The organism is Streptomyces sp. NPDC090022 (genome assembly GCF_044748145.1).
In the GTDB taxonomy this organism is placed as follows: Bacteria; Actinomycetota; Actinomycetes; order Streptomycetales; family Streptomycetaceae; genus Streptomyces.
This window is the reverse complement of the sequence record NZ_JBIVFN010000006.1, coordinates 56,317-281,377: the sequence shown is the minus strand read 5'-3', so window position 1 is coordinate 281,377 and position 225,061 is coordinate 56,317. Positions and strand designations below refer to the sequence as shown.

The window sequence follows — 225,061 nt, the reverse complement described above, 5'->3', positions numbered from 1 at the left end:
GCCGTTTCGGACGCCGTACGGGCCGCCTCGCGGGCCGCGTCCCACGCGGCGACCGCGGTCTTCTCGGCGTCGCTCGCCGCCAGCGCGGCGCGGGCCGGGTCCGCGTCGGGGGCCGAGTCGTCCAGCCAGCCGGCGCGGACGGCCTCGGCCGTCTCCTGCTCGACCTCGGACAGCCGGGCGCGCAGGTGCTCGGACTCGCTGCGGGCGCGCTGGGCGGCCGTCGCGGCCGCCGTGGCGTCACGGTGGGCGCTCTCGCCGGCGGTCTGGAGCGCGGCGGAGCGCTCCTCCTCCTCGTTCGCCACCCGCTCGCCGTCCTCTGCGGCCGTGTGCAGGGCCCGTACGAGGGCCGCGGCGGCCGTGGCGCGGGCGGCGAGCGCCGGGGCGGCGTCCCGCTCGGCCTCCCGGATCGCGGCGGCGACCCGCGCGGAGCGGTCCGCGGCGGCCCGGTGGCGCAGCACGGACTCCGCCGCCTGCCACGCGGAGTGCAGCGTGCGGGCCTCCAGGAGCTCGCGGCGCTGCGCCGCGGCCGCCTTGTCGGCGACGGTGAGGGCCAGCGAGGCGTGCCGGTAGGCGAGCTCGGCCGAGATCGCCGCGCTGCGGGCGCGGGCGGCCTCGGCGGCCGTCACCTCGTGCGCGGCGCCGGTGACCCGCAGCGCGAGGTCGGCGGCCCGGCCCCGCTCCTGCCCGGCCCGGGCGGACAGCCGGCGGGCCAGGGTACGGGTACGGCGCTCGGCGCCCGCGTGGATGTCGCGGGCCCGGGCGCGGGTGCCGGCTGCCTCGACGATCCGGGTCAGCAGGTCCACCGAGCCCGCGGTGAAGTCGCGTTCGGCCATCAGCTCGGCCCGGCGGCCCAGCTTGTTGCCGAAGCCGTGGACCAGGTCGGCCAGGCCGTCGGTGTCGCGGGTGTCGGTGACCGCGCGCAGCAGCAGGTCGGTGAAGTCGGAGTCCTTCTTGACCGCGAAGAGGCCGGCGGCCTCGCCCTCGTCGGCGTTCATCTCGCGCTGGTAGCGGAAGAGTTCCGGGTCCAGGCCGAGCTCGCCGAGGTGCTCGTTCCAGCGGTCGTGGATCTCCTCCCAGTACACCTCCAGGTGCGGGTACGCCTTGCCCGCGTCCGTGATCGCGTCCCGGAAGCCCTTCATGGTGCGGCGTCGGCCCTGCGCGCCCGAGGCGCCCTCGACGGGCGGGCGGACGGCGGTGGACTCGGCCACCGGCAGGTTGTCCAGGCTCAGGCCCGGGCCGGGCCGGAAGGAGTACCAGGCCTCGGCGAACTTGCGCGGGTCGTTGGAGACCTGGCGGCCGCGCCACTCGCTGACCTTGCCGACGACCACGCACTCACCGGTCTGGGTGTGCTGCCACTCCAGCGCGACGTGCCCGCAGTCGTCGGCGAGCAGGAACTTGCGCAGCACGCCGGAGCTGGCGCCGCCGAGGGTGTTGCGGTGGCCGGGCAGCATGACCGAGAAGATCAGCTTCAGCAGGACGGACTTGCCGCCGCCGTTCTCCAGGAAGAGCACACCGGCGGGCGCGGGCCGGCGCGGCGGGCCGGACGGCTCCTCCTCGAAGAACTCCGCCTGCGTCGGCGCCGGATGGGGCACCACATCGCCGACCCCGCGCAGGTCGAGCACGGTGTCGGCGTAGCGCGCACCGGCGGGACCGATCGAGTAGAGGCGGATCCGGGACAGCTCGTACATGGCGGCGGACTCTCGTGGTGTGTACGGGGGCGTACGGGGGTGTACGGGTGCGGGAACGGCGGGTGGACGGGGCCGGCGGTGGGCGGGCGCTCTCCCGCCCGGGCGGGCGCCCCGAGGCCCGGGCGGGCGGGGGTCAGGCGTGGAAGGGCAGTCCGGCGTCGGCCGCCAGTTCCAGGTCGTCGCCCTCGGGCGGCGGCAGCAGGCTCGCGGAACCGTCGCTGACCGCGACCACGCCGAGCTCCAGGAGCTCGGCCATCGCCGCGCTGCCCGCCATGTCGCGGACCTGCAGCTGGTAGCGGGGGGTGGTGCGGTACGCGCCGCCGGCGTCGTCGCCGGTGCGCTGGAGGAACCCGGAGTCGGTGAGGAAGGCGACGGCCTTGCCGACGATGCCGGTGGTGGAACCGGCCAGGCGGCGGGCGTCCTTGGTGGCGCCGGTGGCGCTGCGGCGGGCGTAGACCCGCCACGCCGCCTCCAGGCCGGGGGCGTCGGTGGCGGGGTCGGTGTTCTCGCCCTGTTCCTCGGCGCGCTCCTCGAGGCGGCGGCAGGTCTGCCGTACGAAGGCGTCGACGCCGTTGACGGTGATCCGGCCGATGTAGCCGTCGTCGGCGAGGTCCTCGGGGCGGGGGAAGGCGAGCGCGGCGACGGCGAGGTGGGCCAGGCCGTGCAGGAACCGGTCGGCGGAGTCGGCGGCGGTACGGCGGGCGTAGTCGCCCATGCGGACCGCGAAGACGGAGTCCTCGGCGGCGGCCACGGCCATGCCGGCGCGGGTGGAGACCTCCAGCACGACCAGGCCGAGGCCGGTGGCGACGGCGTCGGCGAGGCGGGCGAAGCCGGGGTCCTCGCGGTAGCGGCGCAGCAGTTCGGCGTACTCGGCGTCACGGGCGGGCAGCAGCTTGGGCTGGAGCCCGTACGCCACGAGCCGGGCCGCGTCGGCGGCGTCGGCCGGGGTGACACCGGTCGCGGCGCCGGGGGTGGTGGTGGCCGGGGCCGACGGCGCGTCGGGCTCGCTCCACGCGGGGTACTCGGCGTGGGTCTCGCTCACGGCTGGGGCTCCTTGGCGGGGGTGGGGCGGTGGGTGGGGCGGTGGGGCGGTGGGTGGGGCGGTGGGGGCGGTGTGCGGGGCGGGTGACGGGCCCGCCCCGGACGTCGCGCCCGGCGGCCGTGGGGACGGCCGGGGCCGCGGGTGCCGCGGGCACCGGGGAGGCGGCGGCCGTGGTGGCGGCGGGGCCGGTGGCGGGAGCCGCGTCGTGGGTCCGTCGCGGGAGCCGCCGGGTCCGGCACCGGGCACGACGGTCGAGGCGCGCGTCGCGGTGAGCGCCGCCGACCGGGGCCGGGGCCGGGACCGGGCCGACCCGCCACACGGCGACGGCGACGGGGGTCGCGACGGGAGCGGCGACGGCGACGAGAGTGGCGACGGGAGTGGCGGCGGCCGTGCGGCGGGCAGCGGGAGGGGGCGCCGGGGGCTGAGGCGGGGTCATGAGGCCTCCGCGCGGGCCGCCGCCATGCCGGCCGCGTCCAGCAGGGCCGTGCCCACGATCAGGTCGGCGCCGCCGAACTCGGGGTCGTCGAGCTCCGTGCCGTCGTCCACCGCGAACAGCAGCCGCTCCTCGCCCTGCCGGTACGCCGTGCCCACGGCCGGGCTCGCCGCGTGGACGGCCAGCAGGGCCACCAGGTAGGGCAGGTCGGGGTCGACCCGCCGGGCCTCGGCCAGCAGGCCGGACAGCCGGCGCGGGGCGTCGTGCGGCAGGTCGAGCAGGCGCATGGCGACCGCCAGCTGCTCCTCGCTGAACCGGCTGTCGTCCGGCGTCGCGATCAGGTCCGGCTCGGGCATCTCGATGCCCAGGTGCTCGCGCTCCAGCGGCGGGGTCAGCAGGATGTCGACGAGGTCGGTGACGCGGACCGAGACGGGGGTGCGCAGCCCGGTGCCGGCCGCGAAGAAGGCATCCGTGACCCGGCGGGCCTGCGACACCGGCAGTGGCAGGACCGGGGCCACCAGCTGCCCGTACAGGTCGATGCCGGAGCGCGGCGCCGGCGCGGCGAAGGCCTGGCGGTCCTGCTCGGCGCGGAAGAGCGGGCCGGCCTCCAGCAGCCGGGACTGCAGCTGGGTGTGGCGGCGGATGCAGTCCTTGACGATGTCGACGAGCTCCGCGGCGCGCCGCTTGTGCTCGGGGTCCTCGGCCTCGTCGCGGGCTTTGCGGATGTTGGTGAGGATGGCGTTCTCGTGGCGGTAGCGGTCCGCGACGTGGTCCAGCGCCTCGGCGATCATGTCGGGGACGGCTTCCAGCCAGTCGACCGCGCGGACGTTGCGCCGGGTGGCGTCCAGGGTGCGGCGCAGCGTCTCGGCGTACTGGACGGTGCGGTAGCGGGCCTGCTCGGCGGCGAGCTGCGCGTCCGCGAGGCGGCCGCGGCTGATGAGGACCTCCAGCTTGACCTCGGCGGCGATCTGGGCGCTGGTGACGTCGGTGTCGAGGGCGCCGACGAGTACGTTCACGGCCTCGTCGGTGGTGCGCAGGTAGACCGCGCCGCCGTAGCCGGGGACTTCCTCGATGAGCTTGAAGTCGTAGTCGCGGCGCACGTAGACGCCGTCGGGCCCGAAGGTGCCGTAGACCGCGCGGAAGCCGCGGTCGACGCTCCCGACGTTGATCAGGTTCTCCAGGACCCAGCGGGCCACCCGCTCGTGCTCGGCGGCGGGGCGGCCCGGGGCCTGGGCGGCGACGCGCGGCAGCAGCCGGGCCACTATCTGCTCGTGGTCGGCGCCGGTGTCGAAGTCCATGTTCAGCGTGACCAGGTCGATCGCGGCGAGCGCGATCTCCGCCATGGTGTAGACGCCGTACTCGCCGGCGAGGTTGGCCTTGCGCGCGTCGAGGTCGTGCAGCGGGGCCGTGCAGGCCAGGGCGCGCAGCCGCCGGGCCAGGCCCTCGTCAGCGGCCGGGCCCGGCGCCGGGGAGGGGAGGGTCTTGGCCGGGGCGGGAAACGTCACGACGGAAAGATTAGGCGCTCCCACGGACAACAACCCAAACGGCACGGTTCGGCCGGATCGTCCCCGGGTGCGCGTCGGCACCCGCGCGTCCGCTGCGCGTCGGCTGCGCGCCGGCCGTGCGTCGGCCGCGTGGCGGCTGTTCTACGCTCACCGCATGGCTTCCATGATCACACCTGCTGAGGGCGCGGCCGACCTCGTGATCGACCTGAACGCCGATCTGGGCGAGGGGTTCGGGCAGTGGGCGCTCACCGACGACGAGGCGCTGCTGTCGGTGGTGACGAGCGCGAACGTGGCGTGCGGCTTCCACGCCGGGGACCCGTCCATCATGCGGCGGGTCTGCGAGCTGGCGGCCGCGCGGGGCGTACGGATCGGGGCGCAGGTCTCGTACCGGGATCTGGCGGGCTTCGGGCGGCGCGCGATGGACGTGCCGCCGCAGGAGCTGGCGGACGAGGTGGCGTACCAGATCGGGGCGCTGGAGGTGTTCGCGCGGGCCGCGGGATCGCGGGTGTCGTATGTGAAACCGCACGGCGCGCTGTACAACCGCACGGTGCACGACGAGGCGCAGGCGCGCGCCGTGGTGGCCGGGGTCCGGCTGGCCGCCGGGGCCGGCGCCGGGCTTCCGGTGCTGGGGCTGCCGGGGTCGCTGCTGCTGACGGCGGCGGCGGACGCGGGACTGACAGCTGTGCCCGAAGCCTTCGCGGACCGCGCGTACACCCCGCGGGGCACGCTGGTGCCGCGCGGTGAGCCGGGCGCGGTGCTGCACGATCCGGACGCCGTGGAGGCCCAGGCGCTGGCCCTGGTCCGGGGCGGCGCCGGGCGCTCGCTGTGCCTGCACGGGGACACCCCGGGCGCGGCGGACCTGGCGCTGCGGGTACGGCGGGCGCTGGCCGGGGCCGGGGTGCGGGTGGAGGCGTTCACGTGAGGGCGCTGCCGGTGGGGGCGGGCGCCCTGCTGCTGGAGGGGGACTCGGCGGCGGAGGTGGCGGCGCTCCACGCCGAGCTGCTGCGCCGCCGCGACGAGCTGGACGGGGTGGTGGACATCGTGCCCGCGGCCCGGACGGTCCTGCTGGACGGGGTGCCGGATCCGGCGGCCCTCGCGGCGCGCGTGGCCGGCTGGGAGGTCCCGGCCCTCCCGCCGGCCCAGGGGCCGCAGGTCACGGTGCCGGTCCGGTTCGACGGCCCCGACCTGGCCGAGGTGGCCGCGCTGTGGGGGGTGGCGCCGCGGGAGGTGGCGGGGGTCGTCACCGGTACGCCGTTCCGCGTGGCGTTCTGCGGATTCGCTCCCGGTTTCGGCTATCTGACGGGACTGCCGCCGCACCTGCACCTCCCGCGCCGCGCCACCCCGCGCACGGCGGTCCCGGCGGGTTCCCTGGCGCTGGCGGGCGAGTACGCGGGGGTGTACCCGCGCTCCTCCCCCGGCGGCTGGCAGCTCCTCGGCACGACCGACGCGGTCCTGTGGGACCCGGCGCGGGAGCCGGCGGCCCTGTTCGCCCCGGGGGTCCGGGTCCGGTTCACGGAGGTGGCGGGGTGAGCGTGCACGGGGGCGGCGGCGCCGGGGCCGCCCTGGAGGTCGTACGGGCGGGGGCGCTGACCACGGTCCAGGACGGCGGGCGCCCCGGGTACGCGCACCTGGGGGTGCCGCGGTCGGGCGCCCTGGACGCGGGCGCGTACGCCCTGGCCAACCGGCTGCTGGGCAACCCGGCCGGGGCGGCCGCCCTGGAGACCACGCTCGACGGCGTGGCGCTGCGCGCGACGGCTCCGGTGACGGTCGCGGTCACGGGCGCCGCGTGCCCGGTACGGGTGGCCGGCCGGCCGGCGGCCTGGGGCGCGCCGGTGCGGGTCCCGGCGGGCGCGCTCCTGGACGTGGGCCGGGCGGCGGGCGGGGTGCGGGCCTACGTCGCGGTGCGCGGCGGTGTCGCGGTGCCGGAGGTCCTGGGCAGCCGCTCGACGGACCTGCTGTCGGGCCTGGGGCCGGCGCTCCTGTCGGCCGGGACGCTGCTCCCGGTGGGCCCGGCCGTACCGGATCCGGTACCCGCGGTGGAGCCCTGCCCGCTGCCCGGGCCGCCGTCCGAGCTGGTCCTCCCGCTGCGGCTCGGCCCGCGCGCCGACTGGTTCACCGGGGCCTCGCTGGCCGGGATGTGGCGCGCGGTGTTCCGGGTCTCGGCGCTGTCCAACCGCATCGGCCTGCGGACGGAGGCCGGCTCCGCGCTGGTCCGCGCCCGCCCGGGGGAACTGCCGAGCGAGGGCATGGTGCTGGGCGCGGTTCAGGTCCCGCCGGACGGCCTGCCGGTGGTGTTCCTGGCCGACCACCCGGTGACGGGCGGCTACCCGGTGGTGGGCGTGGTCCCGCCGGGGCCGGCCCTGGACGCGGCCGCGCAGGCCCGGCCCGGGGTCGCGGTGCGCTTCGTTCGGGCCCGGTGAAACGCTCGGACGGGTTCCGGTCGAGTACCGGGTGAGGGGGCCGACCGGGTCCCCTGCGCAGGGGAGGAACCGGGTGCTGAGCCCACGACACGAGACCGGACCACCGGATCTCACCACGCCCGGGGGGTTCGGGGCGTTCTACGAGGAACACATCGACGCCGTGCTCGGCTTCGTCACCCGCCGGGTGGTCCCCACGGGACACACACTCGCGCTCTCGTGGGCGTACTACCCGCCGTATCGGGACGGGAAGCAGGGACCCGTTTTCGCAGTCCTGCGGAACGAGTACGCCCCGTGCTGCTTCACCGACAACACGGCGGCCGCCCTGGAGGCCCAGCGGTTGGGGCCCCGCACCCCGCCCCCCGGCATGACCCCGCCGCCGCCCCCCGGCGTACCGCCCACCCCTTCGCGCTGATCGCGCTCCGCGGCCGCACGCCGTCACAGCACTCGGCCCGGCCCCTCTTCCAGGGGCCGGGCCGAGTGGCGTCGGTGGGGCTGCCGGCGGGGCTACACGGCCGACTCCGGCGCTATCCGGCTGCGGACGGCGGACTGCACGTCCTCCTCCTCGGCCGGGTCCGACGCCAGGCGGCGCAGCCGCGGGGTGACGCGGGCGTCCGCGGTCTCCGCGTGGCGGGCCGCCACCTCGCGGGTGGTCTCCTCGCAGTCCCACAGGCACTCCACCGCGAAGCCCGCCGCGAAGGACGGGTCCGTGCTGGCCAGGGCGCGGGCCGTGCGGCCGCGCAGGTGGGAGGAGGCCGTCTCGCGGTAGACGTGGCGCAGGATGGGCGCCGCGCAGGCGATGGCGAGCCGGCCCGCGCCGTCGACGAGGGCGAAGAGGGCGGGGGCGTCGGGACCGTCGGTGCGGACGGTGATGCGCAGGGCGGCCAGGACCAGGGCCGCGTCCTGCGGCCCGCCCCGGCTCGCCAGGAGGGTGGCCGCGGCGGTCCCCAGGGCGTCGGGGCGGTGCACCCAGACCCGGGCCCGGGCCACGGCGGCGGGCCCGCACATGCGGGCGTACGCGGCGACGGCGGGTTCGTCGCCGGCGGCCTCGATGAGGTCCAGCACGGCCGGGTTCTCCGGCTCCGCGAGGACCAGGTGGTGCAGGGCGGTGGCGCGGGCGGCCTCGCCGGCCGCGCCGGCGGCCGCGGCGAGGATCTCCGCGCGGTCCTCCGGGGTGGCGACGGCGGCCAGGCAGCGGGCGGCGGGGACGTGCAGCGGGGTGCCGCGGCGCAGGCCGTCCTCGGCCCATTCGAAGACGGCGGCCACGCCCCACCCGGGGCGCGGCCCCGACGGCGTCAGCTGGCGCTGCCAGCGGTCGAAGGAGCCCTGTCGGCGGGCGGCGCGCAGGCGGTCGCCGAACTCCGCCGTCTCCTCCCACAGCCACCACGGGCGGGGCTCGTAGGCGTCGCGTACGGCGGCGGCCAGCCGCGCCTCGCCCTCGGGGGTGGCGGGGAAGCGGCCGAGCACGGGCGCGGCGAGGCCGCGCAGGCCGGCGTCGTCGTCGCGCAGGGCGAGCTCGTCCAGGGCCCATGACCAGTTCGCCCCGGAGGCGGCGTAGCGGCGCAGCAGCATGAGCGCGTCGTCGCGGCCATAGGAGGCGAGGTGGCCGAGCACGGAGAGGGCGAGGCCGGTGCGGCCCTCGTCCTCGTCCACGAGGTCGTCGGGACAGAAGAGGTGGGATTCGATCTCGCCGAGCGGGCCGTCGAGGTCCAGGTAGAGCCTGGCGTAGTACAAGGAGCGGTTCTCGACCTGCCAGTCCTGCCGCGGATCGTGCAGCACGCACTGGTTGAGCGCCGCGAGGGCCTCCGCCCGGGGGGCGGCCAGGGCGTGGAGCGTGCCGTCGCCACGGCCCCGCTGGAGGAGCCCGAGCAGGGTACCGCTGGGCGCTATGACTGGTTCGAACATGGGAATGGCCTCAAATCAAGCTGGGGACGCAACCGGGAATCGGGTTTCACAAGGCCGCGTAACAGCATGTGAGGGCGTCCGCCGTCATGTTCCGCTCGATGTAGACCATTGCCTTCTCTCTTTCGTCGGAGACCCGGAGCTCCCCCGTACCCCGGCCTTCGGGGTTTGTACCCCGTCTCCCGGGGCGCTCTCCTGATCCGACGCCATGATGGCCCAGGCGGTTTGTGCGCCGCGACCACATTTACGGTCGCCGTGACCTACCCGAGACCCTGCCCGGGCCGCCGGCGGGGTGCTTACGGGGGAGCTATGCGGACTACTCGGCTCCGAAAAGTTCCAGCAGGTCGGCCTTGCCGAACATGCGCGCGGTGTCGACCGCGCTCGGCGTGCCCGCGTTCGGGTCGGCTCCGCCGGCGAGGAGTGCGCGGATGACGGACTCCTCGCCCTTGAAGACGGCGCCGGCGAGGGGGGTCTGGCCGCGGTCGTTGGCGCGGTCGGCCTCGGCTCCGCGCTCCAGCAGGGCGGTGACGGCGTCGGCGTGGCCGTGGTAGGCGGCGAGCATGACGAGGGTGTCGCCGCGGTCGTTGGTGAGGTTGGCGGGGACGCCCGCGTCGAGGTACGCGGCGAGGGTCGCGGTCTCCCCCTGCCGGGCGAGGTCGAAGATCTTGGTGGCCAGTTCGATGACGTCCTCGTCCGGGACGCCGGCGCCTTCCTGGTGGCTCTCGCTCATCGGGGCGTACCGCCTTTCGCTGGGACTCTTCCGGCCTGGAGTCTCCCCAGGCCGGGCGGGCAGGACCGGGTACGGCGCTCTGGTCCGTACGGGTGAATCGACAGGGTACTGCGCGTAACCGCACATGCCGGGCGGGACCCGGGGAACGGATGGGCCCGGCGGCAACGCGCCACTTCTGGTGAGCCGGTGCAGTGAAAAATTTGAGAAATCACCCGTATGCACCTTTTGTCGCATTGATACTTCCTGTGAGCCTGGAACAACTGATGGTGACTGTCCCCCACTCACCAGGAGAACCAGGAGAACCTCTCATGGTCCTGTCCATCTCAGGCGTCGTCCTGCTCGGCATCATCTGCTTCCTGTTCTTCAAGAAGGACGGGATGAAGCTCACCCACGCGTTCGTCTGCGCGCTCTTCGGCTTCTTCCTCGCGGGCTCCGCGATCGCGCCGAGCATCACCGCCAGCACGGCCAGCCTCGCCAGCCTCCTCGGCGGCATCAAGCTCTAGGTCCGTCCGCCACCCCCACCCCCACCGCACCGCACCCACCGAAAGGAGACGCCCGTGGCCCGGCGCCCACTCCCCCGCATCCTCTCCAGCGGCAGCGCCTCGCTGGCCCGGGGCCGCGAGCTCGCGCGCACGGCCGCCGACAGCGCCACGGACGTCCTCCACCCGCTCCTGGTCATCGGACGCGGCCTGCGCGTCCTGGCCGTCGCCGGGCGCCGCAAGTGGGCCGGCACCCCCAAGGACAAGCGTGGTCCCGCGCTGTTCCTGGCGGCGGCCTGCGTCCTGGTGGTCGCCCTGGTCCCGTACGGGCCGCTGCTGGCCCTGATCACCGTGATGGCCGCGGCCGCCTGGGCCGGGCGCGACCGTACGCAGGCGACGTCCGGCCCCAGCGAGGCCGAGGCCGAGCGGCTCGGCTCCCTCTACGAGGCGCTCGTGCCGTACTTCTCCATCGCGGAGGACCCCGCTCCGCTCTTCGCCCACGGCGGGGAGTGGGACCGGGCCTTCAGCGGCTACGCGTTCGACGAGGCCGGCCGCGTCACCCGCCTGCGCATCCGCTACCCGGCCTACTTCACCGACGGCGAGGCCGCCTCCCGGGCCCGCATCGAGGCCCTGCTGCACGCCAAGTCCGGCCGCGGCCGCGAGTACCTCTTCGCGTGGGACGAGGAGGGCAACCAGCTCGATCTGAGCGTGCTGGCGCCGCTGGCGACGGGCATCACCGCGCAAAGGTTCGTGACCTCCCCCGGCGAGTGCGTCCTCGGCTTCACCGACCCCGACGGCGTGCCGCGCACCCTGCCCGTCCTGGACGGCGACGAGCCGAGGGACGCGTCGGCGGTGATCTGGCGTACCGGCCCCCGTTCCGCCGAGCCGCACCTGCTGGCCGTCGGCCAGCCGGGCAGCGGCACCTCCACCCTGCTGCGCAGCCTGGCGCTGCAGGCCCTGCACCACGGCGGCGACGTGCTGGTCGTCGAGGGCGGCGGCAGCGGCGAGTTCACGTGCCTGGCCGGGCGCAGCGGCGTGCTGGCCGTCGAGTGCGGCCCCAGCGGTGCGACCGCCGCCCTGGAGTGGGCTGCCCAGGAGACCGAGCGGCGGCTGATCGCGACCCACCGGGCGCGCGAGGCCGGGCGCGGCGCGCCGGAGGACACCCGGCGGCCGCTGTGGATCCTGCTGGACCGGCCCAGTGTGCTCGGCCACCTCGCGTCCGCCGAGGGCTGCCCCGATCCGCTCGCGCTGCTCCAGGTGCCGCTGCGGCACGGCCGGGCGGTGCACGTCACGGTGGCCGTGGCCGAGCAGTTCGACCACCTGGAGCTGCTGCACGACGTCGTGTGGGCGCACACCCGGGCCCGGGTGGTCCTGGGACCCGCCGGGATCCAGCAGATCGCCGACGTGCTGGGGGTGCCCCCGCACACCACGCCGACCGCCCAGGTCCCGCGCGGGCGCGGCTACGCGCGGCTGGGCAGCGGCCCGGTCCACCGGCTCCAGGTGCCGGCCACCCCGGACCCGTACGACGACGCGGCCGGCCCGGCGCTGCGCCAGGCCGTGCTGGACCTGCTGCCCGAGCGGGAGGCTGCGCCCGGCGGGCCGGGCCGCGGCATCCTCGGCAAACCGCTGCACCACCAGCCCCCGGCCCAGGCGCAGGGCCCGGCGATCGACGCCCCGGAGCTGCCCGAGGTCGCGGCCGAGGCCCCGTAGCGCCACTGCGGCCAGCGGGCCGCCGCCGGTCACGCCATCCCGGTCGGCCGGGTGTCCGTTACGCCACGAAGGTGCGCGGCGGCTCCGCGCCGCTGCCGCCCGCGCCGGTGCCGACCAGCCGTGCGGCGGCCGCCAGGCGGGCGGCCGCCTCGTCGGCCACCGGGCCGCCGACGGTGAAGGGCAGCCGGACGTACCCCTCGAAGGCCCCGTCGACGCCGAACCGCGGGCCCGAGGGGACCCGTACGCCGACCCGCTCGCCCACCTCGGCGAGGCGGGAGCCGGACAGGCCACCGGCCCGGGCCCACAGGGTCAGGCCGCCGCGCGGCACCTCGAACTCCCAGTCGGGCAGCTCCCGCCGGACGGCCGCGACCAGGGCGTCCCGGTTCTCCCGGGCCTGGGCGCGGCGCAGGGCGACCGCCTGCGACCAGCCGCCGGTGCGCATCAGCCAGTTCACGGCGAGCTGTTCGAGCACGGGGGTGCCGAGGTCGGCGTACGCACGGGCGGCGACCAGGCTGCGGATGACGTCGGGGGCGGCGCGGACCCAGCCGATCCGCATGCCGGCCCAGAAGGCCTTGCTGGCGGATCCGACGGTGATGACGGTGCTGCCGGCCGGGTCGAAGGAGCAGACGGGGCGCGGCAGTTCCAGGTCCTCCTCCAGCTGGAGCTCGGCCATGGTCTCGTCGACGACGAGCACGGTGCCGGCCGAGCGGGCGGCCTCGACCATGGCGCGGCGCTGGTCCTCGGAGGCGAGTGCTCCGGTGGGGTTGTGGAAGTCGGCGACGACGTAGGCCAGGCGCGGGGCGGCGTCGCGGAGCACCTGCCGCCAGGTGGGCAGGTCCCAGCCGGCCAGTCCGTCGGCCATGGCGACGGGGACGAGGCGGGCGCCGGCGGCGCGCATCAGCTGGAGGATGTTGGCGTAGGAGGGGGATTCGACGGCGATCCGCTCGCCCCGTCCCGCGAAGAGGCTGCAGATGGCGTCGATGGCGCCCATCGCGCCGGTGGTGACCATGATCTGTTCGGGCATCGTCGGGATGCCGCGCTCGGTGTAGCGGTCGGCGAGCATCCGGCGCAGCGCGGGCAGGCCGGCCGGGTAGTCGCCGTGGGTGTGGGCGTAGGGCGGGAGTTCCTCCAGGGCGCCCTGGACGGCCCGGGTGAGCCAGGGTTCGGGGGCCGGGAGCGCGGCGCAGCCGAGGTCGATCATGGAACCGAGGGCCTCGGGCGGCAGGGGTTCCAGGCCCCGGGCGGGCAGCGGGTTGCCCGCGGGTACGGAGGTCCAGCTGCCGGCGCCGCGCCGGGATTCCAGGAAGCCCTCGGTGCGCAGGGCCTCGTAGGCGGCGGCGACGGTGGTCCGGCTGAGCGAGAGGCCGACGGCCAGTTCCCGTTCGGCGGGCAGCCGGGCCGCGACCGGGACGCGGCCCTCGAGGACGAGGAGGCGGATGCCGTCGGCGAGGCTGCGGTACGCGGGGGGTTTGCGGGCGCCGGGCGCTGCGGGGCGCGGCTGCTGGGAGGTGATCAGCCGGGCGAGCTGGGTCGCGCCCACGGCGGAGGTCCACTGAGCCATGTTGTCCGGTCCACCTTGTCGAATTGGACTCGACCGGCTCCGCTCGGGGCCGGTATTGGATTGGTTCCCGGGCCACAGGGTGTCATGTGGCCGCCCCTTCCGGCCAGGGGGGCGGGGGTGCGGGGCGGGGTCCGGAGGCGGGGGTGCGGGGCGGGGTCGGCCGGTCGTTCACCGTCCGGCCACCGGGTCGCTCCCGCCCCAGGGGTCCGAGGGGCGATACTGCGCGTGTGACGCACGTACGCCTTCGCCATCCGTATCTGGACCACCCCGCTCCGATTCCGTTCGCGCACCGGGGCGGTGCCGCCGACGGGCTGGAGAACACCGCCGCGGCCTTCCGGCGGGCCGCCGACGCGGGCTACCGGTATTTCGAGACCGATGTGCACGCCACCGCCGACGGGAAGCTGGTGGCCTTCCACGACGCCACCCTGGACCGGGTGACCGACGCCCGGGGCCGGATCGGCGACCTGCCGTGGAGCCGGGTGCGCGAGGCGCGGGTGGCGGGCAACGAGCCGCTGCCCCTGTTCGAGGAGCTCCTGGAGGAGTTCCCGGACGCCCGCTGGAACATCGACATCAAGGCGGAGTCGGCGCTGCACCCGCTGGTGAACCTGATCGCGCGGGCCGGGGTCTGGGACCGGGTGTGCGTGGGCTCGTTCTCGGAGAGCCGGGTGGCCCGGGCCCAGAAGATCGCCGGTCCGCGGCTGGCCACCTCCTACGGGGTGCGCGGCGTGGTGGGGCTGCGGCTGCGCTCGTACGCGATCCCGGCGGCGCTGCGGGTCGGGGCGGTGGCGGCACAGGTTCCGGAGACCCAGGCGGGGATCCGGGTGGTCGACCGGCGCTTCGTGCGCACCGCGCACGAGCGGGGCCTGCAGGTGCACGTGTGGACCGTGAACGAACCGGAACGTATGGAAGCGCTGCTCGACCTGGGTGTCGATGGCATCATGACCGACCGGATCGACATCTTGCGCACGGTGCTGGACCGGCGCGGGGCCTGGGTGTAGGACGCCCGCGGGCCCCGGCGCGGGCCGGTGCCGGGCCGTACGGGGAACAGCGAGGGGGCGCCGTGAGTGCACGGACCACGGAGGAGACGGGAGCCGGGTCGAAGGACCCGGCCGGCAGAGCGGCGCGCAAGCGCGAGCAGACCGGCTGGTACTTCTACGATTTCGCGTGCTCGGTCTATTCGACGAGCGTGCTCACGGTGTTCCTGGGGCCGTATCTGACGGCGGTGGCCAAGGCCGCCGCCGACGCCGAGGGGTTCGTGCACCCGCTGGGCGTTCCGGTGCGGGCCGGGTCGTTCTTCGCGTACACGGTGTCCGCCTCGGTGATCACTGCGGTGCTGCTGATGCCGCTGGTGGGTGCGCTGGCCGACCGCACGGGCCGCAAGAAGCCGCTGCTGGCGGCGGCCGCGTACACGGGCGCGGCGGCGACGGCCGGGATGTTCTTCCTGGGCGGCGACCGGTATCTGCTGGGCGGGCTGCTGCTGATCGTGGCCAACGCCTCGCTGGCGGTCTCGATGGTGCTCTACAACGCCTATCTGCCGCAGATCGCGGAGCCCGACGAGCGGGACACGGTGTCCTCGCGCGGCTGGGCCTTCGGGTACACCTCGGGTGCGTTCGTGCTGGTCCTGAACCTGGTGCTGTACCAGGGGCACGAGTCCTTCGGGCTCTCGGAGGGCACGGCGGTACGGATCTGCCTGGCCTCGGCGGGCCTGTGGTGGGGCGCCTTCGCGATCATCCCGCTGCGCCGGCTGCGGGACCGCGCGGTGGTGCGCGAGCCGGGCGCGGCGGCCGTGGGCACCGGCTGGAAGCAGCTGGTGGCGACGCTGAAGGACATGCGCCGGCATCCGCTGACGCTGTCGTTCCTGCTGGCGTACCTGATCTACAACGACGGCGTGCAGACCGTGATCTCGCAGGCCTCCGTGTACGGCTCGGAGGAGCTGGAGCTGGAGCAGTCGACGCTGATCGTGGCGGTGCTGCTGGTGCAGGTCCTGGCGGTGGCGGGGGCGCTGGGCATGGGCCGGCTGGCCCGGGTGTACGGCGCCAAGCGGACGATCCTGGGGTCGCTGGCGGCGTGGACGCTGACGCTGGCGGCGGGGTACTTCCTGCCCGCGCGGACGCCGGTGTGGTTCTTCGCGCTCGCGGCGATGATCGGGCTGGTCCTGGGCGGCAGCCAGGCGCTGTCGCGCTCGCTCTTCTCGCACCTGGTGCCGGCGGGGAAGGAGGCCGAGTACTTCTCGGCGTACGAGATCAGCGACCGCGGGGTCTCGTGGGTGGGGCCGCTCGTTTTCGGCCTGACGTACCAGCTCACGGGCAGCTACCGGGACGCCATCATCTCGCTGGTGGTCTTCTTCGCACTGGGATTCGTCCTGCTCGCCAGGGTGCCGGTGCGGCGGGCGATCGAGGCAGCCGGGAATCCTGTTCCTGAACGAATTTAGACGTTGAAGCAAAGGGCCGGTAGTGTACGCCTTTGGCCTGCCAGGCGGACCGTTACTGCGTGTTGATCTAGTGAAGGCGCTGGGTGACATCTGCTGCCAGATGTGACAAAACGGGCATTGGTGGGTACAACAAGGGGCGGCACGACGGGCGACGCATCACCCGGAGCGGGAATCTATACCGCCGACCGGACGTTGACCGGATGACGACGACAGCGACACCTGTCCTGTGGGCGACAAGCCCGGGAGGCACGATTCATGAGTGAGCGAGCTCTCCGCGGTACGCGCCTCGTGGTTACCAGCTACGAGACGGACCGCGGCATCGATCTGGCCCCGCGCCAGGCGGTGGAGTACGCATGCCAGAACGGACATCGATTTGAGATGCCGTTCTCGGTTGAGGCAGAGATTCCGCCGGAGTGGGAGTGCAAGGCGTGCGGCGCCCAGGCACTCCTGGTGGACGGGGACGGGCCCGAGGAGAAGAAGGGCAAGCCTGCGCGAACGCACTGGGACATGCTCATGGAGCGGCGCACCCGCGAGGAGCTGGAGGAAGTGCTGGCCGAGAGGCTCGCGGTCCTTCGTTCCGGCGCCATGAACATTGCCGTGCATCCGCGGGACAGCCGCAAGTCCGCGTAAGGCGCGGGCACAGAGCACCACCGAGCGGTATCGAGCAGGACCCGCACAAGCCGAGGGGCCCCGCCACAGAACATGTGGCGGGGCCCCTCGGCGTGCGCGCGGCCGCCTGTGCGGCGCTGACGGCTACGGCGGTGTGCGGTGTGCGGCCGCCTGCCCGTCGGGACGGGCAGGCGTCGCGATACCGCTGTTACGGCGTGATCGGCGGCCGGTAGCCGCCCTCCTGGCCGGGGCCGGAGGCCGGGTCCGGCTGCCCGGGCCGGTCCTCGCGGATGACCTCACCCTGGACGATCTTGCCGTCCGGGTAGTGGATACGGGCCTGCTGGTAGGCGTCGCCGAGGCTGCCGGGCGCGGCCTTGGCCACCCGGCGCTCCAGGGCGCGCTCGGTGCGGCGGCCGATCCAGGAACGGACCGGCGGCACCAGCAGGAGCAGGCCGGCCGCGTCCGAGAGCAGACCCGGCATCATCAGCAGCAGGCCGGCCAGCATCGTCATGCCGTTGCCGGAGCCCTTGCCGGGCTGCGGGGCCGTGGGCTGCTGCCCCGCCTGCATCTGGGCCTGGGCCTGCTGGAACGTCCGGGTCATGTGGGCGAACGCCCGGCGGCCGGCCCGCTTGATCACCACCGCGCCGAGGACCATGCCGCCGAGCAGCAGGCCGGCCACCGCCAGCCCGCTGGCCGCTTCCGCGACCAGGCTGAGCAGCCAGATCTCCAGGATCAGCCAGGCGGCGACCGCCAGGGGGATGAACGTGCGGGCGGGCGAACGCCGCCGGGGGGCCGTCGAGGTGGGAACGCCGGTCGTCATACCACCCAGTGTGCCTGGGCCTGCGTAAAAGCGACCTCAGCCGGAGGTACCGGGCATCCCCTAAGGGCCCGCAGGCCCCGATCCCGAGCGCCCTCGGCCCCGAACACCCTCGGTCCCGGGGCCCTCGGCCCCGAGCACCCTCGGTCCCGGGGCCCCGTCCCCGGTGTCAGCGGTCGCCGGTGCGGGGGCGGTCGCGGCCCGTGAGCTTGCTCGCGCGGGCGGTCAGGCCCCACTGCGTGACCCGCCACAGGGCCTCGACCACGATGTCCCGGCTCATCTTGCTGTCGCCGAACTCACGCTCGACGAAGGTGATCGGCACCTCCACCACGTGGAAGCCCTGGGCGATCGCCCGCCGCGCCAGGTCGACCTGGAAGCAGTAGCCCGCCGACGCGACCTCCGTCAGGCCGAGCCCCTCCAGGGTCTCGCGGCGGAAGGCGCGGTAGCCGCCGGTCACGTCGCGGATCGGCACGTCGAGCATCAGCCGGGAGTACGTCGACCCGCCCCGCGAGAGGAACTCGCGCGACTTGGGCCAGTTGACCACCCGGCCGCCCGGCACCCAGCGCGAGCCCAGCACCAGGTCGGCGCCGCGCAGCGCGGTCAGCAGCCGCGGCAGCTCCTCCGGCTGGTGGGAGCCGTCGGCGTCCATCTCGACCAGGACGCCGTAGCCGCGCTCCAGGCCCCACGCGAAGCCCGCGAGGTAGGCGGCGCCCAGCCCCTCCTTGCCCTTGCGGTGCAGGACGTGGACGTGGTCGTCCGAGGACGCCAGCTCGTCGGCCAGCTTGCCGGTGCCGTCCGGGCTGTTGTCGTCCGCGACGAGCACGTGGGCGTCGGGAACCGCCTTCCGCACACGCGTGACGATCGGCCCGATGTTCTCCGACTCGTTGTACGTCGGAATGATCACGAGGACCGTGCCGAGCGGGCCGTAGCGCCGCTCACCGCCGTTGCTCACTGATTCCCCTTTACACGGTCCTGTCACAGCAGGCCGATTTTAGAACAGCGCAGCAGCGTACCGGGGCCCGCGGTCCTTCGGGCCGGCCCGGCGCCCGCCGGCTGCGGGTCACCGGGGCCGTTGTCCACTGGACCGCCGGACCCGACGCGGGGCCACCTCGGGTGGACCCGGCCGAACCTATCCGGGTCGGCCCGCCCGTACCGAGCGGTCGACCGCCGGATCACCCCTGTGGCCGTACGAATACCTCCCGGCCGCCGACGACGGTCGCCAGGCACACCGGCAGCTCCCGGCCGGGGCCGAGGTCGGGCAGGCCGGGCGTACCGGAACGCGGGTCGGTGGACCAGCGGGCCACCCGGTCGTCGGGGGCCTGGACGACGAGTTCGCCGGTGCGCCACAGGGCGTAGTCGGCCGGGGCGCCGGGCACCAGCACGCCCGCGTCGTCACGGCCCAGGGCCCGCCAGCCGCCCCGCGTGTGGGCGGTGAAGGCGGCCCGGACGGAGATCCGGTGCTCGGGGGTGCGGTGGAAGGCGGCGGCGCGGACGGTGCCCCAGGGGTCGAGCGGGGTGACGGGCGCGTCGGAGCCGAAGGCGAGCGGGACGCCGGCCTTGAGCATCGCCGCGTACGGGTTGAGGGTGCGGGCCCGCTCGGCGCCCAGCCGGTCGGCGTACATGCCGTCCTCGCCGCCCCAGGCGGCGTCGAAGGCGGGCTGCACGGAGGCGGTCAGCCCCAGTTCGGCGAAGGCGGCGATGGTGGCCGGGGTCATCATCTCGGCGTGCTCGACGCGGTGCCGGGCGGCGCGGACGCGGGCCGGGCCCACCTTCTCGGCGGCGGCGCGCACGCCCTCGACGACGGCGGTGACGGCGGCGTCGCCGATGGCGTGGAAGCCGGCCTGCAGGCCCGCCTCGGTGCAGGCGGCGACGTGCTCGGCGACCTCGGCGGCGCCCAGGTAGGCGGTGCCGGTGTGGTCGGCGTCCCGGTAGGGGCTGTGCAGGCAGGCGGTGTGCGAGCCGAGCGCGCCGTCGACGAACAGGTCGCCGGCGGCCCCGACGGCGCCCAGCTCCCGGGCCCGGCCCGGGTCCCGCTCGGCCCAGTAGCCGAAGACCCGGGGGCCTTCGCCCTGCCGGGCCAGCGCCAGCAGGGCGGTGAAGTCCTCCGGCGAGGAGATGTCGGGGCCGCCGCACTCGTGCACGGACCCGATGCCGAGGGAGGCCGCGTGCCGCAGGGCGGCGCGCTGGGCCTCCGCGCGCCGCTCGGGGGTCACCGCGGCGAAGGCGGCGGCGCGCACCGCGTGGTGGGCGTCGCGGGTGAGGGGTTCGCCGTCGCGGAAGCCGGCCCGGTCCCGGATGCCGGTGACCTCGGACAGGAGGGCGGTGGTGACGACGGCGGAGTGCACGTCGACCCGGCTGAGGTAGAGGGGGCGTCCGCCGGCCGCCTCGTCGAGCTCGTCGCGGCGCGGCGCCCGGCGCTCGGGCCAGCGGGCGGCGTCCCAGCCGTGGCCGAGCAGCACGCGGTCCGCGGGGCGGCTGCGGGCGTACGCGCGGACGAGGTCCAGGGCCTCGGCCAGCGAGCCGGCGCCGGAGAGGTCGAGGCCGGTGAGGGTGAGCCCGGTGGAGGTGGTGTGCACGTGCGCGTCGGTGAACGCGGGGGTCACCAGCGCGCCGTCGAGGTCCACGACCTCGTCCACGCCCTGCGCGAAGGCGTCGGCCGCGCCCTCGGATCCGACCCAGGCGATGCGCCCTTGCTCGACGACCATCGCGGTGGCGAAGGGGTCGGCGGGGCTGTGGACCTCGCCGCCGCGCAGCAGCCGGGTGGGCTGCGGGTCGGCGGGGTCGGCGTGAGGGGTGTGCTCGGTCATGGGGACCAGTCTCCCCCGGACGACCGGGCCGCCCCCGGCGGGGGCGGCGGAGCGTCAGAGTTTCGGGGGGCGGGCTTCGTAGGGGGTGGAGAGGACCACCGTCGTACGGGTGGAGACGTGCGCCAGGGCGCGCAGCCGGCTCAGGAGGTCCTCCAGCTCCAGCGGCGTGGCCACCCGTACCTTGAGGATGTAGTTCTCGTCGCCCGCGACGCTGTGGCAGGCCTCGATCTCGGGCACCCCCGCCAGCCGGTCCGCGATGTCGTCCGGCGCGCTCGGGTCGAAGGGCTTGACCGAGATGAAGGCCGTCAGGGGCAGCCCGACGGCCTCGGGGTCGACGACGGCGGCGTAGCCGCGGATCACCCCGCGCTGTTCCAGGCGGCGTACTCGCTGGTGGACCGCCGACGTGGACAGTCCCGTGGCCTTGCCCAGATCCGTGTAGCTCATGCGGCCGTCCCGCACGAGCAGGTCCACGATCTGGCGGTCCAGCTCCTCCATTGCGCTCATAGCCGCTCAACTTACGGCCCAGAAGGCGTCCAGGCCCAGTGGTGTCCGCCCGGAAGTGGCACCTGCGGTAGGCATGTGACCAAGCCCACAGGGGTATGCAGTCGTACGCCGGGGAGTCGTGGTTACTCGTGCCGCACGACGGGAAGTGACTGGTGTGGCCGAGGCAAAGGAACATGCCCGCCCGGCCCACCCAAGGGGGAGTACATCCATGCAGAACGCCAAGCGCACCGGTCGCGTCGAACCGGAACCACTCGAACTCATCGGCGTGGAGGACGACGACTGCCTCGAGGACGGCGACGCCTTCGAGGTCCACCACGCCACCTGCCCGGACTGCGGGCAGTCGATCGCCCTCGTCGCGGACGAGGAGTACCTGCCGGAGCACGCGCTCTGCCTGACCCCGTGGAACCCCTTCGGGCTCACGGTGTGCGCGGGCACCGGTCGGCCCGCCGCCGACGCCGTGCCGGCCGCCCCGGAGGCCGCCGCCGGCCCCGCCGAGCCGGCGCCGGTCGTGGTGCTGACGCTCCCGCAGGGTCTGGACTGGCGGACGCAGCCGTTCTCGCACGTCGGCGGGCCGGGCTCGCGTCCCGTACGGCTGGTGGCGCCGCCGGCGCCGCAGCTGCGCCAGCAGCACGCACAGGCCGCCTGACGACGGGCCGGCCCCCGGGGCCGTCTCCTGCCGGTCCGCCCGGGATCCGCAGGAGACGACCCGGCTCCTGAGGTCTACCGGAGGCTTACCGGAGGCCTACCAGTAGGTTCCCCGCACCATCGCCTCGAGGCTGGCGTGGTGCAGGATCAGGCGGTCCACCTCCTCGGCGGCCGCCGGGATCTCCACCTCGCCGAAGTACGCCTGCCGGTAGGCGATGCGCAGCATCACGATGCCGTGCCGCAGGGCGGCGTAGAGGGTGTGGAACTCCATGTCGCGCGGGGTGTGGCCGGTGAGTTCGGCGTACCGGCGCTCGATGTCCTCGCGGCGCCAGAACTCCGGCAGGCCCGCCTGGCCGAAGCCGACCGTGAGGTCCTGGAAGAAGCGGTGCAGGTAGACGGCCCAGCCGAGGTCGACCTCGCGCGGGACGTACGCCGCCATCTCCCAGTCCAGGACGGCCACGGGCCGGAAGCCGCCGGCCTCGTAGACGACGTTGCCGATCCGGGCGTCGCCCCAGGCCAGGACGGGCTCGCCCTCGTCGGCGGGCCACAGCTCCGCCAGGCGGTCGAAGGCCCGCTCCAGCAACGGGGAGCGGGCCAGGCCGCGCACGACCCATTCGTAGTACGCGCGCTGGGCCTCGACGTGGCGGCGCAGCGGGCTGCCCGTGCCCTCCGGCAGCAGGAACGCGGCCTCCTCGGCCGGGAACTGGTCGTGCAGCCGGGCCAGCAGGGCGATGCTCGCCTCCTGGAGCTCGGCGCGCTCGGCATCGGTCGCGGCGTGCAGCCAGTTGCCCTCGTAGGTGTACGGCATGACGTCCGGCGGGACCCGGCCCTCGGCGCGGGCCATGACGAAGAAGGGCGCGCCGAGCGGCGCCGGATCCTCCTCCAGCCACTGCACGCGCGGTACGGGCAGGTCGGTGTGTTCGGCGACCAGGCTCATCACGCGGTGCTGGCGGGGCATGTCGTACGCCGGGAAGACGGTGTACGCGTCGGGGTCGGCGGCCAGCCTCAGGGCGCAGGCGCGCAGCGGGGTGTCGGGGTGCTCGATGTCGAAGAGCAGGGTCTCGCTGGACATGCCGTTGGAGCCGGGGACGGAGACACCGGCGACGCGGGCGCCGGGGAGCCTGGCACCGAGCCAGGCCGTGAGGCGTCGGCCGAGCTCCTCGGGGTCGCGGGTGGAGGTACGGGGACGTGGTGCCGTGGCCATGGTGGACCCCCTGGGGCGGGCGGGTGTGATGGGTGTGCCTACGGGGCGACGGAGGTGTGGTCGGTGAAGCCGCTCGGGTCGTGGCGGCCGAAGGTGCCGTGCTCGAAGATGCCGAAGCCGGTGCGTCCGTCGAGGGTGAAGCGGGCGGAGTGGTCGGTGACGCCGAAGGCGGCCATGGGGTGGGCGGCCGGGTCGGACAGGTCGTAGGAGCGGCGGTCGGTCCAGCCGCGGCCCTGCCAGCTGCCGTGCTGCCAGTCGGTGGCGGGCGGGTAGCCGGCGCCGACGGCCAGCGGGGAGGAGTTCAGGATCTCCACGCCGAGTTCGAGGGGTTTGCGGGCCGGGTCGGTGAGGTGGACGACGGCGGCCTCGGGGTGCCGGGTGCCGCGGCGGTACCGGATGTCGGTGTGCGGCCAGCCGAGCTGGACGTCGTGGCGGCCGCTGCCCTCGGGGAAGACCTGGACGGCCTCGTTGAGGGTGCGGTGGCCGTCGGCGTCCTCCTGGGCGATGACCATGACGAAGCGGTCCTCGAAGCGGACGGGTATCCAGAGCCAGTGGAACCCCTCGGGGCGCAACTCCTCGGCGGCGCGGCCGCCCTCCTCGCCGGGCAGGGGGCGTACGCCCCAGCTGCGGTCGCGGGTGCCGGTCCACTCCCCCGGCGTCAGGCGCAGTTCCTCGCCGCGGGCGCGGATGGTGCCGGTGACGTGGCCGGCCTGGACGAAGCGGCGGCCTTCGAGCAGGAGGCGGTCGCCGCGGCGCTGGACGTGGTGGGGCTCCCAGACGGCGGGGAACTCGGCGGTCCAGGTGATGTCGTACGAGAGGCCGCCGGGGTCGGCGGGGTCGGCGTCGCAGTGGAGGGTGAGGCGCCTGAGGGGTTCGTCGACGGTGATCCGCAGCGGGCCGACGGCGAGGTTCATCCGGTCGTCGGTCAGGGCGTCGGAGGCGCGGACGGCGAGGAGTTCGTCGCCGAGGCGCAAGGTGGCGTAGGCGTCGATGACGCCCGTGTTGGGGTAGACGCCGAGGCCGAGGATGAGGACGGCGCGGCCGGCGTGGTCGAAGACGTGGAAGATGCACCGGTCGTAGGCGTTGCGGTCGCCTGTGGCGACGTACTTCATGGACAACGGCGCCTGGTGGACGGGGTATTCGTCCAGGGCTATGGGACGGTCCGCGGGCATGGCAAACCTCCTGGGCACGGCTCGGCTCGGCGGATATGACGGTACGTCAGAAAGGAGGCCCGGGGCCAGCCTCGCGACATACCCTGACAGGGCGGCAACCCGTGCCATGGGTCGCGGCCGGGTACGCCTCGAACGGATACCCGCAGTGACCCGCGCGCCGGGCCCCGCGTTGGCCGTACATGACCGTGCTCGATACGCCGACCGGCAGCAGACGGCGCCGGGGGACTCCCCCGGCCTCCGAAGAATCGGTTCGGCAGCCGGATCCGCCGACGGTCCGGCTGCCGGATCCGCCCATCTACCGCGACCTGGTCGCCCACTGGGCGGGCGAGGGCCGTACCGTCCCGGGCCGCCGCGACCCCGAGTGGTCCCACCTCACCTCGTCCCCGGTCTGGCCCTCCGGCCCCCTCTTCGGCGGCTAGGGCCGTGGCCGGTCCGGCGCGACCGGCAGGAGCAGCGCCGTGATGTTGTCCTCGCCGCCCGCGCCGAGGGCGTGGCCGACCAGCGTGCGCGCGTCCGCCAGCAGGTCCGCGGGGCGGCGGTGGCCGAGGGCGGACCGCAGGGACGCGGGGTCGGGCAGGTGCCGCCAGAGGCCGTCCGTGCACAGCAGGAGCCGTCCGGGGCCGGAGGGCCGGTGGCTGCGCAGGCCCGCGACCGGGTCGCCGGCGTCCGCCCCCAGCCAGGCGGAGAGCGCGTCGTACGCGCCCACGTCGTCCTCCGTGAGCAGCCACCCGGGCCCTTCGTCGGGGAGCCAGTACGCCCGGCTGTCGCCGACCCAGGAGGTCCAGACGCCCTCGGGCCCGACGATCCCGGCGGCGTACGTACAGGCGGGCGCACCCCCGGCGGAGTCCGGCCCACCGCCCGGGGTGCCGGGCCCACCGGGCACCCGCGCCCCGGCAGACCCCGGGCCGGGCGGGTGCGCGGCGGCCGGGCCCGCCCCGGTGGACCGCGGGCCGGCGGCCAGGGCGCTGACCGCGCGGCCCGCGCGGACGGCGGCGTCGGCGAGGGCGTGTTCCGGCAGCGCGCCGCCCGCCAGGGCCGACGCGAGGGCGCGCGCCCCGGTCTCGGCGGCGACCTGGGCCGCCCGGTCCGCGCGCGGGGCCATGGACACGCCGTCGCAGACGACGCCGATCGTCCACGCCCCGGCCCGGGTCACCGCCAGCGCGTCGGCGTTGAGCTCGCGGCGCAGGCCCCGGTCGCAGACGCCCGCCGCGCCGCCCGGCGCCGTGACCTCCAGGTACGCGCGGAACGCGGGCTGGGGGCGGCCGCAGTCCCAGCAGCGGGCGTCGGGAGCGACGGTCCCGCCGCAGGACACGCAGGGTGCGTGCGCGAGTCCGGCGGCGGGCGGCCCGGCGTCAGGGCGTGCGTGGCCAGGGCGGCCCGGGGCAGGGCGGCCCGGGGCAGAGCGGCCCGGGGCAGAGCGATCCGGGGCAGAGCGATCCGGGGCAGAGCGGCCCGGGGCAGAGCGGCCCGGGGCAGAGCGATCCGGGGCAGAGCGGCCCGGGGCATGGCGCTCGTGGCCGGGGCGTTCCGGGGCAGGGCGTGCTGCGTCAGGGCGTTCCGCGGCAGGGCCTGCTGTGTCAGGGATTCCGGTCATCTCCCCGGCATCCTGCCGGCCCCGGTGCGGGCGGGCCCGCCGTTATCCACGCGACTCCGGCCCCGCCAGGTGGCGGGCGATCACCATGCGCTGGATCTGATTGGTGCCCTCGACGATCTGCAGGACCTTCGCCTCGCGCATCAGGCGCTCGACGGGGAAGTCCTGGGTGTAGCCGTAGCCGCCGAGCACCTGGACGGCGTCCGTGGTGACCGACATCGCCGCGTCCGTGCAGAACAGCTTCGCCATCGCGGCCTGCCGCGAGAACGGCCGGCCCGCGTCGCGCAGCCGCGCCGCCGCCAGGTACAGCGAACGCCCCGCCTCGATCCTGGTCGCCATGTCGGCGAGCATGAAGCGCAGTCCCTGGAAGTCCGCGATGGGGTGCCCGAACTGCTTCCGGTCCAGGGCGTACGCCAAGGCCTCGTCCAGGGCGGCCTGCGCCACGCCGACGGCGCAGGCGGCGATGCCCAGCCGGCCCGCGTCCAGGGCGGCCAGCGCGATGGTGAAGCCCTGGCCCTCCTCGCCGATGCGGCGGGAGTCGGGCACGCGCACGCCGTCGAAGTGCAGCTGGGCGGTGGGCGAGCCCTTCATGCCCATCTTCTTCTCGGGGACGGCCGCGGTCAGGCCCTCCGCGTCGCCGGGGACGAGGAAGGCGGTGATGCCCTTGGGGCCCTCGCCGCCGGTGCGGGCGAGCACCGTGTAGAAGTCGGCGATCCCGCCGTGGGTGATCCACGCCTTGGTGCCGGTCAGTATCCAGTCCTCGCCGTCGCGCACGGCCTTGGTGGTCAGCGACGCGGCGTCGGAGCCGGAGGAGGGCTCGGACAGGCAGTACGCGCCGAGCAGGCCGCCGCCGAGCATGGCGGGCAGGTGCTGGGACTGCTGCTCCTTGGTGCCGTATCCGGCCAGGCCGTGGCAGGCCAGGGAGTGGACGCTGACGCCGAGGCCGACGGTGAGGCGGGCCGCGGCGAGCTCCTCCAGGACCTGGAGGTAGACCTCGTACGGCTGCTCGCCGCCGCCGAACTCTCCGTCGTACGGCAGGCCCAGCAGACCGGCTTCGGACAGCAGGGTGAAGATCTCGCGGGGGAAGCGGCCGGCTTCCTCCTCCTCGGCGGCCCGGGGGCGGATCTCTCGCGCGGCGATCTCGCGTACGAGCGTGAGGAGGTCGCGGGACTCCTCGGTGGGCAGCTGTCGGTCCACCGGCTGCGTGGCGCGGTCGGTCATGGCGGCGCTCTCCTCCCTCGTCGGGCACGGCGGCGGCGCGTGAGTGGTGGGACACGCCGCCGGGTCTGGGTACTCCCACAGCCGATGCTGTCCTCTTGGATCACAGGAGAAGCAGGTCAGCGGCTGCGGCGGGTCGAGTATGCCCGATCAGGCGCTTCCCGTCACGGGTGCAAGATCGGCCGGTGGCCGGGCGGATCCGGAACGCGGGCGGCGGGGCCGGGCACACCGGGACGAACTCCTCGATCACCGTCAAGGCGGCCCGTAGCAGGCGTACCGGCGGGGCGTCCGCCCCGGCCCCGCCGGCCTTTCCGCGCTCTGGCTACCCCCAGGTGATCCGCCACTGCTGGGCCTTGCTGCCGGCGACGCAGGAGACCACCGTCAGCTGGTTGCCGGCGCCGTTGTCGGTCAGGCAGCCGCCCTGGAAGGCGATGTCCTTGATGTAGTAGGCGCCCGCCGTGGGGGCCTTCTCCAGGTTCCACCACACGCCCTGCGCGTAGGGGCCGGCGAGCTCGACCCGCACGGTCTCGTTGAACTGCGCCAGCGCCCGGCTCATCGCGGGGCCGCCGGAACCGCAGGCCTTCAGGGTGTCGTAGCTGCCCTTCTCGTGCAGCCAGCCGTACGCCGTGGTGCCGCCCATGACGACCTTGGCACCGCCCTGCGGCGAGCTGGTGCTCAGGCCGATCCTGAGCCCGTCGCCGACGTTGGTGATGATGCCCCAGCCGGTGCCGCCGCAGCCCTGGGGCGGGGTGGAGCCGCCGCCGCCCGCCCCGCCGCCGGGGGTGGTCGAGCCGCCGCCCGGCCCGCTGCCGCCGCCCGGCCCCGTGCCGGTCCCGCTTCCGGCGTTCGCGCCCCCGTTGCCGCCGCCGTTGCCCGCGCCGTTGCCGTTGCCCGCGCCGTTCCCGGTGCCCGCGCCGCCCGCGCCCGGCGGGGGGTTCGGTACGGGCGCCGCGCCACCCGCGCCGCCCGCCGCGGGAGCGCCGCCGACGCCGCCCTGAGCGCCGGGGTTCTCGCCGGGCGGTACGGCCGACGCGCCCGGCGACGCCTGCGCCGGACTCCCCGAGGGGGCCGTGCCGGGCCCCTGGTTCCCGCCGTCGGCGGCGGGGGCGGAGGCGGCGGTGGAGGGCTGCCGCCCCGGTCCCCGCGCCTCGGTGTCCCCGGCCCAGGGGGCGATGTAGAAGACGGTGACGGCCACCGAGGACGTGACCGTCACCGCGGCCAGGACCGGCACGAAGACGACCTTGGGCAGCCGCGGCCCGCCCCACCGCTTGCGCCGCGGTGTACCGGGGACCTCCGGATCCGCGTCCGTGCCGCCGCCCGCGGGAGCGGAACCGGACCCCGGAGCGGCGGCGGCCGGGCCCGCCGGGGCGTCGAGCTCGCCCAGCGGCCGGCCCGCCGCGGCCCGGCGCGCCGCCGCGGCCATCACCGAGGCGTCGGCGTACCGCTCCTCGGGCTTCTTGGCCAGCGCCCGGGCGACGAACGCGCGCACCGGCCCGGGGAATTCGGCCGGCAGGTCCGGCACCGGCTCCCGGATGTGCTTGAGGGCGATCTCGACGACCGACTCACCGGTGAACGGCGGCTCGCCGGTGAGCAGTTCGTAGCAGACCACGCCCATGGAGTAGAGGTCGGAGGCCGCGATGGCACCGATGCCCTCCGCCTGTTCGGGGGCCATGTAGAGGGCCGTGCCGAGCACCGCGTGCGAGTCGGTGATCCCGGTGCTCGCCGCGCTGGAGCGGGCGATGCCGAAGTCGGTGACGGTCACCCGGCCGTCGTCGCCCAGCATCAGGTTCGACGGCTTGATGTCGCGGTGCGTCACGCCCCGCAGGTGCGCGGCGTGCAGGGCGTCGAGGGCCTGTCCGGCGATGTCGAGCGCCTGCTCGGCCGGGAGCGGTCCGCCCTGGGCGCGGACCTCGTTCAGCGGCCGCCCCTCGACGAGCTCCATGACCATGTACGCGACCTGCTCGCCGGACTCGATCCGGCTCTCGCCGTAGTCGTGCACGTCGACGATGCCCGGGTGGCTGAGCGAGGCCAGGACGGTGGCCTCCCTGCGGAAGCGCGCCGAGAACGCGGGGTCGTCGAGCAGCGCGGGGAGCAGGACCTTGACGGCCACCTGCCGCCTGAGCACGCCGTCGTCGGCGCGCCACACCTCCCCCATGCCCCCGCCGCCGATCCGCTCGGCCAGCGTGTACCGGTCCCCCAGGACCGTCCCCCGTCCCCACATGTGCGCGCCCCTCGCCCGTCCCCGTGTGCTGGTGGTCAGCCAACGTCAGTCTGGCAGAGGGTACTTGGCCCCTCCAGGGACCGCCCAGGGAGGGCGGCCGAGGAGGGCCCCGGGGCCGGAAGGGACGGCTCAGAGCCAGCCGACCTGGGTGACGAACATCGCGACGACGACCACCAGGGTCCAGCCCAGGACGTTCTCCAGCCACGCCGGGCCGTCGTCGGGGCCGCCGGTGCGGACGAGGCGGCGGGCACGGGTCGGGGCTGCGCTGTTCGCGGTCATGGTGGTCTCACATCGTTCGACTGGCGGTGGACGCCCCCCGGCTGCTGTCCAATGTGCCAGCATTCGCCGCTTTCGTGGTGGAGACCTTCGTCACGCCCCTCCCGGGCCCGCTCAGACGGGGTCGAGCACCCCGACGGCGGCCAGCGCCGCGAGCTGGGCCGCGCTCGGGCGGGCCGGGGCGTAGAGGTAGCAGACGCCCGCGGTGCCCGAGACGACCTTGCCGGTGGCGTCGTACCGCTTGGAGCGCAGCCAGACGTTCTCGAACTCCCGGCGCCGGTAGACGCGGCGTACGGCCTGGTTGCTCGGCGAGTTCGGGTCGTTGGCGACGACGTCGCCGGCGGCCGTGAAGCCGATGACCGTCATCAGGTGCCCGGCGGTGCCGTAGCCGGCGCCGGTGAGCTCCTCCTTGCGGAAGGACTGCGAGGTGATCGCGGGGATGCCGGCGCCGATCAGGGTCTCCAGGTCGGTCAGGGAGGTCAGCCGGGTCACCACGCCCGCCAGGTCGGGGTAGGTGGCGGCGTAGGCGGGGTTGAAGGGCCAGTTGCCGCAGCCCCGGTACGCCCAGTCGTAGGTGGACCGGGCCGCGTGGCAGACCTGGGGGTCGCTGTAGGAGCCGTCGACCCAGGCCAGGGACTGCGTGCTGGGCCTGCGCCCCCAGTACTCGATGATCATCTGGGAGGAGGTGGGGCTGCACCAGGCCTCGCCGCCGTTGTCGTACTGCGGGTAGCGCCCGGCGTGCACCTCCTGCGAGTAGCGCGGTACGGCCAGCTCGCGGGCCGTACCGGGGGTGGAGGCGGGCACGGTGAAGCGGCTGGGGACGTCGGAGACCATGGCGCCGGCCAGCCACACCTGGGGGCTGGTGCGGGTGCCCGGCCGCCGGTACAGGGTCAGCCGCAGCCGCCAGTCCCGCAGCCGCAGGCCCGTGGCGGGGTGGTCCAGGGCGAGGGTGTCGGTCCACACGGTGGACCGGCCGTCGGTCTGCCCGTTGACCGAGGTGCGGCGGATGTCCTCCTCGCCGGAGGCCCAGCGGCCCATCACGTACCAGGGGGTGGTGGTGCCGTCGCTGTAGGTGCCGCGCAGCTCGGCCTGGATCCACGTGCCGGCGGGGGTGCGGGCGTTCCAGGAGACGATCGCCTCGGTCGCGGGCACGGCCGGGCGGTGCACGGGGGAGGTCCAGGTGGCGTACTCCCAGGTGGCGGTCCTGCCGGTGTGCGGATCGGCGTACGGGGTGCGCCCGGCGGCCGTCGACAGGGTCAGGGCGGGGCGCGCGCCGGCGAGGGCGGCGGTGCCCCGGTGGGTGCCGGCCCGCCAGTGCCCGTACGTGTACCAGAACCGGTTGTCGACCGTCGGGCCGGTGGCCCCGCCCGCGGTGCTCCCCGAGCCGCCGGAGCCCGCGGGTCCGGGGACGGCCTGGGCGGTGGTCGCGGGGACGGTGGCGGCGGTTGCGGCGGCGAGGGCGGCGGCCAGCAGGGCCCGGCGCGGGGTGGGTGCGGTCATCGGCGTTCAGCCCCCAGGGGTCGGTCGTGCGGCCAGCGTCGCAAATCCCGGGGGCCTAGTGCCAGGGCGCACGGCGCGTGTCGCGGGCGCCGTACGCTGGCCGGGTGGATCGTGTGCGCACCCCCCTGACCCCGGACAGCCTCGACAGCCTGGCCGCCGAGCTGGCGGCCCTGCCGCCGTCGCTGGGCCCGGTACGGCTGGTCGCGGTCGACGGGCACGCCGGGTCCGGCAAGAGCACCTTCGCGGGGCGCCTCGCGCGGGCCCTGGGCGAGGGCACACCGGTCCTCCATCTGGACGACGTCGCCACCCACGCGGAGCTCTTCGCGTGGACCGGGCGGCTGCGCGCGCAGGTGCTGGAGCCGCTCGCGGCCAGGCGGGAGGCGCGCTGGGCGCCCTACGACTGGGTGGAGCGCCGCTTCGGCCCCGAGCGGCTGCTGCCGCCCGCGCCGGTCCTGCTGATCGAGGGCGTGGGGGCCGGGCGGCGGGCCCTGCGGCCGTATCTGGCGCGGCTGCTGTGGATGGAGACACCGCGCGAGCAGGCGTGGGAACGGGGCAGGCTGCGGGACGGGCGCGAACTGTCCGACTTCTGGGACGGATGGGAGCGCGCGGAGCGCGCGCACTTCGCGGACGATCCTTCACGCCCCTTCGCGGACACCCTGGTGCGCCAGAGCGGTACGGGATACGAGTGGACTTCCGGGGCCGCTGGGTCTGCGGGAACCCCCGGTTCCGTCACGGACGGTGAGGGGTTGCCCCGGGCCTGAGGCGTCCGGGAAATCCGCTTGCGGACGGCCCTCCGAGTCCGCTTGACCAGACGCCCGGACCGGCCTTACGTTCTCAATGCGCGGTCCTGCGGGGCCGCGGCGGACGCGAAGCCCCCGATTGTTCCCCCGTGATCGGGGGCTTCGTTCTGCCCGCGCGCGGTTCCGCGCGCCACCCGAACGGGTCCGTGCCCTCACCCTGTGTCACCTTGCGTGCGCCGGTGCCCTCCCGGCGGGTGCCTGTCGCACCCTACGTAAGCCCGGTGACCGAAGGTACGATGCCACCCTGATTTCATCGGCGCACACGACAACTCCACGCCACGAGGCGGGGGTTGCGGCGCACCACGGGGGCAGGCTTGTGGGGGACGTGATGGATTTCGGCACGCAGGGAAGCCCGCACGCCCCGGCCGAACTCGCCTGGCTGCGCGGGGTGGACGCCTGCACGATGGGCGCGTACCCGCAGGCCGAGGAGGAGTTCCGGGCGGCCGTACGACTGGATCCCACGATGGCCGACGCCTGGCTGGGGCTGCACGCGCTGCGGGTGGACACCGCCAACGCGCTGCTGCGGATGTACGCGCACCGGGACCGGTTCGGGGAGCAGCGCGCCCGGCACCGGCGCACCCTGAACTCCTGGTACTGGCTGGGCTGGTGGGTCCAGCCCGTGCTGGAGAGCCGGCGCGACCTGCTGCTGGCGCACGCCTCGCACTGGCTGGACGGCCGCCATGTGCCGGAGCTGGACCAGGCGCTGGCCGCGCTGCCGCCGGTGGACGCCGATCCGCAGGTGCGGTTCCTGCACGCCTGCCGGGCCTACCTGGTCAAGGACTGGGAGCAGCTGGTGCGCCAGACCGAGCCGCTGGTGGACGATCCGCTGCTGGGCATCGAGGCGGGGCTGTTCGGCGGGATGGCGCGGGTCCGGCTGGAGATGTACGGGCAGGCGGAGCCGATGCTGTCGGCGGCGCTGATGCGGTGCCGCAGCGAGCAGCCGCAGCGCAAGGAGCTGCGGTACTGGCTGGCGCGGGCGCACGAGGGCACCGGGCGCAGCGCGGCGGCCCTGCCGCTGTACCGGGCGGTGCACCGGGTGGACCCGGCGTTCATGGACACCGCGGCCCGGCTGACGGCGATCGCGGAGGGGGACGGCGCGGACGGGCTCGACGGCTACGACCTCTCCCCCGTCGGCGGGGACTTCGCGGCGGTGGCGCTGGGCGGCGAGGCCGAGCCGGTGCTGGCGCCGGAGCCGCCGGCCGAGCCGCGGTTCGGGGGCGCGGCCCCGGCCGTACCACCACCGCCGGCGACGGGCGGCGCGGGCCGTGCCGAGGGCGTACGGCACAAGGTGGCCGTGCCGCCGCAGGGGTTCCCGGCGGGGCTGCCGGCCGGGCCCTCGGACCCGGCGCTGCTGGCGCAGGCGCTGGCGGAGCTGGAGCGGATGGTGGGTCTGGAGCCGGTCAAGCGGCAGGTGAAGGCGCTGTCGGCGCAGCTGCACATGGCGCGGCTGCGGGCCGGGCAGGGGCTGCCGGTGCAGCCGCCGAAACGCCACTTCGTCTTCTCCGGGCCCTCGGGGACGGGCAAGACCACGGTGGCGCGGATCCTGGGCCGGGTGTTCTACGCGCTGGGGCTGCTGGGCGGGGACCATCTGGTGGAGGCCCAGCGGGCGGACCTGGTCGGCGAGTTCCTCGGCCAGACGGCCGTCAAGGCGAACGAGCTGATCGATTCCGCGATCGGCGGGGTGCTGTTCGTGGACGAGGCGTACAGCCTGTCCAACTCCGGCTACAGCAAGGGCGACGCGTACGGCGACGAGGCCCTCCAGGTGCTGCTCAAGCGCGCGGAGGACAACCGGGACCACCTGGTGGTGATCCTGGCGGGCTATCCGGCCGGCATGGACCGGCTGCTGGCCGCCAATCCGGGGCTGTCGTCGCGGTTCACCACGCGGGTGGACTTCCCCAGCTACCGGCCGCTGGAGCTGACCTCGATCGGTGAGGTGCTGGCCGACGCGAACGGCGACCGCTGGGACGAGGAGGCCCTGGACGAGCTGCGCAGCATCAGCGGGCACGTGGTGGACCAGGGCTGGATCGACGAGCTGGGCAACGGCCGCTTCCTGCGCACCCTGTACGAGAAGAGCTGCGCCTACCGGGACCTGCGGCTGGCCGGGTATCCGGCGACCCCGTCCCGGGAGGACCTGGCGACGCTGCGGCTGCCGGACCTGATGCAGGCCTACGGCGAGGTGCTCTCGGGGCGCGGCCCGCAGGACCGCGGCCGCCCGGAGCCGCCCCCGTTGTAGCGGGGGCGGCCGCGGGCCGGCTGCGGCGGGCCGGTGGCCGGGCGGGTCAGCGGGCGAGGGCGACGGGGCCGGCCGTGCGGTGCGCGGGGTCGCGTACCTCGCCGACCAGCATCTCCAGTACGTCCTCCAGCGCGACCAGGCCGAGCACCCGGCCGGCCGGGTCCGCGACCTGGGCCAGGTGGGTGGCGTCCCGGCGCATGACGGTCAGGGCGTCGTCCAGCGGGAGGGTCGCGCACAGCGTGGGCATGCGGCGCCAGACGCGCTGCGGGACCGCCCGTTCCCGCTCCTCCAGGTCCAGGACGTCCTTGACGTGGAGGTAGCCCATGAAGGCGCCGCCCTCGGAGCGGACCGGGAAGCGCGAGTAGCCGGTGCGCACGGTCAGCTGCTCGATCTGGCGGGGGGTGACCGTCGGGGCGACGGTGACCAGCCGGTCGCGGGCCAGGAGCACGTCGGTGACCGGGCGGCTGCCCAGCTCCAGGGCGTCCTCCAGGCGTTCCTGCTCCTGCGGCTCCAGCAGCCCGGCCTGCCGCGAGTCCTGGACGAGCCGGCCCAGCTGGGCGCTGGTGTAGACGGCCTCGACCTCGTCCTTCGGCTCGACCTTGAACAGGCGCAGCACCCAGTGCGCGCAGGCGCCGAGCGCAGTGGTGACCGGCCCGCACAGGCGGGCGAAGGCGACCAGGCCGGGGCTGAACCACAGGGCGGTCTTCTCGGGGGCGGCCATGGCGAGGTTCTTGGGGACCATCTCGCCGATGACCAGGTGAAGGAAGACCACGGCGGCGAGCGCGAACGCGTAGCCGAGGGGGTGGATCAGGCCCTGCGGGACGTGGGCGGCGTGGAAGACGGGCTCCAGCAGCCGCGCCACGGTGGGTTCGGCGACCGCGCCCAGGGTGAGGGAGCAGACGGTGATGCCGAACTGGGCGGCGGCCATCATCCGCGGCAGGTTCTCCAGGCCGTGCAGGACCTGGCGGGCCCGCTTGGAGGAGGCCGCGAGCGGCTCGATCTGGCTGCGGCGCACGGAGACCAGGGCGAATTCGGCGCCCACGAAGAAACCATTGGCCAGGACCAGGAGCAGGGCGAAGAGGAGCTGGAGGAGGCTCACCGGCCGGCCCCCTCGAGCGCGGCGGGCCGCTGCCCCGCGGTACGGGCGCTCCGGGCCGCGGCGGCGGCCGGTATGCCCGCGGTGGCGGGGACGGCCGCGCGGCCGGGGGCGACGACCGTGCCGAGGGCGACGACCGTGCCGGGGTCGCCGTACGCGCCGAGGGCGGGCGCGGGCACCAGCGGGACCAGCCGGACGCGTTCGGCGCGGTTGCGGCCGACCTGGCGGACGGAGAGCCGCCAGCCGGGGAGTTCGGCGCGGTCCCCGGGGGCGGGGATCCGGCCGAGCAGGTCCGCGACGAGGCCGGCGACGGTCTCGTACGGGCCCTCGGGCACCTCCAGGCCTATCCGGCGCAGGGTCTGCACGCGGCAGCTGCCGTCGGCCTCCCAGGAGGGGCGGCCGTCCTCGGTGGGGACGGCGGCCAGCTCGGGGCCCGCGTCCTCGGCGAGGTCGTGCTCGTCGCGGACCTCGCCCACGAGCTCCTCGACGATGTCCTCCAGGGTGACGACGCCGGCCGTGCCGCCGTACTCGTCGACGACGACGGCCATGGGCTGCTCGCTGCGCAGCCGTTCCAGCAGCGGCTGGACCGGCAGGGTGCCGGGGACCAGCAGCGGCGGGACGCAGATCCGGTCCACGGTGGTACGGGCGCGCTGGGACTCGCGCACGGCGAGGGCGTCCTTGAGGTGGACGACCCCGGTGATCTCGTCGATGCGCTCGCGGTAGACCGGGAAGCGGGACAGGCCGGTGGCGCGGGTCAGGTTCAGCACGTCGGCCGCGGTGGCGTTGGACTGCAGGGCGCTGACCTTCACGCGGGGGGTCATGACGTGCTGGGCGGTGAGCTCGCCGAGCGAGAGGGTGCGGACGAACAGGTCGGCGGTGTCCTGTTCGAGGGCGCCGGCCTGGGCCGAATGGCGGACCAGGGAGACCAGTTCGCCGGGGGTGCGGGCGGAGGCCAGCTCCTCGGCGGGCTCGACGCCCAGGGCCCGTACCAGCCGGTTGGCGACCGCGTTCAGGCCGGCGATGACCGGGCGGAAGACGCGGGAGAAGGCGTGCTGCGGGCCGGCGACGAAGCGGGCCACCTGGAGCGGCCGGGAGACCGCCCAGTTCTTCGGGACGAGCTCGCCGACGACCATCTGGACGGCGGAGGCGAGCAGCATGCCGATGACGACGGCGACGCCGGAGGCGGCTCCCTCGGGCAGGCCGGTGGCGCCGAGCGGCCCCGACAGCAGGCCGGCCAGGGCGGGCTGCGCGAGCATGCCGACCACGAGGGAGGTGAGGGTGATGCCGAGCTGGGTGCCGGAGAGCTGGAAGGACAGCTCCCGCAGGGCCGTGACGACCCGGCGGGCGCGGCGGTCACCGTCGGCCGCGGCGCGTTCCGCGTCGGGCTTCTCGACGGTGACGAGGCCGAACTCGGCCGCCACGAAGAAGCCGTTGGCGAGGATCAGAACGAATGCCGCCACGAGCAGGAGTAGCGGGATGGTCATGCCGCCACCTCTGGGAAGAGGGCGGCGCGGGTACTACCGGACGATCCGTCCATTGCTGGAGGGAGTCACTCCTCGAGTCGCAGGTGCCCGTCGGCCCCGGGGGTCCGGGGCCACGAGCGGGGCGCACGGACGCGCCCCGCCACCAGGGTAGTCATTGAGATCGCCGCCGCAATGGCACGGGCCGGTGCCGGGGCGGGGCGTCAGCGGTCGTGGGTGCCGGATCCGCGGCTCTCGGCGAGCGCGCGCAGGGCGCGGGCGTCGCCGATGGCCTGGGCGCGGCCGATCCCCGGCTGGATGCCGAGGGCGGGCAGGCTGGTGCCGTCGCTGAGGTCGAGGAACACCCAGGGGTCGCCCGGGCGGAGGTTGACCCGCAGGATCTCGGCCCAGGCCAGGCGCCGCCGGTTGGTGAGGTTGACGACGGTCACGCCGTTCTCGTCGGCGACCACCTTGGGGCGGGCCAGCAGGACCAGGACGGACGTCAGCAGGGCGGCCGTGAAGACGAAGCTGATCCGTTCGCCGGTGCTGAGGCGCTCCAGCAGCAGCGCGACCGCCGTGATGGTGGCGAACATGGCCGCGCCGACGCCCAGCAGCACCGCGCGGGTGCGCTGGGGGCGGAAGGTGACGGGCAGGGCCGGCACGGCCGGCAGGTCGGCGGCGCTCACAGGCGGCAGGCGTGGATCGACGTGGTCAGGATCGCGCGGGCGCCGAGCTCGTAGAGGTCGTCCATGACCCGCTGGGCCTCCTTGGCGGGGACCATCGCGCGGACGGCGACCCAGCCCTCGTTGTGCAGCGGGGAGACGGTCGGCGACTCCAGGCCCGGGGTGAGGGCGACCGCGCGCTCCAGGTGCTCGGCGCGGCAGTCGTAGTCCATCATCACGTACGACCGGGCGACCAGGACGCCCTGGAGGCGCCGCAGGAACTGCTGGACCTGCGGGTGGTCGGCGTCGGCGCCGTTGCGCCGGATGACGACGGCCTCGGACCGGAGGATCGGCTCGCCGATGACCTCCAGGCCGGCGTTGCGCAGGCTGGTGCCGGTCTCGACGACATCGGCGATGATCTCGGCGACGCCGAGCTTGATCGCGGTCTCGACGGCCCCGTCGAGGTGGACCACGGAGGCGTCGATACCGGCCTCGGCGAGGTGCTTGGCGACGATCCCCTCGTACGAGGTGGCGATCGTCATCCCGTGGAAGTCCTCGGGGCCCTTCGCGGTGCCCGGCCGGGTGGCGTAGCGGAAGGTGGAGCGCCCGAAGTTCAGCGGGAGGATCTCCTCGGCGTTGGCGCCGGAGTCGAGCAGGAGGTCACGGCCGGTGATGCCGATGTCGAGCTTGCCGGACGCGACGTAGATCGCGATGTCCTTGGGCCGCAGGTAGAAGAACTCGACCTCGTTCTCGGGGTCGACCGTGACGAGTTCCTTGGACTCCTTGCGCTGCCGGTAGCCGGCCTCATGGAGCATCTCCGACGCAGGTCCGGAGAGTGAACCCTTGTTGGGGACGGCGATGCGCAGCATGATGCGGTTCCTTTGTTCGCGATCAAGAAGTGGTGCTGTGCGGAGCGTGGGGACGCACGGCGAGGGGGCGGCCGGGGCCGGCCGGGAGGTGTGGTGCCGGCCGGCCCGGAGGTGTCAGAGGTGCTTGTAGACGTCGTCGAGGGAGATCCCGCGCGCCACCATCATCACCTGGACGTGGTAGAGCAGCTGGGAGATCTCCTCGGCAGCGGCTTCCCTGCCCTCGTACTCGGCGGCCATCCAGACCTCCGCGGCCTCCTCGACGACCTTCTTGCCGATGGCATGGACGCCCTTGCCGACCAGCTCGGCGGTGCGGGAGGTGGTGGGGTCGCCGGTCGCCTTGGCCTGGAGCTCGGTGAAGAGCTCCTCGAAGGTCTTGGAGGATTCGTTCGCCATGATGGTCCTCAGAATACGGGGTTCCCCCGCGCCACTCAGCGCCAGGGTTCGCTGACCGTCCGCAGGGTCATCGCGGTGGAGACGGCGGCGGTGACCGCTTCGTGCCCCTTGTCCTCGTTCGACCCCTCGAGTCCGGCGCGGTCCAGCGCCTGCTCCTCGTTGTCGCAGGTCAGAACGCCGAAGCCGACGGGGACTCCGGTCTCGAGCGATACCTGCACCAGGCCCTGGGTGACGCCCTGGCACACATAGTCGAAGTGGGGGGTGCCGCCACGGATGACCACGCCGAGGGCGACGACGGCATCGTATCCGCGACCGGCCAGTACCTTCGCCACCACCGGGAGCTCGAAGCTGCCGGGGACCCGCAGCAGGGTCGGCTCGTCGATGCCGAGCTCGTGGAGGGCGCGCAGGGCACCGTCGACGAGGCCGTCCATGACCTTCTCGTGCCACTGGGCCGCGACGACCGCGACCCGCAGGTCGCCGCAGTTCTTCACGCTCAGTTCGGGTGCGCCCTTGCCGCTCACAGCTCTCCTCGGTCCTTCACAGGTTCTGGTACGGGTTCTCGGTACAGGTTCTGATGGTGCTACTGGGCTACGGGGCTACTGGCCGCCGCAGGCCGAGACGGCGTTCGCGTCGAGCCAGGGCAGGTCGTGCCCCATCCGGTCGCGCTTGGTGCGCAGGTAGCGCAGGTTGTGCTCGCCCGCCTCGACGGGCATCGGCTCGCGCCCGGCGACCTCGATGCCGTGCCGGGTGAGGGCGTCGGCCTTGTCGGGGTTGTTGGTCATCAGCCGGACGCTGCGCACCCCGAGGTCGGCCAGCATCTGGGCGCCGGCCCCGTAGTCACGGGCGTCGGCGGGCAGGCCGAGCTCCAGGTTGGCGTCGAGGGTGTCGCGGCCGCGCTCCTGGAGCTCGTACGCGCGCAGCTTGGACAGCAGTCCGATGCCGCGGCCCTCGTGGCCCCGCAGGTAGACGACCACGCCGCGGCCGGCCGCCTTGATCCGCTCCATGGAGGCGTGCAGCTGGGGGCCGCAGTCGCAGCGCAGGGAGTGGAAGATGTCGCCGGTCAGGCACTCGGAGTGCATGCGGACCAGGACGTCCTCACCGGCCCCGATCGGGCCGTGGACGAGGGCCACGTGCTCGACGCCGTCCACGGTGGAGCGGTAGCCGTACGCGGTGAACTCGCCGAAGGCCGTCGGCAGGCTGACCTCGGCCTCGCGGCGCACGGTCGGCTCGGCGGAGCGGCGGTAGGCGATCAGGTCCTCGATGGAGATGATCGTCAGCCCGTGCTTGCGGGCGAACGGGATCAGCTCGGGCAGGCGCAGCATGACGCCGTCCTCGCCGGCGATCTCCACGATGGCACCGGCGGGGCGCAGGCCCGCGAGGCGGGCGAGGTCGACGGCGGCCTCGGTGTGGCCGCCCCGGACCAGGACGCCGCCGGGCTTGGCGCGCAGCGGGAAGATGTGGCCGGGGCGCACGAACTCGCCGGGGCCGCTGACGCCGTCGGCGAGCAGGCGCAGGGTGGTGGCCCGGTCGGCGGCGGAGATGCCGGTGGTCACGCCGTGGGCGGCGCTCGCGTCGACGGAGACGGTGAAGGCGGTCTGCATCGACTCGGTGTTGCGCTGGACCATCTGCGGGAGTTCCAGGCGGTCCAGTTCCGGACCCTCCATGGGGGCGCAGATCAGGCCGCGGCACTCGCTCATCATGAAGGCGACGATCTCGGGGGTCGCCATCTCGGCGGCGATGACGAGGTCGCCCTCGTTCTCGCGGTCCTCGTCGTCGACGACGACCACGGGGCGGCCGGCCGCGATGTCGCGGATGGCCTGCTCGACGGGGTCGAGGCGGAAGCTCTCCTCGGTGTCGACGTCGACGTCACGTACTGCCTTGAGCGTCATGCCGTTGCTCCTTCCAGGGCGGGGGCGGAGTGGGTACGGGAGCGCAGCCACCAGTCGCGCAGGCCCCACAGGACGAGCGCGCCGTAGATGACGTAGACGAATCCGGAGAAGGCGTAGCCGTTGGCGAAGTTCAGGGGGACGCCGACCAGGTCGACCAGGAGCCAGGCGAACCAGAACTCGACCATGCCGCGGGACTGGGCGTACATCGCGACGATCGTGCCGACGAAGATGTAGGCGTCCGGCCAGGGGTCCCAGGACAGTGCCGGGAAGGCGGTGAACAGGCCGCCCACGGCGAGGGTGCCCAGGGCCGCGGCGCCGACGAGGACGCCGCGCTCGCGCCAGGTGGCGAAGCGGACGGCGAGGCGGCCGTCCTGGGCCTGCTGCCGGCCGCGGTTCCACTGCCAGTAGCCCCAGGCGGCGACCAGCATGACGACGACCTGCTTGCCGGCGCTGCCGGTGAGGTGCCCGGCGGCGAAGGCCACGAAGAGGATGGCGCCGGAGGCGAACTGGGCGGGCCAGGTCCATATGGAGCGGCGCCAGCCGAGCGCGAGGGCGGCCAGGCCGATGATGTTGCCGATCATGTCGGACCACTTGATGTGCTGCCCGAAGGCGCTGAACGCCTCGGAGTTCAGCCAGTCGACGGCGCTCACCGGGAGTCCTCCCGCGCCTGCGCGTGCAGCGGGTCCACGCCGGCCGCGAGCAGCCGCTCGACGTACTTGGCGAGGACGTCCACCTCCAGGTTGACCGGGTCGCCGGGCTGCTTGCGGCCCAGGGTGGTCAGCGCGAGCGTGGTGGGGATGAGGCTGATGGTGAAGTGGTCGGCGGCGGCCTCGACCACGGTCAGGCTGACGCCGTCGACCGTGATGGAGCCCTTCTCGACGACGTACCGGGACAGCGCCGCCGGCAGCGAGACCTTGACGATCTCCCAGTGCTCGGAGGGGGTACGGGAGAGGATCTCGCCGGTGCCGTCCACGTGTCCCTGGACCAGGTGCCCGCCGAGGCGGCCGCCGAGGGCCATGGGGCGCTCCAGGTTCACCCGCGAGCCCGCGGTCAGGGCGCCGAGGCTGGAGCGGTTCAGGGTCTCCTGCATCACGTCGGCGGTGAACTCGCCGTCCGCGGTGTCCACGACGGTCAGGCAGACGCCGTTGACGGCGATGGAGTCGCCGTGCTTGGCGCCCTCGGTGACGAGGGGGCCGCGCAGGCGGAAGCGGGAGGCCTCCTCGAGCTGCTCGACGGCGGTGACCTCGCCCAGTTCTTCGACGATTCCGGTGAACACTCAGTGCTCCTTGGGGGCGGTGGTGGGGACGGCGGTGATGCGCAGATCGGTGCCGACGCGGACGGCCTCGGTGATGTCGAGGCGTACCGCGTGGGCGATGGTGGTGATGCCGGCGCCGGCGAGGGCGGCCGGGCCCGCGCCGAGCAGGGCGGGCGCGAGGTAGCCGATGACGCGGTCGACGGCGCCGCCTTCGAGGAAGGCGCCCGCGAGGGTGGGGCCGCCTTCCAGGAGGAGGGAGCGCACGCCGCGCGCGTGCAGGCGGTCGAGCAGGTCGTGGACGCCGATGCGGCCGTCGCGCAGCGGGAGCCGCAGCACGTCGGCGCCGGGCAGGTGCCGGGTGTCGGCGTCCTCGCCGACGACGAGCAGGGTGGGGGCCGCGCCGTCGAGGATGCGGGCGGTCGGCAGGATCCCGGCGCGGGTGTCGAGGGCGATCCGCAGCGGCTGGGTGGCGCCGTCGATGCCGCGTACGGCCAGGTGCGGGTCGTCGGCGCGCAGGGTGCCGGCGCCGACCAGGACGGCGTCGGCCTCGGCGCGCAGCCGGTGGACGTCGGCGCGGGAGTCGGGTCCGGTGATCCAGCGGCTGGAGCCGTCGGCGGCGGCGCTGCGGCCGTCGAGGGTGGCGGCGTACTTCCAGGTCACGTGGGGGCGGCCCAGGCGTACGGAGGTGAGCCAGGCGGTGTTGCCCGCCTCGGCCTCGGCCTGGAGCAGGCCGCCCTCGGCCGCGACACCGGCCGCGCGCAGGGTGGCGGCACCGCCGCTGGCCTGCGGGTTCGGGTCGGCGGCGGCGTAGACGACACGGGCGACGCCGGCCTGGAGCAGCGCCTGCGCGCAGGGGCCCGTGCGGCCGGTGTGGTTGCAGGGTTCGAGGGTGACGTACGCGGTGCCGCCGCGGGCGGCGTCGCCCGCCGCGCGCAGGGCGTTGACCTCGGCGTGCGGGCCACCGGCCCGCTCGTGCCAGCCCTCGCCGACGACCGTGCCGGCGGCGTCGGTGATCACGCAGCCGACGACGGGGTTGGGGCTGGTGGAGCCGAGGCCACGGGCCGCGAGCGCGACGGCACGGCGCATGGCCCGCACGTCGTTCTCGTGCGGTGCGTGCGCGGCATTCGCGTCGGCTTGGTAAGCCACCGGGTCCTCCTGCCTCATCGGGCACGGACTCCGGGGCCTGTCGGGATACGACAGAAGAAGCGGACAAGCGCACACGGGGACGCCGAGGCCGAAGGAACGGGTCGGCCCGTACGGAGAACGCACGGAACGAACCGCCGGCGGCGGCGTACCGGTGACTGCCCGCCGCGCACTGCCTCCCATCCGGACTTTAACCGTCGGTCCAGGAATTTCACCTGGTCAACCGGCCGCTGGCTGCGGACGGGTCGCGGACTATAACCGCCGGTTCGGAATTGCACCGACCCCGGAGTGCGCTGCTACTGGTACAGGGCCAGTGTGCCACGGCCGGTCAAGACCCATGGCGGGGAAGCGCTGTGGGCTGGCTCACAACCTGGCGGGATCCGAGCGGTACTCGACCGGATGGCCGAGGGGGCGGGCGGGGGGATACGGCGAGGGGGGCGTCCGCGGGGGCGGGCGGGAGAACCGGAAGCGTGCGCGCCGACCGGATCACGGACCTGCCTCATCGGTCCCGCTTTGGTCCAGACCTATTGACGGGGTGGTCTAGTCCTCTTAACGTCTGCTTCATCTTCCGAGGGAGACAGCCCGTCAGATGTGCGCACGTCGCGGGCCCTTGCACCACCCCCTGCACGTTGTGTCCTGCCATCCTCCCCTCCCCAGGAGGCACAATGCTGTCCCCCACACGTACGAGAGCGATGCTCCTCGCATCCGGCGCCGCGATCGCCGGACTGCTGGTCGGCGGGCTCTCCTCCGGCGTCTCGCACGCCGCCGACCAGGAGAGCTGTCGCCCCGACGGGCTCTTCAAGACCGCGGGCGTGGACGTCCCGTACTGCTCGGTCTACGACACCGAGGGCCGCGAGAAGATGGGCGCCGACCACCAGCGCCGCGTCATCGGCTACTTCACCGGTTGGCGCACCGGCAAGGACGGGACCCCGGCCTACCTCGCGAACAACATTCCGTGGTCGAAGGTCACCCACCTCAACTACGCCTTCGCGCACGTCGGTTCCGACAACAAGATCTCGGTCGGCTCCGACGGCCCGCTGAACGCCGCCACCGGCATGACGTGGCCCGGCGTCGCGGGCGCCGAGATGGACCCGGCACTGCCTTACAAGGGCCACTTCAATCTGCTGAACAAATTCAAGAAGCAGTACCCGAACGTCAAGACCCTGGTCTCCGTCGGCGGCTGGGCCGAGACCGGCGGCTACTTCGCGGACGACGGCAGCCGGGTCGCCTCCGGCGGCTTCTACTCCATGGCCACGAACGCCGACGGCTCGGTCAACCAGGCCGGCATCGACACGTTCGCCGATTCCACCGTCGCGTTCATCAAGACGTACGGGTTCAACGGCGTCGACATCGACTACGAGTACCCGACCACGATGAAGGACGCGGGCAACCCGCTGGACTGGCAGCTCGCCAACGCCCGCCGGGCCGGCCTCGTCAAGGGCTACGCGGCCCTGATGAAGACGCTGCGCGAGAAGCTCGACCGGGCCGGCGCCGCCGACGGCAAGCACTACCTGCTCACCGTCGCCGCCCCCTCCTCCGGCTACCTGCTGCGGGGCATGGAGACCTTCCAGATGCAGCAGTACCTGGACTACGTCAACATCATGTCCTACGACCTGCACGGCGCCTGGAACGAGTACGTCGGCCCGAACGCCTCGCTCTTCGACGACGGCAAGGACGGCGAACTCGCCGCCGCCGGTGTCTACTCCACCTCCCAGTACGGCGGCATCGGCTACCTCAACACCGACTGGGCCTACCACTACTTCCGCGGCTCCATGCCGGCCGGCCGCATCAACATCGGCCTGCCGTACTACACCCGCGGCTTCAAGAACGTGCAGGGCGGTACCGACGGCCTGTGGGGCAAGGCCCCGGCCACCAGCTGCCCGGCCGGTGCGGGCCTGACCAAGTGCGGCGACGGCGCGGTCGGCATCGACAACCTGTGGCACGACAAGGACACCAACGGGGCGGAGTCCCCGGCCGGTTCCAACCCGATGTGGCACGCCAAGAACCTGGAGAAGGGCGTCGTCGGCGACTACGTCACGCGCTACGGCTTCCCCGCGAACACCACGCTGACCGGCAGCTACGCCCGCAAGTACGACTCCACCCTGGTGGCGCCGTGGCTGTGGAACGCGCAGAAGAAGGTCTTCCTGTCCACCGAGGACGAGCAGTCGGTGGCCGCCAAGGCCGACTACGTGGTGGACAAGGGCATCGGCGGCACCATGGTGTGGGAACTCGCGGGCGACTACTCCTACAACGCGGCCAAGGGCCAGTACGAGATGGGCGACACGCTCACCTCCCTGATGTACGACAAGTTCAAGGCCGCCACCCCCTACGGCGCGAAGAAGGCCGGCGCGACCGCCCTGCCGACCCAGGCCGTGGACATCAAGACGGAGTTCACCGAGTTCAAGCTGGGCGACTCCAACTACCCGCTCACCCCGAAGCTCAAGATCACCAACAACACGAACGCCACGCTGCCCGGCGGCACCGAGTTCCAGTTCGACTACGGCACCTCGGCCCCGAACAACGCCTCCGACCAGTCCGGCTTCGGCACGAAGGTGATCAGCAGCGGCCACACCGGCAACAACATCGGCGGCCTGAAGGGCGATTTCCAGCGGGTCTCCCTGAAGCTGCCGGCCTGGCAGACGCTGGCCCCGGGCGCCTCGGTCGACCTGGCCTTCAACTACTACCTGCCGGTCTCCACGCCCTCCAACTGGACCGTGACCATCTCCGGCACCACCTACGCCCTCGCCGGTGACCTGGCGCGCGGCACCACGCTGACCCAGCCGGGCGGCACCCAGCCCCCGACCACCCCGCCGACCACGCCGCCGACGACGCCTCCCACCACCCCGCCCACCACGCCCCCGACCACGCCCCCGGGCGGGACCTGCACGGGCCCGGCGTACACGGCGGGCACGGTCTACAACGGCGGCACGGTCGTCTCGCACAAGGGCCGCTACTGGAAGGCGCAGTGGTGGACGCAGAACGAAGAGCCCGGCACCACCGGTGAATGGGGTGTCTGGAAGGACCAGGGAGCCTGCTGACGCGGTGATCAGGTGACCTGAGGTCCGCAGGGCCCGGCGGCCATGAGCCGCCGGGCCCTGCGGCACGCCCGGAGCGTAGGGCGGGCTGTCAGGTTTCGCGGGGCTGTCCGGTCTCTACTGAGGAAGGGCTTGGGACGCGGGCTTCGGCTTCGAGCTCGAGCCTCGAGCCTCGAGCCTCGGCGAAAAAATTCAGGACAGGACAGGACACCATGAAGAGCATCCTCGTCACCGGCGGCACCGGCACGCTCGGCACCCTGGTCGTGGCACGGCTGCGGGAGGCGGGCCACCAGGTCCGCGTCCTGAGCCGGCACGCCCCGGACCACCCCGTCGACCTGATGGAGGGCACGGGCCTGGACACGGCCGTGGCGGGCGCGGACTGCGTGGTGCACTGCGCCACCTCGCCGCGCGGCGGCGCCGACGCGAAGGCGGCGGGCCACCTGATCGAGGCGGCCCGCCGGGCCGGCGTCGGCCACATCGTCTACATCTCGATCGTGGGCGTGGACGTGGTCCCGCTCCCCTACTACAAGACCAAGCTCGAGGTCGAGCGGATGCTGGAGGAGTCGGGGCTGGGGCTGACGATCCTGCGCACCACCCAGTTCCACGACCTGGTGGGCCAGGTCGCGGACGCCCTGGCCAGGCTCCCGGTCGTCCCCGTGCCCAAGGGGGTACGGTGCCAGCCGATCGCAGCCGACGAGGTGGCCGCCCGCCTGGCGGACCTCGCGGCGGGCGCCCCCGCGGGCCGCGTGGAGGACATGGGCGGCCCGGAGACCTTCACCCTGGCCGCACTGACCCGCACGTACCTGGCGGCGAAGGGCAGCACGAAGCGGGTTGTGGAGATCCCCCTGGCGGGCAGGACGTACGCCGCCTTCAGGCGCGGTGGCCACCTGACCCCCCACCGCGCGGTGGGCAAGGGCACGTTCCGCGACTTCGCGGCGGAGCGGGGGCGGGTGTTGGGCTTCGGCGGGCGTTGAGGACGTCTGTCCGCTTCACGTTGGGCGTTGTGGGGGTTCCGGGGTCATCCCGTCAGCCCTCACAACGCCCAACGTGAAGCGGACAAGGGGCACCGGCGCCCGCCGAAGCCCAGCCCGCCCGCCCCCTACCCCCCGAACACCGCCTCCTGTGCCGCGTCCCGGCCCGCCAGGCGGGCGCCCTCCAGGACCGCGCCGTCGCCGAGGGTCGTGGCGCGGACCTCCGTCGGGACCGGGGTGAGCGTGCGCAGGCGGTCCGCCACGCGGGCCGCCAGGGGCGGGCCGCCCGCGAGGCCCAGGCCGCCGCCCAGGACGACGCATCCCGGGTCGAGGACCGCCGCCACCGCCGCCGCTCCCAGCGCGAGCCGTTCGGCCAGGGCGTCCAGGAAGGCGGGCCCCGCCGCCCCCGCCACCGCTTCCTCCACCGGGCCCGCGAAGCCGGACCCGGCGGCCAGTGCCGCCACCGCCTCGCGCCCCACCAGGGCGTGGAAGCCGCCCCCGCAGTCGGTCGCCGAGGGCAGGCCGCCGGTGCCCGGCACGGGCAGGAAGCCGATCTCGCCCGCCCCGCCCGACGCCCCCCGGCGCAGCCGTCCGTCCAGGACCACGGCCGCTCCGACGCCCGCCCCCAGCCAGAGCAGCACGAACGAGTCCAGATCGCGCGCCGCCCCCACCCGCTGCTCCGCGACGGCCGCCAGGTTGGTCTCGTTCTCGACCAGGACCCGCGCGGGCAGCTCCCGCTGGAGCACCGCGACCAGTTCCCGGTGCCAGGCGGGCAGCCCGGACGTGTCGCGCAGCTCGCCCGTCGCCGGCGCGACCAGGCCGGGCGCGCCGACCACGACGGTGTGCAGTTCGGCGGCGCCCGCCGCGCGGGCCACCCGCAGGAGTTCGCTCACCGCCGCCCGGGGCGCGTCCACCGGGAGTTCCGCTTCGGCCACGACCCGCCCCAGCAGGTCGGTCACGACCGCCATGGCGCTGTCGGTCCGTACGTCGAGCGCCGCGAGATGGGCGCGGTGGGCGACGATCCCGTACACGCGGGCGTTCGGGCCGCGCCGCTGTTCGCCCGACTCCCCCACGACCTCGATGAGCCCGGCCGCCGCGAGGCGTTCGACGAGGTCGGCCACGGAGGGGCGCGACAGTCCGGTGAGGGCCTTGAGCTGGGTGGCCGTCAGGGGGCCCTCGTCCTGGAGGAGCCGCAGTGCCAGCCGGTCGTTGAGGGCCCGCGCCGTGCTCGGCGAGGCGGGGGACGGCGCGGTGGCGGCGGGCACGACAGGGGTCACGCGCTCATCCTAGGCATCGTGATCGGCCTCCGCGTCTTATCTATCAGGCAGGCTCCCTGATAGTTTAGCGCTCATGACAGCCGCCCCGCCTGCCCCGGTCCCGGATCCCACTCCCCAGCGCCTGCGCCGCGCCCGGTTCGCCATCGCCGCCGTGTTCTGCGCGCACGGCGCCGTCACCGGCAGTTTCGCCACCCGGATCCCCTGGATCCAGGAGCACGCCCAGCTCAGCGCGGGCGCCCTCGGGCTCGCGCTCGCCTTTCCCGCCGTGGGCGCGGCCCTCGCGATGCCGCTGGCCGGCCGGATCAACCACCGCTTCGGCGCCCGCGCCGCGCTGCGCGGGCTGCTGGCGATGTGGACGCTGTCGCTGATCCTGCCGGGCCTCGCCCCGAACCTGCTCACCCTCTGCCTCGCGCTGCTGGTCTACGGCGCCACCGCCGGCATGTCGGACGTCGCCATGAACGCGCTCGGCGTGGAGACCGAGAACCGGCTCGGCCGCTCGATCATGTCCTCGCTGCACGGCATGTGGAGCGTCGGCGCGCTGCTCGGCTCGGCCGCCGGTACGGTCGCCGCGCACGCCGGCACCGACGCCCGGCTGCACCACCTGATCGCCGCGCTCGTGCTGACCGCGGCCGGGCTGGTCGCCGTACGCGGGGTGCTCGACCTGCGCCGCGCGGCCGGCGAGGAGGCGCCGCCGCACTTCGCGCTGCCGCCCCGCTCGGCTCTGCTCATCGGCGCGATCGGCTTCGCCGCGGTCTTCGCGGAGGGCGCGAGCCTGGACTGGTCGGCGGTCTACCTGCGGGACGTCCTGCACACGGACGCGGGCCTGGCGGCCGCCTCCACCACCGCGTTCGCGCTGACCATGGCCGCGGCGCGGCTGGCCGGCGACCGGGTGGTGGACCGGTTCGGGGCGGTGCGCACGGTCCGGGCGGGCGGTGTCCTGGCGACGGCGGGCGGCCTGCTGGTGGTGCTGGTACGGCAGCCCGCGGGCGTGCTCGCCGGCTTCGCGCTGATCGGGCTGGGCGTGGCGGTCGTGGTGCCGCTCGCGTTCGCGGCGGCCGCGCGCAGCGGGCCGTCCCCGGCACAGGCCATCGCGGGCGTCGCGACGATCACGTACACCTCGGGGCTGATCGCGCCGTCGGCGATCGGGGCGGTGGCGGACGCGACCTCGCTGGTGGTGTCCTTCGGGCTGGTCACGCTGCTGGCGTTCGGCCTGGTGGTGGGCGCGGCGGTGCTGCGGTCCGGGCGGGCGGCCGGGGCGAGGGCCGGGGGCGGCGCCGGGGGCGCCGGATCAGCCAACCGGGACGAACCGGCCGCGATCGAGCCGTAATATTACGCTGGCCGTTCCCCGGCCGGGATGACCATCCCCCACTCACCCGCCGGCGAAACGGAGTAGAACATGGGCCTCGGCGTGCGCTGGACCCTGCACGGAGACGGGCGGACCCCCGCCCCCGGGGCGGTGGTGCGGCCGGACGAGCGGCTGTCGTGGCCGCGTACCGCCGGGCTCGGCGCCCAGCACGTGGTGGCGATGTTCGGCGCGAGTTTCGTCGCACCGGTCCTGATGGGCCTGGACCCGAACCTGGCCATCATGATGTCCGGCATCGCGACGATGATCTTCCTGCTCGCGACGCGCGGGCGGGTGCCGTCCTACCTGGGCTGTTCGCTCTCCTTCGTCGGCGTCGCCGCCGCAATCCGGGCGGCCGGCGGGGACAGCGCGCAGGTCACGGGCGCGGTGTTCGTGGTCGGCGCGGCTCTGTTCCTGGCGGGGCTCGCGGTGCAGCGGTTCGGCGCGCGGGTCATCCACGCCACGATGCCGCCGGTGGTCACCGGTGCGGTGGTGATGCTGATCGGCTTCAACCTGGCGCCGGTGACGGCTTCGACGTACTGGCCGCAGGACCAGTGGACCGCGCTGCTGACCATGCTGTTCACGGGTGCGGCGGTGGTGTGCCTGCGGGGCTTCTGGTCGCGGATCGCGATCTTCCTCGGTCTGGTCTTCGGCTACGGGCTGTCGTTCCTGCTCGACCGGGTCTTCGGCCAGATCCACTCCACGGTCGGCGGCGAGGCGGCGGTCGACCACTGGCGGCTGGACCTGTCGGCCGTCGGGAAGGCGGACTGGATCGGGCTGCCGTCCTTCCACGCGCCGGCCTTCGAGTGGTCGGCGATCCTGGTGGCGCTGCCCGTGGTGATCGCCCTGATCGCGGAGAACGCCGGACACGTCAAGGCGGTCGGCGAGATGACCGGTGACCCGCTGGACGACAAGCTGGGTACGGCGATCGCGGCGGACGGCGCGGCCTCGATGCTGTCGACGGCGGTGGGCGGCCCGCCGAACACCACGTACTCCGAGAACATCGGTGTGATGGCGGCGACCCGGGTCTACTCGACCGCCGCGTACTGGGCGGCGGCCTGCTTCGCGCTGCTCTTCGGTCTGTGCCCGAAGTTCGGCGCGGTCGTCGCGGCGATCCCCGGCGGGGTGCTGGGCGGCATCACCGTGATCCTGTACGGCATGATCGGCCTGCTCGGCGCGCAGATCTGGATCAACGGGCACGTGGACCTGCGCAATCCGCTGAACCTGGTGCCGGCGGCGGCGGGCATCATCATCGGCGTCGGAGGCGTCAGCCTGAAGATCACCGACAGCTTCGAGCTGGGCGGGATCGCGCTGGGCACGATCGTGGTGATCACGGGCTACCACGCGCTGCGGCTGTTCGCCCCGGCACACCTCAAGGGGCAGGAGCCGCTGCTCGACGCGGGCACCTCGGCGTACGACGAGGAGGCGGCGGCGCAGCCGGAGGACGGTGCGCGGGGCGGCACTCGGGGCGGCACTCCGGGCGGCACTCGGGGCGGCCCGGCCGGCGCCCCGGAGGGCCCCGGCGACGGCGGCCGCGACACGCGTCCCTGAGCGGCTTTCGCCCGAACCGGCGAAGCGCGCGGCCAAGTTCCCCGCGCCGGCGCCGCGGCCTGGGAACCTGCCCCCATGGAAGCGGTGCTCGCGCGGATGCGCGCGCTGGACGAACGGCTGCCCGCGCACGACGGGGTGGCGGTCTTCAACCGGGTGTACCTGACGGTGACGCAGGCGCTGCACGGCCGGATCGAGCGCGGCGAGTTCCCCGTGCCGCGCCGGGCGGCCGTGCTGAGCGTACGGTTCGCCGAGCGGTACCTGGCGGCGGTGGAGGCGGCGGACGGGGGGCGGCGGACGCCGGCGTGCTGGCGGCCGCTCTTCCAGTACCGGCGCCACCCGGGCGTGCATCCGCTGCAGCACGCGCTGGCGGGGATCAACGCCCACATCGGCCATGACCTGGCGCTGGCGGTGGTGGCGGCCTGCCGCTCGCTCGACTGCGCGCCGGGCGCGCTGGAGGGCGACTTCGACCGGGTCGGCGACACCCTGGTCTCCCTGGAGGAGGCCATCCGCGAGGACCTCATGCCGGGCCCGGACCTGTTGCAGATCGCCGATCCGCTGACGCACCTGGTCGGCTCGTGGAGCCTGGAGCGGGCCCGCTCGGGCGCCTGGGCGGGGGCCCGTCTGCTGTGGACCCTGCGTGAACTGCCCGAGCTCGCGGAGGAGTTCACGGATTCCCTGGACGCGGGTGTCGGGCTGGTCAGCCGCTGCCTGCTGACCCCGACGGGCTGACGCGGGGCGGCCTGCGTACCTGCGTACCGGCCCTGGGACGTGGAAACGGGCCGCCCGCCGCGATGTTCGCGCGGGGACGGCCCGTCGTCACGGGGGCTCCGGGGGAGGTCAGTCCTCCGGGAGCTCGACCGGGGCGATCTCGTCGTAGACGTCGCCCGGGCCCGGGTTGGTGGAGTCGGTGGAGCCACCGAGGTGGTGCATGACGCCCCAGACCGCGTTCAGGGCGGTCTGGACGGCGCCCTCGGCCCAGCCCGCGGTCCAGGAGATGTCGTCGCCCGCGAGGAAGATGCCGCGCTTGTCCTCGGGCAGCCGGTCCTGCATGAAGTGCGTGAACAGGCGGCGCTGGTAGCGGTAGTGACCGGGGAGGTTGGCCTTGAACGCGCCCATGAAATAGGGCTCGTTCTCCCAGGACACGGTGACCGGGTTGCCGATGATGTGGCTGCGGATGTCGACCTTGGGGTAGATCTCGCCCAGGGACTTCAGCATGACCTCCATCCGCTCGCTCGCGGACAGCGGCAGCCACTTCAGGCTGTCGTCGCACCAGGTGTACGACAGGCAGATCACGGCCGGCTTGTCCGGGCCGTTGTCCAGCAGGTACGTCCCGCGGGTCATGCGGTCCGTCAGCGTCATCGACATGACGTCGCGGCCCGTCTCCTCGTCCTTGTCCAGCCAGAACGGCCGGTCCACGGGCACGAACAGCTTGGACGACTCCATGTAGTGGGTGCGCTCGATCGCCGTCCAGTGGTCGATCGGGAACAGCGAGTCGTCGCAGGCGATCTTGGACAGCAGCATCCAGGACTGCGCGGTGAAGATCGCGGCGCGGTACGTGCGGATGTCGCCGGAGGCGTCGGTGACCGTGATGCGGTTGCCGGCGGTGCGGTGCAGGCGGGTCACGGCCGGGCGCGGGGCGCCCTCGTGCAGGGAGGACAGCGAGGTGCCCTGGGCCCAGTGCACGATCTTCTCGGGCTCGCGCTCCCACAGGCGCAGCGGCAGCTGCTGGGAGCCGCCGACGATGCCGCGGTGGTGGTCGTCGGCCTCGGTGTAGACGACGCGCAGGATCTCCAGGATGGAGTTCGGGAAGTCGGTGTCCCAGCCGCCGGTGCCGAAGCCGACCTGGCCGAATATCTCGCGCTTGCGGAAGGACTGGAAGGCCTCGGACTTGCACAGGAAGCCGTAGAAGGTCTCGTCGTCGAGCTTCTCGACGAGCTTCGCCCAGATCTCGCGGATGCGCGGGACGTCCCGCTCGCGCATCGCGGTGTTCATGTCCGAGAAGTCGGCGCCCTCGTCCAGGCAGGCGTTCCACGCGTCGGCGACGTCGCGGTAGATCTGCGGGAGGTCGGCGATGGTCTCGGCGTAGTGGGTCTCGCCCTTGAGGTCGACCACCGTCGAGGGGGTGGACTCGGCGAGCGGGTTCGGGAAGGGCTCCGTGACCAGGCCGACGAGGTCGATGTAGTGCTGGAGCGCCGTGGAGGACGGCGGGAAGCGCATCGCGCCCATCTCCGCGGTCAGCTCCTCGGTGCCCGCGCCCTCGAAGCCGACGGTGCGCAGTCGGCCACCGATCTGGTCGGCCTCGTAGACGACGGGCTTGAGGCCCATCTTCATCAGCTCGTACGCGGAGATGATGCCGGAGAGACCGCCACCGATGACGGCGACCTCGGTGCCGTGCTCGGTCGCCGGGACCTGGCCCAGGCCCGCGGGGTGGGCGAGGAAGTCGTCGTAGGCGTACGGGAAGTCCGGGCCGAACATGGTGATCGGCGGCTGGCCGTCGCTGTGCGGGACGGCGGTGGTGGGCACCGTGGACGTCATGGGGCGGACTCCTTGCACGTAATGCGGGGGAAGGCAGGGGAAAGCGGGCGGGGGTGGCGCGGTGCGGCGGGGGGACGCGGTGCGCCGGGGTCAGATCAGGGAGGCGTACAGGCCGGGGCGGCGGTCGCGCAGGTAGGGGTTGTTCTCGCGGGAGGCCGCGAGCAGCTGCGGGTCCACCTCGCCGAAGACCATCTCCTCGCCGCGGCCGGCGCGGGTCCGGGTGGTGCCGTCGGGGCTGGCGAGGCAGGAGAGGCCGACGAACTCGAACTCGCCCTCGGGGCCGGTGCGGTTGACGTACGCGATGTACATCTGGTTCTCGAAGGCCCGGACGGGGACGAGCTGCTCGGCGACGAACTGGAACGGGTGCATCTGGGCGGTGGGGACCAGGAGGAGGTCGGTGCCGGCCAGGGCGTGCGCGCGGACGTTCTCGGGGAACTCGACGTCGTAGCAGATCATGAGGCCGATGCGGAGGCCGTTCAGGTCCGCCTGGACGACGGGGGTGTCGCCGGGGGTGAAGGCGTCCTGCTCGAAGCAGCCGAAGAGGTGGGTCTTGCGGTAGTTCGCCAGCGCCGTGCCGTCGGGGCCGATGAGCTGGGCGGAGTTGTAGACGCTCTCGCCGTCGCGCTCGGGGTAGCCGTAGAGGACCGCGAGGCCGTGGCGGCGGGCGATGTCGCCGATGGCGCGGGCGGACATGCCGTCGGCCTGCTCGGCGAGGCGGGCGACGTCCTCAATCTCCAGCGCGTAGCCGGTGAGGAACATCTCCGAGGTCACGAGGAGGCCCGCCCCGCGCTGCGCGGCACGCCCTGCGGCCTCGTCGAGCGCCTTCAGGTTCTCGGCGACGTCGCCGAGCCGTCCGGAGCTCTGGAGGAGTGCGGTGCGCAGCGGGGGCATGGTTACCTCTGAGGCAGGTGGGGTGCGGTCCTTAGACGGTACGGTTCGCCGTCCGGCCGCAACAAGGCGCCGATGTTGCGCGGTACTGAACGATTCGTTGCGCGTTCTGGCGGTTCAACGGCGATTCGTTGCGTACGGGCGTGATCAGCCGGCTGTCCGGCGCAGCACCAGGGTGACGAAACCCCAGGTGGGGCGGTACGTCGTCAGCCAGTCGTTTCGGTGCGCGGTCGCCACGGCGAGGGCGTCGGCGCTGTCGGGGTCGCCGGGGTGGTCCAGGGCCCAGCCGGCGAGCGAGCCGGTCCAGGACCACTCGTAGTCGTCGAGCTCCTCGCGGGTGCTGACGTGACCGTACACCGGGGTCCAGCCGGCGCGGGTGACCAGGTCGACGGTGGTGGGCAGGTCCGCGCCGGCGCCGAGCATCTCGACGGCGGCCGGGGAGGGCGGGCGCTCCCAGTAGCCGTCGCCGACGAGGACGGTGCCACCGGGGGCGAGGTGGCGGTGGGCGGCGTCGAGGGTCTCCAGGAGGCCGCCGAAGGCGTGCGTGGCGCCGACGCTGAGGACGAGGTCGTAGCGGTGGCCGGGATCGTGGTCGGCGGCGGGGGTGTGGTGCAGGGCGAGGCGGTCCTCGACGCCCCGCTCGCGGGCCGCGGTGCGGGCGGCGTCCAGGGCGGCGCCGGAGGTGTCGACGCCGTCGGCCCGGGCCCCGGGGTGCACGGCGAGGGCCCGCAGCAGCCACTCGGCGGCGCCGCAGCCGAGGTCGAGGACGCGGGCGTCGCGGTCGGCGGGCGGGAGGGCGCGGCGCAGCAGCGTGTCGACGGCGGTGTCGCCGACCGGGGCGGCGATGGGGTGGTGGGTGTGGGCGAGGCGGGAGATCGTTTCACGGTGCACGGCGGGTGACGCTGCCATCCGCGCCGGCCACGCGCACCCGGTTTTTCTGGACGCCCGCCCGGAGGGGCGTGGTGCGCCTGGGGCCGGAGGCCACTGCTCGCGCCACGGGCCCGGGGGGCGCGGTGCGCCCTCGGGCCCGGAGCGGTGCGTCCACGGGCCCGGAGCGGTGCGCCCGTGCGCCCGGAGGGGCGCCGCGTGCTTCAGGCCGGGGCGCCCGAGGTGAAGCGGCGCAGGAGCGGGGAGAGGACCAGGACCGACTTGGTGCGCTCGACGAAGGGTTCGCCCGCGATGCGCTCCAGCACCCGCTCGAAGTGGCGCATGTCGGAGGCGAAGACCTGGACGAGGGCGTCCGCGTCGCCGGTGACGGTCGACGCGGACACCACCTCGGGGTACCGCTCCAGTCCTCGCCGGATGTCGTCCGGCGAGGTGTTGTGCCGACAGTAGATCTCGATGAAGCCCTCGGTCTCCCAGCCCATGGCGGCCGGGTCCACCCGGACCGTGAATCCGGTGATCGCGCCTTCGGCGCGCAGCCGGTCCACCCGGCGCTTGACCGCCGGGGCGGAGAGCCCGACCTCGGAGCCGATGTCCGCGTAGGAACGGCGGGCGTCCTCGGCGAGGGCGTGCACGATGCGTTCGTCGAGATCGTTCAGTCGCACGGGGCGTGGATCACTTATCTGTCAGTTCCTCCGCCACCGCCAGCGCGGACAGACCCAGGCTGGAGCGGCGCATTCCGTAGAAGAAGTAGATCACGAGTCCGGCGACCATCCAGCCACCGAAGTACGCCCAGGTGATCCACGGCAGCTCCCACATGAGGTAGGCGCAGAAGCCGAACCCGAGGATCGGGGTGACCGGGAAGAGGAAGACCTTGAAGGTGCGGTTCATGTCCGGGCGGGTGTAGCGCAGGATCACGACGGCCGCGTTGACCAGGGCGAACGCGAAGAGCGTGCCGATGCTGGTGGCGTTGGCGAGCTCGCCCAGCGGGATGAAGGCGGCGAGCACGGCGCAGAAGACGCAGACGATGATCGTGTTGATCCGCGGGGTGCCGGTCTTCTCGTCCACCTTGGCGAACGCCTTGGGGACCAGGCCGTCGCGGGACATCGCGAACAGGATGCGGGTCTGGCCGTAGAGGACGGCGAAGACGACGCTGGCGATGGCGACGACGGCACCGGCGGCCAGGACGATGCTCCAGAAGGCGTGCCCGGTGACGTTCTCCATGATCTGGGCGAGGGCGGCCTCGGTGCCCTCGAAGTCCTGCCACGGCATGGCGCCGACGGCGACGAGCGCGACCAGGCAGTACAGGGCGGTGACGATCAGCAGCGACAGCATGATCGCGCGCGGCAGGTCCCGCTTGGGGTTCTTGGCCTCCTCACCGGCGGTGGAGGCGGCGTCGAAGCCGATGTACGAGAAGAACAGCATCGAGGCGGCGGTGCTGATGGCGGTGACGCCGAGCGGGGCCAGCGGGGTGTAGTTGCCGGCCTTGATGCCCATGAAGCCGATGACGCAGAACAGGACCAGCGTCACGATCTTGACGCCGACCATGATCGAGTTGATCCGGGCGCTCTCCTTGGCACCGCGCAGCAGGAAGACCATGCAGAGCAGGACCACGACCAGGGCGGGCATGTTGATGTAGCCGCCCTCGCCCAGCGGGGCGGAGAAGGTCTCGGGGATGGTGATCCCGATGGTGCCGTCGAGCAGCTCGTTGAGGTACTGGCCCCAGCCGACGGCGACGGCGGCGACGGAGACGCCGTACTCCAGGACCAGGCACCAGCCGCAGATCCAGGCGACGAGCTCGCCCATGGTGGCGTAGGCGTACGAGTACGAGGAGCCGGAGACCGGGATCGAGCCGGCCAGCTCGGCGTAGGACAGGGCCGAGAACAGGGCGGTCAGACCGGCCACGATGAAGGCGATCCAGACGGCCGGGCCGGCGATCGGGGTGGCCTCGCCGAGGACGACGAAGATGCCGGTGCCCAGCGTCGCGCCGATGCTGATCATGGTCAGCTGCCACATGGTGAGGGAGCGCTTGAGCGCACCGCCCTCACCCTGGCCGGCCTCGTCGACGAGGCGCTCGACGGGCTTGCGGCGAAGCAGCGGGTGGGCAGGCCGCGAGGTGAGCGGTGGCGCCTGGCCGTGGTCCAGCACGAGGGGACTCCTTTGACACTGCGGATCGGGGGTAAGGCATCGACCGCAGCGGTTCCGAGCAGGAGCGGGCCTGTGCAGGCCTGTGCAGGGGAGACCGCCGAGCAGACGGTCTCGCCACTCCACGTACAGCGAGTGAGCCTAGGGGCTGGGGGTTCCCGCCCGTAATGCACCATCCTTGCATATTCGCGCACGATCGTTGCACGGATCTGTCCGTGATGGCCGTTTGTTGCGCGGGGTTGATCGATCGCTGCGCGGTCACCCTGCGCCACCGTTCTTGACACTTCGTCAGATCTGTCGCAGCGTGCCCCTGCCACGGACCCGGTGGAACCGGGCCGCGCGGGGTAGCGCGATAGGGGTGGAACACGGTCGAGCGGAGGCGACACGTGAGCGAGGGCGACGAAGGCTGGCTGGATCCGGGACCGTTCCTGCGCGGGGTGGCCTGGCTGGACAAGGGCCGCGCGGTACGGGCCGACCCGGCCGACACCATGCGGCTGCCCTGGGACACCGGGGAGCGGGCCACCCTGCCGATCGGGGTGCGGCTGGAGTTCACCGCTCCCCCGCCGGCGTACGCGGTGGAGATCCGCTACCGGGCGACGGTGCCCGGCCCCACCGACGCGCTGCGCGACCTCGCGCACGCCTTCGCGCTGTGGGACCGGGCCGGGCTGGTCACGGAGGTGATCACCGAGCCGGCCCCGGAGGCCGTCGTCCGCATCGCGCTGCCGCCCGGCCGCGGCCCGTACACCGTGCATCCGCCCGAGACCCAGTCCCCGCTCATCCTCGGGGTGCGCGGGATGGGCGGCCCGGTCGCGCCCGCCCCGGCCGCCCCGCGCTGGGTGGTGCACGGCGACTCCATCACCGAGGGGTGGTGGTCGACCCGTCCGGCCCACGGCTGGCCCGCGGTCGCCGGCCGGGCGCTGGGCTGGGACACCGTCAACCTCGGCTATGCGGGGGCCGCGCGCGGTGAACTGGCCGTCGCCGAGCAGCTCGCGGGGCTGCCGGCCGATGTCCTCACGCTGGCGTTCGGCACCAACTGCTGGTCGCGGGTGCCGTATTCGGCGCCGCTGCTGTACGAGACCACCCGCGCGTTCGTCGAACTGGTCCGCCAGGGGCATCCGCGCACCCCGCTGCTGCTGCTCTCCCCCGTGCTGCGCCCCGACGCCGAGCGCACCCCCAACAAGCTGGGGGCCACGCTCGGGGCGCTGCGCGACGCGATGGAGCGGGCGGTGACGGACCGGATCACGGCCGGGGACGGCCGGCTGGCGCTGCTGCCGGGCCGGGACCTGCTGGGACCGGAGCACCTCGCGGACGGGCTGCACCCCAACGACGCGGGGCACGAGATCCTGGGCCTGTCTGTGGCCACGGCGCTGCGGCGGGCCGGGTTCACCGGCGGGTGAGTGAACCACCCCACACCGGCGGCGTTGAACAGATCCCGTCCAACAGGGCGTGTCTTCCACACAGTTGCCCGCCCCCTGGCGGCGCGGCGACACGGATCACACGTGGGAGATCAACATGAGCAAGATGCGCGGAACTTCCCTCGCGGCCGTCGCGATCGCCGTCGTCCTGACGGCGACGGCGTGCGGCACGAAGGACGGGGCGGGTGACGGTGCCAAGGCGGTCGGCGCCGGAGCCGCCGCTCCCGCGGAGGCTCCCGCGGCCGACGGGTACGGCGCCGGCTCCGGCGACGCCGGGGCCGGGGCCGCGAAGGCGGGCGGCGAGCTCAAGATCGCGCAGAACGAGACGCTGGGGCAGGTCCTGACCGACGGCGCCGGTTTCACGCTGTACCGCTTCGACAAGGACACGGCGAAGCCGCCGAAGTCCAACTGCGACGGCGACTGCGCCAAGGCGTGGCCGCCGGTCCCGGCGGGCGACGTGCAGGCGGCCGCGGGCATGGACGCCGCGCTGCTGGGCGAGGTGGTGCGCACCGACGGCAGCAAGCAGCTGACGGTGGCCGGCTGGCCGGCGTACCGCTTCGCGAAGGACATCGCGCCGGGCGAGACCAAGGGGCAGGGCGTCGGCGGGACCTGGTTCGCGCTCGCGCCCGACGGCAAGAAGGCGGAGAAGGCGGCGGCCGGTGGCGCCGGCGGCGAGGCGCCGGCCGGGCAGCCGGGGCTGTCGGTGCGCAAGGACCCGAAGCTGGGCGAGCACGTCGTGGACAAGAACGGCATGACGGTCTACCGGTTCAAGCCGGACACCGCGTGGCCGATGGTGTCCAAGTGCGTGGGCGACTGCCTGGTGAAGTGGCCGGTGGTGGAGCCGGTGGACAAGGCGAACACCAAGGGCATCACGCAGAAGAACTACCTGGTGCTGGACCGTCCGGACGGCAAGAAGCAGCAGACCATCGACTGCTGGCCGGTCTACACGTTCGCCAACGACAAGAAGCCGGGCGACATCAACGGGCAGGGCGTGGGCGGGACGTGGTACGCGGTGTCGCCCGACGGCAAGCTGATCACGGCCCAGTAGCCGGTACGACGCCCCTCATGACCGCGCGGCCCCCTTCACCCCTCCCCTAGGGGGCCGCGCAATCCCGGGGGACGGCGGCGTGGACGGCACCGTGGGTCGCCTGGGCCGCCCTTCCACCCGGCGTGAAAGCGACCCTGGGCGGGGTCCCGGCGGACGCCTAGACTCCGTCCCATGCTGCGCGTACTGGCCGTGGACGACGAGAAACCGCTCCTGGAGGAGCTCCTGTACCTGCTGCGCTCCGACCCCCGGGTGCGCAGCGCGGAGGGTGCCTCGGACGCCACGGAGGCGCTGCGGCGGGTGACGCGGGCGCTGGAGACCGGCCCGGAGGGGGCCGACGGGATCGACGTCGTCTTCCTCGACATCCACATGGCCGGTCTGACCGGGCTGGACATCGCCCGGCTGCTGGCGGGCTTCGCGCAGCCGCCGCTGATCGTGTTCGTCACCGCCCACGAGGGCTTCGCGGTCCAGGCCTTCGACCTCAAGGCCGTGGACTACGTGCTGAAGCCGGTACGGCCGGAGCGGCTGGCGGAGGCGGTGCGCCGGGTCTGCGCGCAGCTGGGGCAGCCGGGGCAGCCGGCGGCGGAGGACCCGGCGCGAGCGGCGGCGCCGCCGCTCTCCCCGTCCCCGGCCCCGCTGCCGCCGCTGCCGCCGTTGCGGCCGACGGTGGCCCCGGTGGTGACGTACACGGACCGGACACCGGATCAGATCGCGGTCGAACTCGGCGGTGTGACCCGGTTCGTGGCGATCGCCGACATCGCGTACGTCGAGGCCCAGGGCGACTACGCCCGGCTGTACACGGACGAGGGCAGCCACCTGGTACGGATCCCGCTGTCGACGCTGGAGGAACGGTGGGCGGCGCGCGGTTTCGTACGGATCCACCGGCGGCACCTGGTGGCGCTGGGCCGGATCGACGAACTGCGGCTGGACGCCGGGACGACGAGCGTGCGGGTGGGGTCGGCGGAGCTCCAGGTCAGCCGGCGGCACGCGCGGGAGCTCCGAGACCTACTGATGCGCCAGGCCACCGGCTGACCCCACGCCGACCGCGTACACCGGGCGCGGCGGGCGCGACGGGCTGCGGGTCCTCCGGGCCGGACGGGGGCGGGCGCCGCCTCCAGGCCCGGCGGGCCACCCGGGCCCGGCGGGCCACCCGGGCCCATACGGCCACCCGGGCCCGGCGGCCGTTCCGGGCCCAGCGGACCCCGCGGGCCCCCGGACCCGACGGGCGTGCCCGTCCTGCCGGGCCTCCCGGGGCCGGCGGGCCCGGCGGCGGCCGCGGGGCCGCACGACCGTCCGGCGGACCGTTCGTCGCTCCAACCCCGCCATCGGCCGCACCGGCCGTCGCGGGCGTCTGTCGGCGAGGCGGGGCCGCCGTATCGTGGATCTTCCGGGCGGGAGGAGCGAGATGTCCGAAATCCAGGCGCTGCTCGACGCGCTGACCGGACTGCCCCGGACCCGGCCGGCCGGCCCGGACGAGGCCGAGGTTCTGCTGGCCCGGCTGCGGAGCGCGGCCGCGCGGTGGGCCGATGTGCTGGACGAGGTGGGCGCGGCGTCGCGGCGGCACCTGCCGCCGAGGGCCGCGGCGTCGCTGACGCTGGCGTTCCGGCGGGCCGAGGAGTCGTACGTGGAGCTGGAAATCGCGCTGCGCGACTGCGCGGAACATCGCGACCCGGTGGTGTGACGCCGGCGTCCCGCTGCGCGGGGCCGCTTCCCCCACCCCGCCCCTTCCCGAAACCGGGGCCCCGCCCCGGACCCTCCCCCGGGCGGAGTCAGGGAACCGCCACGCCCCGAACGCCGGCGGGGCCGGGCGGGGGCTCCGCCCCCGAACCCCTCAACGGCGCCCCGCGCGCGTGCGCTCGAGCACCGCGTGAGCCTTTCAAGCCCCTCCGGCGTTCGAGGCGCGGGAGGTACCCCCGGAACCGAGTCCGGGAAAGGGCCCGGGGGGGAACCCCGCGCGGCGGGGCCCGGGCGGGCCGCCGGCGCCGCCGCCGCGCACCCGAACCGGCCCCACCGGCGAACGAGGGCGCCGGGGTACCCCCGGACGGAGTCCGGGAAGGGGCCCGGGGCGGAACCCCGCCAGCCGGGCCCACCGAGCGACCCTCCGGCCCCGCCGCGCACCCGAACCCGCCCCCGGCGATCGAGGCACCGGGGGTACCCCCGGAACCGAGTCCCGAAACGGGCCCGGGGGCGGCGCCCCCGCCAGCCGGGCCCACCGAGCGGGCCGCCGGCGCCGCCGCCGCGTACCCGGGCCGGACCCGTCGGCGAGCGGGGCGCGGGGGCCTCGGGGTTGGGCCGGGTTCGCCGAAACGTGGCTGTTGTGGGGCGGGCGGCGCTGCGTAGACTCCCGTCACCCTCCACCGCCCCGAAGGACACGCCCTGTGAACCAGACGTACGCGCTGACCGCGGTCACCGTCGTCGTCCTGGCCACCGTCCTCGTCGGCGCGCTCGGGCTGCGCATATCCCGGACCACCTCCGACTTCTACGTCGCCTCCCGCACCGTCGGACCCCGCCTCAACGCCGCCGCGATCAGCGGGGAGTACCTCTCGGCCGCCTCCTTCCTCGGGATCGCGGGGCTGGTGCTGCTCCAGGGGCCCGAGATGCTCTGGTACCCGGTCGGGTACACCGCCGGATACCTCGTGCTCCTCGTCCTCGTCGCCGCGCCCCTGCGCCGCTCGGGGGCGTACACGCTGCCCGACTTCGCCGAGGCCCGCCTGGAGTCGCAGGCCGTGCGCCGGATCGCCGTGCTGTTCGTCGTCGGCGTCGGCTGGCTGTACCTGCTGCCGCAGCTCCAGGGCGCCGGGCTGACCCTGCAGATCCTCACCGGCGCGCCCGAGTGGGTCGGCGGCGTGGTCGTCGCCGTCGTCGTCACCGGCGCCGTCGCCGCGGGCGGCATGCGCAGCATCACCTTCGTCCAGGCCTTCCAGTACTGGCTCAAGCTCACCGCGCTGCTCGTCCCCGCGTTCTTCCTGCTCGCCGCCTGGGCCGGCGACGGCGCCCCCCGCGCCACCTTCGACGCGGGCGCCGTCTTCCGCGAGCACACCGCGGTCACGCTCGCCGACGACGTACGGATCTCCCTCGACGCCCCGCTCACGCTGACCGTGACCGGCCACGTCGACGGGCGGGCGTACGAGGACGAGGTGGTCACCCTCCCCGCCGGGCAGCACGGTGTCCAGGCGGACGCCCGGCTGGAGTTCCTGCCCGGCACGCCGGTCCCGCAGACCCGGCCGGGCGCCGGCATGGGCGTGTCCAGCTGGTCGCAGCCGCTCTCCGGCGACCAGGGCGGCTACCGGCTGTACGCGACGTACGGGCTGATCCTGGCCACCTTCCTGGGAACGATGGGGCTGCCGCACGTGGCGGTCCGCTTCTACACGAGCCCCAACGGCCGGGCGGCGCGCCGTACGACCCTTGTCGTGCTCGGGCTGGTCGGCTCGTTCTACCTGCTGCCGCCGGTGTACGGCGTACTCGGCCGGATCTACGCACCGGAGCTGGCGCTGACCGGCGACGCGGACGCCGCCGCGCTGGTCCTGCCGGAGCGGATGGTCGGCGGGGTCGCCGGTGATCTGCTGGGCGCGCTGCTGGCGGGCGGGGCGTTCGCCGCGTTCCTGTCGACGGCGTCCGGGCTGACCATGGCGGTGGCCGGGGTGCTGCACCAGGACGTGCTGCCGACGCGCGGGGTGCGGACGTTCCGGTTCGCCGCGCTGGTGGCCATGCTGGTGCCGCTCGCCGGCAGCATCGCGACGACCGCGGTGCCGGTCGCGGACGCGGTGGGGCTGGCCTTCGCGGTGTCGGCGTCGTCGTTCTGTCCGCTGCTGGTGCTCGGCATCTGGTGGCGCGGGCTGACCCCACCGGGCGCGGTGGCCGGGCTGGTCACGGGTGGCGGGGCGGCGCTGAGCGCGGTGCTGGCGACCCGGGGCGGGCTGGCGCCGGCGGGCTGGGTGAACACGCTGCTGGCGTGGCCGGCGGCCTGGTCGGTACCGCTGGGCTTCCTGACCATGGTGGTGGTGTCGCTGGCGACCCGCTCGCGGATACCGCCCGGCACGGCGGCGACGCTGACCCGGCTGCACCTGCCGGAGGACCTGACGGCGCACCCGGCGACCGTGTCCGGGGGCGGGCGATGAGCGGGCGGGGGCCGACCATGGCAGCCGGGGGCGGGCGATGAGCGGGCCGGGGCTGACCGCGGCTGCGGTGGTGGCCGTACTGATGGCGCTGGTCGCCGGGTTCGCGCTGGGCCGCCGGCACGCGCACCGCGGCGAACGCACCGGCGCCCTGGACCTGGGCACGCCCGTGGAGCGGGCCACCTTCCACACCCTGCACACCGCCTCGCTGGCCGCGCCCCCGCTGCGCGCCGGGCTGACGGAGGACGCCGCGCGCAAGGCGGCGAAGCGGCTGCGGTCGCTGCTGGGCACCGAGGCGCTGTGCGTGACCGACCGGGAGTCGGTGCTGGCCTGGGACGGACCGGGCGCCGACCACCACGTGCGGCGGGCGATGGCGCGGGTGACCGACATGCTGGGGTCCGGGCGCAGCCAGAGCGTACGCACGGAGTGCCAGCGGCCGGACTGCCCGCTGAAGTGGGCGGTGATCGCCCCGCTGACGGGCGAGGACGGGGTGCTGGGGGCGCTGGTCGCGTACGGCTCGCGGGAGTCGGCGGTGCTGGTGCGGGCGGCGACGGAGGTCGCGCGGTGGGTGTCCGTCCAGCTGGAGCTGTCGGAGCTGGACCGCTCGCGGACCCGGCTGATGGAGGCGGAGATCAAGGCGCTGCGGGCGCAGATCTCCCCGCACTTCATCTTCAACTCGCTCGCCGCGATCGCCTCGTTCGTACGGACGGACCCGGAGCGGGCCCGGGACCTGCTGCTGGAGTTCGCGGACTTCACGCGCTACTCCTTCCGCCGGCACGGGGACTTCACCACGCTGGCGGAGGAGCTGCGCTCGGTCGAGCAGTACCTGGCGCTGGCCGGGGCGCGGTTCGGGGACCGGCTGAAGGTGACGCTCCAGGTGGCGCCGGAGGTGCTGCCGGTGGCGCTGCCGTTCCTGTGCCTCCAGCCGCTGGTGGAGAACGCGGTCAAGCACGGGCTGGAGGACTCCACGCAGGAGTGCCGGATCACGATCGCGGCGCGGGACGCGGGCTCCGAGGCGGCGCTGACCATCGAGGACAACGGGGTCGGGATGGACCCGGCGCTGCTGCGGCGGATCCTGGCCGGGGAACGGACGGGGTCGTCGTCGGGGATCGGGCTGCCGAACGTCGACGAGCGGATGCGGCAGGTGTACGGCGACGCGTACGGGCTGGTGATCGAGACCGGGGTCGGGGCGGGGATGAAGATCACCATGCGGATCCCCAAGTACCGCGCGGGGGTGTATTCGTCGGGTCCGGCGGCCGGGAACTGAACCGCGGCGGCCGCCCGGCCGTGTGGGCGGGAAACCATCGGACTGCCCGGTGGGCAGCTGGCTGAGGGGATCGCCGACGTGCGGGTCGGGCGTGAACAGCTTCATGACGCGTTACGCGAGACGGTGCGCGGTACGGCGAGCGGGGACGGCGGTGGCTGTCTGCTCGTCGAGGGGGAACCGGGCGCCGGGAAGTCGACGGTGCTGCGGGCGCTGGCGGCGGAGGCGGCGGCACTGGGGTGCCGGGTGCGGCAGGGGGCGGCGGACGGCCTGTCGACGCGGCTGCCGCTGCGGGCGGCGCTGGACTGCCTGTACCCGGACGGCACCGGTCCGCCCACGCGCCGGCGGGCGGCGACGGCCCTGCTGACGGCGGGGCAGGCCCGGCCGGTGGCGGGGGGTGGTGCGGCGGCGGCCGGTGGCGGGGCGGCTGCCGGTGCCGGGACGGGCCGCGGTGACGGTGCCGGTACGGCGGCCGAGGCCGATGCGACTGCCAGGGCCGGTACGGCTGCCGGTGACGGGACGGGCGACGGCGACGGCGACGGGACCAGTGCCGGTGACGGTGGTGACGGCAGCGGGCCGGGCGGGCTGCTGGCGGCCCTGGACCACCTGGTCACCGAAGTCGAGCAGTGGTGCGCCGAGCGGCCGCTGGTGCTGGTCCTGGACGACCTCCACCTGGCCGACCGGGCCACGCTGCTGCTCTGGCAGCGGCTCGCCCGCGCGACCGGGCGGCTGCCGCTGCTGCTGGCCGCGGCGCGGCGGGCGGACAGCCGCCGCCCGGATGTGGGGCGGCTGTGCCACGCGCTCGGTGAGCTCGGCGGCCGGACGTTCGCGCTGGAGCCGCTGGACCCGGAGCAGACGGCGGAGATGCTGCGCGAGCTCCTGGGGGCCGAACCGGGCCCCCGCCTGCGCGAGGCGGCCGCCCAGGCCGGCGGCAACCCGCGCTACCTGCGCGAACTGGCCCTGCACTGGGCGGCGAACGGCGCCCTGACCGTACCCCCGGGCACCCTCACCACCCTGGGCGGCGCCCTCACCACCCCGCCCGGTGCGGGGGCCGGCGCCGGGCTGGCCGGAGGCACGACGGCCGGCACACGGGCCGGTGACGCGGCGTCGGGAAGCAGCGCGGCGCCCGCCGGCCCGGCCGCCGGAGGCACAGCGGCGGGAAGCAGCACGGCGCCCGCCGGGCCTGCCGGAGGCACAGCGGCCGGCACGTGGGCCGAAGACGCGGCGGCGACACGCAGGCCGGCCCCGAGCGCGGCCGCGGCCACACCGGCCCGGGGCACAGCGCCCGGCGCGCCGGGCCGACCGGCCTCCGCCGGGGCTCCGGGGGTGGCGGCCGGATCCGCAGGGCGCGGGGCGGCCGGAACGGCCGGGACCGCCGGGACGGCCGCGCGCGGGGCAGCCGGAACGGTCGGGGCGGTCGGGACGGCAGGGCGTGGGGTGGCCGGGACAGTCGGAACGGCCGGGACGGCAGGGCGTGGGGCGGACGGGGCCAGGGGGTTCGTCGAGCTTGCCGTGGGGGTTGCGGAGTTGCCTGGGCCGCCGGCGTCGTTGACGCGGGCGCTCGGGTTCCTCTCCCCCGACGCGTACGGGGCGCTGCGGCACGCCGCCCTGCTGGGCGAGGAGTTCACGGTGGGCGAGCTGGTCGTCGTACGGGCGCGGCCGGCCCGGGAGCTGTGGGCCGAGCTGGAGGAGCCCCTGGCCGCCGGGCTGCTGCACGACGACGGCAGCGTGCTGCGCTTCCGCCACCCGGCGCTGCGGCACGCCCTGTACGCGCAGGTACCCGGCGCGCTGCGGGCGGCGCTGCACCAGGAGGGCGCGCGGGCCCTGGTCGAGGCGGACGGGCGGCCGGCCCGGATCGCGGAACAGCTGCTGGGCGCCGGGCCGTTGGAGCCGTGGGCGGTGCACTGGCTGGCCCGGTCCGCGCCGGAGCTGATCGCGGACGCGCCGGGGCCGGCCGCCGAGCTGCTGGAGCGGGCCGTCGCCCAGGGCGGCCCGCCCCTGTTGGAGGAGCACCTCGCCGAGGCGGCGCTGATGCTGCGGCGGCCCGAGTCGGTGGCACTGCTGGCGGGTCTGCGCGAGGGGGCCCAGGATCCGGACAGGCGGGCGGGGCTGGCCTTCAAGCTGGTCTCCGCGCTGATGGTGCAAGGTGACATGACGCAGTCGTTGACGGTGTCGGAGCAGGCCCTCGCGGAGGAGTTCCCCGACCCGGCCCTGCGGGTACGTCTGGAGGCCTGCCGGGTGCTGGCCCTGGCCGATCTGCGCCGCGCACCGCAGGCGTACGCCCTGGCGCGCACGGTGGTCGCGGACGCGACGGCGCTGGGCGATCCGGTGTGCGGGGCGGAGGCCCACCACGCCATGGCCTACGCGCTGTTCCACCTGGGCCGCCAGGCCGCGTCGCTGCGGCACATCACCGAGGGCGTCGACTGCGCCCGGCAGAGCCCGAGGGCCAACGACATCCGGCTGCTGCTGCTGTCCAACCAGGCCGAGGGGCACACCAGGCTCGACGAGCCGCAGGGCGTCGCCGCGGCCCTGGAGGAGGCCGGTGAGCTGGCCCGGCGGATCCGTTCCACGGGCCGGATCGCCGGTACCGAGGCGCGGATCGCGGAGTTCCACTACCGCTACGGCCAGTGGGACACGGCGCTGGAGGCGGGCGCCCGCGCCGCGGCCGGGCCCACGTCGGAGCCCTGGCTGCCGGTGGTGGCGCACGGGGTGCGCGCGCTGATCCTGGGCCACCGCGACGAGCGGGCGGCGGCCGGGGCGGAGCTGGCCCTGCTGCCGGCGGACGCCTTCGCGGTGCCCAACGCCTGCCGGTACTCCTCGTACGTCCAGCTGGCCCGCGCGCAGCTGGCCGAGCGGGACGGGGATCCGGGGCAGGCCCTGCGGGAGCTGCTGCCGGCGCTGACGGGTGCCCACGCGCAGGCGGCCGCCGCCGACCGGCACTGGCTGCTGTCGGAGATCGTCCGGCTGGCGTTGGAGGCCGGGGACACGCAGGCGGCGCGGGCCGCGGTGGCCGCGTGCCACGCCGCGGCCGCGGACTGCCCGGAGTGCCCGGACCCGGCCACGGCGGCGCTGCGCTCGCGCGGCCTGTTCGCGCAGGACCCGGACCTGCTGGCGCGGGCGGTGGCGCGCGCCGGGCGTGGGGCGCGCCCGCTGCGGTACGGGCAGCTCCTGGAGGACCTGGCGGTCGCCCTGGCCTGGCGGGGCGACCTGGCGGGGGCCCGGGGAGCGCTGGTGCGCGCGGTGGCCGCGTACGGGGGGCGGGGCGCGTCCTGGGACATCGTGCGGGCGGAGGCGCGGCTGCGGCGGCTGGGGGTGCGACGGGGCAGCCGCAGCGCCCGGCGCCGGGTGGCCAACGGCTGGGACGCGCTCACTCCGGCCGAACTGAAGGTGGCGCTGCTGGTCGCCGAGGGCCGTTCGAACCCGGAGATCGCCACGGCCCTGTTCCTGTCGCGGCGGACGGTGCAGACCCATGTGTCGCACATCCTGGGCAAGTTGCAGGTCCGCTCGCGCGCGCAGGTGGCCGCTCAGGCGGCCCGCGGCGGGGCGGGGACGCGGGCCGGGACGGGCACGCAGGCCGGCGCGGGAACCGGCGCGGGGACCGGCGCGGGGCCGCCGTGACCGTGACCGCCGGCGCCGGCGCCGTCATAGCCGTGCATACGGCTCCGCAGCACGCGCAGGGCGTAGTACGTACGGGACTTGACCGTGCCCGGCGGTATGCCGAGGGTCCGGGCCGCCTCGCCGACGGAGGCACCGCGGAAGTAGATCTCGACGAGGACGGCGCGGTGTTCACGGCTGAGCGAGCGCAGGGCCTCGCGGACGTCGAGGGCGGCGACCGCCTGCTCCATGCCGTCCTCGGCGGGCGGCGCCTGTTCCAGGGCCTCGGGGGTGACCTCGGCGGGACGGACCAGGCGGGCCCGGCGGGCGTCGATGGCCAGGCGCCGGCCCACGGTCCATAACCAGGGGCGCATGGAGGCGTGGTCGCTCTCCAGGGCCTCGGGATGTTTCCAGGCCCGTACGAGGGTCTCCTGGACGAGATCCTCGGCGCGCTGGCGGTCGCCGTGGGTGAGGCCGAGCAGGAAGCCGTAGAGGGCCTTGCCGTGTTCCCTCTGGAGCCGGGCGAGGGCCCGCTCGTCGGTGCGGCGCGTCAGGGTGGTGGTCACCGGATCGCTCCTTCGCTGGCCGTGGGGTGCCGTTGACCCGAGCGTGGCCGAGGGAACGCGCGGAGTTATCCGCCAGCAGGCGGATAACTGACCGCCGGCGACCGACGGCCGAACGGTGCGACGAACGGTCGGACGGTCGGACGGTCGGACGGTCCCCGCCCGCCGCGGCCTCCCGGCGGGACCGGGTGCGAGCGGCCGACCGCGGCCACAGCGACGCTCAGGCCGGCCGGAGCCACGGCCCGCCGGAGCCGGACGCCGCCGGCACTGGAGGCCGCCGGTGCCGGGGGCGGCTGGCGCTGGGCCCGCCGGAACCACGGCCCGACCCGAGTCCAACGCCCACCGGAGCCAGGGCCGCACGGACTCCGCCCCGCTCCCCGCGCCGCGAACGCCGGCGGGGCCGGGGGTGCGTGCCCAGCCCGACGGGCCGAGCCCCTCCCGGCCCGGACGTCGGGGCACCACCGCGGCACCCCACAGGCCGTGCCGGTCCGGGGGCACCGGGCGCGGCCCCGGCCAGGGGTGCCGCAGGCAGGGCGCCGGGCGCAGGCCCGCCAGCGTGCCGCAGGTGGGGCCACGGGCCGCCGGGCCTCGGGCGCGGGGAGCGGCCCGAGCGCCGGAAACGGCCCGGGCGCCGGAAGCGGCCCCGACGCCGGAAGCGGCCCGGGCCGGGGGCTCGGGCCGCTTCGGGGCGGGGGTGGCTCGCTCGGATGGCGGGCCGGAAAGGTCAGGACCAGCTGGCGTGCAGCGGCTTGCCCTCGGCGTAGCCCGCCGCGCTCTGGATGCCGACGACCGCCCGCTCCTCGAACTCGGCCAGCGAGCCCGCACCGGCGTAGGTGCAGGAGGAACGGACACCGGCGATGATCGAGTCGATCAGGTCCTCGACGCCCGGACGCTGCGGGTCCAGGAACATGCGCGAGGTGGAGATGCCCTCCTCGAACAGCGCCTTGCGGGCGCGGTCGTACGCCGACTCGTCCGACGTGCGGTTGCGCACGGCACGCGCCGAGGCCATGCCGAAGGACTCCTTGTACAGGCGGCCGTCGGCGGTCTGCTGGAGGTCGCCCGGGGACTCGTAGGTCCCGGCGAACCAGGAGCCGATCATCACGTTCGACGCGCCGGCGGCCAGCGCCATCGCGACGTCGCGCGGGTGGCGGACACCGCCGTCGGCCCAGACGTGCTTGCCGTACTTCTTGGCCTCGGCCGCGCACTCCAGCACCGCGGAGAACTGCGGGCGGCCCACGCCGGTCATCATGCGGGTGGTGCACATGGCGCCGGGGCCCACACCGACCTTGATGATGTCCGCGCCGGCGTCGACGAGGTCCTTGACACCCTCGGCGGCGACGATGTTGCCCGCCACGATCGGGACCTTCGGGTCGAGGGCCCGCACGGCCTTGATCGCGCTGATCATCGACTCCTGGTGGCCGTGCGCGGTGTCGATGACGAGCGTGTCCACGCCCGCGTCGAGCAGCTGCTTGGCCTTGCCCACGAAGTCGCCGTTGATGCCGACGGCGGCGGCGATGCGCAGCTTGCCGTCCGCGTCGACCGCCGGGCTGTACAGGGTCGCGCGCAGCGCGCCCTTGCGGGTCAGGATGCCGACGAGCCTGCCGTCCTTGTCGACGGCCGGGGCCAGCTTGCGGTGGCCGGCGTCGAGCTGGTTGAAGGCCTCGCGCGGGTCGATGTCGGCGTCGATGAGCAGCAGCTCCTTCGACATGACCTCGGAGAGCTGGGTGAAGCGGTCGACACCGGTCAGGTCGTGGTCGGTGACCACGCCGATCGGGCGGTTGTCGGCGTCGACGACGACGCCGGCGCCGTGGGCCCGCTTGGGCAGCAGCGACAGCGCGTCGGCGACGGTCTGGGTGGGCGCCAGCGTGATCGGCGTGTCGAGCACGCGGTGGCGGGACTTCACCCAGGCGATGACGTCGGTGACGACCTCGATCGGGATGTCCTGCGGGATGACGACGATGCCGCCGCGGCGGGCGACCGTCTCGGCCATCCGGCGGCCCGCGATGGCGGTCATGTTCGCGACGACGAGCGGGATGGTGGTCCCCGTCCCGTCGGGGGAGGAGAGGTCGACGCCCTGGCGGGAACCCACCGCCGAGCGGCTCGGCACCATGAATACGTCGTCGTACGTCAGGTCGTACGGCGGCTTCAGGTCATTGAGGAAACGCACGTGCTAAATCCCAGTCGATCGATGGTGACCCTCGGACAGGGCAGCCGAGGAAAACGCACGTACTTCATTCTCCCATGCCCGGGCGTTTACACGGCCCGGGACGATCGTCCAGGACATATCGGCCCGGATGGTCCTTTCCTCCATGACCTTGGTCGCCGTCGCGTACGCCGGACGGCCCCACGGCCGGCCGGGGCCGGGCGCCGGGCAGCGGCCGTCCACGGCCGGCCGGAGCGCCCGGTCCGCGTCGGGCTCAGCGGATGACGGCGCGGCGGGCGCTCTGGCCGGGTACGAGCGGCCGGGGCGGCAGGACGGGGGCGGGCCGGGCGGGGGTGGGCCGGGCGGCCGCTCCGTACGGGTGGGGTACGCCGCGGCCGCGGGCGCCGAGCAGGGTGGCGGCGTGGGCGACGCTGGCGAGGGTGACGTGGTGGTGCCAGCCGCGGAAGGAGCGGCCCTCGAAATCGCGGATGCCGGCCGGTTCGCACACCTCGGTGAAGTCCAGCGCGACCCGGTCGGTGAGCTTGGCGAGCAGGAAGAGCTGGGCGAGCGGCCGGTCGCCGATGTTGGTGACCCAGAACTCGGACGGCAGCAGGGCCGCCTCGGTCCAGGCGCCGACCAGGAGCAGCGGGGTGAGCGGGGCCCGGTCGGGGCGGTCCTCGCAGGGGGTGGCGAGGATGGGGGCGGAGGTCAGCAGGGTGACGGCGCCCTCGCCGCGCCCGTGCCGGGTCCACTCGACGACGCGGCGCTGGGAGCGCAGCGAGTCGATCAGCTCGCGGGCGGGCGCGGTGTGGGGGCCGGGCTTGTGGCGGCCGGCCCCGCCGAAGGCGACGGGCAGGGAGCCGTCGACCTTGAGGACGAAGGGGATGTCCTGGAGGGAGAGGGATTCGACGCAGGCGGGGATGTCGGTGTTGCCGGCCTCCATCACCACGGGCCGGCGCTGGAGCTGCCACCCGGCGGCCATCCGCAGGACGGCGTGCACGGCGTCCTGGGCGGGGGTCAGGGAGCGGGCGGTGTCGGGGATGCCGGCCCGCCGGCGGCGCAGGAGTTCGCTGGTCCAGGGCCCGGGGAGGGTCAGCGTCCATTCGACGGGGAAGCTGGCTCCGCTGGAGGCGAGCCAGATCCCGCCGGCCTGCTGGCAGTTGGCGGTGCGGCCGAGCTGGGGGACGAACTGGCGGCCGACGCCGACGGAGCGGTCGCCGGCCTTCTCGATGACCATGGGCTGGACGACCCAGGCCAGGGGGCGCTGGGCCGTGCGTTCGAGGTGCTGGGCGAGGGAGCGGCGGACGGGGGTCCAGTCCCAGGGGGATTTGCTGATGAACTGCTGGAGGCTCTGCTCGACGGAACTGGCCCCGGTTCCGGCAATGTTACGGATGGTTTTCTTCCCCGCGGTGTGCACGAGGCCGTTGAGGTATACGCGGGCCCAGTTTCGCTGGTCCCGCCGGGGTAAGGACTCGAAGAACAGGGACATCAGTACGTCGATCGATTCGGAGATCTCCTTGGCGGATTCCTCCGGCAGGACTACGCGAGTCATCTGCGCCTCCCCCGCGACCAGCTAGATCCAATACCCTGCTTGAGCGGCCGGAACGGCCGTAGGTCCCGGCGGCTGCTTCCTGAGGTCGCCGGCGGTCTCGAGCCGCTCTCCCCAAAAATGAGGATCGCGGCCGCTTCGGCGGGCCCGTCGTCGTCGAAGAGCAGCGGCCGGTCCACCCGGTGGAGACGCACGACGGCGAAGACGCCGTCACTGAAAGCTTCTGTCCGGCCGGTTTCCGATTCCATGACCTCCCCTTCGCCTCGGGGTTGCCGCCCGGTGTTCGACCGGGGGCCGGACGCGCCGGTTCCGGCGCCGGCGGGGAGGGCGCGGCTTCTCCTCGCCCTCCCCGCACACGCTACCCAGATACGGGCCGCCGGCCGCCGGATCCCGCGGTCCGGCACCAGTTCCGGCCATCGCGGACGACGAGTGTCCCGAACGCGTGCTCCGGCCGGACGCCCGGGTACATGACGGCCCGCTGGCAGATCGCGTCCTCGGTCTCGGCCGGCCCGCGGCGGTACGGGTCCGTGCACCCCTTGCGATCAAGGGGTGCACGGATGCAACGTTGATTACATGATTACAGCCGAACAGCGTGAGCAGCTCCGCGGCTGGTTCGCCGAACGCCTGCCGGTGGACGTCTACGAGGAACTGGTCGAGGTGGTGGTCGACCGCGAGGAGATCACCGTCGTCGGCCGGATCCCCGCGGCCGAGTCCGTCGAGGAGTTCCGGGAACGCACCCGCGAGCAGCGCATCGAGGTGGCGCGCGAGGCCGAGGGCCTCTACCGCCGCAAGGTCGCGTGGGGCGTGCAGGGCGAGGGCGGGCGCACCCTCTTCACGCACCTCGCCGTGCCGGTCATGACCCGGCTGCGCCAGTCCGAGCGCCAGGTCCTCGACACCCTGGTCGCGGGCGGCGCCGCGCGCAGCCGGGCCGACGCCCTGGCCTGGTGCGTCCGCCTGGTGTCGCGGAACGCCGACACCTGGCTGGCCGACCTGCGCTCTTCGCTGGAACAGGTCCAGCAGGTGCGCGCCCAGGGCCCGGACCTGGCCGGCACCGGCAACGGCGCGGCCGCCGAGCCGACGGATCCGGGCGGCGCGTCACCGGAATCCGGCCCCGACTCCAGGAAGTCCGGGGCAGAGTAGGGGAATTCGGGCGCGTCCACGGGCGAGGCGCGGAAAGGGTAGCCGCGAACGCCCCCGTCTCCAGGGAAAGGTACGCAGACCATGACCACCAGCGCGACGACCGTCGAGTACATCCGCTACCGGATCGCGTTAGACGACCAGCAGGCCTTCGAGGAGGCGTACCGGCGGGCCGCCGAGTCCCTCGCGGCCTCGCCGGAGTGCCTCGACTACGAGCTGACCCGCTGCGAGGAGGAGCGCGAGCGCTACATCCTGCGGATCCGCTGGACCTCGATCGAGGACCACCTTCAGGGCTTCCGCAAGGGCGAGCACTTCCCGGCGTTCTTCAGCGCGATCCGTCCGTACGTGACGGCCATCGAGGAGATGCAGCACTACCTCGGTACCGGCATCGCCGGCACCGGAAAGGCTTCCCGCTGACCATGAACGACGGCACCACTCCCACCATCTACGCGTGGATGGGCGGCGCGGAGGCGCTGAACCGTCTCACCGACGCCTTCTACGGCCACGCGCTGGCGGACCCGGTCCTGGCCCCGGTCTTCGCGGGCATGGACCCGGGACACCCCCGGCACGTGGCCGCCTGGCTCGGCGAGGTCTTCGGCGGCCCGGCCGACTACACGGCCCACCACGGCGGCCACCAGCACATGGCCACCAGACACCTGGGCCGCCGCATCACCGAGGAGCAGCGCCGCCGCTGGGTGGACCTGCTGCTCGACACGGCGGACGAGGTCGGGCTCCCGACGGACCCGGAGTTCCGCGCCGTCTTCGTCTACTACATCGAGTGGGGCACCCGTATGGCCCTGATCTACTCGGGCGAGAATCCGCCGCCGGTCGACGCGGCCGACGTCCCCGTGTGGTCCTGGGGCCAGACCCCGCCCTGGATCCCGGAGGCGGACTGACACCCCGCCCGCCCCGCCGGACGGTCCGCCCACGCACGCGGCCCGTCCGGCGTCGGCGCCCGAGCGCGGCCCGTCCGGCGTCGGCGCCCGCGGGCGCCGCGGCACCGTACGACGCCTACGGGGTGACGCCTACGGGGTGGTGTCCGGGCGGCGGCGCGGGGGGTCGGCGAGCAGCACCTCCAGCGGGCCGCCGTCCTCCTGCTCGCGCCAGAACTCCACCGCCTCCTCCAGGATCTCCTCGAAGGTCTCCCAGTCCGCCGGCCGCGCCCGCGCGTATCCCCGCCACGCGGTCACCGCGATCAGCCGGCCCGGGGCCGCCGGCAGCCAGGACAGGTCGATCAGGCAGTCCGCCAGCGCGTCCCAGTTCCGCCCGAACCACGGCGGCAGCCGCAGCGCCGCCGCGCACCGCGTCATCAGCTCCGTCTTGCTCCGTACGCCGTCCAGGTCCAGCCGTACCGTCGTCCAGCCCGCCTCCTCGGCGGCCGCCAGGGCCGGGGCGAGCGGCTGCGGGTCCAGGGTCATCGCAGAACCGCCTCGAAGGTCTTGTAGTGGTCGTCCGTGTAGTAGAACTCCCCGCCCGACCCGGTCACGATCCGCCGCGCCCCCCGGTCGCGCGACCCCGGGGTCTTCACGGTGAACTCGTGGTAGTAGCCGCGCTGCTGCCGCGGCAGTGCCTTCTCGAAGTTGCCGAACACCGTCCCGTCCTGCCGGTACGGGTACGGCCCGCCCTTGTCGATGAGCGCCAGCGTGTCCCGGGCCTGCGGCGGCAGCTGCGCCTCCCGCACGGTGGCCATCCCCGCGGCCCAGCCGGGCGTGGCGGCGGCGGGCGCGGAGGCCGCGGCGGTCGCGGCGGTCGTCGGGACCGTGGCGGCCGGCCGCCCGCCGCCCGCGCCGCACCCCGCGACGCCCACCAGGGCGGCACACAGGAACAGGGCGCCCAGCACACGCGACACGAACCGGGGCACGCTCCGCACGATCATGCGCCGATCGTGCCAAACATCACCTCGGTACGCGAATCACCCTTACCCGGAGAGGCCAGGCAATCCAGACAGGCCGGAGAGGCCGGGCGCGCCGCCCGGCGCGCCGACGGCTACTCGTCGGGGTCGGCCCGCTCCAGCGCCGGCCGCAGGCCCGGCTCGGACTCGGTCAGCAGGTAGTCCGCCGCCGCCGTGTCCGTCACCAGGCTCGTCACGAGGCCCGACCGCAGCACCGCGCCGATCGCCGACGCCTTGCGCAGCCCGCCCGCGATCGCCACGACCTCGGGGATCCGGCGCAGCCGGTCCGCCTCGACCGTGATGCAGCGCTCGCCGAGGTCCCGGCCGACCCGGCGGCCCTGCGCGTCGAAGAGGTGCGCCGACATCTCGGCGGCGACGCCCAGCGAGGCGTAGTGGCCGCGCTCCTCGTCGGTCAGCATGTCGTGCACGGTGGAGATGCCCGGCTCCCAGGAGCCGATCGAGACCGCCGCGACGGTGACCTTGTCGAAGTACTCGAAGGCCCGCGCGATCCCCGTCTGGCTGCGCAGCGCGGCGGCCGTCGCCGGGTCCGGCAGCAGCATCGGGGCGTAGATCGGGTGCGCGTCGCCGCCCGAGACCTGCGCGGCGCGGCGTACGGCCTCCACCGACCCGCGCTCCGCCGTCCCCGCGTCGTAGACGCCGGTCAGCTGGACCACCGTGCACGGCGGCAGCCGGTGCAGGGCGGCCGCCATGTGGATGGTCGACCGGCCCCACGCCAGGCCCAGCACATCGCCCTCGTTGACCAGCTCGCCCAGCAGGTCCGCGGCGACCGCGCCGAGGTTCTCCGGGTCCGGCGCGTCATCGGTCGCGTCGGCCGGGGACTCCACGACGACCGCGTGGCGCAGCCCGTACCGGGCGCGCAGCGCGTCGGAGCGCTCCGCGTCGAGCTCGGCCGGCACCCGGATCTCGATGCGTACGAGATCCCGCTCGAGCGCGGTCTCCAGGACCCGGGCCACCTTGAAGCGGCTCACGCCGAACTCCTCGGCGATCTGGATCTTGGACTTGCCCTCGAGGTAGAAGCGGCGGGCCATGGCCGCCGCCTGCACCAGCTCCGCGGGTCCCATCCGCAGGGCTGACCGTCCCGCCGACATTGCAGACACCGCGTTCTCCTCACTGCTGTTCACACTCTCGACTCGCCGTTCATCCTGTCAGATCCGGCGGCCGTTGATCAGCCCGGACAGGTCCGTTCTCCGAGCTGTTCACCGAGGTTTCGCGCAAGGGCGCCTCCTGTGCCTCAGTGGTCGCAGGCCCACGGTGCGGCGGCGATCGCCGCGCCCGCCTGCTCGCGCAGCGTGCGCACCGCGGCGGCCGGGTCGACCGCCCCGTAGACCGCGCTGCCGGCGACGAAGACGTCGGCTCCGGCCTCGGCGCAGCGCTCGATCGTCGAGGCCGAGACCCCGCCGTCGACCTGGAGCCACAGCTCCAGTCCGTGCTTGGCGATCAGCTCGCGGGTGCGGCGGATCTTGGGCAGCATCACGTCCAGGAACGGCTGGCCGCCGAAGCCGGGTTCCACGGTCATGATCAGCAGCATGTCGAGCTCGGGGAGGATGTCCTCGTACTGCTCGATCGGCGTGGCGGGCTTGAGGGCCATGGACGCCCGAGCCCCCTTGGCGCGGATCTCGCGCGCCAGCCGTACGGGCGCGCCCGCGGCCTCGGCGTGGAAGGTGACCGAGCCGGCGCCCGCCTCCACGTACTGCGGGGCCCAGCGGTCCGGGTCCGCGATCATCAGATGCAGGTCCAGCGGAATGTCCGTGGCGCGGCTGAGCGACTCCACGATCGGCATGCCGAGCGTGAGGTTCGGGACGAAGTGGTTGTCCATGACGTCGACGTGCAGCCAGTCGGCGCCCTCGACTGCCTTCGCCTCGTCGGCGAGTCGCGCGAAATCCGCGGACAGGATGCTGGGATTGATCTGAACGGCCATGCCCCAAGCGTGCCATGCCCCGGGCCGGTTCCCGACCCGACCCCGGGTGTCCGGAACGGAACGGTGACATCGTAGCAGTCCTGCATGAATTCAGCTGGACTGTTCACCAATACTGAGGCATCCGATACCGGCGGTTACGGCCGGGCCGGCGATTGCGGCCGTACGCCGGGTGCGCGCCCCCGTGACGCGCCTCATGCGCCTTGTGCGCCGGGGGGCGCTTGGCGCGAAGCCGCCTCCGGACGACCTGTACCCCACTAGCGTTGCCCCCTCCTGAGATCCACGTCACAACGGTCATGGAGGTACGGCGAGTTGGACATAACCCTGCATCTCGCCTGGGCTCGCGCGATGTTCCCCTACCCCGTGGGGGCGAGGTACCCGAGCGCACAGTCCTGTTCGGCGGGTGTCCGGCTGTCCGCCCGGAATCTGGCCCGCGCCTACGAGTTCTTACAGCAGGCCGGCCAGGACCCCCACGGCCGCTACCTGCTGGGCCTCGGCCTCAACGGCATGGCGAAGGAGGTCGCCGCGAAGGGCCTGGAGAAGGAGGCCGTGGCGACGGCCCAGGTCGCGCTGCTGGTCCTGGAAGGCGCCGGCGACTACGCCACCGTCCAGGAGCGCGAGAAGATCGAGAGGGCGGTCGCCTTCGGCCGCGCCATCCTGCGCAACAACGGGGGCATGCCCGTGCGGGAGGTACCCCCGCACCTGGAGCGGGCCATCTGCGACCTCGCCGAGATCATTCCCCCGGAGGAACCGGGGGACGTGGCCGCCGGCTCGCCCGTGGTCACCGCCCCCGCCGGCTCGCCCGGCCCCGGCGGGCCCATCGGTCTCGGCATCCTCGACCCGCTCGACGAACCGTTGGGCACCGACGTGGGCGACGAGCCCGACGAGGCCGCCGCGGTGCACGTGGACCTGCCCCCCTCCTCCTCCGCCTCCCCCTCCGCCGTCGCCGTCGTGGAGGAGAGCGGCCCCGAGTCGACACGCGACCTGGTGCACCTGCTGTCCGCGCGCTGGACCTCCGACCGGGCGGCGGTGGAGGAGCGCAGCGAGGCCCTCTTCGCGTATTTCGACGAGGTCAGCGGTCATCACGGCGGTTTCGGCCGGGAGCTGGGCAGGCACTACCGCGAGGACGTCCGCGCGGTGGCCGAGCTGCTGCCGCAGGGCCTGCCCACCGAGCGCGCCGAGCTGCACAACTTCGCCCAGGACATGCGCGGCTTCGCCGGCAAGTCGAAGATCCTGGAGGAACGCCGCCGCCGCTGGCTGATCTCGGCCACCGCCAACCACTGGATGTGGCGGATGCCCAACGGCTTCCCCACCAACCGGCCGCAGGTCCTCAACGACCTGGTCGGCTACCTGCGCTCCTTCACCAACAGCGACCTGAAGTACCTGGACTCGGCCCGTGACCTCATCCTCGACTGCGCGGAGATCCTGGTCCGCGTCGCCCACGAGGTCCCGCCGGTCTTCCTCGACCAGTACGGCAGGCTGCGGGAGTTCGCCCTCGAATCCGTCGGCACCTGGCTGAGCCAGTCCGGCCCCAACCCGGTCCTGCCCCAGGACAGCGACCGCGACCCGCGCGTGAACAGCCGGGGCGCCGACGGCCGTCCCGTCACCGCCTACCGCGTGACCTGGCCCGAGATCCTCCTGCGGCACTGGCAGAACGCCGACGACCGCAACGGCGCCTGCTTCGCGCTGGCCTCCGTCGCCGGCTGGGACGAGACCTGCGCGCACTGGCTCATCGACACGATCTTCGACCGCTCCACCGACCCGCGCAGGGACACCGACCGGGAGGCCTGGACGCGCGACGTCAGCGCGCTGATGGCGGCGGCCGGCAAGGTCCGCATCGCGAACAACCCCTGGGCGTACGAGAGCACCGCCGACTTCCGCTCCACGGCCATCACCAGCGACAGCGCCGGCCGGCTGCGGATCCCCTCACCCGTCCTGCAGGCGGCCGTCGCCCAGGGCCTGTCCCCCGGCCAGGTCGTCACCGTGCACGGCAAGCTCTTCGAGGGCCGCCGGATGCCCACCTACCTGCTCACCAACCGCTACGGCCCGCAGTCCGTCCTCAAGGTCGACCAGCGCGACAAGGTGCTGCGGGAGGTGCGCAACTTCACGGAGTACGCCGAGCGGCTCCACCCCAACAACCGGCCCAGCAAGTGCGAATCACACGCCATGGAGATGTACCTCGGCGACAACGGCGAACCGATGCGCGCCATCGAGACGGCGTACGCCTTCGAGGAGGGCGAGGTCCCGCACACCCTCAGCGGGTGGATCCGGACCGCTTCCCCCGAACGCGCCGTCAAGGTCATCGACCGGCTGCTGCTGACCAACATGCGGCCCTGGCTCGCCCACAGCCGCCGCGACCGCCTGGACCTGCGCGCCGAGTACCCGGTCTTCCGCCCGGCCCCGGCCCCGAACAAGCAGTCGCCGTCGAGCTGGGCGGCGACCGAGATGGCCGCGCTGGCCAACGACGACGTACGGGCCGCGCTCGGCATGCCGCTGGACCCGAGCGTGAGGGAGGCCACCTGGGCCGCGTCGGCGCCCGGCCTGAAGAAGGCCATGGGCTGCCTGCCCGGGGTCGAGGCGGTCAACCCGCTGTGGTTCGCCACCGAGCTGGCCGAGCGTGGCGGCGGCGCCTTCGAGGACATCATCAACTCCTTCCGGATCGGCCTGCTCGACTTCGACACCACCCTCGCGCTGTCCCACGGCGACCTGCACCTGGACAACGTGCTGTGCACCCTGGGCGGCGAGCTGCCCAAGCCGGTGCTGATCGACTTCGAGAGCGCGCACTACGGCCACGTGTGCAAGGACTTCGCCCGGCTGGAGGCGAGCCTGTTGTGCCAGGTGTTCACCTGGGACGAGGACGCCGCGGCCCGGATCGCGTCCTGGGTCGCCGAACCGCTCGCGCGCACGGTGCCCGCGCCGCCCGAGGCCCCGGACCTGCTGCCGCGGGTGCCCAAGGAGCAGGAACTGACCGCGAACGAGCGGCTCGTCCTCGAAGCCACCCGGAAGATCCGGGAGGTCGCGGTCGGCTGCGGCCAGGGGCACTGGCCGATCGAGATGGCGGAGTACCACCTCGCGCTCGCCGGGGCGTTGATCCCGATGGTGCGCTACTCGACGATGGAGGTATCCCAGCGCCAGTTCGCGCTCACGCTGAGTACGGTGGTGACGTCCGCCCTGTGGCACCGTTGGAGCGCCCTCGTCACGGAAGGCTCATGACCGTATGAACGCGTGGATAGGCACCGTGATCGCGCTCGCCGCGCTCGTCCTGTCGGCGATCACCGCCTACGTCCAGCACCGCAACCGCAAGCGGGAGGTCCTGGAGGCGCAGGTGACCGCGTACTTCCACCGCACCTCCGACTTCGCCAAGATCAAACTGCCCGACGGCTCGATCCGCCAGGCCGGCTACCACCTGGTGATCTGGAACCACGGCCCGGCGCCCGCCGAGCGGGTCGGGATCGTGGTCAAGGACACCGAGGGCGGGGGCGTCGTGGAGCTCGCGGACAGCCCGCCCGAGGAGTTCCCGATCGCGCGCCTCGACAAGGACGGCCGCTACCCGGTCCCGTGGCTCCCCGTCGCCTCCGCCCACCGCGGCGCGCGCCGGTTCACGGTCCACCTCAGCTGGCACGACGGCAACGGCGAGCAGGAACGGCTGCTTCCGCTGCGGCGCGGCCAGACCAACCTCTGACCCCGCCCGCACCGTGGTGCGGTCCCGCCGGCGCGGGACCGCACCACGGTGCTGTTCGGGCAGTCCTCAGGCGGTACGGCGCAGCAGCGCCAGGTACATCGCGTCCGTGCCGTGCAGGTGCGGCCACAGCTGGATGTCCGGGCCGTCGCCCAGCGCCGGGACCCCGGGCAGGTACGGCCGGGCGTCGACGAGTTCGGCGGCCACCGGCTCCTGGCCGCCGCGGCCCTTGAGGACGTCCTCGACGACGACCCGGGTCTCCGCCAGGTGCGGGGAACAGGTCGCGTAGCCGACCACGCCGCCCACGCGCACCGCTGACAGCGCCTCGCGCAGCAGGGCGCGCTGGAGCGGCGAGAAGCCGTCCAGGTCCTCGGGCCGGCGGCGCCAGCGGGCCTCGGGGCGCCGGCGCAGGGCGCCCAGGCCCGTGCACGGCACGTCCATCAGGACCCGGTCGAAGGAGCCCGGCTGCCACGGCGGACGGGTGCCGTCCGCCGTGATGACCTGGTACGGGCCGGGGTTGCCCGCCAGCGCCCGCTCGACGAGGCGGGCCCGGTGCGGCTGCTTCTCCGAGGCGAGCAGGAACGCGCCCCGCTCGGCGGCCAGCGCGCCCAGCAGGGCCGCCTTGCCGCCCGGCCCCGCGCAGCCGTCCAGCCAGCGCGCGTCGCGGCCCTCCACCGGTACGTTCGCCAGGGCGATGGCGACCAGCTGGCTGCCCTCGTCCTGGACGCCCGCGCGGCCCTCGCGGACCGCCTCCAGGGCGCCCGGCTCACCGCCCTCGGCGAGCCGGACGGCGTACGGCGACCAGCGGCCGGGCAGGGCCGACTCCTCCCCGACGGCGGCCAGCAGCTCCTGTGGGGTGGACCGGCCGGGGCGGGCCACCAGCGTGACCTCCGGCCGCTCGTTGTCGGCCTCCAGCAGGTCCTCGATACCGGCCCGGCCGCCGCCCAGGGAGTCCCACAGCGCGGAGACGACCCAGCGCGGATGCGAGTGGACGACCGCGAGGTGGTCCTCGGCGTCGTCCTCGTACGGCGGCGCGACCTGCGCCACCCAGGCGTCCAGGTCCTGCGCCGCGATCTTGCGCAGGACGGCGTTGACGAACTTCGCGCGCCCGTCGCCGAGCACCACCCGGGCGAGCTCGACGCTCGCCGACACCGCCGCGTGCGGCGGGATCCGGGTGCCCAGCAGCTGGTGCGCGCCGAGCGAGAGCACGTCCAGCACCGGCGGGTCCACCTCGCGCAGCGGCCGGTCGATGCAGGCGGCGATGATCGCGTCGTAGGTGCCCTGGCGGCGCAGCGTCCCGTACACGAGCTCGGTCGCCAGCGCCGCGTCGCGCGCCTGGAAGTTCTCGTCCTGGCGGGCTTTGCGCAGCAGCGGCGGGAGGACCAGGTTCGCGTACGCGTCGCGCTCGTCCACGGCCCGCAGGACCTCGAAGGCGAGGATCCGGACGGGGTCCTTCTTGGGCCTGCGGTGCGGCTTGGCCTGCTTCGGCGGGCCGCTGCGACGGGGCTGTTCGCTCACGTGAAAGGTGCTCCGGGAGTATGGGCTGCTCAAGCCCGAGTGCGCTGGAATGCGAGGGACGTACGGGAGGTGGGGTGCGGTCGGGTGCGCGGGGATGCCGCTACGGTCAGCCTACGTCCGTCGCGCCCAGCCGCTCGCCGGGGGCGATCCGGACCCCGCGCGCCCAGTCCGCCCCGGCCATCGGCTTCTTGCCCTGCGGCTGCACCCACAGCAGCTCGACGGCGTGCGAGCCGGTGCCGACGTGGACGTGGTTCTTGGCCGGGGCCAGCTCGCCGGGCGCCAGGTCCGTGCGGTCGGGCACCAGGCCCACGGAGATCAGCTTCAGGCGCTCGCCGCGGAAGACGGTCCAGGCGCCGGGCGCCGGGGTGCAGCCGCGTACGACCCGGTCGGCGCGGAGCGCCGGAGCGGTCCAGTCCACCCGGGCGTCCTCGACGGTGATCTTCGGGGCGTGCGAGACGCCGTCGGCGGGCTGCTCGACGGCGCGCAGCGTGCCGTCCTCGATGCCGTCCATGGTGGCGGACAGCAGCCCGGCGCCGGCGAAGGCGAGCCGGGTCAGCAGGTCGCCGCTGGTGTCGGTGGGGCGGACGTCCTCCGTCAGCACCCCGTACACGGGCCCGGAGTCCAGGCCCTCCTCGATGAGGAAGGTGGACGCGCCGGTCACGGCGTCGCCCGCCATGATCGAGTGCTGCACGGGCGCGGCGCCGCGCCAGGCGGGCAGCAGCGAGAAGTGCAGGTTGACCCAGCCCAGGCGCGGGATGTCCAGGGCGGTCTTGGGGATCAGGGCGCCGTAGGCGACGACCGGGCAGCAGTCCGGGGCGATCTCGCGCAGCCGCTCCTGGAATTCGGGGTCGCGCGGCCGGGCGGGCCTGAGGACCTCGATACCGGCCTCCAGGGCGCGCTCGGCGACCGGGCTGGCGACCAGCCGCCGGCCGCGGCCGGCGGGGGCGTCGGGCCGGGTGACGACGGCGGCGACCTCGTGCCGCCCGGAGGCGATGAGGGCGTCCAGGGCGGGCACGGCGACCTCGGGGGTGCCGGCGAAGACGAGCTTCACTGGGGTCTACCTCGTTTCTGGGGCTTCTGTGGAGGCCACGAGGGCTGCCAGCAGCGCACCAGTCTGTGACTCCACCCACCGCTCACGCGGCGGGCTTCCAACCCGAAGATTGCGGTCCAGCCCGAACCGACCCCTCACGGGGCGTGTCGAAACTACCACAGGCCGGGGTAACTGCTCTCCGGGGCAGCGGCGGGGGGCGTACGCACACCCACGCGCCTCTCGCATATGCCGTCACGCCCCCGGTGCGTGACTTCCTTGCCGCATGGAGCGTTGGTCAAGAGAGATTGACCGAAACGGGCCGCGATTGAACGGTGTGTGCGGCCCGATCCGCTCTTCAGCACCGGTTCGAGAGGCTTCTTCATGGCCGACCACGCCACCCACGACGCCCAAGCGCGGGCCAGCCTGCACCTCCTGGTGCGGGACATCGAGCGGGTCCGCCGACAGGTGGATGCTCTGCGTACGCTCACCGCCCAGCTCGGCAACGTGTACCGTCCGCGCCGCTCCGGTCCCTCCACGGGGTTCGTCGTCTACGGCCGCGCGCCCGCCCCCACCGTCCGCCTCGCCCAGGAGCTGCGGGACAGCGTCGAGACCCTGGTCACCGCCGCGGTGGACTTCGACCGCTCGCTCGGCTTCTCGTGGGACGCCGTCGGCTCCGCGCTCGGGGTCACCAAGCAGGCCGTGCACCGCCGGTACGGCGCGCGCCGCGCGCAGGCCGCGGAGAGCACGGAGCCGCTGGCCGAGGGCACCACGACCCGACCGCTGCCGATGTCCACGGTGCCGGCCGCCCGCACGGTGCCGCCGCAGCCGCTGCGCGAGGAGGCCACGTCCCGCCCGGCGGTCTTCCCCGGGCCCCGCAACGGCTGACCCGCTCCGGCCACCGCTGTTCCCAGGCCGCCCGGCGCCCTCCCCCGGCACCGGGCGGCTCCTTCATGCCGCCGGCCCGGTTCGCCGGCCGATGTCCACCCGTGGCGTCAGCCGATGTCCAGCGGATCGATACGGACCCGGACCGCCTCGGCGGCCGGGAGCCCGCGGGCGAGCCGCGCGGCCTGGGCGGACTTGAGGGCGGCCGCCAGCGCGGCGCCGCTGCCCGGCGGAACCCGGACCAGGGCCCGCTCGCCCGGGGAGGGCTCGCCGCGCCGGCCCGGCACCGGCACCGGGCCCAGCACCTCGGCGTCCGGCGGCAGTTCGACGGAGGCCAGGAACGAGGCGAGCGCCTCGGGCCGGCCGGCGACCGACGCCATCCGGGAGACCGGCGGAAAGCCGAGCTGCGCGCGCTCGGCGAGCTCGCGCACGGCGTGCCCGACCGGGTCCCAGCGCACCAGGGCCTGCACCGGCCGCAGCGTCGGCTCGGCGACCACCACGACCTGCCCCTCGCCGCGCACCAGGGAGGCCGCGGCGATCCAGCGGCGCAGTGCGTCCTCGCCGGCCCGCAGGTCGGGGCGGCCGAGCATGGCCCAGCCGTCGAGCAGCAGCCCGGCCGCGTAGCCCGCGCCCTCGGCGACCGGTTCGGCGCCGGGGGTGCACACGATCAGGGCGGGCCGGTCGGGGACGGTGTCGAGGACGTGGTCACGGCCCGAGGTGCGCACCGGCACCGCCGGGAAGGCCCGGCCCAGTTCCTCGGCGGTACGGCGGGCTCCGACGACCTGGGCACGCAGCCGGAAGGAGCCGCACTCCTCGCAGTGCCAGGACGGCTCGCCGCGCCCGCACCACCCGCACCGCAGGTCCCGCTCGTCGGGTGCCTCCAGCGGTCCCGCGCAGGTCCGGCAGCGGGCGGGGGTGCGGCAGCGCTCGCAGGCCAGCCGGGGCGCGTACCCGCGCCGGGGCACCTGGACCAGCACCGGCCCGTCCTTGAGTCCTTCGCGTACGGTCTCCCAGGCCAGGCTCGGCAGCCGGGCGGCGCGGGCGGCCCCGTCCCGGGCCAGCAGCTCGTCGCCGACGGTGCGGATGCGCGGGGCGGCCGCCCGTACGGTCTCGCGGTCGGCGGTGACGGGCCGGGCCCAGCCGGACTCGACCAGCTGGGCGGCCTCCACCGTGCAGCTGGTGCCGCCGGCCAGGAAGGCGCAGCCCTCGCTGACCGCCCGCAGCTCCAGCACCTCGCGCACGTGCGGGAAGGGCGCGTTGTCGTCGCTGTGGCTGGAGTCCCCGTCGTCCCAGACGGCGACCAGGCCGAGGTTGCGCACGGGGGCGAACATCGCCGCGCGGGTGCCGATGACGGCTCCGACCGAGCCGCGGTGGACCGCGAGCCACTGCCGGTAGCGCTTCTCGGGTCCGGACTCGGCCGTCAGCAGGGCGTGCCGGCCCTCGCCGGCCAGCGCGGTCAGGGCGGCGTCGACGCGGGCGGCGGTGCGGCCGTCGGGCAGCACGGCCAGGGCGCCGCGCCCGGAGGCGAGGGTGGCCGCCATCGCGCGGGCCAGTTCGTCGGCCCAGCCGGGGCCCGGCAGGGCGGTCCACACCGCGCGCGGGGCGGCGCCGGTGGCCAGGGCCCGCAGGAAGGCGGGCCCGGCCGGATAGCGCGACCAGCCGCCCGGTCCGGGCACGGCGGGCGCGGGCAGCGGCTCCGGGGAGGGCTTGGCCTCGGCGCGGGCGTTGCGCGGGGGCAGGGCCAGCTGGAGGACGTCGGCCAGGGAGCCGGCGTAGCGGTCGGCGACGGCCCGGGCCAGGGCCAGCATCCCGGGGGTGAGGACGACCTCGGGCGAGACGACGTGGGCGAGGGCGGCCAGCGGGCCGTTGTAGTCGGTGTCGGCGCGGCGCTCGACGACGAACCCGTCGATCAGCCCGCCGCCCTCGCGGCGGCCGCCGTGCACCTGGTGGGCCCCGGCGCCGAACCGGACCCGTACCCGGACGCCGGGCCGGGCGGCCTCGGAGAGCTCCTCGGGGACGGCGTAGTCCCACAGCTGGTCCAGGTGGAGCACGCCCTTGTTGACCAGGATCCGCGCGACCGGCAGCTCCTTGGCGAGCGCGGCCCCGCGCCAGGTGCGCGGCTTGGCCCGGGGCGCCTTGGCCTTGGCCTCGGCGACCATCTCCCGGATGAGCGCGAGCTGCTCCGGCGGACCGCCCGGACCCTCGTCCCCGGCCCGCTGTTCGGAATCGTTCGCACTGCTCACAGCTGCATTCTTACCAAACGGCACCGACAGCCGGCCCCCTCCCGGCCGCCCCAGGGGCGACGGTGAAAACCGCTGTCCGGTCACCGGAGCACGGTGATAGACAGCCGGAGTGGAAAAGAATCTTGAGTTCCCTGAGCTGCTGCGACTGATCGATGACCGGTCGACCGCCTTCCGCGCCGCGGTCGCCGCCGCGCCCCGTCTCGACGCACCGGTGCCGACCTGCCCCGGGTGGACGCTGTCCGATCTGGTGAAGCACCTGGGTGGGGGAGACCGTTTCTGGGCCGCCGTCGTCGGCGCGGGGCCGGCCGGCGCTCCCCCGGCCGAGGCCGCCGCCGCGCGCGCCGCTCTGGAGGTGCCGCGGGAGCGTGAGGCCCTGCTGGCCTGGCTCGCCGCGTCGACGCAGCTGCTGCTGAACGCCCTGCGCGAGGCGGGCCCGGACGCCGGCTGCTGGGCGTGGTGGAGTGCCCTGCAGACGCCGCGGACCGCCGGCGGAGTCGCCCGGCACCGGGTTCAGGAGAGCGCGGTGCACACCTACGACGCCCGGCTCGCCGCAGGCGCCGCTCAGCCGCTGCCGGCCGAGGTGGCGCTCGACGGTGTGGAGGAGTTCCTGTTCACCTGCGTCGCGACGCCCAGCGCCTGGCCGCACAAGCCCACGACCTTCGACTTCCACGCCACCGAGGGCCGCTCCTGGCGCCTCACGGTCGACGGCGACGGCGCACGCTCGACCCGTATCCCCGCGCCCACTGCCGCGACCGGCGAGGACTCGGACGCGGCCGGCGTCGCCGTCCATGGCACGGCCGGTGAGTTGGTCCTCTACCTGTACGACCGCATCCCGGCCGGCTCCCTGCACGTCGACGGAGACGCAGGGCTGCTCGACCTGCTCCGCGCCTGGGAGCCGGAGGAGTAGTCGGCCGACCGCCGGCCTCGAGCAACGGTATGGACGCCGTACGGCCCCGGACCAGCAGGTCCGGGGCCGTACGGGTGCGCCGGGGCGGGCGCGGTACCGCTCAGAGGCCGGCGGCCGCGCGCAGCGCGTCCACGCGGTCGGTGCGCTCCCAGGTGAAGTCCGGCAGCTCACGGCCGAAGTGGCCGTACGCGGCGGTCTGGGCGTAGATCGGGCGCAGCAGGTCGAGGTCGCGGATGATCGCGGCGGGGCGGAGGTCGAAGACCTCGGCGATGGCGTTCTCGATCTTGGCGACGTCCACCTTGGCGGTGCCGAAGGTCTCGACGAACAGGCCCACCGGCTCGGCCTTGCCGATCGCGTAGGCGACCTGGACCTCGCAGCGGCCGGCGAGACCGGCGGCCACGACGTTCTTGGCGACCCAGCGCATGGCGTAGGCGGCCGAGCGGTCGACCTTGGACGGGTCCTTGCCGGAGAAGGCGCCGCCGCCGTGCCGGGCCATGCCGCCGTACGTGTCGATGATGATCTTGCGGCCGGTCAGGCCGGCGTCGCCCATCGGGCCGCCGATCTCGAAGCGGCCGGTCGGGTTGACCAGCAGGCGGTAGCCGTCGGTGTCCAGCTTGATGCCGTCCTCGACGAGCTGCTTGAGGACGTGCTCGACGACGAACTCGCGGATGTCGGGCGCGAGCAGCGAGTCGAGGTCGATGTCGGAGGCGTGCTGCGAGGAGACGACGACCGTGTCGAGGCGGACCGGCTTGTCACCGTCATACTCGATGGTGACCTGGGTCTTGCCGTCCGGGCGCAGGTACGGGATGGTCCCGTTCTTGCGCACCTCGGAGAGCCGGCGCGACAGGCGGTGGGCCAGCTCGATCGGGAGCGGCATGAAGTTCGGGGTCTCGTCGGTGGCGTACCCGAACATCAGGCCCTGGTCGCCGGCACCCTGACGGTCGAGCTCGTCCTCGTCACCCTCGACGCGGGTCTCGTACGCCGTGTCGACACCCTGGGCGATGTCGGGCGACTGCGCGCCGATGGACGTCGAGACGCCGCAGGAGGCGCCGTCGAAGCCCTTCTTCGAGGAGTCGTAGCCGATCTCCAGGATCTTCTCGCGGACGAGCTGCGCGATCGGCGCGTAGGCCTTCGTGGTCACCTCGCCCGCGATGTGCACGAGACCGGTGGTGATCAGGGTCTCGACGGCGACGCGGGAGGTCGGGTCCTCGCGCAGCAGGGCGTCGAGGATCGTGTCGCTGATCTGGTCAGCGATCTTGTCGGGGTGGCCCTCGGTGACGGACTCCGAGGTGAACAGGCGGCGGGACACATCGCTCCCTGGGGTTGCAGCGGCTGCTGGCTGATCATTTGGCGGAACAGTACCGGGGGCTGCGCCCGGTCACATTCCGAATGCAGTTTATCGGTCAGGACCGGCCACGGGACCACCCGTCTCGCCTTCTGGGAGCCTTGTGACCTGCGGCACTCCATTCTGACGCACACGGGGTCCGCCGGAAAGTGCCGTTTCCTCAGGCGCGTCGCGCCGTCAGCCGGGGCGCGACCTGGTCCCAGACGGCATCGGCCAGGGCTTCCTTCGAACCATGGGGTACGGGCGTTTCGGCTCCGTCGGAGGTGAGGATCACAGCCTCGTTCTCCTCCGACCCGAAGGTCTTCAGCTCGCCGACCTCGTTGACGACGAGCAGGTCACAGCCCTTGCGCACCAGCTTGGCCCGGCCGTTGGCCAGGACGTCGTCGGTCTCGGCGGCGAAGCCGACCACGACCTGGCCGGTCCGGGGCCGGTCGGCCGAGATCTCGGCGAGGATGTCCGGATTGCGTACGAGGGCGACAGGTGCCGGCTCCTGCCCGTCCTTCTTCTTGATCTTCCCCTCGGCGTACTCGGCGGGCCGGAAGTCCGCCACGGCCGCCGCCATGACCACCGCGTCGGCGTCCGCGGCGGCCTTCAGCACCGCCTCCCGCAGCTGGACGGCCGTGCCCACGCGGACGACGTCCACCCCGGCGGGGTCGGGCAGCGCGGTGTTGGCCGCGACCAGGGTGACCCGGGCGCCGCGCGCGGCCGCGGTACGGGCCAGGGCGTACCCCTGCTTGCCGGAGGAACGGTTGCCCAGGAATCGCACCGGGTCCAGCGGCTCGCGGGTGCCGCCCGCGCTGACGACGACGTGGTGTCCGGCCAGGTCGGGCCGGGCGGCGTGGCCGCGGCGCAGGACGTGGCGGCAGACCTCGTAGATCTCCTCCGGCTCGGGCAGCCGGCCCTTGCCGGTGTCCTTGCCGGTCAGCCGGCCGACGGCGGGCTCGATCACGACGGCGCCGCGGCGGCGCAGCGTGGCGACGTTCTCCTGGGTGGCCGGGTGCTCCCACATCTCGGTGTGCATGGCGGGCGCGAAGACCACCGGGCAGCGGGCCGTGAGCAGGGTGTTGGTCAGCAGGTCGTCGGCGAGGCCGTGGGCCGCCTTGGCCAGCAGGTCGGCGGTCGCGGGGGCGACGACGACGAGGTCGGCGCCCTGGCCGATCCGCACGTGCGGGACCTCGTGGACGGTCTCCCAGACCTCGGTCGAGGCGGGGTTGCCGGAGAGCGCGGCCCACGTGGCCTCCCCGACGAAGTGCAGCGAGGAGGCGGTCGGCACCACCCGTACGTCGTGACCGGACTCGGTCAGCCGGCGCAGCAGCTCGCACGCCTTGTAGGCGGCGATGCCACCGCTGACCCCCAGCACGACCTTCGGCTTGTCCACTGCGTCTCCCGCTCCCGCTCGTCGGTTGTCGTCGTACGTGTGCGTACCCGTGAGTACCTATGACACACCACAGGCCCGGCAGCGGTGCTGCCGGGCCTGTGATGAAGGATGCCGTGCCTTACTGGGCCGGGGCCTCGATGGCCTCGGAGGTCAGCAGACCCGCGTTGATCTCGCGCAGTGCGATCGAAAGCGGCTTCTCGTGGACGTGGGTGTCCACCAGCGGGCCGACGTACTCGAGCAGGCCCTCACCGAGCTGCGAGTAGTACGCGTTGATCTGACGCGCGCGCTTGGCCGCGTAGATCACGAGGCTGTACTTCGAGTCCGTGGCCTCGAGCAGCTCGTCGATCGGCGGGTTGATGATGCCCTCGGGCGCGGTGATGGAAGAGGACACGCTCTACCTTCCGAAGATGGGTAAAAGATCAAACAACTTCCATCAAGGCTAGCAGCTCACGCGCCACGTCCTCGACGGAGGTGTTGACCAGGGTGGTGCCGAACTCCGATTCGGCAGCGAGCTCGACCTTGGCGGCGCCCAGTCGGCGCTCGATGACCTCCGGGGACTCCGTGCCCCGGCCGGTGAGCCGGCGGACCAGCTCCTCCCAGCTCGGCGGGGCGAGGAAGACCAGGAGGGCCTCCGGCATGGACTCCCGGACCTGCCGGGCGCCCTGGAGGTCGATCTCCAGCAGCACGGGCTCGCCGCTGTCGAGACGCTCGTGGACGGCCGCACGGGGGGTGCCGTAACGGTTGCCCGCGAACTCCGCCCACTCCAGCAGCTCGCCGTTGGCGATCAGCTTGTCGAATTCGTCGTCGGTGACGAAGAAGTAGTGGACACCGTGCCGCTCACCGGGTCGCGGTTTACGGGTGGTGGCCGACACCGAGAGCCATACCTCGGGGTGGGCCTTGCGCATATGCGCGACGACCGTGCTCTTGCCGACCCCGGAGGGGCCGGAGAGCACGGTCAGCCGCGGACGAACCTCTGCTGCCATGAAGCGATTATCCAGGTTCCAGGGACTGCCTGAGAACGCCGGACGAACTTCGGGCGACGCCTCAGGCGGCCTTGCCGCCGAACTCGCGCTCCAGGGAAGCGATCTGGTTGGAGCCGAGACCCCGGACACGCCGGGACTCGGAGATGCCGAGGCGCTCCATGATCTGCTTGGCGCGGACCTTGCCCACGCCCGGCAGGGACTCCAGCAGGGCGGAGACCTTCATCTTGCCGATGACCTCGTTCTTCTGGCCCTGCTCGATGACGTCGTGCAGGGAGGCACCGGAGTGCTTGAGTCGATTCTTCACCTCGGCCCGCTCCCGGCGAGCCGCGGCGGCCTTTTCGAGCGCGGCTGCGCGCTGTTCAGGGGTAAGGGGCGGAAGAGCCACGCCTACGTCACCTCGGATGTCGAACTGTCGGATACGGACCGGTGGGCAACCCATGGCGCCACACCTGGTGAGCGCGCGAACAGCGGTTGTGCGGCAGTTCTGCTCGTTCGCTCTGGTCGGAGACTAGCGGCCATGGCCGCTCCAGTCAGCGAGAACGGACGAAAAGTCCTGGTCAGCCTCCACTGAACCGTACATCACGGACAAAGTACCCGGGTTTTGTCCGGTCTCGACCCTCCGATTTTCGCCAGCCCGTTCGGTCCGCGGTGCCGCGGACGCTCCGGCGGTACGGAAATCCGTGCGCCGCGAGCGGCCCGCGGCCGGGCGGCGGCCGTCGGACGACCGCCGCCAGCCGACCGGCGCCAGGTGACCGGCGCCAGTCGACCGGCGTCCGCCGTCAGGCGACCGCCGCGCGGATCTCCTCGGCGAAGGCCGCGGCGCTCGCGCGCAGCGCGGCGACGTCCGGACCGTGCCGCAGCACGCCGCGCGAGACGTTCGGGACCACGTTGCGCACCGCCGCGCCGAAGACCTTCGGCAGGTCGGCGGCGGTCGCCCCCTGCGCCCCGATGCCGGGGGCCAGCAGCGGCCCGTTGATGTCCAGGTCGAAGGAGGACAGATCGCCCAGGGTGGCGCCCACGACCGCACCGAAGGAGCCCATCGGCGTGTCGCCGGCGTTCTCCGCCGCCAGGTGGGCCAGCATCGTCGCGCCGATCGTCCGGCCGTCGTCGCGCACCGCCCGCTGGACCTCGGCGCCCTCCGGGTTGGAGGTCAGCGCGAGCACGAACAGGCCCGCCCCGGAGGCGCGCGCCAGCTCGACGGCCGGCCGCAGCGAGCCGTAGCCGAGGTAGGGCGAGACGGTGAGCGCGTCGGAGAACAGCGGGGCGTCCGGGCGCAGGAAGGTCTCGGCGTACGCGGCCATGGTGGAGCCGATGTCGCCGCGCTTGGCGTCCATGACCACGAGCGTGCCGGCGGCGCGGGCGTCGGCCACCGTCCGCTCCAGGACCGCGATGCCCCGGGAGCCGAAGCGCTCGAAGAAGGCGGCCTGCGGCTTGAAGACCGCGACGGAGTCGGCCAGCGCCTCGACCACGGTGCGCGAGAACGTCTCCAGGCCCGCGACGTCGTCGTCCAGGCCCCAGGAGGAGAGCAGGGCCGCGTGCGGGTCGATCCCGACGCAGAGCGGGCCTCGGGAGTCCATGGCGGAGCGCAGGCGGCTGCCGAACGGTTCCAGGGTCGTCACTTCGCGGCCTTTCGGGTCTCGGCGCCGACCGCTTCGGCCAGCGTGGCGTACGGGCTCGCGGCCAGGCGCGCGGCGAGGCCCTTGTGCATCGCCCGCGCATAGCAGGGGCCCTCGTAGATGAAGGCGCTGTAGCCCTGGATCAGGGTGGCCCCGGCCAGGATGCGCTGCCAGGCGTCCTCGGCGTTCTCGATGCCGCCGACGCCGATCAGCACCATCCGGTCGCCCACGCGGGCGTACAGGCGGCGCAGGACCGCCAGGGAGCGCTCCTTGACCGGGGCTCCGGAGAGTCCGCCGGTCTCCTGGACCAGGGCCGGGTCGGACGTCAGGCCCAGGCCCTCGCGGGCGATGGTGGTGTTGGTGGCGATGATGCCGTCCAGGCCCAGCTCCAGGGCGAGGTCGGCGACCGCGTCGACGTCCTCGCCCGCGAGGTCGGGGGCGATCTTGACCAGCAGCGGGACCCGGCGGTCGGTGACCGTGCGGTCGGCGGCCTCGCGCACGGCGGTCAGCAGCGGGCGCAGGGACTCGGTCGCCTGGAGGTTGCGCAGGCCCGGGGTGTTGGGCGAGGAGACGTTGACGACCAGGTAGTCGGCGTACGGCGCGAGGCGCTCGGTGGAGAGCACGTAGTCCGCCGCGGCCTCGGCCTCCGGGACCACCTTGGTCTTGCCGATGTTGACGCCGACGACCGTCCGGAAGACCGGGCGGCGGGTGGCCAGGCGCTCGGCGACGGCGGCGGAGCCCTCGTTGTTGAAGCCCATGCGGTTGATCAGCGCGCGGTCCGGGACGAGCCGGAAGAGGCGCTTTCTGGGGTTGCCGGGCTGGGCCTGGCCGGTGACGGTGCCGATCTCGACGTGGTCGAAGCCGAGCATGGACATGCCGTCGATGGCGACGGCGTTCTTGTCGAAACCGGCGGCGAGGCCGAAGGGGCCGTGCATGCGCAGGCCCAGCGCCTCCGTGCGCAGCTCCTTGTGGCGCGGGGCGAGGACCGCGGCCACGAAGGTGCGCAGGACCGGTGTGCGGGCGGCCAGGCGGATCCAGCGGAAGGCCAGGTGGTGGGCGGCCTCCGGGTCCATCCGCTTGAAGACCAGGTGGAAGAAGAGCTTGTACATCGTCCGGAATATCCCTTGTGCACTCATGAGAAGGGGGACACCCGTCGTGAAACCGGTGTCCCCCTGCTCGGACGGGCTGCTAGTCGCGGGCCGCGGTCAGGTGCTCCGCGTGCTCCTGGAGCGAACGGACGCCCACGTCGCCGTGGTTGAGTGCGTCGATGCCCTGGACGGCCGCGGCGAGCGCCTGGACCGTGGTCAGGCACGGGACGCCGCGCGCCACCGCCGCCGTACGGATCTCGTAGCCGTCGAGGCGGCCGCCGGTGCCGTACGGGGTGTTGACGATCAGGTCGACCTGGCCGTCGTGGATGAGCTGGACGATCGTCTTCTCGCCGTTCGGGCCCTCGCCCTCGCTGAGCTTGCGGACCACGGTGGCGTTGATGCCGTTGCGGCGCAGCACCTCGGCGGTGCCGGAGGTGGCCAGCAGCTCGAAGCCGTGGGCGACCAGCTCGCGGGCCGGGAAGATCATCGAGCGCTTGTCGCGGTTGGCGACGGAGATGAACGCCCGGCCCTTGGTCGGCAGCGGGCCGTACGCGCCCGCCTGCGACTTGGCGTACGCCGTGCCGAAGACCGAGTCGATGCCCATGACCTCGCCGGTGGAGCGCATCTCCGGGCCGAGGACGGTGTCCACGCCGCGGCCGTGGATGTCGCGGAAGCGGCTCCACGGCATCACGGCCTCCTTGACCGAGATCGGCGCGTCGAGCGGCAGGGTGCCGCCGTCGCCGGTCTTCGGCAGCAGGCCCTCCTCGCGCAGCTCGGCGACGGTGGCGCCGAGCGAGATGCGGGCGGCGGCCTTCGCGAGCGGGACGGCGGTCGCCTTCGAGGTGAAGGGGACGGTCCGGGAGGCGCGCGGGTTGGCCTCCAGGACGTAGAGGATGTCGCCGGCCATCGCGAACTGGATGTTGATCAGGCCGCGCACGCCGACGCCCTTGGCGATGGCCTCGGTGGAGGCGCGCAGCCGCTTGATGTCGAAGCCGCCGAGGGTGATCGGGGGCAGCGCGCAGGCGGAGTCGCCGGAGTGGATGCCGGCCTCCTCGATGTGCTCCATGACGCCGCCGAGGTAGAGCTCGGTGCCGTCGTAGAGGGCGTCGACGTCGATCTCGATGGCGTCGTCGAGGAAGCGGTCGACCAGCACGGGGCGGGTCGGGGAGATCTCGGTGGACTCGGCGATGTACGACTCCAGCCGGGCCTCGTCGTAGACGATCTCCATGCCGCGGCCGCCGAGCACGTAGCTGGGGCGGACCAGGACCGGGTAGCCGATCTCGTCGGCGATGGCCTTGGCGCCCGCGAACGTGGTGGCCGTGCCGTGCTTGGGGGCGGGCAGGCCGGCGTCGGCGAGGACCTGGCCGAAGGCGCCGCGGTCCTCGGCGGCGTGGATGGCCTCGGGCGAGGTGCCCACGACCGGCACGCCGTTGTCCTTGAGCGCCTGGGCCAGGCCCAGCGGGGTCTGGCCGCCGAGCTGGACGACGACGCCCGCGATCGGGCCCGCGAGGGACTCGGCGTGGACGATCTCCAGCACGTCCTCGAGCGTCAGCGGCTCGAAGTACAGGCGGTCGGAGGTGTCGTAGTCGGTCGAGACGGTCTCGGGGTTGCAGTTGACCATCACGGTCTCGTAGCCGGCGTCGTGCAGCGCGAAGGAGGCGTGGACGCAGGAGTAGTCGAACTCGATGCCCTGGCCGATGCGGTTCGGGCCGGAGCCCAGGATGATCACCGCGGGCTTCTCGCGGGGCGCGACCTCGCTCTCCTCGTCGTAGGACGAGTAGAAGTACGGGGTCCTGGCGGCGAACTCGGCGGCGCAGGTGTCGACCGTCTTGTAGACCGGACGGACGCCGAGGGCGTGCCGGACCTCGCGGACGACGTCCTCGCGCAGGCCGCGGATCTCGGCGATCTGGGCGTCGGAGAAGCCGTGCCGCTTGGCCTCGGCGAGCAGCTCGGGGTCGAGCTTCTCGGCGGCGGCGAGCTCGTCGGCGATCTCCTTGATCAGGAAGAGCTGGTCGACGAACCAGGGGTCGATCTTCGTGGACTCGAAGACCTCCTCCTGGGTGGCGCCGGCCCGGATGGCCTGCATCACGGTGTTGATGCGGCCGTCGGTGGGGCGTACGGCCAGGCGCAGCAGCTCGTCCTTGTCGCCGCTCTCGCCGACGAAGGTGAACTGCGAGCCCTTCTTCTCCAGGGAGCGCAGGGCCTTCTGCAGGGCCTCGGTGAAGTTGCGGCCGATGGCCATGGCCTCGCCCACCGACTTCATGGTGGTGGTGAGGGTGGCGTCGGCGGCCGGGAACTTCTCGAACGCGAAGCGCGGGGCCTTGACGACGACGTAGTCGAGGGTCGGCTCGAAGGAGGCCGGGGTCTTCTCGGTGATGTCGTTGGGGACCTCGTCCAGCGTGTAGCCGATGGCCAGCTTGGCGGCGATCTTGGCGATCGGGAAGCCGGTGGCCTTCGACGCGAGCGCCGAGGAGCGCGAGACGCGCGGGTTCATCTCGATGACGATGACGCGGCCGTCGACCGGGTTGATCGCGAACTGGATGTTGCAGCCGCCGGTGTCGACGCCGACCTCGCGGATGATCGCGATGCCGATGTCGCGCAGCCGCTGGTACTCGCGGTCGGTCAGCGTCATCGCGGGGGCGACGGTGATCGAGTCACCGGTGTGCACGCCCATCGGGTCGAAGTTCTCGATGGAGCAGACGACCACGACGTTGTCGGCCTTGTCGCGCATCAGCTCCAGCTCGTACTCCTTCCAGCCGAGGATGGACTCCTCCAGGAGCACCTCGGTGGTCGGGGAGAGCGTCAGGCCCTGGCCGGCGATGCGGCGCAGCTCCTCCTCGTCGTGGGCGAAGCCGGAGCCGGCGCCGCCCATGGTGAAGGAGGGGCGGACGACGACCGGGTAGCCGCCGAGGGTGTCGACGCCGGCGAGCACGTCGTCCATGGAGTGGCAGATGACCGAGCGGGCGGACTCGCCGTAGCCGATCTTGGCCTTGACGGCCTCGACGACGCCCTTGAAGAGGTCGCGGTCCTCGCCCTTGTGGATGGCCTCGACGTTGGCGCCGATGAGCTCCACGCCGTACTTCTCCAGCACACCCTGCTCGTGCATGGAGATGGCGGTGTTCAGCGCGGTCTGGCCGCCGAGGGTGGGCAGGAGGGCGTTGGGACGCTCCTTGGCGATGATCTTCTCGACGAACTCGGGGGTGATCGGCTCGACGTACGTGGCGTCGGCGATCTCCGGGTCGGTCATGATCGTCGCGGGGTTGGAGTTGACCAGGACGACCCGCAGGCCCTCGGCCTTGAGGATGCGGCAGGCCTGGGTGCCGGAGTAGTCGAACTCGGCGGCCTGGCCGATGACGATCGGGCCGGAGCCGATGACCAGGACGGACTGGATATCGGTGCGCTTAGGCACGCTCGGCCTCCATCAGGGATACGAAGCGGTCGAAGAGGTACGCGGCGTCGTGCGGGCCCGCGGCCGCCTCGGGGTGGTACTGGACGGAGAAGGCCGGCTGGTCGAGCAGCTGGAGGCCCTCCACCACGTTGTCGTTGAGGCAGACGTGGGAGACCTCGGCGCGGCCGAAGGGGGTCTCGGAGACCTTGTCGAGGGGCGCGTCGACGGCGAAGCCGTGGTTGTGCGCGGTGACCTCGACCTTGCCGGTGGTGCGGTCCTGGACCGGCTGGTTGATGCCGCGGTGGCCGTACTTCAGCTTGTAGGTGCCGAAGCCGAGCGCGCGGCCGAGGATCTGGTTGCCGAAGCAGATGCCGAAGAGCGGGGTCTTCCGCTCCAGGACGCCCTGCATGACGGAGACCGCGTGGTCGGCGGTGGCCGGGTCGCCGGGGCCGTTGGAGAAGAACACGCCGTCCGGGGAGACCGCGTAGAGGTCCTCGACGGTGGCGGTGGCGGGCAGCACGTGGACCTCGATGCCGCGCTCGGCCATCCGGTGCGGGGTCATGCCCTTGATGCCCAGGTCGACCGCGGCCACGGTGAAGCGCTTCTCGCCGATCGCGGGGACGACGTACGCCTCCTTGGTGGCGACCTCGGCGGAGAGGTTCGCGCCCTTCATCTGGGGCTGTGCCTGGACCTTCGCCAGCAGCTGCGCGTCGGTCGCGCCGCCCGCGAGTGCCTCGCCCGAGAAGATGCCGACGCGCATGGCGCCGCGCTCGCGGAGGTGGCGGGTCAGGGCGCGGGTGTCGACGCCGGAGATACCGACGACGTCCTGCCGCTGGAGCTCCTCGTCCAGCGAGCGGCGGGAGCGCCAGTTGGAGGGGATGCGGGCGGGGTCGCGGACGACGTAGCCCGAGACCCAGATGCGCGAGGACTCGGGGTCCTCGTCGTTGACGCCGGTGTTGCCCACGTGCGGGGCGGTCATCACGACGACCTGCCGGTGGTACGACGGGTCGGTGAGGGTCTCCTGGTAGCCGGTCATGCCGGTGGAGAACACGGCCTCGCCGAAGGTCTCCCCCACGGCACCGTAGGCACGGCCGCGGAAGACCCGCCCGTCCTCCAGGACGAGTACGGCGGGAGCTTTCGCTCCCCTGGTGGAGGTCGTCATCGTTCGGCGCCTTCCGTCGTGTGCGAGTGGTTCATGGAGTTGATGGCCTCGACCCAGGCGGCGTGCTCGGCCGCGCGGTCGGAGCGGAAGCCCGAGTCGATCAGCTTGTCGCCGTGCGCCCAGGTGACGACGAGCAGACCGCCCTCGGTGAGTACCTTGCCCGCGATTCCCTTGTCGAGGCGGGCGCCGCGCAGCTGCGCGACCGGTACGAAGAAATCGGTGGCCCCCGGACGGACCACGTCCAGGCCCGCGTCGGTGAGGGTCATCTCGACCCTGCTGCGCACGCCCAGGCCGTGGGCGACGATCCGGTCGAGCCACTGCCCGGCGGTGGTGGACCCGTGGTACCGGCCGGTCAGGGCCAGCCGGTGCGCGGGGAGACCGCCGGGGGCGGCGGGCAGCTCGGGCAGGTCGTCCTGCAGAGCGCCGCGCCATTTCCAGCCCTGCCGCATCAGCCAGTAGACGAAGGCGATGAAGACGACCAGACCGATCACCCACGCGATGCGCGGGCCCCAGTCGGTCACCTCCGCCGACCGTCGTTCGGCGGCCTCGGCGGCCAGTTGGATTACTGCAGGTGTCACGCCAGCTTCCCGTCCACGACCGTTGCCCGGCCCCGCAGGAAGGTGTGAGTGACGCGGCCCGGCAGCTCACGGCCCTCGTAGGGCGTGTTGCGGCTGCGGGAAGCGAAATGTGCGGGGTCCACGACACCACGGTACGAGGTATCGACCAGCGTCAGGTTCGCGGGTTCACCCACCGAGACGGGACGTCCGTGGTGGGGGAGGCTGCCGATGCGCGCCGGGGCGAAGGACATGCGCTCGGCGACCCCCGCCCAGTCGAGCAGGCCGGTCTCCACCATCGTCTGCTGGACGACGGAGAGCGCGGTCTCCAGGCCGACCATGCCCATGGCGGCGGCGGCCCACTCGCAGTCCTTGTCCTCGTGCGGGTGCGGGGCGTGGTCGGTGGCGACGATGTCGATCGTGCCGTCGGCCAGGGCCTCGCGCAGGGCCAGGACGTCGGCCTCGGTGCGCAGCGGCGGGTTGACCTTGTAGACCGGGTTGTACGAGCGGACCAGCTCGTCGGTGAGCAGCAGGTGGTGCGGGGTGACCTCGGCGGTGACGTCGATGCCGCGGGACTTGGCCCAGCGGACGATCTCGACCGAGCCGGCGGTGGAGAGGTGGCAGATGTGCACGCGGGAGCCGACGTGCTCGGCGAGCAGTACGTCGCGGGCGATGACCGACTCCTCGGCGACGGCCGGCCAGCCGCCCAGGCCCAGCTCCGCGGAGACGACGCCCTCGTTCATCTGGGCGCCCTCGGTCAGGCGCGGCTCCTGGGCGTGCTGGGCGACGACGCCGCCGAAGGCCTTCACGTACTCCAGGGCCCGGCGCATGATCACGGCGTCGTCGACGCACTTGCCGTCGTCGGAGAAGACGGTGACCCGGGCGGCGGAGTCGTGCATGGCGCCCAGCTCGGAGAGCTTCTTGCCCTCCAGGCCGACGGTGACGGCGCCGATGGGCTGGACGTCGCAGTAGCCGGATTCCTTGCCCAGGCGCCACACCTGCTCCACGACACCGGCGGTGTCGGCGACCGGGAAGGTGTTCGCCATGGCGAACACCGCGGTGTAGCCGCCGGAGGCGGCGGCGCGGGTGCCGGTCAGGACCGTCTCGGAGTCCTCGCGGCCCGGCTCGCGCAGGTGGGTGTGGAGGTCGACGAGGCCGGGGAGGAGGACCTGGCCCGCGGCCTCGATCACGGTCGCGTCGCCGGCGTCGATGCCGCTGCCGACGGCGGCGATGGTCTCGCCGTCGATCAGGACGTCCTGCGCCTCGCCGCCGAGGACCCGCGCGCCACGGATAAGGATCTTGCTCATGGTTACTTGCTCTCCTCGGTGCGGGGCGTGCTGGTGGTGGTGACGGCGGGCTCGGAACCGCCGAGCAGCAGGTACAGGACGGCCATCCGGATGGAGACGCCGTTGGCGACCTGCTCGACGACCGTGCAGCGGTCGGAGTCGGCGACCTCGGCGGTGATCTCCATGCCGCGGACCATCGGGCCGGGGTGCATCACGATGGCGTCCTCGGGCATGCGGGCCATGCGGGCGGCGTCCAGCCCGTACCGCCGCGAGTACTCGCGCTCGGTCGGGAAGAACGCGGCGTTCATGCGTTCGCGCTGCACACGCAGCATCATCACCGCGTCGGACTTCGGCAGCACGTCGTCGAGGCTGTACGAGATCTCGCAGGGCCAGCTCTCCACACCGACCGGCACCAGGGTGGGCGGGGCCACCAGGGTGACCTCGGCGCCGAGCGTGTGCAGCAGGTGGACGTTGGAGCGGGCCACCCGGCTGTGCAGGACGTCGCCGACGATGGTGATGCGGCGGCCGTCGAGGCCCTTGCCCAGGCCCGCGTCCCGGCCGACGAGGCGGCGGCGCATGGTGAAGGCGTCGAGCAGCGCCTGGGTGGGGTGCTCGTGGGTGCCGTCGCCCGCGTTGATCACGGGGGCGTCGATCCAGCCGGAGGTGGCGAGCCGGTAGGGCGCGCCGGAGGCGTGGTGGCGGATGACGACGGCGTCGACGCCCATGGCCTCCAGGGTCTGGGCGGTGTCCTTGAGGGACTCGCCCTTGGAGACGCTGGAGCCCTTGGCGGCGAAGTTGATGACGTCGGCCGACAGGCGCTTCTCGGCGGCCTCGAAGGAGATCCGGGTACGGGTGGAGTCCTCGAAGAAGAGGTTGCAGATCGTGCGGCCGCGCAGGGTGGGCAGCTTCTTGATCGGCCGGTCGGCGACCCGGGCCATCTCCTCGGCGGTGTCGAGGATGAGGACGGCGTCGTCGCGCGAGAGGTCGGCGGCCGAGATGAGGTGGCGCTTCATCTGGGTGCTCCGTAGGTCTGGAGAGCGGCGGAGGGTGCGGCGGAGGGGTGCGGCAGGGAGGTGCGGCAGGGGTGCGGTCCGGGCGGGCGGGCAGGCTTCGGCGCGGGCCCGGCGCACACCGGCCCCTCACCCGAATGGCCTACTGGCCGCCGGCCGCCCCGTCGGTCCGCTGGCCGAGCAGCACGGCGTCGCGGCCGTCCTCCTCCTGGAGCTGGACCTTGACGGTCTCCCGCAGCGACGTGGGGAGGTTCTTGCCGACGTAGTCGGCGCGGATGGGCAGCTCGCGGTGGCCGCGGTCGACGAGGACGGCGAGCTGGACGGCGCGGGGGCGGCCCAGGTCGCCGAGGGCGTCCAGGGCGGCGCGGATGGTGCGGCCGGAGAAGAGCACGTCGTCGACGAGGACGACCAGGCGGCCGTCGAGGTCGTCGCCGGGGATCTCCGTGCGCCCGATCGCCCGGGCGGGCTTCATCCGCAGGTCGTCGCGGTACATGGTGATGTCGAGGGAGCCGACCGGGATCTTGGTCCCGGTGATCTCCTGGAGCTTGGCGGCCAGCCGACGGGCGAGGAAGACGCCACGCGTCGGGATACCGAGGAGAACCACGTCGTCCGCGCCCTTGGCGCGCTCGACGATCTCGTGAGCGATGCGGGTCAGCACCCGCGCGATGTCCTGCGCCTCCAGTACGGGGCGGGCGTCATCGCCGCTTCGAAGGTGTACGGCCTGCGAGTCCATGAAAAAGGACCTCCTTCTCCGCCTCACGGGACGGACCTTAAAGGACGTCTGATGTACGGCTGCAACGTTACCAGGGCGGGCCGGGCGCCCGCACACCGCTCCCCCGACCGACCCCTCGCGGGGGGCTGACGAAGACCATTCGGCTTGACGCATCCAAGTAACGCTGCGTAACCTCACAGTGAGTTACCAGCCGCGCGGCGGAGCCGCACGTCGTCACTGCGTCCGGGAGCCTTATGTCCAGCGAATACGCCAAACAGCTCGGGGCCAAGCTCCGCGCCATCCGCACCCAGCAGGGCCTTTCCCTCCACGGTGTCGAGGAGAAGTCCCAGGGCCGTTGGAAGGCCGTGGTGGTCGGTTCCTACGAGCGCGGGGACCGCGCCGTGACCGTCCAGCGCCTCGCCGAGCTGGCGGACTTCTACGGGGTGCCGGTCCAGGAGCTCCTGCCGGGCACGACTCCGGGCGGGGCCGCCGAGCCGCCGCCGAAGCTGCGCCTGGACCTCGAGCGCCTGGCCCACGTGCCCGCCGAGAAGGCCGGCCCCCTCCAGCGCTACGCGGCCACCATCCAGAGCCAGCGTGGCGACTACAACGGCAAGGTGCTGTCGATCCGCCAGGACGACCTGCGCACCCTGGCCGTCATCTACGACCAGTCCCCTTCGGTCCTCACCGAGCAGCTGATCAGCTGGGGCGTGCTGGACGCCGACGCGCGTCGCGCGGTGGCGCACGAGGACGCCTGAGCCGACCGGCTCCGAGCAGAAACGTTACCGGCGGGCGCCGGGACCCGGGAGGGTTCCGGCGCCCGCCGGTTTCGCGTTCCCGGGCTCTTCCCGGGCACGGCGGGGACGAGGACGCGCGAAGGGGCCCGCGGCGCGTATGCGCCGCGGGCCCCTTCATGTCGCCGGACCGTGCGCGGACCCTAGTCGCGGTCGCGGCGCAGGCTGGGCTTGAGGTCCTTGAAGCGGCCCAGCAGGCCGTTCACGAACGCCGGGGAGTCGTCCGTGGAGAACTCCTTGGCGAGCTGGACGGCCTCGTCGATGGCCACGGCGTCCGGGGTCTCGTCGACCCAGATCAGCTCGTAGGCACCGATGCGCACGATGTTCCGGTCCGCGACCGGCATGCGGTCGAGGTCCCAGTCCACGGCGTACGTGGCGATCAGCTCGTCGATCCGGTTCACCTTGTCGGCGTAACCCTCGACAAGATCCATGGTGAACGCGTTCACCGGGGGCTGCCGGGTGTCGTTACGGGAGTGACGCACCCAGTCGGCGAGGACCTCCCGCACGGGTACGCCCCGCTGGTCGGCCTCGAAGAGGATCTGGAAAGCACGCTTGCGGGCGTTGCTCCGGGCAGCCACGGTTAGCTGTTCACCCGGCCGAGGTAGTCGCTGGTGCGGGTGTCGACCTTGACCTTCTCGCCGGTGGTGACGAAGAGCGGGACCTGGATCTCGTGGCCGGTCTCCAGACGGGCGGGCTTGGTGCCACCGGTGGAGCGGTCGCCCTGGACGCCCGGGTCGGTGTGCTCGATGACGAGCTCGACGGCGGCGGGCAGCTCGACGTAGAGGACCGAGCCCTCGTGCTGCGCGACGGAGGCGGTGAAGCCCTCGATCAGGAAGTTCGCGGCGTCGCCGACGGCCTTCTTGTCGACGTGCAGCTGGTCGTAGGTCTGCATGTCCATGAAGACGAAGTAGTCGCCGTCCATGTACGAGAACTGCATGTCACGGCGGTCGATGGTGGCCGTCTCGACCTTCACACCGGCGTTGAAGGTCTTGTCGACGACCTTGCCCGAGAGCACGTTCTTGAGCTTGGTGCGCACGAAGGCCGGGCCCTTGCCGGGCTTGACGTGCTGGAACTCGACGACGGACCAGAGCTGGTCACCGTCGAGCTTGAGCACCATGCCGTTCTTGAGGTCGTTCGTGGAAGCCACGGTTGCGGAATCTCCTGCACTGGAGGACCGAGGGTGTGCGCACAGCCTGCCGGCTACAGCGCGAGCAGCTCCTTGGTCGTAATGGTGAGTAGCTCGGGACCGCCGTCCGCCTCGGGGCGCACGACGAGCGTGTCATCGATCCGGACACCTCCCCGGCCGGGGAGGTGAACCCCCGGTTCGACGGTGACCGGCACGCAAGCGTCCAGTTTACCCATTGCCGTAGGTGCAAGCTGCGGGTCCTCGTCGATTTCCAGACCGACGCCGTGTCCGGTCGACGGGGAGAGCGCCTCGCCGTGGCCGGCGGAGCCCAGGACCGAGCGCGCGGCATGATCGACATCGCGGTAGGCGGCGCCGGGCAGCAGGGCCTCCCGGCCGGCCCGCTGGGCCGCGAAGACCAGGTCGTAGAGCTCGATCTGCCAGTCCGCGGGCGTGGTGCCGATCACGAAGGTACGGCCGATCTCGCAGCGGTAGCCGCGGTAGCTGGCGCCCAGGCAGACGGAGAGGAAGTCGCCCTCCTCGACCCGGCGGTCGGAGGGGCGGTGCCGGGACCGCCCGGAGTGCGGCCCGGTTCCGACGGAGGTGGGGAAGGCGGGCCCGTCGGCGCCGTGGTCGACGAGCCGGCGCTCCAGCTCCAGCGCCAGATGCCGCTCGGTACGGCCGACGAGGATCGACTCCAGCAGCTCGCCGAGGGCCTGGTCGGCGATCTCGGCGGCGATCCGCAGGCAGGCGATCTCCTCCTCGTCCTTGACCAGGCGCTGCTGCTCGACGGCGGTGCCGAGGTCGCCGAGCCGCAGCCCGGGCGCGACGGAGCGCAGGGCGCGGTGGCGGGCGACGGTGAGGTGGTGCTCCTCGACGGCGAGGGAGTCGGCCCGCTGGGCGGCGGCGAGGTCGGCGCCGGCGACGGCGGGGTCGCCGCCGCGGGTGGGCAGGACCGAGACCCGCAGGTGCTCGTCGAGCCGGCCCTCCTCGGGTTCGCCGGTGGGCGCGCCGGCGCAGAACAGCACGTCCTCGGCCGGCCCGATCAGCAGCACGGCGTCGGCGGGGCCGGCGCCGGCCAGGTAGCGGACGTTGGCCGGACGCGTGATCAGGGCGGCGGCGGTGCCGGCTGCGGCGCAGCGGTCGCGGAGCAGGCCACGGCGGGCGGCGTACACGTCTGACATGTCTTCGAGCCTACGAGCGCGACCCGCCCGAGGCGCGCCGAGCGCGTCCGCCCGAGCACACCCCCCGCCCCCACACCCAACCAGCCCGCGGCCCCCGCGCGACACCGGCCGGGAACACGCACTGGCGGGAAGGCCCGGTGGGGCAGCGGTCGGGGAGGCCCCGTGCGGCGGCCCATCGAGGAGATCCCGTGGGGCTGCCGCGGAACGTCGCGGCCACGGCGCGGGGGCTGGCGGGGAGACGCCCGGGGCGACCGGACGGGCGGCGGGCGCCGGGCGGGAGACACCCCCGGGCAGCCGGGCGGGCGTAGGCCGCCGCACCGCCATGGTGCGGTGCCGCGGGTCACCAGCCCGCCGGGGTCGCTATCGCGCGGGCCAGGGCTTCGTCCAGGGCTCGGGCCGTGCCCTCGACGTCGAGGTGGGAGTTGTCGATGATCGGCAGGCCTGAGCCGTACCAGCCGGCCATCCGGCCGTGGATCCGGGCGACCTCCTCGTCCGAGAGCCGCCGGTTGCCGGAGCGTTCGGCGTTGCGCTCCAGGACGATCTCCAGGCCGGGCAGCAGCACGACGGGCAGCAGGTTCGGGCCCACGTGCCGCTTCCAGCCGCCGAGGCCGACCACCGGCCGGTCGGGGAAGACCGCGTCGTCGAGGATGCAGGAGATGCCGTTGGCCAGGAAGTTACGGGCGGCGAAGCCGCAGGTGCGGCGGGCGAGGCGGTACTGGGCCTCGGAGTGGTCGTTCCAGCCCGCCTGCGGGTCGGCGAAGCCGGAGCAGACCCACTCGCGGACGTCGTCGAGGCTGATGTGCGCGGTCGGCACCGGGCGGGTGCCCGCCCAGTGCCGGGCCACGGTGGTCTTGCCCGCGCCCGCCGGGCCGATCAGCAGCACCGCGAGCGTGGCGGTCCCGGTGCCCGGCACGGGGGGTGCGACGGGGGCCGCGGGGGCGGGCGGCGCCGGCGCCACGGGCGGCAGCGGGATGTGCCCGGTGGCCTCCGGGACCGGCGCGACCGGCCAGCCCTGCGCAGGGGGTATCGGCGGCTGTCCCGAGGAAGGTCCCCAGCCCCCCACTCCATGCTGCATCCGCTGCCACTCCGTCTCGCTCGTTCAGGCGCCTGATGCGAGAACGTTATCTCAGCCCTGGACTTCCTCCGCCAGCGCGCGCAGCGCCAGCCGGTAGGAGCCCAGGCCGAAGCCGGCGACGGTGCCGCTGGCCACGGAGGCGATGACCGAGGTGTGCCGGAACTCCTCGCGGGCGTACGGGTTGGAGATGTGCACCTCGATGAGCGGCGCGGTCCGCTGGGCGGCCGCGTCGCGCATGGCGTACGAGTAGTGCGTGAACGCGCCGGGGTTGATGACGACCGGGATCCGGCCGTCCGCGGCCTCGTGCAGCCAGCGCACCAGCTCGCCCTCGTCGTTGGTCTCGCGGACCTCGACGGCGAAGCCGAGCTCGGCGCCCAGCTTCGTGCAGGTCTCCACCAGGCCCGCGTACGAGGTCGATCCGTACACGTCGGGCTCGCGCGACCCGAGCCTGCCGAGGTTGGGGCCGTTGAGGACCAGGACCGGGCGGCTCACGCGGACACCTCGCCGTACGCGGCGATCAGGTGGGCCGGGTCGGGGCCCTCCAGGACGGTGGGCTTGGCCAGGCCGTCCAGGACGATGAAGCGCAGCAGGTTGCCCCGGGACTTCTTGTCGACCTGCATGGTCTGGAGCAGCTTGGGCCACTGGTCGCCGCGGTAGGTCAGCGGCAGCCCGACGGCGGCCAGGATCTCCCGGTGCCGGTCGGCCGTCGCGTCGTCGAGGCGGCCGGCGAGCCGGCCGAGCTCGGCGGCGAAGACCATGCCGACGGACACGGCCGCGCCGTGCCGCCACTTGTAGCGCTCGTTCTTCTCGATGGCGTGCGCGAGGGTGTGGCCGTAGTTCAGGATCTCCCGGAGGCCCGACTCCTTGAGGTCGCTGGAGACGACGTCCGCCTTGACCTGGATGGACCGCACGATCAGCTCGGCCGTGTGCGGGCCCGCCGGGGTGCGGGCCGCCTGCGGGTCGGCCTCGATCAGGTCGAGGATCACCGGGTCGGAGATGAAGCCGGCCTTGATGATCTCGGCGAGGCCCGACACGTAGTCGTTGACCGGGAGGGACTCCAGCGCGGCGAGGTCGCACAGCACGCCCGCCGGCGGGTGGAAGGCGCCCACCAGGTTCTTGCCCTCGGCGGTGTTGATGCCGGTCTTGCCGCCGACGGCCGCGTCCACCATCGCCAGGACCGTGGTCGGTACGGCGATCCAGCGCACCCCGCGCAGCCAGCTGGCCGCGACGAAGCCGGCGAGGTCGGTGGTGGCGCCGCCGCCGACCCCGACGATCACGTCGGTGCGGGTGAAGCCGGACTGGCCCAGCGCCTTCCAGCAGTACGCCGCGACCTCGACGGTCTTGGCCTCCTCGGCGTTCGGCACCTGGATGGCGACCGCCTCGTAGCCCTGCTCGGCGAGGTCCGCCCGCAGCGCCTCGCCGGTCTCGGCGAGGGCCTCGGGGTGGATCACGGCGACCCTCTGGGCCTGGGTGCCGATCAGCGTGCCCAGCTCGCCGAGCAGCTGCCGGCCGACCAGCACGTCGTACGCGGGGTGCCCGGCGCTCGCGCCGACCGTGATCCGCGTGACCTGGTCCTGGTGCTCCGTCATGCGTCCTTCAACTCCAGTGCGTCGAGGACCGCCTGGGCGACCTCTTCGGGGGTGCGGTCGTCGGTGGCCACCACGACGCGCGCGACTTCGGTGTACAGGGGGCGGCGCGCCTCCATCAGCTCGCGCCACTGCCGTCGCGGGTTGATCGCGAGCAGCGGGCGGGCGGCGCCGAGGCCGACCCGCCGTACGGCTTCCTCGACGTCCATCGACAGGTAGACGACGGGCCGCCCGGACAGCAGGGCCCGGGTGCCCGCGTCGAGCACCGCGCCGCCGCCGAGGGCGAGGACCCCGGTGTGCTCGGCGACGGCGGCCGCGACCGCCGCCCGCTCCAGCGCACGGAAGTGCGGCTCGCCCTCGTCGACGAAGATGTCGGAGATCGCCCGGCCCTCGGCCGCCACGATGTCCGCGTCTGTGTCCCGGTAGGGGACGCCGAGCCGCTCGGCGAGCAGCGCCCCCACCGTGGACTTGCCGGAGCCCATGGGGCCGACGAGGACGACCAGCGGGCCGCTGCCGGGTCCGGCCGTCACCGGATCTGGAGGTTGTCGAGGTAGGACTGCACGTTGCGGCGGGTCTCGGGGACGGAGTCGCCGCCGAACTTCTCCACGACGGCGTCCGCGAGGACGAGCGCGACCATGGCCTCGGCGACGATGCCGGCGGCCGGGACGGCGCAGACGTCGGAACGCTGGTGGTGGGCGGCGGCGGCCTCGCCGGTGGCCACGTCCACGGTCGCCAGGGCCCGGGGCACGGTGGCGATCGGCTTCATGGCGGCGCGCACGCGCAGCAGCTCACCGGTGGTCAGGCCGCCCTCGGTGCCGCCGGAACGGCCGGAGGTGCGCCGGATGCCCTCGGGCGTGGCGACGATCTCGTCGTGGGCCTGGGAGCCGGGGACGCGGGCCAGCTCGAAGCCGTCGCCGACCTCGACGCCCTTGATGGCCTGGATGCCCATGAGCGCGGCCGCCAGGCGCGCGTCGAGGCGGCGGTCCCAGTGGACGTGCGAGCCGAGGCCGACCGGGACGCCGTACGCGAGGACCTCGACGACGCCGCCGAGGGTGTCGCCGTCCTTGTGGGCCTGGTCGATCTCGGCGACCATCGCCTTCGACGCGTCGGCGTCGAGGCAGCGGACCGGGTCGGCGTCGAGCTTGTCGACGTCGGCGGGGGTCGGGTAGACGCCGTACGGGGCCTTGGCAGAGGCCAGCTCCACGACGTGCGAGACGATCTCGATGCCCGCGGCCTCCTTGAGGAAGGACCGGGCGACGGCGCCGAGGGCCACGCGGGCGGCCGTCTCGCGGGCGCTGGCGCGCTCCAGGATCGGGCGGGCCTCGTCGAAGCCGTACTTCTGCATGCCCGCGAGGTCGGCGTGGCCGGGGCGGGGGCGGGTCAGCGGCGCGTTGCGGCCGGTCTCCTTGAGCAGCGAGGGGTCCACGGGGTCGGCCGACATGACCGTCTCCCACTTGGGCCACTCGGTGTTGCCCACCATGACGGCGATCGGGGAGCCGAGGGAGAGGCCATGGCGGACGCCGCCGAGGAAGGTGATCTCGTCCTGCTCGAACTTCATCCGGGCACCGCGGCCATAGCCCAGCCGACGGCGGGCCAGGTGGTCGGCCACCAGCTCGGTGGTGACCGGAACGCCGGCGGGGAGACCCTCCAGCGTCGCTACCAGCGCCGGTCCGTGCGACTCCCCAGCGGTCAGCCAACGCAACCTGCTCAACGATGCTCCTCATGCTCGCGCCTGGTACAGCGACGGCGCGGCCGGGTGCGCAGCCCGTGCCCGCCTCACCCGATCCTCCCACGTCCGGGCAGGTGAAACGGCCTCCGGTCCAGCTATCGGACGCCATTGTGGCAAGTTGCGGCTACCGGACGGTAGCTCTCCGCCTTCGCAGCCGCCTCACGGCGCTCCACAGCAGGAGGCCCGCCACGGTCGCGATGAGGGTCGCCTTGAGCCAGTCCGGCATGCTGCCCACGAGCATGCGGAGGAACAGCACGACCCCGTACGCCACGTCGTCCTTCGACGCCAGGATCCAGCCGCGCTCGATTCCGTCCATGGTCCCTCACCCTCGAATGTGCAGGCGGGGAGCCTATCGGGCGGCCAGTGCCCGTTCTCCGGCGGCCCGCATGGCGGCCAGCGGGCCGGGGCGGCCGGTCATCTGGCCGACCTGGAGGACGGCCTGGTGGACCAGGAGGTCCAGGCCGCCGACCAGCGTGCCGCCGCGCTCGTCCCAGGCGGCCGCGAGCGCGGTCGGCCAGGGGTCGTACAGCACGTCGAACAGGGTCCCGGGCGCCTGCGGCACCGCGGCGGCCAGGGCGTCGGTGGTCCCGGCCGGGGTGGTCGCGATCACCAGGGGCGCGGTCAGCGCCCCGGCCGCCGCCGACCAGTCGGCCGTACGGACCTCCACGCCGAGCCGCTCGCCCCACTGGCGCATCTCGGCGGCGCGGCCTGCGCTGCGGACGTACGCCGTCACCTCGCCGGAGCAGATCCGCGCCAGCGCGGCCAGCGCCGAGGAGGCGGTGGCGCCGGCGCCGAGCACGGCGGCGGACGGGACCGTGTCGATGCCCCGCTCGTGCAGGGCGGCGACGATGCCGGGGATGTCGGTGTTGTCGCCGACCCGTCGGCCGTCCTCGGTGAGGACGACCGTGTTGACCGCCTCGACGGAGGCGGCGGTGTCGCTGATCCCGTCCAGCAGCGGGATGATCGCCCGCTTGAGCGGCATCGTCAGCGACAGGCCCGCCCACTCCGCGCCGAGGCCGGCCATGAACCGCGGGAGCGCGGCCTCGTCCACCTCGAACCGGTCGTAGGACCAGTCGGCGAGGCCGAGCTCCTGATAGGCGGCGCGGTGCAGCACCGGTGAGAGGGAGTGCTCGATGGGGGATCCCAGCACCGCGGCCCGTATGCGTGACATGTCTCGGCTACCCGCCACTCTTCTTCTTCTGACGCTCGTTGAATTCGGCGACCAGTTTCTCGTGTTCGTCGAAGGTCTGGGTGAAGGTCGTCTTCTTCCCGTCGACCGATACGAAGAACATCCAGCCGCCACCGTCCGGGTTGAGCGCCGCGTTGACGGCGTCGTCGCCCGGGTTGCCGATCGGGCCGGGGGTGAGGCCCTTGTAGAAGTACGTGTTGTACGGGTTGTCGAGGGTACGCGTCTCGCTGCGGGAGACGTTGATGTTGCTCGTGCCCTTGAGGTAGTTGATCGTCGAGTCGAACTCGAGCTTCTGGTTCGTGACGTCGTTGGTCGGCTTGAGGCGGTTGTAGATGACCTCGGACATCCGCTTGAAGTCGTCGTGGTTCATGCCCTCGGCCTGGACCAGCGAGGCGACCGTGACCAGTTGCAGCGGCGAGGAGAGGCCGAGCGCCTTGGACTTGGCCTCGACGCCGTGGGCGGCGTAGGACTCGTTGGCCTTCGCCACCATCTTCTTGAGCAGGTCCTCGGGCTTCATGTCGTGCGCGAGGTCGTAGCGCGCCGGGTAGAGGAACCCTTCCAGCGGGTCCTTCATCTTCGGGTTGTCGCTGTCGGCCCAGGCGGGCAGGCCCAGGTTCTTCAGCTCCCGCTTCGCGGTCTCCTGCGTCGTGCCGTCGGACAGCTTGAGCTTCTTGTCGATCATCTGGTAGACGGCGGCGTTGCGCATGCCCTCGGCGATGGTGACCACGTTGAGCTTCGAGGGGTCCGTCATCAGCTCGACGGCCTCGCGGGCCGACATCTGTTTGCGCAGCGGGTAGAGGCCGGGCTGGATGTTCCCGCCCTTGGGGTGGGCCTGCGCGGCGGAGACGAACGCCCCTGCGCTGGCCACCACACCCTTGGCCTTGAGGATGCGGCCCATCTCACCGAGGCCCGAACCGTTGGGGATCTCGACGTCGATGGGGTCGGTACCCGCACCGGTGAAGTCCGCGTCGGCGCCGAACTTGTTCTCGATGAAGCTGTAGCCGTAGTAGCCGCCACCGCCGACGATGCCCAGCAGGACCATGGAGGTGAACAGGCAGGCCACACCGTTGCGGCTCTTCTTCTTGCCCTTGCCCTTGCCCTTGCCCGCCTTGCCCTTGCCGCCGCGGGCGCTCGCGCGGTCGGCGCGGCGGCCGGCGGCGGGCGCCTCGGCGCCGTCGTCGTCGCCGTCCCCGGCGGGGCGCGGGTCGTCCTCGTGTCCGAGGGCGGTGGAGTCGTCGAGGACCTCGTCCTGCCACTCCTCGGCCTGCTCCTCGGCCTCGGCCCGGCGGTGGGGCGGGACGGGCGGCGGGTAGGCCTCGGGGGTGGCGTAGAGGTCGGCGGTCTCGCCGGGGTAGACGGCGGGCTGCTGTCCGTACGGATCGGCGCCCCCGTACGCGTCGGGGCCGACGTAGGGATCGGCCACCGCCTGCGGGGCCTGGGGGTACGCGGTCTGGGGCTGGGCAGCCTGCCCGATCATCTGACCGGTATCCCAGACCTGCGCGCCGTACGTCTGCTGCGGCGCGGACATCATCTGCGGGTACGCCTGCTGCTGGTGCTGCGGGTACTGCTCAGCGTGGTACTGCTCGGCCTGGTACTGCTCCGGGTAGGGCTGCTGTTGCTGGTACTGCTGCCCCTGGTACTCCTGCGGGTACTGCTGCTGGTACTGCGGCTCCTGGGCATGGTGCTGCGGGACCTGATGCTGTCCCGTCCACCCCGGGTCCCCGTACAGGGGGTCCTCGGGGTGCCACGGTTCGGGTGCCTGGCCCCGTCCATACTCAGTCATCGATCCCCTAAGGCGCCGCGTCGAAGAGCCGACGGCTGTTCGAAATGCCGCCACTTCGCGCGGAACGTTACCGTATCGCGATCAGATGACCACTTCGACGCACTCACCGGGGGGATTACCAGATACCCGTTCGGTCTCAAGAGCGTTTTGAAGGATGATCACGGCAGCGGCCTGGTCGATGACCGAGCGGCCCTTCTTGGCACTGCGCCCCGAGGCCCGCAGCCCCTGGGCGGCGGTCACCGTCGTCATCCGCTCGTCGACCAGCCGGACGGGCACCGGTTTGATGCCCCTGGCCAGCTCCGTCGCGAACGTGCGCACCTTGGCCGCGGCCGGCCCCTCCCGCCCGCTGAGCGAGCGGGGCAGGCCGACCACGACTTCGAGCGGCTCGTACTCCGCGACGAGCTGGCGCAGCCGCCGGTGGGCGGCCGGGACGTCCCGTCCCGGCACGGTCTCCACCGGCGTGGCGAGCACCCCGTCGGGGTCGCACGAGGCGACCCCGATCCGGGCGTCCCCGACGTCGACGGCGAGCCGACGTCCTCTGCGCAGCGTCATGCTCAGGCCGTCTCTACGACGAGCCGCTCGACCGCGGCGATGGCCTCCGGCACGGCGGCCGGGTTCTGGCCGCCGCCCTGGGCGACGTCCGGCTTGCCGCCACCGCCGCCACCGAGGGTCTTGGCGGCCGTGCGTACCAGGTCACCGGCCTTGAGACCGCGCTCGCGCGCGGCCTCGTTGGTGGCGACGACGGTCAGCGGGCGGCCACCCGCCACGGTGAACAGGGCCACGACGGCCGGGCGGTCGCCCTGGATGCGGCCGCGGACGTCCAGGACCAGCTTGCGCAGGTCGTCGGCGCCGATGCCGTCCGCCACCTGGCCGACGACGAGGGCGACGCCGCGGATGTCCTGGGCGTTCCCGGCCAGACCGGCGGCGGCCTGGAGGACCTTCTCCGCGCGGAACTTCTCGATCTCCTTCTCGGCGTCCTTCAGCTTGCCGAGCATGGCGGAGATCTTCTCCGGCAGCTCCTCGGGGCGGCCCTTGACCAGCTCCTGGAGCTGGGCGACGACCGTGTGCTCCTTGGCGAGGAAGTTGTACGCGTCCACGCCCACCAGGGCCTCGACGCGGCGCACACCGGAGCCGATGGAGGACTCGCCGAGCAGCTTCACCAGACCCAGCTGGGCGGTGTTGCCGACGTGGGTGCCGCCGCACAGCTCCTTGGAGAAGTCGCCGATGGTGACGACGCGGACGCGCTCGCCGTACTTCTCGCCGAACTCGGCGATGGCGCCCTGCTTCTTCGCCTCGTCGATGCTCATGATCTCGGCGGTGACGTCGAGCTCGCGGGAGAGCACGTCGTTGATCTTCTGCTCGACGTCGGTGAGCACCGAGCCGGGAACGGCGTTCGGCGAGCCGAAGTCGAAGCGGAAGCGGCCGGGGCTGTTCTCGGAACCGGCCTGGGCGGCCGTCGGGCCGAGCGCGTCACGCAGCGCCTGGTGGGTCAGGTGCGTGGCCGAGTGGGCACGGGCGATGGCCCGGCGGCGCTTGACGTCGATGGCGGCGTACGCGGAGGCGCCCACCGTCACCTCGCCGACCTGGACGGATCCCTTGTGCACGGAGACACCGGGAACCGGCTGCTGGACGTCACGGACCTCGATGACGGCGCCGGAGTCGAGCTTGATGCGGCCCTGGTCGGCGAGCTGGCCGCCGCCCTCGGCGTAGAAGGGGGTGCGGTCGAGGACGACCTCGACCTCGTCGCCCTCGGAGGCGGCGGGCGCGGGCAGGCCGTTGACCAGCAGGCCGACGACGGTGGACTCGCCCTGGGTGGTGGCGTAGCCGGTGAACTCGGTGGCGCCGGCGTTGTCGGCGATCAGGCGGTAGGCGGAGACGTCGGCGTGGCCGGTCTTCTTGGCCTTGGCGTCGGCCTTGGCGCGGTCGCGCTGCTCCTGCATCAGGCGCCGGAAGCCGCTCTCGTCCACGGAGAGGCCCTGCTCGGCGGCCATCTCCAGGGTGAGGTCGATCGGGAAGCCCCAGGTGTCGTGGAGCAGGAACGCCTTGTCGCCGGAGAGGACCGTGCCGCCGGCGGCCTTGGTCTCGGTGACGGCGGTGTCGAGGATGTTCGTTCCACCCTTCAGAGCCTTGAGGAAGGCGGCCTCCTCGGCGAGCGCGACGGTCTCGATGCGCTTGCGGTCGGTGATCAGCTCCGGGTACTGCTGCCCCATCGTGTCGATCACGACGTCGAGGAGCTCCTGGACGACCGGGCCGGTGGCGCCCATGAGACGCATGTTGCGGATGGCGCGGCGCATGATGCGGCGCAGCACGTAGCCGCGGCCCTCGTTGCCGGGGGTGACGCCGTCGCCGATGAGCATGACGGAGGTGCGCATGTGGTCGGCGACCACGCGCATGGACACGTCGGTGTCCTGGGCGGCTCCGTAACGGACGCCGGTCAGCTCCGTGGCCTTGTCCATGACCACGCGCAGGGTGTCGGTCTCGTACATGTTCTGCACGCCCTGCAGGATCATGGCGAGGCGCTCGAGGCCGAGGCCGGTGTCGATGTTCTTCGACGGCAGGTCGCCGAGGATCGGGAAGTCCTCCTTCCCGTCACCGGCGCCGCGCTCGTACTGCATGAAGACGAGGTTCCAGATCTCGACGTACCGCTCGTCGTTGACGGCCGGGCCGCCCTCGACGCCGAACTCGGGGCCGCGGTCGTAGTTGATCTCCGAGCAGGGGCCGCAGGGGCCGGGGACGCCCATGGACCAGAAGTTGTCCTTCTTGCCCAGGCGCTGGATGCGCTCGGCCGGGACGCCGATCTTGTCGCGCCAGATGGCCTCGGCCTCGTCGTCGTCGAGGTAGACGGTGATCCAGAGCTTCTCCGGCTCCAGGCCGTAGCCGCCGTCCGCCACGGGGCTGGTGAGCAGCTCCCAGGCGTACTGGATGGCGCCTTCCTTGAAGTAGTCGCCGAAGGAGAAGTTGCCGCACATCTGGAAGAACGTGCCGTGCCGGGTGGTCTTGCCGACCTCTTCGATGTCCGGCGTACGGACGCACTTCTGGACGCTGGTGGCGCGCGGGGCCGGCGGCTTGGTCTCACCGAGGAAGTACGGCTTGAAGGGCACCATGCCCGCGTTGACCAGCAGCAGAGTCGGGTCGTCCGCGATGAGCGACGCCGAAGGGACAACGGTGTGACCGCGCTCCTCGAAGAAGCTCAGCCAGCGGCGGCGAATCTCAGCCGACTCCATCAGTGGTCCTCATTCCGGTTGTACGTGACCCTCAGGGGGCCCGAACGGTGGTCGTGGTCGTTCTGGATGGCCCGCAGCCGTCGCTGCCCGGGCAGGGCGGTGACGTTGCCGGGCCGGTCGGGGTCGGCTCGCAACCCCAGTGCATCGTTCAGCTCGTCCTCGCGCTGCAGCATTCCCGCCTTCACGTCGAGCGCGAAGTCCTTGAGCCGGTGGCCCGCCTCCAGTGCCTTGTCGGCGGCCTGTGCGGCGAGGCTCTCCGGGGTCAGCTGCTTGAGCTTGCGGTTGACCTTGGTGGTGGCCCACACGCCGGCGGCTGCGCCTGCGGTGAACCAGAAGGTACGGCGGAACATCGCGGTTTCAGTCCTTCTGCTTGCGGCGCCATGCGGAACGGGCGGTCCGTGCCCCCGGCACGGTGCGTCCGACGATCACGGTACGGCGGGACTCGCGGGCGGCCGGTGCGTCACCGTCGCGGCCCATGGCCTTGCGCACGCCGTAGCCGAAAGCCGCCACCTTGACCAGCGGGCCGCCGAAGGTGGAGGCCACGGTCGAGGAGAGCGCGGACGCGTTGGAGGTGACCTCCTGGACGTCACTGGCGATCGCGTCGACCCGGTCGAGCTGGGTACGCGCGGAACGGACCGTGGTGGAGGCGTCCGCCAGGAGCGGGACGGCCTGCTCGGTCACGTCCGCCACCAGCTTGGTGGCCGCCTTGAGCGTCTGGGCGAGCCGCACCAGCACCACGGCCAGGAACGAGACCAGGATCGCCCAGAAGACGGCCACGAGGATCCCGGCCACCTCTCCACCGGACACGTTGCACCGCTCCCTGCACGTAGAAAAGTCGTCCCCCGACCCTATCGCGCCGGGAGCGGGCCGTCGTACCGGAATTCCGGGACGGACGGGAACGGCGAAACCCGCCGCCCCCCGCAGGGGGACGACGGGTTTCGAGCAACAGTCCGCGGACCGCGCCGGCTGGGATCAGCGGGCGTAGTACTCGACGACGAGCTGCTCGTCGCAGATCACGGGGATCTCCTTGCGCTGCGGGTCGCGGTCCAGGCGGAACGCGAGCGCCTTCAGGTTGATCTGAAGGTAGCGCGGGGCCTCGCCCTCACCGGCGTAGCCACCCTCGCGAGCCACCTGGAAGGGGTGCTTCTCGCGGGAGCGCTCGCGCACGGTGATGACGTCGTCCGGACGGACACGGAACGACGGCTTGTCGACCTTGCCACCGTTGACCTCGATGTGGCCGTGGACGACCATCTGGCGGGCCTGGTAGATCGTGCGGGCGATGCCCGAACGCAGCACCAGGGCGTCGAGGCGACGCTCGAGCTCGACGACCAGCGCCTCGCCCGTCTTGCCCTCGGCCTTCTTGGCGCGGTCGTACGCGCGGGCCATCTGGCGCTCGGAGATGTCGTACTGAGCGCGCAGACGCTGCTTCTCCAGCAGACGGACCTTGTAGTCCGAGTTCTGCTTGCGGCCACGGCCGTGCTCGCCCGGCGGGTAGGGGCGGGCCTCGAAGTACTTGACGGCCTTCGGCGTCAGGGCGATGCCGAGGGCACGCGACTTCTTGACCTTGGGTCGCTTCTGGTTCACGGGGAACCTACCTCCATGTAATTTAGGTGAGGCTTACCTTATTTCGAGGAGGACGTAATGTCTCGACCGCATGGGATCCCCCTGCCCAGTGCGCATCGCAGTCCGGACGAGAAACAATCCACGTCCGCTTACGACGACGGTAGGCAGAGTCAGCCGCGTCCCAGGGAAGGCGTTCGGCAGCTCACCGGAGCCGAACGCGTACGAACCCTCGTAGAGTCCAACGCCTCAGTATCCCTCACGTTGCCGGGTGCTCGTGACCCACAGGGGCCCGAGGACCTCGACGGGCTCGGGATCGGAATGCCGGTCGCGCGGACCGTCACTCCGGACGGGGACGTGATTCTCCTTGTCTCCGGGGAATCCGCGGCTGCCAGGGCAGCCGCTCACGCCCAGGACGACGACCTCACAGCGGTGATCGAGATCACTGATGTGGCGCCGGTGTCCGTGGCCCATCGTATCCGGGGCCGCGCGTGGCTGGCGGGCTGGCTCACCCCGGTGCGCGGCGACGACCGTCCCGTGTGCGCCGCGCTGCTCGCCGAGCGGCAGCCGGTGGGCGAGCTGCTGGGCCTGCGCGAGGCCCTCGACCCCTCCGGCCGGCCCGCCTGGACGATGCTGCGCCTGGAGGTCGGCGAGATCACGGTGGACGACCTGTGGGGCTCCGAGCACGTGGACCCCGACGCCCTGGCCACCGCCGGGCCCGACCCGCTGGTGGCCCACGAGGCCGAGATCCTCCAGCACCTCGCGGCCGCCCACGGCGACCGGCTGCGCGAGCTGTCCGCCCTGCTGGGGCCGCGGGCGGCGGACCTCGACGCGGCGCCGGTGGCCCTGGACCGGCTCGGCCTGCGCGTGCGCTTCACGGCCGCCGGCGCCGGTCGGGGCGACGGCCTGGGCTCCGCCGGCTGCTTCGACGCGCGCTTCGACTTCCCCGAGCCGGTCACGGACATCTGCGGACTGCGCCGGGCGATGCACACCCTCTTCTCGGCGGCCGCCACCGGGTGAGCCCGCTGCCCGCCCCGCACGGTGATCAGGGGCAGCCGGCCAGCATGTCCTGGAGCGCGCGCTTCTCCGGGGCGGTGACGCTCAGCGCGTACTTGGCCTTGATGCCGACGTAGCGGCGGGCGTACTCGCACCGGTACGCCCGCCGGGGCGGCTGCCACTTGTCGGCCGTCCAGCTGCCCTTGTCGTAGTTGGTCCGCTTGTCCACGGCGAGCAGCACGTCCAGGTCGTTGGCGTAGCGCAGCCGCCGCTCGGGCGTCCAGGCGTACGCCCCGGCCCGCCAGGCCGCGCCCAGCGCGACCACATGGTCGGTCTGGATCTGCGAGGCCCTGCGGGAGGAGTACGGCAGCCGCTTGCCCGTGTACGGATCGTCGAGCACCCCGGAGAGCACGACGCACGGATCGCGGTCGCCGGTGCGCAGCTCCTTCAGGTCCCGCCGCAGGACGTCGTCGCGGGTGTCGCAGCCGTTGCGCCCGCCGACGCCGTCGGTCTCGTCCGACCAGGACCGGCCGAAGTGCTCGCGCCGGTACGTCTGCCCGTTCCTGCCCCACGCCACGGTGAGGCCGGCCAGCTGCGCCCCGGCTCGCGCCGCGTCCGGCGGGAAGCCGGGGGAAGCCGTCGGCGCCCGCCCCGCCACCGCGGTGGCACCGGCCCGGACCGCACGCCCGCCCCCGTCGTGATGGCATCCGAGCAGTACGCCGCCCAGCACGGCGGCGGCGACCAGCTGACGGCATCGGCGCATGGCGCGAGCGTAGGGCGGGCCTCCCCCCACGGTCCGGGCGACGCGCCCGGGGCGGGTCAGGCCACGCCGGGTCAGGTCGCGCCGGGTCAGGCCGCGCCGGGTCAGGCCGCGCCGGGTCAGGTCGCGCCGCGCAGCCGCTCGCGGACCTTCTCCACCACGTCCGCGTAGCGGGCCTCGGCGCCGTACCGGGTCGGCTCGTAGTAGCGCTTGCCGTGGATCGCGTCCGGCGCGTACTGCTGGGCCGCGATCGCGCCCGGCACGTCGTGCGGGTACACGTACCCCTGCGCGTGCCCCAGCTTGGCCGCGCCCTTGTAGTGCCCGTCGCGCAGATGCGCCGGCACGGGGCCCGCCAGGCCCGCGCGGACGTCGGCCAGGGCCGCTCCGATCGCGGTCGTCGCGGTGTTCGACTTCGGGGCCAGTGCCAGGGCGATCGTCGCGTGCGACAGGGTGAGCGCCGCCTCCGGGAAGCCGATCAGCGCCACCGCCTGGGCCGCCGCGACCGCCGTCGGCAGCACGGTGGGGTCCGCCAGCCCGATGTCCTCGCTCGCCGAGATCATCAGCCGGCGGGCGATGAACCGGGGGTCCTCCCCCGCCTCGATCATCCGCGCCAGGTAGTGCAGCGCCGCGTCCACGTCCGAGCCGCGGATGGACTTGATCAGCGCCGACGCCACGTCGTAGTGCTGGTCGCCGTCCTTGTCGTAACGGACCGCCGCACGGTCGACGGCCTCCTCCAGCGTCTCGAGGGTGATCTCCGCCTCGCCCTTGGCCAGGGCCGATCCGGCGCCGGCCTCCAGGGCCGTCAGCGCCCGGCGCGCGTCGCCCCCGGCGATGCGCAGCAGGTGCGCCTCGGCGTCCGCGGGCAGGGTCACGGCCCCGCCCAGCCCGCGCTCCTCGGTCAGCGCACGCCGCAGCAGGCCGCCGAGGTCCTCGTCGGTCAGCGGCTCCAGCGTCAGCAGCAGCGAACGCGACAGCAGCGGGGAGATGATCGAGAAGTACGGATTCTCGGTGGTGGCCGCGATCAGCGTGACCCAGCGGTTCTCCACCGCCGGAAGCAGCGAGTCCTGCTGCGCCTTGCTGAAGCGGTGGATCTCGTCGAGGAAGAGGACGGTCTCCTTGCCGAAGCCGCCGGCGGCGCGCTTGGCGCCCTCGATGACGGCCCGGACCTCCTTGACGCCGGCCGTGATGGCCGACAGCTCCACGAACCGCTTCTGCGTGGCCTGGCTGACCACGTAGGCCAGGGTGGTCTTGCCGATGCCGGGCGGTCCCCAGAGGATCACCGACGAGGCCCCGGCCGGTCCCCCGGCGCCCTCCCCCACCAGCCGCCGCAGCGGCGAACCGGGCTTGAGCAGGTGCTGCTGCCCCACGACCTCGTCCAGGGTGCGCGGGCGCATCCGGACGGCGAGGGGAGAGCTCGCGGGGTCCTTCTCCCGGCGTTCTTCGGCGGCGGCGGTGAAGAGGTCTGGTTCCACACCGGAAGCCTAAGCCCGCCCGCTGACAGCGGGCGGCGGGGTCAGGACGTCCAGAAGTCCCACCAGCGGGTCAGGACCAGCATCCCGATGATCCCGACGTGCAGCACCGGCAGGACCCACGGGAACTCGCCGAAGAAGGACTTCAGCCAGCCCGGCGCGGGCAGCAGCCCCTCGCGGACGTTGTGCGCGGTCACGTACCAGAACATGAAGATCGTGGCGACCCAGGCCAGGCAGCACCACAGGCACAGCGAGTTGATGGTGTACAGCGACTGGTACGTCAGCCAGGCGCAGAAGACGACGCCGAAGAGGGTGCCGGCGTTGAGGGTCAGCCAGTACCAGGGGCGGAACCGGGCCCCCGCCAGCAGGCTCATGCCGACGCAGACGACGATGCCGTAGGCCACCAGGCCCAGCATGGGGTTGGGGAAGCCGAAGACCGCCGCCTGGTCGCTCTTCATGATGTTGCCGCAGGAGACGATCGGGTTCAGGCTGCAGCCCGGCGTGAAGTTCGGGTCCTCCAGCAGCTTGAACTTGTCTATCGTGATCACCCACGCGGCGAGCAGGCCCAGCGCTCCCGTGATCACCAGCAGCCAGGCGAACGCCCGGCTCGCCCCGACCGTCCCGGGAGCGGTGTCCGCGTCCGCACTTCGTGTCGTCATACCGATCCCGATCCCACCGCTCCGCGTCTGCAAGGTCATCAAGCACCGGCCATTGTGCCGTACGCGGCTGTGCGGCCACCGTTCGCTGGAGATAAGGACAGGGGCGGGGCCGGGGTGACCCCGGCCCCGCCCCCGACGGGCAGCGGTGGTCAGCCCAGCGCGCCCCGGACCGCGTCGACGAGCTCCGCGACGGCGACCGGGGACTGCTCCCCGGACTCCATGTCCTTCAGCTGCACGACGCCCTCGGCGAGGTCGCGCTCGCCCGCGACGACGGTGAAGCGGGCGCCGGAGCGGTTCGCGTCCTTCATCGCGCCCTTGAGACCCTTGCCGCCGTACGCGAAGTCCGCCGCCACACCGGCCTGGCGCAGCTGCGTCACCAGGCCGAACAGGACCTTGCGCGCCTCCTCGCCCAGCGGCACCGCGAAGACGGACGTCGTGGCCGGGATGTCCAGCTCGATGCCCTCGGCCTCCAGGGCGAGCACCGTGCGGTCCACGCCCAGCGCCCAGCCCACCGACGGCAGCGCGGGGCCGCCGATCATCTCGGACAGGCCGTCGTAGCGGCCGCCGCCGCCGACCGCGGACTGCGAGCCCAGGCCGTCGTGCACGAACTCGAAGGTGGTGCGGGTGTAGTAGTCCAGGCCGCGCACCAGCTTCTCGTCGTCCTCGAAGACCACGCCCGCGGCCGTGATCAGCGCGCGCACCTCCTCGTGGTACGCCTTGCACGCGTCGCACAGGTAGTCGCGCAGCATCGGCGCGCCCGCCAGCTGCTTCTGGACGGCCTCGCGCTTGTCGTCCAGGACGCGCAGCGGGTTGATCTCGGCCCGGCGGACGGTCTCCTCGTCCAGGTCCAGCCCGCGCAGGAACGCCTGCAGCGCCTCCCGGTACACCGGGCGGCACTCCTTGTCGCCCAGCGAGTTCAGCAGGATGCGGAAGTTGCGCAGCCCCAGCGAGCGGTAGGCCCGGTCGGCCAGGATGATCAGCTCGGCGTCCAGCGCCGGGTCCTCGGAGCCGATCGCCTCGGCGCCGACCTGCGAGAAGTGGCGGTAGCGGCCCTTCTGCGGGCGCTCGTAGCGGTAGTAGGAGCCGGAGTACCAGAGCTTGACCGGCAGGTTGCCCTGCTTGTGCAGGCTCGCCTCCAGCGCCGCGCGCAGGACCGAGGCGGTGCCCTCCGGGCGCAGGGCGAGCTGGGAGCCGCCCTTGGTGGTGAGGGTGTACATCTCCTTGGTCACGATGTCGGTGGACTCGCCGACGCCGCGCGCGAACAGGTTGACGTCCTCGAAGCCCGGCGTCTCGATGTAGCCGTACCCGGCCGTGCGCAGCGGGCCGGAAATCGCGTCGCGGACGGCGAGGTACTTGGCGGAGTACGGCGGGATCAGGTCGTACGTGCCCTTAGGGGCCTTGAAAGTGCTCACGGAGAGTCTCGTCACATTCCTCGTCGTGGGGCGGCCGTCGGGTCCGCTCCCAGGCCGGCGGCGACCTCCCGCAGGTACGGGTTGGTCGCGCGCTCGCGGCCGATGGTGGTCTGGGGACCGTGGCCGGACAGCACCACGGTCGAGTCGTCCAGCGGCAGGCACACGCGGGCCAGCGACCGGAGCATCTCGGCGTGGGAGCCGCCGGGCAGGTCGGTGCGTCCGATGGAGCCGGCGAAGAGCAGGTCCCCGGAGAAGAACACGGACGGGACGTCCGCGGCCTCCGGCATCCGGAAGGTCACCGACCCCTTCGTATGGCCGGGCGCGTGCGACACGGTGAAGTCCAGACCGGCCAGCTTCAGCTCGGCCCCGTCGGCGAGCTCGCGGACGTCGTCCGGCTCGCCCACGGTCAGCTCGCCCATCAGCGGCATCCCGATCGAACGCCCGAGGGCCTTCTCCGGGTCGCTCATCATGTAGCGGTCCTCGGGGTGGATCCAGGCGGGTACGTCGTGCGCTCCGCACACCGGGACCACCGAGGCGACATGGTCGATGTGGCCGTGGGTGAGGACGACCGCGACGGGCTTGAGCCGATGCTTGCGAAGCGTCTCCTCGACTCCCTGGGCGGCCTGGTGGCCCGGGTCGATGATGACGCACTCCTCACCCGCGGCGGGGGCGACCAGGTAGCAATTGGTCCCCCAGGCCCCGGCGGGGAACCCGGCAATCAGCACGTTCGTCCTTAGGTAGTCGTCGCCGTCGAGTCGGCCGTCGGGAGGGTTACGGCAGATCAGAGCCTACCGGCGCCCCTCATCCCACAGCGAACCCATATACGGTACGGCCTATCCCAGCCCGGACAGCGGTACCAGAGACGTACAAGGAGACGAGACCCGGTGGTCACGAGCGATCAGCGGCGGCGGCAGCTCGCCAGGGAGAAGTTCGAGCGTCAGCAGCAGCGGCGGGCCCAGGCCCGGCGCAAGTCGCGGCAGCGGGCGGTTGTGATCGGCGCGGCCGTGGCCGTGGTGGCGGCGACCGTCATCGGCCTGGCCGTGGGCGGCGTCTTCGACGGCAAGGAGACCAAGGACCCGGAGGCCACCCCGTCGGCCGCGCCGACGCCCACGCCGAAGCAGTCGCCGTCGCCGGCGATGGCGATCGACCAGAAGGCGAAGTACACCTTCGCGCTGAAGACGAGCGCGGGTGACATCACCTTCGAGATGGACGCGGCGAAGACCCCGCAGACGGTGAACTCGTTCAAGTCGCTCGCCGACAAGAACTACTTCGACAAGACGAAGTGCCACCGGCTGACCACGGAGGGTATCTTCGTGCTCCAGTGCGGCGACCCCGAGGGCACCGGCATGGGCGGCCCCGGCTACACCATCGCGGACGAGAACCTGGACGCGCTGGGCAAGCCCGACGGGACCGGCCGGGTGATCTACCCGGCGGGCACCGTCGCGATGGCCAACACCGGCCAGCCGGGCAGTGGCGGCAGCCAGTTCTTCCTGGTCTACAAGGACAGCCCGCTGACGCCGACGTACACGCCGTTCGGCAAGATCGACGCGGCCGGCCTGAAGGTACTGGAGGAGATCGCCAAGCAGGGTACGGCCGGCGGGCCCGACGGGGCTCCCAAGACCCCGGTGACGATCGAGAAGGGCACGGTCACCCAGAACTGACCGGTCGGAAGACCGCCGGGCCGATATTCCGTCGTGCGGGATGCGGACAGCCGGCCCGGCGGTCGCCTATGTTGGCGTTGTGCAGGGCGGGCGCTGCCCGCCCCAGGAAACTGTGGACGATGCCGGGCGGGGAACCCCCGTACGGGCATCAGGTGGAGGAGGCGCTGTGAGCAGCGACCCGTGGGGCCGCGTCGACGAGACGGGCACCGTGTACGTGCGTACTGCCGATGGCGAGCAGGTCGTCGGCTCGTGGCAGGCGGGCACCCCCGAGGAGGCCCTGGCCTACTTCGAGCGCAAGTACGAGGGGCTGGTGGTCGAGATCGGCCTCCTCGAACGTCGGGTGCGGACCACCGATCTGTCCGCGAAGGACGCGCAGACGGCGATCGACCACCTGCGCACGCAGGTCGACGAGCACCACGCGGTGGGCGACCTCGACGCGCTGAAGGTGCGTCTGGACAAGCTCGTCGCGACGGTGGAGTCGCGCCGCGAGGAGCGCAAGGTCGCCAAGGCCAAGCAGACGGACGAGGCCCGCAAGGCCAAGGAGGAGCTGGTCACCGAGGCGGAGCAGCTGGCGCAGAGCGACCAGTGGCGCTCGGCCGGCGAGCGGCTGCGGGCCCTGGTGGACACCTGGAAGGGTCTGCCGCGCCTGGACCGCAAGTCGGACGACGAGCTGTGGCACCGCTTCTCGCACGCCCGCTCGGCCTTCTCCAAGCGCCGCAAGGCGCACTTCGCCTCGCTGGACGCGCAGCGCGAGGACGCCCGCAAGGCCAAGGAGAAGCTGGTCGCGGAGGCCGAGTCGCTGTCGAAGTCGACCGACTGGGGTCCGACGGCGGCCCGCTACCGCGAGCTGATGGCCGACTGGAAGGCGGTCGGCCGCGCACAGCGCGAGGCGGAGGACGACCTGTGGAACCGCTTCCGCGGCGCCCAGGACGTCTTCTTCGCGGCGCGCGGCGAGGTGTTCGCCGAGCGTGACGCCGAGCAGGTGGAGAACCTCAAGCTGAAGGAGGAGCTGGCCGACGAGGCCGAGAAGCTCGTCCCGGTGCGGGACCTGAAGGCGGCGCGTGCGGCGTTCCGGTCCATCAACGAGCGGTGGGAGGCCATCGGCCACGTGCCGCGCGACGCCCGCCCGAAGGTCGAGGGCCGGATGCACGCGGTCGAGCGTGCCATCCAGGAGTCCGAGGAGGCCGAGTGGCGCCGTACGAACCCGGAGGCGCGGGCCCGCGCCGCGGGTCTGACGGGCCAGCTCCAGGCGGCCGTCGACAAGCTGCGCGAGCAGATCGACGCGGCGCGCGCGGCGGGCAACAACGCCAAGGCGGACAAGCTGGCGCGTGAGCTGGAGGGCCGCCAGGCCCTGCTCGACCAGGCCCTGAAGGGCCTGGAGGAGTTCGGCGGCTGACGCCGCTCCCCTCGTGGTGTGTGCCGGGGCCCGGCGGTGGAATCGTCCACCGCCGGGCCCCGTCGGCGTCACAGGGCCGCGTCAGCCGCCCGGCAGCCGCTCGGCGGAGCCGGTTGTCCCCTCGCAGGCCGCTACGGCCTGCGCGCGGACGTCACGCGGTAGACGTCGTAGACGCCCTCCACGCCGCGGACGGCCTTCAGGACGTGCCCCAGGTGCTTGGGGTCGCCCATCTCGAAGGTGAAGCGGGAGGTGGCCACGCGGTCGCGGGAGGTCTGTACGGCCGCGGAGAGGATGTTGACGTGCTGGTCGGACAGGACCCGGGTGACGTCGGAGAGCAGCCGGGACCGGTCCAGCGCCTCGACCTGGATGGCGACCAGGAACACGGAGGACTGGGTGGGCGCCCACTCGACCTCGAGGATCCGCTCGGGCTGCTGCGAGAGCGAGTCGACGTTGACGCAGTCGGCGCGGTGAACCGATACGCCACTGCCGCGCGTGACGAAGCCGATGATCGGGTCGCCCGGCACCGGGGTGCAGCAGCGGGCCAGCTTGACCCAGACGTCGTCGACGCCCTTGACCACGACCCCCGGGTCGGCGCTGCCGCGGCGCTTGCGGCCGCGCGAGGGCGGGACGCTCTCCTCGATGTCCTCGTTCGCGGCCTCCTCGCCGCCGAGGGCCTGGACCAGCTTCTGTACGACGCCCTGCGCGGCCACGTGGCCCTCGCCGATCGCCGCGTACAGGGAGGAGATGTCGGGGTAGCGCATCTCGTGCGCGAGGGTGACCAGCGAGTCGCCGGTGAGGATCCGCTGGATCGGCAGGTTCTGCTTGCGCATGGCCCGCGCGATGGCGTCCTTGCCCTGCTCGATGGCCTCGTCGCGGCGCTCCTTGGAGAACCAGGCGCGGATCTTGTTGCGGGCGCGCGGCGACTTGACGAAGCCCAGCCAGTCGCGGGACGGGCCCGCGCCCTCGGCCTTGGAGGTGAAGACCTCCACCAGGTCGCCGTTGTCGAGGGTGGACTCCAGCGGGACGAGGCGGCCGTTGACGCGGGCGCCTATGGTCCGGTGGCCGACCTCGGTGTGGACGGCGTACGCGAAGTCGACGGGCGTGGCGCCGGCGGGCAGCGCGATGACGTCGCCCTTGGGCGTGAAGACGAAGACCTCGTTGCGGGAGAGGTCGAAGCGCAGCGAGTCGAGGAACTCGCCGGGGTCCTCGGTCTCCTTCTGCCAGTCCAGCAGCTGGCGCAGCCAGGCCATGTCGTTGACGGTGTCCTGGCCGGCGCTGCCCTTGGCGGCCTGCGGGACGTCGGTGCGGACCTTGGAGGCGCCGGCGACGGTCTGCTGCTTGTACTTCCAGTGGGCGGCGATGCCGTACTCGGCGCGGCGGTGCATGTCGAAGGTGCGGATCTGGAGCTCGACCGGCTTGCCGCTGGGCCCGATGACCGTCGTGTGCAGCGACTGGTACATGTTGAACTTGGGCATCGCGATGTAGTCCTTGAACCGCCCCGGAACCGGGTTCCAGCGGGCGTGGACGGTGCCCAGGGCCGCGTAGCAGTCGCGGACGGTGTCCACCAGGACGCGGATGCCGACCAGGTCGTAGATCTCGGCGAAGTCGCGGCCGCGGACGATCATCTTCTGGTAGACGCTGTAGTAGTGCTTGGGCCGGCCGGTGACGGTGGCCTTGATGCGGGCGGCCCGGAGGTCGACCATCACCTCGTCGGTGACGACGGCGAGGTACTCGTCGCGCTTGGGCGCGCGTTCGGCCACCAGGCGGACGATCTCGTCGTACATCTTGGGGTAGAGGATCGCGAAGGCGAGGTCCTCCAGCTCCCACTTGATCGTGTTCATGCCGAGGCGGTGGGCCAGCGGCGCGTAGATCTCGAGGGTCTCGCGGGCCTTCTTCTCCTGCTTCTCCCGCTTGAGGTAGCGCATGGTGCGCATGTTGTGCAGGCGGTCGGCGAGCTTGATGACCAGGACGCGCGGGTCCTTGGCCATGGCGACGACCATCTTGCGGACGGTCTCGGCCTGCGCGGCCTCGCCGAACTTGACCCGGTCGAGCTTGGTGACGCCGTCGACGAGGAGGGCCACGGCGTCGCCGAAGTCGCGGCGCAGGTCCTCCAGGCCGTACTCGGTGTCCTCGACGGTGTCGTGGAGCAGGCCCGCCATCAGGGTCGCGGGGTCCATGCCCAGCTCGGCGAGGATCGTCGTCACCGCGAGCGGGTGGGTGATGTACGGGTCGCCGCTCTTGCGCTTCTGGCCGCGGTGCCAGCGCTCGGCCACCTGGTAGGCGTTCTCGAGCTGGCGCAGGGTGGCCGTCTCGATCTTCGGGTCGTTGCTGCGGACTATGCGCAGCAGGGGCTCCAGGACCGGGTTGTACGGGTTGGAGCGCTGGACGCCCAGCCGGGCGAGGCGGGCCCGCACCCGGTTGGAGGATCCGCCGGGCTTCAGCGGCGCGGGCTTGGGCGGCGGCGCGAGCGGCGGCTTGGGCGTGGCCCTCTCGGCCGTCGGCTCGGGCTGCGCGGCGGAGAGTGGCTGGACCTCGTCTGGCAAGAGCGCTCCTTCGGGGGTCCCCCCGGACGAAGTCCGGGGGAGGATCCGGTGCCCCGATCAGGTCCGGATAAACCATGGTAGCGAGCCTTCCGCCGACGCGTTCCTCACGGCCACAGGGCGGGACGGCGGGCGGCCCCGGGGAGCGGCCGGGCGGCTGCCGGGACGCTCCCCGAGCAACGCCGGAGCGGCGGGCTCCGGTCGTGTCGACCGGAGCTCCGCCGCTCGGGTGGCTGCCCGACGGTGCGTGCCGTCAGACGGTGATCAGGGCGTCCAGCGGGGCCTCGGCCAGGGCCGGGGCCAGCCGGGCGCGGCCGGGGAGGAAGGACAGCTCCATCAGGACCGCCACTCCCGCGACCTCCGCGCCGGCCCGCCGGATCAGCTGGAGCGAGGCCTCGGCGGTGCCGCCGGTGGCCAGGACGTCGTCGATGACCATGACGCGGTCGCCCGCCGCCAGGTCCTCGGCGTGCACCTCGATCTCGGCGGTGCCGTACTCCAGGTCGTACGCCTGGCTGAGCGTGGCTCCGGGCAGCTTGCCGGCCTTGCGGACCGGTACGAAGCCGATCCCGGCCTGCACGGCCACCGGGGCCGCCAGGATGAACCCGCGCGCCTCCAGGCCGACGATCTTCGTGGCGCCGTACCGGACCGCCAGCGCGGCCAGCGTGTCCGTCAGGGCCGCGAAGGCCTTCGGGTCGGCCAGCAGCGGGGTGATGTCCTTGAACATCACCCCCGGCTTCGGGTAGTCCGGGACGTCCTTGATCCGGCTGAGCAGCAGCGCGCGCGTCTCCTCGGCGATCGCGCTCACCGGCGCCGCCCGGAGGCGCGGCCGGAGCGGCTCTGGGCCACGACCTCCGGCGCGTCCGCGGCGTCGGCGTCGTCCGTGCCCTTGGCGGAGGTGGCGGCGCGCTTGGCGAGCACCCGCTTGGTCAGCGCCTTCATCGCCGGCTCGCGCTCCTTGAGGTCCACGACCAGCGGGGTCGCGATGAAGATCGAGGAGTACGCACCGGCCGCGAGGCCGACGAACAGCGACAGCGAGATGTCGTTGAGCATGCCCGCGTCCAGCAGACCGCCGCCGATGAACAGCAGCGCGGCGACCGGCAGCAGCGCGACGACCGTGGTGTTGATGGAGCGCACCAGGGTGCCGTTGATGCTCTTGTTGGCCAGCTCGCTGTAGGTGAAGCGGGTCTGCTTGGTGATGTCCTTCGTCGACTCCTTGAGACCGTCGAAGACGACGACGGTGTCGTAGAGCGAGTAACCGAGGATCGTCAGCAGACCGATGACCGTACCCGGCGTGACCTCGAAACCGACCAGCGCGTAGATGCCCACGGTGATCGTGAGGTCGTGGATCAGCGCGATGAGCGCCGCGATGGCCATGCGCCACTCGAAGGCGATCGCCAGGTAGATCACGACCAGGATCATGAAGACGCCCAGGCCCGTCCAGGCCTTGTTGGCGATCTGCTCGCCCCAGCTCGGGCCCACCAGGTCGGCGTTGATGTCCCGCTCGGCGACCTTGAGGTCACCGGCCAGCTCGGCCTTGACCTTGTTGGCCTCGGCCGTGTCCAGCGCGGTGATCTGGATGCGCAGGCCACCGTTGCCGAGCTTCTGGACGATCGCCTCGTGGCCGGAGGCCTCCTTGGCGAACTCGCGGGCCTTGGAGTCGGAGACGGTCGTCTTCGGGGTGGTGAAGACGGCACCGCCCTTGAACTCGATGCCCAGGTTCAGGCCCTGGACGGCCAGGGCCACGATCGCCGTGATGGTGATCAGGATGGAAACGCCGTACCAGAGAAAGCGCTTGCCGACGAAGTCGTAGCCGACCTCACCGCGGTACAGCCTGGCGCCGATATCTCCCAGCTTCGACATCTCACGCCTCCTTTGCTTCGACGGGAGCGGAGACGGTACGGCGGGAGCTCCGCAGCGGCGGCTTGGCGCCGAGCCGCTTCGGGTCCAGCCCGGACCACGGGTGACCGCTCGAGAAGAACTTCGTCCGGGCCAGCAGCGTCATGATCGGCTTGGTGAAGAGGAACACCACGACCACGTCGAGGAGGGTGGTCAGACCCAGGGTGAAGGCGAAGCCCTGCACCTTGCCGACGGTGACGACGAACAGCACCGCGGCGGCCAGGAACGAGACGAAGTCCGAGACGAGGATGGTGCGCCGGGCACGCGGCCAGGCCCGCTCCACCGCCGGGCGCAGGGTGCGGCCCTCGCGGATCTCGTCGCGGATGCGCTCGAAGTACACGATGAACGAGTCCGCGGTGATACCGATGGCGACGATCGCACCGCAGACGGCGGGCAGGTTCAGCGCGAAGCCGATGCCCTTGCCGAGCAGCGCCATGATCGTGTACGTCAGGATCGCCGAGACCAGGAGGCTGACGATCGCGATGAACGACAGACCGCGGTAGTAGACCAGCAGGTAGATCACGACGAGCGCCAGACCGATCGCGCCGGCGATCAGGCCGGCCCGCAGCTGCTCGCCACCGAGGGCGGCGGTGACGCTGGTGACGCTGTCCTCGGAGAAGGACAGCGGCAGGGCGCCGTACGACAGCATGTTGCCCAGGTCCTGGGCGGACTGCTGGGTGAAGCCGCCGGAGATCTCGGCGCTGCCACCGGTCAGCGCGGAGCTGACGTACGGGTCGGAGACGACCTGGCCGTCGAGGACGATCGCGAACTGGTTCTGCGGGGACTGCTTGGCGGCGAGCTCACCGGTGACCTTGGCGAAGGCGTCCGCGCCCTTGTCGTTGAACTGCATCGTGACGATCCACATGCCACGCTGCGGGTCGATGACGCCCTTGGCTTCCTTGACGTCCTTGCCCTCGACGGCGACGGGGCCGAGCAGCCACTTGTTCCACGCGCCCTGGCTGTTCTTGCCACAGGCGACGGTGGGCTCCTCGGGCTTGGCGCCCTTGCCGGCGGTGGCCCGCTGGTCCTCCTTGGTGCAGTCCAGCGCGGCGAACTTCGCCTGGAGGTCGGCCGCACCGGCGTCGGCGGCCGGCGGGGTCGGGGCCGGGGTGGCGCCCGGGGTCGCCGTGGCCTTGGGGTCGTCTGCCTTCTTCGACGCGCCCGACGAGGGGGTCGCGCTCGGCGTCGGGGTGCCCGGGGCCTTGAGGGCCTCGCTGAGGGCACGGCCCTGGGAAGTGGCGCTGGACGACGGGGTGGGCGACGGGTTCTTGCCGTCGCCGGCCTTGGGGGCGCCGGAGGCGCCGGCCGACGGCGTCGGCGAGGGTGCGCCCTCGGGGGCGACGGGCTCGCCGCCCGCGACGGCGATGACCGGACGGAAGTAGAGCTGGGCGGTCGTGCCGACCTGGTCCCGCGCCTGCTTCTCGTTCGTCCCCTTGGGGATGTTCACGATGATGTGGTCGGTGCCCTGGGTCTGGACCTCGGCCTCCGAGACACCGAGACCGTTGACGCGGCGCTCGATGATGCCGACCGCCGTGTTCATGTTGGTCTCGTTGATGGCGTTGGGCTTGCCGGGCTCGCTCTTCGCCTTGAGCGTGATGCTCGTGCCGCCCGCCAGGTCGATGCCCAGCCGGGGAGTGGTCTGCCCGGAGATGAACATCCCCGCGGTGAGCGCCACCATCGCGATCAGGATCATCGCCAGGGCTCGCCCCGGCCTCCCCTGAGCCCCCGTGGGCCGCCGGCCCTTCTTCGGTGCTGCCACCTTGTTGTATCTCCCTGTCCAACCGTCCCGCGCCGGGTGAGCGCGCGGACGGCCACGAAAAATGTGTGGTGGGGACCCCTGCCCCCCGCAGAAGTGGTCACTGCCGGGGACCGCGGCGGCCGCCGGTCAGGCGCCCCGCGGTCCCCCGCCCCGTGCTACTTCGCGCCGGAGCCGCCGTCCGTCTTGCCCTCGGTCGTGCCGGTCTCGTCGTCGGCCTTGGCCTCGGAGGTGCCGGCGGGCTTGTCGGCCGGCCTGTCGGCGGACTCGTCCTTCTTGCCCAGGTCGAGCTTGGGGGCCTCGTCGTCGCCCTTGTCGAGGGTCAGCGAGGAGGCGTCGTCGGGGACGATGGTCGGCTCGGTGCCGTGGACGATGCGGTTGTACTCGGCGTCCTCCAGCACGGCGCCGATGGAGTTCTTCGCGAAGACCGCGTGCACTCCGGGGGCCACTTCCAGGAGGACGGTGTCGTCGTTGACCTCCTTGACGGTGGCGTACATGCCGCCGATGGTGCGCACGCCGGTGCCGGGGGTCATCTGGTCGCGCATCTGTACCGCCTGCTGCTGCTTCTTCTTGGCAGAGCGGGTCATCAGGAACATCGCCCCGATGAGCACGATGAACGGGAGGAAGGTCACGAGACTGTTCACGGGACGGAGTTTCCTTCGCACGACCGCGCCGGAGGAGCGGCCTTGTTTCTACGGGGGTGGGCACGCCGACCTGGACGGTCGGCATCGGCGGAGTCTAGGCGAGTCCGCCGCGATGGAACAACGCCCAGCATGGCACCGCAGTTCCTGGGCACACTAACCTCCGCGCCGTCAAGCCCCGAAGAGGCCCTGTTGTCCGGTCTGCGCCGCGGGCGGCGTCAGCCCCAGGTGGGCCCAGGCCGCCGGGGTGGCCACCCGGCCGCGCGGGGTGCGGGCCAGCAGACCCTCCCTGACCAGGAACGGCTCGGCCACCTCCTCGACCGTCTCGCGCTCCTCGCCGACGGCGACGGCGAGGGTGGACAGGCCCACCGGACCGCCGCCGAACAGCTTGAGCAGGGCCTCCAGCACGGCCCGGTCGAGCCGGTCCAGACCGCGGGCGTCGACCTCGTAGACCTGGAGGGCCTGGCCGGCGACCTCGCGCGTGATCACTCCGTCGGCCCTGACCTGCGCGTAGTCGCGGACGCGGCGCAGCAGGCGGTTGGCGATACGGGGCGTGCCGCGGGAGCGGCCGGCGATCTCGGCGGCGCCGGCGGTGTCGATCTCGACGTCGAGGAGGCGGGCGGAGCGGTGGACGACCCGTTCGAGCTCCTCGGGGGCGTAGAACTCCATGTGGCCGGTGAAACCGAACCGGTCCCGCAGGGGCGGCGGCAGCAGGCCGGCCCGGGTGGTGGCGCCGACCAGGGTGAAGGGCGGCAGCTCCAGGGGGATGGCGGTGGCGCCGGGGCCCTTGCCGACGATCACGTCGACCCGGAAGTCCTCCATGGCCATGTACAGCATCTCCTCGGCGGGCCGGGACATGCGGTGGATCTCGTCGAGGAAGAGGACCTCGCCCTCCTGGAGCGAGGACAGGATGGCCGCGAGGTCGCCGGCGTGCTGGATGGCGGGGCCGGAGGTGATCCGGATGGGCGCGCCCATCTCGGCCGCGATGATCATGGAGAGGGTGGTCTTGCCGAGGCCGGGCGCGCCGGACAGCAGGACGTGGTCGGCGGTGGCGCCACGCTGGCGGGCGGCCTTGAGGACGAGGTCCAGCTGCTGGCGGACCTTCTCCTGTCCGACGAACTCGTGGAGGTCCTTGGGCCGCAGGGCCGCCTCGACGGCGCTGTCCTCACCGTCGGCGGCGGCACCGACGAGCCGTTCCGGCTCGGCGGCTGCTGCGGCGGCGGTGTCGTCGTCCCAGTTCACGGTCTTCTGCCTTCTCGCTTCGCGTGGTCGTCGTGCGGTTCGGTGATCGTACGGTTTCGGCTGGACCGGGCGGGCCGCTGCGCGGAGCCTTCCCCCACCCCGCCCCTTCCCGAACCTGGGGCTCCACCCCAGACCCGGCGCCTCAGACGCCGGCGGGGCTGATGGGTACCGGGCCTCCGCCCCAGACCCCAGCGCCTCGAACGACGGCGGGGCTGGTGGGTGCCGGGGCTCCGGTGGCGCTGTAAGGGCCGCGCAGCGGCACTTCTCAGCCCCGCCGGCGATTGAGGCGCCGGGGGTCCCCCCGGACGGAGTCCGGGGGAGGGCTCGGGGGCGGAGCCCCCGCACTCGCGCCGCGCCGGCGGTCCCGGCGCACCCACCCCCAGCCTCGCGGGCGTTCGAGGCGCTGGGGGCCCCGAACGGAGTCCGGGGGCGGGGCCCCCGATCAGGGTCAGCGGGTGCGGTTCAGGGATTGCAGGGCCGCCCGCAGGAGCTGCGGGACCGGCGCCGAGCCACCGGCGGCGATGGCGGCCTCCGCCTGCGGCGTCACCGCCGCCACCGCGTCGTCCGCCTCCCGCGCCGCGTACCCCAGCCCGATCAGCGCCGTCGCCAGCTGCTCGGTCCACGGGGCCGGACCGGCGGCCGCGGCGCCCCGCTGGGCGCCGACCAGCCCGCCGGTGCCGACCGGCGCGCCGAGCTTGTCCTTCAGCTCCAGCAGCAGCTTCTGCGCGCCCTTCTTGCCGATCCCGGGCACCGCCGTCAGCGCCTTCTCGTCCCCGCTCGCCACCGCGACCCGCAGCGCGTCCGGGCTGTGCACGCCGAGCATGGCCTGGGCCAGGCGCGGGCCGACGCCGCTGGCGGTCTGGAGCAGTTCGAAGACCTGCCGCTCGTCGTCGTCGGCGAAGCCGAACAGGGTGAGCGAGTCCTCCCGTACGACGAGGGAGGTGGCCAGCCGCGCCGGCTCGCCCACGCGCAGGCCGGCGAGGGTGTGGGGGGTGCACTGCACGGCCATGCCGACGCCCCCGACCTCGATCACGGCGGTGGTGGGGGCGAGCGCGGCGACCGGGCCGCTCACGAAGGCGATCATCGGGTACGGCCTCTCACTGCGGATGCGTGCTGGGCGACCGCCTGTTGCAGGCGGTTCTGGGCGGGGGCGCGCCAGATGTGACAGATGGCGAGGGCGAGCGCGTCCGCCGCGTCGGCGGGCTTGGGCGGGGCGGCCAGCCGCAGCAGCCGGGTCACCATGGCGCCGACCTGGGCCTTGTCGGCCCGTCCGCTGCCGGTGACGGCCGCCTTGACCTCGCTGGGGGTGTGCAGCGCGACGGGTATCCCGCGCCGCGAGGCGCACAGCATGGCGACCGCGCTGGCCTGGGCGGTGCCCATCACCGTGCGCACGTTGTGCTGGCTGAACACGCGCTCCACCGCGACCAGTTCCGGCCGGTACTCGTCGAGCCATGTCTCGATGCCCCGCTCGATCTCGACCAGCCGCTGCCCGATGCCGGCCTCCGCGGGCGTACGGACGACACCTACCCCGAGCATCGTCAGGGGCCGGCCCGCGACGCCCTCGACGACGCCGACACCGCACCGGGTCAGGCCCGGGTCCACCCCGAGAACGCGCACAGCCCCTCCTCCGCCCGCTCGTCCGCCAGTTCGTGCAGGCTAACGCGTGCCACCGACAACGCGGCGGGCCGACGGGGGGTGTGTCCCCGTCGGCCCGCCGTGGTCACGTTCTCGCCGGTCAGGCGTCGACCTTCGCCATGACCTCGTCCGAGACGTCGAAGTTGGCGAAGACGTTCTGGACGTCGTCGCTGTCCTCGAGGGCGTCGATCAGCTTGAACATCTTGCGCGCGCCCTCCTCGTCGAGCTCGACCTGCATGGTCGGGACGAAGCTGGACTCGGCCGAGTCGTAGTCGTAGCCGGCCTCCTGGAGCGCGGAACGGACCGCGACCAGGTCGGTGGCCTCGCTGATGATCTCGAAGGACTCACCGAGGTCGTTGACCTCCTCGGCGCCCGCCTCGAGGACCGCGCCGAGGACGTCGTCCTCGGTCAGCTCGCCCTTGGGCAGCACGACGACGCCCTTGCGGTTGAACAGGTACGAGACCGAGCCCGGGTCGGCCATGGAGCCGCCGTTGCGGGTCATGGCGACACGGACGTCGGAGGCGGCGCGGTTGCGGTTGTCGGTGAGGCACTCGATGAGCACCGCGACACCGTTCGGGCCGTAACCCTCGTACATGATCGTCGCGTAGTCGACGCCACCGGCCTCGAGACCACCGCCGCGCTTGACCGCGGAGTCGATGTTCTTGTTCGGGACCGAGCTCTTCTTCGCCTTCTGGATGGCGTCGAAGAGGGTCGGGTTGCCGTCCGGGTCGGCGCCGCCCGTACGGGCCGCGACCTCGATGTTCTTGATCAGCTTCGCGAAGAGCTTGCCGCGCTTGGCATCGATCACGGCCTTCTTGTGCTTCGTCGTAGCCCATTTAGAGTGGCCGGACATCCGCCTGTCTCCTTCGCGTAACCAACAATGTTCGTCCCCGATCCTACCGGGAGCGGATTACAGCCCGGCGCGCACCATGTCGACGAAGTACGCGTGAACGCGTTCGTCGCCGGTGAGTTCCGGGTGGAAGGACGTGGCGAGCACGTTGCCCTGGCGGACGGCGACGGTGTGACCGTCGTACGTCGCGAGCACCTCGGCGGCGGCGCCGACCGACTCGACCCACGGGGCGCGGATGAAGACGCCCTCGACGGGGCCGCCCTCGATGCCCGCGAAGTCGATCTTCGCCTCGAAGGACTCGTTCTGGCGGCCGAAGGCGTTGCGCCGGACGATCATGTCGACGCCGCCGAGCGTCTCCTGGTCCTCACGGCCGTCCAGGATCTTGTCGGCGAGCATGATCATGCCGGCGCAGGTGCCGTAGACGGGCATGCCGGCCTTCACGCGCTCGCGCAGCGGCTCGAGCATGCCGAACAGGACGGCGAGCTTGGACATGGTCGTCGACTCGCCGCCGGGGATGACGAGGGCGTCGACCTCGGCGAGCTCCTCGGGGCGCCGGACCGGCCTGGCCACGGCGTCCGCCGCGGCCAGGGCGATCAGGTGCTCCCGTACGTCGCCCTGGAGGGCCAGGACACCGATGACGGGGTTGCTCATGACGACTACCAGCCGCGGTTGGCGTAGCGCTCGGCCTCGGGGAGGGTGTCGCAGTTGATGCCGACCATGGCCTCGCCCAGGTTGCGGGACGCGTCCGCGATGATCTTCGGGTCGTCGTAGAAGGTGGTGGCCTTCACGATGGCGGCGGCGCGCTTGGCCGGGTCGCCGGACTTGAAGATGCCGGAGCCGACGAAGACGCCCTCGGCGCCGAGCTGGCGCATCAGCGCGGCGTCGGCCGGGGTGGCGACGCCACCGGCGGAGAACAGCACGACCGGGAGCTTGCCGAGCTCGGCGACCTCCTTGACGAGCTCGTACGGGGCGCGCAGCTCCTTGGCGGCGGCGTACAGCTCGTTGTTGTCGAAGCCGCGCAGCTTGGCGATCTCGTTCTTGATCTGGCGCAGGTGGCGGACGGCCTCGACGACGTTGCCGGTGCCGGCCTCGCCCTTGGAACGGATCATGGCCGCGCCCTCGGCGATGCGGCGCAGGGCCTCGCCGAGGTTGGTGGCGCCGCAGACGAAGGGGGTGGTGAACGCCCACTTGTCGGAGTGGTTGACCTCGTCGGCCGGGGTGAGGACCTCGGACTCGTCGATGTAGTCCACGCCGAGGGACTGCAGGACCTGGGCCTCGACGAAGTGGCCGATGCGGGACTTGGCCATGACCGGGATCGAGACGGCCTCGATGATCTCTTCGATCATGTTCGGGTCGGACATGCGCGCCACGCCGCCGTCCTTGCGGATGTCGGCCGGGACCCGCTCCAGGGCCATGACGGCCACGGCGCCCGCGTCCTCGGCGATCTTCGCCTGCTCGGCGTTGACCACGTCCATGATCACGCCGCCCTTGAGCTGCTCGGCCATGCCGCGCTTGACGCGGGCGGTGCCGGTCTCGGGGGACTGGGGGGTGGTGGGAAGCGTGCTCACGGGGTGACCTCACTCGAAGGGAAGACGGTGCTGCGGGTACCTGGCGGGGTACCGGTACGGGTGCATGACGCCGGTACCTGGCTGAGGTAACCGTCCCCGAAGGGTCCACTGCAAGGGCCAATGTGGAGCTGGTGGCTCCTTTCAAGTTGGCCTCGAGGTACAACTACGGCCGGTCGGCCAGGTCCGCGGGCGGTTCGTCGTCCATCTCGAAGGCCAATGGGAACGGGGCGTGGCCGGCGAGCCGGAACCAGCGGACCTTGCGGTGCCGGCGCAGCGCGCGGGCGGCGCGGACGGCGTCGTTGTGGAACCGCCGGGCCATGGGAACCCGGCGGACGGCCGCGGCCAGCTCCTCGGCGGCCTGCTCGCCTCCCGGCGCCTCCTTGAGGGCCTCGACCTGGTCGGCGTCGGCGAAGACCGCGCGCAGGGCCTGGCTGAGCTCGCTCTCGGCGACCTCGCGGTGCTCCTCCTCGGCCTGGCGGGCGCCGTGGGCGGCCTCGTACAGGACGAGGGAGGAGGCGGGGTCGAGCACGCCGGAGGTGGCCACCTCCAGCACCACCGAGGCGCGCCGGACCAGCTGCGCGTCGAGGGCGGCGCGGGCGGCGTCCATCCGGGAGTGCAGCCGGTCGAGGCGGCCGGCGGTCCAGCTGAGGTAGACCCCGATCACGGCGAGCGCGAGGGCGACCCATACGAGCGTTTCGATCACGCCGCGCGACACTACCGCCTCCCCCGCCCGATCCCGAACCGCCGCCCGCTCCGTCCGCCACCCGGCGGCCCCGCGCCCGTTCCGTGCAACCCGCGCGCCGTCCGGCTACGGCGCCGGCGGGACCTGGGGGCGCGTGCCCAGGCCCAGGCGGGTGCGGAGGCTGACGCGTTCGTCGGTGGCCACCGACGCCGCGCCGTCCGTCACCGTCTCGTAGACCGCCAGGATGTCCGCCCCGACCGTCGACCAGTCGAAGCGGCGGACGTGGGCCGAGCCCCGCCCGCTCAGTTCCGCGCGGCGCTCGGGCGAGCGCAGCAGGGCGATCGCCGCGGCCGCCAGCGAGCGCGGGTCCTCGTTCGTGAACAGCTCGCCCGCCGACCCCTGGTCCAGGACCTGCGCGAAGGCGTCCAGGTCGGAGGCGAGCACGGCGGCGCCCGCCGACAGCGCCTCGACCAGGATGATCCCGAAGCTCTCGCCGCCGGTGTTGGGGGCGACGTAGACGTCCACGCTGCGCAGCAGCCGCGCCTTGTCCTCGTCCGAGACCATGCCGAGGAACTCCACCCGCGCCCGCAGCTCGGGCGGCAGGGAGGCCACCGCCTCCTCCTCGTCGCCCCGCCCGGCCACCAGCAGGCGTACGTCCGGGCACGCGGCGACGATCTCCGGGAACGCCGCCATCAGCACCGGCAGCCCCTTGCGTGGCTCGTCGATCCGCCCGATGAAGCCGAGCGTCATGCCGGACCAGTCCGGCCGCGGCTCGGCCCGTGCGAAGAAGTCGACGTCGACGCCGTTGGGGATCACCACGGCGTCCCCGCCGAGGTGCTCCACGAGCGTGCGCCGGGCGTACTCGCTGACCGCGATCCGCGCGCTGATCTTCTCCAGCGCCGGCTGGAGGATGGGGTACGCCGCGATCATCGCCCGCGAGCGCGGGTTGGACGTGTGGAAGGTGGCCACGATCGGCCCCTGCGCCGCCCAGCACGACAGCAGGCCCAGCGAGGGCGAGGCCGGCTCGTGGATGTGGATCACGTCGAAGGCGCCGTCGTGCAGCCACCGCCGCACCCGGGCCGCCGACAGGAAGCCGAAGTTCAGCCGGGCCACCGAGCCGTTGTACGGCACCGGCACCGCCCGGCCGGCCGAGATCACGTACGGCGGCAGCGGGGTCTCGTCGTCCGCCGGTGCCAGGACCGACACGTCGTGGCCGAGCCCGATCAGGTGCTCCGCCAGGTCGCGGATGTGGAACTGGACGCCGCCCGGCACGTCCCAGGAGTACGGGCAGACGATGCCGATCTTCACTCCGACCGCTCCTGAAGGTCCGCCAGCCACAGCCGCTGGAGCATGTGCCAGTCCTGCGGGTGCGCGGCGATGCCGGAGGCGAAGGCGTCGGCCATCGCCTGCGTCATGGCCGCGGTCTTCGCCACCCGGGTGCCGCTCTCCGGCTCCGGCACCGCCGGGTGGATCCGGCCGTGCATCGTCGGCGTCTCCCCGTACCAGAGGGTCACCGGCATCAGCAGCGCCCCGGTCTGCTGGGCCAGCAGCGCCGGCCCGGCCGGCATCCGCGCCCTCGCGCCGAAGAAGTCGACCTCGACCCCCGACGAGGACAGGTCCCGGTCGGCGACCAGGCAGATGAGCCCGCCGGCCCGCAGCCGCCGGGCCAGGGTGCCGAAGGCGGCCCCGCCGCTGTGCGGCAGCACCTCCATGCCCAGGCTCTCGCGGTAGGCGACGAACCGGTCGTACAGGGACTCGGGCCTCAGCCGCTCGGCGACCGTCGTGAACGGCACGCCCAGGTGCGAGGTGACCCAGGCGCCCGCCAGGTCCCAGTTGGCCAGGTGCGGCAGCGCGACGATCACCCCGCGGCCGGTCGCCAGCGCCTCCTTCAGGAGGTGGTCGTCCTCGATGCGCACCTCGGTGCCGAACCGCTTCGGATCCATGGCGGGCAGCCGGAAGGACTCCATCCAGTAGCGCATGTACGAGCGCATGCCCGCCTGGGACAGCCGGCGCAGCTCCTCGGGGCCGGCATCCGGCACCACCCGGGCCAGGTTGGACTCCAGCCGGGCCACGCTCTTGCCGCGCCGCTTCCACGCGTAGTCCGCGATGCGGCGGCCCAGTGCGGTGGCCGCCGGCTCGGGAAGCTTCTTCACCCCGGCCCAGCCGAGTCCGTACAGCCCGTCGGTGAGGCGGTCCTGGACGCTCCCCATCAGGCGGTGCCGCCCTGCTGCGCGGAGGACGCCGGCGGGCCGGTCGGCCCCGTCGGCCCGGCGGGCCCCGACGGCGCCTGCGGCGGGTTCGCCGCGTCGGCCTCGGCCGCCTCCCGGCGTACGGTCACCACCCGCTGGATCAGCGTGACCAGCGAGCCCACCGCCACCAGCCACAGCGCCACCGGCAGGAGCACGCCGAGCCAGGACGGCGCCCCGAAGGTCTGCAGGCCCGACAGGCCGGCCGCGACCAGCGAGATCACCAGGCGTTCGGCCCGCTCCACGAGCCCGTTGACGGCCACCGGCAGCCCGATCGACTCCCCGCGGGCCTTGGTGTACGACACCACCTGGCCGCTCGCGAGGCAGAAGATCGACACGGCGCACAGCACGTTGTCGTTTCCGAGCCCGGCGTACCAGAGCGCGAGTCCGCCGAAGATGGCCGCGTCCGCGACCCGGTCCAGCGTCGAGTCCAGGAACGCGCCCCAGCGGCTGGAGATCCCCGCCTGCCGGGCCATGTTCCCGTCGACCAGGTCGGAGAAGACGAAGAGCGTGATCGTGATCGTGCCCCAGAAGAACTCGCCCCGGGGGAAGAAGACCAGCGCACCCGCGACGACTCCGGCCGTGCCGATCAGTGTGACCGCGTCCGGGCTCACCCCCCGGCGGAGCAGAAACGCGGCGAACGGTGTGAGAACACGCGTGAAGAATGCACGCGCGTACTTGTTCAGCATGGCCTTCCCGGAGGGTCGCTGGGCCGCACGGCCACCACGGCCACCGGCTGGCCCATCGTAGCCAGCGCCCCGGGCCCGCGACGCCGCGCACCCTCCGGTTCGCGTCGCGTCCGCCGCGGTTCATCTCGCCGACGGTCCGCGGTACGACGTATGGACGGAGTGTGACGGCGGTGCGAAGCTCGAAGGATCTCATCCTCCTCACCGTTGCAACGGGAGGCACGAGCATCATGGGCGACAAAGCACAGCAATCCGGAGCCGCCGGCAGGGCACCGGCGGTCGACCGCCCCGCGTCCCTGCGGAACGTGGTGCTGGTCGGCCACACCGGAGCCGGCAAGACCACGCTGGTCGAGGCCCTGGCCCTGACCTCCGGCGCCGTGAACCGCGCCGGCCGGGTCGAGGACGGCGGCACCGTCTCGGACTACGACGAGATCGAGCACCGCCAGCAGCGCTCGGTCCAGCTCTCCCTCGTCCCCGTCGAATGGGGCGGGATCAAGATCAATATCCTGGACACCCCCGGATACGCCGACTTCGTCGGGGAACTCAGGGCCGGTCTGCGCGCCGCGGACGCGGCCCTTTTCGTCGTCTCGGCCGCCGAGGGCCCCGACGGCCTGGCCGGGGCGACGCGGATGGTGTGGGACGAGTGCGAGGCCGTCGGCATGCCGCGCGCCATCGTCGTCACCCATCTGGAGGCATCCCGCTCCGACTACGCACAGATGACGTCCGTGTGCGGCGAGCTGTTCGGCGCCGACGACCCCGACGCCGTCCTCCCCCTCTACCTGCCCCTGTACGGGCCCGTCGGCGCCGACGGCCACCGGCCCGTGGCGGGGCTGCTCGGCCTGCTCTCGCGGCGCGTGTACGACTACACCTCCGGCGAGCGCGTCGAGCGCGACCCCGGGCCCGAGGAGCTCGCGCTCATCACCGAGGCCCGTGCCCGGCTCATCGAGGGGATCATCGCCGAGAGCGAGGACGAGACCCTCATGGACCGCTACCTCGGCGGCGAGGACATCGACGTCAAGACCCTGGTGGACGACCTGGAGCGGGCCGTCGCCCGCGGCACCTTCCACCCCGTCCTGATGGCCGCCCCGGCCACCGACGGCGGCCGCCAGGGCCTGGGCACGGTCGAGCTCCTGGAACTGATCACCGGCGGCTTCCCCACCCCGCTGGAGCGGGCCCCCGTCCCCGTCACCACGCCCGCCGGCGCCACCCGCCCGGAGGTCGTCTGCGATCCCGACGGGCCGCTGGTCGCCGAGGTCGTCAAGACCTCCTCCGACCCCTACGTCGGCCGTGTCTCCCTCGTCCGGGTGTTCTCCGGCACCCTGCGCCCCGACGAGACCGTGCACGTCTCGGGGCACGGGCTGGCCGACCGGGGGCACGAGGACCACGATGTCGACGAGCGCGTCGGCGCCCTCACCGCCCCCTTCGGCAAGCAGCAGCGCACCCTGGCCCGGGCCATCGCCGGCGACCTGGCCTGCGTGGCGAAACTCACCCGCGCCGAGACCGGCGACACCCTCTCCGCCAAGGACGCCCCGCTCCTGATGGAGCCCTGGGACATGCCGGACCCGCTGCTGCCGCTGGCCATCGAGGCCCACAGCAAGGCCGACGAGGACCGGCTCAGCCAGGGCCTGGCCCGGCTGGTCGCCGAGGACCCCACCATGCGGCTGGAGCAGAATCCGCACACCCGCCAGGTGGTCCTGTGGTGCCTGGGCGAGGCCCATCAGGACGTCGCGCTGGAGCGGCTGCGCACCCGGTACGGCGTCCAGGTCGACCCCGTCCCCCACAAGGTGAGCCTGCGCGAGACCTTCGGCGACCGGGCCGCCGGGCGCGGCCGGCACGTCAAGCAGAGCGGCGGCCACGGCCAGTTCGCCATCTGCGAGATCGAGATCGAGCCGCTGCCCCCGGGCAGCGGGATCGAGTTCGTCGACAAGGTGGTCGGCGGCGCCGTGCCGCGTCAGTTCATCCCCTCCGTCGAGAAGGGGGTGCGCGGCCAGGCGGCCCGCGGGGTCGCCGCCGGGTACCCGCTGGTCGACGTACGCATCACCCTCCTGGACGGCAAGGCGCATTCGGTGGACTCCTCCGACGCCGCCTTCCAGACCGCGGGCGCCCTCGCCCTGCGCGAGGCGGCCGCCGAGGCGCGGATCCACCTGCTGGAGCCGGTCGCCGAGCTCACCGTGATCGTTCCCGACGGCTATGTGGGGCCCGTGATGAGCGATCTCGCCGGCCGGCGCGGCCGGGTGGTCGGCACCGAGCAGGCGGGCAACGGCCGGACCCTGGTCCGTGCCGAGGTCCCCGAGATCGAGATCGACCGGTACGCCGTCGAGCTGCGCTCGGTCTCGCACGGCACCGGCCGGTTCAGCCGCGCGTACGTGCGCCACGAGGCGATGCCGGCCCAGCTCGCGGAGAAGATTCGCGAACAGGCGGAGAAGGGAACCCAGTTGTCATAGCGTAGAGGGCCGCCCACCCAACCAGCTTGCGGTGGGCGGCATTTCCCTGTCCCATGACCATGGGCGGAGAAGGACACAGCACGACAGTGGGGGCGGAATGGCGGACGACGGCTTCGATTTCAGTCCCGGGGCTCAGATCCCCGTCCAGGGCGGCGGCAGCCAGTCGGTGGCGACGAACGCGCTGGCGTCGGTCGCGTACCGCGACGGCGCCCAGGACTCCAAGCTCGTCAAGATCCTCGATGCCAACAACGAGTACCACGAGTCCACCGTGAAGAAGGGCAAGCTCTCGCTCTTCGAGCCCAGCCTCGGCGAGGCGTACTGCCGCGCCGTCGAGAGCCGGCTGCTGGGGGCGGGCCGCAAACCGGTGATCCAGTCCTTCGGCGCCGACCCGCAGACCGTCGTCGAGCACTGCCTGGCCGCCTCCAACATCCGCAGGGCGCGCGACCGCAAGCTGATGCTGATCACGCTCGTGTGCGGGGTGCTGTTCCTGCCCGGACTGCTGCTCTGGCTGGGCCTGTTCCAGCTGCGCAAGACCCTCGCCAACAGCGAGGGCAAGCGCTCCTCCTGGCTGGGCACCGTGGTCCTGATCGGCATCGGCGTCCTGGCCCTGGTGATGATGTTCCGGCTGCCGTACACCGGCTTCTGGGCCTACTACCTGCGCGGCATGATCATCGCTCCCGCCGTCGGCTGGTTCCTCGCCCGCCGGCTGTGCGAGTCCACCGCGCTCGACCTGCGCTCGCGCTGGGACGGCCTGCTCTCGGGCGGCGGCGTCCCCGCCAAGATCCCCGAGGCGGTCCCCGGGGACCCGGCGGACAAGGCCGCCGAGGACCTGCGCCAGCAGCTCGCCAGGCTCACCGCCGAGGACCGCAGCAACTCCGTCTTCTACGCCGGCCCCAAGGGCATACTCGGCATGGGCAGCCGCTGGGGCAGCTGGCAGATGGCCGAGGAGCTCGTGCCCCGGGCCGATCTCGCCGAGATCCACCCGTTCCGCAGCTGGGACGTCGTCCGCGCCATCCACGACCAGCTCGGGCGGATCGAGCGCGGCCCGCTGCACACCGGCGGCTTCCCCGCCCCCAGCATCAAGCACTGGATCGTCATCCCGGTCGGCGAGAAGGCCGGGGAGGTCTCCCGGCCCAGCGGCGACGGCGTGCACGACTTCCAGGTCAAGCCGCACGAGGTCACCCGGATCTGCAACGAGCAGCAGTTCAACGCGGGCAACCGGCACTACCTGGGCATCCAGTGGCCGCTGTGGGACGGCCAGCTGGTGATCACGATGATGGTCACGGTCACCGTGCTCTACCAGACCCTGCGTGTGGAGGTCACCGGTCACGCCCTGGGCCCGGTGCACGGCCTGTTCACCAGCAAGTCCGAGCCCGAGAAGGTCGCGGTCCCCAAGACGATCCGGTTCTGGGAGACCACCGAACGCGTCCTGCCGGTGTGCAGCACCACCGAGGTCGTCCGCCTCATGGTCCGCGCCCCGCTCACCTGGTACCCGCCGCTGCTGGAGTGGCTGGGCGGCAAGCTGGTCCTGCCCGAGCCCTTCGGCGTCCGGCACGTGTGGGCCGGCTCGATGTGGCGCCACCGGTTCATGGTGGACGACGTCATGCGCTCCGCCACCCCGGTGCTGCGGCTGGTGCACACCGCCGCGATCAAGGTCCTGAACGACAACGGCTGCGACACCGAGAAGTTCGCGAACCGGTCGTCGGTGGTCAGCGGCATGATCCAGGAGCCGGCACCGCGCAAGGCGGATCTCTACGACGCGTGACGCGCCGGACGGCTGCGGGGCCAGCCGCCCCGGTGGACGCCCCGGGCGTCCGCCGGGGCGTCGGCGTACCCGCCGGGGCCGGTCCGGCGGATCATGGCGGGACGGACGCTAGTCGTTCGGCCAGGCGTCCGCGAGCATCGCGCGGGTGTCCGCCAGGAGCTGGGGCAGCACCTTGGTGTGGCCCACGACCGGCATGAAGTTCGTGTCCCCGCCCCAGCGGGGGACGATGTGCTGGTGCAGGTGGGCGGCGATGCCCGCACCGGCCGCCGCGCCCTGGTTCATGCCGATGTTGAAGCCGTGCGCCCCGGAGGCCTTGCGCAGCGCGACCATCGCCCGCTTGGTGAGGTCGGCGAGCTCGAGGGTCTCCGGGCCGTCCAGGTCGGTGTAGTCGGCGACGTGCCGGTACGGGACGACCATCAGGTGGCCGCCGTTGTACGGGTAGAGGTTGAGCACGGCGTACACGTGCTTGCCGCGGGCCACGACCAGGCCGTCCCCGTCCGACATCTCCGGGATCCCGCAGAAGGGACAGCCGTCGCCGGCCTCCGGGCCGGTCGGCTTGTTCTCCCCCTGGATGTACGCCATCCGGTGAGGCGTCCACAGCCGCTGGAACGCGTCCTGCGTGCCCACACCGATCTGCTGCTCCGGCTCAGTCGTCATGGGATGCAGCATATGACCTTGTCCCGGTCGGGCGTGTCGCCGGGGCGAGTACCGGCACAGGGCCCGCGATGCTGGGGTCATGCACGCTGAACCCGAGACCCGCGACCAGGCCTGGGAGCGCCGCACCGAGGTGCCGCTGTTCTTCGCCTCGCTGCTCTTCCTCACCGGGTACGCGGTCCGCGTGCTCGCCGAGGGGTACCCCGTCCTGCGTGGCATCGGCCTGTTCGTGACCCTGGGGACCTGGCTCTGCTTCATCGTGGACTTCCTGGTGCGGATGGCCTTGAGCCGCGAGCGGCCGCTGCGGTTCATCCGCCGGCACTGGCTGGACAGCCTCGTCGTCCTGCTGCCGACCCTGCGGCCGCTGCGCGTGGTCAAGGTCCATGACGCGTTCCAGGCCCGCCGGGACCACCCGCGCAGCGGCCTCTACCCGCGCGTGATCACGTACGCGGGGCTCTCGTCGGTGATCCTGGGCTTCTCCGGGGCGCTCGGGATCTACCACAACGAGCGCACGGACCCGGCCTCCCCGATCCGGACGTTCGGGGACTCGCTGTGGTGCGTGGTCCAGACGCTGACGACGGTCGGCTACGGGGACGTGGCCCCCGTGACCGTGACCGGGCGGCTGATCGCGACCGCCCTGATGGTCTCCGGGCTGGCCCTGCTGGGAGCGGTGACGGGTTCCTTCTCGTCCTGGCTGATCCAGGTCTTCCGCCGGGAGGACGAGGAGGGGCCCCCGGAGAGCGGAAGTTCTCCGGGAGCCCCTCGGTAGCGCGGTCACACCGCTCAGACCTGGACGCGGTCCTCGACGACCTTGACCAGCTTGGCCAGCGCCTCGTCACGGGGGATGCCGTTCTCCTGCGAACCGTCGCGGTAGCGGAAGGAGACGGTGCCGGCGGCCATGTCCTCGTCGCCGACGATGATCATGAACGGCACCTTGAGCTTCTGGTGGTTCCTGATCTTCTTCTGCATCCGGTCCGACGAGGCGTCCACGTCGACCCGCAGGCCCTTCTTCTTCGCGTCGGCGGCGAACTCCCGCAGGTACTCCACGTGCCCGTCGCCGATCGGGATGCCGATCGCCTGGACCGGGGCCAGCCACGGCGGCATGGCACCGGCGTAGTGCTCCAGCAGCACCGCGAAGAACCGCTCGATGGAGCCGAACAGCGCGCGGTGGATCATGACCGGGCGCTGGCGGGAGCCGTCCGGGCCGGTGTACTCCAGGTCGAAGCGCTCCGGCAGGTTGAAGTCGAGCTGCACGGTCGACATCTGCCAGGTGCGGCCGATGGCGTCACGGCACTGCACCGAGATCTTCGGGCCGTAGAAGGCGGCGCCGCCCGGGTCCGGGACCAGCGGCAGGCCCTGCTTCTCGGCGACCTGCTGGAGGACGGCGGTCGCCTCCTCCCAGACCTCGTCCGAGCCGACGAACTTCTCCGGGTCCTTGGTGGACAGCTCCAGGTAGAAGTCGGTCAGACCGTAGTCGCGCAGCAGGTTCAGCACGAAGGTGAGCGTGCGGTCGAGCTCCTCCGCCATCTGCTCACGGGTGCAGTAGATGTGCGCGTCGTCCTGGGTGAAGCCGCGGGCGCGGGTCAGGCCGTGCACGACGCCGGACTTCTCGTACCGGTACACGGTGCCGAACTCGAACAGGCGCAGCGGCAGCTCACGGTACGAACGCCCGCGCGCGTCGAAGATCAGGTTGTGCATCGGGCAGTTCATGGGCTTGAGGTAGTAGTCGGTACCACCGTCGAGCTGCATGGGGGGGTACATGCCCTCCGCGTACCAGTCCAGGTGACCGCTCTTCTCGAAGAGCGCGCCCTTGGTGGCGTGCGGGGAGTAGACGAACTCGTAGCCCTCCTCCTCGTGCCGGCGGCGCGAGTAGTCCTCCATGACCCGGCGGATGATGCCGCCGCGCGGGTGGAAGACGGCCAGGCCCGAGCCGATCTCGTCCGGGATGGAGAAGAGGTCCAGCTCGTTGCCGAGCTTGCGGTGGTCGCGCTTCTCGGCCTCGGCGAGGAAGTCGAGGTGGGCCTTGAGCTCGTCCTTCGAGGGCCAGGCGGTGCCGTAGATGCGCTGGAGCATCGGGTTCTTCTCGCTGCCGCGCCAGTAGGCGGCCGCGTTGCGCATCAGCTTGAACGCCGGGATGTTCCGGGTGGTGGGCAGGTGGGGACCGCGGCAGAGGTCCTTCCAGCACAGCTCGCCGGTCTTGGCGTCGAGGTTGTCGTAGATGGTCAGCTCGCCGCCGCCCACCTCGACGTCCGCGCCGTCATCGCTCGACGCGGAGCCCTTGATGCCGATGAGCTCCAGCTTGTACGGCTCGTCCGCGAGCTCCTCGCGCGCCGCCTCGTCGGTGACGACGCGGCGGGCGAAGCGCTGGCCGCGCTTCTGGATCTCCTGCATCTTCTTCTCGATGGCCTTGAGGTCCTCCGGGGTGAAGGGCCGGGCCACGTCGAAGTCGTAGTAGAAGCCGTCCCGCACCGGCGGGCCGATGCCCAGCTTGGCCTCGGGGAAGAGCTCCTGCACGGCCTGCGCCATGACGTGCGCGGTCGAGTGGCGCAGGATGTTCAGGCCGTCCTCGGAGGAGATCTCCACCGGCTCGACGGTCTCGCCGTCCCTGACCTCGTACGCGAGGTCCTTCAGCTCGCCCGCGACGCGCGCGGCGACGACGGTGCGCTCGCCGGGGAAGAGATCGGCCGCCGTGGTGCCCGTGGTCACCACGCGCTCTTCCCGCTCGGAATCGCGTTGGATGATCACACGGACGTCTGACACCGGTTTCTCCTGACCTGTCGGGGGCGCCGCAGTGGTCACTGCGCGCGGGAGGAATCGTACCGAGCCGCGGTGGCCGCCCGCGAAACGGATAACGCGTGGACCACGATGACCGTGCCCGGCTAGCGTGGGCGGCCGTTCGAAGGGACCCTTTCATGCCTGACGTGCTCGTACGCCCGCTGGACGTCTCCGACGCGGCCACCGCCGCCGCCGTGCACCGGGTCGGCCGCGCCGCCTACGCCGTGGAGGCCGCCCTGATCGGCTTCGACGGCATCCCGGCGCTGCGCGAGGAGGTCGAGGAGATCCCCGCCCTGCCGCTGACCTGGATCGGCGCGGTCGCCGCCGACGGGTCCATCGCCGGGTTCCTGGCCTGGGAGGAGGGCGCGGACGGCGGTGTCTGCATCGACCGGCTGTGCGTGGATCCCGGCCGGTTCCGCCAGGGCATCGCCTCGCTGCTGCTGCGCCACCTGCTGGACGGCCTGCCGGCCGGACGTGCCGTGGAGGTCACCACCGGCGCCGCGAACGCCCCGGCGCTCACCTTGTACGAACGGCTGGGCTTCGTGCGCGGCGCCGACTTCGAGCCCGTACCGGGCCTGCGGATGGCCTCGTTCACCCGCCGTCCGGTACCGGCGCGCCTGGTCCCGCTGCTGGAGCAGTTCGACCACGCGGCCGGCCGGCTGGCCGACCGGCTGGCGGCGCCGCTGCGCGACAGCGGCAACGGTCTGCCGGTCGGGAACACGCCGCTGACCGACGCCGAGTACCTGTGGGAGCCGGTGCCCGGCTGCTGGTCGGTACGGCCGAGGGCGGCGGGCCCCGGTCCCCGCGCCACCGTCCTGGCCGGCGCCGGTGACCACGGCCGCGACGCGACGCCGCCGCCGCACCCCGCGCCGCCGCCGTTCACGACGCTGGCGTGGCGGCTGAGCCACCTCACCGAGATGCTGACGCTGCGCGCCGACCACACCGCCGGCAGCCGCTCCCTGACCCGCGAGGACGTGGCGGTCCCGGGGACCGCCGCCGCGGCGGTCGCCGCGTTCCGGGCAGCGGCGGCGGCCTGGCGCTCGGCCCTGCTGGCCGCGGACGACGCGGCCCTGGACACGGTCGGGCACAGCGCCTACCCGTACGGCAGCGATCCCGGGGACCCGTTCCTTCAGACCGTCCGGTGGGTCAACCAGGAGGTCCTGCACCACGGCGCGGAGATCGCGCTGCTGCGCGACCTCCACCTCTACCGCTGCTCCGCGCCGTCGTCCCCGTCGTCGGCGCCGTAGGACGCGTCGGTGTCACCGTCGTAGCCGCGGTCGTCGTAGCCCCGCTCCAGGGAGTCGAGGGACTTCATCAGCCGGTCCCGTTCCCCCGCGTCGAGGTGCACGGGCGTCACGTCGGTGACGTCCGTGAGCCGCCGGAAGCCGCCGCGCCGCTGCAGGCGCCCGCCGATCCGCACCGGCAGCCCGACGAGGTGGGCGTGGCCGGCCACCCGGTAGGCCTCCTCGTCGAGGGCGGCCTTGACGTACGGGATCTCCGCGCCGGAGAGCACCCGAAGCCGTACGGAGCCGCCACCGCCGGCCGCCGAGCGGCGCATCCGCACCACCGCGCCCGCGATCCGTACCGGTACCGCCGGCTCGTCGCGGGTGTAGCGGGCGGCGGCCTCCCGCAGCACGGACAGGTCGCCGGGCGAGAACTCCACCGGCTCGGGCCGGGCCGCGCAGCCCGCCGGTACGCCGGCCGCCGGGGCCCAGGCCAGCGCGATCCGGGCCCCTTCCGAGCCGCGGACCAGGGCGATCAGGGCCTCGGCCAGCTCGCGGCTGACGCCCGCGGCGACGGCCGCGTCGAAGGCCTCCATCCCGCCGGTGGCCCGCCGGTAGTCGACGGCCTCGCGGGCGGCGTGCAGCGCGTGGTGCAGCCGGATCACCGGGCCCCGCCCGCCGTCGACGGGCACGTACGCGGTCAGCCGGCTGCCGCCGGGCGCCGGGCCCACCAGGACGCCGTCCAGGGCCCGTTCGGCCTGGCCGCGGTGGCGGGCGCCGTAGTATCCGGCCCGCGCACGGTCGGCCAGCGCGCCGGCCAGCAGCAGCCGGTGCGCGGCGGAGCGGAGCCGTTCCTGGGCCGTCCACCCGGCGTCGCCCCGGGGTCCGTACGGTGCTCCCGCCGGGATCTCGCGGGCCCAGCGGACCTCGTCGCTGGGCACGTTCAGCCCGAACAGCACCTCCCGTGCGGACGGCAGCCCGCTGCGCGCGAGCGCGGTCAGGGCCTCCTCCAGCAGGTCGGGGCAGTCGGGGAAGGAGCGGTCCTCCGGGACCAGGACGCTGGTGCCGGGGCGGCCCGGCGGGGTCCAGCGCCCGTAGCGGCCGGCCGGGCCGCCGCGGCGTTCCCAGCCGTGCCGGCGCAGCAGGGCGCCGAGCACGGCGGGGTCGACCCGCGCGGGGTCGGGGGCGGGGGCGGCGAGCTCCTCGGGGGTGAGGGGTTCCAGGTTCGGCCAGTGCATCAGGGTGTCCCTCCCGACCCGACCCGGGTCATGATCTCGCACAGCGCCCGGTCGTCGAAGATCCGCGTGGTGGGGATCCGCACGGTGGTCCGGCGCCGGCCGGTCACGGGGTGCCCGGCCAGATTGGTCCAGTAGCAGCAGTGCCGCAGGTCGAGCCGGTCGTGCCCGGCGCGCAGCCATGCCCCGCGCTCGCGCGGTACGAGCATCACCACGAGGATCTTGTGGACCGCGACCGGTGTCCGGGCGAGTTTGACCAGGTGTTCGTTGTCGAGCGTGAAGGCGAACGTCGGCCCGGGCGGCCCCGGCGGTATCTGGTAGGTCGCCTTCAGCTGGACCTTGATGGTGACCTCGTCGTCGACCACGTGCTCGGGCGCGCCGTGACTGACGTGCCAGTCGATGCCGTTGTCCGGAAAGGGCTGGGACAGGGAGCAGCCGGCCGCGGCCGCGACGGCGTGCAGATAGCCCACCTGGAGGGTCTCCATGCAGGCGGTGGTGGCGAGGGTGCCACGCAGCACCTCGCCCGGTTCGGGCTGCGCCAGGGCCATGGCTCCCCATGCCTTCCAGGCTGAACTGGCCTCGGTGGTGACGACCGCTCACCTGTACGGTCCCCCACGTCAGTTGTCTCCGCACCCGGCACCCCGCAAACGGCGTACGGAACAAACAGCCCGGGTATCACGGATGCGGGCAGGGTGCCGCGGCCACCGCCGGGGCCGCTGGGTGCCATCTGCCGATCGGGGACGAGGAGTTCGCCATGACGCGCTGGTACGAGGGCCCGCTGGCCTCATTCGACACGGAGACCACCGGTGTGGACGTCGAGCAGGACCGGATCGTGTCCGCCGCGCTCGTCGTGCAGGAGTGCGCGGGCGGCCGGGTCCGCTCGACGCGGTGGCTGGTCAATCCCGGTGTCCCGGTGCCCCCGGGCGCCACGGAAGTGCACGGCCTGACCGACGAGCACCTCCAGCGCCACGGGCGCTGGCCGGCGCCGGTCGTGGAGGAGATAGCGCGGGCACTGGCCGAGCAGCAGACGGCCGGCCGCCCGGTGGTGGTGATGAACGCGCCGTTCGACCTGACGCTGCTGGACCGGGAGTTGCGTCGGCACCGGGCGTCGTCGCTGGCGCGGTATCTGGACAACCGGCCGCTGACGGTGCTGGATCCGCGGGTGCTGGACAAGCACCTGGACCGCTACCGCAAGGGGCGGCGGACGCTGACGGACCTGTGCGCGCACTACGGCATAGAGCTGGAGGGCGCGCACGACGCGGCGGCGGACGCGCTGGCCTCGCTGGAGGTCGTACGGGCGGTCGGGCGCCGGTTCGCGGCCCGGCTGGAGCGGCTGAGCCCGGCAGAGCTGCACACGCTCCAGGCGGTGTGGCACGCGGCACAGGCGCGGGGGCTCCAGGCCTGGTTCGCGCGCAACGGGTCGGAGGAGGCGGTGGATCCGCACTGGCCGCTGCGGCCGGAGCTGCCCGCCGCCGCGTGAGGATCCCCGCGTGGGATCCTCCGCGTGAGGGTCCCCGACATGCGGAAGGCCGGTCCGTCGTACGACGGACCGGCCTGTCCCGGTGGGCGATACTGGGATCGAACCAGTGACCCCTTCGGTGTGAACGAAGTGCTCTCCCGCTGAGCTAATCGCCCGGGAACGCACTGAACCATACAGGGGCCGGGCGCCCCGGTTCAAACCGCTTCCGGCCGCCGGGCCAGATAGGCGGTCAGGCCCCGCCGTCCGGAACGCATCATCAGCGCGTGGTTGAGCCGGAACACCGGCCTCCCGGGCACCGCGAAGCGCCGCATCAGCGGCTTGCGTACGACGACCTCCTGCTCGTAGAGCGCCCGGGTGCCGCCGGCGCGCGGCCGTACCGTCCAGCGGGCCCAGCCGTCGAGGTCGCCGCGCAGGGCGGCCTCCAGCACCCCGCGGGCCGGGTCGCGCAGCAGCTCGGTGGCGGTGACGCGGAGGTCGTAGGGGAGGAAGGAGCGCAGGAGGGCGGTGCCGGTGCGGCCGTCGAGCGGTTCGACCCGGCGGACCTGCGGCCACCAGCGCGGGTAGTCCTCGCCCTGTTCCAGGACGGCGTAGACGAGGGCGGGCGGGGCGGGAAGGTCCCAGACGCTGCGGAAGCGGTAGTGGCTCCAGTCCATGTCTCCAGTCTGGCCCGCGCGCCGGGCCGGTACTCCCCCGTACTCAGGGCGGAAATGAGTACGCACGCCCATGTCTTCACCGCGTGACCGCCGCCACACTCCCGCTATGGAGAACCCCTTGTCACCGGCCGGCGAACTGGCCCTCATCGACCGCGAGCTCGTACAACTCGACGCCCGGCGCCTTCAGTTGCTCAGGCGGCGGGAGTGGCTGGTGCGGGTGCTGGCGGCGCGGCCGGCGGCGGCGGCGCCGGCGAGGTGGCCGGGGTGGGGGCCGGCGGCGGGCGCCCCGCCCCGGGAGACGTCCGCGCCGGGCGCGCAGAACGTGCTGCTGGCTCTCGGGGCGGTGCTGCTGGCCGTGGCCGCGCTCGCGTTCACGCTGGTCAGCTGGGGGTCCATGGGGATCGGCGGGCGCAGCGCGGTGCTGACCCTGCTGACGGTGGCGGCGCTGGCGGTGCCCGCGGTGCTGCTGCGCCGGGGGCTCGGTTCGACGGCGGAGTCGGTCGCGGGGGTGGGGCTGACGCTGACGGTGCTGGACGCGTACGCGCTGTACGCGGTCGGGATGTCCGGTACGGACCGTACGGCGTACGCAGCGGGGGCGGCGGCGGTGCTGGCGGCCCTGTGGGCGGGGTACGGGCTGGCGCTGCGCGGGCTGCGGCTGCCGCTGCCCGCGGCGGTGCTGACGGCGCAGCTGGTGCTCCCGCTGGCCGCGGTGGCCGCCGGGGCCGGTGCGCCGGGGCTGGGCTGGGCGCTGCTGGTGACGGCGGTGCTCGACGCGGCGCCCGCGGCGTTCGGCCGGCGGGGTGCGCTCAGCGGCCTCGCGGGGGTGTCGGGGGCGGTGCTGGGGGCCGGTGCGGCGCTGCTCGCGCTGGCGGAGTCGGCGGGTGCCGCCACGGTTGCCGCGGCGCTGCCGGCGTCGGTGCTGCTGGCGGGGGTGGCGGCCGGGTGCGTGGCGGTGGCGTGGCGGCCGGCGCCGTGGGCGACGGGGGTGGCGGTCGCGGGCGGGCTGGCCCTGGTGGCGGCGCTCGGCGGGCTCGCCCGGCCCGCGGTGTCGGGCGGCTGGCTCGTGGTGGTGCAGCTGGCGGTGGCGCTGCCGCTGCTCGCGGCGGGGGTCGCGGCCGGGCTGCCGGCGGCGCTGCGGCGGGGCCTGGCGGGCGCGGGGGCGCTGGTCGCGGCCCTGGCCGCGGTGGTGGCCCTGCCGCTGGTGGCGGGGGCCCTGGTGGCGCCGGCGGGGGTGCTGGGCGAGGTGTGGGCGGCGACCACCCCGGAGCCGGTGCTGCCCTGGACGCGGTCGGCGGCCGGTCCGGTGCTGCTGGTGCTGCTCGCGGTGGCGGCCGCGGGGCTGGAGCGGGTCACGGCGCGCCCCGGTCCGCAGCAGGTGACGGTGGTGGCGGTCTGGGCGGCGGCGTTCGTGGCGCCGGGGGTCCTGGGCGCGCCGCCGGCGGTGGCGCTCGCGGCGCAGGTGGCGCTGACGGTGGCCGTGCCGGCCCTGGGGCTGCGCGGCGCGGCCGGCCGTGCCGCGGCGGCCTTCGGGTGCGCGGCGGCGGGGGCGCTGAGCGTGTCCGTGGCGGCGCTGGACGGGCGGACGGCGACGTTCGCGGTGTTCGGGGTGCTGGGCGCGGCGGCCGCGGCCGTGGCGGCGTACGGGCGGGCCGCGCGCCCGGCCCGGGCGGGGGCGGCGGTCGTGTCGGTGGGGTACGCGACGGCGCTGCTGGTGGCCCTGGGGGCGCTGCTGGAGCTGCGGCCGCACCACGGGGCACTGCTGGTGCTGGTGGTCCCGGCGGTGGTGGCGGCCGCCGGTCCGCGGCTGGGGCCGGTCCGGGTGGCGGCCGAAGGGGCGGGGGCTGCGGCCGGGCTGCTCGCGATCGGGCTGGCGGTGGGGCACCGGCCGACGCTGGCCCTGGTCCTGGCACTGGCGGCGGTGGTGTGCGCGGGGGCGGCGGTCCGGGCGGACCGGCGGGTGGTGGGCTGGGCGGCGGGGGCACTGTTCGTGGCGGCGACCTGGGTCCGGCTGGCGGCGTCGGGGGTGGCGGTGCCGGAGGCGTACACGCTGCCGGTGACGGTGCCGGCCCTGGTGGTGGGGCTGCTGCGGCGGCGCCGGGACGCGCAGGCCTCGTCGTGGACGGCGTACGGTCCGGGGCTGGCCGCGACGCTGCTGCCGAGCCTGGTCGCGGCCTGGGGCGACCCGCACTGGCTGCGGCCGCTGCTGCTGGGGGCGGCCGCGCTGGCGGTGACCCTGGCGGGGGCGCAGCGCGGGCTCCAGGCTCCGCTGCTGCTGGGCGGGACGGTGCTGGTGCTGGTCGCGCTGCACGAGCTGGCGCCGTACGTCGTCCAGGTCGTCGACGCGCTGCCGCGGTGGCTGCCGCCGGCGCTGGCCGGGGTCCTGCTGCTGGCGGTGGGGGCGACGTACGAGAAGCGGCTGCGGGACGCGCGGCGGCTGCGGCAGGCGCTGTCACGGATGCGGTGAGCGGTGCGGCCGCTGGGCCGGACGGGGGAATTTCCGCACCGGATCGGGACCGGAACCCCGGGTCCTGGATCCGGTCCGGTTCCGGATCCGATCCAGGAGTCTCCTCCGGGGAACGACCGAGGGCCCGGAGACTGGTGACAGTCTCCGGGCCCTCGGTTCCGGGTGGGCGATACTGGGTTCGAACCAGTGACCTCTTCGGTGTGAACGAAGCGCTCTCCCACTGAGCTAATCGCCCGGGCGCACCGCAAACATTACCGCATGTCAGCGGTGCGATTGACCATCACTGGTCCTTGAGGTCCCAGGGCAGGACCAGCCCGTACTTCCACAGGTAGAAGCCGATCAGGGCGGCCGCGACGACGAGGCCCACGGTGGTCAGGATGATGTTGCGGCGGCGCACCTTCGGGTCGAGCGCCTTCTGCGCGGCCTCGGTGACCTTGCGCTTGGTCCAGCGCAGCACGAGGTGGGCCCAGGCGAACTCGGTGGCCCAGATCGCCAGGCCCGCGAAGATCGCGACCCAGCCGGGGCCCGGCAGGACCAGCATGGCCACGCCGGCGACGATCACCGCGAGACCGACGACGAAGACGCCGACCTGCCAGCTGAGGTGCAGGCTCTTGCGGGCCTTGATGAAGGCGGGCGCCTTGGACACGTGCGGCGTTTCCCCGGCGGTCTCCACCGCGTCCTGCGCGGTGGTTTCCGTCGTGGTGTCGCTTGCTGCGGACTCGTTCGTTCCGCGGTCACTCCCCGTATGCATGGGTCGAATCTACCCGAGCGCGAAGCACACGTGAATGACGGTTTCGATCCGCCGTCCGAGGGACCCAGAGGTCCGCAAAACGGTCAGAGGGGTTTACAACGGCACCGTAGGTGGCATGTCGATTTCGCCGACGTGCGAATCCCCGAGCGCACACTGAGCGAAAGGCCCTGGCGCTTATGAACACCACGGTCAGCTGCGAGCTGCACCTGCGCCTCGTTGTGTCGAGCGAGTCCTCACTGCCTGTTCCCGCGGGCCTGCGGTATGACACGGCCGATCCCTACGCCGTGCACGCCACCTTCCACACCGGCGCCGAGGAGACGGTCGAGTGGGTATTCGCCCGCGACCTCCTCGCCGAGGGCCTGCACCGGCCCACCGGCACCGGAGACGTCCGCGTCTGGCCGTCCCGCAGCCACGGTCAGGGCGTCGTGTGCATCGCCCTGAGCTCACCGGAGGGAGAAGCCCTGCTCGAAGCCCCCGCGCGAGCCCTGGAGTCGTTCCTGAAGCGGACCGACGCCGCCGTCCCGCCCGGGACGGAGCATCGGCACTTCGACCTCGACAAGGAGCTCTCGCACATCCTGGCCGAGAGCTGAGTCAGCCCGACACCCGCTCGACACCGTCCGACTCGGGGCGACGGTGTGAGCCGGACAATCACATACGGCAGCGACCGGCGCTGTCCTCGCGGGAGCCACCCGCGCGGGCGGCGCCGTTCCGCGTGCGCCGGGGGTCGCGAACCCGCCGCGGACCCCGGCGCCCCTCCCACCTGCGCCGGGAGGCGGCTATTGTCGGCCACCAGGCGGCGGCAGGTTGCCCGCCGCGGCAGGCCCGGCCCTCTAGGGAGCGTTCACCGTGCAGATCCCCCACGACACCCGTCGTGCGCTCGACGTCGTCGTCGCCCTGGTGAACACGGCGCCGGAGACCGACCAGCCCGACGGACTGGCGGACGTCGGGGCGCTGCGCGGCTTCGTCCGGGACCACGCGATCAGCGACGTCGGTGAGCTCGGCGCCCGCGACCTCTCGGGGGTCCGGACGGTCCGGAGCAAGTTCGCACAGGTGTTCGCCGCGCCGAGCTCGCGGGCTGCGGCCGCGCTGATCAACGAGCTGGTGGCGACCGCGGGCACCACCCCGCAGCTGACCGACCACGACGGCTACGACTGGCACGTGCACTACTTCGCCCCGGGCGCCTCGGTCGGCGACCACCTGGCGGCGGACGGCGGCATGGCGCTGGCGTTCATCGTGGTCTCCGGCGAGCAGGAGCGGCTGCGCCGGTGCGAGGCCCCGGACTGCCGCCGCGCGTTCGTGGACCTCTCGCGCAACCGGTCGCGGCGCTACTGCGACAGCCGGACCTGCGGGAACCGGCTGCACGTGGCGGCGTACCGGGCCCGGCGGAAGTCGGAGCAGGGGTCAGAGCACGAAGAGGTCGTGCACGGCGGCGGACAGCAGCAGCAGCGCGATCACTCCTAAGAAGATCATCAGCGGCGGCTGGGAGAGGGCGAAGAGACAGCCACGGGGCTCCTCGTCGGCGGGGACGCGTACGGCGGCGGGGCCGGATCCCGGCGGCTCACCCTGCGAAGTGTCGAGCATCTCGGGGCGATGATGGCGCAGCGCGCCCCCGGTTGGCCCCTCAACACGCCAGGGAACACGCGGGAGTTCGCCGGATCTCGGCAACTGCCGCGCACAGGAGGGGGAAAGGACCGTGCACGACCGGCGGCGGCAGGAGGTGACGGCGGCGGCCTGGATGGTGCGCACCTTCCGCAGCGCCCCGCAGGAGTACTGGGACGAGCTGGCGGTGGCCGCCTGCGACGAGCACCTGGCGTACGGGGTGGCCGAGACCGTGGCCGAGGCCGGGCAGGCGGTGGCCGCGCACGCCGACCGGCTGCTGGCGTGCGTACGTCGCCGGCTCGGCCACGGCCGGTTCCCCCGCCTCTGGCGCGACGCACCCCGGGCCCACGACGGCGTCGCGGGGGACCTGCTGCTGGCCCTGGCCGGACTGGGCGACGTCCGCGCCGCGCCGCTGCTCGGTGCGAGCCTGGAGCAGGGGTCGCTGCGCCTCCTGGACCGCCGGCACGCGCCCACGGTCGCGGCGCTGCCCGCGGCGGCGCTCCTGCCCGCGCTCCGGGCGAGTCTGCGCACGGCCCCGGAGCGGGACGGGCACCAGACCTCCCTCGACGTGCTGGGACTCTGGGGGCCCGCCGCCGCGGCCGCGGTCCCCGAGCTGCTGGTCCATACGCAGGGCCTGCACGCACGGCCCGCGGTCGAGGCCCTGGGCCGCATCGGGCCGGGGGCGGCGGACGCGGCCGAGGTGCTGGCCGACCTCGCGGCCGGCCGGCTGCGGCCGTACGGCTGGGATCCGGACGCCCGCCCCTGGCACGGCGACCAGGCGGCCGCGTGGGCGCACTGGCGGGTCACGGGGGACGACACGGCCGCCCTGGCGGTGTGCGGCGCGGCGGCGAGGGCCGGGCTCGGCCGGCCGGTCCTGCGGTACCTGGCCGACCTCGGGCCGGCCGCGGCCCGTTACGCCGACGCGGTCCGCGCGCTGCTCGACGCCCCCGGCCGCTGGACCCGGGTCGGGGCCGCGCACGCCTGGTGGCGCATCACCGGCGAGGCCGGGCCCGCGGTGCCGGTGCTGGTGCGGGAACTGGACCAACTGGAGCGGGATCCCACGGAGTTCTACGCCGTCCCGACGCTGGAGGCCGTCGGCCACCTCGGCGCCATCGGCACCCCGGCCGCCGCGGCCGCACCCGTGCTGCACCGCCTGCTGTCGGCCCGGCGCCGGACCGTGCGCCGGTGGCCGTGCCTGCCGAACATCCTGGAGGACGAGGCCCTGCGCCGGGCGCTCACCACCACCCTGACCGCCGTCGGCACCCCGGACCCCACCGCTGCCGCTCCTGCCTAGCGCCGTGTCACGGCACCAGCTTCAGATTCAGCTGCGCATCATCGACATCAGCAGTCCGTGGGTCTCCTCGTCGGCGGCGGCCACGAGCCCACGACCCGCCTCGCCGATCGGGGCACCGTCGATCCCGGTGACGATGCAGCCGGCGGCCCGGCACACGGCGATGCCGGCCGCGAAATGCACGCTGCCGGAGAGGTCGCCGCCATCGGTGACATACGCGGCGCGCCTGCCGGCAGCGACCCAGGCCAGGGCCAGCGTGGTGGATACGACGCGCGGCCGGAAACGGTCGACGAACTCGGGGTGGGCCAGCAGATCCACGGCCCGGAATCCGGGCGCGTTCGGGAACGGCGGATCCAGGTTGACGTCCACCAGCCGGGTAGCGGGCGTGGGCGTCAGCGGTGCGTCGTCGGCCCCGTCACGCCGCACCCAGGCGGCGTCCCCGTCGGTGAAGAAGACCTCGCCGCTGAACGGGTCGGCCACCGCCGCGGCCCCGTCGCGCAGCGCCACGTTGACGGCCACCAGCATGGTGCCGACGGCGTAGTTCAGCGTGCCGCACAAGGGATCCACCAACCACTGGCGCACGGCGTCGGTGGCGCCGTGCCGCCCGCCTTCCTCGCCGAGCACCGCGTCATCGGGGCGTGCGGCACGGATGACGCCGAGGATCGTCCTCTCGGCCTCCACGTCGGCGGCGGTGGCGAAGTCCCCGGCACCCTTGTCGATGCGGTCGAGCCGCCGGCCGTACATGCCGCGGACCACGTCCGCGCCGGCCCGCGCCCCGGCTATCGCGACGGCGGCATCGTCGGAGCTCACGTTTGAGTCGATCACGCCGCGCAGACTATCGAGGTGTGGTTCACCGGGTCACGACGCCAGTGCGGTCACGGCGCTAGATCCCGTGTTTCTTCAGGATCTCCTCGATGTCGGAGAAGTCGTCCCCGGGCGCGGCCGTCGTCCGCGGGGCGGGGCGGGGGCGGGAGGCCGGGCCCAGGGACGGGGCCGAGGCGCCGGGGGCCACCGCCTCCGGGGCCGTCGCCCCCTGGGCGGCCTTGGGCCGCTTGCCGGCGCCCCGGCCGCGCCGCTCGATCGCGCGCGTCGTCATGAAGAGCGCCCACGACAGCCCCAGCAGGCCGAAGCCGGCCCACACCACCGGGTTGAAGACGATCCCGGACAGCCAGTCGATCAGGCCGGTCATCACCAGCGCGACCGGGACCAGCGCGTACGCGGCGATGCGGGTCGCGGCCAGGAAGCGCTTGCGGTACGCGGTGAGCGCGGCGATCCCCAGGCCCGCCGCGGACACGGCGGAACAGATGGTCTCGGCAAGCATGCGGTCCTCCAGCCCTGGGCGTTCTGTCCTATCCATCCTGCACCGGCACCGCCCGCCGGGGCCATGCGCCGAGCGCCCCGCGAGCCGATCTCCGGGAGATCTCCGGGTCGCGTCTCCTCCTTGCGGCGGGGAACGGGGCAGGGCGGGGCCCGGGTGCCGGTTGGGTCGCACGGTGTGCCTGCTGGGAGACTGTCCGCATGAGCGATTCCCCCGCCTCCCCCGTCGTGCTCGACGTCTGGTGCGAACTCCAGTGCCCCGACTGCCACGCCGCCCTCGACGACGTGCGCGCCCTGCGCGAGCGCTACGGCGACCGGCTGGACATCCGGCTGCGCCACTTCCCCCTGGAGAAGCACAAGCACGCCTTCGCGGCCGCGCAGGCCGCCGAGGAGGCCGCGGAGCAGGGCCGGGCCTGGCCGTACGTGGAGGCCGTGCTGGAGCGGACCGCCGAGCTCGGGCAGCGGGGCGAGGCCGTGCTGGTCGACGTGGCCCGGGAACTCGGCCTGGACGCGGAGGAGTTCGACACCGCGCTGATCGACGGCCGGCACATCCTGATCGTGGACGCCGACCAGGCCGAGGGCAAGGCGATCGGGGTGACCGGCACCCCGACGTACGTCATCGGCGGCGAGCGCCTGGACGGCGGCAAGAGCCAGGAGGGGCTGCGCGCGCGGATCGAGGAGATCGCCGACCGGCTGCTGGCCGGCTGACGCGCCCCGCGCGGTCCCGGTCAGGGCCGGGTCCGGTGCCGGTCAGGGCGCGGCCCGGTGCCGGTCAGGGGCGGGTCGCCAGGCCCGCCTCGTACGCGAAGACGACGGCCTGCGCGCGGCTGCTCAGCTCCAGCTTGCTCATGCAGCGGTGCACGTGGGTCTTGATCGTGGCCGCGCTGAGCACCAGCCGCTCGGCGATGTCGGAGTTCGACAGCCCCGCCCCGACCAGGCCGAGGACCTCCACCTCGCGCGGGGTCAGCATCTGAAGGCCCGGGTGCGACGCCGCCCGGCCGGCGACACGGGGCGTGTAGGCGTCGACGAGGCGGGCCACGACGGCCGGGCTGAAGAGCATCTCGCCGGCGTGCACGGTGTCGATGGCGGCCAGCAGCCGTTCCGGCGGGGTGTCCTTGAGCAGGAAGCCCGAGGCCCCGGCGCGCAGCGCGCCGTAGACGTACTCGTCGAGGTCGAACGTGGTCAGCACGAAGATCTTCGGCAGCGTCCCGGAGCGTCCCGCGGCCTCGGCGAGGATCCGCTCGGTGGCGGCGATCCCGTCGAGGCCCGGCATCCGGATGTCCATGAGGATCACGTCGGGGCGCAGCTCGGCCGCCAGCCGTACGGCCTCCTCGCCGTCCGCCGCCTCCCCCAGCAGGTCGATGCCGGGCGCCGCGCGCAGCAGCGCGGTCAGCCCGGCCCTGATGAGGAACTGGTCGTCGACGACGAGCACCGAGGGCATCGTCCGGCCTCCTGCCTCTGACGCGCCGCGGTCACGGGTCGTCGGTCACGGTCGTCGGTCACGGGGTGTCGGTCACGGCTCGTCGGTCACCGGCAGCGTCAGCCGCACCTCGAACCCACCGCGCGGGGCGGGGCCGGCCGTCACCGTCCCGCCGTAGATAGTGACCCGCTCCCGCATGCCGATCAAGCCGTGTCCGGCAAACGGCGAACGGCCGGCCGAAACCGGCTGGTTTCCGTCGTCCGTCACGGTCACCGACACCGCCGACGGCCCGTACTCGACCTGGACGGTCGCCGTGCGCGCGTCCGGCGCGTGCTTGATGACGTTCGTCAGCGCCTCCTGCACCACCCGGTACGCGCACAGGTCCACCCCCGCCGGCAGCGCGTACGGCGTCCCCGCGCACGTGACCCGTACGTCGACGCCGGCCGCCGCCACGCGCTGGACCAGCTCCTCGAGCCGGCCGAGGCCCGGGGCCGGCCCGAGGGCGGCCTCCACGGCCCGCTCCTCCCCGGGGTCGCCGCCGTGGCGCAGGACGACCAGCATCCGCCGCATCTCGGCCATGGCCTCCTGGCTGCTGCCCGCGATGGTCTCCAGGGCCGCGCGGGCGGTGGCGGGGTCGGAGGCGAAGACGTACCGGGCGAGCCCGGTCTGCACGGAGATCACCGAGACGTGGTGGGCGACGACGTCGTGCAGTTCCCGGGCCATCCGCAGGCGTTCCTGGATCACGGCCTGGCGGGCCCGTTCCTCCTTCTCGTGGTGCAGCTGCCGGGTCAGCAGGGCGAGGCGTTCGCCGCGCTCGGCCAGCCGCCGGGAGCCGTCGCCCGCCACCCAGCAGACGGTGGTCATGCTCGTCACGAAGGCGACGCTGAGCGGCCCGATGCCCGGTTCGGCGAGCCGGGTGCCCCACAGCAGGACGGCGAGGGTGAGGACCGCGCAGCGCAGCGAGACGCGCCGGGGCCGCAGGGCGGCGACGGTGTAGAGGGCCAGGCCCAGGCCGCAGACGGCGGTCACGTGGTAGTAGGCGAGGGTGAAGTAGGTGAAGACGCAGGTGGCGGTGGTCGCGAGGATCAGCAGCGGGGCGCGGCGGCGCAGCGCCAGCGGCAGGTAGACGGCGGCGAGCAGGGCGTAGGCGAGGGTGTCGGTGTCGCGCCAGTAGCCGTACGGATCGGGCCAGTTGCGCAGCATGGTGCAGGAGATCCCGAACGACCCGACGGCGTAGACGACTTCGGCCACCTGCGGGAGCGCACGGCGGGCCCGGCGGACGGCGGTGGACCGGATCAGGTCGCGCTGTGCTGGTTGTGACACCGGGCGAGCGTATGCGCGGACCCCCGGCCGCGTCCGCACAACTGCACGGACCTACCACCCTGGTTGTAGGCGGGTGACACCCCAGGTGAGCGGTGGGGTTCAACCCCTGGTGGGGCGTGCGCGCGGTCCGGGGACGGCTAGTTTTCCCCTGGTGGACCTCTGTGACGGGTCCCGTCCCCCGTACGGGGGTCGGGGGCGGGACCTACAGAAGGATTTTGGCGAAGTTCACGGAGGCCGTGCGGTAGCCGAGGGAGTCGTAGAGGCGGACCGCGGGGGTGTTGTCGGAGAAGCGGTGCAGGCCGATCCAGCCGGCGCCGGCGGCCAGCGCGGTGCGTTCGGCCTGCAGGAGCAGGGTGCGGCCGTGGCCCCGGCCGCGGTGGGCGGGCAGCACCTTGACGTCGAAGACGTACCAGCCGGGTACGCCGGGGGCGAGTTCGCGTTCGGCCATCCACAGCCGGCCGACGTCGGTGCCGTCGACCTCCAGGGCGGCGACCGAGCTGCCAGGGGTGTCCTGGCCCCGCGGGAGCAGGGCCCTGCTGTCCTCGCGGGCGTGGGCGAGGGCGGCGTCGGGCGTCATCCCGCGCTCCACGCAGCGGGCCGCGTAGTCCTCGACGGCTCCCCGGAACCAGTCCTCGTACTCCTGGTCGGTCATCCGGCGCAGGCGTACGCCGGCGGGCAGGGCGGGGGCTTCGGCGGGCAGGGCCTTGCGCATCGTGCGGCCCTCCTCGGGGTAGCCGAGGGCGCGCGCGAGCCGTATTCCGGCCTCGGACGCGGCCGGGACGGTGGCCCGGACGTGGCGGCAGCCCCAGCCGCGCAGCACCTCCTCGGCGGCGAGCGCGGCCACCGTGGCACGGCCGCGCCGCCGGTCGCCCTCGTCGACGTACAGCTCGCGCAGTTCGCCGACGCGCGGTCCCATCGGGGTGTCGGCGGCGATCACCAGCGAGCCGACGCGCCGGCTGTTGACGCGGATCTCGTACGGGCGCGAGCGCGCCCCCGTCCCGTTCTGCTGGAGCGGCCCGGACGGCCGCAGGGTGGTGGTCATCACTGGTGTTCTACCCGCCCCGCGGCCGCTCGTCAGCCCCTTGTGCCGGAGGCGGACCTTACGGATCGAGGTCGTCGGCGGCGCGTGCCTCGAAATCGCGCAGGGCGCGGGCGGTGACCGGACCGGGTCCGGTGCCGAGCACGCGGTCGTCGAGGCGCAACACGGCCTGGACGTCGCGCAGCGAGGAGGTCAGGAAGATCTCCTCCGCCTGCCGGAGGGCGTCGAACGGCAGGTCGGTCTCCTTGGCGCCGGTCCATTCCAGGACGAGGGCGCGGGTGATGCCCGCGAGGCAGCCGGAGGTGAGCGGCGGGGTGTGCAGTTCGCCGTCGAGGACGACGAACACGTTGGAGCCGGTGCCCTCGCAGAGCCGGCCGACGGTGTTGGCGAACAGGGCCTCCGAGGCGCCGGCGCGGGCGGCGGCGGCCAGGGCGACGACGTTCTCGGCGTACGAGGTGGTCTTCAGGCCCGCGACGGCGCTGCGCTCGTTGCGGACCCAGTCCACGGTGATCGCGGCGGTGGTGTCGGGGCGGCGGGTGGTCTCGGCGAGCGCGACGACCAGGGTGGGCCCGGCGTCGCCGCGGTCGGAGCCGAGCGGGGAGAGGCCGCCGGTGTAGGTGATGCGCAGTCGGCCGAGCGGCATCGGATCGGCGGCGAGGACGGCGGCGCAGGCGCGGCGCACCTCGTCGAGGTCGGGGTCGGGCAGGCCCAGCCCCCGGGCGGAGCGGGTGAGCCGCTCCAGGTGGCGGGTGAGGCCGAAGCAGCGGCCGTGCTCCGCCTTGAGCGTCTCGAAGACGCCGTCGCCCACCGTCAGCCCGTGGTCGAACACGGACACCTTCGCGCTGCCGGTGTCCCGCAGCGCTCCGTCGAGCCAGATCGTCACCGTACGGTCCCTCCACTCGCCTGGTACGCGCCCGACGCTACCGCGAGCAGCCGGGCGGCCTTCAGTTCGGTCTCCGCCCACTCGCGCTCGGGGTCGGACCCCCACGTGATGCCCGCGCCGGTGCCGAAGAGCAGCCGGGGGCCGCCGGGCGCCTCGCGGTCGATCCAGAAGGTACGGATGCCCACCGCGAGCTCGGCGGTGCCGCGGTCGGCGTCGACCCAGCCGATGCCGCCGCAGTAGGGGCCGCGGGGGGCGGTCTCCAGGGCCTCGATGATCCGCAGGGCGGAGGACTTGGGGGCGCCGGTGACGGAGCCGGGCGGGAAGGTGGCGGCGAGCAGCTCGGGCCAGCCGGCGCCGTCGGCGAGGTCGCCGCTGACGGTGGAGACGAGGTGGACCAGGCCCGGGTGCTCCTCGACGGCGCACAGCTCGGGAACGGTGACGGAGCCGGTGGCGCAGACCCGCCCGAGGTCGTTGCGGACCAGGTCCACGATCATCACGTTCTCGGCGTGGTCCTTCTCCAGCAGGTCCGCCGCGGTGCGGCCGGTGCCCTTGATGGGGCCGGACTCGACGTGGCGGCCGCGGCGGCGCAGGTAGAGCTCGGGCGAGGCGGTGGCGATCTCGACGCCGTGGGCCGGCAGGCGAATCGTTCCTGCGTACGGGGCCGGGTTGCCGCGGGCGAGCAGGGCGGTCAGCGCGTCCACGTCGGCGGAGTCGGGGTGGGGCAGCGGCGCGGACATCACACGGCACAGGTTGGCCTGATAGACCTCGCCGGCCGCGATGTGCTCGCGGATGCGCCGTACGCCGGCGGTGTAGCCCTCACGGTCCAGGGAGGACGTCCAGTCGCCGGCGGCGGGGCCGTACCAGGCTCCCGGGACGGGCTCGGGGACCGGATCGGGGCGTATGTCCCCGAACCGCGCGCAGACCAGCCCGCCCTCGGAATCCGCCGCCACGGCCCAGAAGCCGGCGGAGTCCAGGGCTGACGCGTCGCTGGTGACGTCGCGCAGATCGGTCGCGAGGAGGCCGCCGAAGCGGGCCAGAGGAGGCAGGTCGTGCACGGCTGTGAGTCTATGACCGGTGACGTCGGGGCGCCGGTGAGGTGACATCCGGGTGACCCGCCGTGATCGGGCGGCAGCACGCTGCGGAAACGCGTTTTTGAGCTGGCCCGGGAATCCGCTAGAGTTCAACACGTCGCCGGGGAGCGAAGGAGAAACTTCCGGAAGCGGGCCAGGGCGACATGCGGACGTGGCTCAGTTGGTAGAGCATCACCTTGCCAAGGTGAGGGTCGCGAGTTCGAATCTCGTCGTCCGCTCGAAGTGGGGGATCTTCCCGAGAACCCCTGCAGCTCCATGGTGGAGTGGCCGAGAGGCGAGGCAACGGCCTGCAAAGCCGTCTACACGGGTTCAAATCCCGTCTCCACCTCCAAGGACGATTAGCTCAGCGGGAGAGCGCTTCCCTGACACGGAAGAGGTCACTGGTTCAATCCCAGTATCGTCCACTGATCCGCAAGGATCCCCGCGCGATTAGCTCAGCGGGAGAGCGCTTCCCTGACACGGAAGAGGTCACTGGTTCAATCCCAGTATCGCGCACGCAGTACAGCCCGACCTGCGGCTTCGTTCCACGGAGCCTTGGTCCCCGCGCGATTAGCTCAGCGGGAGAGCGCTTCCCTGACACGGAAGAGGTCACTGGTTCAATCCCAGTATCGCGCACCACCGGGAAGCCCCGGCCGTCTCGACGGCCGGGGCTTTCGCGTGCTCGCGCGTGACCGTGCGGGCCCGGGTGCTCAGGAGGGGGCCTCAGGAGGAGAACAGCATCCGGCCGAAACCTCGGTGGCCGTGGTGGCCGTGGTGGCCGTGCCCGTGACCGTGGTGCGGGGCGCCCCAGGCGGGGGCGGGGGCGTGGGCGGCCGGGTAGGGGGCGGGCGGCGCGGCCGGCGGCGGGACCTGGCCGTACTGGGCGCCGTACTGGCTCTCCAGACGGGTCAGGGCCTCCAGCTCGCCGTAGTCCAGGAAGATGCCCCGGCAGCCGCTGCACTGCTCGATCTGGACGCCGTTGCGGTTGTACGTGTGCATCATCGCGTGACACTTCGGACACTGCATGCTCGGCTCAACTCCTCGCCGTCGGACGTCGACACCGGAATTCCTGCCCGGTGGCGTGGAGCTCACCCTATGCCGGGGGTTCCGGCTCCAAGTCGGCCCGGAGGGCGGCGATTCGGACACAGGCGTCGGTCATGGCCCGCTCGACGTCGTCGAGTCGGCGCCCCGCCCGGGCCGCCCTGGTCACGGCCAGCGCCGCGGTCTGGACGGTCAAGGCGCGGGCGGCGAGATCGAGTTCCGGCCAGGGATCGGTACCGGGCGGGCCCGCCGCGGGGCCGCCGGCGGTGCGGTAGGCGTCGAGGAAACGCGTCCAGGTCCGCGCGTCCAGCAGTCCGGCCGCGTACCAGGCGGCGGGGCGGGCCAGGTCCCACGCGGGGGCACCGTGCCCGAGGTCGTCGACGTCGATCAGGTGCCAGGGGCCGTCCGGGGCCGGGTGCCGCACGAGCTGGCCGAGGTGCAGGTCGCCGTGGCACAGCGCGGCGGCCCCGGAGCGGGGCGCGGGCTCCTCGCCGCGCGCCCAGCCCGGCAGCCGGGCGGCGGCCGCGCGCACGTCGGCCGCCTCGGGGTAGGGGTGTCCGTACGGCCCGGCGGGACCGGTCGCGGCGGCCATCCGGTGCAGCGCCCGGGCCACCTTCGCGGGGCCGCGCATGGGCGGCACCGGTCCGGGCAGGTCCGCGAGGGGTATCCGGTGCAGCCGGGCCAGCAGCGCGGCGGCCTCCTCCCAGGGCGCGTCGGCGGGCCGCTCGGGATCCACGGGGCTGCCGTACGGCCAGACGGACACCGGCCGGGCGTGGACCTCGTCCGCCTCCGGGCGCAGCGGCGGCAGCAGGACGCCCGCGAGCGCCGGGGTCCCGGCGATGCGTATCCGGGCGGCGAGCTCCGCGCGGTCGGTGCCGGCGGCGTGCGCCTTCACCACCGTGCCAGCGCAGCGCACGACGGTGCCGTCGGGGCGGTCGGCCAGCAGGGCGTACGCGGGACCGCCCGGGGCCGGAACGGCGGACGCGGGAACGGCCGGCGGGGGTGGGGCTGCGGGCTTCGTGAAGGCCGGTGTCGGTGCCGGTGCCGGTGCCGGTGCCGGTGTCGGTGTCGGTGGCAGCGTGCGGCGTGCGAAGTCGGCCAGGGCCTGCGGCAGCAAGGCGGTCACGGTCACCCCCGGGTCGTCCGTACGGGGCGACGGCGGCCCCCTGGGGGATCGTACGCGGCCACCGAAAAAGGGTGCTGCCCGTACGACTCCCCAGTCGTACGGGCAGCACCCTTTCCCTGCCGTCCGCCGTAACCCCCGTCCCCACGGGGTGAAGGCCGATGTCCGGCCCGGGCCGCTCTCCCGGACCTGGTGCGCCTCTCAGCGCCCCAGCATCGCGCCCACGGACGACGCTTGTGTCACCACCGCCTCCCAGCCGCCGAAGAGGACGACCAGAAGGGTGGCCAGGGGGAGCACCATGGCCGCGGCCACCAGCGGGTGGCGCGTACCGGACTCGTGGCCGTTGAACGCGAAGGCCTTGCGTCCCCGCCGTGCGACGTCCGCCATGGTCCTCTCCCTGTAGTTGGCAGCGGCGGGCGTGTGACCTCGGGGGACGAGTGCGCCACCCGCCGCTTGTCCTCAACACTAGGCGCGCGGAAGCCCCCTGGCCTCATGCCCTCGTACCCATTGAGCGGCCTCCAGGAGGATGACGGCCGCGGGGCTCGTGTACACCCCTGGGTGGAGACGGGTCCCTCCGCCTGGGGGTCTTCCCGGAGGGAGTGACCGCGTGTGAGTGACTTCTCTCACGTGCGTCACTCCCCGCGCACGGCGCGGCGGGCTTCCGGCCCGGCCTCGACCGGGGAGCGGCCGCGGGTCCGCGGCCCGCGCCGGGACGGCGCCGCCCCGGGCGGCCGTAACGATCAAGCCCCTTGGCCGGAAGGGCCTTTGGACGTACGCCAGTTCTCCGCCCGCCGCGGGTTTCGCACACCTGAACCTCCCTCAAGTGGGCCCCGCCGTACTGACGGTCGAATCTCCCGACGAGGGCGCGGCCTCTGAGCGCGCGTGGCGGATGGTCCGTAAGCTGTGCCACGTCAACAGGACGAGCGGTCAGCGGGGTGGACATGGCGATGATGCGGCTCCGGCGCGAGGACCCGCGTGTCGTCGGCTCGTTCAGGCTGCACCGGCGGCTCGGCGCCGGCGGCATGGGCGTGGTCTACCTGGGATCGGACCGGCGCGGGCAGCGGGTCGCGCTGAAGGTGATCCGGCCGGACCTGGCCGAGGACCAGGAGTTCCGCTCGCGCTTCGCCCGCGAGGTGTCCGCCGCCCGGCGGATCCGCGGCGGGTGCACGGCCCGGCTGGTGGCGGCGGACCTGGAGGCCGAGCGGCCGTGGTTCGCGACGCAGTACGTGCCCGGGCCCTCCCTGCACGACAAGGTGGCCGAGGAGGGACCCCTCACGGCCGCCCAGATCGCCGCGATCGGCGCCGCGCTCTCCGAGGGCCTGGTCGCCGTCCACGAGGCGGGGGTGGTCCACCGCGACCTGAAGCCCTCGAACATCCTGCTCTCCCCCAAGGGCCCCCGGATCATCGACTTCGGCATCGCCTGGGCCACCGGGGCCAGCACCCTCACCCACGTGGGCACCGCCGTGGGCTCCCCCGGCTTCCTCGCTCCGGAGCAGGTGCGAGGGGCCGTGGTCACCCCGGCGACCGACGTGTTCGCGCTCGGCGCCACGCTCGCGTACGCGGCGACGGCCGACTCGCCCTTCGGGCACGGCAGTTCCGAGGTCATGCTCTACCGGGTGGTGCACGAGGAGCCGCACCTGCACGGGGTCCCCGACGCCCTGGCCCCGCTGGTACGGGCCTGCCTGGCCAAGGACCCGGAGGACCGGCCGAGCACGCTCCAGCTGTCGATGCGGCTCAAGGAGATCGCCGCCCGCGAGGCCCAGGGGCTCTCCGACGGCCGCCCGCCGGCCCAGCGGGCCCGCACCGAGCGGCCCACGGGCCGGCTCGCGCAGGGGTACGCCGACCAGCGCACCCAGCGGGGCCCGGCGGGCACCCCGGCGCCGGTCCCGGCGAACGGGCCGTCCTCGCGGCCGACCGCCGGGCGCACCGGCGGACCCGCCTCGCGGCCGACGGCCGGACGGACGGGCGGCCGGCCGGGGCCGCGGACGACGGGGACGGGCCGGCGTCCCTCGCGCCCCGACCCGAAGCTGATGCGCCAGCGCCTGATCGTGTTCGTGGTGGTCACGCTGATCGTGGCGCTGGGCATCGCGGCGGCCCAGAAGCTGTAGCCGCCGCACGCCGTAGGCGGCACGCGCCGTCAGCGGCACGAGCCGACGGCGCCACGAGCCGACGGCGCCACGAGCCGTCGTCAGGACGTGGTGCGGCCCTGGGCCACGGCGTAGAAGGCGACCGCGGCCGCCGCGCCGACGTTGAGCGAGTCGACGCCGTGGGCCATGGGGATGCGGACCCACTCGTCGGCGGCGACCAGGGCCTGCGTGGACAGGCCGTCGCCCTCGGCTCCGAGCATCAGCGCGACCCGCTCCAGGCTCTGGGGGGCGGCCTCGTCGATCGGGGAGGCCTTCTGGTGCGGGGTGAGGGCGAGCAGCTTGAAGCCGGCCTCGCGCACCGAGTCCAGGCCCTTGGGCCAGGTCTCCAGGCGGGCGTACGGCACGGAGAAGACCGCGCCCATGGAGACCTTCACCGAGCGGCGGTAGAGCGGGTCCGCGCAGTCGGGCGAGAGCAGGACCGCGTCCATGCCGAGGGCGGCCGCGCTGCGGAAGATCGCGCCGATGTTGGTGTGGTCGTTGACCGCCTCCATGACGACCACGCGGCGGGTGGTGGCCAGCAGCTCCTCGGCCGTCGGCAGCTGCTTGCGCTGCATGGAGGCGAGCGCGCCGCGGTGCACGTGGTAGCCGGTGACCCGCTCAGCGAGCTCGGGGCTGACGGCGTAGACCGGAGCCGGGAGCTCGTCGATGACGTCGCGCATGACGTCGACCCACTTGGCGGAGAGCAGCATCGAGCGCATCTCGTAGCCGGCGTCCTTGGCCCGTCTGATGACCTTCTCGCCCTCGGCGATGAACAGGCCCTCGGCGGGCTCGCGCTTGCGCCGGAGTTCGACGTCGGTCAGGCCCGTGTAGTCGCGCAGGCGCGGGTCGTCGGGGTCCTCGACGGTGATGAGATCTGCCACAGGGTGATACTGCCTTGTCCGGGGTGCGGTGCCAACGGCACGGTTACTGGCTGCTGGGCGCGGCGGCGACGGTCACGACGTCACCGATGACGATGACGGCCGGGGGCCGGACCTCCTGCGCGAGCACGGTCGCGCCGACCGTCGCGAGGGTGGCGTCGACGCGGCGCTGGGCGGCGGTGGTGCCCTCCTGCACGACCGCGACCGGCGTCCCGGCGGGCCGGCCGTGCCGGACGAGCGCCTCGGCGATCGCGCCGATCTTGTCGACGCCCATCAGGACGACCAGGGTGCCCTTGAGCTTGGCGAGGGACTCCCAGTCGACCAGCGAACGCGGGTCGTCGGGGGCGACGTGCCCGCTGACCACGGTGAACTCGTGGGCCACGCCGCGGTGCGTGACCGGGATGCCGGCGGCGCCCGGCACCGAGATGGAGCTGGAGATCCCGGGGACGACCGTGCAGGGGATGCCCGCCTCGGCGAGGGCCTGGAGCTCCTCCATGCCGCGCCCGAAGACGTACGGGTCCCCGCCCTTGAGCCGGACCACGGCCTTGCCGGCCCTGGCGTGCTCGATCAGGGCGTTGTTGATGGCCTCCTGGGCCATGAACCGGCCGTAGGGGATCTTCGCGGCGTCGATGACCTCGACGTGCGGCGGGAGTTCGTCGAGCAGGTCACGGGGGCCGAGGCGGTCGGCGATGACCACGTCGGCCTCGGCGAGCAGCCGGCGGCCGCGCACGGTGATCAGGTCGGGGTCGCCGGGGCCGCCGCCGACGAGGGCGACGCCGGGGGTGCGCTCGCGGCGGTGCGCGGGGGCGGCGAGGGAGCCGTCCCGCAGGCCCTCGACGACGGCGTCGCGGACGGCGGCCGAGCGGCGCGGGTCGTTGCCGGTCAGCACGGCGACGGTGACGCCCTCGCTGCGGCCGGTGGCCGGCGTCCAGGCGGTGGCGGCGGAGGCGTCGTCGGCGCGCACGCACCACACGCGCTCCCGCTCCGCCTCGGCGGAGGCCCGCTCGTTGACCTCGCGGTGCTGGGTGGCGACCAGCGCGTACCAGGCATCGGCGAGGTCGCCCTCCCGGTAACCGCGGCGCTCCCAGCGGATCTCGCCGGTCTCGGCCATCGCGTCGACCGACGGCGTGGCGGAGGGGGAGATCAGCAGGACGTCCGCGCCGGCCGCGACGAGCGCGGGAAGACGGCGCTGGGCGACCTGGCCGCCGCCGATCACGACGACGCGACGGCCGGCGAGGCGGAGTCCTACGGGGTAGGCGGGGTGTGCCGGGTGTGCCATGGCGGTGGTGGCTCCTGGTGCGGCGGTGTCGGCGGGCCGCTGCTGCGCTGGAGCGGCTGGGTCGCGTGTGACGTGCGGTTTCGCTTGTCGGGTCCACGATACGGCCCGGTGGGCCACGGCCCCGTGCGGGGTCCACCACGCGGGGGGTGGACCGCGGAATGCCCCGCACCGCTCTGTTGATAGCGTGTCCGCGTCAAAGACGCCATGTTTCACCTGCTCACGGGGGACTCTCCATGACTTATCCGCCCCAGCAAGGCCCCGGCCCGTACGGCCAGCAGCCCGGCCAGGCACCGCAGCCCCCGCAGGGATACCCGGCGCAGCCGGGCCAGGGTTACCCGCCCCCGCCGGGATACGGGCACCCGCAGGCGCCGGGCCAGGCCCCGTACGGCGCCCCGCAGCCGCAGCCGTACCCGCCCCAGCAGCCGGGGCAGCCGGTGCAGCAGCAGTGGAACGCTCCGCCGCCGCCGGCGCCGCCGGCCAAGCGCATGGGCGTCCTCAAGATCCTGAAGATCATCGGCGCCGTGGCCGTCGTCATCATGATCGGCGTGGGCTACTTCCTGAGCCAGGACGACGCCGACCACGCGAAGGCGGGCGACTGCCTCAAGAACAACGGCACCACCATCTCCCCCGACCTCCAGGTCGTGAAGTGCGGTGGCGCCGACGCCCAGTACAAGGTCGTCGAGGTGTTCCAGGACACGGTGGACAGCACCAAGTGCGAGGGCAAGTCGGACATGGGCTACCACGAGCAGACCCGCGGCGGCCGGCGCAGCTCCGGCAAGCAGTTCGTGCTCTGCATCGACGAGATCAAGAAGTAGCCGCGCCGCCGCGGCGGCCGGACACGGAAGGGCCCCGGACCGAGGACGGTCCGGGGCCTTTCCGTGTGCGCCGTGGGCGGCCGCGGGCGGCGCGGCTACTTCTCGGTGACGCCCGCCGAGTCGAAGGTCGCCACCTCGTGCATGGCCCGCGCCGCGCTCTGCACCAGCGGCAGCGCGAGCAGGGCGCCCGTGCCCTCGCCCAGGCGCAGGTCGAGGTCGACCAGCGGGCGCAGCCCCAGCTTGTTGAGAGCGGCCACGTGGCCCGGCTCCACGCTGCGGTGGCCCGCGATGCAGGCCGAGAGGGACTCCGGGGCGATGGCGCGGGCCACCAGGGCGGCCGCGCCGGCGCTGACCCCGTCGAGGATGACCGGCGTACGCAGCGAGGCCGCGCCCAGGATCAGGCCGACGATCGCCGCGTGCTCCAGGCCGCCGATGGCCGCGAGCACGCCGATCGGGTCCGAGGCGTCCGGCTGGTGCAGCTCCAGGGCCCGGCGCACCACGTCGACCTTGCGCGCGTGCGTCTCGTCGTTGATGCCCGTGCCGCGCCCGGTGACCTCCGCCGGGTCCACGCCCGTGAAGACCGAGATCAGGGCCGCGGACACGGTGGTGTTCGCGATGCCCATCTCCCCCGTCAGCAGGCCCTTGTTGCCGGCCGCGACCAGGTCGCGCGCCGTCTCGATGCCCACCTCGATGGCCGCGACGGCCTCCTCGCGGGTCATCGCCGGGCCGGTGGAGAGGTCGGCCGTGCCGGGCCGGACCTTGCGGGGCAGCAGGCCCGGCGTGGCCGGCAGGTCGCCCGCGACGCCCACGTCGATGACGCAGACCTCGGCCCCGACCTGGTTGGCGAAGGCGTTGCAGACCGCGCCGCCGCCCAGGAAGTTGGCCACCATCTGGGAGGTGACCTCCTGCGGCCACGGGGTGACGCCCTGGGCGTGGACGCCGTGGTCGCCCGCGAAGATCGCGACGGCGGCCGGCTCCGGGATCGGCGGCGGGCAGACCCGCGAGAGCCCGGCCAGCTGCGCGGAGATGATCTCCAGCATGCCGAGCGCGCCCGCCGGCTTCGTCATCCGCTTCTGCCGCTCCCAGGCCTCGCCGAGCGCCTTGGCGTCCAGCGGACGGATGCTCGCGACGGTCTCGCTGAGCAGGTCGTGCGGCTCCTCGCCGGGCAGCGCGCGGCGGCCGTACGTCTCCTCGTGGACGACCCACGACAGCGGCCGGCGCTTGGACCAGCCCGCCTGGAGCAGCTCGGGCTCCTCGGGGAACTCGTCGACGTACCCGACGCACAGGTAGGCCACGACCTCCAGGTGCTCGGGCAGGCCGAGGGTACGGACCATCTCCCGCTCGTCGAAGAAGCTGACCCAGCCGACGCCGAGGCCCTCGGCGCGGGCGGCGAGCCAGAGGTTCTCGACCGCGAGCGCGGAGGAGTACGGCGCCATCTGCGGCTGGGTGTGCCGGCCGAGGGTGTGCCGGCCGCCGCGGGTGGGGTCGGCGGTGACCACGATGTTCACCGGCGTCTCGAGGATGGCCTCGATCTTCATTTCCTTGAACTGCTTCGCCCGGCCCTTGGGCAGCGACTTCGCGTACGCCTCGCGCTGGCGCTGGGCGAGTTCGTGCATCGCCCGGCGGGTGTCGGCGGAACGGATGACGACGAAGTCCCAGGGCTGCGAGTGGCCCACGCTGGGTGCGGTGTGCGCGGCTTCGAGGACGCGCAGCAGCACCTCGTGCGGGATGGGGTCGGTGCGGAAGCCGTTGCGGATGTCGCGGCGTTCGCGCATGACGCGCAGGACGGCCTCGCGCTCGGCGTCGGCGTAGCCCGGGGCGGGCTCGCCCGGGGAACGCCCGGGCGGGGCGGTGAACTCCGGCGCGGCCAGGATCTCCGGCCCGGCCGGGTCCTGCGGTCCGGGAACGGCCGACGGCTCGTCGGCGGTCTCCGGCTCATCGGCGGTCTCCGGCGCGGGGGCGTTCTCCGGCGCGGGCGCGGCTTCGGGACCGGCCTCCGGCGCGACCTCGGCCTCGGCGGGGGCCCCTGCCGGGACCTCGGGCTGCACCGCTGCCTCGGGAGCGGTCGCGGCCGCGGCCGCGGCGACGGGAACGGGTTCGGCGGCGGGCACCGGGGTGGCGTCGGCGGCCGCCTCGGGCGCGGGGTCGGCGACGGGCTCCGCGACCGGCTCGGGCGCGGCCTCGGCCGCGACGGGGAGCACGGCGACCGGCTCGGCGCCCGGCTCGACGGCGGCGGGCTCGACGGCGGCGGGCTCGACGGCGGCGGGCTCGACGAGCGCGGGCTCGACGAGCGCGGGCTCGGGCTGCGGCTCGGGCGCGGGGCCGGTCTCCTGGACCGGCTCCGGCTGGACCGGCTCCGGCTGGACGGACTCCGGCGCCGGTTCGGGCGCGGTCCCGGCCGGCTGCGGCTCCTCGGCCACCGGCTCGGCGGGGACCTGCACCACCGTTTCTGCACCGTCGGCCACGGGCGCCGTCGCGGGCTCCTGCACGGCCTCGGCCTCGGCCTCGGCCTCGACGGCCTGCGGCTCGACGGGCTCGGCCACCGGCTCGGCCGGCTGCTCCGGCCCGGCGGCGGGCTCGGCTCCGGCGGCGGCCTCGGGGGCCGCGGGCGCGGCCACCGGCACGCCATCCGGGAGGAGCCGGCCCAGGAGGGCGTCGGGCGCGGCCGGCGCGGGGGTCACGAGGAGCACCGGCTCGGCGGCGACAGCGGCGGCAGCGGCGGGCTCGGGCGCGGCCGGCTCGGCCGGCGCCTGCGCGACCGGTTCGGTCGGGGCGAGCGGGTTCGCCGGGGCGGCCACGACGGGCGGGGCCGCCGGGGTCACGAGGGAGGCCGGGGCGACCGGTACGGCCACCTGCTCCGCCGCCCACGGCGCGCCCGCCTGCGGCGGGACCTCGGCGGGACGCGCCACGTCGAGGTACTCGGGGCCCGGGGCCGGCTGCTGGAGCGGCGCGGGGGCGGCCACCGGGGCGGGACCCCGGTCGGCGAGCGAGCGTACGACCCCGCCGGAGGCGTCGGGCACCGGCGGGCCCATGTGCAGCGGACGGCGGACCGGCGCCGTGGGCTGCGCGGCGGGCGCGGACGGCGGCGGCAGCAGGCCGCCGAGGTCGAGGGAGCCGGAGTCCCGGCCGCCCGCCTCGTGCGCGCCGTCGCCGTACCCGGCGTCGGCGTAGCCGGCCCCGGCGGGCGAGGCGGGGGACGCGGCGGAGGGGTACTCCGGGGTGAACGGCGGCAGCACGGAGTCGGCCAGGGCGGGGAACGCCGGGACGGGCGGGACGACCTGCGGGTCGCTCCACGAGCCCTGCCCGCTCGGCATCAGCAGCAGTTCCTCGTCCTCGGCGTCCTCGGCCGGGTTGTCCACCAGGTCCTGGAAGGCGTACCCGCCCGGCATCTGCGCGACCGGCGGGAGCGGAGGCATCGCGGGGACCGGCGGCTGCACGGGGAGGCCCTGCTGGTCCACCATGCCCGCGTCGTCCGGGAGGCCCTCGCCCGGAACCTGGCCGGTGTCAGTCATGCGTACCCCTCGCCCATCGGTGTGCTTCTTCGATCGCCGGCGCCCGCTAGCCCAACGAGCGTGGCTGCCCGGTGGCAACCACTAAGCATTGTCGCGTCCGTTCGCCGGCCACGGCGGCCATAACCGACATGGTCCGCTGTGGACTGCGCCACGTCGCGGACACGTCACGTGCGCGCCGAGTGCCGCTGCCGTACGCCCGGCGGCGGTACGACGATCGGCCAGCCTACCGCGGCCGTGGGCCCACTGGTTCAGCGGGCGCTCGGCGGCCGTTCGCCCGCGAGCAGGAAGACGACGGAGCGTTCCTGCTCGGCCCAGGTGCGGGTGTCCAGGCCGACGGACTGCAGGAGCGCGCATTCGACGGCGTACCCGCGTTCGGCCAGCGCGCGGCCGATCGCCTCCGCCGCGTCGCGTGTGGCGGCGTGGGTGACGATCCGTTCGGGACGGCGGTCGGCGCACGCGGCGACGACGGCCGCTCCCCCGGCGCCGACGCGGACCACGTCGGGCTCGGGCAGCGATTCCAGGACGTGCGGGGCGCGTCCGGCGACCACCTGGAGCTGTACGCCGCGCGTGCGGGCGGCGGCAGTTACGCCCTCGCAGGCGCCCGGGTCGGCGTCGACGGCGATGACGGCGGCGCCGAGGGCGGCGGCGTCCACGGCGAGGGCTCCGGAGCCGGTGCCGATGTCCCAGACGAGGTCGCCGGTACGGGGTCCGAGGCGGGCGAGCTGGGCGGCGCGCAGCTGGGCGGACTCGCCCTCACCGGTGCCGGGCTCGGGGCGGGCCCAGCCACGGGGGCCGCCGGCCACAGCGCCGAGCAGCCAGCCGGGTTCGGCGGAGGCGGGCTGGCCGGCGCCGCCGATGACGATGACGACGTTGGGGTCGCGCCAGCTGTGGTCGGCGGCCTTGTCCGAGGTGAGCACGCTGACCTGCTCGTGTTCGGTGCCCAGTTGCTCGCAGATGACGAAGGTCCGGTGGACGCCTTCGAGGAGCAGGGCGAGTTCGGCCGGCCCGGCGCCGGGCGAGGTGAGGACGGCGACCTTGGGGTGGGCGCGGCAGACGTTGACGGCGCGGCGCAGCGTACGGCGCTGGGCGACGACGACCTGGGCGTCGTCCCAGGGCATGCCGGCCCGGGCGAAGGCGGCGGCGACGGAGGAGACGGCGGGGACGACCTCGACCTCCAGGCCGTGCTCGGGGGCGCGCAGGGTGCGGACGACGCCGAAGAAGCCGGGGTCGCCGTCGGCGAACACGACGGCGGTGCCGCGGTGGCCGGCGATGCGGCGGGCGGCGAGGCCGATGCTGCCCAGGCGGATGCGTTCGGCGGTGGGCGGGACCTCGGGGAGGGCGAGATGGTGGGCGGCGCCGGCCACCAGGGTGGCGGCGGCGAGCGCGGACCGCGCGGCCGCGGTGAGGGGCGAGCCGTCCCAGCCGATCACCGTGACCCGGTCGGCCATCTCGTCAGTCTCCTGATCTGGTTCTACCGTTCGACCGGGCTCCCCCGGCCGCCGCCGGGAGGCACCCGCACGGGCACGGTGAGACTACCTGGTCATCGGGTCAGTGCCAGTCGGCGGAAACGGCGTAGCCGCTCGCTTCGGCCATCTGGGCGTCGTAGTCGCCCGGCTCGTCGAGGTCCTCGGGGAGGAGGCTCCAGACGATCAGGTCGGTACGGGTGTCGGCCCAGCCGCCGTCGGCCGTCTGGGTGCGCACTATCCACGCGTTGCGCAGGACGCCCTCGCTGATGCAGCCGATCTTCTGGGCGACCTGCTGGCTGGCGGTGTTGCCGGCGGCGGTGCGCAGTTCGAGGCGTTCGAAGCGCTGGTCGCGGAAGAGCCACTGGGCGACGGCGAGGACGGACTCGCTGGCGTAGCCCTCGCCGCGGGCCCAGGGGGCGGTGACGTAGCCGACCTCCGTGCTGCGGGTGCGCCAGTTGGTGTTCTGGAGGTGGACCACGCCGACGAGGCGCTGGGTGAGGAACTCGGTGACGGCGAAGACGATGCCGCGGCCCTCGGTGCGCTCGGCGTGGGAGTGGCGGGTGGCCCAGCCGTGGGCGTCGGCGTGGGTGTAGGGGTGGGGTACGCCGGTCCAGGCGGTGATGAGCTCGTCGTTCATCATCTCGGTGAGCGCCGTGACGTCGCCTTCCTCGAAGGGGCGCAGCACCAGCCGGTCCGTGCTGATGGAGACGTCCGGGAAGGTGGTTGTCATGCGCTGCTCCATGCCTCAAGACCGTGGGTGCGGGACCGTTCGTGCGGGGCGCCGGGGGTGCGGGGCCCCAGGGGGTCAGCATGCAGCATGGGCCCCGTGATGTGCATGGCTGGGCCCCGCACCCCCGGTGACGGGGTTGCGGGGCCGGATGCCGCGGGTCAGGACTGGGGGGTGCCGAAGGCCGGGATGACCGAGCCCTGGTACTTGTCCTGGATGAACTTCTTGACCTCGTCGGAGTTCAGGAGCTTGGCGAGCTTCTTGATCCGCGGGTCGTCCTGGCTGCCTTCCTTGACGGCCAGGAAGTTGGCGTACGGGTTGCCCTCGGCCTTCTCCAGGGCGAGCGCGTCCTGGGCGGGCTTGAGGTCGGCCTCCAGGGCGTAGTTGCCGTTGATGACGGCGGCGTCCACGTCGTTCAGGGCGCGCGGGACCGTGGCGGCCTCCAGCTCCTTGAACTCCAGGCCCTTCTTGTCGGTGATGTCGGACAGCTTGGCGTTGGTGCCGACACCTTCCTTGAGGGTGATCAGGTTGTTGGCGGCGAGCAGCTGGAGCGCGCGGCCCTCGTTGGTGGTGTCGTTGGGGACGGCGACGGTCTGGCCGGCCTTGATGTCGGCGAGGGACTTGACCTTCTTGGAGTAGAGGCCGAGGGGCTCCAGGTGGACGTTGACCACCGGGACGATGGTGGTGCCGTTCTTCTTGTTGAAGTCGTCCAGGTACGGCTTGTGCTGGAAGTAGTTCGCGCCGACGCTGCCCTGCTGGGTGGCGGTGTTCGGCAGGACGTAGTCCGTGAACTCCTTCACCTCCAGGTTCAGGCCCTCCTTGGCCGCCAGGTTGTCCTTGACGTAGTTCAGGATGTCGGCGTGCGGGCTCGGGGAGGCGGCGACGATCAGCGGCTTGTTCTCGTCGGCCTTGCCGCCCCCGGAGCCGGCGGCGGCCGGGTCGGAGGAGCTGCCGCAGGCGGTCACGCCCAGGGCGAGCGCGGTGGTGACGGCGGCGAGGGCGGTGAGCTTGATGTTCTTACGCACGAAGAGTGCCTTTCATTGCGGTGCGAGGACGGGGATCGCCTCGCGTGTGGTGCGCCCGAGCACGACAAGTGCGGGCTTGTGGGGAGAGGAGGTTCTGCGGGGGGGGTCAGGCGGTCCGGCCGCGGCGGGCCAGCAGGCGGACCACGACGTCGCCGAGGAGCTGGATCACGGTGACGACGAGGACCAGGACGACCACGGTGGCGATCATGAAGCCGGTCTCGAAGCGCTGGTAGCCGTAGGTGATGGCCTTGGAGCCGAGGCCCTCGCCGCCGACCGCGCCCGCCATGGCGGAGTAGCCGATCAGGGTGATCACGGTGGTGGTGACGCCGGCGACCAGGGAGGGCAGGGCCTGCGGGAGGTACACCTTCCACACCAGGGTGGGGATGCCGCCGCCCATGGACTCGACGGCCTCGACCAGGCCGTGGTCGACCTCGCGGACGGCGGTCTCGACGAGCCGGGCGAAGAAGGGGATGGCGCCGATGGCGAGCGGGACGATCATGGCGGTGGGGCCGATGAAGGTCCCCACGATCGCGGTGGTGACCGGGATCAGGAAGATCAGCAGGATGATGAACGGCAGCGAGCGGCCGATGTTCACGATCACGCCGACGACCTTGTTGACGGGACGGTTCTGCAGCAGGCCGCCGGTGTCGGTGAGGACCAGCAGCAGGCCCAGCGGGAGGCCGCCGAGGACGGTGACGACGGTGGACCACAGCACCATGTAGAGGGTGTCGTACGTGCCCTGGGTGAGCAGGGGCTGCATGTCGGACCAGGTCACTGCGCACCATCCTTGATGAGCTCGGCGGCGGCGACGACCTCCGCCGCGTCGTCCACGATGTCGACCTGCAGGCCCTGCTCGCGCAGGAACCCGACGGGGACGACGTTGTCCTCGTATCGGCCGGGCAGCTCGATGCGCATCCGGCCGATCTGCTTGCCGCCGACGGTGTCCATCGCGGCGCCGAGGATCGAGATGTCGATGTTGTACGTGCGCGCGAGCTGCGAGATGACGGGCTGGGTGGCCGCGTCGCCGTGGAAGGTCACGTCGACGACGGTCGCGTCCGGGCCGGTGGCGGCGCCGCTCACGGGGAAGAGCTCGCCGGCGAGCTCGGAGCCGGGGGTGGCCAGCAGCTCGGAGACGGTTCCGGACTCCACGACGCGGCCCTTCTTCATCAGGGCGGCGGAGTCGCAGACGCTCTTGACGACGTCCATCTCGTGCGTGATCAGCAGGACCGTCAGGCCGAGCCGGCGGTTGAGGTCGCGCAGCAGTTGCAGGATCGAGCGGGTGGTCTCGGGGTCCAGGGCGCTGGTGGCCTCGTCGGAGAGGAGCACCTTGGGGTCGCCGGCCAGGGCGCGGGCGATGCCGACGCGCTGCTTCTGGCCGCCGGAGAGCTGGCCGGGGTAGGCCTTGGCCTTGTCGGCCAGGCCCACGAGGTCGAGGAGTTCGGCGGCCTTGCGCGAGCGCTCGCGGCCGGAGACGCCGAGGATCTCCAGGGGCAGCTCGATGTTGGCCTGCACGGTGCGCGAGGACAGCAGGTTGAAGTGCTGGAAGACCATGCCGATCCGGCTGCGGGCCTCGCGCAGCTCCTTGCCGGCGCGGCGGCCGCGGCCGGCGAGGGCGGTGAGGTCGACGCCGTCGACGGTCACGGTGCCGGTGGTGGGACGTTCCAGCAGGTTGACGCAGCGGATGAGGGAGGACTTGCCGGCGCCGCTCTGGCCGATGACGCCGAAGACCTCCCCTTCACGGACGTGGAGATCGACTCCGTCCAGGGCGGTGACCTCGCGGCCACGGGACTGGTAGACCTTCGTGAGGCCCGATGTGGTGATCACAGGAATTCCGTCGCTGTCGAGTGCGCGGCGCTGCGGTGCCGGGCACGGGGCAATCATCTGGGGACGCGGGCCGCTTTACGGGGATATTTCCGTCGGCGGCGCATGCGCGGGGCAGGAGCGTTCCGTGGTCGGACAGAGGTCGGACACGGGGCTCGGCCGGTCTCGCTTCGGGGCGCGAGGCGTGCGGAAGGGGGCCCTCAGAAGGCGCACATTCGACACATACAACGAGCACCGGGCGTCATCATCGCCTCGGTCGCAAGGGTGCGGCTGCTCGTCGTGGTCATGGGCCCCAGTAAAGCAGACGGATCACCTCACCGATCAACGATGTCCGGTATGCGGACAGATTCCGCCTGCATACCGGACGCCCCCGGCCCGTCGGCGCCCGCGGCCCGACCCCGGTCCGGCCACGGTGACCTGCGCGGACACCGCGCACGACCGGAATCACGGCGTCCGCGCGCGGGAGCCCGCGGCCGGGTGCGCTGTGGTCAAGACCACGGTCCGTGCTCCGGCAGCGCCGGCACCCGGGCAGCCAGTCCGGCCGCCCGGGGGCCGAGGGGCGGGCGCATCGGGTCGTACGGCCCGTAATACCCTCGCTGCATGCTCGACGCCCTGACGGTCGCCATCGGCGCGGCCGCCCTCGCCCTCGCCGCCTGGTGCGGCCACGCCGCGTACCGGGACCAGCCGACGAAGGACTGGCACTTCATCGGCATGGCCGTGGTGACCGTGCTGGTGCTGGCGCAGCTGGCGATCGGGCTGTTCCTGCTCGCGCGCGGGGAGAAGGCCCACGAGGGCACGGTGATCTTCGTGGCCTACCTGATCGGCGCCTTCGCCACGATCCCGGCGGCGGGGCTGCTCTCGCTGTCCGAGCGGACCAAGTGGGGCTCGGTGACGGTATCGGCCGGCGCGGTCGTGCTCGCCGTCCTCGAAGTACGGCTCTTCGACATCTGGAGTGGTGGCACCGGTGCCTGACGCTGACACGACGACCGGCAGGGCGGGTGCCACGGCCACCGGCCGCAGGCGGCTGGTCTCCGGGCCCGGGCTGCTGCTGGTGTGGCTGTACGGGGTGATGGTGGTGGGCGCGGTCTCCCGGTCCGCCTACCAGATCTCCACCGAGTTCGACCGGGCGCCGCTCGCGTACGGCCTGTCCGGCGCGGCCGCCCTGGTGTACGCGTTCATCACGTACTCGCTGGTGCGCGGCGGCGAGCGGGCCCGCCGGGCGGCGCTGCTGTGCTGCGCCGCCGAGCTGGCCGGCGTCCTGATCGTCGGCACCTGGACCCTGGTGCGCCCGGAGGCCTTCCCCGACGCGACCGTGTGGTCGGACTTCGGGATGGGCTACCTGTTCATCCCGGTGATCCTGCCGATCACCGGGATGCTCTGGCTGCGCAGGCGCTAGCGCCGGCGCCGGCGCCGACGGCGGCCGTCAGGCGCTGACGGCGTAGTCGGTGGCTTCCTTCTCCAGGATCACCAGCTCGACGCCGTCGGAGGCGGTGCGGCCGCCGACCGCGACGTAGCCGGCCTTGCGGTACAGACGCAGGTTCGACTCGCTCTTGCGGCCGGTGTGCAGCCGGAAGCGGGCGGCCTCGGCACCCTCGGCGAGGGCCTCCTCGACGGCGCGCAGCAGCCGCGCGCCCAGGCCGTGGCCCTGCATGCGCGGGTGGACGCACAGCTTGGCGATGCTGGCGGTGCCCTCGTCGTCGATACGGCCGCGCACGGTGCCGACCACCTCGTCGCCGAGCCGGGCCACCAGCACGGTGTCCGACGCGAGTTCCTTCTTGAGGGAGTCCAGGGACTGGGTCAGGGGCTGGATGCGGTAGTTGCCGTAGAGCTCGGCCTCGCTCTGGAAGGCCAGGTACTGCAGTTTGAAGATCTGCTCCGCGTCCTCGGCAGCCGCCGCCGAAATGGTCACGCTCATGCCCATGTGCGCATGCCTCCCGCTCACCTGGTAGCCCGATGGTCTACCGCTCCTTTCCCCACAGGCCAGGAGCCGCAACCTCTGCAGCCAGCATTCTGCGCAGACATCCCAGGCAACGGGAACGTACGGGTCCCAAACTTCCTTGTGAGATACCCAACTCTCCTGCGATTTCACGGTAAGTCAGGTCCCGGGGCGAAAGAAACGCGCCTATGAGCTCCGGACAGCGTCCGGGCAATCGGGCGACCGCCGATCGGAGGGCGAGCGTCTCCTCCCGGCCGAGCAGCTCCTCGTCGGGGGCGGCGGCGCGGGGGGCGGGCAGGGCGCCGTACGGGATTTCGCGGCGGGCGCGGCGGCGGGCGGGCCGGGCCTCGGCGCGCACGGCGCGGCGCAGCCAGCGCGCCGGTTCGGCGGGGGCGGTGGCGGGGCCGCGCTCCAGCAGCCTGACCCAGACGGCTTGTTCGAGGTCGGCCGGGTCGACGCCGGTACCGGGGGCCTCGGCGGCCGCCTCCGCGGACAGCAGGGGGCCGAGTTCCTTGAGCAGGTCCATGCCGAGCGGGACGCGAAGGCCGCGGCCGGTGGTTTCCCCACCGGCCGCGGCCCACTCGTACGGGGTGGTGCGCCTAGCGGTTGACGGGGCGGCGGCCGGGGCGGAAGTCCTCGGCGGCCAGCAGGGCGGTGTCCGGGTTGTCGGTGAAGATGCCGTCGATGCCCTGTTCGAAGTAGGCCCGCAGCGCGCCGAAGACGTCGCCGTACGCGGCCGGGTCGGTGCCCTTGCGGAACTCCGCCGGCAGGAAGCTGTTCTCGTTGCGCGCGGTGTAGGGGTGCAGGACCAGGCCGCGGGCGTGGGCGTCGCGCACCAGCGTGGTCGGGGTGCCGAGCCTGCCGTCGGGGGTGCGCGGGATGACGAGGTTCAGGGTGGGGCCGATGCCCTGGGCGAAGCCGGCGATCCACTTCAGGCCCTCGGGCTCGACCAGGTCCGCGACGGTGCGCGGGTCCTTGGCGAGCTCGAAGTCCCATGGGCGGGTGCCCGCGTCGGAGAGCAGGACGACGCGGGGCGAGGAGACCAGCCGGGCCAGCCGCTGGATGCTGGAGGGCTCGAAGGACTGCAGGAAGACGGCGGAGGTACGGCGGTCGCGGCCGTACCGGCGCAGCAGCTTGGCCAGCGGCTCCTCCAGGCCCAGGCCCAGCGCGCGGAAGTAGCTGGGGTGCTTGGTCTCGACGTGCAGCCAGACCGGGCGGCCGCGCCGCTTGCCCTCGCGGTCGGCCCAGCGCAGCACCTCTTCGAATGTGGGCACGGCCCACCGGCCGTCGTAGAGGGTGCCGCGCTGGCGGACGGCGGGGATGCGCTCCTTCGCGCGCAGCGTCTTGAGCTCGGCGAGGGTGAAGTCCTCGGTGAACCAGCCGGTGACGGAGACGCCGTCGATGGACTTGGTGGTGCGGCGGGAGGCGAACTCCGGGTGGTCGGCGACGTCCGTGGTGCCGCCGATCTCGTTCTCGTGACGGCACACCAGGTGCCCGTCCCGGGTGGGGACGAGGTCCTGCTCGACGACGTCGGCGCCGAGGTCGAGGGCCAGTTGGTAGGAGCCGAGCGTGTGCTCGGGCCGGTAGCCGCTGGCCCCGCGGTGGCCGATGACCGTGGGGTACGGCAGGTCCCGGTAGCCGCCGTGGCCGCCCGCGTACGGGCCCGCCTCGGCGGCCGCGGCCGTTCCCGCGCCCAGGCCCATGGCGGTGCCGCCCGCGGCGAACACCGCCGCTCCCAGTACCGTGCGTCGCGCTGCCCCGCCCTGCGTCATGAGTGGCGTCTCCCCGTCATCGGTCGTACATGAGTGCGCAGGAACGTGCGTGCGCGTGCCCGCACGTGCGTGCGCCGGTCGGCGCAGCGATGGTAGGCGGCGGGGTGTGTCGGGCGGGCCAGCGGCGGCGGAACATGGCGGAAACGTGTGTCAACACGACGTATCCATCACGTGAACCCGATGTGCGATCAGTCGCGGCGCGCGAGTATCGTCCTCTACCTGCACCGCCCCAGTGCCGTGCGAACCCGCTTGTCGACGCCGGAGGGCCCACGTTGTTCCGTACCGCGCTCATCAAAGCCACTGTCGGACCGGTCATGCGCATGATGTTCCGCACCCGGGTGGAGGGCATCGAGCACATTCCGGGCACCGGTCCGGTGATCCTCGCGGGCAACCACCTCACGTTCATCGACTCGATGATCCTCCCGCTGGTGTGCGACCGGACGGTGCACTTCATCGGCAAGGACGAGTACGTCACCGGCAAGGGGCTCAAGGGCCGGGCGATGGCCTGGTTCTTCAGCGGCTCCGGCATGATCCCGGTCGACCGGGACGGCGCGAACGGCGGTGTCGCGGCGCTGATGACCGGCCGCCGGGTGCTGGAGGAGGGCAAGATCTTCGGTATCTACCCCGAGGGCACCCGCTCCCCCGACGGCCGCCTCTACCGCGGCCGCACCGGCATCGCCCGCCTGACGCTGATGACCGGCGCGCCGGTGGTCCCGTTCGCGGTGATCGGCACCGACAAGCTGCAGCCGGGCGGCAAGGGCATGCCGCGCCCGGGCCGGGTGACCATCCGCTTCGGCGAGGCGATGGAGTTCTCCCGGTACGAGGGCATGGACCGCGACCGCTACGTGCTGCGCGCGGTGACGGACTCGGTGATGGCCGAGGTCATGCGCCTGTCGGGCCAGGAGTACGTCGACATGTACGCCACCAAGGCCAAGGCGGCCTGACCCTCCCGCCGCCGGTAGCCCCGGGGCTACTGGCGGCGCAGGGAGCGGCTGACGCCCGCTGCCGTGGTCGTGGCCAGGATCCAGCCGGTGATGATCAGCAGGTAGGACAGCCACTGGAGCCAGCCGCTCGGCGCGAACGCCGCCTCCTGGCCGAAGCCGATGATCGGCAGCAGCAGGTCGATGGTGTAGAAGAGCGGGTTGAAGTCGGGCGCCTCGCCCGCCTTGAGCGCGCGCGGCGGGTGCAGGGCGAACGCGACCGCGCCGGTGACCAGCAGAGCCACGAGCCAGAGCGCAGCGCGCGAGGGGCGGAAGCCGTAGCCGACGGTGGCGTCCTGGAGCAGGCCCCACAGCCGGGCGTGCCGGGGCCGGGTGCGCCGGTGCCGGCGGAGCTTGGCGAGCTGGACGGTACGGACGGCCTCCTCGTCGCCGACGTCCCGGTAGGCGGCGGCCAGCTGCTCGTACGAGGAGGGCAGGTAGCCGTCCTCCTCCCGCTCCAGCATCGGCAGCCGCTCCTCCGCGGGCAGGTGCGGGCGGAGCACCCGGTAGCCGAGCCCGTCCAGGCGCACCACGGGCGGCCAGACGGCCGGCTCGGCCCACAGCATGTCGAACTGGCTGCGGCGCAGGTTCACGATGCCCTCGACGGGGGCGGCCTTGCGCAGCCAGAACTCGCCGACGACGCAGCTGCTGGCGCGCAGCGCGACGGCCCCGGGGGCGCTCAGGCGGGCCCGGCCGAGGAAGAGCTGGCCGGGGATGCGGGCCCCGGTGAGGTTGACCATGCCCTCGGCGTGCAGCCGGTTGCCGCGCAGGTCGGTGCCCACGGACAGGGTCTCGGCGTGCAGGGCGATGCCGCCGGGGTTGATCAGCCGCGCGCGGTCGAGGTTGATCTGGCCGGCGACGGTGGCTCCGTTGATGCGGAACTGACCGTGGACGGTGAGGTCGCCGGCGATGATGTCGGTGCCTATCTCGGCGTGGTTGAGCTGGAGCGGCGGCTCGTCGGCCTCGTCGGGCAGGCTCCCGGTCCGGATGACCGCCCCCTGGAGGAAGAGGCCGCCGGTGATCCGCGCGCCGGCCAGCCGGACGGGGCCGTTGAGGGTGCAGCAGGACAGCCGCAGGACGATGTCCACGCGGACGTTGGCGGCGGTCAGGCCGGGCAGCGTGGAGTCGGCGAGGACGACGGCGCGCAGCTGGGCGCCGTACAGCAGGGGTTTGCGTTCGAACCAGCACGAGCGCAGCCGGACGGGATGGTCCACGACGGCGTACTTGAGGTCGAGCTTGCCGGTGATCCTGGCTCCGTAGAGCTTGAGGCCGGCGACCCGGCCGTCCTCGGTCGGACCGCCGACCAGCAGGGCCCGCAGCACCTCCGCGCGCACGGTCCGCTCGGGTCCCCAGGAGGCGCCGTCCCCGGAGAGCTCCTCGGGGCCCGTCCGGAAGTCGACGCCCTCGCCGCGTGGGAAGGCGTCCCGGACGCGGCGCTCCGCCGGGGTCAGGTCGGTGATCTCCATCGCCGGAAGGGTGCCGCGCCCGTGATCACACTGTCAACCCGGGTCGCGGCGCCCCCGCCTGGCGGAGCGTCAGTGCTCGATGCCCTCCTGGAGCCGCTGGCCGCGCAGCAGGAACCAGGCGGCCACGGCGGTGGCCAACAGGACGGCCGCGCCGACGCCGGCGGCGAGCCGCAGGCCGTCCACGAAGGCGTCCTGGGCGGCGGCGACCATGCCGTGCGCGGTCGCCGGGTCCAGGGCGCGCGAGGCCTCGACGGCGCCGCCGAGCGACTCGTGGGCCGCGTCGGCGACCTCGGCGGGGACCCCGGCGGGGGCCGTGAACTTCTGGTAGGCGCCGGTGACGATGGAACCGAGCAGGGCGATACCGAGGGCCGCGCCGAGTTCGTACGCCGTCTCGGAGACGGCGGAGGCCGAACCGGCCTGCTCCTTGGGGACGCTGGAGAGGATCACGTCGGCGGTGACGGTGAAGGAGAAGCCGGCGCCGAGGCCGACGACGAGCAGGGCCGCGCCGAGCAGCGGGTAGCCGGTCTCCCGGTGCACCAGGGTGATCACGCCGAGCGCGAGCCCGATGGCGCCGAGGCCGCCGGCCACGATGGCGCGTACGGAGTACCTGCGGGCGTAGCGGCCGGCGACCAGACCGGTGACCACCGCGCCGATCGCGGCGGGCAGTTCGGCCAGGCCCGCCTCCAGGGGGTCGCGGCCCTGGACGAGCTGGAGGAACTGGGAGAGGAAGAAGACCAGTCCGGACAGGCCGAAGACGGTGAGCAGGTCGGCGAGGACCGCGCCCGAGAAGCCCCGGTGCTTGAACAGCCGCATGTCGAGCAGCGGCGCGCTCAGGGCGAACTGGCGGCGGACGAAGGCGTACAGGCAGGCGGCGCCGAGGGCGGCGGCGACCCAGACCTCCGTGGTCGGCCCGTGCGTGGCGACCTCCTTGACGGCGTAGACGACACCGATGATGCCGACGAGGGAGAGCGCGACGCTGAACAGGTCCCAGGGCCCGGTGACCGGGTTCTTCGACTCGGGCAGCAGCTTGCTGCCGACGAGGACCAGGACGGCCATGACGGGCAGGTTGATGAGGAAGACCGAGCCCCACCAGAAGTGCTGGAGCAGCGCTCCGCCGAGGACGGGGCCGACGGCCGCGCCGGCCGAGGCGGTGGCGCCCCAGATGCCGATGGCGAGGCTGCGCTCCTTGGGGTCGTGGAAGATGTTGCGGATCAACGCGAGGGTGGAGGGCATCAGCGTCGCACCGGCCACACCGAGCAGGGCGCGGGCGACGATCATCATCTCGGGGCTGGTGGCGTAGGCGTTGAGCACGGAGACGGCGCCGAAGGCGATGGCACCGGTCAGCAGCAGCTTCTTGCGGCCTATTCGGTCACCGAGCGAGCCCATGGAGACGAGCAGTCCGGCGATGACGAAGGAGTAGATGTCGCCGATCCACAGCAGTTGACTGCCCGTCGGCTTGAGGTCCTCGCTGAGGGACGGGGTGGCCAGACCCAGTACAGTGGCGTCCACCGCGACCAGCAGGACGGCCAGGACCAGGACCGAGAGCGCGAGCCAGCGCCCCTTGCTCCTGATCGCCTCCGTCCCCTTCCCCTGGGTCAGCTGTTCGGTACGGGTCATTTCTCCACACTCCGTCGGGCGCCACCGAGCAGCAGCTCGGTGATCATGTACTGGAAGTCCTTGGCGGCGACACGGCCGTCCATCACGGCCCAGGCACAGCTGCCGATGAGGCCGTAGAGGGCCTCGGTCAGCCAGGTGGCACTGAGGTCGATCCGGATGTCGCCCTGCTCCTGGCCGCGTTTGAAGACGGCGCTGACGCGGGCGTCGAGCCGGGCCCAGCCCTCGTTGACCTGGTCGCCCTCGAAGAGCTGGTTCTCGGTGACGAGGAAGGCCAGCAGCTGGGCGTTGGGCTCGGACTCGGCGACCAGCCGGCGCAGCGCGTCGACCGCGTCGTCCTCGTCGAGGCGGGCCCGCCCGAGCGCCGCCTCGAACTCCCGGATGCCCAGGTCCTCCAGGGCGCGCACGAGCGCGTCGCGCCCGGCGAAGTGCCGGTGGAGGGTCGCCCGGCCGATTCCGGCGGCTTTGGCGACCTCGTCCATCGTGGCGGTCGACTTGCGGGAGAGGAGGGCGGCGGCAGCGCGCAGCACCTGGTCACGATCCATGGCCATGAGACAACGATACCCCAAATGAGACACGAATGTCTCATCAGAACGAAAAATCGGCTGCCTGGCGGGCAGCCGGAGAGGAATCCTGGACCCATGAAGCTGCTGAAGCCGCTGCTGCTCATCGACGTCGACGGCCCGCTGAACCCCTACGCCGCGCAGCCCCAGCGCCGCCCGGAGGGCTACACCACCCACCGCATGCGCCCGACCGGCTGGACCGGCGGCAAGCCGCTGCGGGTGTGGCTCGACCCGGGCCACGGCACCCGGCTGCTCGCGCTGGCGCGCACGTACGAGCTGGTGTGGGCGACCACCTGGAAGGACGAGGCCAACGACTGGATAGCCCCGCACCTGGGGCTGCCCCGGCTGCCGTACATCGACTGGCCGGTGATGCACGGGCGGGCGCCGCGCGGCACGTTCTGGAAGACCCAGTACATCCTGGAGTACGCCGCCGGCCGGCCCTTCGCGTGGATCGACGACGACATCACGGCGATGGACCGCGAGTACGTCGAGCAGCTCCACCCCGCGCACGCGCTGCTGCGCTACGTCGACGAGCGGATCGGGCTGACCGGGGAGGACTTCGACGCCCTGGCCCGCTGGGGCGAAGCCCTGTGACCGACGCGACGGAGGGGCGGCCGGGTCGTGGAAGACCCCGCCGCCCCTCCCGCCGCGCGTGCCGGCACTACTGCTTGTGGGCCGCCCAGGCGTGCTGGATGACCAGGTCCGCCTTCAGCTCGTTGAGCTGCGCGGCGACCGCGCTGGGGGCCGTGCCGCCGCGCCCGCTGCGCGAGGCGAGGGCGCCGGGCACGTTCAGCACACCGCGCACCTCCGGGGTGAGGTGCTCGGAGATCTTCGCGAACTGTTCGTCGGTCAGCTCGTCGAGCTCGATGCCGTGGGCCTCGCACTCCTTGACGCACTCGCCCGCGACCTCGTGGGCCACCCGGAACGGCACCCCCTGCTTGACCAGCCATTCGGCGATGTCGGTGGCGAGCGAGAACCCGGCCGGGGCCAGCTCCTCCATCCGCGCGCGGTTGACGGTGAGGGTCGCCATCATGCCGGTGAAGGCGGGCAGCAGGACCTCCAGGGTGTCGCAGGAGTCGAAGACCGGCTCCTTGTCCTCCTGGAGATCGCGGTTGTAGGCCAGCGGCAGCGCCTTGAGCGTGGCGAGCAGGCCGGTCAGGTTGCCGATGAGACGGCCGGACTTGCCGCGCGCCAGCTCCGCGATGTCCGGGTTCTTCTTCTGCGGCATGATCGAGGAGCCGGTGGAGAAGGCGTCGTGGAGGGTGACGAAGGAGAACTCCTTCGTGTTCCAGATGATGATCTCCTCGGCGATCCGGGACAGGTTGATCCCGATCATCGCGGTGATGAAGGCGAACTCGGCGACGAAGTCGCGCGAGGCCGTGCCGTCGATGGAGTTGCCCACCGAGCCGCGCTCGAAGCCGAGGTCGGCGGCGACCGCCTCCGGGTCCAGGCCCAGGGAGGAGCCGGCCAGCGCGCCCGAGCCGTACGGCGAGACGGCCGTACGGGTGTCCCACTGGCGCAGCCGCTCGGCGTCCCGCGACAGCGACTGCACGTGGGCCAGCACGTGGTGGGCGAAGAGCACCGGCTGGGCGTGCTGGAGGTGGGTGCGGCCGGGCATGGCCACGTCGTGGTGCGCCTCGGCGAGGCCGACGAGCGCGTCCTGGAGGTCGGCGATCAGGCCGCCGATGATCCGGGCGTGGTCGCGCAGGTACATCCGGAACAGGGTGGCGACCTGGTCGTTGCGGGACCGGCCGGCGCGCAGCTTGCCGCCGAGGTCGGGGCCGAGCCGCTCCAGCAGGCCCCGCTCCAGGGCGGTGTGCACGTCCTCGTCGGCGACGGTCCCGGTGAAGGAGCCGTCGGCGACGTCGGCCTCCAGCCGGTCGAGGCCGGCGATCATACGGTCGAGCTCGTCGGCCGTGAGCAGGCCCGCCGTGTGGAGCACGCGCGCGTGGGCGCGGGAGCCGGCGATGTCGTACGGCGCGAGGCGCCAGTCGAAGTGGACGGACGCCGACAGCAGGGCCAGCGCCTCCGACGGACCGTCGGCGAACCGGCCGCCCCAGAGCCGGACGTCACCGTTGTTGCTGCTCACAGCTACTGCTCCTCAAGACTGCATGACTTCGGATGGGGAACCGCCTCCCCGCCGCGGAGGTTACGGGGAGGCGGTCACGTACGGCGTTCGGCGTTCGGCGTTCGGGCGGGCGTTCGGCGGGTTACGCCAGGTCGCGCTTGGCGGCGATCTTCGCGGAGAGGGCGAAGATGTCGATGAAGCCCTGGGCCTTCGACTGGTCGAAGGTGTCGCCGGTGTCGTAGGTCGCGAGGTTGAAGTCGTACAGCGACTCCTCGGACTTCCGGCCGGTGACGACGGCGCGGCCGCCGTGCAGGGTCATCCGGATGTCACCGGTGACGTGCTGGTTGGCCTCGTCGATGAAGCCGTCCAGGGCCCGCTTGAGCGGGGAGAACCACAGGCCGTCGTAGACGAGCTCGCCCCAGCGCTGCTCGACCTGCCGCTTGTACCGGGCGAGCTCGCGCTCGACGGTGACGTTCTCCAGCTCCTGGTGGGCGGTGATCAGCGCGATCGCGCCCGGGGCCTCGTAGACCTCGCGGGACTTGATGCCGACGAGCCGGTCCTCGACCATGTCGATCCGGCCGATGCCCTGGCCGCCGGCCCGCTCGTTGAGCTGCTGGATGGCCTGGAGCACGGTGACCGGCTTGCCGTCGATGGCGACGGGCACGCCCTCCTTGAAGGAGATGACGACCTCGTCGGGCTCGCGGGGGGTGGCCGGGTTCGAGGTGTACTCGTAGATGTCCTCGATCGGGGCGTTCCAGATGTCCTCCAGGAAGCCCGTCTCGACGGCGCGCCCGAAGACGTTCTGGTCGATGGAGTACGGGGACTTCTTGGTGGTCGCGATCGGGAGGTTCTTCGCCTCGCAGAAGGCGATCGCCTTGTCACGGGTCATGGCGTAGTCGCGGACCGGGGCGATGCACTTGAGGTCGGGGCCGAGGGCCTGGATGCCGGCCTCGAAGCGGACCTGGTCGTTGCCCTTGCCGGTGCAGCCGTGGGCCACGACCGAGGCGTTGTGCTTCTTGGCGGCCGCCACCAGGTGCTTGACGATGGCCGGCCGGGAGAGCGCCGAGACCAGCGGGTAGCGGTCCATGTACAGGGCGTTGGCCTTGATCGCCGGGAGGCAGTACTCGTCGGCGAACTCGTTCTTGGCGTCCGCGACCTCGGCCTCGACCGCACCGCAGTCGAGCGCGCGCTTGCGGATGACGTCCAGGTCCTCGCCGCCCTGGCCGACGTCCACGGCGACGGCGATGACCTCGGCGCCCGTCTCCTCGGCGATCCAGCCGATGGCGACGGAGGTGTCCAGGCCGCCCGAGTAGGCGAGTACGACGCGCTCGGTCACGGGTTTCTCCTTACGGTGCAATCAACGACAGGCATAACTATGCATGACTCCGTATGTTTCGTCAACGCGCGGGCGTTTCGGCAGGTCAGCCGGGGTGTCCAAGGGCACCCCCGGCGGGAAAACCGGACGACCGGGGCCGCCGCGGCCGCCTAGGATCACCGGATGGAACGCCGATCGACCTGGACCGAAGCCGACGGGCGCGCCGCCGCCCTGCTCCTCGCGCAGGGGCGCGACCCGGACGAGGTGACCGACTGGCGGCACCCCGACTGCGTCGTGTACCTCGACCTCGGAGTCCGCCGGCTGTCCGGGTACGAGGCGGGCCTGGACCGCAGCCGCCCGTGGCACTTCGTGCTGGCCTCCCGCGCGGAGACGGCCCTGTGCCACTACGACGGCCTCGAGCGGCATGCCGCACTCCGGCACGTCACCACGGGCTCGCCGCTGCGGCTGTCCCTGACGGTGGTCCGGTGCGCCGACTGGGCCGCACCCGTACGTGCCAGGGCGCGCCGGGTCCTCGCGCGGGTCCTCGCCGAGGACCCCGCCTCCGCCCTGCGCCACCTGACCCCGGTGGTCCTGCGGATCGGCCGGCGCGTGCAGGGCGGCTGGGCCGTGGAGCTGTTCGAGGAGGCCCTGCGCGACCCGGCGCACGCCGGGGTGCTGGCGGAGCTGCGCGCGAGCACGGACCGGGCCACCGCCCGGTGCGCGGCCCGGATCACGCTGGAGGCGGGGCTGCTCGACGCACGGGAGCTGGCCGCCCTCGCCGCACACGCCGTACACGACCCGCTGGTGCAGCGGCTGTGGACGGACGGGGCACTCGCCCGGCTCGCCGCCGACGGCCCCGACGAACGGGTCACCGAGCTCCTGCTGGGCGCCCGCAGCGGCCACGTCCGCGCGGCGGGCGTGACCAGCCTGCGCGCGGCGGGCCGTCAGGAGCAGGCGTACGACCACCTCGACGACCCCTCCGGCCTGGTGCGGGCCTGCGCCCGCTGGCTCGTCGGCCAGGCCGGTGGCGAACCGCGCGCCCGCTACCTGGAGCTGTGCGCCGACCCGGCCCGGGTCAGCGGCGCGGCGGTGACGGGGCTCACCGAGTGCGGGCAGCGCGGCGACGCGCCGGTGCTGCGGGCCCTGCTGGCCCACCCCGACGGGCGGGTCCGCGCGGCGGCGCTCGCGGGACTGCGGGAACTGGGCACGGTCACCACCGGGGAACTGCTGCCGCTGCTGGACGATCCGTACCCGGCCGTGACGCGCGAGGCGGCCGTGTCGCTGGCCTCCTGGGCCGCGTGGCTGCCCGTCGCGGAGCTGACCGCGCGCATCGCCGCCGACCGGCCCTCGCACACCCGGCGGGCCGCGTTCCGGCTGCTGCGCACGCGCGGCGGCATGGACGGACTGCGGGCGGCCGTCGCGATGCTGACGGACCGTGAGCCGGCACTGCGGAGCATCGCCGGGGCCATGGTGCGCGACTGGCACTGGGAGGCGGCACTCCGTACGGCGGGCACCGACCCGGCCGAGCTGGAGGAGCTGTTCCGGCGCGCCGCCCCCGCGTTCGACGGGTCCCACCGGGGGGCGGCGCTGCGGACGCGGCTGGGGTTCGCGGAATGCGAGGAGCCCGAGGAGCCCGGGGAGCCGGCGCAGTCGGAGGAGGCCACGCCGTGAAAAGCCGCCGCCCGATCCCTGCCGTCCGGCGCATAATCCGGACATGGGAAAACTCCACGAACGCATAGACGGGCGGCTGCGCGAGTTCATCGAGGCGCAGCCGGTCTTCTTCACCGCGACGGCACCGCTGGCCGGTGACGGCCACGTCAACCTCTCCCCCAAGGGCCGCGCCGGGACCCTCGTCGTCATCGACGAGCTGACCCTGGCCTACCTGGACTTCGGCGGAAGCGGCGCCGAGACCATCGCGCACGTGCGCGAGAACGGCCGGATCACCCTCATGTGGTGCGCGTTCTCCGGGCCGCCGAACATCGTGCGCATCCACGGCGAGGGCGAGGCCGTCTTCCGCGACGACCCCCGCTGGCCGGAGCTGGTGGCGCTGTTCGGCGACGCGGACGGCCCGGCGGCCCGGGCCGTCATCGTCGTCCACGCGAAGCGGATCGCGGACGTGTGCGGGTACGCCGTCCCGTTCATGGAGTACCAGGGCGAGCGGATGCTGCACGCGGACTACTTCGGCCGCAAGTCGGACGAGGAGTTCGCGCAGTACTGCGAGAAGAAGGACCACATCGGACGGAGTCTCGACGGCCTGCCTGCGCTGCCCCTGCCCCTGCCGGCCCGTACCGTCTGACATGTGCTGCGCACCGCTCTCGCCCTCGCCGTGACCCTCCTCGCCGGCCCGGCCCTGCCGCCGGACGCGTCCCTCCCCCCGTTGCCCGCCCGGATGGCGGACACCGGGGGCGGGACCCAGCTGATCACCGCCGTGGCCCCCGCCCCCGGCTCGACCACGGGGCGGCTGACCTGGTGGGACCGGCGGGCGGGGCGCTGGTTCGCGGCGGGTGGCGCCGAAGCCCGGTTCGGGGCGAACGGGCTGACGGACGGCGCCACCCGGGTGCAGGGCACGAACACCACGCCCACCGGGCTGTACGCGCTGCCGTACGCCTTCGGGATCCGGTCGGCGCCCGCCGGGACCGAGGTCGGCTACCGGCGGGTGACCCCGGACTCCTGGTGGTGCCAGGACAACGCCTCGGCGGCGTACAACCGCTGGACGGAGCCGCTGCCGGCCGACTGCGCGCCCGGTGAGGCGGAGCACCTGGTGACGTACGACAAGCAGTACGCGCACGCGCTCGTCATCGCCTTCAACTACGACCGCCCGGTGCGCGGCCGCGGAGCGGGGATCTTCCTGCACGTCAACGGCAAGGGCGCGACGGCGGGTTGCGTGTCCGTGCCGGAGCCGGCGATGCGCGCGATCCTGCGCTGGGCGAACCCGCGGCGCGACCCGCACATCGCGATCGGCACCGGGACCGGGCCCCTCGCCGTCACCCGCTCCTAGACCTTGCCCGGCGGTTCAGGGTCCCGGGCGGCCTCCTCGTCGGAGGCCCGGTACTCGTACGCGTCCTCCCACCACACCTTGTCGTCCAGCCACTCGTCGTCCTCGTCGTCCCCGTCGGCCTCGCCGCCGCCCTCCTCCGCGACGGCGTCGACGCCGCGCCACCTCCAGTGGTCGCCGACGCTCCGCAGCAGGTACCTCCGCTGCTCCTCCGCCAGCGCCGCCAACGCCGGGTGCGGCACGGCGCGGATCCGGTCCTCCAGCGCCTCGCCGCACTCCGTCCGGGCCCGGGCCGCCTTGCCCGCGTCGTCGGCGAAGAGGAAGGACACCAGGCCCAGCCCGGTGAGCACGGCGGCTGCCCATTCCAGGACGCCCTGCGGGCGGGATTCCACCAGCAGGTTGACGGCCACGACCCACAGGCACAGCAGCGCGACGACGGCCACGCAGGAACCGCAGCCCGACACCCCCTCCTCTTCGCCCGGCATGCGCGGGAGTTCGGGCAGCTGCTCCTCACGCTCCTTCAGGTACCCGGCGCGCCACTGCCCGTACGCCTCGTCCTGCCAGTCCAGCCAGCCGATCGACACGGGCTCGGGATCGTGCCGGCGTACGGCCTCCAGCAGGGCGGCGGGCGCCGGGTGGGCGGGGGTCCGGTCCACGTCACGGCCCCGCTCGGTCAGGAACGCCGCGCCCTCCGCGTCGATCCGCAGGTACCCGTCGAGGACCAGCTCGGCGGCCGCCGCCTCGCTCGCGCCCTTGCGCAGCACGGCGGCGTCGTACGGTGCGAGGTCGAGGGCGGCGACGATCCGGAGGATCTCGCGCCGGACCCGGGCCCGGCGCCACCACCACAGGCCGATGGCCGCGTACACGGCGGCGGCAGCGGCGTACACGGCCGCGGCGAGGACGAAGGGAAGCACGCCCCGAGGCTATGCGGACGGGCACCGGCCCGGCACCGGATTTCCACCCGGGCCGGAGCGGCTCAGCCCTCCTTCTGCGCCAGGCGCAGCAGGTGGTCGGCCAGCGCCTGGCCGCCCGCCGGGTCGCGGCTGATGAGCATCAGGGTGTCGTCGCCCGCGATGGTGCCGAGGATCGCGTGCAGTTCGGCCTGGTCGATGGCCGAGGCCAGGAACTGGGCCGCACCCGGCGGGGTGCGCAGGACCACGAGGTTGGCGGAGGCTTCCGCCGAGATCAGCAGCTCGCCGGAGAGGCGCCGCATGCGCTCCTCCTTGGCCGACTCCCCCAGCGGTGCCTGCGGGGTCCGGAAACCCCCCTCGCTGGGCACCGCGTAGATCAGCTCGCCGCCCGTGTTGCGGATCTTCACCGCGCCCAGCTCGTCGAGGTCCCGGCTGAGCGTCGCCTGGGTGACGCTCAGTCCGTCGTCGGCGAGCAGCTTGGCCAGCTGGCTCTGGGAACGGACCGGCTGCCGGTTGAGGATGTCCACGATCCGGCGGTGGCGGGCGGTGCGGGTCTGCGGAACGGACGGACCTCCCCCGTGCTCGTTGTCCTGCGCCTGGCTCATCGTCGTCTCATTCTCCGGATCGTCCGTCCCCGTGGCTTGCGTCGAGGATGCCGGGAAGCGCCCGGACGAACGCGTCCACCTCGTCGTCGGAGATCACGTACGGGGGCATGAGCCGTACGACGTCGGGGGCGGGTGCGTTGACCAGGAAGCCGGCTTCCTGAGCCGCCTGCTGCACCTTCGGTGCGAGCGGCTCCCTCAGCACGATACCCAGCAGAAGGCCGGCACCTCGGACATGGGAGACCAGCGGGTGGCCGGAACCTTCGATTCCGGAGCGCAGCCGCTCGCCCTTCTCCTTGACCCGGTCGAGCAGTCCCTCGGCCGCGATGGTGTCGATCACGGCCAGACCGGCGGCGCAGGCGACCGGGTTCCCGCCGAAGGTGGTGCCGTGCTGGCCGGGCCGCAGCAGGTCGGCGGCCGGGCCGAACGCGGCCACGGCACCGATCGGCAGGCCGCCGCCCAGACCCTTCGCGAGCGTGACGAGGTCGGGCTCGACTCCCTCGTGGGCCTGGTGCTCGAACCACTGGCCGCAGCGGCCGATGCCGGTCTGGACCTCGTCGAGGACGAGCAGGGTGCCGGTGGCCCGGGTGATCTCGCGGGCGGCCGTCAGGTACCCGGCGGGCGGTACGACCACACCGTTCTCGCCCTGGATCGGCTCGATGATCACGAGCGCGGTGTCCTCGGTGACGGCGGCCCGCAGGGCCTCGGCGTCGCCGTACGGAACGTGGGTGACGTCGCCGGGCAGCGGCAGGAAGGGGTCCTGCTTCGCCGGCTGGCCGGTGAGCGCGAGGGCGCCCATGGTGCGGCCGTGGAAGCCGCCGGAGGTGGCGACCATGTGGGACCGACCGGTGAGCCGGCCGATCTTGAAGGCGGCCTCGACGGCCTCGGCGCCGGAGTTGCAGAAGAAAACCTTCCCCTCCCGGCCGAAGAGCGTCAGCAGCCGCTCGGCGAGCGCGAGGACGGGCTCGGAGGCATAGAGGTTGGAGACGTGCCCGAGGGTGGAGACCTGCGCGGTCACCGCGGCGACGATCGCCGGGTGGGCGTGGCCGAGGGCGTTGACCGCGATACCACCGACGTAGTCGGTGTACGCGCGGCCGTCGGCGTCCCAGACCTGGGCGCCCCCGCCGCGGACGAGCGCCAGCGCGGGGGTGCCGTAGTTGTCGGTCAGCGCGCCCCGCCAGCGGGCGCTGTACTCCTGGTTGCCGCCGCCGCTCATGCGCTGTCCCCTCCCTGCCCGTCGGGCACGACCATCGTGCCGATCCCCTCGTCGGTGAAGATCTCCAGCAGGATCGAGTGCTGGACCCGCCCGTCGATCACGCGGGCGGTGGTGACGCCGTTGCGGACGGCGTGCAGGCAGCCCTCCATCTTGGGCACCATGCCGCTGGACAGCTCGGGCAGCAGCTTCTCCAGCTGGCTCACGGTGAGCCGGCTGATGACCTCGTCGCTGTTGGGCCAGTCCGCGTAGAGGCCCTCGACGTCGGTGAGGACCATCAGCGTCTCGGCGCCGAGCGCGGCGGCGAGCGCCGCGGCCGCGGTGTCGGCGTTCACGTTGTACACGTGGCCGTCGTCGGCGCTCCGCGCGATGGAGGAGATGACCGGGATCCGGCCGTCCTCCAGCAGGGCCTCGATGGCGCCGGTGTCGATGCCGGTGATCTCGCCGACCCGGCCGATGTCGACGAGCTCGCCCTCGATCTCGGGCCGGTGCTGGACGGCGGAGATGGTGTGGGCGTCCTCGCCGGTCATGCCGACGGCGAACGGCCCGTGCTGGTTGAGCAGCCCGACCAGCTCGCGCTGGACCTGTCCGGCGAGCACCATCCGTACGACGTCCATCGCCTCCGGGGTGGTGACCCGCAGGCCCGCCTTGAACTCGCTGACCAGGCCCTGCTTGTCCAGCTGGGCGCTGATCTGGGGGCCGCCGCCGTGTACGACGACCGGCTTGATGCCGGCGTGCCGCAGGAAGACGACGTCCTGGGCGAAGGCGGCCTTGAGCTCCTCGTTCACCATGGCGTTGCCGCCGAACTTGATCACGACGGTCTTGCCGTGGTGCCGGGTGAGCCAGGGCAGGGCCTCGATGAGGATCTGGGCCTTGGGGAGCGCGGTGTGCTTGCGCGCGGTGCCGGTCATGAGCTGTACGCGCTGTTCTCGTGGACGTACTCGGCGGTCAGGTCGTTGGTCCAGATCACGGCGGATTCGGAGCCGGCGGCCAGGTCGGCGGTGATGCGGACCTCGCGGTCCTTCATGGTGACCAGGTCGCGGTCCTCGCCGACGGAGCCGTTCCTGCACACCCAGACGCCGTTGATGGCGACGTTCAGCCGGTCGGGGTCGAAGGACGCCCTGGTGGTGCCGATGGCGGAGAGCACCCGGCCCCAGTTGGGGTCCTCGCCGTGGATGGCGCACTTGAGGAGGTTGTTGCGGGCGATGGACCGCCCGACCTCGACGGCGTCGTCCTCGGTGAGCGCGCCGATCACCTCGATGCGGATGTCCTTGCCGGCGCCCTCGGCGTCGCCGATGAGCTGGCGGGCGAGGTCGTCGCAGACCATCCGTACCGCCTCGGCGAAGGCGTCGTACGCCGGCACCTCGCCGGAGGCGCCGGAGGCGAGCAGCAGCACGGTGTCGTTGGTGGACATGCAGCCGTCGGAGTCGACCCGGTCGAAGGTGGTGCGGGTCGCGGCCCGCAGCGCCTTGTCGAGGGTGGCGCTGTCGAGGTCGGCGTCGGTGGTGAGGACGACGAGCATGGTGGCCAGGCCCGGGGCCAGCATGCCGGCACCCTTGGCCATGCCGCCGACCGTCCAGCCTCCCCCGGACTCCGTCCGGGGGGACCCCCAGGTGACCACGGCCGTCTTGTGCACGGTGTCGGTGGTCTTGATCGCGACGGCGGCGGCCTCGCCGCCGTCCTCGGACAGGGCCCGGGCGGCGGTCTCGACGCCGGGCAGCAGCTTGTCCATGGGCAGCAGCACGCCGATCAGGCCGGTCGAGGCGACCGCGATCTCCCCGGCGTTGTGCTCGGCGCCGCCGAGTGCGGTGAGGACGGCCGCGGCCTGCTCGGCGGTGGCGTGCGTGTCCTGGAAGCCCTTGGGTCCGGTGCACGCGTTGGCGCCGCCGGAGTTGAGGACCACCGCGCTGACGGCGCCGCCGCGCAGGACCTGCTCGGACCAGTGGACCGGTGCGGCCTTGACGCGGTTGGAGGTGAAGACGCCCGCGGCGGCCAGGCGCGGACCGTTGTTGACCACGAGGGCCAGGTCCGGATTGCCGTTCTCCTTGATCCCGGCCGCGATGCCCGCGGCCGTGAATCCCTGTGCTGCCGTAACCGTCACGGCGCGACTCCGATCGTGGAAAGCCCGAGCTCTTCGGGGAACCCGAGGGCGATGTTCATGCTCTGCACGGCGCCGCCGGCAGTGCCCTTGGTGAGGTTGTCGATGGCGCTGATGGCGATGATGCGCTGCGCGGCGTCGTCGTACGCGACCTGGATCTGAACGGCGTTGGAACCGTGGACGGACGCCGTCGCGGGCCACTGGCCCTCGGGCAGCAGGTGGACGAAGGGCTCGTCCGCGTACGCCTTCTCGTAGGCCGCGCGCACCGCGTCGGCGGTGGTGCCGGGGACGGCCTTGGCGGTGCAGGTGGCGAGGATGCCGCGGGGCATGGGGGCCAGGGTCGGCGTGAAGGACACCGAGACCCGCTGCCCGGCGGCGGGGCTGAGGTTCTGGATCATCTCCGGGGTGTGCCGGTGGCCGCCGCCGACGCCGTAGGGGCTCATGCTGCCCATGACCTCGGAGCCGAGCAGGTGCGGCTTGAGGGCCTTGCCGGCGCCGGAGGTGCCGGAGGCGGCGACGATCACCGCTTCGGGCTCGGCGAGCCCGGCCGCGTACGCCGGTACGAGGGCCAGCGAGACGGCGGTGGGGTAGCAGCCGGGAACCGCGATGCGCTTGGACCCCTCCAGCGCGGCGCGGCCGCCCGGCAGTTCGGGAAGCCCGTAGGGCCAGGTCCCGGCGTGCGCGGAACCGTAGAAGCGCTCCCAGTCACCGGCGTCCTTGAGCCGGTGGTCGGCGCCCATGTCGATGACGAGCACCCCGTCGCCGAGCTGGGCGGCCACCGCACCGGACTGCCCGTGCGGGAGTGCGAGGAACACGACGTCATGACCGGCGAGCACCTCGGGCGTGGTCGCCTCCAGGGTCCGCCCGGCCAGCGGCAGCAGGTGCGGCTGGAGCGGACCGAGGAGCTGCCCTGCGTTGGAATGCCCGGTCAGCGCGCCGATCTCGACCTGGGGGTGGGAGAGGAGCAGACGCAGCACTTCGCCGCCCGCGTATCCACTCGCTCCGGCCACCGCAACACGTACCACCATCGAATCCTCCTCATCGATGGCATGACTATACGTAGACCCGCAGGTTTATGCAAAGCCGGAAAAACAAAAGGCAAGGAGTGCCTCCACCGACTCCTCGCCACTCTCAAGGTATAGCGGACGGGGGGCCTTGCGGCAAGGCCCCGGTCATGCCGCAGAATCTCCGGCCTAGGCCCTGATCAGGGCGTTTGTCATCGGAGCCTTGCCATGGGGGACTGCATGTACGACGTGATCATCGCCGGCGGGGGACCGACCGGTCTGATGCTGGCGGGCGAGCTGCGGCTGCACGGGGTGCGCGTGCTCGTGCTGGAGAAGGAGGCGGAGCCGACCCGGCAGTCGCGGGCGCAGGGGCTGCACGTGCGCAGCATCGAGGTGATGGACCAGCGCGGCCTGCTGGAGCGGTTCCTCGCGCACGGCCGGCAGATCCGGGCCGGCGGCTTCTTCGCGGGCCTGGGCGCCGAGTGGCCCGAGCGGCTGGACACCGCGCACTCGTACGTCCTGCACATTCCGCAGGAGGTCACCGAGCGGCTGCTGACCGAGCACGCCGTCGGGGCCGGTGCCGAGATCCGGCGCCGCTGCGAGCTGACCGGACTGAGCCAGGACGAGGACGGGGTGGACGTCGAACTGGCCGACGGCACGCGGCTGCGCGCCCGCTACCTCGTCGGCTGCGACGGCGGCCGCAGCACGGTGCGCAAACTGATCGGCGTCGGCTTCCCCGGCGAGCCCGCCCGGGTCGAGACACTGCTGGGCGTGATGGAGCTGACCGCGCCGGCGGAGACCGTGGCCGCCGTGGGCGCGGAGGTCCGCAGGACCGAGCAGCGGTTCGGCGCCATGCCCCTGGCGGACGGGACGTACCGGGTCATCGTGCCCGCCGAGGGGGTCGCCGAGGACCGGACGACCCCGCCGACCCTGGAGGAGTTCCAGGAGCGGCTGCGGGCGTTCGCGGGCACCGACTTCGGGGCGCACTCACCGCGCTGGCTCTCCCGCTTCGGTGACGCCACCCGGCAGGCCGAGCGCTACCGGGTGGGCCGGGTGCTGCTGGCCGGCGACGCGGCGCACATCCACCCGCCGACCGGCGGACAGGGGCTCAACCTCGGCGTCCAGGACGCGTTCAACCTCGGCTGGAAGCTGGCCGCCGAGGTGGCGGGCTGGGCCCCGCCTGGGCTGCTGGACACCTACCACGGCGAACGGCACCCCGTGGCCGCCGCCGTCCTGGACAACACCCGCGCGCAGATCGAGCTGATGTCGGGCGAGCCGGGGGCCCGGGCGGTGCGCCGGCTGCTGGCGGAACTGGTCGGCTTCGAGGAGGTGAACCGGTACCTGATCGAGAAGATCACCGCGATCGGGGTCCGCTACGACCTCGGCGCGGCGGACGGCGCCGCGGGGCACGAGCTGCTCGGGCGGCGGCTGCGGGACGTGGCACTGAAGCGGGGCCGGCTCTACGGGCTGATGCACGGCGGCCGCGGACTGCTCCTGGACCGGACCGGCGGGCTCTCGGTGGCGGGCTGGGCGGACCGGGTCGACCACGTCGTCGACGTCGTCGACGTCGGCGAGGAGCTCAGCGCGCCCGCGGTGCTGCTGCGGCCGGACGGCCATGTGGCGTGGGCCGGGGAGGACCGGCAGGGACTCCTGGCCGCCCTGGAGCGGTGGTTCGGCGCGCCCCGGGGCGAGTGAGGCACCGGCCGGGCGGCGGCCGGGCGTACCCGACCGGATCGGGCATCGCGGGCCCGGTCCGGCGCGGGCGGTCAGCCGAGCACCAGCGGCAGGCGCCGGGCCCGCGCGCCGAGTGAGGCCGTCTGCGCGCCGGTCGGGGCCCGGCGGCCGGTGCCGGCGAGGAGGGCGTCGGCGTCGCTGAACGAGGCGGGGAAGGGGGCGCCGGCGATCTTCTCCAGCAGCCCGCGGGACCGGGCCGGGCCCGCCGCGGGCGGCCGCGGCACGTCCGGGAGGTGGGCGGCCGGGTCCAGGTGGTGCAGCGTCCACTGCCCTTCTGTTGGGTTGGCGTCGGCAGGGCGTGTTGACCGGTCGACGTCGCCCTTGTTCAGCGGCTCGGCAGAGTGGGCACTTGGTGTGCGACAGGCGTCGTGCATGGCGGGGATCGCGGTGCGACGTGACAGAGCCCGGCCGAAGCGACTACGGGCCCGGCCGGACTCTGCGTGCGTGGGGTGCTCCGGTTCAGAAGTCCTCGACGGCCCCGGCGGCGTCATTAGCCGCCTGCTCATCTAAACGCGGACTTCTCGGCATGTACCTCGGCGTGGCCCACCCGTGCTGGCCGGGCGCCGGGAAGGTCGTCAGCGGGTGCAGGAAGCGCTCTCCTGGTCGGTCATGGGACGCGAGCGGGCTATGAGGGCGCCGTTCCCGGTGGGCGCGGTGAAGTCGGCGTCGGTGACGATGAACGCCCGGTACTTCTTACCGTGGATCTTGAATGTGTGGCTCTTGCTGAACTGGAGCCGGAACTGCCCCGTCGCATGTCCCATCTCGGCGGCGCGGCTGAGCCAGCCCACACTGCAGGCGGGCACCGGGAGGCTGTTGGTCTGCGTGACCGTGCTGGAGCGCGACCAGGTCTTGGTGTAGGTGGTGGTGACCGCGAACTCGACGGTCTTCCACAGCTGGGTCTTGGCGCTGGTGCTCACCGCCAGGCTGTCCGTGCTGCCCACGGTGTCCGACCAGCTCATGGAGTGGGTGAGCACCTGCCCGCTGTAGTTGAAGGCGGTGTCCCCGACGGGTCGTTCGGCCGCGTGCGAGGTCTGGTACGTGGAGGTGTCCCACGTGACCGTGCAACCGGTCCCCTGTTGTTCGAACTCCGCGCACATCTGCAGGATGAAAGCCCCCTGCTCGGTGTTGGCACTGACCGTGTAGACGCCGGCGGCGGAGGCCGGCGAGGCGACGGACGCGAACAGGCCGGTGACGAGCCCTGTCACAACGACAGCACGTCGGGTTTTGCGCACGGAAGGTCCCTTCGGAGGAAAGCAGAATGGCAGCAGAAGGCGGCGGGGCCCACGGGCCGGGTCAGAGGCCGCTTCCCCGCGTCCCGCCCGACAGCGCGGGCCCGGTTCGCCGCTCGGCAGGGACCCATCCTCCGATGCTGGCGGAGTCAGGCGTGAGTGCTAGAACATGCACATGCCGAAAGAATTCTTGCAGGCCGCGAAGACGGCAACCCCACACCGGGTCGCGGCACTCGTCGACGAGAACACCAATCCGTTCGAACTCGGCTGTGCGATCGAGCTCTTTGGCCTGCCCCGACCTGAAATCGGCAAGGTTCTGTACGAGTTCGCCCTCTGCGCACCTGACACCCGCACCCCGATGCGCGACCGTTTCTTCGCGCTGTCGGAGGTCGCAGCCCTGGAGGCGGCCGACGCGGCCGACACTCTGATCATCCTGAGCAGGCCCGACGTGCACGCGCCGCGCCGGCCCGCGGTGCTTGACGCCATCAGCCGGGCCCACGCGCGCGGCGCACGGCTGGTCTCCTTCTGCAGCGGTGCGTTTGCCCTCGCCGAGGCCGGTGTCCTCGAAGGGCGCCGTGTCACCACGCACTGGCAGTGCGTGGATGCGCTGCGGTTTCGCTTCCCCGGCGTCCTCGTCGAGCCCGACGTGCTGTTCGTGGACGACGGGGACATCCTCACCTCGGCAGGCAGCGCCGCTGCCCTCGATCTGGGGCTGCACATCATCCGCCAAGACCACGGTGCGGAGACGGCCAACGATGTCAGCCGGCGCCTGGTCTTCGCCGCCCACCGCGACGGCGGGCAGCGGCAGTTCGTGGAACGCCCGGTGCCGGAAGTACCCGACGCGTCCCTGGCTCCCGTCCTGGCCTGGGCCCAGGAACGGCTCGACACCCCGCTGACGGTGTCCGACCTCGCCGCGCGGGCGGCCGTCAGTACCACGACGCTCCACCGCCGCTTCCGCGCCCAGCTGGGCACCACTCCCCTCGCATGGCTCACCGGGGAACGCGTCACCCTGGCCCGCCGGCTGTTGGAGCGCGGCGAGTCCCGCATCGAGGTGGTCGCGCGCCACAGCGGCCTCGGTATCACGGCCAACCTCCGCGTTCTGTTACGCCGCGAGACCGGGCTCTCGCCGTCCGTCTACCGGCACCGCTTCGGCCCGGGAGCTGTGTGAAGGGTCCGGCAGCCCCGCGGCAGCAGTTCACGTACCGCGCGCGTCACCTGATGAACCGGCCGACACATCCTCCACCAAGCGCCAGTACCCGGTTCCTGCGAGGACCGTGGTGTGCCGGTCAGCGAGGTCGGTGGTGGCTGTTGAGCTGGGTCATCAGCTCGCGGTTGGTGCTCCGGGCGGCGGCCAGGTCCTCGTCGCGTTCGCCGAGTTGCGAGGTGAGCTCGGCGACCCGTTGTTCGAGATGGGCGATCTTCTCCTGAAGGGCATCGATGCCGGTGGGGGCTCCGAGTCCGGTGGCCCGCCAGGCGTCCTGGCCCAGGACGTGGGACAGGCGTTGCTCGAGCTGAGCGATGCGCCAGGCCTGCTGCACGCCGTCCTCAGGCGTGAGGGCGTCCACGTCGGCCGCAAGCGCGTCGAACGGCTCATGCGCCAGGCCGGCCTGGCCGGGATCAGCCCCCGGAAGAGCAAGGGCTTCACCCGGCGTGACCCGGACGCCGATCCGGCCCCTGACCTGGTGCAACGCGACTTCACCGCGAGCGGGCCGAACCGGTTGTGGGTCACCGGCCTGACCATGGTCACGACGCTGGAGGGGCCGTTGTGGCTTTCCGCGATCCGCGACGCGTTCTCCCGCCGGGTGGTGGCCCGGGAGACCTCCGCCCGTGCCGACGCCGACCTGGTCCTGACCTCGCTGGAGTATGCCCTGGCCAGCCGCGAAGTCGCGCCGGGTGAACTCATTCACCACGCGGACCACGGCTGTCAGTACACGTCCGTGAAGCTCACAACACGCCTGGTCAGGGCCGGTATCCAGGCGTCCATGGGCTCGGTCGGCGACTCGTTCGACAATGCCCTGGCGGAGAACCTGTGGATGGTCATCAAGACCGAGTGCATCCGCGGCCGGGTCTTCGCCACCAGGGCCGAGGCGAATCTCGCGCTCTTCGAGTACATCGACGGCTTCTACAACCCCCGCCGCATCCAGAAGCGGCTCGGCTACCTCAGCCCGATCGAGTTCGAGGAGAAGCACTACGCCAACCAGGCAGGCCCCGGGTCCCCGTACGCGGCGGCCGGCCGCACGGTCAGCGCGTCGAGGGGATCCGTGCCGGTCGGCGGGTGCTCCTCGACGCGCCAGTACGTCGCCTCGTCGGCGGTGACCTCCGCCGTGGTGGGGGTGACCAGGGTGATCAGGACGTCCTGAGCGTCGATGACCCGGTGGCACACCAGGTCCCGGACCAGCCGGCCGGTGCACCCGGACGGCTGCGCGAAGGCCTCGTCCGGGAGGTCCGCGACCGCCGTGCGCAGCGCCGTCCACGAGCGGGAGAACAGATCCGCACCCGCACGGTAGTGCTCACGTCCCGGTCCCCGCCATGCCGGCCGTCCGGCGGCTCAGCCGGTCAGCGGGTGCCGGACCCACACGTTCGGCTCGACGTACACGGCGTGGCCCTGTTCCGGATCGCAGTGGACCGGGACCAGGGCGCCCGGTACGCGGACCGGGCCGGCCTCCTCGAAGGGCAGGCCCGTCCACTCCCGCCACTCGGCCAGGGATCCGCTGATCGTCATCGACAGCGGCGCCACCGCGTGGATGACCCCGCCCGCCCGGACGTGGACGCGCAGCCACGGGTCGTACGGCAGACCGTCCGCACGGGTGCGGACGGCGTACGCGTGCATCGGGGTGTCCGGTTCGGCGGGCTTGCCGCTGGGCCGGACCGGGGCCACGACCTCGGCGAAGCCGCGGGCGCGGGCGTTCTCGCGCATCGCGGCCAGCATCCGCCCGGACAGTCCCTCGCCCTGGCGGCCGGTGGCCACGCTGATCTCGATCGCGCTGACCGTGTCGGGGTCGACACCGCGCCGCAGGTCGGAGAAGGCCCACATGAGGACCTGGTCCCAGCCGCGCGCGGGCAGGTCGCCGCGGCCCGGCGCCCGCAGGGCGAAGGGCACGCTGAACCCGCGGGCGACGACCTGGTCCCCGTCGGTGGCCACCAGGACGTACTCCGGCAGCTCGGCCACCATCCGCGGGTAGAGCAGCCAGGCGAGCGCGTCGTGCTGCGCGAACTCGGGCCAGGTGTCCGCCATGTCCCAGAGCCGCGCGGCCAGTTCGGGGCGCTGGGCCACGGTGGTGATCTCTATGCCGGTCATCCCCGCAGGCTAGGGGCGGGGGACGGGCTCCTCAACGGGTTTTGTCCGCGCCCGCCCCGGCCGCCGCCGCGTCGCCCGCCCCGGCCACCGGTCCCGCCCCGGCCGCCGCCGCACCCGCCGCCCCGTCGAGCCCGGCGCCCAGTCGGCGGGCCCCGTCCGCGAGTTCGCCGGGGCCGGCGACCCCGGCGAAGCTCAGCCGGACGTACGGGCCCGGCGGCTCGGCGCAGAAGTACGGGCGGCCCGGCGCCACCGCGACCCCGGCCCGCAGGGCGGCGCCGACGAAGCCGGCCTCGTCACAGCCCTCGGGCAGCCGGGCCCACAACTGGTAGCCGCCCGCGGGCAGATGGGGCAGGGACAGCGCGGGCAGCTCCCGGCGCACGGCGCCCGCCAGCACCTCCCGGCGGTGGCGCAGCTCGGTGGCGACCGCCCGCAGGTGGCGCGGCCAGGCGGGGGCCCCGACCAGCTCCAGCGCGGCCTCCTGCAACGGGCGCGCCACGAAGAAGGTGTCGACGACCTGGATCGCCCGCAGCCGCTCGAACACCGGCCCGCGCGCGGCCAGCGCGCCCACCCGCAGGCTCGGCGAGGTGGCCTTGGTGAGGGAGCGGACGTGGACGACGATCCCGTCGGCGTCCTCGGCGGCCAGGGTCGCCGGCAGCGGGCCCGCGTCCTCGTGGGCCAGGGCCCGCGCGTAGTCGTCCTCGACCACGAACGCCCCGGCGGCCCGCGCGATCCGCAGCACCTCGCCCCGCCGCCCGGCGGCCAGCACCGCACCGGTCGGGTTCTGGAACAGCGGCTGGCATACGAACACCCGCGCGCCGGTGGCCTCGAAGGCCGCCGCCAGCAGCTCCGGGCGTACCCCCTCGGCGTCGACCGGCACCGGGACCGGCCGGCAGCCCGAGGCGCGGGCGATGGCCAGCAGGCCGGGGTAGGTCGGCGACTCGACCAGGATCGGCGCGCCGGGCGGGGCCAGCGCCCGCAGCGCGGTGGTCAGCGCGCTCTGCCCGCCCGCGGTGACCAGCACGTCGGCGGCGGTGAGGGCGCCGCCGATCTCGCGGGCGAACCAGTCGCGCAGCTCGGGCAGACCCTCGACGGGCGGCCGGGACCAGGCCCCGGGACGCCGTCCGGCGCGGGCGAGGGCGGCGGCCATGGCCCGCTCGGGCTGGAGGGAGGCGTGCAGGTAGCCGCTGTTGAGCTCGATCACCCCGACCGGGGGCGCGGCGAGCGAGACGAGCACCCCGGAGGCGTCCACCGAGCGCGGCACGATGTCGCCCGCGGCCTCGGCGGTCAGCGCGACCTCCTGCCAGGAGGTGTCCCCAGTGGCCCGGGCCGGCGTACGCGGCCGCGCCCGGAAGACGCCGGCGCCGGGCCGGGTGACCACGAGCCCCTCGGCGGCGAGCTGCGCGAGGGCGCGGGAGACGGTGACGGGGCTGACGCGGAAGCGCTCGACGAGAGCCCGGCTCGACGGGAGCTTTCCACCGATCGAGTAGCGGTTGAGCTCGGATCGCAGGGATTCCGCCAGTTCAGCCACACTGCTACGCTCGTTCATGACAGCACAGAATAGCGCTATCGCCTCCACCGGAGTAGCGGCTCCCACCGCGCAGGGCACCCCGGGCCCGCAGGACACGGCGGACACGGCCGGCAGCACGGGCACGGCCGGCACGGCGGCCGCACGGAGCGCGCGCCGCTCCGGCACCCTGCTCGCCGGCCTCGGCGTGTTCGCCTTCTCGCTGACCTTCCCCTCCACCGTCTGGGGCCTGGAGAGCTTCGGCCCCTGGACCCTGGTCTCGCTGCGCAGCGTCCTCGCCGCCCTGATCGCGGGCGGCTTCCTGCTCGCGCTGCGGGCCCCGCTGCCGCGCCGCGAGCACTGGGCGGGCCTGGCCGTCGTCGGCGCCGGCGTGGTGGTCGGCTTCCCCGTACTGACCACGCTCGCGCTGCGCACCTCCACCACCTCCCACGCGGCCGTCGTGGTCGGCCTGCTGCCCCTGACCACCGCCGCGCTGTCCGCCCTGCGCACCGGCGTCCACCCCTCGCGCACCTTCTGGGCGGCCGCCGTCGCCGGAGCGGTGGTGGTCCTCGGGTTCACCCTCGCCCAGAGCGGCGGCTCCCCCTCGGCGGGCGACGGCTTCCTCTTCGCCGCGCTGCTGGTGTGCGCCGCCGGCTACACCGAGGGCGGCCGGCTGGCCCGGTCCGTCCCCGGCTGGCAGGTCATCGGCTGGGCGCTGGTGCTGTGCCTGCCGCTGGCCCTCGCCGGTTCGGTGCTGGGCCTGGCCCAGGAGCCGGTCCGCCTGACCGCGCACGGGGTGATCGGTCTGGTCTGGGCGGCGGCCGGCTCCACCTTCCTCGGGCTCTACGTCTGGTACCGGGGCATGGCCGAGATCGGCGCGGCCCGGGCCAGCCAGCTCCAGCTGGCCCAGCCGCTGCTGACGCTCGTCTGGTCGGTGCTGGTGCTCGGCGAGCGCCTCTCCCCCGCCGCGCCGCTGGCCGCCGTGGCGGTCCTGGTCTGTATCGCGGTCACCCAGCGGGCATGATTCGGGCGAATCGCCGTAAACTGCTGTCACCGGATCCAGACCGCCTCCGAGGAGGTCAGCTATGCGCGCGACCGAGGGCGACCAGCTGGTACAGCACGGCAGAGTCGTGGGGCAGCACGACAAGGTCGGCGAGATCACTCAGGTCCTGGGCGAGAACGGCACCCCTCCCTACCGGGTCCGTTTCCAGGACGGCCACGAGGCAGTCATGTCACCGGGACCCGACTGCGTCGTCAGGCACCCCACCGAGCCCACTCCCTGAGCACCGCACACGTCAGCGCGGCGGCACCGCCGTCGGGTAGTGGTCGGTGACGACCCTGGCCATTGCTCCGATCGGGTCCGCGGCCACCTGCTTCGCCGAGAAGTAGGAATGGCCGCGGACCTCGGCGTGCTGCCGGGCCAGGCTCAGGTGCCGGGACAGCTCCGCCGGATCGCGCCACGCGGGCGTGGGACTGCCCGACACGCACCGGTAGAGCGCTTCCCCGATGTAGAGGTCCACCCCCGTCCCGGCGACCGTCTGCGCCCACCACGGCACCAGGACCCGGTAATCGGCCTGCGGATGCCCGATGTGCCAGTAGCACTGCGGGGCGACGTAGTCGATCCAGCCCTCCTTGACCCACTTGCGGGTGTCGGCGTACAGGTCGTCGTACGTCCCGAGGCCGGCCCGGGTCGCCGACCCGAGCGGGTCGCGGTCGCCGTTGCGCCACACCGCGAACGGGCTGATGCCGAACCGCACCCCCGGCCGGACCCCCGGCAGCCGCGCCGCCATCTCCGAGACCAGCAGGTCGACGTTGTAGCGCCGCCAGTCGGCGCGTGAGGCGAAGCCCGCGCCGTGCAGCTCGTACGCCGCGTCGTCGTCGAAGTACGCGCCCGCCTCGGGATAGGGGTAGAAGTAGTCGTCCCAGTGCACGGCGTCGACCGGGTAGCGGGCCACGGCGTCGAGCATCGCGTCCTGGACGAAGGTCCGGACCTCCGGCAGCCCCGGGTTGTAGTACAGCCGGCCGCCGTACTCGACGGCCCACTCGGGGTTGCGGCGCACCGGGTGGCTCGCGGCGAGCCGCTCCCGGTCGTCGTGCGTGGCCACCCGGTACGGGTTGAACCAGGCGTGCAGTTCCAGCCCCCGCTCGTGCGCCTCGGCGACCGCCGTGCCCAGCGGGTCCCAGCCGGGGTCGGTGCCCTGCCGCCCGGTGAGCCACTGCGACCAGGGCTCCAGCGGCGAGGGCCACAGCGCGTCGGCGGCCGGCCGGACCTGGAGGATCACGGCGTTCAGCCGCTGGGCCACCGCGCTGTCCAGCAGCGTCAGCAGCTGCTCGCGCTGGCGCGCGGCCGTCAGGCCGGCCTGCGAGGGCCAGTCCACGTTGGTGACCGTGGCCACCCACATGCCGCGGAACTCCGGGACCACGGCGCGCCCGCCCCGGCCGCCGGCCCCGCCCCCGGCCCCGCCGCCCCCGCCCCCCGGCGGCGCGGCCGCCCGCGCCGTGGCGCCAGGCGCCGTGACACCCAGGGCGGTCGTGGCCAGTACCCCCGCGGCTCCGGCCAGCAATCCCCGCCGGTCCATGCACTCCATGCGACCTCTCCGTTCCGCAGCGTGACATTCCTCTCCGATCGCCCAGCATGCCCGCCCCGGCCCGACACGCGGCGCAAGGTCGGGAGTAACGTCGTGGGGCGTGGCGGGCGCCGGGCAGCAGAGACACTGCGCAGCACGGGGGACCCGCCGACGGATGAGCTGCGAAAGGCACGAAGTGACTGACCTCCCTTCCGACATCACACGAGTCGGCGTAGTGGGCTGTGGCCAGATGGGCGCGGGTATCGCCGAGGTGTGCGCCCGCAGTGGCCTTGAGGTCAAGGTCGCCGAGACCACCGGCGAGGCCCTGGAGATCGGACGTACCCGGCTGCACAACTCGCTCACCAAGGCCGCCGAACGCGGCAAGATCAGCGAGGAGGAGCGGGACGCCACCCTGGCCCGCCTCAGCTTCACCACCGACCTCGGCGAGTTCGCCGACCGCGACCTGGTCATCGAGGCAGTCGTGGAGAACGAGCAGGTCAAGACCGAGATCTTCCAGGTCCTGGACCAGGTGATCACCCGTCCGGACGCGATCCTCGCCTCCAACACCTCCTCCATCCCGCTGGTGAAGCTGGCCGTCGCGACCTCGCGCCCGGACCAGGTCATCGGCATCCACTTCTTCAACCCGGCCCCGGTGCAGAAGCTCGTCGAGCTGATCCCGGCGCTGACCACGGGCGAGGAGACGGTCAAGCGGGCCGAGGCCCTGGTGCGGGACGTGCTGGGCAAGCACGCGATCCGCGCCCAGGACCGGTCCGGCTTCGTCGTGAACGCCCTCCTCATCCCGTACCTGCTGTCCGCGATCCGGATGTTCGAGTCCGGCATCGCGAGCCGCGAGGACATCGACAACGGCATGGAGATGGGCTGCGCCCACCCGATGGGCCCGCTGAAGCTCGCGGACCTCATCGGGCTCGACACCGTCGCCTCGGTGGCCGACTCGATGTACGCCGAGTTCAAGGAGCCCCTGTACGCCGCTCCCCCGCTGCTCCAGCGGATGGTGGACGCGGGCCGCCTGGGCCGCAAGACGGGCTCGGGCTTCTACCCGTACGGCTGAGCTCCGTACCGGCGGGGCACCTCCTAGCCCAGCCGGAGATGGTGCAGCAGGAGCAGCCCGGCCGCCATGTTGGCGGCCGGGACCTCGCCGCGCGCGATCAGCTCCGGTACGAGCTCCAGCGGCACCCACTCGCGCCGCGAGGACTCGAAGCCGTCCTCGGGCCGTCCTATGTACGTCGCCCCCTCCGACCAGTAGAGGTGGTGGCGGGCGTCGGTGAGGCCGTTGGAGGGCTCCACGGTCATCAGGTGGTGCAGCGGACCGGGCCGCCAGCCCGATTCCTCCTCCATCTCGCGCGCCGCCGCGGCCGCGACGTCCTCGCCGTCCTCGACCACACCGGCGGGCAGCTCCCAGCCCCAGCTGTCGGTGATGAAGCGGTGCCGCCACAGCAGCAGCACCTCGTCGGCCCCGTTGACGGCGGTCGCGGCCGCGACCGGGCGCAGCCGGATGACGAAGTGGTCCAGGTGCCGGCCGTCGGGCAGTTCGACGTCGGCGAGATTGACGTCGAACCAGCGGTTCTTGTACACGGTCTGCTCGTTCAGGTTCGTCCACTGCACGGTTGTGCCACCTTTCATACGTGTAGGTGGCAACATGGCAGCAGCCGCACTGTCACAGCGGAACGCGCAGCGCCCCGTCGATGAGCTGCACGGTCTCCTCCGCGTCCGCGCAACCGCTGGTCAGGAGCTGTTCGCGGACCGCCCGGAGCCGGTCGCGCAGCCGCAGCGACTCCATCCCCCTGGCCCGTTCCGCCATCTCGGCCGCGGCCACCACGGCCCGGTCGGCCTCGCCCTGGCGCAGCTGGATCTCGCAGAGCATCGCCAGCCGGTGCACCCGCCCCCGGTCGTGCGCCGGGGTGTCGACGGCGGCCACCGCCTGCGCGTGCGCGGCGCGCAGATCCCCCAGGCTGAGCAGCGCCTGGGCGACCTGGACGTTGACCAGCCCCGGCTGGACGTACCCGGTCTCGTCGGGCTCGGTGCCGGGGCGGATCCGCTCGGCGGCCGTCTCCGCGTGCCGGATGCAGGCCAACGCGGCGACCGTGTCGCCGAGTTGCGCGTACGCCTTGGCCTGCATGGCGTACAGGTCGGCGGCCAGCGCCGGGGTGGTGTGCCGTCCGGCGGCGCGCAGCGCGGCCTCCGCGAACGCCACCGCCTGCCGGAACTCCCGTAGATGCAGGGATTGGTTGACCAGCAGGGCGATGACGTACGCCCCCAACCCGCGGTCCCCGCAGGCCTTGGCCAGCCGCAGCGCCTGGTGGAAGTAACGCTGGGCCAGCCCGTGGGCGTCGGAGTCGTACGCGCAGATCCCGGCGACGGCGACCAGCGAGCCGGTGGCACGGTGGAGTTGGCGGCCGAGGCCGTCGGAGTAGCTGCCGCGCAGCAGGGGCGCGGTCTCGGTGCCCAGGAAGCGGACGATCCGGGCCCGGGTGGCCATGCCGCCCGCCCGGCGGTACATGAGCTCGTAGTGCGCGCGGGCGGCCCGCAGGATCTCGATGTGCTCGGGGCCGACCCGGGTGGGGCCCGCGTGCGAGACGTCGCCGTCCTCGGGCGGGTTCTCCCACTCCCACACGGGGATCACCGCGGGGGTGCCGGTGACGGCGGCCGCGGTCAGCAGCTCGGCGCGCCCCTGTTCGTCCGTACGCCACAAGGCCGTTGCCCGGTCGACGAAGCCGACGAGCGAGGTGCCGTGCGCGATGCCCGACTGGCCGGGCACCCCGAGTCCGATGTCGTCGAGGGAGAGCGGTCTGCTGAGCCGCCGGCCCAGCACCTCGCAGATCAGGTCGGGCACCTGGCCGCGCGGCCGCTGGCCCTTCAACCACCGGGCGACGGCGGTGTGTTCGTAGCGCAGGGCGAGCCCGCGGGACCGGCCGGCCTGGTTCACGTGCGCGGCGAGTCCGGCATGCGACATGCCCGCCTCGGCGAGGAGGGCGTCGAGCAGGGCATTGGACTGCATGGGCCCCTCCAAGGGCTCGTCGGCATCAGGTTAGTGGGTGCGGGATTCACACGGGGTGTGAACCGGGTACGCGCATAAATGCGCCGCACACCCTGCCGCCGGATGCCGGGGAGCGGTTGACTGGGACTCTCGCCTCACCAAGAGGCACACGGGCCGTCGGCTCCCCCTCGTACAGTGCGACGGCCCGTATCGCGCCGCCCGTCTGCTCGTCTGCCCGACACTCCACGGCAGGCGGGCGGCGCCCCAGGGGCTTCCGCCGGCGCCGGTTGGTCGCCGGCCACCGGCGGAAGTCCCCCACTCCTCGGCGCGGCCGGGGAGACGCGTCGTACGTGCCGGGACCACCCACCGTCCACCGGCCCGTACGGCTCCGCCGGCCGGTCAGGGGCCGGCCGGCCGGAGCCGGTCGTTGCGCAGCACCAGGAGGGCGACGTCGTCGGCGGGCCGCCCGCCGGCGTGGCGCAGCAACGCGGCGTGCACGCCCGCCACCAGCCGCGCGGGCGTGACCGCCCCGCATCCGGCCTCGGCGAGCACCCCGCCGAGCGGGAAGTGCCGCCCTCCCCGGTCCCGGGCGTCCTCCACCCCGTCGGTGTGCAGGAACAGCGCCTCGCCGGGCGCCAGTCGTACGTACGCCTGCGACTCGACCTTGTCGGGCAGCGGCAGCACGCCCAGCGGCGGCAGCGTCTCGTCCCCGACCATGACCTCGGCGGCCGTCGGGCTCAGCAGATAGGGCCAGGGGTGGCCGCAGTTGACCGCGGTGACGGCGCCGTCCGCCGTGATCTCCAGCAGGAGCACGGTCACGAACTCCTCCGGGTCGGCCGAGGCCCGGTGCAGGGCCCGCTCCAGCCGCCGCAGGACATCGCCCAGGGCGGGCTCGTCGTACGCCGCCTCCCGGAACGCTCCGAGGACGGCGGCCGCGGCCCCCAGCGACCCCGGACCGTGGCCGCGGACGTCGCCCATGACCACCCGCACCCCGAAGGGCGTGGCCAGCGCGTCGTAGAGGTCGCCGCCCATCGACGCCCCGTCGACGGCGGTCCCGTGCACCGCCGCGAGCCCCAGGCCCTCCATCCGGGCGGGCAGCGGGCGCAGCAGCACGCTCTGCGCCGCGCCCGCGATCTCCTGGGTCCGGCGCAGTTCGCCCATGAGCCGCTGCCGCATGTGCAGGGCGCATCCCGTGGCCAGCAGCAGGAACGCCGCGCAGCTGGTCAGGCTCGGCACCAGCGGTCCGGGGGACGACAGTTCCCACGACACCGCGGCCCCGCCCCAGGCAAGGACGCACGCCCGGCGCACCTGGGGCACGGGCCGCGTTTCGGTCATTGGCAGGCCTCCCCTCGGCCGGAACGATTGTGCCGACCACCTGGTTCAAGCCCTATATCCAGCCGAAGTTCTCACCCGAACGAGTGAGGGGCGCACCCGGATCCCCGGATGCGCCCCTCATGAGCCCTGGCGAGCGGCTATGCGCCGCGCAGCACCGCGCCCGTCCGCTCGGCGGCCAGCGCCACGGCGGCGTCACGCGCCGCCGTCGACTCCTCGGCCGTCAGCGTCCGGTCGGGAGCGCGGAAGCGCAGCGCGTAGGCGAGGGACTTCTTGCCCGCGCCGACCTGCTCGCCGGTGAAGACGTCGAACAGCCGCAGCGACTCGAGCAGTTCGCCGGCGCCCTTGCGCAGCGCGGCCTCCACGGAGGACGCCGGCACCGACGCGTCGACGATCAGCGCGACGTCCTGGGTCGCCACCGGGAAGGTGGAGATCCGGGGCGCCTTGACGGCGTCGCCGCCGGCCGCGGCCAGCCGGTCGAGGTCGAGCTCCATGGCGCTCGTACGGGCCGGCAGGCCCAGCGCCTTGACCACGCGCGGGTGCAGCTCACCGGCGTGGCCGATGACCTGCTCCACCCCGTCGAGGGTGACGACCAGCTCGGCGCAGCGGCCCGGGTGCCAGGGGCCGTACTGGCCCTGGCGGACGACCAGGTCCGCGCCGGCCTCGACGGCGAGCGCGCGGGCGGCCTGGACGGCGTCGGCCCAGTCGGCCGGGCGGCCCTTGCCCCACCAGCCGGCCTGCTCACGCGCCCCGGCCAGCACGACCGCGGCGTACCGCGGCTGCGCCGGGAGGGCGGCGTCGAGGGTGGCGATCTCCTCGTCGGTGGGCCGGCGGTCGACGGGCAGCCGCACCGCGACGCCCGCCCGCTCGCCCGCCCGGAAGACCGAGCCGGTCTCGAAGAGCGCGAGGTCGTGGCTGCCGCGGCTGTCGTTGCGGCGCAGCGCGCCGAGCAGACCCGGCAGCAGCGTGGTGCGCAGCGCCGGCTCCTCGTCGGAGAGCGGGTTGACGAGCTTGACCACCTGGCGGGCGGCGTCGTGCGCCGGCAGCTGGAGCTGGTCGAACACGCCCTCGCCGAGGAACGGGTAGTTCAGCGCCTCGACGTAGCCCGCACCGGCCAGCGCGCGGCCGACCCGGCGGTGCAGCTGCTGGCGCGGGGTGAGACCGCGGCCGGAGGGCACCTGCGGGAGGGTGGAGGGCAGGTTGCCGTAGCCCTCCAGCCGGATGACCTCTTCGGCGAGGTCGTTGGGCTCGGCGAGGTCGGGGCGCCACGAGGGCACGGTGACGACGAGCTCGTCCTGGCCGTAGACGTCGCAGCCGATCTCCTGGAGGCGGCGTACGACGGTCTCGCGGCCGTAGTCCATGCCCGCGACGCGGTCCGGGTGGTCCGCGCGCAGGGCGACGGTGCGCGGGGCCAGCGGCGCGGTCAGCTCGGTGACGCCGGCCTCGGCGGTGCCGCCCGCGAGCAGCACCAGCAGGTCGACGGTGCGCTGGGCGGCCGCGGCGGCGGCCTGCGGGTCGACGCCGCGCTCGAAGCGCTTGGACGCCTCGGAGGACAGCTTCAGCCGGCGGGCGGTGCGCGAGATCGACACGGAGTCGAAGTGCGCGGCCTCGATGACCACGTCGGTGGTGCCGGTGACGGCGCCGGTCGACCCAGAGGGATCAAACGCAGTGGTGACGGAGTCGGCGATCTCGGTGTTGGCGCCGCCCATGACACCGGCCAGGCCGATCGGCCCGCTGTTGTCGGTGATCACCAGGTCCTCGGCGTCGAGCGTGCGCTTGACGCCGTCGAGGGTGATCAGCTCTTCACCCTGCTCAGCCCGACGCACGCCGATCGGACCCGCAATGCTGGAGCGGTCGTACGCGTGCAGGGGCTGGCCGAGCTCCAGCATCACGTAGTTGGTGATGTCGACGGCGAGCGAGATCGGGCGCATGCCCGCCTTCTGCAGGCGGCGCTTGAGCCAGATCGGGGAGCGCGCCTCGGGGTCCAGGCCGGTGACGGTGCGCGCGGTGAAGCGGTCGCAGCCGGCCGGGTCCTCGACCTTGACCAGGTAGCCGTAGGAGTTGGGGGCCGGGACGTCGAGCAGCGCCGGGTCGCGCAGCGGCAGGCCGTAGGCGGTGGCGACCTCGCGGGCCACGCCGCGCAGGGACATGCAGTAGCCGCGGTCCGGGGTGACGTCGATGTGGAGGACCTCGTCGACGAGCTCCAGGAGCTCGATCGCGTCGGTGCCGGCCTCGTGCTCGGGCGGCAGCACGATGATCCCCTGCGTGCCGTCGTCGCCCATGCCCAGCTCGTCGCCGGAGCAGATCATCCCGTGGGAGGTCCTGCCGTACGTCTTGCGCGAGGCGATCGCGAAGTCGCCGGGCAGGACGGCGCCGGGCAGGACCACGACGACCTTGTCGCCGACGGCGAAGTTGCGGGCGCCGCAGACGATCTCCTGCGGCTCGCCGGTGCCGTTGGCGGAGCCGACGTCGACCGTGCAGAAGCGGATCGGCTTGCGGAAGCCCTCCAGCTCCTCGATGGTCAGCACCTGGCCGACGACCAGGGGGCCCTTGAGCCCGGCGCCGAGCTGCTCGACGGTCTCGACCTCGAGGCCGGCGTCGACGAGTTTGGCAGCTACGTCACGACCGGTCTCGCCCGCAGGCAGGTCGACGTACTCCCGCAGCCAAGAAAGCGGGACCCGCATCAGATCTCCATCCCGAACGGCCGGGTGAACCGGACGTCACCCTCGACCATGTCTCGCATGTCTTCAACGTTGTGGCGGAACATGAGCATCCGCTCGATGCCGAACCCGAAGGCGAAGCCGCTGTACACCTCGGGGTCCACGCCGCAGGCGGTCAGCACCTTGGGGTTGACCATGCCGCAGCCGCCGAGCTCGATCCAGCCCTCGCTGGAGCAGGTGCGGCAGGGGCGGTCGGGGTTGCCCACCGACGCGCCGCGGCACACGTAGCACTGCATGTCCATCTCGGCCGACGGCTCGGTGAACGGGAAGAAGTGCGGGCGCAGGCGGGTGGTGGTGCCCTCGCCGAACAGCTCGGCCACCATGTGGTCCATGGTGCCCTTGAGGTCGGCCATGGTCAGGCCCTTGTCCACGGCGAGCAGCTCGACCTGGTGGAAGACCGGGGTGTGCGTGGCGTCGAGCTCGTCGGTGCGGTACACGCGGCCGGGGCAGACGATGTAGACGGGCGGCTCCCGGTCGAGGAGCGAGCGCGCCTGCACCGGGGAGGTGTGGGTGCGCAGCACGACGCCGGACTCGTCGCCCTGGACGCCCTCGGGGCCCTGGACGAAGAAGGTGTCCTGCATCTGGCGGGCCGGGTGGTCGGGCGTGAAGTTGAGCGCGTCGAAGTTGAACCACTCCGCCTCGACCTCGGGGCCCTCGGCCACCTCGTACCCCATGGCCACGAAGATGTCCGCGATGCGGTCCATCAGCGTGGTCAGGGGGTGGCGGGCGCCGGCCGGGACGCGGTCGTACGGCAGCGTGACGTCCACCGCCTCCTCGACCAGCACGCGCTCGTCGCGCTCGGCCTCGAGCTCGACCATGCGCGCGCCGAAGGCCTTGTTGACGGCGCCGCGGGCCTGGCCCACGCGCTTGCCCGCCTCGGCCTTGGCCTGCGGCGGCAGGGCGCCGATCTCGCGGTTGGCGAGCGCCAGGGGCGAGCGGTCGCCCATGTGCGCGGTCTTCGCCTCCCGCAGCGCGTCGAGGTCGCCGGCGGCCGCGAAGGCGGCGAGCGCCTCGTCCCGCATGCGCTCGATCTCTTCCGGTTTCAGTGCCTCGACCTCGACAGGGTCGTACGACTTGTTCGGTGCCGACATCTCTTCCCGTACTTCCGATGGCTGGCTGGTGGGTCCCCGTACGACGTGATCGAATCGCCTCGGCACGCTCCGGCACGAGGACACAAAGGTGCCAAAGGTCGAGTCTAAGGGCCGCGGGGGGTGAAGGAGCCCGTGGGCCGCCTGGCGAGACGCTCCGCAGTGGCTACTGCGTGAGGTAGGCCGGCGCGCCGACGGGCAGGATAAATCGGAACTCGGCGCCGCCGCAGGGGCCGCGGCCTACCGTGATCGTGCCGCCGTGGGCCTCCACGATGCCCTTGACGATGTACAGGCCCAGGCCGGTGCCGCCGCGCTTGCTCCCCCGCCAGAAGCGGGTGAACACACGGCCCATCGACTCCTCGGGGATCCCGGGGCCCTCGTCGGTCACGGTGACGGCGGTTCCCTTCTCGTGCGGCGTCACATCGATGGTGACCGTTCCGTCACCGTGCCGCACCGCATTTTCGAGGAGGTTGCCCAGGATCTGGTCGATCTTGTCCGGGTCGGCCCACAGATCGGGCAGCGGGCGGCTGACGCAGACGAGGAAGCGGTCGGGGTCCTGGCCGTTCGCGGTGAGCGCCTGGACGTGCCGGCCGACGGCGGTGGCGATGTCCACGGGCTGGCGGCGGACCTCCAGCCGTCCCGAGTCGATGCGGGAGATGTCGAGCAGCTCGGCGATCAGCCGGGTGACCCGGTTGGCGTCGGCGTCGACGGTCTCCAGCATCAGCCGCTTCTGGTCGTCGGTGAACCGCTCCCATTTGGCGAGCAGGGTCGCCGTGAAGCCCTTGACGGAGGTGAGCGGGGAGCGCAGTTCGTGGGCGACGGTGGCGATCAGCTCGGCGTGGCTGCGTTCGGTACGGCGGCGGGCCTCGGTCCCGCGCAGGGTGACCACCAGGCGCCGCAGCGGGCCCGTGGGGTGCGTGCGGACGTACCGGGCGGAGACCAGCACCTCGCGGCCGCCGGGCAGCAGCAGGTTGCGCTCGGGCTGGCCGCGCCGGGTGGCGAGCCCGCCGTAGGGGTCGGTGAGCGCCCACCAGCGGCGGCCCTCCAGGTCCTCCAGCGGCAGCGCGCGCTCGATGCGGGTGCCGAGGGCCTGGCCGGGGTCGGTGGCGGTGATGCGGGCGGCGGCCCGGTTGAAGCAGATCACCTGGCCGGTGTGGTCGGCGACGACGAGCCCGTCGGGCAGGTCGTCGGGGTCCAGCCCGAGCGCCTCGTCGTCCGGTGTCCCGCGCCCTGTGACGGCCCCGGTGCGGACGCGCGTCCCGGCTCCCGCCGTGCCCGCGGCCGGCCGGCTCGCCCCGGGGGCCACGGCGCGGCCCGCGGGGCCGACGGCGGGGGGCTGCGGCGGTACGCCCGGCAGCCCGCCGGCCGCGAGGCCGCCCGCGACCTCGGGGGCCCCGTGGGCCCCGGCCCGGCCCGCGACCCCGGTGGAGGGGCCCGGGGCGGGTACGGCGGCCCCGGGGGCGGTGGTGAGCGTGACGCGGCCCGGCGGGCCCGCGTCGGCGGCCCGGCCGGGGTCGGGCGCGGCGGCGGGGGACGCGGGGGCGGCCGGGGGACGGTGGCGCGGGACGCCGTCGGCCTCGGCGTGGCCGGCCACCCCCGTGGCCCCCGGTGAGCTGTTCGTACCGACGGTCATGTCCCCGTACCCCACATCTCCGGTAGCGCCGTGGGCCCCCGGGCCGCCACATTACTAGCTGGGGGTCACGGAGCGGCACCCTCCGGGCGCCCGCTGTGCACGCGCGGACGCGTAGAGGCACACGGCGGCGGCCGTCGCGAGGTTCAGGCTCTCGGCCCTGCCGTGGATCGGGACGCGGACGACGGCGTCCGCGAGGGCCCGGGTCTCCTCCGGCAGGCCCCACGCCTCGTTGCCGAAGACCCACGCCGACGGGCCCCCCATGGTGCCCGCATCCAGCTCGGCGTCGAGGTCGTCCTCGCCCGCGCCGTCGGCGGCCAGGATCCGCAACCCCGCGGCGCGCAGGCCCTCGACGGCCTGCTCGACGGGGACGCCGACCGCGACCGGCAGGTGGAAGAGGGAGCCGACGGAGGCGCGCACCGACTTCGGGTTGTAGAGGTCGACCGAGGCGTCGGTCAGTACGACGGCGTCGGCGCCGGCGGCGTCCGCGCAGCGCAGCACGGTGCCGGCGTTGCCGGGGTCGCGCACGTGCGCGAGGACGGCGACCAGCTTGGGGCCGGACTTCAGGATGTCCTCGAAGGGCGAGTCCAGGAAGTGGCAGACGCCGACCAGGCCCTGCGGGGTGACGGTCTGCGAGACCTCGGCGAGCACCTCGTCCGAGGCGTAGTGGACGCGGGCGCCGGCGGCCCGGGCGGCGTCGACGATGCCGGCGTAGCGCTCGGCGGCCTCGACGGTGGCGAACAGCTCGACGAGGGTCGGGCCGGCCTCACCGCGGTGCTCGACGGCCTCACGGACGGCCTGGGGGCCCTCGGCGATGAAGCGCCGTTCCTTGGTGCGGAAGTTCCGTCGCGCGAGCCGCCGGGCGGCGGCCACCCGGGGGGATCGCGGTGAGATCAGCTCGACGGGGGTACCCATGGTTTTCGCGGCTCGCTTCCGTACGTGAAAAAGAGGTCGTTCAACGCACCGGACCCGCAGGCACGAGGCCTGCGGGTCCGGGCACGTCAGCCGTTGAGGCTACGAAGGTGTCGCCTGGATCAGGCGGCGGCCTTCGGGGCGTTCACGTCGGCCGGGAGCGCCTTCTGCGCGACCTCGACCAGCGCGGCGAACGCGTTGGCGTCGTTGACGGCGAGCTCCGCCAGGATCTTGCGGTCCACCTCGATGTTGGCGGCCTTCAGACCCTGGATGAGGCGGTTGTACGTCATGCCGTTCTGGCGGGCAGCGGCGTTGATGCGCTGGATCCACAGCTGACGGAAGTCGCCCTTGCGCTTCTTGCGGTCGTTGTAGTTGTAGACCAGCGAGTGGGTGACCTGCTCCTTGGCCTTGCGGTACAGGCGCGAACGCTGACCGCGGTAGCCGGAGGCCGCCTCGAGGATCGCCCGGCGCTTCTTGTGGGCGTTTACTGCCCGCTTGACGCGTGCCACTTGTTAACTCCTTGTAGCGGGGCCGTGGTTGTCTTCACACGGCCCGAAATCGATTGGGTCCCGGTCCAGACGTCTCGCCCCGCTCCCGGCGCGGGAGCGGACGGACGTCACTTGCCGAGAAGCTTCTTGATCTTCGCGGCGTCGCCC

The 225,061-nt window shown here is 73.5% G+C and carries 205 protein-coding genes, 7 tRNA genes, 4 pseudogenes and 1 riboswitch (2 of these 217 running past the window's edge); of the genes and pseudogenes, 67 read left to right on the top strand and 149 right to left on the bottom strand.

Annotation, left to right across the window (positions count from 1 at the left end; genetic code table 11):
* From ACIPXB_RS15785 to ACIPXB_RS15775, 3 genes are all read right to left on the bottom strand, one after another.
* Positions 1-1,688 carry the beginning of a hypothetical protein gene (locus ACIPXB_RS15785; RefSeq protein WP_401449553.1) on the bottom strand. The gene continues 3,235 nt to the left of window position 1, outside the view, so the window shows 1,688 of its 4,923 coding nt (coding positions 1-1,688); it begins with the start codon at positions 1,686-1,688; the stop codon falls past the left edge of the window.
* Positions 1,689-1,821: 133 nt separating this feature from the next.
* Positions 1,822-2,730 carry a hypothetical protein gene (locus ACIPXB_RS15780; RefSeq protein WP_401449550.1) on the bottom strand — a complete coding sequence of 303 codons (909 nt, stop codon included), beginning with the start codon at positions 2,728-2,730 and terminating at the stop codon, positions 1,822-1,824.
* Between the two features lie 432 nt (positions 2,731-3,162).
* The gene (locus tag ACIPXB_RS15775) at positions 3,163-4,668 is read right to left on the bottom strand and encodes a hypothetical protein (protein ID WP_401449547.1); all 1,506 of its coding nucleotides are present in this window, start codon (positions 4,666-4,668) and stop codon (positions 3,163-3,165) included.
* Positions 4,669-4,864: 196 nt separating this feature from the next.
* Here ACIPXB_RS15775 and ACIPXB_RS15770 point away from each other — a divergent pair, with 196 nt between their 5' ends.
* The 4 genes from ACIPXB_RS15770 (at position 4,865) to ACIPXB_RS15755 (ending at position 7,500) form a co-directional block, all read left to right on the top strand.
* Complete coding sequence (locus ACIPXB_RS15770; RefSeq protein ID WP_401449630.1) at positions 4,865-5,590, top strand: LamB/YcsF family protein; 726 nt, start codon at positions 4,865-4,867, stop codon at positions 5,588-5,590.
* Entirely contained in the window at positions 5,587-6,198 is a 612-nt protein-coding gene (locus ACIPXB_RS15765) for an allophanate hydrolase subunit 1 (protein WP_401449545.1), read from the top strand. The genes ACIPXB_RS15770 and ACIPXB_RS15765 overlap by 4 nt, the downstream gene beginning before the upstream one ends.
* Positions 6,195-7,088 carry a biotin-dependent carboxyltransferase family protein gene (locus tag ACIPXB_RS15760; protein ID WP_401449543.1) on the top strand — a complete coding sequence of 298 codons (894 nt, stop codon included), beginning with the start codon at positions 6,195-6,197 and terminating at the stop codon, positions 7,086-7,088. The genes ACIPXB_RS15765 and ACIPXB_RS15760 overlap by 4 nt, the downstream gene beginning before the upstream one ends.
* Positions 7,089-7,161: 73 nt before the next feature.
* Complete coding sequence (locus ACIPXB_RS15755) at positions 7,162-7,500, top strand: hypothetical protein (RefSeq protein WP_401449540.1); 339 nt, start codon at positions 7,162-7,164, stop codon at positions 7,498-7,500.
* Between the two features lie 92 nt (positions 7,501-7,592).
* Here ACIPXB_RS15755 and ACIPXB_RS15750 read toward each other — a convergent pair whose 3' ends face one another.
* Together ACIPXB_RS15750 and ACIPXB_RS15745 are read right to left on the bottom strand one after the other, a co-directional pair.
* Positions 7,593-8,990, bottom strand: a complete 1,398-nt coding sequence (locus tag ACIPXB_RS15750) for a HEAT repeat domain-containing protein (protein WP_401449537.1) — start codon at positions 8,988-8,990, stop codon at positions 7,593-7,595.
* A 313-nt stretch (positions 8,991-9,303) separates the two neighbouring features.
* Positions 9,304-9,717, bottom strand: coding sequence for an ankyrin repeat domain-containing protein (locus tag ACIPXB_RS15745; RefSeq protein ID WP_401449535.1), 414 nt, complete (start codon positions 9,715-9,717; stop codon positions 9,304-9,306).
* Positions 9,718-10,025: 308 nt separating this feature from the next.
* Between ACIPXB_RS15745 and ACIPXB_RS15740 the strand changes: the two genes are divergently transcribed.
* Together ACIPXB_RS15740 and ACIPXB_RS15735 are read left to right on the top strand one after the other, a co-directional pair.
* A complete protein-coding gene (locus tag ACIPXB_RS15740) occupies positions 10,026-10,220 on the top strand; it encodes a hypothetical protein (RefSeq protein WP_007262923.1) in 195 nt (64 codons plus the stop codon).
* A 54-nt stretch (positions 10,221-10,274) separates the two neighbouring features.
* Positions 10,275-11,906 (top strand): hypothetical protein, encoded by a 1,632-nt coding sequence (locus ACIPXB_RS15735; RefSeq protein WP_401449532.1) that lies wholly within the window; start codon positions 10,275-10,277, stop codon positions 11,904-11,906.
* Between the two features lie 58 nt (positions 11,907-11,964).
* On the opposite strand, the gene ACIPXB_RS15730 is transcribed toward ACIPXB_RS15735, so the two are convergent.
* A complete protein-coding gene (locus ACIPXB_RS15730) occupies positions 11,965-13,467 on the bottom strand; it encodes a PLP-dependent aminotransferase family protein (RefSeq protein WP_401449529.1) in 1,503 nt (500 codons plus the stop codon).
* Positions 13,468-13,694: 227 nt separating this feature from the next.
* Here ACIPXB_RS15730 and ACIPXB_RS15725 point away from each other — a divergent pair, with 227 nt between their 5' ends.
* The 3 genes from ACIPXB_RS15725 (at position 13,695) to ACIPXB_RS15715 (ending at position 16,528) form a co-directional block, all read left to right on the top strand.
* Positions 13,695-14,465 carry a glycerophosphodiester phosphodiesterase family protein gene (locus ACIPXB_RS15725; protein ID WP_401449526.1) on the top strand — a complete coding sequence of 257 codons (771 nt, stop codon included), beginning with the start codon at positions 13,695-13,697 and terminating at the stop codon, positions 14,463-14,465.
* Positions 14,466-14,527: 62 nt separating this feature from the next.
* The gene (locus ACIPXB_RS15720; RefSeq protein WP_401449524.1) at positions 14,528-15,898 is read left to right on the top strand and encodes an MFS transporter; all 1,371 of its coding nucleotides are present in this window, start codon (positions 14,528-14,530) and stop codon (positions 15,896-15,898) included.
* Positions 15,899-16,153: 255 nt separating this feature from the next.
* Positions 16,154-16,528 carry an RNA polymerase-binding protein RbpA gene (locus ACIPXB_RS15715; protein WP_003959706.1) on the top strand — a complete coding sequence of 125 codons (375 nt, stop codon included), beginning with the start codon at positions 16,154-16,156 and terminating at the stop codon, positions 16,526-16,528.
* Positions 16,529-16,715: 187 nt separating this feature from the next.
* On the opposite strand, the gene fxsA is transcribed toward ACIPXB_RS15715, so the two are convergent.
* The 4 genes from fxsA to ACIPXB_RS15695 all read right to left on the bottom strand — a co-directional run bounded on the left by fxsA (position 16,716) and on the right by ACIPXB_RS15695 (position 20,626).
* The gene (fxsA, locus tag ACIPXB_RS15710) at positions 16,716-17,327 is read right to left on the bottom strand and encodes an FxsA family membrane protein (protein ID WP_401449520.1); all 612 of its coding nucleotides are present in this window, start codon (positions 17,325-17,327) and stop codon (positions 16,716-16,718) included.
* 166 nt (positions 17,328-17,493) lie between these two features.
* Entirely contained in the window at positions 17,494-18,276 is a 783-nt protein-coding gene (locus tag ACIPXB_RS15705; protein ID WP_401449517.1) for a polyprenol monophosphomannose synthase, read from the bottom strand.
* A 220-nt stretch (positions 18,277-18,496) separates the two neighbouring features.
* Positions 18,497-20,131: an amidohydrolase gene (locus ACIPXB_RS15700; RefSeq protein WP_401449514.1), complete on the bottom strand. Its 1,635-nt coding sequence runs from the start codon at positions 20,129-20,131 to the stop codon at positions 18,497-18,499.
* Between the two features lie 54 nt (positions 20,132-20,185).
* Positions 20,186-20,626: an Lrp/AsnC family transcriptional regulator gene (locus ACIPXB_RS15695; protein WP_401449628.1), complete on the bottom strand. Its 441-nt coding sequence runs from the start codon at positions 20,624-20,626 to the stop codon at positions 20,186-20,188.
* Positions 20,627-20,843: 217 nt separating this feature from the next.
* Between ACIPXB_RS15695 and ACIPXB_RS15690 the strand changes: the two genes are divergently transcribed.
* Entirely contained in the window at positions 20,844-21,281 is a 438-nt protein-coding gene (locus tag ACIPXB_RS15690; RefSeq protein WP_401449511.1) for a hypothetical protein, read from the top strand.
* Positions 21,282-21,377: 96 nt separating this feature from the next.
* Here ACIPXB_RS15690 and ACIPXB_RS15685 read toward each other — a convergent pair whose 3' ends face one another.
* Both ACIPXB_RS15685 and ACIPXB_RS15680 read right to left on the bottom strand, forming a co-directional pair.
* Positions 21,378-22,484 carry a phosphotransferase family protein gene (locus tag ACIPXB_RS15685; RefSeq protein ID WP_401449509.1) on the bottom strand — a complete coding sequence of 369 codons (1,107 nt, stop codon included), beginning with the start codon at positions 22,482-22,484 and terminating at the stop codon, positions 21,378-21,380.
* A 38-nt stretch (positions 22,485-22,522) separates the two neighbouring features.
* The gene (locus ACIPXB_RS15680) at positions 22,523-23,656 is read right to left on the bottom strand and encodes a hypothetical protein (protein WP_401449507.1); all 1,134 of its coding nucleotides are present in this window, start codon (positions 23,654-23,656) and stop codon (positions 22,523-22,525) included.
* 179 nt (positions 23,657-23,835) lie between these two features.
* Between ACIPXB_RS15680 and ACIPXB_RS15675 the strand changes: the two genes are divergently transcribed.
* Entirely contained in the window at positions 23,836-24,075 is a 240-nt protein-coding gene (locus tag ACIPXB_RS15675; protein WP_401449504.1) for a hypothetical protein, read from the top strand.
* Here the strand turns inward: ACIPXB_RS15675 and ACIPXB_RS15670 are convergent.
* From ACIPXB_RS15670 to ACIPXB_RS15650, 5 genes are all read right to left on the bottom strand, one after another.
* The gene (locus ACIPXB_RS15670; RefSeq protein ID WP_401449501.1) at positions 24,072-24,968 is read right to left on the bottom strand and encodes a PP2C family protein-serine/threonine phosphatase; all 897 of its coding nucleotides are present in this window, start codon (positions 24,966-24,968) and stop codon (positions 24,072-24,074) included. The two genes, ACIPXB_RS15675 and ACIPXB_RS15670, sit on opposite strands and share 4 nt — an antisense overlap.
* A gap of 324 nt (positions 24,969-25,292) precedes the next feature.
* Positions 25,293-26,468 carry an acyl-CoA dehydrogenase family protein gene (locus tag ACIPXB_RS15665; RefSeq protein WP_401449498.1) on the bottom strand — a complete coding sequence of 392 codons (1,176 nt, stop codon included), beginning with the start codon at positions 26,466-26,468 and terminating at the stop codon, positions 25,293-25,295.
* A gap of 319 nt (positions 26,469-26,787) precedes the next feature.
* Entirely contained in the window at positions 26,788-28,686 is a 1,899-nt protein-coding gene (locus ACIPXB_RS15660) for a protein kinase (RefSeq protein WP_401449495.1), read from the bottom strand.
* A gap of 129 nt (positions 28,687-28,815) precedes the next feature.
* Complete coding sequence (locus ACIPXB_RS15655; RefSeq protein ID WP_401449492.1) at positions 28,816-28,965, bottom strand: SCO1431 family membrane protein; 150 nt, start codon at positions 28,963-28,965, stop codon at positions 28,816-28,818.
* Positions 28,966-29,076: 111 nt separating this feature from the next.
* The gene (locus tag ACIPXB_RS15650) at positions 29,077-30,462 is read right to left on the bottom strand and encodes a peptidase C39 family protein (protein WP_401449489.1); all 1,386 of its coding nucleotides are present in this window, start codon (positions 30,460-30,462) and stop codon (positions 29,077-29,079) included.
* 104 nt (positions 30,463-30,566) lie between these two features.
* Here ACIPXB_RS15650 and ACIPXB_RS15645 point away from each other — a divergent pair, with 104 nt between their 5' ends.
* On the top strand, positions 30,567-31,223 hold the full coding sequence (locus tag ACIPXB_RS15645) for a uridine kinase (protein WP_401449486.1): 657 nt from the start codon (positions 30,567-30,569) through the stop codon (positions 31,221-31,223).
* Positions 31,224-31,590: 367 nt separating this feature from the next.
* Entirely contained in the window at positions 31,591-33,495 is a 1,905-nt protein-coding gene (locus ACIPXB_RS15640; RefSeq protein WP_401449483.1) for an AAA family ATPase, read from the top strand.
* A 46-nt stretch (positions 33,496-33,541) separates the two neighbouring features.
* Here ACIPXB_RS15640 and ACIPXB_RS15635 read toward each other — a convergent pair whose 3' ends face one another.
* From ACIPXB_RS15635 to ribD, 10 genes are all read right to left on the bottom strand, one after another.
* The gene (locus ACIPXB_RS15635) at positions 33,542-34,594 is read right to left on the bottom strand and encodes a hemolysin family protein (protein WP_401449480.1); all 1,053 of its coding nucleotides are present in this window, start codon (positions 34,592-34,594) and stop codon (positions 33,542-33,544) included.
* Positions 34,591-36,075, bottom strand: a complete 1,485-nt coding sequence (locus ACIPXB_RS15630; protein WP_401449476.1) for a hemolysin family protein — start codon at positions 36,073-36,075, stop codon at positions 34,591-34,593. Before ACIPXB_RS15630 ends, ACIPXB_RS15635 begins: the two co-directional genes overlap by 4 nt.
* Positions 36,076-36,275: 200 nt before the next feature.
* Positions 36,276-36,737: a PH domain-containing protein gene (locus tag ACIPXB_RS15625; RefSeq protein WP_401449474.1), complete on the bottom strand. Its 462-nt coding sequence runs from the start codon at positions 36,735-36,737 to the stop codon at positions 36,276-36,278.
* Positions 36,734-37,582, bottom strand: coding sequence for an ATP phosphoribosyltransferase (gene hisG, locus ACIPXB_RS15620; protein WP_401449471.1), 849 nt, complete (start codon positions 37,580-37,582; stop codon positions 36,734-36,736). Before hisG ends, ACIPXB_RS15625 begins: the two co-directional genes overlap by 4 nt.
* A 114-nt stretch (positions 37,583-37,696) precedes the next feature.
* Entirely contained in the window at positions 37,697-37,975 is a 279-nt protein-coding gene (locus ACIPXB_RS15615) for a phosphoribosyl-ATP diphosphatase (protein ID WP_401449468.1), read from the bottom strand.
* Positions 37,976-38,010: 35 nt separating this feature from the next.
* Complete coding sequence (gene ribH, locus ACIPXB_RS15610; RefSeq protein ID WP_401449465.1) at positions 38,011-38,496, bottom strand: 6,7-dimethyl-8-ribityllumazine synthase; 486 nt, start codon at positions 38,494-38,496, stop codon at positions 38,011-38,013.
* Positions 38,497-38,571: 75 nt separating this feature from the next.
* Positions 38,572-39,864 (bottom strand): bifunctional 3,4-dihydroxy-2-butanone-4-phosphate synthase/GTP cyclohydrolase II, encoded by a 1,293-nt coding sequence (locus tag ACIPXB_RS15605; RefSeq protein WP_401449462.1) that lies wholly within the window; start codon positions 39,862-39,864, stop codon positions 38,572-38,574.
* Positions 39,861-40,514 (bottom strand): nicotinamide riboside transporter PnuC, encoded by a 654-nt coding sequence (locus ACIPXB_RS15600; RefSeq protein ID WP_401449459.1) that lies wholly within the window; start codon positions 40,512-40,514, stop codon positions 39,861-39,863. The genes ACIPXB_RS15605 and ACIPXB_RS15600 overlap by 4 nt, the downstream gene beginning before the upstream one ends.
* Positions 40,511-41,140, bottom strand: coding sequence for a riboflavin synthase (locus tag ACIPXB_RS15595; protein WP_401449456.1), 630 nt, complete (start codon positions 41,138-41,140; stop codon positions 40,511-40,513). The genes ACIPXB_RS15600 and ACIPXB_RS15595 overlap by 4 nt, the downstream gene beginning before the upstream one ends.
* Positions 41,141-42,205 carry a bifunctional diaminohydroxyphosphoribosylaminopyrimidine deaminase/5-amino-6-(5-phosphoribosylamino)uracil reductase RibD gene (gene ribD, locus ACIPXB_RS15590; protein ID WP_401449626.1) on the bottom strand — a complete coding sequence of 355 codons (1,065 nt, stop codon included), beginning with the start codon at positions 42,203-42,205 and terminating at the stop codon, positions 41,141-41,143.
* Positions 42,206-42,427: 222 nt separating this feature from the next.
* Positions 42,428-42,558, bottom strand: a riboswitch (FMN riboswitch).
* A gap of 369 nt (positions 42,559-42,927) precedes the next feature.
* On the opposite strand from ribD, the gene ACIPXB_RS15585 reads away from it, so the two are divergent.
* Positions 42,928-45,300, top strand: coding sequence for a chitinase C-terminal domain-containing protein (locus tag ACIPXB_RS15585; RefSeq protein WP_401449453.1), 2,373 nt, complete (start codon positions 42,928-42,930; stop codon positions 45,298-45,300).
* Between the two features lie 209 nt (positions 45,301-45,509).
* Positions 45,510-46,271 (top strand): SDR family oxidoreductase, encoded by a 762-nt coding sequence (locus ACIPXB_RS15580; RefSeq protein WP_401449450.1) that lies wholly within the window; start codon positions 45,510-45,512, stop codon positions 46,269-46,271.
* A gap of 125 nt (positions 46,272-46,396) precedes the next feature.
* Here ACIPXB_RS15580 and ACIPXB_RS15575 read toward each other — a convergent pair whose 3' ends face one another.
* Positions 46,397-47,545, bottom strand: a complete 1,149-nt coding sequence (locus ACIPXB_RS15575) for an ROK family transcriptional regulator (protein ID WP_401449447.1) — start codon at positions 47,543-47,545, stop codon at positions 46,397-46,399.
* Positions 47,546-47,618: 73 nt separating this feature from the next.
* On the opposite strand from ACIPXB_RS15575, the gene ACIPXB_RS15570 reads away from it, so the two are divergent.
* The 3 genes from ACIPXB_RS15570 (at position 47,619) to ACIPXB_RS15560 (ending at position 51,167) form a co-directional block, all read left to right on the top strand.
* A complete protein-coding gene (locus ACIPXB_RS15570; RefSeq protein WP_401449444.1) occupies positions 47,619-48,872 on the top strand; it encodes an MFS transporter in 1,254 nt (417 codons plus the stop codon).
* A 69-nt stretch (positions 48,873-48,941) separates the two neighbouring features.
* Complete coding sequence (locus ACIPXB_RS15565; RefSeq protein ID WP_401449441.1) at positions 48,942-50,438, top strand: uracil-xanthine permease family protein; 1,497 nt, start codon at positions 48,942-48,944, stop codon at positions 50,436-50,438.
* A 75-nt stretch (positions 50,439-50,513) separates the two neighbouring features.
* Entirely contained in the window at positions 50,514-51,167 is a 654-nt protein-coding gene (locus ACIPXB_RS15560; protein WP_401449438.1) for a DUF5995 family protein, read from the top strand.
* A 108-nt stretch (positions 51,168-51,275) separates the two neighbouring features.
* Here ACIPXB_RS15560 and ACIPXB_RS15555 read toward each other — a convergent pair whose 3' ends face one another.
* From ACIPXB_RS15555 to ACIPXB_RS15535, 5 genes are all read right to left on the bottom strand, one after another.
* Positions 51,276-52,973, bottom strand: a complete 1,698-nt coding sequence (locus ACIPXB_RS15555; protein ID WP_401449435.1) for a flavin monoamine oxidase family protein — start codon at positions 52,971-52,973, stop codon at positions 51,276-51,278.
* Between the two features lie 90 nt (positions 52,974-53,063).
* Positions 53,064-53,864 carry a carbon-nitrogen hydrolase family protein gene (locus ACIPXB_RS15550; protein WP_401449432.1) on the bottom strand — a complete coding sequence of 267 codons (801 nt, stop codon included), beginning with the start codon at positions 53,862-53,864 and terminating at the stop codon, positions 53,064-53,066.
* A gap of 144 nt (positions 53,865-54,008) precedes the next feature.
* Entirely contained in the window at positions 54,009-54,752 is a 744-nt protein-coding gene (locus tag ACIPXB_RS15545; RefSeq protein WP_401449429.1) for an SAM-dependent methyltransferase, read from the bottom strand.
* Between the two features lie 200 nt (positions 54,753-54,952).
* Positions 54,953-55,408: an Lrp/AsnC family transcriptional regulator gene (locus tag ACIPXB_RS15540; RefSeq protein ID WP_007262967.1), complete on the bottom strand. Its 456-nt coding sequence runs from the start codon at positions 55,406-55,408 to the stop codon at positions 54,953-54,955.
* A 10-nt stretch (positions 55,409-55,418) separates the two neighbouring features.
* On the bottom strand, positions 55,419-56,891 hold the full coding sequence (locus ACIPXB_RS15535) for an amino acid permease (RefSeq protein ID WP_401449426.1): 1,473 nt from the start codon (positions 56,889-56,891) through the stop codon (positions 55,419-55,421).
* A gap of 383 nt (positions 56,892-57,274) precedes the next feature.
* Between ACIPXB_RS15535 and ACIPXB_RS15530 the strand changes: the two genes are divergently transcribed.
* The 7 genes from ACIPXB_RS15530 (at position 57,275) to ACIPXB_RS15500 (ending at position 68,345) form a co-directional block, all read left to right on the top strand.
* Entirely contained in the window at positions 57,275-58,285 is a 1,011-nt protein-coding gene (locus ACIPXB_RS15530; RefSeq protein WP_401449423.1) for a GDSL-type esterase/lipase family protein, read from the top strand.
* A 115-nt stretch (positions 58,286-58,400) separates the two neighbouring features.
* On the top strand, positions 58,401-59,351 hold the full coding sequence (locus ACIPXB_RS15525; protein ID WP_401449420.1) for an SCO0930 family lipoprotein: 951 nt from the start codon (positions 58,401-58,403) through the stop codon (positions 59,349-59,351).
* A 171-nt stretch (positions 59,352-59,522) separates the two neighbouring features.
* Entirely contained in the window at positions 59,523-60,380 is an 858-nt protein-coding gene (locus ACIPXB_RS15520; protein ID WP_401449417.1) for a LytR/AlgR family response regulator transcription factor, read from the top strand.
* Between the two features lie 373 nt (positions 60,381-60,753).
* Positions 60,754-61,029 carry a hypothetical protein gene (locus ACIPXB_RS15515; protein WP_401449414.1) on the top strand — a complete coding sequence of 92 codons (276 nt, stop codon included), beginning with the start codon at positions 60,754-60,756 and terminating at the stop codon, positions 61,027-61,029.
* Positions 61,030-61,726: 697 nt separating this feature from the next.
* Positions 61,727-63,466, top strand: coding sequence for a cation acetate symporter (locus tag ACIPXB_RS15510; protein WP_401449411.1), 1,740 nt, complete (start codon positions 61,727-61,729; stop codon positions 63,464-63,466).
* Positions 63,467-63,503: 37 nt separating this feature from the next.
* Positions 63,504-64,730 (top strand): histidine kinase, encoded by a 1,227-nt coding sequence (locus tag ACIPXB_RS15505; RefSeq protein ID WP_401449408.1) that lies wholly within the window; start codon positions 63,504-63,506, stop codon positions 64,728-64,730.
* Between the two features lie 78 nt (positions 64,731-64,808).
* Positions 64,809-68,345 (top strand): LuxR C-terminal-related transcriptional regulator, encoded by a 3,537-nt coding sequence (locus tag ACIPXB_RS15500; protein ID WP_401449405.1) that lies wholly within the window; start codon positions 64,809-64,811, stop codon positions 68,343-68,345.
* Here the strand turns inward: ACIPXB_RS15500 and ACIPXB_RS15495 are convergent.
* From ACIPXB_RS15495 to ACIPXB_RS15485, 3 genes are all read right to left on the bottom strand, one after another.
* Complete coding sequence (locus tag ACIPXB_RS15495; RefSeq protein ID WP_401449402.1) at positions 68,252-68,887, bottom strand: sigma-70 family RNA polymerase sigma factor; 636 nt, start codon at positions 68,885-68,887, stop codon at positions 68,252-68,254. The genes ACIPXB_RS15500 and ACIPXB_RS15495 overlap by 94 nt on opposite strands.
* A 721-nt stretch (positions 68,888-69,608) precedes the next feature.
* Positions 69,609-71,051 (bottom strand): GuaB1 family IMP dehydrogenase-related protein, encoded by a 1,443-nt coding sequence (locus ACIPXB_RS15490; RefSeq protein ID WP_401449399.1) that lies wholly within the window; start codon positions 71,049-71,051, stop codon positions 69,609-69,611.
* Between the two features lie 250 nt (positions 71,052-71,301).
* Positions 71,302-72,579, bottom strand: a complete 1,278-nt coding sequence (locus ACIPXB_RS15485) for an IS701 family transposase (RefSeq protein WP_401449396.1) — start codon at positions 72,577-72,579, stop codon at positions 71,302-71,304.
* Positions 72,580-73,149: 570 nt separating this feature from the next.
* Between ACIPXB_RS15485 and ACIPXB_RS15480 the strand changes: the two genes are divergently transcribed.
* The 3 genes from ACIPXB_RS15480 (at position 73,150) to ACIPXB_RS15470 (ending at position 74,609) form a co-directional block, all read left to right on the top strand.
* A complete protein-coding gene (locus ACIPXB_RS15480; RefSeq protein WP_401449393.1) occupies positions 73,150-73,716 on the top strand; it encodes a hypothetical protein in 567 nt (188 codons plus the stop codon).
* Between the two features lie 81 nt (positions 73,717-73,797).
* On the top strand, positions 73,798-74,130 hold the full coding sequence (locus ACIPXB_RS15475) for a putative quinol monooxygenase (protein ID WP_401449390.1): 333 nt from the start codon (positions 73,798-73,800) through the stop codon (positions 74,128-74,130).
* A 2-nt stretch (positions 74,131-74,132) separates the two neighbouring features.
* Entirely contained in the window at positions 74,133-74,609 is a 477-nt protein-coding gene (locus tag ACIPXB_RS15470; RefSeq protein ID WP_401449387.1) for a group II truncated hemoglobin, read from the top strand.
* Positions 74,610-74,738: 129 nt separating this feature from the next.
* Here the strand turns inward: ACIPXB_RS15470 and ACIPXB_RS15465 are convergent, their stop codons facing one another.
* The 4 genes from ACIPXB_RS15465 to rpe all read right to left on the bottom strand — a co-directional run bounded on the left by ACIPXB_RS15465 (position 74,739) and on the right by rpe (position 77,543).
* A complete protein-coding gene (locus tag ACIPXB_RS15465; protein WP_401449384.1) occupies positions 74,739-75,131 on the bottom strand; it encodes a barstar family protein in 393 nt (130 codons plus the stop codon).
* Complete coding sequence (locus tag ACIPXB_RS15460) at positions 75,128-75,589, bottom strand: ribonuclease domain-containing protein (RefSeq protein ID WP_401449381.1); 462 nt, start codon at positions 75,587-75,589, stop codon at positions 75,128-75,130. Before ACIPXB_RS15460 ends, ACIPXB_RS15465 begins: the two co-directional genes overlap by 4 nt.
* Before the next feature lie 110 nt (positions 75,590-75,699).
* Complete coding sequence (locus tag ACIPXB_RS15455; protein ID WP_401449624.1) at positions 75,700-76,713, bottom strand: sugar-binding transcriptional regulator; 1,014 nt, start codon at positions 76,711-76,713, stop codon at positions 75,700-75,702.
* A gap of 143 nt (positions 76,714-76,856) precedes the next feature.
* The gene (gene rpe, locus ACIPXB_RS15450) at positions 76,857-77,543 is read right to left on the bottom strand and encodes a ribulose-phosphate 3-epimerase (RefSeq protein WP_401449378.1); all 687 of its coding nucleotides are present in this window, start codon (positions 77,541-77,543) and stop codon (positions 76,857-76,859) included.
* Positions 77,544-77,888: 345 nt separating this feature from the next.
* Here rpe and ACIPXB_RS15445 point away from each other — a divergent pair, with 345 nt between their 5' ends.
* Both ACIPXB_RS15445 and ACIPXB_RS15440 read left to right on the top strand, forming a co-directional pair.
* Positions 77,889-80,753, top strand: a complete 2,865-nt coding sequence (locus ACIPXB_RS15445) for a phosphotransferase (protein WP_401449375.1) — start codon at positions 77,889-77,891, stop codon at positions 80,751-80,753.
* A gap of 4 nt (positions 80,754-80,757) precedes the next feature.
* The gene (locus ACIPXB_RS15440; protein WP_401449372.1) at positions 80,758-81,222 is read left to right on the top strand and encodes a hypothetical protein; all 465 of its coding nucleotides are present in this window, start codon (positions 80,758-80,760) and stop codon (positions 81,220-81,222) included.
* 66 nt (positions 81,223-81,288) lie between these two features.
* Here ACIPXB_RS15440 and ACIPXB_RS15435 read toward each other — a convergent pair whose 3' ends face one another.
* On the bottom strand, positions 81,289-82,737 hold the full coding sequence (locus ACIPXB_RS15435) for an RsmB/NOP family class I SAM-dependent RNA methyltransferase (protein WP_401449369.1): 1,449 nt from the start codon (positions 82,735-82,737) through the stop codon (positions 81,289-81,291).
* Positions 82,738-82,843: 106 nt separating this feature from the next.
* A complete protein-coding gene (gene fmt, locus ACIPXB_RS15430) occupies positions 82,844-83,788 on the bottom strand; it encodes a methionyl-tRNA formyltransferase (RefSeq protein ID WP_401449366.1) in 945 nt (314 codons plus the stop codon).
* A 360-nt stretch (positions 83,789-84,148) separates the two neighbouring features.
* Here fmt and ACIPXB_RS15425 point away from each other — a divergent pair, with 360 nt between their 5' ends.
* Positions 84,149-84,652 carry a hypothetical protein gene (locus ACIPXB_RS15425; protein ID WP_401449363.1) on the top strand — a complete coding sequence of 168 codons (504 nt, stop codon included), beginning with the start codon at positions 84,149-84,151 and terminating at the stop codon, positions 84,650-84,652.
* Between the two features lie 107 nt (positions 84,653-84,759).
* Here the strand turns inward: ACIPXB_RS15425 and ACIPXB_RS15420 are convergent, their stop codons facing one another.
* The gene (locus ACIPXB_RS15420; RefSeq protein ID WP_401449360.1) at positions 84,760-86,892 is read right to left on the bottom strand and encodes a primosomal protein N'; all 2,133 of its coding nucleotides are present in this window, start codon (positions 86,890-86,892) and stop codon (positions 84,760-84,762) included.
* 109 nt (positions 86,893-87,001) lie between these two features.
* On the opposite strand from ACIPXB_RS15420, the gene ACIPXB_RS15415 reads away from it, so the two are divergent.
* The gene (locus ACIPXB_RS15415; protein WP_401449357.1) at positions 87,002-87,799 is read left to right on the top strand and encodes a maleylpyruvate isomerase family mycothiol-dependent enzyme; all 798 of its coding nucleotides are present in this window, start codon (positions 87,002-87,004) and stop codon (positions 87,797-87,799) included.
* Between the two features lie 100 nt (positions 87,800-87,899).
* Here ACIPXB_RS15415 and metK read toward each other — a convergent pair whose 3' ends face one another.
* The 13 genes from metK to pyrR all read right to left on the bottom strand — a co-directional run bounded on the left by metK (position 87,900) and on the right by pyrR (position 102,342).
* Positions 87,900-89,108 (bottom strand): methionine adenosyltransferase, encoded by a 1,209-nt coding sequence (metK, locus tag ACIPXB_RS15410; RefSeq protein WP_401449354.1) that lies wholly within the window; start codon positions 89,106-89,108, stop codon positions 87,900-87,902.
* A gap of 196 nt (positions 89,109-89,304) precedes the next feature.
* Positions 89,305-90,522 carry a bifunctional phosphopantothenoylcysteine decarboxylase/phosphopantothenate--cysteine ligase CoaBC gene (coaBC, locus tag ACIPXB_RS15405; protein WP_401449351.1) on the bottom strand — a complete coding sequence of 406 codons (1,218 nt, stop codon included), beginning with the start codon at positions 90,520-90,522 and terminating at the stop codon, positions 89,305-89,307.
* A 118-nt stretch (positions 90,523-90,640) separates the two neighbouring features.
* Complete coding sequence (rpoZ, locus tag ACIPXB_RS15400; RefSeq protein ID WP_004948662.1) at positions 90,641-90,913, bottom strand: DNA-directed RNA polymerase subunit omega; 273 nt, start codon at positions 90,911-90,913, stop codon at positions 90,641-90,643.
* Positions 90,914-90,941: 28 nt separating this feature from the next.
* Positions 90,942-91,505, bottom strand: a complete 564-nt coding sequence (gene gmk / locus ACIPXB_RS15395; RefSeq protein WP_401449348.1) for a guanylate kinase — start codon at positions 91,503-91,505, stop codon at positions 90,942-90,944.
* Between the two features lie 61 nt (positions 91,506-91,566).
* Positions 91,567-91,890, bottom strand: coding sequence for an integration host factor (locus ACIPXB_RS15390; protein WP_366002949.1), 324 nt, complete (start codon positions 91,888-91,890; stop codon positions 91,567-91,569).
* A 394-nt stretch (positions 91,891-92,284) separates the two neighbouring features.
* A complete protein-coding gene (gene pyrF / locus ACIPXB_RS15385) occupies positions 92,285-93,124 on the bottom strand; it encodes an orotidine-5'-phosphate decarboxylase (protein ID WP_401449344.1) in 840 nt (279 codons plus the stop codon).
* Positions 93,121-94,230: a quinone-dependent dihydroorotate dehydrogenase gene (locus ACIPXB_RS15380; protein ID WP_401449341.1), complete on the bottom strand. Its 1,110-nt coding sequence runs from the start codon at positions 94,228-94,230 to the stop codon at positions 93,121-93,123. The genes pyrF and ACIPXB_RS15380 overlap by 4 nt, the downstream gene beginning before the upstream one ends.
* A gap of 79 nt (positions 94,231-94,309) precedes the next feature.
* Positions 94,310-97,618 (bottom strand): carbamoyl-phosphate synthase large subunit, encoded by a 3,309-nt coding sequence (gene carB, locus ACIPXB_RS15375; RefSeq protein WP_401449338.1) that lies wholly within the window; start codon positions 97,616-97,618, stop codon positions 94,310-94,312.
* Positions 97,611-98,759 (bottom strand): glutamine-hydrolyzing carbamoyl-phosphate synthase small subunit, encoded by a 1,149-nt coding sequence (gene carA / locus ACIPXB_RS15370; protein WP_401449335.1) that lies wholly within the window; start codon positions 98,757-98,759, stop codon positions 97,611-97,613. The genes carB and carA overlap by 8 nt, the downstream gene beginning before the upstream one ends.
* On the bottom strand, positions 98,756-99,337 hold the full coding sequence (locus tag ACIPXB_RS15365) for a hypothetical protein (RefSeq protein ID WP_401449332.1): 582 nt from the start codon (positions 99,335-99,337) through the stop codon (positions 98,756-98,758). The genes carA and ACIPXB_RS15365 overlap by 4 nt, the downstream gene beginning before the upstream one ends.
* Positions 99,334-100,620, bottom strand: coding sequence for a dihydroorotase (locus ACIPXB_RS15360; RefSeq protein WP_401449329.1), 1,287 nt, complete (start codon positions 100,618-100,620; stop codon positions 99,334-99,336). The genes ACIPXB_RS15365 and ACIPXB_RS15360 overlap by 4 nt, the downstream gene beginning before the upstream one ends.
* 2 nt (positions 100,621-100,622) lie before the next feature.
* The gene (locus tag ACIPXB_RS15355; protein WP_401449326.1) at positions 100,623-101,612 is read right to left on the bottom strand and encodes an aspartate carbamoyltransferase catalytic subunit; all 990 of its coding nucleotides are present in this window, start codon (positions 101,610-101,612) and stop codon (positions 100,623-100,625) included.
* A 139-nt stretch (positions 101,613-101,751) separates the two neighbouring features.
* Positions 101,752-102,342, bottom strand: coding sequence for a bifunctional pyr operon transcriptional regulator/uracil phosphoribosyltransferase PyrR (gene pyrR, locus ACIPXB_RS15350; protein ID WP_401449323.1), 591 nt, complete (start codon positions 102,340-102,342; stop codon positions 101,752-101,754).
* A 233-nt stretch (positions 102,343-102,575) separates the two neighbouring features.
* Here pyrR and bldD point away from each other — a divergent pair, with 233 nt between their 5' ends.
* Positions 102,576-103,076 carry a transcriptional regulator BldD gene (gene bldD / locus ACIPXB_RS15345; protein ID WP_093801867.1) on the top strand — a complete coding sequence of 167 codons (501 nt, stop codon included), beginning with the start codon at positions 102,576-102,578 and terminating at the stop codon, positions 103,074-103,076.
* Positions 103,077-103,255: 179 nt separating this feature from the next.
* On the opposite strand, the gene nusB is transcribed toward bldD, so the two are convergent.
* The 16 genes from nusB to rpsD form a co-directional block, all read right to left on the bottom strand.
* Complete coding sequence (gene nusB, locus ACIPXB_RS15340) at positions 103,256-103,690, bottom strand: transcription antitermination factor NusB (protein WP_401449320.1); 435 nt, start codon at positions 103,688-103,690, stop codon at positions 103,256-103,258.
* 2 nt (positions 103,691-103,692) lie between these two features.
* A complete protein-coding gene (efp, locus tag ACIPXB_RS15335) occupies positions 103,693-104,259 on the bottom strand; it encodes an elongation factor P (RefSeq protein WP_401449317.1) in 567 nt (188 codons plus the stop codon).
* A 53-nt stretch (positions 104,260-104,312) separates the two neighbouring features.
* Positions 104,313-105,419 (bottom strand): aminopeptidase P family protein, encoded by a 1,107-nt coding sequence (locus tag ACIPXB_RS15330; protein ID WP_401449314.1) that lies wholly within the window; start codon positions 105,417-105,419, stop codon positions 104,313-104,315.
* 340 nt (positions 105,420-105,759) lie between these two features.
* Positions 105,760-106,494, bottom strand: coding sequence for an AAA family ATPase (locus tag ACIPXB_RS15325; RefSeq protein WP_401449311.1), 735 nt, complete (start codon positions 106,492-106,494; stop codon positions 105,760-105,762).
* Positions 106,495-106,545: 51 nt separating this feature from the next.
* Positions 106,546-106,986: a type II 3-dehydroquinate dehydratase gene (gene aroQ, locus ACIPXB_RS15320; RefSeq protein ID WP_401449308.1), complete on the bottom strand. Its 441-nt coding sequence runs from the start codon at positions 106,984-106,986 to the stop codon at positions 106,546-106,548.
* Complete coding sequence (aroB, locus tag ACIPXB_RS15315; RefSeq protein WP_401449305.1) at positions 106,983-108,083, bottom strand: 3-dehydroquinate synthase; 1,101 nt, start codon at positions 108,081-108,083, stop codon at positions 106,983-106,985. Before aroB ends, aroQ begins: the two co-directional genes overlap by 4 nt.
* Positions 108,080-108,562, bottom strand: coding sequence for a shikimate kinase (locus tag ACIPXB_RS15310; RefSeq protein WP_401449622.1), 483 nt, complete (start codon positions 108,560-108,562; stop codon positions 108,080-108,082). The genes aroB and ACIPXB_RS15310 overlap by 4 nt, the downstream gene beginning before the upstream one ends.
* Before the next feature lie 44 nt (positions 108,563-108,606).
* Positions 108,607-109,791, bottom strand: coding sequence for a chorismate synthase (aroC, locus tag ACIPXB_RS15305; RefSeq protein WP_401449302.1), 1,185 nt, complete (start codon positions 109,789-109,791; stop codon positions 108,607-108,609).
* Positions 109,792-109,933: 142 nt separating this feature from the next.
* Complete coding sequence (locus tag ACIPXB_RS15300; protein ID WP_401449299.1) at positions 109,934-110,125, bottom strand: hypothetical protein; 192 nt, start codon at positions 110,123-110,125, stop codon at positions 109,934-109,936.
* Between the two features lie 33 nt (positions 110,126-110,158).
* Complete coding sequence (locus ACIPXB_RS15295) at positions 110,159-110,980, bottom strand: shikimate dehydrogenase (RefSeq protein ID WP_401449296.1); 822 nt, start codon at positions 110,978-110,980, stop codon at positions 110,159-110,161.
* 7 nt (positions 110,981-110,987) lie between these two features.
* Positions 110,988-112,781 carry an endolytic transglycosylase MltG gene (mltG, locus tag ACIPXB_RS15290; protein ID WP_401449293.1) on the bottom strand — a complete coding sequence of 598 codons (1,794 nt, stop codon included), beginning with the start codon at positions 112,779-112,781 and terminating at the stop codon, positions 110,988-110,990.
* A gap of 81 nt (positions 112,782-112,862) precedes the next feature.
* On the bottom strand, positions 112,863-113,333 hold the full coding sequence (gene ruvX / locus ACIPXB_RS15285) for a Holliday junction resolvase RuvX (RefSeq protein ID WP_401449290.1): 471 nt from the start codon (positions 113,331-113,333) through the stop codon (positions 112,863-112,865).
* Between the two features lie 2 nt (positions 113,334-113,335).
* The gene (alaS, locus tag ACIPXB_RS15280; protein WP_401449287.1) at positions 113,336-116,005 is read right to left on the bottom strand and encodes an alanine--tRNA ligase; all 2,670 of its coding nucleotides are present in this window, start codon (positions 116,003-116,005) and stop codon (positions 113,336-113,338) included.
* On the bottom strand, positions 116,005-116,355 hold the full coding sequence (locus ACIPXB_RS15275; protein WP_401449284.1) for a hypothetical protein: 351 nt from the start codon (positions 116,353-116,355) through the stop codon (positions 116,005-116,007). Before ACIPXB_RS15275 ends, alaS begins: the two co-directional genes overlap by 1 nt.
* 7 nt (positions 116,356-116,362) lie before the next feature.
* Positions 116,363-116,812, bottom strand: a complete 450-nt coding sequence (locus tag ACIPXB_RS15270) for a DUF948 domain-containing protein (RefSeq protein ID WP_401449281.1) — start codon at positions 116,810-116,812, stop codon at positions 116,363-116,365.
* Positions 116,813-116,977: 165 nt separating this feature from the next.
* The gene (rpsD, locus tag ACIPXB_RS15265; protein ID WP_150210796.1) at positions 116,978-117,589 is read right to left on the bottom strand and encodes a 30S ribosomal protein S4; all 612 of its coding nucleotides are present in this window, start codon (positions 117,587-117,589) and stop codon (positions 116,978-116,980) included.
* A gap of 57 nt (positions 117,590-117,646) precedes the next feature.
* Here rpsD and ACIPXB_RS15260 point away from each other — a divergent pair, with 57 nt between their 5' ends.
* On the top strand, positions 117,647-118,585 hold the full coding sequence (locus tag ACIPXB_RS15260) for a DUF2470 domain-containing protein (protein ID WP_401449276.1): 939 nt from the start codon (positions 117,647-117,649) through the stop codon (positions 118,583-118,585).
* Between the two features lie 25 nt (positions 118,586-118,610).
* Here ACIPXB_RS15260 and ACIPXB_RS15255 read toward each other — a convergent pair whose 3' ends face one another.
* The 5 genes from ACIPXB_RS15255 to ACIPXB_RS15235 all read right to left on the bottom strand — a co-directional run bounded on the left by ACIPXB_RS15255 (position 118,611) and on the right by ACIPXB_RS15235 (position 123,586).
* Positions 118,611-119,324 carry an HNH endonuclease family protein gene (locus ACIPXB_RS15255; protein ID WP_401449273.1) on the bottom strand — a complete coding sequence of 238 codons (714 nt, stop codon included), beginning with the start codon at positions 119,322-119,324 and terminating at the stop codon, positions 118,611-118,613.
* 116 nt (positions 119,325-119,440) lie between these two features.
* Complete coding sequence (locus ACIPXB_RS15250) at positions 119,441-120,793, bottom strand: replication-associated recombination protein A (RefSeq protein ID WP_401449270.1); 1,353 nt, start codon at positions 120,791-120,793, stop codon at positions 119,441-119,443.
* 41 nt (positions 120,794-120,834) lie between these two features.
* Positions 120,835-121,449, bottom strand: coding sequence for a vitamin K epoxide reductase family protein (locus tag ACIPXB_RS15245; protein WP_401449267.1), 615 nt, complete (start codon positions 121,447-121,449; stop codon positions 120,835-120,837).
* A gap of 149 nt (positions 121,450-121,598) precedes the next feature.
* A complete protein-coding gene (gene hisS / locus ACIPXB_RS15240; protein WP_401449264.1) occupies positions 121,599-122,861 on the bottom strand; it encodes a histidine--tRNA ligase in 1,263 nt (420 codons plus the stop codon).
* Between the two features lie 11 nt (positions 122,862-122,872).
* Entirely contained in the window at positions 122,873-123,586 is a 714-nt protein-coding gene (locus tag ACIPXB_RS15235) for an MBL fold metallo-hydrolase (RefSeq protein WP_401449261.1), read from the bottom strand.
* A 159-nt stretch (positions 123,587-123,745) separates the two neighbouring features.
* Here ACIPXB_RS15235 and ACIPXB_RS15230 point away from each other — a divergent pair, with 159 nt between their 5' ends.
* Positions 123,746-124,522 carry a peptidylprolyl isomerase gene (locus ACIPXB_RS15230; RefSeq protein WP_401449258.1) on the top strand — a complete coding sequence of 259 codons (777 nt, stop codon included), beginning with the start codon at positions 123,746-123,748 and terminating at the stop codon, positions 124,520-124,522.
* Positions 124,523-124,688: 166 nt separating this feature from the next.
* On the top strand, positions 124,689-125,918 hold the full coding sequence (locus ACIPXB_RS15225; RefSeq protein ID WP_401449255.1) for a DUF349 domain-containing protein: 1,230 nt from the start codon (positions 124,689-124,691) through the stop codon (positions 125,916-125,918).
* 131 nt (positions 125,919-126,049) lie between these two features.
* On the opposite strand, the gene ACIPXB_RS15220 is transcribed toward ACIPXB_RS15225, so the two are convergent.
* From ACIPXB_RS15220 to pgsA, 15 genes are all read right to left on the bottom strand, one after another.
* Positions 126,050-128,461 carry a RelA/SpoT family protein gene (locus tag ACIPXB_RS15220; RefSeq protein WP_401449252.1) on the bottom strand — a complete coding sequence of 804 codons (2,412 nt, stop codon included), beginning with the start codon at positions 128,459-128,461 and terminating at the stop codon, positions 126,050-126,052.
* A 250-nt stretch (positions 128,462-128,711) separates the two neighbouring features.
* A complete protein-coding gene (locus tag ACIPXB_RS15215) occupies positions 128,712-129,263 on the bottom strand; it encodes an adenine phosphoribosyltransferase (protein WP_401449250.1) in 552 nt (183 codons plus the stop codon).
* Positions 129,260-130,318 carry a protein translocase subunit SecF gene (gene secF, locus ACIPXB_RS15210; RefSeq protein ID WP_401449247.1) on the bottom strand — a complete coding sequence of 353 codons (1,059 nt, stop codon included), beginning with the start codon at positions 130,316-130,318 and terminating at the stop codon, positions 129,260-129,262. Before secF ends, ACIPXB_RS15215 begins: the two co-directional genes overlap by 4 nt.
* 1 nt (position 130,319) lies before the next feature.
* Positions 130,320-132,113, bottom strand: a complete 1,794-nt coding sequence (gene secD, locus ACIPXB_RS15205) for a protein translocase subunit SecD (RefSeq protein ID WP_401449245.1) — start codon at positions 132,111-132,113, stop codon at positions 130,320-130,322.
* Between the two features lie 155 nt (positions 132,114-132,268).
* A complete protein-coding gene (gene yajC, locus ACIPXB_RS15200) occupies positions 132,269-132,706 on the bottom strand; it encodes a preprotein translocase subunit YajC (RefSeq protein ID WP_401449620.1) in 438 nt (145 codons plus the stop codon).
* 216 nt (positions 132,707-132,922) lie between these two features.
* The gene (gene ruvB, locus ACIPXB_RS15195; protein WP_401449243.1) at positions 132,923-133,993 is read right to left on the bottom strand and encodes a Holliday junction branch migration DNA helicase RuvB; all 1,071 of its coding nucleotides are present in this window, start codon (positions 133,991-133,993) and stop codon (positions 132,923-132,925) included.
* Positions 133,994-134,441: 448 nt separating this feature from the next.
* Positions 134,442-135,077, bottom strand: a complete 636-nt coding sequence (gene ruvA / locus ACIPXB_RS15190) for a Holliday junction branch migration protein RuvA (RefSeq protein ID WP_401449240.1) — start codon at positions 135,075-135,077, stop codon at positions 134,442-134,444.
* Positions 135,074-135,610, bottom strand: a complete 537-nt coding sequence (gene ruvC, locus ACIPXB_RS15185; RefSeq protein ID WP_401449237.1) for a crossover junction endodeoxyribonuclease RuvC — start codon at positions 135,608-135,610, stop codon at positions 135,074-135,076. Before ruvC ends, ruvA begins: the two co-directional genes overlap by 4 nt.
* 118 nt (positions 135,611-135,728) lie before the next feature.
* The gene (locus ACIPXB_RS15180; protein ID WP_401449234.1) at positions 135,729-136,481 is read right to left on the bottom strand and encodes a YebC/PmpR family DNA-binding transcriptional regulator; all 753 of its coding nucleotides are present in this window, start codon (positions 136,479-136,481) and stop codon (positions 135,729-135,731) included.
* Between the two features lie 57 nt (positions 136,482-136,538).
* Positions 136,539-137,129 (bottom strand): pyridoxal 5'-phosphate synthase glutaminase subunit PdxT, encoded by a 591-nt coding sequence (gene pdxT, locus ACIPXB_RS15175; RefSeq protein ID WP_401449232.1) that lies wholly within the window; start codon positions 137,127-137,129, stop codon positions 136,539-136,541.
* 5 nt (positions 137,130-137,134) lie between these two features.
* Complete coding sequence (pdxS, locus tag ACIPXB_RS15170) at positions 137,135-138,046, bottom strand: pyridoxal 5'-phosphate synthase lyase subunit PdxS (RefSeq protein WP_401449230.1); 912 nt, start codon at positions 138,044-138,046, stop codon at positions 137,135-137,137.
* 163 nt (positions 138,047-138,209) lie between these two features.
* Positions 138,210-138,749 (bottom strand): hypothetical protein, encoded by a 540-nt coding sequence (locus ACIPXB_RS15165; RefSeq protein ID WP_401449228.1) that lies wholly within the window; start codon positions 138,747-138,749, stop codon positions 138,210-138,212.
* Between the two features lie 105 nt (positions 138,750-138,854).
* Positions 138,855-140,036, bottom strand: coding sequence for a glycosyltransferase family 4 protein (locus ACIPXB_RS15160; protein ID WP_401449226.1), 1,182 nt, complete (start codon positions 140,034-140,036; stop codon positions 138,855-138,857).
* Complete coding sequence (locus ACIPXB_RS15155) at positions 140,033-140,938, bottom strand: phosphatidylinositol mannoside acyltransferase (protein WP_401449223.1); 906 nt, start codon at positions 140,936-140,938, stop codon at positions 140,033-140,035. Before ACIPXB_RS15155 ends, ACIPXB_RS15160 begins: the two co-directional genes overlap by 4 nt.
* A complete protein-coding gene (gene pgsA, locus ACIPXB_RS15150) occupies positions 140,938-141,663 on the bottom strand; it encodes a phosphatidylinositol phosphate synthase (protein ID WP_401449221.1) in 726 nt (241 codons plus the stop codon). The genes ACIPXB_RS15155 and pgsA overlap by 1 nt, the downstream gene beginning before the upstream one ends.
* A 227-nt stretch (positions 141,664-141,890) precedes the next feature.
* Between pgsA and ACIPXB_RS15145 the strand changes: the two genes are divergently transcribed.
* Positions 141,891-144,104 (top strand): elongation factor G-like protein EF-G2, encoded by a 2,214-nt coding sequence (locus tag ACIPXB_RS15145; RefSeq protein ID WP_401449219.1) that lies wholly within the window; start codon positions 141,891-141,893, stop codon positions 144,102-144,104.
* 97 nt (positions 144,105-144,201) lie between these two features.
* Positions 144,202-145,869, top strand: a complete 1,668-nt coding sequence (locus ACIPXB_RS15140) for a hypothetical protein (protein WP_401449217.1) — start codon at positions 144,202-144,204, stop codon at positions 145,867-145,869.
* 108 nt (positions 145,870-145,977) lie between these two features.
* Here the strand turns inward: ACIPXB_RS15140 and ACIPXB_RS15135 are convergent, their stop codons facing one another.
* Positions 145,978-146,538 carry an HIT family protein gene (locus tag ACIPXB_RS15135; protein ID WP_401449215.1) on the bottom strand — a complete coding sequence of 187 codons (561 nt, stop codon included), beginning with the start codon at positions 146,536-146,538 and terminating at the stop codon, positions 145,978-145,980.
* 67 nt (positions 146,539-146,605) lie between these two features.
* On the opposite strand from ACIPXB_RS15135, the gene ACIPXB_RS15130 reads away from it, so the two are divergent.
* The gene (locus ACIPXB_RS15130) at positions 146,606-147,292 is read left to right on the top strand and encodes a potassium channel family protein (RefSeq protein WP_401449212.1); all 687 of its coding nucleotides are present in this window, start codon (positions 146,606-146,608) and stop codon (positions 147,290-147,292) included.
* A gap of 14 nt (positions 147,293-147,306) precedes the next feature.
* Here the strand turns inward: ACIPXB_RS15130 and thrS are convergent, their stop codons facing one another.
* On the bottom strand, positions 147,307-149,283 hold the full coding sequence (gene thrS, locus ACIPXB_RS15125; RefSeq protein WP_401449210.1) for a threonine--tRNA ligase: 1,977 nt from the start codon (positions 149,281-149,283) through the stop codon (positions 147,307-147,309).
* A 152-nt stretch (positions 149,284-149,435) separates the two neighbouring features.
* Between thrS and ACIPXB_RS15120 the strand changes: the two are divergent.
* Positions 149,436-149,834, top strand: a pseudogene (locus ACIPXB_RS15120) (GNAT family N-acetyltransferase); the annotation flags it as partial.
* A gap of 45 nt (positions 149,835-149,879) precedes the next feature.
* On the top strand, positions 149,880-150,545 hold the full coding sequence (locus tag ACIPXB_RS15115; RefSeq protein WP_401449618.1) for a DinB family protein: 666 nt from the start codon (positions 149,880-149,882) through the stop codon (positions 150,543-150,545).
* On the opposite strand, the gene ACIPXB_RS15110 is transcribed toward ACIPXB_RS15115, so the two are convergent.
* Positions 150,503-151,759 (bottom strand): hypothetical protein, encoded by a 1,257-nt coding sequence (locus ACIPXB_RS15110; RefSeq protein ID WP_401449208.1) that lies wholly within the window; start codon positions 151,757-151,759, stop codon positions 150,503-150,505. The two genes, ACIPXB_RS15115 and ACIPXB_RS15110, sit on opposite strands and share 43 nt — an antisense overlap.
* Positions 151,759-152,304, bottom strand: coding sequence for a DUF4365 domain-containing protein (locus tag ACIPXB_RS15105; RefSeq protein ID WP_401449205.1), 546 nt, complete (start codon positions 152,302-152,304; stop codon positions 151,759-151,761). The genes ACIPXB_RS15110 and ACIPXB_RS15105 overlap by 1 nt, the downstream gene beginning before the upstream one ends.
* 206 nt (positions 152,305-152,510) lie before the next feature.
* On the opposite strand from ACIPXB_RS15105, the gene ACIPXB_RS15100 reads away from it, so the two are divergent.
* Positions 152,511-153,236, top strand: a complete 726-nt coding sequence (locus ACIPXB_RS15100; RefSeq protein ID WP_401449203.1) for a 3'-5' exonuclease — start codon at positions 152,511-152,513, stop codon at positions 153,234-153,236.
* Between the two features lie 83 nt (positions 153,237-153,319).
* Here the strand turns inward: ACIPXB_RS15100 and ACIPXB_RS15095 are convergent.
* Positions 153,320-153,391 (bottom strand) — tRNA-Val (locus ACIPXB_RS15095).
* A 39-nt stretch (positions 153,392-153,430) separates the two neighbouring features.
* Entirely contained in the window at positions 153,431-153,889 is a 459-nt protein-coding gene (locus ACIPXB_RS15090) for an SRPBCC family protein (RefSeq protein WP_401449201.1), read from the bottom strand.
* Positions 153,890-153,995: 106 nt separating this feature from the next.
* On the opposite strand from ACIPXB_RS15090, the gene ACIPXB_RS15085 reads away from it, so the two are divergent.
* Positions 153,996-156,353 carry an SCO7613 C-terminal domain-containing membrane protein gene (locus tag ACIPXB_RS15085; protein WP_401449199.1) on the top strand — a complete coding sequence of 786 codons (2,358 nt, stop codon included), beginning with the start codon at positions 153,996-153,998 and terminating at the stop codon, positions 156,351-156,353.
* A gap of 163 nt (positions 156,354-156,516) precedes the next feature.
* Here the strand turns inward: ACIPXB_RS15085 and ACIPXB_RS15080 are convergent.
* Positions 156,517-156,588, bottom strand: a tRNA-Val gene (locus ACIPXB_RS15080).
* 45 nt (positions 156,589-156,633) lie between these two features.
* On the bottom strand, positions 156,634-157,104 hold the full coding sequence (locus ACIPXB_RS15075; RefSeq protein ID WP_401449196.1) for a TIGR02611 family protein: 471 nt from the start codon (positions 157,102-157,104) through the stop codon (positions 156,634-156,636).
* A gap of 176 nt (positions 157,105-157,280) precedes the next feature.
* Here ACIPXB_RS15075 and ACIPXB_RS15070 point away from each other — a divergent pair, with 176 nt between their 5' ends.
* A complete protein-coding gene (locus tag ACIPXB_RS15070) occupies positions 157,281-157,694 on the top strand; it encodes an SsgA family sporulation/cell division regulator (protein ID WP_030011909.1) in 414 nt (137 codons plus the stop codon).
* 256 nt (positions 157,695-157,950) lie between these two features.
* Positions 157,951-158,565, top strand: coding sequence for a CGNR zinc finger domain-containing protein (locus tag ACIPXB_RS15065; protein WP_401449194.1), 615 nt, complete (start codon positions 157,951-157,953; stop codon positions 158,563-158,565).
* Here ACIPXB_RS15065 and ACIPXB_RS15060 read toward each other — a convergent pair.
* Positions 158,506-158,685 carry a hypothetical protein gene (locus tag ACIPXB_RS15060; RefSeq protein WP_401449192.1) on the bottom strand — a complete coding sequence of 60 codons (180 nt, stop codon included), beginning with the start codon at positions 158,683-158,685 and terminating at the stop codon, positions 158,506-158,508. The genes ACIPXB_RS15065 and ACIPXB_RS15060 overlap by 60 nt on opposite strands.
* A 112-nt stretch (positions 158,686-158,797) precedes the next feature.
* Between ACIPXB_RS15060 and ACIPXB_RS15055 the strand changes: the two genes are divergently transcribed.
* Entirely contained in the window at positions 158,798-159,997 is a 1,200-nt protein-coding gene (locus tag ACIPXB_RS15055; protein ID WP_401449190.1) for a hypothetical protein, read from the top strand.
* A 27-nt stretch (positions 159,998-160,024) separates the two neighbouring features.
* On the opposite strand, the gene ACIPXB_RS15050 is transcribed toward ACIPXB_RS15055, so the two are convergent.
* Positions 160,025-160,819: an inositol monophosphatase family protein gene (locus ACIPXB_RS15050; RefSeq protein WP_401449188.1), complete on the bottom strand. Its 795-nt coding sequence runs from the start codon at positions 160,817-160,819 to the stop codon at positions 160,025-160,027.
* A 58-nt stretch (positions 160,820-160,877) separates the two neighbouring features.
* Positions 160,878-161,315 (bottom strand): hypothetical protein, encoded by a 438-nt coding sequence (locus tag ACIPXB_RS15045; protein WP_401449186.1) that lies wholly within the window; start codon positions 161,313-161,315, stop codon positions 160,878-160,880.
* 197 nt (positions 161,316-161,512) lie between these two features.
* Between ACIPXB_RS15045 and ACIPXB_RS15040 the strand changes: the two genes are divergently transcribed.
* On the top strand, positions 161,513-162,019 hold the full coding sequence (locus ACIPXB_RS15040; RefSeq protein ID WP_401449184.1) for a DsbA family protein: 507 nt from the start codon (positions 161,513-161,515) through the stop codon (positions 162,017-162,019).
* 64 nt (positions 162,020-162,083) lie between these two features.
* Here the strand turns inward: ACIPXB_RS15040 and ACIPXB_RS15035 are convergent, their stop codons facing one another.
* The 5 genes from ACIPXB_RS15035 to ACIPXB_RS15015 form a co-directional block, all read right to left on the bottom strand.
* The gene (locus ACIPXB_RS15035) at positions 162,084-162,752 is read right to left on the bottom strand and encodes a response regulator (RefSeq protein ID WP_401449182.1); all 669 of its coding nucleotides are present in this window, start codon (positions 162,750-162,752) and stop codon (positions 162,084-162,086) included.
* 72 nt (positions 162,753-162,824) lie between these two features.
* Positions 162,825-164,054, bottom strand: coding sequence for a sensor histidine kinase (locus ACIPXB_RS15030; RefSeq protein ID WP_401449180.1), 1,230 nt, complete (start codon positions 164,052-164,054; stop codon positions 162,825-162,827).
* 202 nt (positions 164,055-164,256) lie between these two features.
* Positions 164,257-165,096 carry a GNAT family N-acetyltransferase gene (locus tag ACIPXB_RS15025; protein WP_401449178.1) on the bottom strand — a complete coding sequence of 280 codons (840 nt, stop codon included), beginning with the start codon at positions 165,094-165,096 and terminating at the stop codon, positions 164,257-164,259.
* Between the two features lie 58 nt (positions 165,097-165,154).
* Positions 165,155-165,976, bottom strand: coding sequence for an aminotransferase class IV (locus tag ACIPXB_RS15020; RefSeq protein ID WP_401449176.1), 822 nt, complete (start codon positions 165,974-165,976; stop codon positions 165,155-165,157).
* Positions 165,973-167,031, bottom strand: coding sequence for a chorismate-binding protein (locus tag ACIPXB_RS15015; protein WP_401449174.1), 1,059 nt, complete (start codon positions 167,029-167,031; stop codon positions 165,973-165,975). Before ACIPXB_RS15015 ends, ACIPXB_RS15020 begins: the two co-directional genes overlap by 4 nt.
* Before the next feature lie 181 nt (positions 167,032-167,212).
* On the opposite strand from ACIPXB_RS15015, the gene ACIPXB_RS15010 reads away from it, so the two are divergent.
* From ACIPXB_RS15010 to ACIPXB_RS14990, 5 genes are all read left to right on the top strand, one after another.
* A tRNA-Gly gene (locus tag ACIPXB_RS15010) sits at positions 167,213-167,285 on the top strand.
* 39 nt (positions 167,286-167,324) lie between these two features.
* Positions 167,325-167,398 (top strand) — tRNA-Cys (locus tag ACIPXB_RS15005).
* A gap of 1 nt (position 167,399) precedes the next feature.
* A tRNA-Val gene (locus ACIPXB_RS15000) sits at positions 167,400-167,471 on the top strand.
* Between the two features lie 19 nt (positions 167,472-167,490).
* A tRNA-Val gene (locus ACIPXB_RS14995) sits at positions 167,491-167,562 on the top strand.
* Positions 167,563-167,610: 48 nt separating this feature from the next.
* A tRNA-Val gene (locus tag ACIPXB_RS14990) sits at positions 167,611-167,685 on the top strand.
* Between the two features lie 84 nt (positions 167,686-167,769).
* Here the strand turns inward: ACIPXB_RS14990 and ACIPXB_RS14985 are convergent.
* The 3 genes from ACIPXB_RS14985 to ACIPXB_RS14975 form a co-directional block, all read right to left on the bottom strand.
* On the bottom strand, positions 167,770-168,072 hold the full coding sequence (locus ACIPXB_RS14985) for a zf-TFIIB domain-containing protein (protein ID WP_401449172.1): 303 nt from the start codon (positions 168,070-168,072) through the stop codon (positions 167,770-167,772).
* Between the two features lie 67 nt (positions 168,073-168,139).
* Positions 168,140-169,213 (bottom strand): phosphotransferase, encoded by a 1,074-nt coding sequence (locus ACIPXB_RS14980; RefSeq protein ID WP_401449170.1) that lies wholly within the window; start codon positions 169,211-169,213, stop codon positions 168,140-168,142.
* 198 nt (positions 169,214-169,411) lie between these two features.
* A complete protein-coding gene (locus ACIPXB_RS14975) occupies positions 169,412-169,597 on the bottom strand; it encodes a hypothetical protein (RefSeq protein ID WP_401449167.1) in 186 nt (61 codons plus the stop codon).
* Between the two features lie 554 nt (positions 169,598-170,151).
* Here ACIPXB_RS14975 and ACIPXB_RS14970 point away from each other — a divergent pair.
* Complete coding sequence (locus tag ACIPXB_RS14970) at positions 170,152-171,318, top strand: serine/threonine-protein kinase (RefSeq protein ID WP_401449164.1); 1,167 nt, start codon at positions 170,152-170,154, stop codon at positions 171,316-171,318.
* 80 nt (positions 171,319-171,398) lie between these two features.
* Here the strand turns inward: ACIPXB_RS14970 and ACIPXB_RS14965 are convergent, their stop codons facing one another.
* Both ACIPXB_RS14965 and cobA read right to left on the bottom strand, forming a co-directional pair.
* Positions 171,399-172,217: a TrmH family RNA methyltransferase gene (locus ACIPXB_RS14965; RefSeq protein WP_401449162.1), complete on the bottom strand. Its 819-nt coding sequence runs from the start codon at positions 172,215-172,217 to the stop codon at positions 171,399-171,401.
* 43 nt (positions 172,218-172,260) lie between these two features.
* A complete protein-coding gene (cobA, locus tag ACIPXB_RS14960) occupies positions 172,261-173,493 on the bottom strand; it encodes a uroporphyrinogen-III C-methyltransferase (RefSeq protein WP_401449159.1) in 1,233 nt (410 codons plus the stop codon).
* Positions 173,494-173,726: 233 nt separating this feature from the next.
* Here cobA and ACIPXB_RS14955 point away from each other — a divergent pair, with 233 nt between their 5' ends.
* Entirely contained in the window at positions 173,727-174,308 is a 582-nt protein-coding gene (locus ACIPXB_RS14955) for a hypothetical protein (protein WP_401449156.1), read from the top strand.
* 95 nt (positions 174,309-174,403) lie between these two features.
* Here the strand turns inward: ACIPXB_RS14955 and cobT are convergent, their stop codons facing one another.
* The 6 genes from cobT to ACIPXB_RS14925 all read right to left on the bottom strand — a co-directional run bounded on the left by cobT (position 174,404) and on the right by ACIPXB_RS14925 (position 182,862).
* Entirely contained in the window at positions 174,404-177,820 is a 3,417-nt protein-coding gene (gene cobT / locus ACIPXB_RS14950) for a nicotinate-nucleotide--dimethylbenzimidazole phosphoribosyltransferase (RefSeq protein WP_401449155.1), read from the bottom strand.
* Positions 177,821-178,068: 248 nt separating this feature from the next.
* Positions 178,069-179,268 carry a precorrin-6y C5,15-methyltransferase (decarboxylating) subunit CbiE gene (cbiE, locus tag ACIPXB_RS14945; protein ID WP_401449153.1) on the bottom strand — a complete coding sequence of 400 codons (1,200 nt, stop codon included), beginning with the start codon at positions 179,266-179,268 and terminating at the stop codon, positions 178,069-178,071.
* Between the two features lie 100 nt (positions 179,269-179,368).
* A complete protein-coding gene (locus tag ACIPXB_RS14940; protein ID WP_401449150.1) occupies positions 179,369-180,016 on the bottom strand; it encodes a GNAT family N-acetyltransferase in 648 nt (215 codons plus the stop codon).
* A gap of 158 nt (positions 180,017-180,174) precedes the next feature.
* Positions 180,175-181,038 (bottom strand): MetQ/NlpA family ABC transporter substrate-binding protein, encoded by an 864-nt coding sequence (locus ACIPXB_RS14935; RefSeq protein ID WP_401449148.1) that lies wholly within the window; start codon positions 181,036-181,038, stop codon positions 180,175-180,177.
* Positions 181,039-181,144: 106 nt separating this feature from the next.
* The gene (locus tag ACIPXB_RS14930) at positions 181,145-181,813 is read right to left on the bottom strand and encodes a methionine ABC transporter permease (protein WP_401449145.1); all 669 of its coding nucleotides are present in this window, start codon (positions 181,811-181,813) and stop codon (positions 181,145-181,147) included.
* A complete protein-coding gene (locus ACIPXB_RS14925) occupies positions 181,810-182,862 on the bottom strand; it encodes a methionine ABC transporter ATP-binding protein (RefSeq protein ID WP_401449142.1) in 1,053 nt (350 codons plus the stop codon). The genes ACIPXB_RS14930 and ACIPXB_RS14925 overlap by 4 nt, the downstream gene beginning before the upstream one ends.
* A gap of 597 nt (positions 182,863-183,459) precedes the next feature.
* On the opposite strand from ACIPXB_RS14925, the gene ACIPXB_RS14920 reads away from it, so the two are divergent.
* Together ACIPXB_RS14920 and ACIPXB_RS14915 are read left to right on the top strand one after the other, a co-directional pair.
* Entirely contained in the window at positions 183,460-183,831 is a 372-nt protein-coding gene (locus tag ACIPXB_RS14920) for a hypothetical protein (protein ID WP_401449139.1), read from the top strand.
* Positions 183,824-184,255: a hypothetical protein gene (locus tag ACIPXB_RS14915; protein ID WP_401449137.1), complete on the top strand. Its 432-nt coding sequence runs from the start codon at positions 183,824-183,826 to the stop codon at positions 184,253-184,255. Before ACIPXB_RS14920 ends, ACIPXB_RS14915 begins: the two co-directional genes overlap by 8 nt.
* Before the next feature lie 27 nt (positions 184,256-184,282).
* On the opposite strand, the gene ACIPXB_RS14910 is transcribed toward ACIPXB_RS14915, so the two are convergent.
* From ACIPXB_RS14910 to ACIPXB_RS14900, 3 genes are all read right to left on the bottom strand, one after another.
* Complete coding sequence (locus tag ACIPXB_RS14910) at positions 184,283-184,780, bottom strand: GNAT family N-acetyltransferase (protein WP_401449135.1); 498 nt, start codon at positions 184,778-184,780, stop codon at positions 184,283-184,285.
* 37 nt (positions 184,781-184,817) lie between these two features.
* Positions 184,818-185,321: a sigma-70 family RNA polymerase sigma factor gene (locus tag ACIPXB_RS14905; protein ID WP_401449132.1), complete on the bottom strand. Its 504-nt coding sequence runs from the start codon at positions 185,319-185,321 to the stop codon at positions 184,818-184,820.
* Between the two features lie 73 nt (positions 185,322-185,394).
* A complete protein-coding gene (locus tag ACIPXB_RS14900; RefSeq protein WP_401449129.1) occupies positions 185,395-186,567 on the bottom strand; it encodes a glycerophosphodiester phosphodiesterase in 1,173 nt (390 codons plus the stop codon).
* 314 nt (positions 186,568-186,881) lie between these two features.
* Here ACIPXB_RS14900 and ACIPXB_RS14895 point away from each other — a divergent pair, with 314 nt between their 5' ends.
* Positions 186,882-187,511, top strand: a complete 630-nt coding sequence (locus ACIPXB_RS14895) for a lysophospholipid acyltransferase family protein (RefSeq protein WP_401449126.1) — start codon at positions 186,882-186,884, stop codon at positions 187,509-187,511.
* Positions 187,512-187,537: 26 nt separating this feature from the next.
* Here the strand turns inward: ACIPXB_RS14895 and ACIPXB_RS14890 are convergent, their stop codons facing one another.
* The 3 genes from ACIPXB_RS14890 to ACIPXB_RS14880 form a co-directional block, all read right to left on the bottom strand.
* A complete protein-coding gene (locus ACIPXB_RS14890) occupies positions 187,538-189,013 on the bottom strand; it encodes a membrane-associated oxidoreductase (RefSeq protein ID WP_401449124.1) in 1,476 nt (491 codons plus the stop codon).
* Positions 189,014-189,082: 69 nt separating this feature from the next.
* Positions 189,083-190,630, bottom strand: coding sequence for an MFS transporter (locus ACIPXB_RS14885; protein ID WP_401449122.1), 1,548 nt, complete (start codon positions 190,628-190,630; stop codon positions 189,083-189,085).
* Positions 190,627-191,178: a TetR/AcrR family transcriptional regulator gene (locus ACIPXB_RS14880; RefSeq protein WP_401449120.1), complete on the bottom strand. Its 552-nt coding sequence runs from the start codon at positions 191,176-191,178 to the stop codon at positions 190,627-190,629. The genes ACIPXB_RS14885 and ACIPXB_RS14880 overlap by 4 nt, the downstream gene beginning before the upstream one ends.
* Positions 191,179-191,277: 99 nt before the next feature.
* Here ACIPXB_RS14880 and ACIPXB_RS14875 point away from each other — a divergent pair, with 99 nt between their 5' ends.
* Positions 191,278-191,784, top strand: coding sequence for an HAD domain-containing protein (locus tag ACIPXB_RS14875; protein WP_401449615.1), 507 nt, complete (start codon positions 191,278-191,280; stop codon positions 191,782-191,784).
* A gap of 67 nt (positions 191,785-191,851) precedes the next feature.
* Here ACIPXB_RS14875 and argH read toward each other — a convergent pair whose 3' ends face one another.
* Positions 191,852-193,279 carry an argininosuccinate lyase gene (gene argH / locus ACIPXB_RS14870; RefSeq protein WP_401449119.1) on the bottom strand — a complete coding sequence of 476 codons (1,428 nt, stop codon included), beginning with the start codon at positions 193,277-193,279 and terminating at the stop codon, positions 191,852-191,854.
* Positions 193,280-193,400: 121 nt separating this feature from the next.
* Positions 193,401-194,594, bottom strand: coding sequence for an argininosuccinate synthase (locus ACIPXB_RS14865; RefSeq protein ID WP_401449117.1), 1,194 nt, complete (start codon positions 194,592-194,594; stop codon positions 193,401-193,403).
* 162 nt (positions 194,595-194,756) lie between these two features.
* Between ACIPXB_RS14865 and ACIPXB_RS14860 the strand changes: the two genes are divergently transcribed.
* Genes ACIPXB_RS14860 through ACIPXB_RS14850 form a run of 3 tightly spaced genes read left to right on the top strand, consistent with a single transcriptional unit; the run spans position 194,757 to position 197,571 of the window.
* Positions 194,757-196,244, top strand: coding sequence for a HEAT repeat domain-containing protein (locus ACIPXB_RS14860; protein ID WP_401449115.1), 1,488 nt, complete (start codon positions 194,757-194,759; stop codon positions 196,242-196,244).
* Positions 196,245-196,287: 43 nt separating this feature from the next.
* On the top strand, positions 196,288-196,869 hold the full coding sequence (locus ACIPXB_RS14855; RefSeq protein WP_401449113.1) for a pyridoxamine 5'-phosphate oxidase family protein: 582 nt from the start codon (positions 196,288-196,290) through the stop codon (positions 196,867-196,869).
* Between the two features lie 3 nt (positions 196,870-196,872).
* Positions 196,873-197,571, top strand: a complete 699-nt coding sequence (locus ACIPXB_RS14850) for a L,D-transpeptidase (RefSeq protein ID WP_401449111.1) — start codon at positions 196,873-196,875, stop codon at positions 197,569-197,571.
* Here ACIPXB_RS14850 and ACIPXB_RS14845 read toward each other — a convergent pair.
* The 6 genes from ACIPXB_RS14845 to argC form a co-directional block, all read right to left on the bottom strand.
* Positions 197,568-198,482 (bottom strand): hypothetical protein, encoded by a 915-nt coding sequence (locus tag ACIPXB_RS14845; protein WP_401449108.1) that lies wholly within the window; start codon positions 198,480-198,482, stop codon positions 197,568-197,570. The genes ACIPXB_RS14850 and ACIPXB_RS14845 overlap by 4 nt on opposite strands.
* A gap of 62 nt (positions 198,483-198,544) precedes the next feature.
* Entirely contained in the window at positions 198,545-199,084 is a 540-nt protein-coding gene (locus ACIPXB_RS14840) for an arginine repressor (protein WP_401449105.1), read from the bottom strand.
* A 7-nt stretch (positions 199,085-199,091) separates the two neighbouring features.
* Positions 199,092-200,297, bottom strand: a complete 1,206-nt coding sequence (locus ACIPXB_RS14835; RefSeq protein ID WP_401449103.1) for an acetylornithine transaminase — start codon at positions 200,295-200,297, stop codon at positions 199,092-199,094.
* Positions 200,294-201,205 (bottom strand): acetylglutamate kinase, encoded by a 912-nt coding sequence (gene argB, locus ACIPXB_RS14830; RefSeq protein WP_401449100.1) that lies wholly within the window; start codon positions 201,203-201,205, stop codon positions 200,294-200,296. The genes ACIPXB_RS14835 and argB overlap by 4 nt, the downstream gene beginning before the upstream one ends.
* Positions 201,202-202,395, bottom strand: a complete 1,194-nt coding sequence (gene argJ, locus ACIPXB_RS14825; protein WP_401449097.1) for a bifunctional glutamate N-acetyltransferase/amino-acid acetyltransferase ArgJ — start codon at positions 202,393-202,395, stop codon at positions 201,202-201,204. The genes argB and argJ overlap by 4 nt, the downstream gene beginning before the upstream one ends.
* Complete coding sequence (gene argC / locus ACIPXB_RS14820) at positions 202,392-203,420, bottom strand: N-acetyl-gamma-glutamyl-phosphate reductase (RefSeq protein ID WP_401449094.1); 1,029 nt, start codon at positions 203,418-203,420, stop codon at positions 202,392-202,394. The genes argJ and argC overlap by 4 nt, the downstream gene beginning before the upstream one ends.
* Before the next feature lie 216 nt (positions 203,421-203,636).
* Here argC and rox point away from each other — a divergent pair, with 216 nt between their 5' ends.
* Positions 203,637-205,091 carry a rifampin monooxygenase gene (rox, locus tag ACIPXB_RS14815; RefSeq protein WP_401449613.1) on the top strand — a complete coding sequence of 485 codons (1,455 nt, stop codon included), beginning with the start codon at positions 203,637-203,639 and terminating at the stop codon, positions 205,089-205,091.
* 71 nt (positions 205,092-205,162) lie between these two features.
* Here the strand turns inward: rox and ACIPXB_RS14810 are convergent.
* Positions 205,163-205,399 (bottom strand): annotated as a pseudogene (locus ACIPXB_RS14810) (maleylpyruvate isomerase); the annotation flags it as partial.
* Positions 205,400-205,705: 306 nt separating this feature from the next.
* Entirely contained in the window at positions 205,706-206,335 is a 630-nt protein-coding gene (locus ACIPXB_RS14805) for a hypothetical protein (RefSeq protein WP_401449091.1), read from the bottom strand.
* A 199-nt stretch (positions 206,336-206,534) separates the two neighbouring features.
* Here ACIPXB_RS14805 and ACIPXB_RS14800 point away from each other — a divergent pair, with 199 nt between their 5' ends.
* Positions 206,535-207,527 (top strand): helix-turn-helix domain-containing protein, encoded by a 993-nt coding sequence (locus tag ACIPXB_RS14800; RefSeq protein WP_401449089.1) that lies wholly within the window; start codon positions 206,535-206,537, stop codon positions 207,525-207,527.
* 118 nt (positions 207,528-207,645) lie between these two features.
* Here ACIPXB_RS14800 and ACIPXB_RS14795 read toward each other — a convergent pair whose 3' ends face one another.
* A complete protein-coding gene (locus ACIPXB_RS14795) occupies positions 207,646-207,924 on the bottom strand; it encodes a hypothetical protein (RefSeq protein WP_401449636.1) in 279 nt (92 codons plus the stop codon).
* Between ACIPXB_RS14795 and ACIPXB_RS14790 the strand changes: the two are divergent.
* Positions 207,850-208,533: pseudogene (locus ACIPXB_RS14790) on the top strand (IS3 family transposase); the annotation flags it as partial. The gene ACIPXB_RS14795 and the pseudogene ACIPXB_RS14790 overlap by 75 nt on opposite strands.
* Before the next feature lie 32 nt (positions 208,534-208,565).
* Here the strand turns inward: ACIPXB_RS14790 and ACIPXB_RS14785 are convergent.
* From ACIPXB_RS14785 to ACIPXB_RS14775, 3 genes and pseudogenes are all read right to left on the bottom strand, one after another.
* Positions 208,566-208,847: pseudogene (locus tag ACIPXB_RS14785) on the bottom strand (maleylpyruvate isomerase N-terminal domain-containing protein); the annotation flags it as partial.
* A gap of 60 nt (positions 208,848-208,907) precedes the next feature.
* Complete coding sequence (locus tag ACIPXB_RS14780; protein ID WP_401449087.1) at positions 208,908-209,657, bottom strand: N-acetyltransferase; 750 nt, start codon at positions 209,655-209,657, stop codon at positions 208,908-208,910.
* Positions 209,658-209,688: 31 nt separating this feature from the next.
* Positions 209,689-211,203 carry a PLP-dependent aminotransferase family protein gene (locus tag ACIPXB_RS14775; protein ID WP_401449085.1) on the bottom strand — a complete coding sequence of 505 codons (1,515 nt, stop codon included), beginning with the start codon at positions 211,201-211,203 and terminating at the stop codon, positions 209,689-209,691.
* Here ACIPXB_RS14775 and ACIPXB_RS14770 point away from each other — a divergent pair.
* Positions 211,202-212,185, top strand: coding sequence for a DMT family transporter (locus ACIPXB_RS14770; protein ID WP_401449083.1), 984 nt, complete (start codon positions 211,202-211,204; stop codon positions 212,183-212,185). The genes ACIPXB_RS14775 and ACIPXB_RS14770 overlap by 2 nt on opposite strands.
* Positions 212,186-212,246: 61 nt before the next feature.
* Positions 212,247-212,444 carry a DUF1918 domain-containing protein gene (locus tag ACIPXB_RS14765; RefSeq protein ID WP_401449081.1) on the top strand — a complete coding sequence of 66 codons (198 nt, stop codon included), beginning with the start codon at positions 212,247-212,249 and terminating at the stop codon, positions 212,442-212,444.
* 12 nt (positions 212,445-212,456) lie between these two features.
* On the opposite strand, the gene ACIPXB_RS14760 is transcribed toward ACIPXB_RS14765, so the two are convergent.
* Positions 212,457-213,740 carry a glycoside hydrolase family 10 protein gene (locus tag ACIPXB_RS14760; RefSeq protein WP_401449611.1) on the bottom strand — a complete coding sequence of 428 codons (1,284 nt, stop codon included), beginning with the start codon at positions 213,738-213,740 and terminating at the stop codon, positions 212,457-212,459.
* 163 nt (positions 213,741-213,903) lie between these two features.
* Here ACIPXB_RS14760 and ACIPXB_RS14755 point away from each other — a divergent pair, with 163 nt between their 5' ends.
* The gene (locus ACIPXB_RS14755) at positions 213,904-214,797 is read left to right on the top strand and encodes a 3-hydroxybutyryl-CoA dehydrogenase (protein WP_401449079.1); all 894 of its coding nucleotides are present in this window, start codon (positions 213,904-213,906) and stop codon (positions 214,795-214,797) included.
* Between the two features lie 23 nt (positions 214,798-214,820).
* Here the strand turns inward: ACIPXB_RS14755 and ACIPXB_RS14750 are convergent, their stop codons facing one another.
* The 9 genes from ACIPXB_RS14750 to rpmI form a co-directional block, all read right to left on the bottom strand.
* Positions 214,821-215,351 (bottom strand): NUDIX domain-containing protein, encoded by a 531-nt coding sequence (locus ACIPXB_RS14750; protein WP_401449076.1) that lies wholly within the window; start codon positions 215,349-215,351, stop codon positions 214,821-214,823.
* A 52-nt stretch (positions 215,352-215,403) separates the two neighbouring features.
* A complete protein-coding gene (locus ACIPXB_RS14745; protein WP_401449074.1) occupies positions 215,404-216,744 on the bottom strand; it encodes a transcriptional regulator in 1,341 nt (446 codons plus the stop codon).
* 378 nt (positions 216,745-217,122) lie between these two features.
* A complete protein-coding gene (locus ACIPXB_RS14740) occupies positions 217,123-218,058 on the bottom strand; it encodes a PP2C family protein-serine/threonine phosphatase (protein WP_401449072.1) in 936 nt (311 codons plus the stop codon).
* 137 nt (positions 218,059-218,195) lie between these two features.
* Positions 218,196-220,739, bottom strand: coding sequence for a phenylalanine--tRNA ligase subunit beta (gene pheT / locus ACIPXB_RS14735; RefSeq protein ID WP_401449070.1), 2,544 nt, complete (start codon positions 220,737-220,739; stop codon positions 218,196-218,198).
* On the bottom strand, positions 220,739-221,866 hold the full coding sequence (gene pheS / locus ACIPXB_RS14730) for a phenylalanine--tRNA ligase subunit alpha (protein ID WP_401449067.1): 1,128 nt from the start codon (positions 221,864-221,866) through the stop codon (positions 220,739-220,741). The genes pheT and pheS overlap by 1 nt, the downstream gene beginning before the upstream one ends.
* Before the next feature lie 163 nt (positions 221,867-222,029).
* Positions 222,030-223,169, bottom strand: a complete 1,140-nt coding sequence (locus tag ACIPXB_RS14725) for an ATP-binding protein (RefSeq protein WP_401449608.1) — start codon at positions 223,167-223,169, stop codon at positions 222,030-222,032.
* Positions 223,170-223,550: 381 nt separating this feature from the next.
* A complete protein-coding gene (locus ACIPXB_RS14720) occupies positions 223,551-224,408 on the bottom strand; it encodes a TrmH family RNA methyltransferase (RefSeq protein ID WP_401449065.1) in 858 nt (285 codons plus the stop codon).
* A 119-nt stretch (positions 224,409-224,527) separates the two neighbouring features.
* Complete coding sequence (rplT, locus tag ACIPXB_RS14715) at positions 224,528-224,914, bottom strand: 50S ribosomal protein L20 (protein WP_125652405.1); 387 nt, start codon at positions 224,912-224,914, stop codon at positions 224,528-224,530.
* 107 nt (positions 224,915-225,021) lie between these two features.
* Positions 225,022-225,061, bottom strand: the 3' portion of a protein-coding gene (gene rpmI / locus ACIPXB_RS14710; RefSeq protein WP_030192941.1) for a 50S ribosomal protein L35. It continues 155 nt past the right edge of the window; the window shows 40 of its 195 coding nt (coding positions 156-195); the start codon falls outside the window, past its right edge; its stop codon occupies positions 225,022-225,024.

What these genes read in the sequence shown, in the direction of transcription:
- ACIPXB_RS15255 (WP_401449273.1), bottom strand. Translation starts at nt 119,324, where the DNA reads ATGCGCCGATGCCGTCAGCTGGTCGCCGCCGCCGTGCTGGGCGGCGTA.
- ACIPXB_RS15155 (WP_401449223.1), bottom strand. Translation starts at nt 140,938, where the DNA reads ATGGGGAGCGTCCAGGACCGCCTCACCGACGGGCTGTACGGACTCGGC.
- hisG (WP_401449471.1), bottom strand. Translation starts at nt 37,582, where the DNA reads ATGCTGCGCATCGCCGTCCCCAACAAGGGTTCACTCTCCGGACCTGCG.
- ACIPXB_RS14775 (WP_401449085.1), bottom strand. Translation starts at nt 211,203, where the DNA reads ATGAACGAGCGTAGCAGTGTGGCTGAACTGGCGGAATCCCTGCGATCC.
- ACIPXB_RS15360 (WP_401449329.1), bottom strand. Translation starts at nt 100,620, where the DNA reads ATGAGCAAGATCCTTATCCGTGGCGCGCGGGTCCTCGGCGGCGAGGCG.
- ACIPXB_RS15100 (WP_401449203.1), top strand. Translation starts at nt 152,511, where the DNA reads ATGACGCGCTGGTACGAGGGCCCGCTGGCCTCATTCGACACGGAGACC.
- ACIPXB_RS14740 (WP_401449072.1), bottom strand. Translation starts at nt 218,058, where the DNA reads ATGACCGAAACGCGGCCCGTGCCCCAGGTGCGCCGGGCGTGCGTCCTT.
- ACIPXB_RS15515 (WP_401449414.1), top strand. Translation starts at nt 60,754, where the DNA reads ATGTCCGAAATCCAGGCGCTGCTCGACGCGCTGACCGGACTGCCCCGG.
- pgsA (WP_401449221.1), bottom strand. Translation starts at nt 141,663, where the DNA reads ATGCTGAACAAGTACGCGCGTGCATTCTTCACGCGTGTTCTCACACCG.
- ACIPXB_RS15675 (WP_401449504.1), top strand. Translation starts at nt 23,836, where the DNA reads ATGACCGTGCTCGATACGCCGACCGGCAGCAGACGGCGCCGGGGGACT.
- ACIPXB_RS15585 (WP_401449453.1), top strand. Translation starts at nt 42,928, where the DNA reads ATGCTGTCCCCCACACGTACGAGAGCGATGCTCCTCGCATCCGGCGCC.
- ACIPXB_RS15745 (WP_401449535.1), bottom strand. Translation starts at nt 9,717, where the DNA reads ATGAGCGAGAGCCACCAGGAAGGCGCCGGCGTCCCGGACGAGGACGTC.
- ACIPXB_RS15140 (WP_401449217.1), top strand. Translation starts at nt 144,202, where the DNA reads ATGGCGGACGACGGCTTCGATTTCAGTCCCGGGGCTCAGATCCCCGTC.
- ACIPXB_RS14970 (WP_401449164.1), top strand. Translation starts at nt 170,152, where the DNA reads ATGGCGATGATGCGGCTCCGGCGCGAGGACCCGCGTGTCGTCGGCTCG.
- ACIPXB_RS15660 (WP_401449495.1), bottom strand. Translation starts at nt 28,686, where the DNA reads ATGTGGGGACGGGGGACGGTCCTGGGGGACCGGTACACGCTGGCCGAG.
- ACIPXB_RS15245 (WP_401449267.1), bottom strand. Translation starts at nt 121,449, where the DNA reads ATGACGACACGAAGTGCGGACGCGGACACCGCTCCCGGGACGGTCGGG.
- ACIPXB_RS15700 (WP_401449514.1), bottom strand. Translation starts at nt 20,131, where the DNA reads ATGACCGAGCACACCCCTCACGCCGACCCCGCCGACCCGCAGCCCACC.
- ACIPXB_RS15580 (WP_401449450.1), top strand. Translation starts at nt 45,510, where the DNA reads ATGAAGAGCATCCTCGTCACCGGCGGCACCGGCACGCTCGGCACCCTG.
- ACIPXB_RS15480 (WP_401449393.1), top strand. Translation starts at nt 73,150, where the DNA reads ATGATTACAGCCGAACAGCGTGAGCAGCTCCGCGGCTGGTTCGCCGAA.
- ACIPXB_RS14745 (WP_401449074.1), bottom strand. Translation starts at nt 216,744, where the DNA reads ATGCAGTCCAATGCCCTGCTCGACGCCCTCCTCGCCGAGGCGGGCATG.
- secF (WP_401449247.1), bottom strand. Translation starts at nt 130,318, where the DNA reads ATGTCGAAGCTGGGAGATATCGGCGCCAGGCTGTACCGCGGTGAGGTC.
- ACIPXB_RS15695 (WP_401449628.1), bottom strand. Translation starts at nt 20,626, where the DNA reads ATGGAGGAGCTGGACCGCCAGATCGTGGACCTGCTCGTGCGGGACGGC.
- argC (WP_401449094.1), bottom strand. Translation starts at nt 203,420, where the DNA reads ATGGTGGTACGTGTTGCGGTGGCCGGAGCGAGTGGATACGCGGGCGGC.
- ACIPXB_RS15505 (WP_401449408.1), top strand. Translation starts at nt 63,504, where the DNA reads ATGAGCGGGCCGGGGCTGACCGCGGCTGCGGTGGTGGCCGTACTGATG.
- ACIPXB_RS15070 (WP_030011909.1), top strand. Translation starts at nt 157,281, where the DNA reads ATGAACACCACGGTCAGCTGCGAGCTGCACCTGCGCCTCGTTGTGTCG.
- ACIPXB_RS15565 (WP_401449441.1), top strand. Translation starts at nt 48,942, where the DNA reads ATGGGCCTCGGCGTGCGCTGGACCCTGCACGGAGACGGGCGGACCCCC.
- ACIPXB_RS14770 (WP_401449083.1), top strand. Translation starts at nt 211,202, where the DNA reads ATGACAGCACAGAATAGCGCTATCGCCTCCACCGGAGTAGCGGCTCCC.
- rpe (WP_401449378.1), bottom strand. Translation starts at nt 77,543, where the DNA reads ATGGCCGTTCAGATCAATCCCAGCATCCTGTCCGCGGATTTCGCGCGA.
- ACIPXB_RS14835 (WP_401449103.1), bottom strand. Translation starts at nt 200,297, where the DNA reads ATGAGCGGCGGCGGCAACCAGGAGTACAGCGCCCGCTGGCGGGGCGCG.
- ACIPXB_RS15075 (WP_401449196.1), bottom strand. Translation starts at nt 157,104, where the DNA reads ATGCATACGGGGAGTGACCGCGGAACGAACGAGTCCGCAGCAAGCGAC.
- ACIPXB_RS15035 (WP_401449182.1), bottom strand. Translation starts at nt 162,752, where the DNA reads ATGCCCTCGGTGCTCGTCGTCGACGACCAGTTCCTCATCAGGGCCGGG.
- ACIPXB_RS15570 (WP_401449444.1), top strand. Translation starts at nt 47,619, where the DNA reads ATGACAGCCGCCCCGCCTGCCCCGGTCCCGGATCCCACTCCCCAGCGC.
- pdxT (WP_401449232.1), bottom strand. Translation starts at nt 137,129, where the DNA reads ATGAGCAACCCCGTCATCGGTGTCCTGGCCCTCCAGGGCGACGTACGG.
- ACIPXB_RS15655 (WP_401449492.1), bottom strand. Translation starts at nt 28,965, where the DNA reads ATGACCGCGAACAGCGCAGCCCCGACCCGTGCCCGCCGCCTCGTCCGC.
- ACIPXB_RS15685 (WP_401449509.1), bottom strand. Translation starts at nt 22,484, where the DNA reads ATGGCCACGGCACCACGTCCCCGTACCTCCACCCGCGACCCCGAGGAG.
- ruvX (WP_401449290.1), bottom strand. Translation starts at nt 113,333, where the DNA reads ATGACGCTGCGCAGAGGACGTCGGCTCGCCGTCGACGTCGGGGACGCC.
- ACIPXB_RS15445 (WP_401449375.1), top strand. Translation starts at nt 77,889, where the DNA reads ATGTTCCCCTACCCCGTGGGGGCGAGGTACCCGAGCGCACAGTCCTGT.
- ACIPXB_RS15325 (WP_401449311.1), bottom strand. Translation starts at nt 106,494, where the DNA reads ATGCAGCATGGAGTGGGGGGCTGGGGACCTTCCTCGGGACAGCCGCCG.
- ACIPXB_RS15180 (WP_401449234.1), bottom strand. Translation starts at nt 136,481, where the DNA reads ATGTCCGGCCACTCTAAATGGGCTACGACGAAGCACAAGAAGGCCGTG.
- ACIPXB_RS14800 (WP_401449089.1), top strand. Translation starts at nt 206,535, where the DNA reads ATGCCGAAAGAATTCTTGCAGGCCGCGAAGACGGCAACCCCACACCGG.
- bldD (WP_093801867.1), top strand. Translation starts at nt 102,576, where the DNA reads ATGTCCAGCGAATACGCCAAACAGCTCGGGGCCAAGCTCCGCGCCATC.
- ACIPXB_RS15300 (WP_401449299.1), bottom strand. Translation starts at nt 110,125, where the DNA reads ATGGACGGAATCGAGCGCGGCTGGATCCTGGCGTCGAAGGACGACGTG.
- ACIPXB_RS14840 (WP_401449105.1), bottom strand. Translation starts at nt 199,084, where the DNA reads ATGAGCCAGGCGCAGGACAACGAGCACGGGGGAGGTCCGTCCGTTCCG.
- ACIPXB_RS14855 (WP_401449113.1), top strand. Translation starts at nt 196,288, where the DNA reads ATGGGAAAACTCCACGAACGCATAGACGGGCGGCTGCGCGAGTTCATC.
- gmk (WP_401449348.1), bottom strand. Translation starts at nt 91,505, where the DNA reads ATGGCAGCAGAGGTTCGTCCGCGGCTGACCGTGCTCTCCGGCCCCTCC.
- ACIPXB_RS15040 (WP_401449184.1), top strand. Translation starts at nt 161,513, where the DNA reads ATGAGCGATTCCCCCGCCTCCCCCGTCGTGCTCGACGTCTGGTGCGAA.
- ACIPXB_RS15630 (WP_401449476.1), bottom strand. Translation starts at nt 36,075, where the DNA reads ATGACCATCCCGCTACTCCTGCTCGTGGCGGCATTCGTTCTGATCCTC.
- ACIPXB_RS14905 (WP_401449132.1), bottom strand. Translation starts at nt 185,321, where the DNA reads ATGGACCTGCTCAAGGAACTCGGCCCCCTGCTGTCCGCGGAGGCGGCC.
- ACIPXB_RS15550 (WP_401449432.1), bottom strand. Translation starts at nt 53,864, where the DNA reads ATGCCCCCGCTGCGCACCGCACTCCTCCAGAGCTCCGGACGGCTCGGC.
- ACIPXB_RS15650 (WP_401449489.1), bottom strand. Translation starts at nt 30,462, where the DNA reads ATGACCGCACCCACCCCGCGCCGGGCCCTGCTGGCCGCCGCCCTCGCC.
- pheS (WP_401449067.1), bottom strand. Translation starts at nt 221,866, where the DNA reads ATGTCGGCACCGAACAAGTCGTACGACCCTGTCGAGGTCGAGGCACTG.
- ACIPXB_RS15640 (WP_401449483.1), top strand. Translation starts at nt 31,591, where the DNA reads ATGGATTTCGGCACGCAGGGAAGCCCGCACGCCCCGGCCGAACTCGCC.
- ACIPXB_RS14860 (WP_401449115.1), top strand. Translation starts at nt 194,757, where the DNA reads ATGGAACGCCGATCGACCTGGACCGAAGCCGACGGGCGCGCCGCCGCC.
- ACIPXB_RS15730 (WP_401449529.1), bottom strand. Translation starts at nt 13,467, where the DNA reads ATGGCTCAGTGGACCTCCGCCGTGGGCGCGACCCAGCTCGCCCGGCTG.
- ACIPXB_RS14900 (WP_401449129.1), bottom strand. Translation starts at nt 186,567, where the DNA reads ATGACGCAGGGCGGGGCAGCGCGACGCACGGTACTGGGAGCGGCGGTG.
- ACIPXB_RS15665 (WP_401449498.1), bottom strand. Translation starts at nt 26,468, where the DNA reads ATGACCGACCGCGCCACGCAGCCGGTGGACCGACAGCTGCCCACCGAG.
- ACIPXB_RS15310 (WP_401449622.1), bottom strand. Translation starts at nt 108,562, where the DNA reads ATGGGCTCCGGCAAGTCCACGGTGGGGGCGCTGCTCGCCGAGCGGCTC.
- ACIPXB_RS14955 (WP_401449156.1), top strand. Translation starts at nt 173,727, where the DNA reads ATGACTTATCCGCCCCAGCAAGGCCCCGGCCCGTACGGCCAGCAGCCC.
- ACIPXB_RS15145 (WP_401449219.1), top strand. Translation starts at nt 141,891, where the DNA reads ATGGGCGACAAAGCACAGCAATCCGGAGCCGCCGGCAGGGCACCGGCG.
- ACIPXB_RS15455 (WP_401449624.1), bottom strand. Translation starts at nt 76,713, where the DNA reads ATGTCGGCGGGACGGTCAGCCCTGCGGATGGGACCCGCGGAGCTGGTG.
- ACIPXB_RS15615 (WP_401449468.1), bottom strand. Translation starts at nt 37,975, where the DNA reads ATGGCGAACGAATCCTCCAAGACCTTCGAGGAGCTCTTCACCGAGCTC.
- ACIPXB_RS15470 (WP_401449387.1), top strand. Translation starts at nt 74,133, where the DNA reads ATGAACGACGGCACCACTCCCACCATCTACGCGTGGATGGGCGGCGCG.
- rox (WP_401449613.1), top strand. Translation starts at nt 203,637, where the DNA reads ATGTACGACGTGATCATCGCCGGCGGGGGACCGACCGGTCTGATGCTG.
- ACIPXB_RS15750 (WP_401449537.1), bottom strand. Translation starts at nt 8,990, where the DNA reads ATGTTCGAACCAGTCATAGCGCCCAGCGGTACCCTGCTCGGGCTCCTC.
- ACIPXB_RS14940 (WP_401449150.1), bottom strand. Translation starts at nt 180,016, where the DNA reads ATGACAACCACCTTCCCGGACGTCTCCATCAGCACGGACCGGCTGGTG.
- ACIPXB_RS15355 (WP_401449326.1), bottom strand. Translation starts at nt 101,612, where the DNA reads ATGAAGCGCCACCTCATCTCGGCCGCCGACCTCTCGCGCGACGACGCC.
- ACIPXB_RS15520 (WP_401449417.1), top strand. Translation starts at nt 59,523, where the DNA reads ATGCTGCGCGTACTGGCCGTGGACGACGAGAAACCGCTCCTGGAGGAG.
- ACIPXB_RS15025 (WP_401449178.1), bottom strand. Translation starts at nt 165,096, where the DNA reads ATGACCACCACCCTGCGGCCGTCCGGGCCGCTCCAGCAGAACGGGACG.
- fxsA (WP_401449520.1), bottom strand. Translation starts at nt 17,327, where the DNA reads ATGACGACCGGCGTTCCCACCTCGACGGCCCCCCGGCGGCGTTCGCCC.
- ACIPXB_RS15105 (WP_401449205.1), bottom strand. Translation starts at nt 152,304, where the DNA reads ATGGCCCTGGCGCAGCCCGAACCGGGCGAGGTGCTGCGTGGCACCCTC.
- ACIPXB_RS15135 (WP_401449215.1), bottom strand. Translation starts at nt 146,538, where the DNA reads ATGCTGCATCCCATGACGACTGAGCCGGAGCAGCAGATCGGTGTGGGC.
- ACIPXB_RS15525 (WP_401449420.1), top strand. Translation starts at nt 58,401, where the DNA reads ATGAGCAAGATGCGCGGAACTTCCCTCGCGGCCGTCGCGATCGCCGTC.
- ACIPXB_RS14920 (WP_401449139.1), top strand. Translation starts at nt 183,460, where the DNA reads ATGCTCGACGCCCTGACGGTCGCCATCGGCGCGGCCGCCCTCGCCCTC.
- alaS (WP_401449287.1), bottom strand. Translation starts at nt 116,005, where the DNA reads ATGGAGTCGGCTGAGATTCGCCGCCGCTGGCTGAGCTTCTTCGAGGAG.
- ACIPXB_RS15295 (WP_401449296.1), bottom strand. Translation starts at nt 110,980, where the DNA reads ATGTCACGCATACGGGCCGCGGTGCTGGGATCCCCCATCGAGCACTCC.
- ACIPXB_RS14765 (WP_401449081.1), top strand. Translation starts at nt 212,247, where the DNA reads ATGCGCGCGACCGAGGGCGACCAGCTGGTACAGCACGGCAGAGTCGTG.
- cbiE (WP_401449153.1), bottom strand. Translation starts at nt 179,268, where the DNA reads ATGGCCGACCGGGTCACGGTGATCGGCTGGGACGGCTCGCCCCTCACC.
- ACIPXB_RS14975 (WP_401449167.1), bottom strand. Translation starts at nt 169,597, where the DNA reads ATGGCGGACGTCGCACGGCGGGGACGCAAGGCCTTCGCGTTCAACGGC.
- ACIPXB_RS15460 (WP_401449381.1), bottom strand. Translation starts at nt 75,589, where the DNA reads ATGATCGTGCGGAGCGTGCCCCGGTTCGTGTCGCGTGTGCTGGGCGCC.
- ACIPXB_RS15045 (WP_401449186.1), bottom strand. Translation starts at nt 161,315, where the DNA reads ATGCTTGCCGAGACCATCTGTTCCGCCGTGTCCGCGGCGGGCCTGGGG.
- ACIPXB_RS14760 (WP_401449611.1), bottom strand. Translation starts at nt 213,740, where the DNA reads ATGGACCGGCGGGGATTGCTGGCCGGAGCCGCGGGGGTACTGGCCACG.
- ACIPXB_RS15690 (WP_401449511.1), top strand. Translation starts at nt 20,844, where the DNA reads ATGCAGAACGCCAAGCGCACCGGTCGCGTCGAACCGGAACCACTCGAA.
- ACIPXB_RS15740 (WP_007262923.1), top strand. Translation starts at nt 10,026, where the DNA reads ATGGTCCTGTCCATCTCAGGCGTCGTCCTGCTCGGCATCATCTGCTTC.
- ACIPXB_RS14720 (WP_401449065.1), bottom strand. Translation starts at nt 224,408, where the DNA reads ATGGGTACCCCCGTCGAGCTGATCTCACCGCGATCCCCCCGGGTGGCC.
- cobA (WP_401449159.1), bottom strand. Translation starts at nt 173,493, where the DNA reads ATGGCACACCCGGCACACCCCGCCTACCCCGTAGGACTCCGCCTCGCC.
- cobT (WP_401449155.1), bottom strand. Translation starts at nt 177,820, where the DNA reads ATGACTGACACCGGCCAGGTTCCGGGCGAGGGCCTCCCGGACGACGCG.
- yajC (WP_401449620.1), bottom strand. Translation starts at nt 132,706, where the DNA reads ATGTTCCTGATGACCCGCTCTGCCAAGAAGAAGCAGCAGCAGGCGGTA.
- ACIPXB_RS15715 (WP_003959706.1), top strand. Translation starts at nt 16,154, where the DNA reads ATGAGTGAGCGAGCTCTCCGCGGTACGCGCCTCGTGGTTACCAGCTAC.
- ACIPXB_RS14895 (WP_401449126.1), top strand. Translation starts at nt 186,882, where the DNA reads ATGCGCATGATGTTCCGCACCCGGGTGGAGGGCATCGAGCACATTCCG.
- ACIPXB_RS14780 (WP_401449087.1), bottom strand. Translation starts at nt 209,657, where the DNA reads ATGACCGGCATAGAGATCACCACCGTGGCCCAGCGCCCCGAACTGGCC.
- ACIPXB_RS15060 (WP_401449192.1), bottom strand. Translation starts at nt 158,685, where the DNA reads ATGCTCGACACTTCGCAGGGTGAGCCGCCGGGATCCGGCCCCGCCGCC.
- ACIPXB_RS15115 (WP_401449618.1), top strand. Translation starts at nt 149,880, where the DNA reads ATGGCCTCGTTCACCCGCCGTCCGGTACCGGCGCGCCTGGTCCCGCTG.
- ACIPXB_RS15560 (WP_401449438.1), top strand. Translation starts at nt 50,514, where the DNA reads ATGGAAGCGGTGCTCGCGCGGATGCGCGCGCTGGACGAACGGCTGCCC.
- ACIPXB_RS14890 (WP_401449124.1), bottom strand. Translation starts at nt 189,013, where the DNA reads ATGGAGATCACCGACCTGACCCCGGCGGAGCGCCGCGTCCGGGACGCC.
- pheT (WP_401449070.1), bottom strand. Translation starts at nt 220,739, where the DNA reads ATGCGGGTCCCGCTTTCTTGGCTGCGGGAGTACGTCGACCTGCCTGCG.
- ACIPXB_RS15465 (WP_401449384.1), bottom strand. Translation starts at nt 75,131, where the DNA reads ATGACCCTGGACCCGCAGCCGCTCGCCCCGGCCCTGGCGGCCGCCGAG.
- ACIPXB_RS14755 (WP_401449079.1), top strand. Translation starts at nt 213,904, where the DNA reads ATGAGCTGCGAAAGGCACGAAGTGACTGACCTCCCTTCCGACATCACA.
- aroB (WP_401449305.1), bottom strand. Translation starts at nt 108,083, where the DNA reads ATGACGGAGCACCAGGACCAGGTCACGCGGATCACGGTCGGCGCGAGC.
- ACIPXB_RS15485 (WP_401449396.1), bottom strand. Translation starts at nt 72,579, where the DNA reads ATGACTCGCGTAGTCCTGCCGGAGGAATCCGCCAAGGAGATCTCCGAA.
- ACIPXB_RS15425 (WP_401449363.1), top strand. Translation starts at nt 84,149, where the DNA reads ATGGCCGACCACGCCACCCACGACGCCCAAGCGCGGGCCAGCCTGCAC.
- ACIPXB_RS15380 (WP_401449341.1), bottom strand. Translation starts at nt 94,230, where the DNA reads ATGTACAAGCTCTTCTTCCACCTGGTCTTCAAGCGGATGGACCCGGAG.
- ACIPXB_RS15330 (WP_401449314.1), bottom strand. Translation starts at nt 105,419, where the DNA reads ATGTCAGACGTGTACGCCGCCCGCCGTGGCCTGCTCCGCGACCGCTGC.
- ACIPXB_RS15090 (WP_401449201.1), bottom strand. Translation starts at nt 153,889, where the DNA reads ATGGACTGGAGCCACTACCGCTTCCGCAGCGTCTGGGACCTTCCCGCC.
- ACIPXB_RS15475 (WP_401449390.1), top strand. Translation starts at nt 73,798, where the DNA reads ATGACCACCAGCGCGACGACCGTCGAGTACATCCGCTACCGGATCGCG.
- ACIPXB_RS14910 (WP_401449135.1), bottom strand. Translation starts at nt 184,780, where the DNA reads ATGGGCATGAGCGTGACCATTTCGGCGGCGGCTGCCGAGGACGCGGAG.
- ACIPXB_RS15275 (WP_401449284.1), bottom strand. Translation starts at nt 116,355, where the DNA reads ATGTTCCGCCGTACCTTCTGGTTCACCGCAGGCGCAGCCGCCGGCGTG.
- mltG (WP_401449293.1), bottom strand. Translation starts at nt 112,781, where the DNA reads ATGACTGAGTATGGACGGGGCCAGGCACCCGAACCGTGGCACCCCGAG.
- ruvA (WP_401449240.1), bottom strand. Translation starts at nt 135,077, where the DNA reads ATGATCGCCTTCGTGAGCGGCCCGGTCGCCGCGCTCGCCCCCACCACC.
- pyrR (WP_401449323.1), bottom strand. Translation starts at nt 102,342, where the DNA reads ATGGACTCGCAGGCCGTACACCTTCGAAGCGGCGATGACGCCCGCCCC.
- ACIPXB_RS14880 (WP_401449120.1), bottom strand. Translation starts at nt 191,178, where the DNA reads ATGGCCATGGATCGTGACCAGGTGCTGCGCGCTGCCGCCGCCCTCCTC.
- ACIPXB_RS15110 (WP_401449208.1), bottom strand. Translation starts at nt 151,759, where the DNA reads ATGCACTGGCCGAACCTGGAACCCCTCACCCCCGAGGAGCTCGCCGCC.
- ACIPXB_RS15555 (WP_401449435.1), bottom strand. Translation starts at nt 52,973, where the DNA reads ATGACGTCCACGGTGCCCACCACCGCCGTCCCGCACAGCGACGGCCAG.
- argB (WP_401449100.1), bottom strand. Translation starts at nt 201,205, where the DNA reads ATGACCGGCACCGCGCGCAAGCACACCGCGCTCCCCAAGGCCCAGATC.
- ACIPXB_RS14885 (WP_401449122.1), bottom strand. Translation starts at nt 190,630, where the DNA reads ATGACCCGTACCGAACAGCTGACCCAGGGGAAGGGGACGGAGGCGATC.
- ACIPXB_RS15260 (WP_401449276.1), top strand. Translation starts at nt 117,647, where the DNA reads ATGTCTCGACCGCATGGGATCCCCCTGCCCAGTGCGCATCGCAGTCCG.
- ACIPXB_RS14985 (WP_401449172.1), bottom strand. Translation starts at nt 168,072, where the DNA reads ATGCAGTGTCCGAAGTGTCACGCGATGATGCACACGTACAACCGCAAC.
- ACIPXB_RS15440 (WP_401449372.1), top strand. Translation starts at nt 80,758, where the DNA reads ATGAACGCGTGGATAGGCACCGTGATCGCGCTCGCCGCGCTCGTCCTG.
- ACIPXB_RS15085 (WP_401449199.1), top strand. Translation starts at nt 153,996, where the DNA reads ATGGAGAACCCCTTGTCACCGGCCGGCGAACTGGCCCTCATCGACCGC.
- ACIPXB_RS15605 (WP_401449462.1), bottom strand. Translation starts at nt 39,864, where the DNA reads ATGACGCTCAAGGCAGTACGTGACGTCGACGTCGACACCGAGGAGAGC.
- ACIPXB_RS15130 (WP_401449212.1), top strand. Translation starts at nt 146,606, where the DNA reads ATGCACGCTGAACCCGAGACCCGCGACCAGGCCTGGGAGCGCCGCACC.
- carA (WP_401449335.1), bottom strand. Translation starts at nt 98,759, where the DNA reads ATGACGACCTCCACCAGGGGAGCGAAAGCTCCCGCCGTACTCGTCCTG.
- ACIPXB_RS15680 (WP_401449507.1), bottom strand. Translation starts at nt 23,656, where the DNA reads ATGCCCGCGGACCGTCCCATAGCCCTGGACGAATACCCCGTCCACCAG.
- ribD (WP_401449626.1), bottom strand. Translation starts at nt 42,205, where the DNA reads ATGCGCCGTGCCGTCGCGCTCGCGGCCCGTGGCCTCGGCTCCACCAGC.